Source organism: Pseudomonas iranensis (assembly GCF_014268585.2).
Lineage (GTDB): Bacteria > Pseudomonadota > Gammaproteobacteria > Pseudomonadales > Pseudomonadaceae > Aquipseudomonas > Aquipseudomonas iranensis.
Map to the genome: position 1 here is coordinate 568,319 of NZ_CP077092.1, position 230,686 is coordinate 799,004.

A 230,686-nucleotide genomic window follows, 5' to 3' on the forward strand; every position below is an offset into this window, starting at 1 on the left:
GAGCTGGCTTGCCAGCGATGGCGGCTGCACATTCAACATAAATGCTGGCTGTCAGATTGCTATCGCTGGCAAGCCAGCTCCCACAGGATTTTTGCGGTGTTTTCTGGATTCGGCTCAGATCAGGATCGAACTCCCGGTCATCTCCGCCGGTTTTTCCAGACCCAGCAGCATCAGCATGGTCGGCGCTACGTCCGCCAGCACGCCGCCTTCGCGCACTTTCAGGTCGCGCTTGCCGACGTAGATGAACGGCACCGGCTCGGTGGTGTGCGCGGTGTGCGCCTGACCGGTGGATTCATCGGCCATTTGCTCGACGTTGCCGTGGTCAGCGGTGATCAGTGCTTCGCCGCCGACCTTTTCCAGCGCTTCAACGATGCGACCGACGCAGGTGTCGAGGCACTCGACCGCTTTTACCGCCGCGTCGAACACGCCGCTGTGGCCGACCATGTCGCCGTTGGCGTAGTTGACCACGATCACGTCGTAACGCTGGTTTTCGATGGCGTCGACGATACGGTCGGTGACTTCCGGGGCGCTCATTTCCGGCTGCAAGTCATAAGTCGCGACTTTTGGCGACGGGATCAGGATGCGCTCTTCGCCCGGGAACGGTTCTTCACGACCGCCGGAAAAGAAGAAGGTCACGTGGGCGTATTTTTCGGTTTCAGCGATGCGCAGCTGGGTCTTGCCGTTTTTCGCCAGGTAATCACCGAGAACGTTTTCCAGGCTGCCGGCGGCGAAGGCCGACGGTGCTGGAATGCTAGCGGCGTACTGGGTAAGCATGACGAAACCGGCCAGTTTCGGCTGACGGGCGCGCGCGAACTCCTTGAAATCGTCTTCGACGAACACGCGGGTCAGCTCGCGGGCGCGGTCGGCGCGGAAGTTCATGAACACCACGGCGTCGCCGTCTTCAACTTTCACCGGCTCACCGATGGAGGTGGCTTTGACGAATTCGTCGCTTTCGCCACGGGCGTAGGCAGCTTCAAGACCTTCCTGCGCGGTGGCGGCGTTGAATTCGCCATTGCCGTCGACGATCAGGTTATAGGCCTGGGCGACGCGATCCCAACGGTTGTCACGGTCCATGGCGAAGTAGCGGCCAATGATGCTGGCGATCCGGCCTTTGCCCAAGGCCTGGAAAGTCGCGTCGAGCAGTTCGATCGACGAAGCGGCGCTTTTCGGCGGCGTGTCGCGGCCATCGAGGAAGGCGTGCAGGTAGATTTTTTCGGCGCCGCGCTTGAAGGCCAGTTCGGCCATGGCGATCAGGTGATCCTGGTGGCTGTGCACGCCGCCATCGGACAGCAGGCCCATGAAGTGCACGGCTTTGCCGGCGGCCACGGCTTGATCGACAGCGGCGCAGATGGTCGGGTTTTCGAAGAATTCGCCGTCGCGGATCGCTTTGGTCACGCGGGTGAAGTCCTGATACACCACGCGCCCGGCGCCGAGGTTCATGTGGCCGACTTCCGAGTTGCCCATCTGGCCGTCCGGCAGGCCGACGTCCATGCCGCTGCCCGAAATCAAGCCATTCGGCACGGTGGCCCATAGACGGTCCAGCACGGGTTTCTTCGCCGCGAACACGGCATTGGATTCGGGGCTGTCGCTGTGACCGAAGCCGTCGAGAATCATCAGGACCAAAGGTTTGGGCGTAGTCGTCATGGAATCCACTCGTGGCTGATAAAGAAGAGGGCGATGGAAAACGGAGTTGGAGTTTAAAGCGAAGTTCCGACCGCGTCACCGCCGGACGGGGTTTGGCCGACCATAGTGGCTGTGTATACTGGCCGACATTTTAACGCCCTGGAACCTCCTTCGATGGTTGCTCACCTGATTGAATTTGCCACTAACCACTACATTCTTGTCGGTATCTTCGTCGTACTTCTGGCTCTGTTGCTGGCGCACACGATGCAGGGCGGCGGCAAGAGCCTGAGCACCGGCGAGCTGACCGCACTGGTCAATAAAGACGCAGGCGTGGTGGTGGATATCCGTCCGGCCAAGGATTATGCCGCTGGCCACATCGTCGGCGCGGTGAACATCCCGCAAGACAAACTGGCTGCCCGCGTCGGCGAGCTGGAAAAACACAAGGCCAAGACCATCATTCTGGTCGATGCCCTCGGTCAGACCGCCGGCACCCACGCCCGCGAGCTGATGAAGTCCGGCTTCACCGCCGCCAAGCTGTCCGGCGGGATTTCCAGCTGGAAAGGCGACAACCTGCCGCTGGTGAAATGACATGAGCGAAGTCATCGTCTACTCCAGCGATTACTGCCCTTACTGCTCGCGCGCCAAGCATCTGCTCGCCAGCAAAGGCGTGGCCTTCGAAGAGATCAAGGTCGATGGCAAGCCGCAGCTGCGTGCCGAAATGACCAAAAAGGCCGGGCGCACGTCCGTGCCGCAGATCTGGATCGGCGCAAAGCACATCGGCGGTTGCGATGATTTATACGCCCTGGAACGCGCCGGCAAACTCGACGCGCTGCTCAAGGGCTGAACGGCTGCACCCACGTACAGCACTCCCTAAAAGACCCAAGATCGATAAGGATCTGAGATGACTGACCAACAGAACACTGCAGCCAGCGAAGAAGAAACCGCACCGCAATTTTCCTTGCAGCGCATCTACGTACGCGACCTGTCCTTCGAAGCCCCGAAAAGCCCGGCGATCTTCCGCCAGCAGTGGGATCCGGCGGTCGGTCTGGATCTGAACACTCGCCAGAAAGCGCTGGAAGGCGACTTCTACGAAGTGGTGCTGACCCTTTCCGTCACCGTGAAAAACGGTGAAGAAGTGGCCTTCATTGCTGAAGTGCAACAGGCCGGTATCTTCCTGATCAAGAATCTGGACGCGGCTTCGATGAGCCACACCCTGGGTGCGTTCTGCCCGAACATCCTGTTCCCGTACGCCCGCGAAACCCTGGACAGCCTGGTTACCCGCGGTTCGTTCCCGGCGCTGATGCTGGCGCCGGTGAACTTCGATGCCCTGTACGCGCAAGAGCTGCAGCGCATGCAGGAAAGCGGCGAGACCCCGACCGTTCAGTAAGACGGTTCAGCAATACCCCATGTGGGAGCGAGCCTGCTCGCGAAAGCGGTCTGTCAGACAAATCAATGTTGACTGACACTCCGCATTCGCGAGCAGGCTCGCTCCCACATTTGTTTTGCGGCGTTACTTGAAGTCGTTCTGCCGCCACGCTTCGTACACGGCGACCGCCACGGTGTTGGACAGGTTCAGGCTGCGGCAGCCTTCGCGCATCGGCAGGCGCAGGCGCTGTTCGGCAGGCAGGGCGTCGAGCACGTCCGCTGGCAGGCCGCGGCTTTCCGGGCCGAACAGAAACGCATCGCCGGGCACGAACGCGGCATCATGGAACGGCCGCGAACCTTTGGTGGTGAAGGCGAACACGCGCGGGTTGCCCAGACTTTCCAGACAACTGGCCAGATCAGCGTGACGCTGCAACGTGGCATATTCGTGGTAGTCGAGACCGGCACGGCGCAGGCGCTTGTCGTCCATCTCGAAACCCAGTGGTTCGATCAAATGCAGGTGGCAGCCGCTGTTGGCGCACAGCCTGATAACGTTGCCGGTGTTCGGCGGAATTTCTGGTTGAAAAAGGATGACGTGAAACATGCACGGCTCCGAAGGTAAAGATGAGCGGCATTCTACGCCGCCTGTGGACAACCGTTCGAAACTATTCCCGCGCGTCATCGGCTCGCTGGCGATTGTCGGCTTGATGATCGGCTTGATGATCGGCCGGCTGACTACGCCGGATCCGAGCGTGCTGGAGCAGGTCGAGGTTGCCGATGGCGGCCTGGTGGTGTGGTTCAACAATGAGCCGAAGCTGCACGGCGAGATCATCGACGGCACCGTCGCGCTGCTGTTTCAGGCCGAAGGTCGACCGCAGAAAGGCCAGCTCAGGCTCAACGGCAAGGATGTCAACTGGCGCACGCGCAAGAGTGATGGCGGATTGTTGCTGACGGTGCTGGCAGCGCGCCCGTTGCGGGGCGACTGGGTCGGCAGCGAGGTCGATGATCGTTGGCGGCTGGAGATCCGCTTGAGCGAGCGCTAGCGGAAAGGTCCCATTCTGGATGTTCGCCCGACACTGTTTGACGTCCTTTCCTACCGTGACCGTATCCCTTTCCCATCTCCGACGATTGCTCGTCCACGCTATCGTTCGCCCCTTCAAACGGCAGGATGCCGAAACCCGTCGCCCCCTCGCATGAATGCAGGGGCGTCTTTTCAAGGATGAGAAACATGCCAGTAAAACCAGCCAAAGGTGGCGCTGCCCACACGAAAGTGGATGCTTCCACCAGTCCGACCCGACCGGACCACATGGATATTCCGCTTCCCGGCCCGTCAAACCGAGGTGGTTCTGGCTCAGCGTTTTCCACCGATAATTTGCCGTTACGGGCCGGCTTGTCCAGCGCTATCGACGCAGACGCCACGCTCGCGACTGCGGCAGTTGTGGTTCATGCGGCCCCTGCACAAGCCAGTCCGCCGGTATCACAACCGACGCTGGACCATTACGCAATCAACGCCCGCGCAATACTTCCAGAAATCAACAGCGAAGGATTGCGGGTTCTTAATCGGCGCACCTACGCTGACGTGGCCGGTGGCGATCTTGTTCTTGTCGCCGTAGATCCGCAGACAGGTCTGCATCGAGCCCGACGGCCAAGCGAATTACTGCCAGGCCCGGTGATGCTGCGCGATGCGGCCAGCGGGCTTTGGTATGCGCGCGATGTCGTGGAGCCAACTACCCGTGAGCAGATCCGCAAGTATCTGCCGGACATGAGCGATGAGAACGCGGATGCCTTCATCGCCCGGTTTGATGACAAGGATGTGGCAGAGCTTGAACTCAAGCACATTCAGCCTGGGCTTGCGCAACTGGACTCGACGCGTTTCAGCATGCCATTCAGTCCAGCTCGCATTACATCGGACCAGGAGTTCCTTGACGCGTCAAAGATGTGGACGACGCTACGCCAGTTGTACCAATGGCAAGGCCATCCTGATCAGCGGGTCTACAGTGGTGGGCGGCTTGTGGGCTTCAAGCTGGATATCAATCTGACGACATGGCCAGCTGAAAAGCCGCTTTCGTTGAAATTCAACTCAGTCGTTTCTCTCACGCTAAGAGGTGGTGGTCCGGTGACCCCGGACGTGTTTTGCGCGCAATTTCCCAACCTTGAAAGTCTGACGATTACCAGTCAGGAGATCAGAGTAAAAGGCCGGTTCCAAGGGTGGGACATAATAGAAAGCGTTCATTCAAAATTCAGTATGGATTCGCGCTTCGCCGAGCAATTGAAAAGATTCCCGCGTTTGCAGAGGCTGCATCTGCAGGACTGTGAATTAACGGCTGACTTTTCGCTGCGAGGCCTTACCAGACTTCGTGAATTATGGCTTTGCAACACAGTCGAGGCCCCGGTGAATAGCCTCGACATGCAAATGCGGCATCAGGAGCAAGTCACCTTTTTGCAAGTGGCAGCTGACCTCAGAGGGATGACTGAGCTGCGGGTGCTGGATCTGAGCCGCACCGGAATACACCTGCTGCCTTCTGGTCTGGAGGCCATCGACGTGGCGTCGAAGCTGGAAGTGTTAAGACTGGGGGGCAATCCGCTTGCGAACAGCCTTTCACTCGAAAACATGACCGCACTGCAGGAGCTGGATCTTTCCAATACACGATTGCAACGATTTCCCGAGGGCATTACCGATAGGATTCCCGTAAAAGAGTTGAATCTTGCTGACAATCACATCAGGTCGATTCCCGAATCCGTGGAGCTCAGAGCGGGCTTCAATCTCATCGGCAATCCAATTACGGACCCGGCCTCGCTACGGCGGTTGATACGAGCACGTGTCGACACAGGCACCGATATCTGGCTCGGACAGGAAAGCAGCGATGGGTCTGCCGATCTCTGGCTACGCAATGTGCCACAGGACCAGATAGCGGAAAAACAAGCGCTGTGGGACAGGCATAACGCCGCAATGCCACTGGCAGTGACCGGCATTCTTCGTCGGCTGAGTCGAACGCCCGAATTTCACGTTGAACGCCCGCTGCTGCAGCGGCGCGTGTGGTGGTTTCTGGAAATGTATGACAGGGCCGACGTCACCGAACGGGCCAGGCTCGACGCCATTCTTCATACGGAAACGAGTCCCGGGAAGATGCTGGACCGGCTGGAGAATGAAATCCGCAGCTATGACGGAGGGCGACAGAATCAAGCGCTGCACCCTCTGCCCAAACGGCCCAGGTTCGAATAGGGGCGGGGCGCTGCAGTGTAAAAGCGGGAATCCCTGACCTGCCTGTATCAGGGTTCCCAAAAACGTGGGCTTCGCTTGTGGCGTCAGCCCGGTATAAAGAGGGAACCCCCGGCCTGCCTGTACCAAGGATCCCAAAAGGGTGGCTCGGCGCTTTGCGCTGTGAGCCCGATGTAAAGAGGGGAATCCCCGGCCTGCCTGTACCAAGGTCCCCGAAACGGGTGGTGAAGCGAATCACCTGAGACAGGTATTGCAGGGGGCGTGCCAGGTTTTAATCTGCTGAAACAAAAAACGCTTTGGGAACGCGAAAGCCCCGGGGCTCGGGGCTTTCGCGTTTTTGAATAAAGGGTTTTTCAGTTTTTTCAGGAGTGATTGTGGCGATACGGCTGTGCGCGATCGCGGGTCATTGTGCATTGATGCGGTGCACGGTGGCCCTCACCCTAACCCTCTCCCAGAGGGAGAGGGGACTGACCGAGGTGCCCGGTCAAGTTACGCCGACCTGAGATACCGAGCCGAACTCAGGCCTCGAAACCACCCGAGATTGCTCCCTTCCCCCTCTCCCCCTTGGGGGAGAGGGCTGGGGTGAGGGGGATCGATCCTGAGTAGACGACAATCCTTAAGCGTTAACCCTCTTCCCCCTCGTCATCATCCCCACCATCAACCTTCATCCCCAGTTCCTTGATCTTGCGCGTCAGGGTATTGCGCCCCCAACCCAGCAGCACCGCCGCATCACGCCGACGTCCTGCGGTGTGCTTCAAAGCAGTCTCGATCATGATCCGCTCGAACGCTGGCACTGCGCTGTCGAGCAGGCTCGACTGGCCACGGGCCAAGGCCTGATCGGCCCACTGGCGCAGGGCCTGTTCCCAGTTGGTCACTGGCGCCGAATCCTGCGGCAGGTTGAGCAGTTCCGGTGGCAAGTCACTGATGTGCACTTCACGGCCGGAGGCCATGACGGTGATCCAGCGGCAGGTGTTCTCCAGCTGGCGCACGTTGCCCGGCCACGGCAGGTTTTTCAGGTATTCCTCGGTTTCGCTTTTCAGCAGCTTCGGCTCGACCGCCAGTTCCTGCGCGGCGCGGCTGAGGAAGTGCCGGGCCAGGGTCGGGATGTCTTCGCGACGATCCGACAGGCGCGGGATGTGGATGCGGATAACGTTGAGGCGGTGGAACAAGTCCTCGCGGAATTTGCCGGCGTGGACGAGCGTTTCCAGATTCTGGTGGGTTGCGGCGATGATGCGTACATCGACTTTCACCGGCACATGGCCGCCGACGCGGTAGAACTCGCCATCGGCCAACACGCGCAACAGACGCGTCTGGGTGTCCGCCGGCATGTCGCCGATTTCATCGAGAAACAGCGTGCCGCCGTCCGCCTGTTCAAAACGACCGCGACGCAAATTCGCCGCGCCGGTGAACGCGCCTTTCTCGTGGCCGAACAGTTCCGATTCCATCAGATCCTTGGGAATCGCCGCCATGTTCAGGGCAATGAACGGCGAAGCCGCGCGTGGGCTGTGGCGGTGCAGGGCGTGGGCGACCAGTTCTTTACCGGTACCGGATTCGCCGTTGATCAGCACGGTGATGTTGGAGTGGCTCAGGCGCCCGATGGCGCGAAACACTTCCTGCATCGCCGGCGCTTCGCCGATGATTTCCGGGGTGCGGGTCAAGGCTGGCACAACTTCCAGGCCTTGCTGTTCCTGCGCATGTTGATTGGCGCGTTTGACCAGCGAAACGGCTTCGTCGACGTCGAAAGGCTTGGGCAGGTACTCGAAAGCACCGCCCTGATAGGAGGCGACAGCGCTGTCCAGATCGGAGTGAGCGGTCATGATGATGACCGGCAGCCGTGGGTGCTGTTCGCGAATCCGCGCCAGCAGATCCAGGCCACTGGCGCCCGGCATGCGGATATCGGAAATGATCACGTCCGGCTGCTGCCGGGCCAGACGACTCATCACGCCGTCGGCGCTGTCAAAGCTCTGGGTGGTCATGCCTTCCTGCTGCAAGGCCTTTTCCAGGACCCAACGGATAGAACGGTCGTCATCGACGATCCACACGGTTTCACTACGGCTCATGTCGATGTGGCTCCTTGTTCCAGTGGCAGGAAGATCGAGAAGGTGGTGTGGCCTGGATGGCTCTCACACTCGATCAGGCCCTGGTGCTGACTGATGATGTTCTGGGTAATGGCCAGGCCCAGCCCGGTACCGTCCGGGCGGCCGCTGACCATGGGAAAGAAAATGGTTTCCTGCAGTTCCGCCGGGATGCCCGGGCCGTTGTCGATGATCTCGATCTTGGTCACCAGACGATGGCGGATGTGGCCGATGGTGAACTGGCGCATGGCGCGGGTGCGCAGGCTGATGCGGCCCAGGCGCAGCTCGTTCTGGCTGCTGATAGCCTGCATCGCGTTGCGCACGATGTTCAACACCGCCTGAATCATTTGCTCGCGGTCGATCAATACATCGGGAATGCTCGGGTCGTAATCACGCACCAGGGTGATGCAGCCCTGGCTTTCGGCCTCGACCAGATGGCAGACGCGTTCGAGCACTTCGTGGACGTTGCACATGGCCAGTGACGGCAACTTATTCGAGCCGAGCATGCGATCGACCAGATTGCGCAGGCGGTCGGCCTCTTCGATGATCACATTTGTGTAATCGCGCAGGCTCTCTTCCGGAAGCTCGCGGGCGAGCAATTGCGCCGCACCACGGATGCCACCGAGGGGATTCTTGATCTCGTGGGCGAGGCCGCGCACCAGCATCTTGCTGGTTTCCTGTTTGGACAGCTGCGCCTCTTCCTTGGTGATGCGCAACAGGCGATCACGCGGATGCACTTCGAGCAAAAGCAAAGTCTCGCCGTTACTGAGAATCGGCGTCACCGCGTAATCCACGGTCAGCGTCTGGCCGGTGAGGGCGGTGAGCATCGCTTCACGCTTGGTGAACGGGTGCGCCTGCTCCACCGCCTGACGCAGGGAATTGAGCGCCTCGGGGGATTCGGTGAACAGCTCGCTGATGAACTGGCCGTGGCTGCGCTGACCGCTGACCGCCAACAGCATTTCCGCCGCCGGGTTCATATACTCCAGGCGCAACTCGGCGTCGAGCAGGATGGTCGCCGTGGTCAGGTTGTCGAGCAGCAAACGGTGAATAGCGTCGCTTATGGTCATCTGGACCCCTTTTGGAGCAAGGCGTGCGCGAGAACAAAGCGCTGATGTAGGGAAAATGCAAAAACCAAACCAAGGCTCCGAAAAGAAGCGTTTAACCCCTGAAACAGGCGTTTGACGCGCGTTTGTATGGCACGAAGCCAGCTCAAACGGGAAGTTTCGAACCAAAATGGGTTGGGTTGTGGGCGAGATGCAGTTTAGTGCACCAATAGGGTGCGCATGCCCGGCGGACGTTAAAAGAAGCGCAGGAATGGATTTTTCGGCTCTTCCGGTTTGTCCTTGAGCGGGCATTCCGGGCGCACGCCGTAATCGTCGGCGACACAGGGTTTGACCTGACGTTTCTGCGCCAGGGAAATGCGCAGCATGTGGAACGGCTGATTGGCGGTGCGTTCCACGGTACGCCCGGCGGCGTCGAGGATTTCGATCGAAAGGTTGTGGCTGCCGCGATCGATGTTGCTCAGCGCAAACACCGGGCTGGCGCCGGGCTCGCCAGTGGCCTTGCCATCCAGCAGCAAGCGATAACGATGGCCGCTTTGCAGGCCGGGCTCGCTGGTGACGCTGACGATCAGCTCGCCGGCGCTGCTGCGCAAAGTGGCATCGGGCTCCGGGATCAGAATGCGCAGCATGTCGTAGTGAAAGGGCGGTGGTTCGGCGGATTTTTTCGCTGTGGTGATCGGCGCTGCGGTGTTGGCAGGGACAGCCATGCGATTGCTCGTCGCGATCGGCACTCGCTTGGCGTTGGCGCGTGGCTGGTCGGTGTAGACGCGGTTGCCCTGTGCGTCGAGATAGGTGAAGACCTCCGCCGAGGTGCACATCGACATCAATGCCAGGACGAGTACCAGCCCCGCGCGAATCACGGCGTATGCACCCGTTGCACGGTGAAGACGGCTGGCGGGCTCTGCTGAACGACGCGTTGGCCGTCGATCACTTGCACGGCCAGGCGATGCTCGCCGCGATCGATGTTGACCAGTTGCAGAACCGGCACGTTGCTCGGCTGGCCATAGGGCTGGTCGTCGAGCAGCAGCCTTAATTGATGCGGCGGTTGCAGGCGCGGCTTGATCAGAACATTGACCGTAAAGGTGCCGTTATTGGCGCGCAGCGCCTCGTCAGTGGGCAGACCGGCGAGTTCGAGGATTTCATAGGCGTTGCGCGGTGGTTGCGGTTGTTCTGCGGTGGGTGCCTGCGGCGCACTCGGTGCTTGCGGCTCGACCCGATTGAGTGGCGGCAGCTCGACCGGTTGCGCCTGCACGCCGTCCGGCGGCTGATTGCTGTACGCCGTGTTGCCGTTGGCGTCGGTGTACTTGTAGATCTGCGCGGCGGCGGGCAGGGCGATCAGCAGCAGAATGTAGGGAAACGTGCGACCCATGAAATCGACCGGGGTTGGAAGCGATGGGTAGCAGCATAGGACAGGTGGCGCGGTTGGCCCAACTGGCGACACATTCAAAGATCATTCAGACACCACAGATCGCCTGTGGGAGCGAGCCTGCTCGCGAAGGCGTCGCGTCAGTCACCATCATCTTCAATGACACACCGCTTTCGCGAGCGGGCTCGCTCCCACAGGGTAAATGAACTGCGCCGGGCAATAAAAAAGGCCTCCCGAAGGAGGCCTCTTGTGTCACGCCACTTTACGCAGCGCTACCGGATCAGCAGCTGTAGTACAGCTCATATTCCAGTGGGTGTACGAAGGTGCGAACCTTGATTTCTTCTTCCGATTTCAGCGCGATGTAAGCGTCGATGAAGTCGTCGGAGAACACGCCGCCCTTGGTCAGGAAGGCGCGGCCCTTGTCCAGCTCTTCCAGGGCTTCTTTCAGGCTGCCGCAAACCTGTGGAATCTCTTTCGCCTCTTCAGGCGGCAGGTCGTACAGGTTTTTGTCGGCAGCATCGCCTGGGTGGATCTTGTTCTGGATACCGTCCAGACCGGCCATCAGCAGTGCTGCGAAGGCCAGGTACGGGTTGGCAGCCGGATCCGGGAAGCGTGCTTCGATACGGCGGGCTTTCGGGCTCGACACGTATGGAATACGGATCGAAGCGGAACGGTTGCGCGCCGAGTAGGCCAGCATTACCGGAGCTTCGAAGCCTGGCACCAGACGCTTGTAGGAGTTGGTCGCCGGGTTGGTGAAGCCGTTCAGGGCCTTACCGTGCTTGATGATGCCGCCGATGAAGTACAGAGCGGTATCGGACAGGCCGGCATAGCCTTCACCTGCGAAGGTGTTCTTGCCGTCTTTCCAGATCGACATGTGTACGTGCATGCCCGAACCGTTGTCGCCGTACAGCGGCTTCGGCATGAAGGTCGCGGTGCGGCCGTAAGCGTCGGCAACGTTGTGCACAACGTATTTCAGGGTCTGAACTTCGTCAGCCTTCTTCACGAGGGTGTTGAACTTGACGCCGATTTCGTTCTGGCCGGCAGTTGCCACTTCGTGGTGGTGAACTTCAACCGACTGACCCATTTCTTCCAGTGCGTTGCACATGGCGGTACGGATTTCGTGGTCGTGGTCGAACGGTGGAACCGGGAAGTAGCCGCCTTTCACGCCTGGACGGTGACCCTTGTTGCCGCCTTCGATGTCCTGGTCGGACATCCACGAGCCTTGCTCGGAGTAGATCTTGAACATCGAACCGGAGATGTCCGACTTGAACTTCACCGAGTCGAAGATGAAGAATTCTGGCTCTGGACCGGCGAATACGGTGTCGCCGATACCGGTGGCTTTCAGGTGCTCTTCGGCGCGCTTGGCGATCGCACGTGGGTCGCGATCGTAGCCCTGCATGCTCGAAGGCTCGATGATGTCGCACACCAGAATCAGGGTTGGGTCTTCGGTGAACGGATCGAGCACGGCAGTTTCGTCGACCGGCATCAGGATCATGTCGGAGGCTTCGATACCTTTCCAACCGGAGATGGAGGAACCGTCGAACATCTTGCCGACTTCGAAGAAGTCGTCATCCAGCGCATCGCGAGCCGGCATGGTCACGTGGTGCTGAGTGCCTTTGGTGTCCGTGAAGCGCAGATCAATCCACTTGACGTCATGATCTTTGATGAGTTGAACCGACTTCGACATAGTGTCCTCCGGGTGAATTAGGGCGGGTAGTGGATGCCCTTAATAATGGTGATGCCGGCGCGAATACTCTGCCAAGGCAACCTGCCTCACAAGGGAGCAAATTGCATGCCAGTGCCCCAGCATGGGTTTTTTGCCCCAAATTCACGCTTATTAAGGTGCGCAGGCAACTGAATCGACAAATATCGCCCCGTAATGTTGCGTTTAATTCCATAAATGACCTGTTTTGGTGCGCGCAAAACCTTCTGCACATTAACTGGTTAAACCTTGAGCAATTTCCGCTATAATCCGCGCCCCCCTTTTTCGGCTGGCCGTTCGCGCGCTGTTTTCATGAAACTTATCGTAAAAGTCTTCCCCGAGATCACCATCAAAAGCCGACCTGTCCGGACGAAATTCATCCGCCAGTTGGCCAAGAACATCCGCACCGTGCTCCGTGACCTGGACCCGGCCGTGGTGGTGAACGGCGTGTGGGACAATCTCGAGCTGGAAACCCGCGTTACCGACCCCAAAGCCTTGAAAGAGATGGGCGAGCGCCTGACCTGCATGCCGGGGATCGCGCACTTTCTGCAGATCGACGAGTACCCGCTGGGCGACTTCGACGACATCACCGAGAAGTGCAAACAGCACTACGGCGATGCGCTGGCCGGGAAGATTTTCTCGGTGCGCTGCAAGCGCGCAGGCAAGCATGCGTTCAGCTCGATGGACGTGGAAAAATACGTCGGCAGCAAGCTGCGTCGCGAGTGCGGTGCAGCCGGAATCGACCTCAAAGCGCCGGAAATCGAAGTCCGTATCGAAGTTCGCGACAAACGGTTGTTCGTGATTCACAGCCAGCACAACGGCATCGGCGGCTACCCGCTGGGTGCGTTGGAGCAGACGCTGGTATTGATGTCCGGCGGCTTCGATTCGACCGTGGCGGCTTATCAGATCATGCGTCGTGGCCTGATGGCGCACTTCTGCTTCTTCAATCTCGGCGGGCGTGCCCACGAATTGGGCGTGATGGAAGTCGCGCACTTCATCTGGAAGAAGTACGGCAGCTCGCAACGCGTGCTATTTGTCAGTGTGCCGTTCGAGGAAGTGTTGGGCGAAATTCTCGGCAAAGTCGATAACAGTCATATGGGCGTGGTTTTGAAGCGTATGATGTTGCGCGCCTCGTCCGAGATCGCCGAACGCCTGCACATCGATGCACTGGTGACCGGTGAAGCGATCTCCCAGGTGTCGAGCCAGACGCTGCCGAACCTGTCGGTGATCGACTGCGTGACCGATAAACTGGTGCTGCGGCCGCTGATCGTCGCGCACAAGCAGGACATCATCGACACCGCCAACGAGATCGGCACCGCCGATTTCGCCCGGCACATGCCGGAATATTGCGGCGTGATTTCGGTCAACCCCAAGACCGCCGCCAAGCGTGGCCGGGTTGAGCACGAAGAGAAAGAATTCGACATGGCGGTACTCGAGCGCGCGCTCGCCAACGCCAAACTGGTGCCGATCGATCGGGTAATCGACGAGTTGGGCCAGGATTTGCAAATTGAAGAAGTCAGCGAAGCGCTGGCCGGTCAGATCGTCATCGACATCCGCCACCCGGATGCCGCCGAGGATGATCCGCTGGAGCTCGCCGGCATAGAGGTACAGACGATGCCGTTCTATGCAGTGAACGCACGTTTCAAGGAACTGGACCCTACTCGCCAGTACCTGCTGTATTGCGACAAAGGCGTGATGAGTCGCCTGCATGCCCACCATTTGCTCAGTGAGGGGCATGCCAATGTGCGCGTTTATCGACCGAGCTAAGTGCCCGGGGCTGTTTGCCTGTGGCCTGCGTCACCGGCCCCCCGACACCGCCGTCAAGCTGTAACGGCCATGCCGGACACTACTGCTAATCGCTGCCATGACTTGTCAGCAAACCGAATCCTCTGATCGAGATACACAAGTGATCGAAAATCTACGCAACATCGCCATCATTGCCCACGTTGACCACGGTAAAACCACCCTGGTAGACAAACTCCTGCGTCAATCCGGCACCCTGGAGCGCAACGAGCTCAACGACGAGCGCGTGATGGACTCCAACGACCAGGAAAAAGAGCGCGGTATTACCATTCTGGCGAAGAACACCGCCATCAACTGGAACGGCTACCACATCAACATCGTGGACACCCCGGGCCACGCCGACTTCGGCGGCGAAGTTGAACGCGTAATGTCGATGGTCGACTCCGTTCTGCTGCTGGTTGACGCTCAAGACGGCCCTATGCCGCAAACCCGTTTCGTGACCAAGAAGGCTTTCGAAGCCGGCCTGCGTCCAATCGTGGTGATCAACAAGGTTGACCGTCCAGGCGCACGTCCGGACTGGGTTCTGGACCAGATCTTCGACCTGTTCGACAACCTCGGTGCGACCGAAGAACAACTGGACTTCCAGGTTGTTTACGCTTCGGCCCTGAACGGTATTGCCGGTCTGGACCACACCGCCATGGCGGAAGACATGACTCCGCTGTACCAGGCGGTAGTCGACCACGTTCCGCCTCCGGCCGTTGACCGTGACGGTCCGTTCCAGATGCAGATCTCCGCTCTGGACTACAACAGCTTCCTGGGTGTTATCGGTGTTGGCCGTATCGCTCGTGGTCGCGTCAAGCCGAACACCCCGGTTGTCGCTATCAGCGCCGACGGCAAGCGTCGCAACGGTCGTATCCTGAAGCTGATGGGTCACCACGGTCTGCACCGCATCGACGTTGACGAAGCAGCAGCCGGCGACATCGTCTGCATCAGCGGCTTCGACGAGCTGTTCATCTCCGACACTCTGTGCGACATCAACACCGTCGAGGCGATGAAGCCGCTGACCGTTGACGAGCCAACCGTTTCCATGACCTTCCAGGTAAACGACTCGCCATTCTGCGGTAAAGAAGGCAAGTTCGTGACCTCCCGTAACATCAAGGATCGTCTGGACAAAGAGCTGCTGTACAACGTTGCACTGCGCGTTGAAGAAGGCGACTCGGCTGACAAGTTCAAGGTTTCCGGCCGTGGTGAGCTGCACCTCTCGGTACTGATCGAAACCATGCGTCGCGAAGGCTTCGAGCTGGCCCTGGGCCGTCCTGAAGTGATCATCCGTGAAGTTGACGGCGTGAAGCAGGAACCGTTCGAAAACGTCACCATCGACATTCCTGAAGAATCCCAGGGCAAGGTCATGGAAGAGATGGGTCTGCGTAAGGGCGACCTGAGCAACATGGTGCCGGATGGCAAGGGCCGTGTTCGTCTGGAATACAACATCCCTGCTCGCGGTCTGATCGGCTTCCGTAACCAGTTCCTGACCCTGACCAACGGTGCTGGCATCCTGACCTCGATCTTCGACCGTTACGCTCCAGTGAAGTCGGGCCACATGTCCGGCCGTCAGAACGGCGTTCTGGTTTCGGTTGAAACCGGCAAGGCTCTGACCTACTCGCTGGAAACCCTGCAGGCTCGTGGCAAGCTGTTCGTAGAACACGGCCAGGAGATCTACAACGGTCAGATCGTTGGTCAGAACAGCCGCGACAACGACCTGGGTGTCAACCCAACCAAAGGCAAGAAGCTCGACAACATGCGTGCTTCGGGTAAAGACGAAACCATCGCTCTGGTCCCACCTGTTCGCTTCACCCTGGAACAGGCTCTGGAATACATCCAGGAAGACGAGCTGTGCGAAGTTACGCCTAAGTCGATCCGTCTTCGCAAGAAGATCCTCGACGAAAGCGAGCGTACCCGCGCTGCCAAGAAAGCCAAGGCGTAATCCAGCCCTGGAATAGAAAACGCCCCCGGTCGCGAGACCGGGGGCGTTTTTGTTTGTCCGGGCTTAAAAGCCCCTCACCCTAGCCCTCTCCCGGAGGGAGAGGGGACTGATTGGGGGATGCTCAGGAGATGCATCGACCTGAGTGAATCCTGCCGAATCCAGAATCGATTTGGCGGGCTTCACCGAATCCATAATCGACTGGTTTTTTCAGGTCGGTGTATGGCTCCAGACACCTCGGTCGGCTCCCTCTCCCTCTGGGAGAGGGCTGGGGTGAGGGTTTGCTGTTAAAACTTCTCAATCGCCCGGAAATTCTGCACCCGCTCGACTTCTTTCGGCTTGTACGCGCAATACCCCGGCCGCGGGCCGATCTTCGGGTGGTTGCGGCAGGTGTCCGGGCGCTTGTCATAAATGGTGCACAGGCGGGTTTTACGATCCAGGTAATAGCAGTCGTTGTTGCTCATGCGCTGGAGGGTGAAGATTCCCGACTTCTGATTGAAGCGCTCGACCAGACCTTCCTTTTGCAGACGTTTGGCGATGTTCTTTGGCGGATCGCCCAGTTCGAACTCGTCGACCACGCCGATGCGCACCAGATCCTTGATCTTCACTTCGACCGGCAGCGTGCAGCAGCTGGACATGCACGAGCCGCACATCGGTGCCGAATATTTGGCCCACGTATCGAGACGATCAATCTCGGCGGCGGCGATCAGGTTGGGCTTCATCATCGGGAGTTACCAGGCGTGTATGCATCAGGGCGCGCGATCATACCGGGAGCGGTGGAATTTTGAACAACCTTTCGCCGGATATTTTCGCAGCGGCCGCATTTTGCCCGACAGGACGGCACGGCCCCTGCATTCATTGGCTCATCCGCCAGGGTTATGTCGCACTGGCGCACAGTCCGCGCAAATACTGCCGAACCAGAGCCGTTAGCGCCGGTCAGACCGTCTAGGCTCAGAAAATTCCCGCTCGCTCGAGGTCCTGTTGATGACTCAAGAACCACTAGTTCGCGAAGCAGAGGTGGCCGCGTTCCGCGACGCCGTCCTGACCAAACTCACCTATGCCGTGGGCAAAGACCCCGATCACGCCTTCGACCATGACTGGTTCGAAGCCATCGCCCTGGCTGCGCGTGATCACATGGTCGAACACTGGATGGACCACACCCGACAGATCTATCGCAAAGGCCAGAAGCGGGTTTATTACCTCTCGCTGGAATTTCTCATCGGCCGTTTGCTCTACGACAGCCTGAGCAACCTCGGCCTGCTCGACGTCGCCCGTGAAGCGCTGACCGAACTGGGCGTCGATCTGGAGCGCATCCGCCTGCTGGAGCCCGACGCAGCGCTCGGCAACGGCGGCCTCGGTCGTCTGGCGGCGTGTTTCATGGAAAGCATGTCGACCCTCGGCATCGCCGGCCATGGCTATGGCATTCGTTATGAACACGGCTTGTTCCGTCAGGCGATTGTCGATGGCTGGCAACAGGAGCAGACCGAACACTGGCTGGATTTCGGCAACCCTTGGGAATTCGAACGGCCGGAAGTGGCCTACCCGATCGGCTTCGGCGGCAGCGTCGAAACCGTCACCGATGCCTCCGGCAAGACTCGTCAGGTCTGGTCGCCGGCGGAAACCGTGCGCGCCATTGCTTATGACACGCCGGTGGTCGGCTGGCGCGGGGCGAGTGTCAACACTCTGCGTCTGTGGCGCGCCCGCGCCATGGAAGACCTGCACCTGGAACGCTTCAACGCCGGTGACCACTTGGGCGCCGTGGCGGAAGTGGCCCGCGCCGAAAGTATCTCCCGCGTCCTTTATCCGGCCGACAGCACCGAAGCCGGGCAAGAACTGCGCCTGCGTCAGGAATACTTCTTTGTCGCCGCTTCGCTGCAGGATCTGCTGCGCCGTCACCGCAACATGCACACCTCGGTGCTGACCCTGGGTGATCACGCGGCGATCCAGCTCAACGACACTCACCCGTCAATCGCCGTGGCCGAACTGATGCGCCAACTGGTCGACGTCTACGACGTCGCGTGGGACGCAGCATGGCAAGTCACCGTCGACACGCTGTCGTACACCAACCACACGCTGCTGCCGGAAGCGCTGGAAACCTGGCCGGTCGGGCTGATGGAACGCATGCTGCCACGGCACATGCAGATCATTTACCTGATCAACGCGCAGCACATCGATTCGCTGCGGGCCAAGGGTATTCATGACTTCGACGTGTTGCGCGCGGTGTCGCTGATCGAAGAAGACAACGGCCGCCGGGTGCGCATGGGCAACCTCGCGTTCCTCGGTTCCCACAGCGTCAACGGCGTGTCCGGTCTGCATACGCAGCTGATGCGCAAAACCGTATTCGCCGAACTGCACAAGCTCTATCCGGAGCGGATCAACAACAAAACCAACGGCATCACCTTCCGCCGCTGGTTGTATCAGGCCAACCCGGAACTGACTTCGATGCTGGTCGATGCCCTCGGCCCAGACCTGCTCGATCATCCTGAAGAGCGCCTGCTCGAACTCGAGCCGTTCGCCGAGAAAACCGCGTTCCGCAAAGCCTTCGCCGAGCAGCGTTTGCACAGCAAGAAGGCGCTGGCCTATCTGATTCACGAGCGCCTCGGGATCGCGGTCAACCCGGCGGCGATGTTCGACGTGCAGGTCAAACGTATCCACGAATACAAGCGTCAGTTGCTCAACCTGATGCACACCGTGGCGTTGTACCAGGCGATTCGTGCCGAGCCGGAAGTCGACTGGGTGCCACGGGTGAAGATCTTCGCCGGTAAAGCGGCGGCGAGTTATCACCAGGCCAAGCTGATCATCAAGCTGACCAACGACATCGCTCGGGTGGTGAACAATGACCCGACTGTGCGTGGCCTGCTGAAAGTGGTGTTCCTGCCCAACTACAACGTCAGCCTGGCCGAGAGCATCATCCCGGCGGCGGACTTGTCCGAGCAGATCTCCACCGCCGGTTTCGAGGCGTCGGGCACCAGTAACATGAAGTTCGGCCTCAACGGCGCGCTGACCATCGGCACCCTCGACGGTGCCAACGTGGAAATGTGCGAGCGCATCGGTGCCGAGCACATGTTCATCTTCGGTCTCAGTGCGCAACAGGTTGAAGCGCGCAAGCAGAACCACGAGTTCAGCGCCGTACCCGACATCGCCGCCTCCCATCGTTTGAACGATGTGCTGCAAGCGATTCGCAGCGGTGTGTTCTCGCCGGACGATACCTCGCGTTATACCGGTCTGATCGATTCGTTGATCGACTATGACCGCTTCCTGGTCTGCGCCGACTTCGACTCCTATTGGGAGGCGCAGAAGCGTGTCGATGCGCACTGGCACGACTCGCAGAACTGGTGGCGTTCGGCGGTGCTCAACACCTCGCGGATGGGCTGGTTTTCTTCCGACCGGACGATTCGCGAGTACGCCACGGATATCTGGAAAGCGCTGGAGTAACTTTCCCCGACAAATCTGCGCAAGGCCCAACGTTTGTTGGGCCGGATCGATATACTGAGCGCCGGTTAAAAGGCATCAATCACCGCCTTACCCTGTGGGAGCGAGCCTGCTCGCGAAGCGATCGTCGACTTAAACAGAAATGTTGGCTGACAATCCGCCTTCGCGAGCAGGCTCGCTCCCACACGGTTTGTGCCTAGACTGAAGCCATCGCCGGACTCGCCCCGCCCCGGGGCTGCTTAGGGATATCGACCATGCAATGGATGTTCATGTTGATCGGGCTGGTGCTCGGTGGACTGCTCGACGAGTCGTTCAGTGGCGCGCTGTTGGGTGCGCTGCTGGGGCTGGTCATCGGCCAGGCGCTGCGCATTGCGCGCCTTGGCTCGCAGGCGGCGGAGCAACAGCGTCAACTCGAGCAGGTGCGCGAAGCCTTGCAAGGCGTGGCTCAGCGGCTGTTTGTGCTGGAGGGTTCGCCCTCGCATGCGCCTGCGCCGTCACCTGAAGCCGAGCCAGTCGCCGCACCCGTCGACATGGCTGAGCAGGCTGCCCTGCCCCCTGAACTGATCTGGGAACTGCCTCCCGAACTCGAACCGATTTCCGCCGTCGCCCGCGAACCCAGCCAGCCGCTGCCGGCCGATGTCTGGCGCGCCGAACCGGCTCCCGTTGCACCACCGCAAAAACCCGCCGAACCCCGTGGCCCGAACCTGATCGAACGCGGCATCAGCGCTGCGCGCAACTGGCTATTCGGAGGCAACACCGTGCTGCGCGTCGGTGTGGTTCTGCTGTTTTTCGGTCTGGCGTTTTTACTGCGTTACGCCACCGAAGGCATGGTCGTGCCGATCGAGTTGCGTTACGCCGGCGTCGCGGCAGCGGCGTTGGCTCTGCTTGCGCTGGGCTGGTGGCTGCGCCGACGCAACAGCAACTATGCGTTGATGCTGCAAGGCACCGGGATCGCGGTGTTGTACCTGACGGTGTTTGCGGCGATGCGTCTGCATCCGTTGCTTGATCCGTCCGCTGCACTCGGTTTGCTGGTCGCGGTGACGGTGTTCTCGGCCATTCTGGCGATTACTCAGGACGCGCTGGGGTTGGCCGCAGCGGCGGCACTCGGTGGTTTCGCCGCGCCGATTCTGACTTCTACCGGCGAAGGCAATCACGTCGCACTGTTCAGTTATTTCGCCTTGCTCAACGCCGGCATTCTTGCTATCGCCTGGTTCAAGGCCTGGCGCCTGCTCAACCTGATCGGTTTCGTCGGCACCTTCGGTATCGGATTCGCCTGGGGCCTGCGTTCCTACACGCCGGAACTGCTGTGGAGCACCGAGCCGTTCCTGATTGTGTTTTTCCTCATGTACCTCGCCATCGGCCTGCTGTTCGCCCGGCGCAAATTGCGCGACCTGCAGGATGCTCCGGCGGAGGCTGATCGCGAGGCACTGCTGCAATGGTCGGCCCGCAAGGGTGATTATGTCGACGGCACCATGCTGTTCGGCCCGCCGATCATTGGCTTCGGTTTGCAGTTTGCGTTGGTCCAGCACCTCGAATTTGCGGCGGCGTTCAGTGCGTTGGCGCTGGGCATGATCTATATGGCGCTGGCCAAAGTTTTGATGGGCGGGCGCGCGATGCTGCTGGGTGAAACCTGCCTGGCGCTGGGGGTGATTTTTGCCAGCCTGGCGATTCCGCTGGGGCTCGATGCGCGCTGGACTTCTGCGGCGTGGGCCGTGGAAGGTGCAGGGATTTTCTGGCTCGGTTTGCGTCAACATCGACCGTTCGCACGGGCCTTTGCCTTACTGCTACAACTGGGTTCGGCGCTGGCGTTTCTCAGCCAGTTGCAGCCCGGCGAGAGCAGCCTGCTCGACGGCGCACCGCTGGGCGCGCTGATGCTCGGCGCCGCCCTGCTGTTCAGTTTCCTCCAACTGCGCAAGGCTACGCCCGAGCAAACATCGCCGTGGGAAAGGCAAGGCCTGCCAGTGCTGGCGTGTCTGGGCCTGACGTTCCTTTATCTGCTGGCGCCGTTGTTCCTGTTCATCCAGGGCACGGCGATCAGTTGGGCGTTGGCCGGTTTGGCAACGTTGTTTGTCGGCTTGCGGATTCAATCACGCACATTCCTGTTCACCGCGTTCGCCGTGCAGTTGCTGGGCGGCGCGTTGTTCCTGCTGCGCCTGCAAACGGCCGGCGAAGATTCGACGGCGGTGTTCAGCGCTGGCTGGAGCGGTTTGCTCAGTGCGTCCCTGATCGGTCTGGCCTTGATTGGCGGCATGCTGCTGGCGGCGCGGGACGAGATGGTGCGCGGCGATGTGCGCCTGCTGCGCGGCTTGTCGGTGGTGCTGCTGGCCGGCTTGGTACTGATCAATCTGGCGGTGCTGTTCGTGCTGCCGTGGCAAACCGCGAGCGCGGTGTGGGCGGCCAGCGGTTTGCTGATCATCTGGCTGAGCCTGTACCTGCAACAGCGTCTGAGTTTCGTTTTCGGGCTGCTGTTGCAGGTGGTCGGCGGCGCGGCGTTTCTGCTCGCCGGCCCCGAATGGCTCGGGCCATTGTCTAGCGAAGGATTGCAACCATTGGCCCATGGCGGCTTCTGGACACCGCTGGTGCTGGGGCTGGCCGCGCTGATCGGTGCGTGGCGCTTGCAATTGGGCAACCATGCCACGGCTTTTGATGCCTTGAGTTTGCAGCGCTTGTCGCAAGTGCTGCTGGTCTGGGGCGCCGGTTGGTGGACGCTGGCGTGGGTCAGCGAAATCCTGCGTTTCGCCTCGCCGAACCTGCAAGGCACATTGTTGCTGCTGGTCGCTGCGATCAGTCTGGCGCTGTGGACGCTGTTGTCGCTGCGCTTGAAATGGCCGGCGCTGGGGTTGCTCTGCACCTTGCTGATTCCTGCGGCGTCGCTGGTTTTGCTCGGCGCTTGGCATTCGCGTTACCACCCGGCCGCCGACTTCGGCTGGCTGGCGTGGCCGGCGCTGTTCGCGGTGCACTTCTTCAGCCTGCGCCGCTTGGCGTCGATCTTGCCGGCGCGCGCATTGAGCGCGGCCCATGTGCTCGGTTGCTGGCTGCTGATTGGCGTGCTGGCGCTGGAGTTGCGTTACGGCCTGCTGCTGTTGTCCGAGCAGTACAACGCGTGGCGCTGGCTGGGCTGGGCGATTCTGCCGAGCCTCTATCTGTTGCTGATGGCTGCTCCCCGTACGTGGCCGTGGCCGGTGTCCGCGTTTGCCCGCGAGTACCGCTTGTATGCGGCGGCACCGCTGGCGGTGCTGATGCTGGCGTGGTTCTGGCTGGCCAATGGCGTCAGCGATGGCAATGCCGAACCGTTGCCTTACGTGCCGCTGCTCAACCCATTGGAGCTGGGGCTGCTGTTTGCGCTGTTCGGCGTTTATGTCTGGTCGCGCAGCGCCGTTGCGCAGTTGTCGATCCGTCAGGATCATGCCGACCACGCCACACAGATGATCGCCGGAGTTTCGCTGTTCGCCTTCTGCACCGCGCTGGTCACCCGCGCGGCGCATCACTGGGCCGGCATCCCGTTCGAGCTTGATCAACTGCTCGCGTCGATGCTGGTGCAGGCCGGCCTGTCGATCGTCTGGACGTTGATGGCGCTGGGACTGATGATCGGCGGCCATCTGCGCCATCGCCGCGAAGTGTGGCTGATCGGCGCGGCGCTGATTGCGCTGGTGGTGGCCAAACTGATTTTTGTCGAACTGAGCAACCGTGGCGGTCTCGCCCGGATCGTCTCGTTTATCGGTGTCGGCGTATTGCTGCTGGTGGTGGGCTACTTCGCGCCGCTGCCACCCAAACGCGTCGAGGCCGAACCGGCGGCGGACAAACCCGCGCCGGATACCGAAGGAGTTGCATCTTGAGTCGCATGCTGAATCTGGGGTGGTTGGCGCTGGGCGTGGTGATGGTCGCTGGCGCTCAGGAAAAACCGGCGGACTTCGCCACGCAAGTGCCGTTGACGGTGAGCGGCAATGGCCCGTGGTATCGCCTCGACCTGCCGCTGAGCGCGCAATTGCAGGCGCGCCAGACCGATCTCAGCGACCTGCGTGTGTTCAACGCCGCCGGCGAAGCTCAGGCCTACGCCTTGGCTCGCGAATCGGCGCAGACCCGCGACGACGGCAAGCTGCATGAGGTCAAGTGGTTCCCGCTTTACAACGCCGCCGACGCCAGCGAGCGCGCGCCGAATGTGCGCGTGCAGTCGACCACCAACGGCACCTTGGTCGAAGTGCAACCGTCCTCGCAACTGGAGGCGGGCGAAGAAGTGCTGCGCGGCTGGTTGCTCGATGCCAGTGCAATCAAGGCACCGTTGCAGCAGTTGGTCCTCGACTGGACCAGCGAGCGCGACGGTTTTCAGCGTTTCAGCATTGAGGCCAGCGACGATCTGCAGCACTGGCAATCCTGGGGCGAGGGCCAGGTGGCACGGCTGACCTTTTCCGATGAGCGCATCGAACAGCACGAAGTGACCCTGCCGGGGCAGACCGCGCGCTATGTGCGCCTGCTGTGGGAGTCGCCGGGCTCGGCGCCCGTCCTGACGTCGGCGCAATTGAAAAGCAGCGACCCGCGCAACCTGCCGCTGCCTTTGGTGTGGTCGCCCAGCGTGGCCGGCAGCAGCACCAAATCCGGGGAATACACCTGGCAGTTGCCGATGGGGCTGAATGTCGAGCGGGTGCAGATTGAGCTGAAACAGCCGAACAGTCTGGCGCCGGTGACGTTGGCCGGCCGGCGCGAGAGCAACTTGCCGTGGCAGACGCTGAGCAGCGGTTTGCTGTATCGCCTGAGCCAGAACAATCAGGACGTGGTGCAGAACGAAATCCCGCTGTCCGGGCAGACCGTGCAGCAACTCAAGCTGACCGTGGATGAGCGCGGCGGCGGTCTGGGTGAGCAGGCGCCGGACCTGAAATATGCGGTGCGCGCCACGCAAGTGATCTTCCTCGCCCGGGGCGAAGGGCCGTACAGTCTGGCCTTGGGCAATGCCACGGTGAAAACCGCGAACCTGCCGCTGGCAACGTTGATTCCGGATTTCAAGCCAGAGAAGCTGGCGAGCCTGGGCAAGGCGACGGTGCAGGACGAAGCAGTGGCCACGCAAACCTCAACGGCGACGACGGCTGCGGTGGCCGGAACCAATTGGAAGAAGTTCGGGCTGTGGGCGGTGTTGCTGCTCAGTGTGGTGTTTCTCGGGGCGATGGCGTTCAGCCTGTTGCGCAAGCCGCCAGCCAATACCTGAGCATGGCGGCGCTTTGCGCCATTCGCGAGCGGGCTCGCTCCCACAATGGAATGCATTGCCCTGTGGGAGCGAGCCTGCTCGCGAAAGCGCCCGGGCAGACACTGAAAATCTTCAATCGCTCATGCCGAACCGAACTACGCTCAATCCGACACCTGAACTCTCCACCAACAATCACGTCTCATACAGGCAAATACACCCAGGCGCACGTTAGCCGGCGTCTTCGCTCGCTAGGTTTTCAGACTCCCTGTAAACTGCGCGGGTTTTCCGCCCCCCATTCCACCGGAGCCGTCCATGTCCCGCGTTACCTTGAGTCGCTATTTGATTGAGCAGACCCGCAGCAACAACACTCCTGCCGATCTGCGCTTTTTGATCGAAGTGGTGGCGCGTGCCTGCAAGGAAATCAGCCACGCCGTGTCCAAAGGCGCCCTGGGTGGTGTTCTGGGCAGCATGGGCACCGAGAACGTGCAAGGCGAAGTGCAGAAGAAGCTCGACGTGATCTCTAACGAGATCCTCCTCGAAGCCAACGAATGGGGCGGCCACCTGGCCGGCATGGCGTCCGAAGAAATGGACAACGCCTACCAGATCCCGGGCAAATACCCGAAAGGCGCATACCTGCTGGTCTTCGACCCACTGGACGGCTCGTCGAACATCGATATCAATGCCCCGGTCGGCACGATCTTCTCGGTACTGCGTTGCCCGAACGAGTACCTGAGCCAGAACGAGCCGCTGAACGAAAAAGCCTTCCTGCAGCCAGGCACTCAGCAAGTGGCCGCCGGTTACGCCATCTACGGCCCGCAGACCATGCTGGTGCTGACCTTGGGCGACGGCGTCAAAGGCTTCACCCTGGACCGCGAAATGGGCAGCTTCGTCCTGACTCACGAAGACATCACCATCCCGGAAACCACCCAGGAATTCGCCATCAACATGTCCAACCAGCGTCACTGGGAAGCCCCGGTGCAGCGCTATGTCGGCGAGCTGCTGGCTGGTGAAGAAGGCCCGTTGAAGAAGAACTACAACATGCGTTGGGTCGCGGCGATGGTTGCCGACGTCCACCGCATCCTGACCCGTGGTGGTCTGTTCATGTACCCGCGCGACAGCCGCGAGCCGTCGAAACCGGGCAAGCTGCGCCTGATGTATGAAGCCAACCCGATGTCGTTCCTCGTCGAACAAGCCGGCGGCGCGTCCACTGACGGTCACCAGCGTATTCTCGACATCCAGCCGGAAGGCCTGCACCAGCGCGTTGCAGTGTTCCTCGGTTCGAAAGAAGAAGTCGCCCGCGCCACGGCCTACCACAAGGAATAAACCATGCACGCGCCCTGGCAGCCGTTGCTCGACTGGTGGTTCGGACACGCCGAATCAGCCAGCGAAGTAGCGGCCGAAAAGGGCAAGTTGTGGTTCGGCAAGCGAAACAGCCAAGACCTCGAAGCGCAGACGCGTTTCGGGGTCTTTGTCGATCAGGCCCTGGCCGGCGAATTGACCGAGTGGACGCAATGTCCCGAAGGCTGGCTGGCGGTGGTGCTGTTGCTTGATCAACTGCCACGCATGATCTATCGCGACACCCCCAAAGCATTTTCCGGTGATCTGCTCGCACAGAAGCTCGTCGCCCAAGGCATTGCAGCGGATTTCGATCGGCAGTTGAAACCGATTCAGCGGGTATTCATTTATCTGGTATTCGAACACTGCGAAAACCTCGCGGTGCAAAACGAAGCCGTTTCCAGATTTATTGAATTGGTGGCTGAACAGCCAGAGACGGAGCGGGCGGTGTTTGCCGATAACCTGGACTATGCCGAGCGGCATCAGAAAGTGATTGCCCGATTTGGCCGGTTTCCGCATCGCAATGCGGTGTTGGGGCGGGAGTCTACGGCTGAAGAGTTGGTATTTCTTTCCAAACCTGGATCACGGTTCTAGTTTGCTGGGCTGGATCCAGTTCATCTAGCTCAAGAAATACGTCTTCAGCGTTTGTATAGTTTCCTCGATCGATTTCCTCGCTACCCAGCGCAAGGATTGCCAATAATGTGATTTGATCTGGATGAACCCCGTTGTGTTTCTTGTTCATCTGGCAAATTCCCGATGTTTATATTGAAGACATTCTGCGTGATGCAGGCCGCTTTCGCGAGCAGGCTCGCTCCCACAGGATCTGGTGGTGCACTCAAATTGTGTAACCACCGGAGATCCCTTTGGGAGCGAGCCTGCTCGCGAAGAGGCCTGAGGGCTGCAGCTTAGATCCTGAAGCTGCCGACCAGATGCTTCAACCGCGCCGCCTGCTGTTCAAGATCCGAACAGGCGCGCAACGTCGCCTGCAAGTTCTCCACGCCTTCGTGATTCAGCGTGTTGATCTCGTTGATATCAACGTTGATCGACTCGACCACGGCGGTCTGTTCTTCGGTCGCGGTGGCCACCGACTGGTTCATGCCGTCGATTTCGCCGATGCGCTGGGTCACGCTGCCCAGACGCTCGCCGGCCTGGTTGGCGATGCCGACGCTGCTTTCGCTCTCGCGCTGGCTCTCGGTCATGATGGTCACCGCCTGACGTGCGCCGACCTGCAACTCTTCGATCATCTTCTGCACTTGCTGCGCCGAATCCTGGGTGCGGTGCGCGAGGTTGCGCACCTCGTCGGCGACCACGGCGAAACCGCGTCCGGCTTCACCGGCGCGCGCGGCTTCGATGGCGGCGTTGAGTGCGAGCAGGTTGGTCTGCTGGGAAATGCTGGTGATCACTTCGAGAATCTGGCCGATGTTCACCGTGTTGCTGTTAAGCGTTTCGATATTGCCGCAGGAATCGCTGATCTTTGCCGACAGCTGTTGCATGGCGTTGATGGTTTTATCCACCACCTGCTGGCCGTCGACCGCGAGGCTGCGCGCATCGCTGGAATGCTGCGAGGCGAGGGCGGCGTTCTGGGCGATTTCCTGAGCGGCGGCGCCGAGCTGATTGATCGCGGCGGCGACGCTGTTGGTGCGGCTGGCCTGCTGGTCGGAGTTGTACATCGACGAGTTCGAGGCAGCGACCACACGCAGGGCGACTTCGTTGACCTGGCCGGTGGCCGAGGATACTTCGCGGATCGACGTATGAATGCGTTCGACGAAGCGGTTGAACGAAGTGCCCAGCGCGCCGAATTCATCGTTGCCGTGAATCACCAGACGCTTGGTCAGGTCGCCTTCGCCTTCAGCGATGTCATGCATCGCGCGGCCCATGGTCAGCAGTGGCTGCATCAGCACGCGAATCAGCATGCCAAGCAGGCCGATGATGATCAGCACGGCGATGACCATGGCGATCAGCGCCGAGGTGCGGAATTCGCTGAGCATCGAGAACGCGGTGTCTTTATCGAGCACCAGCGCCACGTACCAGTCAGCCGAAGGCACGCCGTTGACGCGAGTGAAGGAAATCAACTGGGTTTTGCCGTCGAACTCGACTTCTTTCAAGCCCGGGCTGACTTGAGGCGCGCCGTTCGGATAGGCCTCGGCGAGGGTCTTGAGCACCAGTTTGCTGTTCGGGTGAATCAGGATCTTGCCTTCGGCGCTGACGATGAATGCGTGACCGTGGCCGCCGAAGTTCAGCGAGTTGATGATCGCGCTGACGCTGGTCAGGTCAATGTCGGCCCCGGCCACGCCGAGCATCTGGCCCTGACGCTGCACCGGCGTGGCGACGGTGATCACCAGTTTGCCCGACGAAGCGGCAATGTACGGTTCGGTGACGATGGTCTGCTGCGCGCTGTTGGCGGCTTTGTACCAGCCGCGCGCCCGTGGATCGTAGTCCGGCGCGCGGTTGCCGGCCGGCACCGAGAACATCACGCCGTCGGCACCGCCAAAATAGCTGAGCTGGAAATTGCCGGTGTAGGCGGGCAGGTCAATGATGCGCTTGAGGCTGGCGGGCGCGTTGCCGTCGACAGCGACTTGCTGCGACAGCGATTGCAGCAGTTGAATGCGACTTTCCAGCCACGTCTGAATGTTGCTGGTGGTCAGGCTGCCCAGCTCCTGCATGGTCGCTTCGGTGCTGCTGCTCAAGGCCTGACGCTGGCGATAGTCGTTGAAGAAGATGAAACAGGCGAACGCAACGGCCACCACGAGGGCAGCAGCCAGCAGAATCTTGTGGCTGAATTTCATGTTTCTGGTCATCGAATGAACTACCGCGAAGGTGCTGGTCAGGAAAGGGCGGCAATTTGCCACAATCGGCAGCGTTGCGCTGCTCTTATTTCGACCGCGCCGCGCCAAAGATTAGGCGTTTGCAGGGAAAGTCGACGAAATGCTCGACGGCTTCACAAAGTTTTTGATTTACCGACAAAAGCCGGACGGGCGGGCTGATAAATAGGCGTTCGGTCACGGAACCAGATGACACTTTTCTCTTCTAAGCTTCTGGTTGGCACCATGCCATCCCCCCTCGTTCCAGGAGTTTCACCATGTCGCTGCGATCTATCGCCCTGCTGTCGTTTTGCGTGCTGTTGGCCGCATGCAGCAAGGTCAATCAGGAAAACTACTCCAAGCTCTCGGCCGGCATGGCCAAGTCCGAAGTGGAAACCCTCCTCGGCAAGCCCACCGATTGCTCGGGCGCGCTCGGTATGTCCAGCTGCACCTGGGGCGACAAGAACAGCTTTATCAGCGTGCAATACGCCGGTGACAAAGTGCTGATGTTTTCCGGCCAAGGCCTGAAGTAAACCGGGGCTTCGCGCCCACGGAGAAAAAAATGAAGCGGTTATTGCTGATCCTTTTTGCTGGCCTGGTACTGGCTGGCTGCGCCACTTCCGGCGTCGACCCGTTGGCGCCCAAGACCGTCAACAGCGTCAATCTCAAGCGTTATCAGGGCACCTGGTATGAACTGGCACGCTTGCCGATGTACTTCCAGCGTCACTGCGCGCAATCCGAAGCCCATTACACCCTCAAGCCTGACGGTAATGTCGGCGTGCTCAATCGTTGCCTGACCCCGGAGTGGCAATGGGAAGAAGCCAAGGGCACGGCTTATCCGCAAGTGCCGGGCAAGACCGACAAGCTCTGGGTCGAATTCGATAACTGGTTCTCGCGCCTGGTGCCGGGTGTGGCGAAGGGCGAGTACTGGGTGTTGTACGTCAGCGACGATTACAAGACCGCCATCGTCGGCGATCCGAGTCGCAAGTACCTGTGGCTGCTGTCACGCACACCGACCGTCAACGGTGTAGTGCGTGAAGAATTGCTGAGCAAGGCGCGTCAGCAGGGTTACGACACCACACGCCTGATCTGGCGGGCGTCGGATCGGCAGATGGCCAAGACGTCCAATTAAGCCTCGATACAAACCAACTGTGGGAGCGAGCCTGCTCGCGAAGAGGGTGTATCAGTCGACATGAATATTGACTGATACACCGCGTTCGCGAGCAGGCTCGCTCCCACAGTTTGGTTTTGGGTCAGCCCAGGAGATCGCGCAGGACCTGGGTGAAGGCTCGGGCGCTTTGCTCTTCGTCGGCATGCCGTCCATCGCGCACCACCCACTGACCATTGACCAGCACATCGCGCACCTGGCGATCGCCGCCGGCGAACAACCAGCGATTGAGAATCCCGTCCCCCGCAGCCGTCGCCAGATACGGATCGTTGCCATCCAGGACAATCCAGTCCGCGCGCTTGCCCACTTCCAACGCGCCAATCGGCTGCCCCAGTGCCTGTGCACCGCCGTCCAGCGCCGCGTCATACAGGGTGCGACCGACCATCGGCTGCTGCGCGCCATACAAGCGATTGCGCCGCTGATCGCGCAGGCGCTGGCCATATTCAAGCCAGCGCAACTCTTCCACCACGCTCAGCGACACATGGCTGTCGGAGCCAATGCCCATGCGCCCGCCCTGTGCGAGGAAATCCACCGCCGGGAAAATCCCGTCACCCAGATTCGCTTCAGTGGTCAGGCACAGCCCGGCGATTGCGCGACTGTTGGCCATCAGCGTGACTTCTTGCGGGTTGGCGTGGGTGGCGTGGACCAGACACCAGCGCTGATCGACTTCAGCGTTCTCGTAGAGCCATTGCAACGGACGACGACCGCTCCAGCTCAGGCAATCGTCGACTTCCTTTTGCTGTTCGGCGATGTGGATGTGCACCGGGCATTGTTTGTCACTGGCCGCCAACACCTCGCTGATTTGCTGCGGCGTCACCGCCCGCAGCGAGTGGAAACACAGGCCCAGCGATTGCGCCTTCTGCTGCGCCAGTAATGGCTGCAACCGCGCTTGCAGATTCAGATAGTTTTCAGTGCTGTTGATAAAGCGACGCTGGCCATCGTTAGGCGTCTGCCCGCCGAATCCGGAATGACTGTAGAGCACTGGCAGCAGGGTCAGACCGATACCGCTTTCGCTGGCGGCCTGGCTGATGCGCAACGCCAGTTCCGCCGGATCGGCGTACGGTTGGCCGTTGCTGTCGTGGTGCACGTAGTGAAATTCGGCGACCGAGGTGTAACCGGCCTTGAGCATTTCGATGTACAGCTGACGGGCGATGATGCCGAGCTGATCCGGGCTGATTTTTCCGACGAGGCGATACATCAGATCGCGCCAGGTCCAGAAACTGTCGTTGGGGTTGCCGGCCACTTCGGCCAATCCAGCCATGGCACGCTGGAAGGCGTGGGAGTGCAGATTGGGCATTCCCGGCAGCAACGGCCCGCGCAGCCGTTCGGCGCCGTCTGCGCTGGAATCGGCCTGGATTCGGGTCAACAGGCCATCGGCGCTGACCTCGAGACGTACATTGTTGGCCCATCCGTTAGGCAGCAGTGCGCGTTCGGCAAAGAAGGCGGACATCGTTCGGCACCCCATCGTGTGTTATTTGTATATACATATACAGACGTTTGCCTGCCCGGTAAACTCCGGCAAGCTAGTCACTTTCATCCAATGAACAGGGATCAACCGTGCCGACTCCGCCTCCAGTTTCTCCGTTGGCCGCGAACATGGGCGACAGTCCGGCGCCCTTGTACGCCCGCGTCAAACAGATGATCACCCAGCAGATCGACAGCGGTAACTGGCCGCCGCACTACCGCGTGCCGTCCGAAAGCGAACTGGTAAGCCAGCTCGGCTTCAGCCGCATGACCATCAACCGCGCCCTGCGCGAGATGACCGCCGACGGCCTGCTGGTGCGCATGCAAGGCGTGGGCACGTTTGTCGCCGAGCCGAAGAGCCAGTCCGCGCTGTTCGAGGTGCACAACATCGCCGATGAAATCGCCTCGCGCGGCCATCGCCATACCTGCCAGGTCATCACCCTCGAAGAAGAGGCCGCCGGTTCCGAACGCGCGCTGGCGCTGGACATGCGCGAAGGCCAGAAGGTCTTCCACTCGCTGATCGTGCACTACGAAAACGGCATTCCGGTGCAAATCGAAGACCGTTTCGTCAACGCCCTGGTCGCGCCGGAATACCTCAAGCAGGACTTCACCCTGCAAACGCCCTACGCCTATCTCAACCAGGTCGCACCGCTGACCGAAGGCGAGCACGTGGTCGAAGCGATTCTGGCCGAGCCGTCGGAGTGCAAGTTGCTGCAGATCGAAAAGGGCGAGCCGTGTCTGCTGATACGCCGGCGAACCTGGTCGGGGCGTCAACCGGTGACGGCGGCGCGTTTGATCCACCCGGGCTCGCGTCATCGTCTGGAAGGGCGCTTTCATAAATGAATTATCAAGTGAAGGTTCTACGCGCCGAAGGCTACCCGCGCATGCCGTGGAAAAACGGCGGCGGCAGCACCGAGGAAATCACCCGTGATGCCGGCGCTGGCCTGGACGGTTTCGGCTGGCGTCTGTCGATCGCCGACATCACCGAATCGGGAGGTTTCTCGACATTTGCCGGTTACCAGCGAGTCATCACTGTGTTGCAGGGCGACGGCATGACCTTGTGCGTCGACGGTGACGATACCCGTCCACTGTTACCCTTGGACCCGTTTGCTTTCAGCGGTGAAAGCCAAGTGTCCTGCACCTTGCTCGGCGGTGCGATTCGCGACTTCAATCTGATCTACGCGCCGCAACGTTACAGCGCGCGATTGCAGTGGCTGGACGGTGAGCAGCGGTTCTTCAGCTCGGCATCGACGGTGCTGGTGTTCAGTGTCAGTGAGCGGATGGACGTGCGTGTTGGCGACGGCGTTTCGCAGCTCGGTCGGCATGATTGTCTGCAACTGGACGGTAACAGTGGGCTGGTCGAAGTCTCCACCAACGCCGCATGCTGCGTGATCGAACTCCTCCAGAACTGAACACACCCCTGTGGCGAGGGGATTTATCCCCGCTGGGTCGCGAAGCGGCCCCATTCCTGATTTAAAAAAGCGGTCTGCTGCGCAGCCCGGCGGGGATAAATCCCCTCGCCACAAAAGCCATCCCCACTCTTGTTTCCCTCCACGCACCAACTTGTTACCGAACGCCCCAGCGTGGCGCAAAACCACGCTCACTTGGCCCAGCCGCATCTCCTCAGAATCTCCTCCCGGAAAATTTCAACCACGCCAGAACCCTCGATTCAGGCGCTCTCCAGCCATGCACGTGATTTTTCCTGAACACTCTTCCAGCAAGTTGGCCGCTTGATTGCATATGCTTGTATGTACAAGTAAAGACGTATGCGTATGAGTCGGTCGAGACTCTCCGCAGCGTCCACTGATTCGCTTGTCGCGCAGCACAGCGCGCAGGCTGCTGCCCACTGCCAGGGTTGGTTTGAATTGATCGCTGAGGAGTCTTTTTCGTGACTGACAATACCCAGAACAGCAACAAGTTTCGTGACGTGCAGATCCGCGCCGCACGCGGTAACACGCTGACCGCCAAGAGCTGGCTGACCGAAGCGCCGCTGCGCATGTTGATGAACAACCTCGACCCGGAAGTCGCCGAGAACCCGAAAGAGTTGGTTGTCTATGGTGGCATCGGCCGCGCTGCGCGCAACTGGGAGTGCTACGACAAGATCGTTGAAAGCCTGACTAATCTGAACGACGACGAAACCCTGCTGGTGCAATCGGGCAAGCCGGTCGGCGTATTCAAGACTCATAGCAACGCGCCGCGCGTGCTGATCGCCAACTCCAACCTGGTGCCGCACTGGGCGAGCTGGGAACACTTCAACGAACTCGACGCAAAAGGCCTGGCCATGTACGGCCAGATGACCGCCGGCAGCTGGATCTACATCGGCAGCCAGGGCATCGTTCAGGGCACCTACGAAACCTTCGTCGAAGCCGGACGCCAGCATTACAACGCTGACCTCAAGGGGCGCTGGGTGTTGACCGCAGGCCTCGGTGGCATGGGCGGCGCGCAACCGCTGGCCGCCACCCTGGCCGGCGCCTGCTCGCTGAACATCGAGTGCCAACAGGTCAGCATCGATTTCCGCCTGAAAAGCCGCTACGTCGATGAGCAAGCCAAAGACCTCGACGACGCTCTGGCGCGCATCGACAAATACACCAAAGAAGGCAAGGCGATTTCCATCGCCCTGCTCGGCAACGCGGCGGAAATCCTGCCGGAGCTGGTCAAGCGTGGCGTGCGCCCGGACATGGTCACCGACCAGACCAGCGCCCACGATCCGCTCAATGGTTACCTGCCGGCCGGCTGGAGCTGGGACGAGTACCGCGCTCGCGCCAAGACCGAACCGGCCGCTGTGATCAAGGCAGCCAAGCAGTCGATGGCGGTGCATGTGAAAGCCATGCTGGAGTTCCAGAAGCAAGGCATTCCGACCTTCGACTACGGCAACAACATCCGTCAGATGGCTCAGGAAGAAGGCGTCGAAAACGCTTTCGATTTCCCGGGCTTCGTGCCGGCCTACATCCGTCCGTTGTTCTGCCGTGGCATCGGCCCGTTCCGTTGGGCGGCGCTGTCGGGTGATCCACAGGACATCTACAAAACCGACGCCAAGGTCAAAGAGTTGATCCCCGACGACGCGCATTTGCACAACTGGCTGGACATGGCCCGCGAGCGCATCAGCTTCCAGGGTCTGCCGGCGCGTATCTGCTGGGTCGGTCTGGGCCAGCGCGCCAAGCTCGGTCTGGCCTTCAACGAAATGGTCCGTAGCGGTGAGCTGTCGGCACCCGTGGTGATCGGCCGCGACCACCTCGACTCCGGCTCGGTAGCCAGTCCCAACCGCGAAACCGAATCGATGCAGGACGGTTCCGACGCTGTGTCCGATTGGCCGCTGCTCAACGCGCTGCTGAACACCGCCAGCGGCGCGACCTGGGTCTCCTTGCACCACGGCGGCGGTGTCGGCATGGGCTTCTCGCAGCATTCGGGGATGGTGATCGTCTGCGACGGTACCGATGAGGCTGCCGAGCGCATCGCTCGCGTGCTGCATAACGACCCGGCGACTGGCGTCATGCGCCATGCCGATGCCGGTTACCAGATTGCCATCGACTGTGCGAAAGAGCAGGGGCTGAATCTGCCGATGATCACTGGCGGGTAACACGCTCTGGTTTTATGTGGGAGCGAGCCTGCTCTCGAAGGCGTCGTGTCAGTCGCTACTGCTGTGACTGATACACCCGATTCGCGAGCAGGCTCGCTCCCACAGAGGAATTTCAGTGAACCCGAACAGCAATCCACAGAGGTTGAATCATGGCGGTTAACAACGAACGTGCAGGCAGTACCCCGTTGATCGAAAGGCGTTCGATCGACTACATCCCGGAAGCGGAAAGACACGGTCGTCTGTTCAGTCAGTTCACCCTGTGGATGGGCGCCAACCTGCAGATCACCGCGATCGTCACCGGGGCCCTGGCCGTGGTGCTTGGCGGTGATGTGTTCTGGTCGTTGATCGGTCTTTTGATCGGCCAACTGCTCGGCGGTGGCGTGATGGCGCTGCATGCCGCGCAGGGGCCGAAACTGGGCTTGCCGCAGATGATCTCCAGCCGTGTGCAATTCGGCGTTTATGGCGCGGCAATTCCAATCGTGCTGGTATGCCTGATGTACCTGGGTTTCACCGCCACCGGTACGGTGCTGTCCGGGCAGGCGCTGGGGCAGTTGTTCGGTGTCAGCGACAGTGTAGGCATCCTGATTTTCGCCAGTGTCATCGTGCTGGTCACGGTGCTCGGTTATCGGGTAATCCACTGGATCGGCCGCGTCGCCAGCGTGATTGGCGTGATCGCTTTTGTGTTCCTGTTCTGGCGGCTGATGAGCCAGACCGACGTTGGTGCGCTCCTGCAGATTCGTCATTTCAGCTGGAGCAGCTTTCTGCTGGCGGTGTCGCTGGCGGCGTCCTGGCAGATCGCTTTCGGCCCGTATGTAGCGGACTACTCGCGTTACCTGCCGAGCGCCACTTCGTCGGTGAAAACCTTCTTCGCCGCCGGTGCCGGTTCGGTGATCGGTGCGCAGGTGGCGATGATCCTCGGCGTATTCGCCGCCGCTTCGGCCAACGGTCAATTTGCCGGTCATGAGGTCGCCTACATCGTCGGCCTCGGCGGTACCGGCGCCACCGCCGCGCTACTGTATTTCAGCATCGCGTTCGGCAAGGTGACCATCTCGACGCTGAACTCCTACGGCAGCTTCATGTGCATCGCCACCATCATCAGTGGCTTCAAAGGGCACCTGACAGTTACCCGCATGCAGCGCCTGGTGTTCGTGCTGTTCATCGTCGGCGCGGCAACCCTGATTGCCCTGCTCGGGCAGCACTCGTTCCTCGGTGCGTTCAAGTCGTTCATCCTGTTTCTGCTCGCCTTCTTCACCCCGTGGAGCGCGATCAATCTGGTCGACTACTACTGCATCACCCGCGAGCGTTACGACGTGCCGGCGCTGGCCGATCCGAACGGCCGCTACGGCCGCTGGAACCTGCTCGGTATCAGCGTCTACGTGTTCGGCGTGCTGGTCCAGCTGCCGTTCATCTCGACCAGGTTCTACACCGGGCCGCTGGTGGCCGCCCTCGGTGATGTCGACATTTCCTGGATCATCGGCCTGGTGCTGCCGGCCGCCGTCTATTACTTCTGCGCAAAGAAATGGCACAGCGCAGTGCCCGATCGCCTGATTCTGCCGGTCGAGCAGAACAGCACCCAACAAGCAAAAAACAGCGGGACCGGTCGCGCTGCGGCGCAGGCCTGATCTGGACGTGGACCAGGCTGGATGCCTCTTGAACTGCCGTAAGCCCATTCATGATTAGGAGCGTCACGACAATGAAATCGAACAAGACCCTGCTGACCACATTGCTGTCCATGGGCCTGTTGGCCAGTGCCGGTGCGACCCAAGCCGCCGGCTGGTGCGAATCGGGCAAACCAGTGAAATTCGCTGGCCTGAACTGGGAAAGCGGCATGCTCCTGACCGACGTTATGCAAGTGGTGCTGGAGAAAGGTTACGGCTGCAAGACCGACAGCCTGCCGGGCAATTCCATCACCATGGAAAACGCTCTGAGCAGCAACGATATTCAAGTGTTCGCCGAAGAGTGGGTCGGCCGCAGCGAGGTCTGGAACAAGGCCGAGAAGGCCGGCAAGGTCGTCGGTGTCGGCGCACCGGTGGTGGGCGCGGTCGAAGGCTGGTACGTGCCGCGTTACGTGATCGAAGGCGACGCCAAGCGCAAGCTCGAGGCGAAAGCCCCGGACCTGAAAAACATCGCTGATCTGGGCAAGTATTCCGCCGTGTTCAAGGATGCCGAAGAGCCGTCCAAGGGCCGCTTCTATAACTGCCCCGCCGGCTGGACCTGCGAGCTCGACAACAGCGAAATGCTCAAGAGCTACGGCTTGGAAAACAGCTACACCAACTTCCGCCCGGGCACAGGACCTGCGCTGGATGCGGCAGTGCTGTCGAGCTACAAGCGCGGCGAGCCGATCCTCTTCTATTACTGGTCGCCGACCCCGCTGATGGGCCAGATCGATGCGGTCAAACTCGAAGAGAAGCCCGGCGTCGACAAGACCGTCAGCATCAAGGTCGGCCTGTCGAAAACCTTCCACGACGAAGCTCCGGAACTGGTCGCCGTGCTGGAAAAGGTCAACCTGCCGATCGACCTGCTCAATCAGAACCTCGGGCGCATGGCCAAGGAACGTATCGAGTCGGCAAAACTGGCGAAAATCTTCCTCAAGGAACATCCTGAAGTCTGGCACGCATGGGTGAGCGACGACGCAGCCAAGAAAATCGACGCGGCCTTGTAGGTCAGGTTTCCCGGCTGCCAGCACGGCAGCCGGACGCTTGATCGCAACCCCTTGATTGAGAGTCCCTTATGTTTCCCGAAAGCTTTACCTTTTCCATCGCCGACTGGGTCAACGGTTGGGTCGATTCGCTGGTGACCAACTACGGCGACGTGTTCCGGCATATCTCCGACACGCTGCTGTGGGCCATCGTCAGTCTCGAAGGTTTGCTGCGTGCGGCGCCGTGGTGGTTGATGCTGGCAATCGTCGGTGTCATCGCCTGGCACGCCACGCGCAAAGTCGTGACCACCGCCGTGATTGTCGGTCTGTTGTTTCTGGTGGGTGCGGTCGGCCTCTGGGACAAACTCATGCAGACCCTGGCGCTGATGATGGTCGCGACGATCATTTCGGTGCTGATCGGCATCCCGCTGGGGATCCTCTCAGCGCGCAGCAATCGTCTGCGTTCGGTGCTGATGCCGCTGCTCGATATCATGCAGACCATGCCGAGTTTCGTGTACCTGATCCCGGTACTGATGCTGTTCGGTCTGGGCAAAGTACCGGCGATTTTCGCCACGGTGATCTACGCCGCGCCGCCGCTGATTCGCCTGACCGACCTCGGTATTCGTCAGGTCGACGGTGAAGTGATGGAAGCGATCAACGCCTTCGGCGCCAACCGCTGGCAGCAGCTGTTCGGCGTGCAACTGCCGCTGGCGCTGCCGAGCATCATGGCCGGGATCAACCAGACCACGATGATGGCCCTGTCGATGGTGGTGATCGCCTCGATGATCGGCGCCCGTGGCCTCGGTGAAGACGTACTGGTGGGGATTCAGACCCTCAACGTCGGCCGGGGTCTCGAAGCCGGGCTGGCGATCGTGATTCTCGCGGTGGTCATCGACCGCATCACTCAAGCGTACGGTCGGCCACGCCATGAGGTGAGCAAATGAGCAACGCAAGCGTGAGCAAGATCGAAGTGCGCAACGTCTTCAAGATTTTCGGCAACCGCGCCAAGGATGCGCTGGCCATGGTCGGCCAGGGCAAGAGCAAGGACCAGGTGCTCAACGAAACCGGTTGCGTGGTCGGCGTGAACGACTTGTCGCTGAGCATCGGCACCGGCGAAATCTTTGTGATCATGGGCCTGTCCGGCTCGGGCAAATCCACCCTGGTACGGCATTTCAATCGCCTGATCGACCCCACCAGCGGGGCGATTCTGGTCGATGGCGAGGACATCCTGCAGTACGACATGGACGCCCTGCGCGAATTTCGTCGACACAAGATCAGCATGGTGTTCCAGAGTTTCGGCCTGCTGCCGCACAAGACCGTGCTCGATAACGTCGCCTACGGTTTGAAAGTCCGTGGCGAAAGCAAGCAGGTCTGCGCCGAACGCGCGCTGCACTGGATCAACACCGTCGGCCTCAAAGGCTACGAAAACAAATACCCGCACCAGCTCTCCGGCGGCATGCGTCAGCGCGTCGGCCTGGCCCGTGCGTTGGCGGCGGACACCGACATCATCCTCATGGACGAAGCATTCAGTGCGCTGGACCCGCTGATCCGCGCCGAAATGCAGGACCAGTTGCTGGAACTGCAAAAGACCCTGCACAAAACCATCGTCTTCATCACCCACGACCTCGACGAAGCCGTGCGCATCGGCAATCGCATCGCGATTCTCAAGGATGGTCGGTTGATACAGGTGGGCACGCCAAGAGAGATCCTGCATTCGCCGGCGGATGAGTATGTCGACCGGTTCGTACAGCGGCGGGCGGCGGTGGTGTGACGCTGAGTGGCCGTTGTGGTGAGGGGATTTATCCCCGTTCGGCTGCGAAGCAGTCGTAAAACCGGCCACTGCGGTCTGTCTGACGGATTTGCGGGCATGGTTTGGGGCGGCTTCGCCACCCAACGGGGATAAATCCCCTCACCACAGGGTTACCGGCATCAACAGAATTGGTATGAGGTTTTAGATGTCCCAGGCTGAAAAAATCGTTATCACAGGCAGCCCTATGCGTTGGCAGGACGTGGTCGCTGTCGCCCGTCACGGTGCGCCGCTGGATCTGTCTAGCGACACCTGGGCGCGCATCGACAACGCTCAGGCCATCGTTCAGCGCATCGTCGCCAGCGGCGAGCGCGCCTATGGTGTCAACACCGGTCTGGGCGGTTTGTCGAACGTCTCGCTGCAGGACGAACAGCTCAGCCAACTCTCGCGCAACACCTTGCTCAGCCATGCCTGCGGTGTCGGCCCGGTGCTTAGCAACGAGCAGACCCGCGCAATCATCTGCGCTGCCGTTCACAACTACAGCCACGGCAAGTCCGGCCTGCATCGGCGTGTGGTCGAGGGGCTGCTGGCGCTGCTCAATCGCGGCATCACCCCGCAGGTGCCGTCGCAGGGTTCGGTGGGTTACCTGACGCACATGGCGCACATCGGCATCGCGTTGCTCGGCGTTGGCAATGTCAGCTATCGCGGGCGGATCATTTCGGCGCAACAGGCGCTGGCCGAGGAGGGTCTGCAACCTGTGCAGCTCGGCGCGAAGGATGGCTTGTGTCTGGTCAACGGCACGCCGTGCATGACCGGCCTCAGTTGCCTGGCGATTGCCGACGCTACGCGGCTGCTGCAATGGGCCGATGTCATTGGTGCGATGAGTTTCGAAGCCCAGCGCGGCCAGGTCGATGCCTTCGATGCCGAGATCATTGCGCTCAAGCCGCATCCGGGCATGCAGCAGGTCGGCAACAACCTGCGCGCCTTGCTCGATGGCAGCGAAGTGATCGCCGCGAGCAAAGGCATTCGCACTCAGGATGCGCTGAGCATTCGTTCGATCCCGCAGGTCCACGGCGCCGCCCGTGATCAACTGAAGCATGCGATCAAACAGGTCGAAGCCGAACTCAACGGCTGCACCGACAACCCGTTACTGCTCGGCACGCCGGACAATTTCCGGGTGATGTCGCAGGCCAACCCGCACGGTCAATCCGTGGCGATGGCGGCGGATCTGCTGGCGATTGCCATGGCCGAAATCGGCTCGATTGCCGAGCGCCGTCTCGACCGTTTGGTCAATCCGCACGTCAGCGGTCTGCCGGCGTTTCTGGTGGCCAATCCCGGGGTCAACTCGGGGATGATGATCGTGCAATACGTCGCCGCCTCGCTGTGTGCGGAAAACCGTCAATTGGCGCAACCGGCGGTACTCGACAACTACATCACCTCGGGCCTGCAGGAAGATCACCTGAGCATGGGCACCAACGCCGCACTGAAGCTGCATCGCGCGCTGGAAAACTGCACGCAGATCCTCGCGATTGAATACCTGCTGGCGGCGCAGGCGTTTGAATTCCTCAAGGAACAGCGCTTTGGCGTGGGCACTGACCGCGCGTGGAAACTGCTGCGCGAAACGGTCCCCGCCTACGATCAGGATCGCTGGCTGGCGCCGGATATCGCCGCCGCTGCGACCGTGCTGAAAGACCCGAATCTGCCGCACAACGTCCTACCGAATTTGCACTGACAACTACCCATACCAGCGTGCCAAGGCGTGGATCGTTCACAAGACGAGAAGCGACGGATAACGGAATGCTCCGGAGCGACTGGTAGTTAATAACAATGCCTGACAGGAGCATTTTAATGACTGCGCTGAACTTGATCCCCGGCCAACTGAGCCTGGCCCAACTGCGTGACGTCTATCAGAACCCGGTCACACTGACCCTCGACAACAGCGCCAGCGCGCAGGTCGAGGCCAGCGTCGCCTGCGTCGAACAGATTCTTGCGGAGAACCGCACCGCCTACGGCATCAACACCGGTTTCGGCCTGCTGGCCTCGACGCGCATCGCCAGCGAAGACCTGGAGAACCTGCAGCGTTCGCTGGTGCTCTCGCACGCTGCCGGCGTCGGCCAGCCGATCAGCGATGAGCTGGTGCGACTGATCATGGTGCTCAAGGTCAACAGCCTCAGCCGGGGTTTTTCCGGCATCCGTCGGCAGGTGATCGATGCGCTGATCGCGCTGATCAATGCCGAGGTCTATCCGCACATTCCGTTGAAAGGTTCGGTCGGTGCGTCGGGGGATCTGGCGCCGTTGGCCCACATGTCGCTGGTGCTGCTGGGCGAGGGCAAGGCCCGCTACAAGGGCGAATGGCTTGAAGCCACCGAAGCGCTGAAAGTGGCTGGTCTGACGCCGCTGACCCTGGCGGCGAAAGAAGGTCTGGCGCTGCTCAACGGTACTCAGGTTTCCACGGCGTTTGCGCTGCGCGGTTTGTTCGAAGGCGAAGATCTGTTTGCCGGTGCAGTGGCGCTGGGCAGTCTTACTGTTGAAGCCGTGCTCGGTTCGCGCTCGCCGTTCGACGCGCGCATTCACGCTGCACGTGGGCAGAAAGGTCAGATCGATGCCGCTGCCGCGTACCGCGATCTGCTCGGTGAGCGCAGCGAAGTCTCCGCCTCGCACCAGAATTGCGACAAGGTCCAGGACCCGTACTCGCTGCGCTGCCAGCCGCAAGTCATGGGCGCCTGCCTGACCCAGTTCCGTCAGGCCGCTGAAGTGCTGGCGGTCGAAGCCAACGCGGTTTCCGACAACCCGCTGGTATTCGCCGCTGAAGGCGACGTGATTTCCGGCGGCAACTTCCACGCCGAACCGGTGGCCATGGCCGCTGACAACATGGCGCTGGCCATCGCTGAAATCGGCTCGCTGAGCGAGCGGCGCATCTCGCTGATGATGGACAAGCACATGTCGCAACTGCCGCCGTTCCTGGTGGCCAATGGCGGGGTGAACTCCGGTTTCATGATCGCCCAGGTCACCGCTGCGGCGTTGGCCAGCGAAAACAAGGCGTTGTCCCATCCACATTCGGTGGACAGCCTGCCGACCTCGGCCAACCAGGAAGACCACGTGTCGATGGCTCCGGCCGCCGGCAAGCGGCTGTGGGAAATGGCTGAGAACACTCGCGGCATTCTCGCCGTGGAATGGCTGGCGGCGGTGCAGGGCCTGGATCTGCGCAACGGCCTGAAGACTTCGCCGAAGCTGGAACAGGCACGGGCGATTTTGCGCAAGGAAGTGGCGTTTTACGAGAAGGACCGGTTCTTCGCCCCGGACATCAATGCGGCGACCGAGTTGCTGGCTTCGCGGTGTTTGACTGAGCTGGTTCCGGCGAAGCTTTTGCCGAGCCTTTAACCCTACCCACTGATCGTTCCCACGCTCTGCGTGGGAATGCCTCAAGGGACGCTCCGCGTCCAGTGACGCGGAGCGTCACGGGCTGCATTCCTTTGCTGCGCGTGGGAACGATCACTATAAGAGGAACCGGGATGAAAACCCTCTGGCAACACTGCCACGTCGCAACCATGGCCAACGGCGCCTATTCGATCATCGAGGATGCCGCGATCGTGACGTCCGGCACGCTGATCGAGTGGATCGGCCCACGCACTCAATTGCCGTCCGGCGAATACCCGGCGGTCAATGATTTGCAGGGTGCGTGGGTCACCCCCGGTCTGATCGACTGCCACACCCACACCGTGTTCGGCGGCAACCGCAGCGGCGAGTTCGAGCAGCGTCTGCAAGGCGTCAGCTATGCCGAGATCGCTGCGCAGGGCGGCGGCATCGCCAGCACCGTGCGCGCCACTCGCGACGCCACTGAGGACGAGCTGTTCGCCAGCGCCGCCAAACGCCTGAAAAGCCTGATGCGCGACGGCGTGACCACGGTGGAAATGAAATCGGGCTACGGTCTCGATCTGGCCAACGAGCGCAAGCTGCTGCGGGTCATCCGGCGCCTGGCCGAAGAGCTGCCGATCAGCGTGCGCAGCACTTGCCTGGCGGCGCACGCGTTGCCGCCGGAGTACAAGGATCGCGCCGACGACTACATCGATCTGGTCTGCGAGCAGATGCTCCCGGCCCTTGCCGCCGAAGGTCTGGTCGATGCCGTGGATGCGTTCTGCGAATATCTGGCGTTTTCGCCGGAGCAGGTCGAGCGGGTGTTCGTCGCCGCGCAACAACTCGGTCTGCCGGTGAAACTCCACGCCGAGCAATTGTCCTCGCTGCACGGCTCCAGCCTCGCCGCGCGCTACAAAGCCTTGTCCGCCGATCATCTGGAATACATGGACGAGGACGATGCCATCGCGATGGCAGCCGCCGACACCGTCGCCGTACTGCTGCCAGGCGCGTTCTACTTTCTGCGCGAAACCCAATTGCCGCCAATGGACGCGCTGCGCAAGCACAAGGTGAAGATCGCCATCGCCAGCGACCTCAACCCCGGCACCTCGCCAGCGCTGTCGTTGCGTCTGATGCTGAACATGGCCTGCACCTGTTTCCGCATGACCCCGGAAGAAGCTCTGGCCGGAGCGACCCTCCATGCCGCGCAGGCGTTGGGCATGGCGCAGACCCATGGCTCGCTGGAGGTTGGCAAGGTCGCCGACTTTGTCGCGTGGGACATCGAGCGTCCGGCGGATCTGGCCTATTGGCTCGGTGGCGATCTGGACAAGCGCGTCGTGCGTCACGGCGTCGAATCGAATCTGTAGGAGAACGGTTGTGGACAAGGTTCTGAGTTTCAAACAAGGCCGCGTGCCGCTGCTGATCAGCATGCCCCATGCGGGTGTGCGTCTGACCCCAACGGTCGAGGCCGGGCTGATCCCCGCTGCGAGAAGCCTGCCGGACACCGACTGGCATATTCCGCAGCTCTACGATTTTGCCGAGGAACTGGGCGCCAGCACCCTGGCTGCCGAGTATTCGCGTTTCGTCATCGACCTCAACCGGCCGTCCGACGACAAGCCGTTGTATGCCGGGGCGACCACCGGGTTGTATCCGGCGACGTTGTTCGACGGCATTCCGTTGTTTGAGGAGGGGCAGGAGCCGTCGAAAGAGGAGCGCGCAACATACCTGGAGCAGATCTGGACGCCGTATCACCGCACCTTGCAGGAGGAACTGGCGCGACTGAAAGCCGAATTCGGCTACGCGCTGTTGTTCGATGCGCACTCGATCCGCTCGATCATCCCGCACCTGTTCGACGGCAAACTGCCAGACTTCAACCTTGGCACCTTCAATGGCGCCAGCTGTGATCCACAATTGGCCAGTCAACTGGAAGCGATCTGCGCGCAGCACGAGCAGTTCACCCATGTGCTCAACGGTCGCTTCAAGGGCGGACACATCACCCGCCAATACGGCGACCCTGCGCAGAACATCCACGCCGTGCAGCTGGAACTGTGCCAGTCCACCTACATGGAAGAGTTCGAACCGTTCCGCTACCGCGCCGACCTCGCGGAGCCGACGCGGGTGGTGCTCAGGGAATTGCTGCAGGGCTACCTGGCCTGGGCAAAATCTCACTACAGCGCCTAACCCCTGTGGGAGCGAGCCTGCTCGCGAAGACGTCCGTTCAGCCGACAACCAGGCCGAATGTCACACCGCGTTCGCGAGCAGGCTCGCTCCCACAGGATCGCGTTCAGCCCGTGAGGGTGATGGCTGACAAACGGTGACAGCGCACAGGCATGCTCATTGACGCAAATCGGGTTTATGATGCCCAACGGCAGAATAATACGAGTCCCCCCAGGGATGACCTCGACCCCTTACGGAGCGCGCAATGCAGACTTTGTTTCCGCAGATCAAACCCCACGCCCGGCACGATCTGGCTGTCGATGACACCCATACGCTGTACGTCGATGAAAGCGGCTCGCCGGAAGGTTTGCCGGTGGTGTTCATCCACGGTGGCCCCGGCGCCGGCTGCGACGCCCAGAGCCGGCGCTATTTCGATCCGAACCTGTATCGCATTGTCACCTTCGACCAGCGCGGCTGCGGTCGCTCCACCCCGCACGCCAGCCTGGAAAACAACACCACCTGGGATCTGGTCGAGGACCTGGAGCGCATCCGCAAACACCTTGGCATTGAAAAATGGGTGTTGTTCGGCGGCTCGTGGGGTTCGACCCTGGCGCTGGCCTACGCGCAAACCCACCCGGAGCGGGTCCATGGTCTGATTCTGCGCGGGATCTTTCTCTGCCGTCCGCAGGAAATCGAATGGTTCTATCAGGCCGGCGCCAGCCGTCTGTTCCCCGATTACTGGCAGGACTACATCGCGCCGATCCCGCTGGACGAGCGCGACGACCTGCTCAACGCTTTCCACAAACGCCTGATCGGCAACGATCAGATCGCCCAGATGCATGCGGCGAAGGCTTGGTCGACCTGGGAAGGGCGCACCGCGACCCTGCGCCCGAACCCGCTGGTGGTCGATCGTTTCTCCGAGCCGCAGCGCGCGCTGTCGATTGCGCGGATCGAATGCCACTACTTCACCAACAACGCCTTCCTTGAGCCGAACCAGTTGATCCGCGACATGGGCAAGATCGCTCATCTGCCCGGCGTGATCATCCACGGTCGCTACGACGTGATCTGCCCGCTCGACAACGCCTGGGAATTGCACCAGGCCTGGCCGAACAGTGAATTGCAGGTGATCCGCGACGCCGGCCACGCCGCGTCCGAGCCGGGCATCACCGATGCGCTGGTGCGCGCCGCGAGCAAAATGGCCCAGCGCCTGCTCGACCTGCCACTCGAAGAAGCATGAAGGCGCTGTTGCAACGCGTACGCGGCGCGCGGGTAGAGGTCGCCGGCGAGGTAGTCGGCGCGGTCGATCAGGGTTTGCTGGTGCTGGTTGCGGTAGAACCCGACGACACGCGTACCAGCGCCGACAAACTTCTGCATAAGCTGCTTAACTATCGAGTATTCAGTGACGCCGAGGGCAAGATGAATCTGTCCCTGGCGGATGTGGGTGGCGGGTTGCTGCTGGTCTCTCAGTTCACCCTCGCCGCCGACACCAAAAGCGGCCTGCGTCCGAGCTTTTCCACGGCCGCACCGCCGGCGCTGGGTGAAGAATTGTTCGACTATTTATTGAGTCAGGCGAAACAGGTGCATGGCACTGTGGCATCAGGTAGATTCGGCGCCGATATGCAGGTGCACCTGGTCAACGATGGCCCGGTAACCTTCCTGTTACAGACCTGACAGTGCCTGAAACATGTTTTTCGGCAATTTCGACTGTTTTTAGGCTGTTTTCGCGATAAATACTTTGTTACCCCTGATGCGTTGTCATCCGGGCTACTAGATAATCGCGCGCTGCGGGGATCGACATTCGTTGATCCGTTTTGACTTAGGTAGAGACTTGTCTGGATCCGATTGGGGAATCATTTTGCCCCGGCGGAGTCGGAACAATGCTCGCCAACCTGGCATGAGCGGTCTGTACGGCCATTTTTGTCAGCATTATTTCGAGGGCCATGAAGCCAGAGGCAAGGCGCTGCGACGACTCATAGCTCGCTATGGGGAGGAGCAGCAACGCAGTATCTGGCTTCATGGAACCGAAATAAGCTGACTAAAAATGGCCACACAGATGGCTTGCTGGCCGTTGGTTTATTGATCTGTTTTCGGCGAGGGTTGCTCGTGATTGTTAGTCCCTGTAATGCAGCAAAAATGTCTGCCAAACGCCTGCGAAGTGCTCTGGTAGCGGGTTCGGCGCTCCTGTGCCTGCTCAGCGCCGGTCAGCTTTGGGCGTTCAATCTTGACGACGTATCGGCCAAGGCCAAAGAGCTGGCCGGGCAGAAGTTCGAAGCCCCGCGCAGCAACCTGCCGAACGAATTCCGCGAAATGAAGTTCGCGGACTACCAGAAGATCCGCTTCCTCACCGAAAAGGCTGAGTGGGCCGATCAGAAGACGCCGTTCAAGCTCTCCTTCTATCACCAGGGTATGCACTTCGATACACCGGTGAAAATCAACGAAATCACCACCAATACCGTCTCGGAGATCAAATACGATCCGAGCCGCTTCGATTTCGGCGACCTGAAATTCGATCCGAAAGCCACCGAACAACTGGGCTATGCCGGTTTCCGTGTGCTGTACCCGATCAACAAGGCCGACAAGCAAGACGAGATCATGACCATGCTCGGCGCGAGTTACTTCCGCGTCGTCGGCAAGGGCCACACCTATGGTCTGTCGGCCCGTGGTCTGGCGATCGATACCGCGCTGCCGTCGGGTGAAGAATTCCCGCGTTTCCGCGAGTTCTGGATTCAGCAGCCCAAGCCGGGCGACAAGCACCTGGTGATCTTCGCTCTGCTCGACTCGCCGCGTGCCACTGGTGCCTACCGCCTGATCCTGCGTCCGGGCAGCGACACCATCGTCGACGTCAAGGCGCAGATGTTCCTGCGTGACAAGGTTGGCAAACTGGGCATCGCGCCGCTGACCAGCATGTTCCTGTTCGGCGCCAACCAGCCGTCGAAAGTCCTCAACTACCGTCGTGAACTGCACGACTCCAGCGGTCTGTCGATCCATGCCGGCAACGGCGAATGGATCTGGCGTCCACTGAACAACCCGAAACATCTGGCCGTGAGCAACTTCAGCGTCGAGAACCCGCGTGGTTTCGGTCTGCTGCAGCGTGGCCGTGACTTCAGCCACTACGAAGACCTCGACGACCGCTACGACAAGCGCCCGAGTGCCTGGATCGAGCCGAAGGGCGAGTGGGGCAAGGGCACTGTCGATCTGGTAGAGATTCCGACCGCTGACGAAACCAACGACAACATCGTTGCGTTCTGGAGCCCGGAAAAAATGCCGGAGCCAGGCCAGCCGCTGGACTTCGCCTACCGTATGCACTGGACCATGGACGAAGCAGCACTCCACGCGCCGGACAGCGCCTGGGTGGCACAGACCCTGCGTTCGACCGGTGACGTCAAACAATCGAACCTGATCCGTCAGCCCGATGGCAGCGTGGCCTATCTGGTCGACTTCGAAGGTCCATCGCTGGCGGCCCTGACGCCGGATGCCGACGTGCGCAGTCAGGTCAGCGTCGGTGACAACGCCGAACTGGTCGAGAACAGCGTGCGCTACAACCCGGAAACCAAGGGCTGGCGCCTGACCCTGCGGATGAAGATCAAGGATCCGAGCAAAGCGACCGAAATGCGTGCCGCCCTGGTTCAGCCAGTGGTCACCGCAGATCTGGGCAAATCGGTGCCGGCGTCCAACTCGTCGGTTGCCAAGGCTGACAAGGTTGCCGCCAAGCAACAGGAAAAACTCGACAAGGAAGCCAAGGCCGCCGAAGCCAAACAGGCTGAAGCCAAGCCCGCAGCCGACGCCAAGGACAAGGCCAACAAAGACGCCAAGCAGCCAGTCGCTGCCGACGCGGCCCCAGCCACACCGGAATCGGCGCCGACTGAAGAAGTCCTGACCGAGACCTGGAGCTATCAGTTGCCTGCCGATGAGTAATTCACCAGTACAGCCAGAGACTCTGTCCGAGTATCTGGCGCATCTGCCGATGACCGACGAGCAACGCGCGGAACTCGCGGGTTGCCAGTCGTTCAGCGAGCTGCATGAACGCCTGTCGTCCTCGACATTCGACGCCCCTGCCGAAGCCGCCCAGGCTTCGGTGGGCAAGCGTCTGACCCTGAGCACTGCCGAAGAACTGGCTGAAGCGGAAATGCTGGTGCTCGACGCCAGTGGTCGGGTCAGCCTCAAGGCGACGCCGCCGATCCGCCGCACCAAGGTCGTGCCGGAGCCATGGCGCACCAATATCCTGGTGCGTGGCTGGCGCCGTCTGACCGGTCGCACCAATCCGCCGCAGCCGCCGAAAGACGAAAACGTCCTGCCGGCCGCGCGCTGGCGCACCGTCGGCTCGATCCGTCGCTACATCCTGTTGCTGCTGATGCTCGGCCAGACCATCGTTGCCGGCTGGTACATGAAAGGCATCATGCCGTACCAGGGCTGGTCGTTCGTCGATCTGGAAGAAGTCCTGCATCAGCCGCTGCTGCAAACCGCCACGCAAGTGCTGCCGTACGCACTGCAAACCAGTATCCTGATTCTGTTCGGGATTCTGTTCTGCTGGGTGTCGGCGGGTTTCTGGACCGCGCTGATGGGCTTCCTCGAATTGCTCACTGGCCACGATAAATACCGTATCTCCGGGAAAAGCGCCGGTAACGAGCCGATTCCGAAAGATGCGCGTACTGCGCTGGTGATGCCGATCTGCAACGAAGACGTGCCGCGTGTATTCGCCGGTCTGCGTGCGACGTTCGAATCGGTAGCGGCCACCGGTGATCTGGATCGCTTCGACTTTTTCGTCCTCAGCGACAGTAACGACAGCGATATCTGCGTCGCCGAGCAACAGGCCTGGCTGGATGTCTGCCGCGAGGCCAAGGGCTTCGGCAAGATCTTCTATCGCCGTCGCCGCCGTCGTGTGAAGCGCAAGAGCGGCAACCTCGACGACTTCTGCCGTCGTTGGGGCGGTGACTACAAGTACATGGTCGTGCTCGACGCCGACTCGGTGATGAGCGGCGAGTGCCTGACCAGTCTGGTGCGCCTGATGGAAGCCACGCCGGACGCCGGGATCATCCAGACCGCGCCACGTGCGTCGGGCATGGACACCCTGTATGCGCGCATGCAGCAGTTCGCCACCCGCGTGTACGGCCCGCTGTTTACCGCCGGTCTGCACTTCTGGCAGTTGGGTGAATCCCACTACTGGGGTCACAACGCGATCATCCGCATGAAGCCGTTCATCGACCACTGCGCTCTGGCGCCGTTGCCGGGCAAGGGCGCGTTCTCCGGTGCGATCCTGTCCCACGACTTCGTCGAAGCTGCGCTGATGCGCCGTGCCGGCTGGGGCGTGTGGATTGCCTACGACCTGCCGGGCAGTTACGAAGAGTTGCCGCCGAACCTGCTCGACGAGCTCAAGCGTGACCGTCGCTGGTGCCACGGTAACCTGATGAACTTCCGCCTGTTCCTGGTCAAGGGCATGCACCCGGTGCACCGCGCGGTGTTCCTCACCGGCGTGATGTCTTACCTGTCGGCGCCGTTGTGGTTCTTCTTCCTGGTGTTGTCGACCGCGCTGCTGGCGGTGAACACGCTGATGGAGCCGCAGTATTTCCTCGAACCGCGTCAGCTCTATCCGCTGTGGCCACAATGGCACCCGGACAAGGCCATCGCGCTGTTCTCGACGACCATCGTGCTGCTGTTCCTGCCGAAGCTGTTGAGCATCATCCTGATCTGGGCCAAGGGCGCGAAAGAGTTCGGCGGCAAGTTCAAGGTGACCCTGTCGATGCTGCTGGAGATGCTGTTCTCCATGCTGCTGGCGCCGGTGCGGATGATTTTCCACACCCGCTTCGTCCTCGCCGCGTTCCTCGGCTGGGCCGCGACCTGGAACTCGCCGCAGCGTGACGACGACTCGACGCCGTGGAGCGAAGCGGTCAAGCGCCACGGTCCGCAGACGTTGCTGGGCTTCTTGTGGGCGCTGCTGGTGATCTGGCTGAACCCGAGCTTCCTCTGGTGGCTGGTACCGATCGTCGGTTCGCTGATGCTGTCGATCCCGGTATCGGTGATCTCCAGCCGTGTCGGCCTTGGTCTGAAGACCCGTGACGAGAGCCTGTTCCTCATCCCCGAGGAATACAATCCGCCACAGGCCTTGCTGGCAACCGATCAGTACACCCACGAGAACCGCTATCACGCCCTCAACGACGGCTTCGTCCGCGCCGTGGTCGATCCACAGCAGAACGCCCTGGCGTGCTCGCTGGCGACCTCGCGTCACGGCCAGGCCGAGCCGATCGAGTGGCTGCGTCAGGAACGTGTGCGACACGCGATCAAGGTCGGCCCGGCCGGGCTGAACAACCATGATCGTCTGCAACTGCTCAGCGACCCTGTCGCACTGGCACGCCTGCATGAGCAGGTCTGGGCCGAAGGTCACGCTGAGTGGCTGGACGCCTGGCGCGCTTCGGTGAAAGCCGATCCGCATGCGCCGTTGCTGCCGCTGCGACCGGTGAGCCTGCAGGCTCAGCCGGCCTGATGAGAAAACCCCGCTGATTCAGCGGGGTTTTTTTATCTCGGCTGTTGAGCTGCGAACAAACACCGATCAAACCTAAAACCAGTGCAAAGCATCCGTCGCCGAATTGGCGCGCCCGTTACCTACGACGCGCAAACCGCGCCGCTGCCTTCGCGAGCAGGCTCGCTCCCACAGGGAAACGCATTCCAAGGTGGGAGCGAGCCTGCTCGCGAATGACATCACCTCGGTTACAGGCGAACCGAGGTTGTGCATCAACTCAGACTTTGAAGCGGCCGACCAGCATCTGCAGATGCGTGCCCAACCGCGCCAGCTCGACGCTGGACGCTGCGGTCTCTTCACTCGCTGCCGAGGTCTGATCGGACACATCGCGCACGTTCAGCACGCTGCGGTTGATCTCTTCGGCCACGGCGCTCTGTTGCTCGGCGGCTGCGGCGATCTGCTGGTTCATCGCCTGGATCGCCGAGACGGTGCGGGTGATGCTCTCCAGTGAGCCACCGGCACGCCGGGTCAGTTCGACGCTGCTGTCGGTCAGGCTGCGGCTGTTGTCCATGATCGTCGCCACTTGCTGAGTGCCGTTTTGCAGACCGACGATCAGCTCTTCGATCTCTTCGGTGGACTTCTGCGTGCGCTGGGCGAGGCTGCGCACTTCATCGGCAACCACGGCGAAACCACGTCCGGCTTCACCGGCGCGGGCCGCTTCGATGGCGGCGTTGAGGGCCAGCAGGTTGGTTTGCTGGGCCACCGACTTGATCACATCGAGGACGCTGCCGATCTTGTCGCTTTCACGCTTGAGCTCGCCCATGGCTTCGGTGGAGTGGCCGACCTCGACCGCCAGACGTTCGATCTGGGCGATGGCTTCGCCGACGACCTTGTCACCTTCGCGGGCCTGTTGATCAGCGGCGACAGCGGCCTCGGAAGCTTCTTCAGCGTTGCGTGCGACCTCCTGCACGGTAGCGGCCATTTCGTTCATGGCGGTGGCGACCTGATCGGTCTCGATCTTCTGATTATTGACCCCGGCGCTGGTCTGCTCGGTCACCGCGGATAGCTCTTCAGCGGCGCTGGCGATCTGCGTGACGCCGTCGCTGATACCGCCGATCAACTCGCGCAGGCCTTGGGTCATGCTTTGCATCGAGCGCTGCAATTGACCGAGTTCATCGCGACGCAGGGAAACCAGGTTGTGGGTCAGGTCGCCGGCGGCAACGCGCTCGGCGACTTTCAGGGTCTGGGTCAGCGGAATGATGATCTGCCGAGTGATGATCCACGCTGCCAGCAAACCGAACACCAGCGCCAGCACGGTGGCGATCAGCAGCATGTTCTTGGCGTGGGCGGCGTCGGTGTCGCGCACCACGGTTTGCGATTCGGTGAGCTTCTTGCTGACCGACATCAGGATCTCGCCCTGAGCCGACATGTTCGCCAGTGCAGCAGTGTTCTTGACCTGCGAATCACGGAATTGAGCGACGGCGGCGCGATAGGCCTTGAGCGAGTCGGTGGCCTGCTGCAGGTTGGCGATGTGCTGCTCTGGCACGCGGGTCGGCAGGCTTTCGAGGTTTTTCAGGGCGTTGTCGATGGCGCTCAGCGCCGGTTGCTCGGCATCGGCCTTGCCGCTGTAGGTGTAGCCGCGCACCTGATAGCGCGCCTGCTGCAACAGTTTGCTCAGCTCGATCACCGCGTTGTACTGCGCAACGCTGTCACCTTGCAGCAGTGCACTTTCGACTTCGCCGACCTTGGCCACAGCATTATCGGCATTGGCGCCAAGCTTGCTGCGCGCGTCTTCACGCTGGACGGTGGCCTGGGTCATTTCGCCGAAGGCGCGTTTGTATTCGGCGACCGCAGCAAGCTGTTGATCGACCATCGCCACATCGGATGGCTGCTCGATCATGCCGCGTGCCGATTGCAGACCGCTTTCGAGTTTGCTGAGCAATTCATTGACCGCCCCCGGACCCTGTTCACCACGACGCATGTCGTAGTCCATGCGCGCCAGGCGCAGGTCTTTGGTCAGCTCATTGAGGCTGGAAATGAAGCCGAGCTTGTCGCCACGGCTGATGATGCCGCTCATGCCGGTCCAGCCGGTGAAAGTGATCAACAGCGTCAGCAACAGCACCAGGCCGAAACCGATGCCCAGCTTGCGTTTGACGCTGACGTTTCCAAGACTCTCGGCTAACCAACGGTACATGCGACCACTCCCTTCGGACCACTTAATTGGACTTATAGGGGGTGTATCGGCTGGGTGATGGCAATCTGTAACGCCACTTGTCTGCGACAGTAGGGGCTTGTAGGAGCTGACGAGTGCAACGAGGCTGCGATCCTTTGATCTTGCTTTTAAAACAAGATCAAAAGATCGCAGCCTTCGGCAGCTCCTACACAGGATCGGTGTTGCGTCAGAACAGGCGTGCAAGCAGGGCGGTGACGGCGGTTTCGACGCGCAGGATGCGCTCGCCCAGTTGCACCGGTTGCAGGCCGGATTTGGCCAGCAGATCGATTTCGTAAGGAATCCAGCCACCCTCGGGGCCGATGGCCAGGGTCACCGGTTCGTTCAGGGCGCGCGGGCAGGGCGGGAAGTTGCCGGGGTGGCCTACCAGGCCGAGGGTGCCCTCGGCGATCGCCGGCAAGCGATCTTCAACGAAAGGCTTGAAGCGCTTTTCGATGACGATCTCTGGCAGCACCGTATCGCGAGCCTGCTCCAGCCCGAGGATCAACTGCTCACGAATCGCTTCCGGCTCCAGAAACGGCGTCTGCCAGAAGCTTTTCTCCACGCGATAACTGTTGACCAGAATCACCTTGGCCACGCCCATGGTCGCGACGGTTTGGAACACGCGGCGGAGCATTTTCGGCCGGGGCAGGGCCAGCACCAGGGTCAGCGGCAGTTTGGCCGGCGGTGGCTGATCGAGGTTGACGCGCAGCTCCGCTTCGCCGGCTTCCAGACGCAGCAACTCGGCCGAACCCATCAACCCGTTGATGCGCCCGACGCGCAGGCTGTCGCCGACTTCCGAACGATGCACTTCCTGCATGTGCGTAAGGCGCCGGTCGCGCAGGATCACGCGGTCGGCCGCAATGAAGTCGGCCTCTTCGAGCAGCAGCAGGTTCATGCCTGGGTCGCTGGCGGCTGGTCGTTGTGGTCGTCGGCCGGCGTTTCGTCCGGGCGTTCGCGCTTGCTGACCAGCGCGCCGAAGAGAATGCCGATCTCGAACAGCATCCACATCGGCACAGCCAGCAGGGTCTGCGAGAAGATGTCCGGCGGGGTCAGGATCATGCCGACCACGAAGCAGCCGATGATCACGTACGGGCGGATCTTCTTCAGGTATTTGACGTCGACCACACCGATCCACACCAGCAGGACCACGGCCACCGGGATTTCGAACGCCACGCCGAAGGCGAAGAACAGCGTCATGACGAAATCGAGGTAGCTGGCGATGTCGGTCATCATTTCCACGCCGGCCGGGGTGGCTGCGGCGAAGAATTTGAAGATCAATGGGAAGACGAAGTAATAGGCGAACGCCATGCCGATGTAGAAGAGCAGGATGCTGGAGATCAGCAACGGTACCGCAACGCGTTTTTCATGCTTGTACAGGCCCGGTGCGATAAAGCCCCAGATCTGATGCAGGATCACTGGAATCGCAAGAAACAGCGAAACCATCATCGTCAGTTTCAGCGGCGTCAGGAACGGCGACGACACGTCTGTGGCGATCATCGTCGCGCCGACCGGCAGGTACTGGCGCAGCGGCGTCGAGACGAAGGTGTAGATCTGCTGGGTAAACGCAAACAGCCCGGCAAAGATAATGAAGATCGCCGCCACGCAACGCAGCAGGCGGGTGCGCAACTCGGTGAGGTGCGAAACCAGCGGCATGTGCTGGTCGTTTTCCGGAAGATCGCTCATGGGGCTCGCGGCGGCAGTGTAGGGTCTTGAGGCGCTGGTGTAGTCGGCGCGGCGGAGGGCGCTACGTGTTCAACCGATGTGTCTGTGGTAACCGGCGCCTGTCCTGGCGGTGTTACAACAGGTGCAGGTGCAGGTGCAGGTGCAGTGGGAGCGGCGGCGCTGTGAATCGTCTGCTCGCCCACAGGCTCGACCGGCGTCGGATCCTGCTGGTTCGGATTGAAAATCTTCCGCGCCTCTTGCTCCAGCGACAGAATATGTTCGTTGTGCAGTTGCCGACGGATCTCGTCGGCACCGATTTCACGTTCAACTTCCTGTTTGATCGCGTTGAAGCTGCGCTTCAGGCGGCCGACCCACAGACCGGCGGTGCGCGCCGCGCCCGGCAGACGCTCGGGGCCGAGCACCAGCAGGGCGACGAGGCCGACGAGCAGCAGTTCAGAGAAGCTGATACCAAACATTAGTCAGTGCTCACACGTCTTTGCGGATCGGCTCTTCGACTTTCTGCGCCTGCACGTCGATGGTGTGCGGCGGGTTGGCCTGAGCAGTCGTTTGCGGCTGCACCGGGGGCACTGGCTGGGCCGGCGGGGTCACGTTCGGTTCGGTCGGCTTTTCGTCGTCGTTCATGGCTTTGCGAAAGCCCTTGATCGATTCGCCAACGTCGGTGCCGAGGTTTTTCAGTTTTTTGGTACCGAACACCAGCACCACGACAATCAGAATGACGACCCAGTGTTTCCAGTCAAAAATGCCCATGTGGCGATTCCTCTCTAAAAGTTGTTCAGGCGGACGGACGCGAGGCTTTCTCGACGTGTCCGGACAGGCCGAAGCGACGGTCCAGTTCATCCAGCACGGCCTGCGGATGCTGCCCCAGTTGGGCGAGCATGACCATGCTGTGGAACCACAGGTCGGCGGTCTCGTAGATCACATCACTGCAATCGCCACTGATCGCGGCATCCTTGGCGGCAATAATGGTTTCGACCGACTCTTCGCCGACTTTCTCCAGAATCTTGTTCAGCCCCTTGTGATACAGGCTGGCGACATACGAACTGTCGGCGGCTGCGCCTTTGCGCTCTTCGAGCACTTCGGCCAGACGGGTGAGTGTGTCACTCATGTGTGTGTCCTGCGGAATAGATAACGTGCGGGTCTTTCAGAACCGGGTCGACCGTTTTCCAGTCGCCGTTTTCGAAGACCCGGTAAAAGCAGCTTTGACGGCCGGTGTGGCAGGCGATGTCGCCGATCTGTTCAACCATCAGGATGATCACGTCGGCGTCACAGTCCAGGCGCATCTCGTGCAGTTTCTGCACATGGCCGGACTCTTCGCCCTTGCGCCACAGCTTGCCACGGGAACGTGACCAGTAGATTGCACGATTCTCCGAAGCGGTCAGTTCGAGCGCTTCGCGGTTCATCCAGGCCATCATCAATACGCGCCCGGTCTTGTGATCCTGGGCAATCGCCGGCACCAGGCCGTCAGCGTCCCACTTGATCTCGTCCAGCCAGTTTTTCATCTTCAATTCCTGACAGAAGCAGCTTCGAGTTGCGAGCTTCAAGCTGCAAGTAAAAGCAGTTGCGGTGTGCTTGTAGCGTCAAGCTTGAGGCTCGCAGCTTATAACTTGCAGCTGATTCGTGCTATCGGCGAACGACCAGATACAAACCGACCGCGATCATGATTCCGGCGGGCCAGTGCGACCAATCGGTCAACGGACCACCCGCTGCGAGGATCGCGCCGCCGGCCAGATGCGCGCAGCCGAGCAGGCGCAGGAACCAGTCGTCCTTGCGTTTGCGCCACGGCGGCGGTGGGTCTTTGGCGTGGGGTTGCGACATGCGTTCGAGCAGATCGCGGGCCATGTTCGACAGGTGCGGAATCTGCTCCAGCTGGCTCTGCACGTTGCCCAGCAAGGCTTTCGGGCTGACGCGTTCGCGCATCCAGCGCTCGAGAAACGGCTGCGCGGTGTTCCACAGATCCAGATCCGGGTACAGCTGACGACCGAGGCCTTCGATATTCAGCAAGGTCTTCTGCAACAGCACCAGTTGCGGCTGCACTTCCATGTTGAAACGGCGAGCGGTCTGGAACAGGCGCATCAGCACCTGGCCAAATGAAATATCTTTTAACGGTTTTTCGAAGATCGGTTCGCACACCGTACGGATCGCCGCTTCGAATTCGTTGAGTTTGGTTTCCGCCGGCACCCAGCCCGAATCGATGTGCAACTGCGCCACGCGGCGGTAGTCGCGCTTGAAGAACGCGAACAGGTTGCGCGCCAGATAATCCTGGTCTTCCGGGGTCAGGCTGCCGACGATGCCGCAGTCGATCGCGATGTATTGCGGGCTCCACGGATTGACCGTGCTGACAAAGATGTTGCCCGGGTGCATGTCGGCGTGGAAGAAACTGTCGCGGAACACCTGAGTGAAGAAAATCTCCACGCCGCGCTCGGCGAGCATCTTCATGTCGGTGCGCTGGTCGGCAAGGGTCGCCAGATCGGTGACCTGGATGCCGTAGATGCGCTCCATCACCAGCACTTTCGGCCGGCACCAGTCCCAATAGACTTGCGGTACATAAAGCAGCTGCGAACCTTCGAAGTTGCGGCGCAACTGGCTGGCGTTGGCCGCCTCGCGCAACAGATCGAGTTCGTCGTAAATAGTCTTTTCGTAATCCTGCACCACGTCGACCGGGTGCAGCAGGCGCGCGTCAGCGGAGAATTTTTCCGCCGCGCGGGCGAGGATGAACAGCCATGCCAGATCCTGCGCGATGATCGGTTTCAGGCCGGGGCGAATCACCTTGACCACGACTTCTTCGCCACTTTTCAGCTGCGCCGCGTGCACCTGCGCCACCGAGGCCGAGGCCAGCGGGGCAACGTCGAAACGGCTGAACACTTCGCTGATTTTCTTGCCCAGCTGTTCTTCGATCAGCTTGATCGACACTTGCGAATCGAACGGCGGCACGCGGTCCTGCAGCAGCATCAGCTCATCGGCGATGTCTTCCGGCAACAGGTCGCGGCGGGTCGAAAGAATCTGCCCGAACTTGATGAAGATCGGCCCCAGATCCTGCAACGCCAGACGCAAGCGCGCACCACGATTGAGTTCCAGCGGCTTGCGCGGCAGCCAGCGCCACGGCAGCAAAAAGCGCACGGCCAGAAGGAACCAGGGCAGTGGCAGATCGAACAGCAGGTCATCGAGGCGGTAGCGGATCACGACGCGCTGGATGCGCAACAGACGGCGGACGGCAAGCAGCTTCATGCGTTATCGCTTGGGTCGAGGGATCGGGAAAGGCGCTCGAAACGCGCCTCGAGTCGTTCCAGATCGAGTTTGATCCGGTCCAGTTCGCTGAATCGCGCTTCGGCTTCGCGCTGCCCGACGAGGGTGCGCGATTCTTCGGCGAGGTATTCGGCAAGATTCTGGTTGAGGCTGGCAAATCCTTGTTGATACCAGCGCGCGCGGCTGCGCAGGTGACCACCGAGCAGTTGCGTGGCGACCGGACCGAGCCAGCGCGAGAGTTCGTACTCCCAGTCCAGCTCGAGGTCTTGCAGCACGCCGGCCAATTCCAGCAACACACCGCTGTCGCCATCGAGCTCGACTTCCGGTGCGTGCAGCACAGCGGTCTTGTCTTTCCTCAGGGCCAGTTTCACCAGGCTTGAAGCCGGAGCACGCAACGTGCAATCGACATCCGCTGCCCACTGCGCAGCGAGCATCAGGCCTTCGTCGCTGGGCAGGATGAACAGTTGCAGCGCCGGGCTGCGGCAGTCGACGGCAATCACCTTGCCGGTCAGGTGCGCCAGGCGCGGCAGCGCCGTGCTGTCGAGACGCAGCACCCGGTTGAGGCCGAGTTCGACGCTGGCGAGCAGCCCGGTAAGCAACATCAGGGCTTGATGCCGCGGTGCAGGGCGACGATGCCTGCGGTCATGTTGTGATAGGTCACGCGGTCGAAACCGGCCTCGACCATCATCGACTTCAGGGTTTCCTGATTCGGGTGCATGCGGATCGATTCGGCCAGGTAGCGATAGCTTTCCGAATCGTTGGTGATCAGCTTGCCCATCAGCGGCATGAAGGCGAACGAGTAGGCGTCGTAGGCTTTCGACATCAGCGCGTTGGTCGGCTTGGAAAACTCCAGCACCAGCAGACGACCGCCGGGCTTGAGTACGCGCAGCATCGAACGCAACGCGTCCTCTTTGTGCGTCACGTTGCGCAGGCCGAAGGCGATGGTCACGCAGTCGAAATGGTTGTCCGGGAATGGCAGTTTTTCCGCATCGGCCTGGACAAATTCGACGTTGCCGGCAACGCCCAGATCGAGCAGACGATCACGACCGACCTTGAGCATCGATTCGTTGATGTCGGCCAGCACGACCTGGCCGGTCGGGCCGACGAGGTTCGAGAACTTGCGGGTCAGGTCGCCGGTGCCACCGGCGATGTCGAGCACGCGGTTGCCGCTGCGCACGCCGGAAAGCTCGATCGCGAAACGCTTCCACAGACGGTGCATGCCGCCCGACAGAAGGTCGTTCATCAGGTCGTATTTAGCGGCTACGGAATGGAAAACCTCAGCGACTTTTTCCGCTTTCTGGCTTTCCGGAACGTTTTTGAAGCCGAAGTGAGTGGTGGGTTCGGCATCGCTGCCTTTGCGCTGATCAGTCATATCGCTGTCACCAAAAGAGAATGCGCGACATTCTAATCCCCAAGCCATGCTTTGTCTTGGAATGGCTAAAGGTAAGATGGGCAACCTTCGGGACGATTTGCCGCAGATGCGGTCAAGATTCAACGTCAGCCATTCAATCATCAGGAGTCATTCCATGGCCAAAATCAGTGTTGAGCGCGCCCACACCCTGGGCAAGGACGCCGCCCGCGAAAAGGCCGACAAACTGGCCAAAAAGCTCAACGAACAATACGGCCTTGAGCCGCAGTGGTCGGGCGACACCCTGAACCTCAAGCGCTCCGGCGTGAAAGGTGAAGTGCATGTGGCGGACGATTCGATCAGGGTCGACGTCGAGCTGGGCCTGATGATGTCGGCCATGAGCGGCATGATCAAAGCCGAGATCGAGAAGGCGTTGGATAAAGCCCTGGCCTGATTCCCAGATTGAAATCCAGTCCCCTGTGGGAGCGAGCCTGCTCGCGAAAGCGGTCTTTCAGTCAGATTATCCGTGGCTGACAAACCGCATTCGCGAGCAGGCTCGCTCCCACATTTGTTTAGAGTTGCTCCCGCTGGTTAGGGTGCCCTTTCTAATTTTTCTCCCTACTTTGTGCCTGAGCCCGACACTCGTCCGGCAGTTCCTCAAACCTTCTGCGCGTGAGGTGCACCATGGCCAAAGTCATTTTGAAGAAAAAAATCGACGCTCCGACTTCTACCCTGAGCGACGTCAAATCCTATGCCCGCAAGATCTGGCTGGCAGGCCTGGGCGCCTACACCAAGGTTGGCCAGGAGGGCAGCGAGTACTTTCAGGAGCTCGTGGCCGCCGGTCAAACCGTTGAAAAGAAAGGCAAAAAAGCCGTCAGCGAAAAACTCCTCGCGGCAAACGCCGAGATCGATGACGCGGCCACTCAGGTCAGCTCGTTCAAGGGTCGCGTTGAAGTTCAGCTCGACAAGGTCGAGAAGGCCTTCGACAACCGTGTGGCGAGCGCCTTGAATCGGATCGGCATTCCGTCTAAACATGACGTTGAGGCACTCTCTGCTAAGCTCGATGAGCTGACGGCATTGCTCGAACGCGTCGCGCGAAAATCTTAAGGAGAACGGGATGGCTGGCAAAAAGAACACCGATAAAGAAAGCAGCTCGTGGGTCGGGAAGGTCGAGTCCTACTCCCGCAAAATCTGGCTGGCTGGTTTAGGCGTGTACTCGAAGATCGACACTGACGGCAGCAAACTCTTCGATGCATTGGTCAAAGACGGCGAGAAAGCCGAGAAGCTCACCAAGACTGCCGTCGGCAAGAAAGTCGAGGACTCGACCTCCTCGGCCAAGTCGCGTATCAGCGGCGTGAAAGACCGCGCCATGGGCAAGTGGGACGAGCTGGAAGGCGCGTTCGACAAGCGCCTGAACAGCGCGATTTCGCGCCTGGGTGTGCCGAGCCGCAATGAGGTCAAGGCGCTCAACGCCAAGGTCGACACGCTGACCAAGCAGATCGAAAAACTCACCGGTCTGAAAGCTCAGCCTGTGGCGGCGAAAACCGCTGCGGCGAAACCTGCCACTAAAACTGCGGCGGCCAAACCTGCGGCGAAAACCGCGGCCAAGCCACTGGCCAAAGCGGCGGCAAAACCGGCTGCGAAAGCTGCGGCCAAAACGGCAGCCGCCAAGCCTGCGGCCAAAGCGGCAGCCAAACCGGTTGCCGCCAAGGCCGCTGCCAAACCGGCAACCAAAGCAGCAGCAAAACCTGCGGCTAAAACTGCAGCGAAACCAGCGGCCAAGCCAGCAGCGAAGACCGCTGCCGCCAAACCCGCTGCGAAGCCTGCGGCCAAACCGGCTGCGGCGAAAAAGCCAGCAGTGAAAAAACCGGCCGCGCCGAAAGCCGCTGCGCCGAAACCGGCCGCCGCACCATCGACTGCTCCAACAGCTCCGGCCAACGCGGCAAACTCCGCTGCGGCACCTACGGCAGCCGCTACCCCGACTGCAGCATCGACACCGTCGACGCCATCCAGTCAGTCCTGATTTCAGGGCAAATCAAAAACGCCCGGCCTGTGAAGGTCGGGCGTTTTTGTTTGTGCATTCCAAGCGGCCCCTCACCCCAGCCCTCTCCCCAGGGAGAGGGAGCCGACCGAGGTGTCCTGCGTCATACATCGACCTGAAAAAATCGAGTCGATTATCGATTCAAAGAAGCTCGCTCAGGTCGGCGTAGCTAGCGAACATCCCCCAATCAGTCCCCTCTCCCTCCGGGAGAGGGTTAGGGTGAGGGGCTTTTCGGGTCAGTCGTGATCCTCAAGGTATTGCAGCGCCATCCGCTCTGTAGCCACCTTCACTGGCGGCAGCAAATGCGGCGCCACCAGCATCATGATCTGATAAACCACCAACCGGACCTCACCCTCACGATCCAGAATCCGCTGGTAATCCAGCGAGAACAGCAGCGTCATGGTCACCTGCTCGACCAATTGCCCCAGCGCCTGAGTATCGCTGACCAGTTGCCCCGAAGCCTTCAATCGCGCCAGCAACGACGCCAGCGTCCGCTTCAGCGCATTGAGCAGATTGCGAATTCCCTTGGCCAGTTTCGGCAAGCGGCCGGCGAGGTTCGACAGGTCCTGGAACAGGAACCGGTATTGCGCCAATCGCTCGACGATCAAATGCAGAAACAGCCAGTAATCCTCCGGTGCAAGCTCCACGTCCGGCGGCGGGTCGAGCAGGGGCGCGAGCTCGTGCTGGAAGCGTTCGAACAGACCGAGAATCAGCGGTTCCTTACCGTGGAAGTGGTAGTAGAGATTGCCCGGGCTGATCCCCATTTCGTTGGCCACCTCCATGGTGGAAACGTTCGGCTCACCCTTTTCGTTGAACAGTTGCAGTGCACATTCGAGAATCCGGTCGCGGGTTTTCATCCAGTCTTCTTAGAAAATTTCGGTTGAGCGTCAGCGCACATGCACATAGGTGCCGGGTGCCGCTTCCATCGGTGGATAGTTCGGATTGCCGAGGGTGGTGCGAGTCTCATTCAGCGCGCCGGAGCGCTGCGCGACCCATTCCAGCCACAGTGGCCACCAGCTGCCGTCGACGTGTTTGGCATCGTAGTACCAGGCACGCGGGTCGCTGCTCAGTTTGGCGTTCTCGACGTAGGCAGCTTTCGGGTTGCTCGGCGGGTTGAGGATGCTCTGCACATGGCCGCTGTTGGACAGCACGAAACGTCGCTCGCCACCGAGCAGCAGGGTCGAGCGATACACCGCGTCCCATGGCGTGATGTGGTCGTTCATGCCGGCGACGCTGAAGCTGTCGACATTGACCTTCTGCAGATCGATCGGCGTACCGCACACCTCGAGACCGCCAGCGTGGATCAGCGGGTTGTGCTTGAAGAAGTCCAGCAGATCGCCGTGCAGCGCCGCCGGCAGCCGGGTGTTGTCGTTGTTCCAGTAGAGAATGTCGAAGGCTGGCGGCTCCTTGCCCAGCAGGTAGTTGTTAACGAAATAGCTCCAGATCAAATCGTTGGGGCGCATCCAGGCGAAGACCTTGGCCATGTCGCGCCCGTCGAGCACGCCTCGTTGGTACGAGCGACGCTTGGCCGCTTCCAGTGTTTGTTCATCGGCAAACAGCGTCGCCGGGGTCTCGATCTGGCTGTCGAGCAGACTGACCAGATACGTCGCGCTGGCGACCCGGCGCAGTTGCCGTTTGGCCTGCAAGTGCCCTTGCAGAGCGGCGATGGTCAGGCCGCCGGCGCAGGCGCCCATCAGGTTCACTTCACGCGCGCCGGTAATCGCCCGGCAGATATTCATCGCTTCTTCGACTGCTTCGACGTAACTCGACAGGCCCCATTCGCGATGGCGCACATCAGGGTTGCGCCAGCTGATCATGAAGGTCTGCAGGCTGTTTTTCAGGGCGTACTGGACGAAGCTGTTCTGCGGGCTCAGGTCGAAGATGTAGTACTTGTTGATTTGCGGCGGCACCACCAGCAGCGGCTTGGCGTACTGCTTTTCGCTCATCGATTTGTACTGGATCAGCTCGAACATTTCATTGCGAAACACCACCGATCCGCTGGTGGTCGCCACGGTTTTGCCGACCTCGAACGCCTGCTTGGTCACTTGCCGTGGCAGGCCGTCGTTGTGCAACAGATCATCGAACAGATGGCTCAGGCCACGCACCAGACTCTGCCCGCCGGAATTGAACAACTCCTTGACCGCCAGCGGGTTGAGCAGGGTGTTGGAGGGCGCCACGGCGTCATTGAGCAGGGTGAAAGCGAAGTGCGCACGGGCACGATCTTCAGGGCTCATGTCACCTTCGTCGATCCAGCTTTTGACCTGTTTCTGCCAGGCCAGATACGCCTGCAGGCTGCGCCGGTAGAACGGGTTGAGGCTCCACGCCGGATCGGCGAAGCGGCTGTCTTGCGGGTTGGTCGGGTGCAGGGTTTCGCCGAGCAGCACGCGGCCCAACTGTCCGCCAAGCTTCAGCGCATGCTTTGCGCTGTGCAACGGATTGCGCAGGCCGTGGGCGGCGACGCTGCGCAGTGTGGACAGCAGATCCCTGCCGCGCAGACCGGCGATCGCACTCTGGGCGTTGATAAACACGGCGGGGCTGGGCACCACGCCCGTCGCTGGTTTTTCGCGCATGACTCAACACTCCTTCGTCTCAGGGCAAAAACACACTCACCGAACAGATCACCATAGACGCTGTTACCGGTTGCTGCCTGCGCAGCGTCCTGCCGCGCACTTGTTGATAAAGACCTGCATAAAGCAGGCCGCCGCGATCAGCCGCCCAACGGCGTCGGATGCGGGTGCATCACCGCGCGCAGACGTTCTTCCTCCAAGAACTTCATGATGATCGGCGCCACCGCTTCGGCACGGGTGATCAGGAACAGATGACCGTCATCGATGATGTGCAGCTGCGCGTTGGGAATGCGCCAGGCGAGCATGCGCATGTTGATCAGCGGAATCAGTGGGTCGTCATCGCCGGCCAGCACCAGGGTCGGCTGATGGATCTTGTGCAGCCAGTGGATGCTGGTCCAGCCGAGGCCGGCGAACAGCTGCCAGTAATAACCGAGCTTGCCCGCCGAGCGCACTTTCGCCGCATGGCTGGCCGCCAGCGTCGGATCGCGGCGGAACGAGCCGCCGTAGATCATCGGCGCGATGCGAATCACATGGGATGGCTGAATGTAGCGGCGCGGGCTGGCCATCATCCACAGTACTTTCGGTTTGCCGGGGACCATCACCGCACCGGCCGCAGTGGCCGCCAGCACCAGTTTCTTGCAGCGCTCGGGGTAGTCGTAGGCAAACTGCTGCGCCAGGGCGCCGCCCCACGACACGCCGATCACATTGACCTGACCGTAGTCGAGATAGTCGAGCATCCGCGCCGTCAGTTTGGCCAGGCCGGGGAAGCGATACGGTCGGTTCGGCGTCGACGACCCGCCGACCCCGGGCACGTCGAAGGCGATCACTTCCAGGTCCGGGTCGAGCGCTGCGACAAACGGAAACACCAGCTCCAGGTTGGCGCCGATGCCGTTGAAGATCAGCAGAGGCGTCAAATGAGGCTTGCCGGGACGCACCGCCGTGCGGAGGGTCTGGCCATCCAGATCGACGGTGCGGAATATGAACGGTTGCGGCATGCTTCAGGCCCTGTAGATTTCAAGTCCACCCGTATTCCTGTAGGAGCGGGCCTTGTGGTGAGGGGATTTATCCCCGTTGGGTTGCGAAGCGACCCCGAATCCTGAAACCACGATTTGTCAGACTGATCGCGGCTAGTCGATTCACGACTGCTTCGCAGCCGAACGGGGATAAATCCCCTCGCCACAAGGCCCTCTCCCACAATGGGTGGTGTCAGTTACCGCTCGTGAACGTAAGTGCCCGGCGAAGCCTCGCCTGCCGGGTACGCTTTGTTGCCCAGTTTCGTCGGGGCCTTTTTCAGGTTGCCCGAGCGTTCGGCCAGCCATGCCTGCCAGTACAGCCACCAGGAATCGGTGTGCTTGGTCGAGTTTTCCTGCCAGTCATCAGCAGTGGCGGCCATCTCTTCGCCGGTCATGTAGCGCGACTTCGGATTTCCCGGCGGGTTGAGGATGCTCTGGATATGGCCGCTGCTCGACAGCACGAATTCGACTTTGCCGCCGAACAGCTGCGCCGACTTGTAGCAGGACTTCCATGGCGTGATGTGGTCGTTGGTGCCGGCCAGCGAGAAGATGTCGGCGGTGACCTGCTTGAGGTCGATCGGCGTGCCGCACACTTCCAGTGCATTGGGGCGGATCAGTGGATTGTTTTTGAACATCTCGATCAGGTCGCCGTGGAACGCAGCGGGCAGGCGAGTGGTGTCGTTGTTCCAGAACAGGATGTCGAACACCGGCGGCTCGTTGCCGAGCAGGTAGTTGTTGACCCAGTAGTTCCAGATCAGATCGTTGGGGCGCATCCAGGCGAAGACCTTGGCCATGTCTTTGCCTTCGAGCACGCCGGCCTGGTAGGAGTGGCGCTTGGCGGTCTCCAGAGTCTGCTCATCGACGAACAGGGCGACGTCGCTGTCCAGGGTGGTGTCGAGCACGCTGACCAGCAGGGTGAGGGCGTTGACCTTGTTCTGGCCGAGCGCGGCGTAGTGGCCGAGCAGGGCGGTGCAGGTGATGCCGCCGGAGCAGGCGCCGAGCATGTTGACGTCTTTGCTGCCGGTGATCGCCGTGACTACGTCGACGGCTTCTTTCAGCGCTTCGATGTAGGTCGACAGGCCCCACTCGCGCTGGGCTTTGGTCGGGTTGCGCCAGCTGATGATGAAGGTCGGCACGTTGTTGCGCAGGCAGAAGCGCGCCAGGCTCTTGTCCGGGCTCAAGTCGAAAACGTAGAACTTGTTGATCTGCGGCGGCACTACCAGCAGCGGGCGCTCGTGGACCTGCTCGGTGATCGGCCGATACTGGATCAGCTCCAGCACATCATTGCGGAACACCACCGCGCCTTCGGTGACGCCGAGGCTCTTGCCGACTTCAAACGCGCCCATGTTGACCTGGCTCGGCATGCCGCCGTTGTGCACAAGATCCTTGGCCAGATGCGAGAGGCCATCGAGCAGGCTCTTGCCGCCGGTTTCGAAGAAGCGTTTGACCGCCGCCGGATTGGCCGCCGTATTTGTCGGCGCCATGGCTTCGGTCATCAGGTTGATGACGAAATGGCCGCGAGCGATGTCTTTGGGGGACAGGCTGCTGTCATCGATCCAGGCATGCAGTTCCTTGCGCCAGGCCAGGTAGGTTTGCAGATAACGTTTGTATAGCGGGTTCTGGCTCCACGCCGGGTCGGCGAAACGGCGGTCGTCACCGGCCGGTTGCAGCGCGGATTTGCCCAGCAGGACATTCTTCAGCTCGAGGCCGAAATGAGTCACGTGCCTGACGCTGTGAATCGGTTGTCTGATGGCCTGTTTCAGCACCATTCGAGCAGAGGCCAGCAGATCCTTTCCGCGCAGCCCGACGACGGGGTTAAGCCCCAGAGTGTTTTCCGAGGCTTGGTACTTCAGGTCATCGTTATTCTTGTCACTCATCTACGACGCTCCATTGTCCTGAGACGAGTACCCGGTTTCACGCTGTCGCTTCCACAGCCAATGCCGGGTACTACTGCTCGGGTGACCGTTGATTCTGCATAGCTGCTTTACAGTCGTAGGGCACTGCAGGGAACTTGCCAGCTCCATTGGTTACCCGAGTTTAATTTTTTTCGCAAGCGGCCGATCCGGGGCCGTATGCGCGGAGCATTCAAACAGATGAAGTTAGAAAATGCCCTCTAAAGAGCAAGAGCCACGGCCTAGAGCATCAGCTTGACGAACGACTCGTTCGGATCGCGGGATTTTCCGGCAGCGCGCAGCTCGGCAAGATAATCGTCCCAGAGTTCGTTCTGGCGCTTGCCGAGTTCGTAGAGGTATTCCCAGGTGAACAGGCCGCTGTCGTGACCGTCGTCGAAGGTCAGTTTCAGTGCATAGTTGCCAGCCGGTTCCAGCTTGCTCAGACCCACGTTGAGCTTGCCGAATTGCAGGATCGGTTTGCCGTGGCCCTGGACCTCGGCGGAGGGGGAGTGCACGCGCAGGAACTCGGCGGGCAGGGTGAATTCCTCGCCGGACGCGTAAGTGAGCGTCAGGGTTTTCGAGGCTTTGTGCAGTTTGATGTCGGTGGGGATTCGATTCATGGGCTGGCGTCCGATGTGTGGGCGGCCCTGATTCAAATGTGGGAGCGAGCCTGCTCGCAAAAGCGGCGGGTCAGACGGCATTGATACCGCCTGACACGACCTCTTCGCGAGCAGGCTCGCTCCCACAGGGTCCGCTACCGCTGTAAGTATGGCTTACAGGATATAACGGGACAGATCTTCGTTCTGCGCCAATTCGCCGAGGTGGCTGTTGACGTATTCGGCGTCGATCAGAATCGCCTTGTCATCGTGGGCGCTGGCCAGGTCGCCGGCGCTGAACGACACCTCTTCGAGCAGACGCTCAAGCAGGGTGTGCAGGCGACGGGCACCGATGTTCTCGGTTTTCTCGTTGACCTGCCAGGCGATCTCCGCCAGACGCTTGATGCCTTCGGGCTGGAACTGGATGTTCAGGCCTTCGGTTTTCAGCAGCGCGCAGTATTGCTCGGTGAGCGAGGCGTGCGGTTCGCTGAGGATGCGTTCGAAGTCTTCGGGGCTCAGCGCCTTGAGTTCGACGCGGATCGGCAGACGACCTTGCAGCTCCGGTACCAGATCGCTCGGCTTGCTCAGGTGGAACGCACCGGAAGCGATGAACAGGATGTGGTCAGTCTTGACCATGCCCAGCTTGGTGTTGACGGTGCAGCCTTCGATCAGCGGCAGCAGGTCGCGCTGTACGCCTTCACGGGAGACATCGGCGCCGCCGACATTGCCGCGCTTGGCGACTTTGTCGATTTCGTCGATGAAGACGATGCCGTGCTGCTCGACCGCTTCCAGCGCCTTGGCCTTCAGTTCTTCTTCGTTGACCAGACGCCCGGCTTCTTCATCGCGCACCAGTTTCAGCGCTTCCTTGACCTTGAGCTTGCGCGACTTCTTCTTGCCCTTGCCCATGTTGGCAAACAGCGATTGCAGCTGGTTGGTCATTTCTTCCATGCCCGGCGGCGTGGCGATTTCGATGCCGGAGACTTCGGCGACTTCGATCTCGATTTCCTTGTCGTCCAGCTGACCTTCGCGCAGACGCTTGCGGAACAGCTGACGAGTATTGGAATCGGAGCTCGGCGCTTCTTCGTTGCTGAAGCCCATGCGTGCCGGCGGCAGCAACGCGTCGAGGATGCGGTCCTCGGCGGCGTCTTCGGCGCGGTGGCGTACGCGGGTCATTTCCTGCTCGCGGAGCATCTTGATCGCGGCATCGGCCAGATCACGGATGATCGACTCGACGTCACGGCCGACATAACCGACTTCGGTGAATTTGGTCGCTTCGACCTTGATGAACGGCGCATTGGCCAGTTTCGCCAGGCGACGGGCGATCTCGGTTTTACCGACACCGGTCGGGCCGATCATCAGGATGTTCTTCGGGGTCACCTCAACGCGCAGCTCTTCAGGCAGCTGCATGCGGCGCCAGCGGTTGCGCAGGGCAATCGCGACGGCGCGCTTGGCATCGTCCTGGCCGATGATATGGCGGTTGAGTTCGTGGACGATTTCGCGGGGAGTCATGGACATAGTAATTGACGGTCCTCAAGCAGAAACAAGCCGTGGCACATGGGCCGCAACAGGCTTATTCAGCGAGATCCTGCTCCTCAATGGTCTGGGTGTGGTTGGTGAATACGCAGATGTCGCCAGCGATGCCGAGAGCGGTTTCGACGATCTCGCGAGCCGACAGGTCGGTCTTTTTCAGCAGGGCACTGGCGGCGGCTTGCGCGTAGGCGCCGCCGGAACCCATGGCGATCAGGCCATCTTCGGGTTCGACCACGTCACCGTTGCCGGTGATGATCAGCGAGGCATCTTTGTTGGCAACCGCGAGCATCGCTTCGAGGCGGCTCAGGGAGCGGTCGGTGCGCCATTCCTTGGCGAGTTCGACGGCGGCGCGGATCAGGTGACCCTGATGTTTTTCGAGCTGGCCTTCGAAACGTTCGAACAGGGTGAAGGCGTCGGCGGTGGCACCGGCGAAACCGGCGATGACCTGGCCGTGGTACAGGCGACGGACCTTTTTGGCGTTGCCTTTCATCACGGTGTTGCCGAGAGAAACCTGGCCGTCGCCGCCCATGACGACTTTGCCGTGGCGGCGGACTGAAACGATGGTGGTCAAGGGAAGAGTCTCCACGCAGCGGGGCGAAAATGCCTTATGCCCATTCATATGGGGGTGCTGGAGGGGATTTCAACCGGCAGGGGCGATGGGAGACGAATGGTGTGTGATGACTGTGGCGAGGGGATTTATCCCCGTTCGGCTGCGAAGCAGTCGCGAAACCATCATTTGCGGTATGCCTGCTGCACCGCAATGGCTGGTTTCAGGGCTGCTTCGCAGCCCCGCGGGGATAAATCCCCTCACCACAAAGTTTGAAGGTCACCTGCAAGTTGCAGCTGACCTCTGAGAGCCTTAGCGGCTCTGGCGTTGTTGTAACAACAGGTTGCTGAAGCCCGCACCAGCCAGTTGTTTCTGCGCCGTGGTCAGTTGTTCACGGTTGCTGAACGGCCCGACCAAGACGCGGTACCAGGTTTCATCCTTGACCGTACCGGACTCCACCGCGACGGCCTGGCCGAGCAGAATGATCTGCGCACGTACCTTGTCAGCATCGGTTTCCTTGCGGAACGAACCGGCCTGGAGGAAGAACTTGGTCACTGGCGCGGCTTTGCTCACCGGTGGCGCTGGCGGCGGCGTGATCCCGGCCAGAGCCGCTTGAGCCCGTGCGGTGTCGATCTTCGCCGCTTCGGCCGGGGTTACCGGCGTGGTCGGGATGGCCGGCACTTGCGGCGTCGGCAGGGTCTTCTCCGGTACCGCGTCCGGCGGCACGATCACTTCCGATTCCGGCAGCAGCGTGTAGAAGTCGTATTTCGGCTTCACCGGTTGCGTCGGGCTCGGCGGGGTCTTGTTGGCCTCGGCGATCTTCGACGCTTTCTGCTGCTGCTCGACCTTCTCGCGCTTGACCGTGTCGCTGCCCTTGCCCGGTTCCAGTTTCATCAGAAACACGATGAACGCGCCGACGGTCAGGCCGATGGCCATCCACAGCCAGCCCGGAATCGGTTGTTTCGCCGGGGCCTGATAGCGGCTGGCGCCGCGTTTGGGTGCAGGTTTTTTCTTGGCAGCCAACTTACATACGCTCCAGAGTTTCCAGACCCAACAGCTCCAGGCCTTGCTTGAGGGTGCGACCGGTCAGTGCGGCCAGACGCAGACGGCTCTGCATCTGCGCCGGGGTGTCGGCGGCGAGGATCGGGCAGTTCTCGTAGAAGCTGGAGAACAGGCCGGCGACGTCGTACAGGTAGGTGCAGAGAATGTGCGGCGTGCCTTTTTCAGCGACGTTGTTCAACACTTCGCCGAACTGCGCCAGCTTCGCCGCCAGCTCCTGCTCGTGCGCCGCTTCGAGGACGATCTGGCCGTCGACTTCGCTGAAGTCCTTGCCCAGTTTACGGAACACACCGGCCACGCGGGTGTAGGCGTACAGCAGATACGGCGCGGTGTTGCCTTCGAAATTGAGCATCAGGTCGAAGTTGAAGCTGTAGTCGCTGGTGCGATGCTTGGACAGGTCGGCGTATTTCACCGCGCCGATGCCGACGACCTTGGCGATGTTGCGCAACTCGTCTTCGGCCAGGGTCGGGTTCTTCTCTTTCACCAGGTTGTAGGCGCGTTCCTGGGCTTCGGTGAGCAGGTCGATCAGCTTCACGGTGCCGCCATCACGGGTCTTGAACGGACGGCCATCGGCGCCGTTCATGGTGCCGAAACCCATGTGTTCCATTTCCATCGGATGGGTGACGAAACCGGCCTTGCGCGCCACCGCGAAGACCTGCTGGAAGTGCAGGGCCTGACGCTGGTCGACGAAATACAGCGCGCGATCAGCCTTGAGCTTGCCGCTGCGGTAGCGCACGGCGGCGAGGTCAGTGGTGGCGTACAGGTAACCGCCATCGGCCTTGACGATGATCACCGGCAGCGGGTCGCCATCGGCGTTCTTGAACTCGTCGAGGAACACGCACTGGGCGCCGTTGCTCTCGACCAGCATGCCGGCAGCTTTGAGGTCGTTGACCACATTGATCAGGTCGTCGTTGTAGGCGCTTTCGCCCATCACGTCGGCCATGGTCAGTTTGACGTTGAGCAGTTCGTAGATCTTCTGGCAGTGCGACAGCGAGATGTCCTTGAACTTGGTCCACAGCGCCAGGCATTCAGCGTCGCCAGCCTGCAACTTGACCACCAGGCCACGGGCGCGGTCGGCGAATTCTTCGGACTCGTCGAAACGCTGCTTGGCCGCACGGTAGAAGTTTTCCAGATCGGACAATTCGTCGCTGGTGATCGGGTTTTCCTGCAGATAAGCCATCAGCATGCCGAACTGAGTGCCCCAGTCGCCGACGTGATTCTGGCGGATCACTTCGTCGCCGAGGAACTCAAGCACCCGGGCCACGCCGTCGCCGATGATGGTCGAGCGCAAGTGGCCGACGTGCATCTCTTTGGCCAGGTTCGGCGCCGACAGATCGACCACGGTGCGCTGCGCCGGGCCGGCTTTGCGCACGCCGACACGGGCGTCGGCCAGTGCGGCGTCGAGGCGCGAGGCCAGGGCCTGGGTGTTCTGGAAGAAATTGATGAAGCCCGGGCCGGCGATTTCGGCCTTGGTGACGTTTTCGTCAGCGGGCAGTGCGGCGATGATTTTCTCCGCCAGATCGCGTGGCTTCATGCCGGCAGGCTTGGCCAGCATCATGGCGATGTTGCTGGCGAAGTCGCCGTGGGTCTTGTCGCGGGCGTTCTCCACCTGGATCGCCGGCGTCAGGCCTTCAGGCAACACACCTTCGTTGACGAGTTGGGTGAGGGCTTGCTGGATCAGCTGGCGAATGGTGTCTTTCATGGTCTTCTCTTTCGACCGCAAGCGCGGCGGGCGCATCGATGCGCGGGTGGAAAAACTGGGCATTATCCGTTGCGAAGACGGGCTTGCCAACCTTAGCAGGCAGGATGTGGATATGTGGTGACAAAAAGTCCGCTTTCGCGAGCAGGCTCGCTCCCACAAGGTTTTGCGCAGGACCCACAAGGTATGTACGGCGCTGATCCACTGTGGGAGCGAGCCTGCTCGCGAAAGGGATCTTCAGCTCAATACAGATCCACCGGATCAACATCCAGCGACCAGCGCACCGCCCGCCCGCTCGGCATCTGCTCCAGCACCAGCATCCAGCTGGCCAGCAAGCGGTGCAACGGCGCCCGGGCGGTCGCCTGCAACAACAGTTGTGCGCGATAACGCCCGGCGCGGCGCTCCATCGGTGCCGGCACCGGCCCGAGCAGCTCGATGCCGCTCAGACTCAATTCGGCCAGCAGGCGTTCGGCCGCGCTGCACGCTTCATCGAGAAAACCTTCCGCCTGCCCCGGCTTGTGCGCTTCGGCGCGCAACAGCGCCAGATGGGCAAACGGCGGCAACCCGGCCGCGCGGCGTTCGCTCAAGGCTTGTTCGGCGAAGGCGAAATAACCCTGCTCGGTCAGTTGCACCAATAAAGGATGGTCGGCGAGGTGCGTCTGGATGATCACCTTGCCCGGTTCCTCAGCCCGCCCGGCGCGCCCGGCGACCTGGACGATCAGTTGCGCCATGCGCTCGCTGGCGCGGAAGTCGCCGGAGAACAGGCCGCCGTCGGCATCCAGAATCGACACCAGCGTCACCCGTGGGAAGTGGTGCCCTTTGGCCAACATCTGCGTGCCGACCAGAATGCACGGCTGGCCTTTCTGGATTGTCGCGAACAGCTGATTCATGGCGTCCTTGCGCGAGGTGCTGTCGCGATCGACGCGCAGTACCGGGTAATCCGGGAACAGAATCGCCAGACGTTCTTCGGCGCGTTCGGTACCGGCGCCGACCGGGCGCAGATCGACCTTGCTGCATTTCGGGCATTGGCGCGGTGTGCGCTCGACGTTGCCGCAGTGGTGACAGCGCAACTCGCCGTAACGTTGATGCACGGTCATGCGCGCATCGCAGCGCGAGCACTCGGACATCCAGCCGCAATCGTGGCAAAGCAAGGTCGGGGCAAAGCCGCGCCGGTTGAGGAACACCAGCACCTGCTGGCCGTTGGCGAGGGTCTGGCCGATGGCTTGCTGCATCGGCCCGGAAATACCGCTGTCGAGCGGACGGCTTTTGACGTCCAGACGCAGGAAGCGCGGTTGCTTGGCGCCGCCGGCGCGCTCGTTCAGGCGCAACAGGCCGTAGCGGCCGGTGTAAGCGTTGTGCAGACTTTCCAGCGACGGCGTGGCGGAGCCGAGCACGATCGGAATGTTTTCCTGCCGCGCGCGCACCAGCGCCAGATCGCGAGCGTGGTAGCGCAGACCTTCCTGCTGTTTATAGGAGCCGTCGTGTTCTTCATCGATGATGATCAGCCCGGGATTTTTCATTGGCGTGAACAGTGCCGAGCGGGTGCCGATAATAATGTCGGCCTCGCCATCACGGGCGGCGAGCCAGGCTTCCAGGCGTTCGCGATCATTTACCGCCGAGTGCAGCAGGGCGATGCGCGCATTGAAGCGCTGTTCGAAGCGCGCCAGGGTTTGCGGGCCGAGGTTGATTTCCGGGATCAGTACCAGTGCCTGTTTGCCGGCTTCGAGGGTCTCGCGTATCAGCTGCAGATAGACTTCGGTCTTGCCGCTGCCGGTGACGCCGGCCAACAGGAAGGCGTGGTAACTGTCGAAGCCGGCGCGAATCGCTTGATACGCCGCGCGCTGTTCACTGTTGAGCGGCAGCTCCGGTTGCGCCAGCCAGTGTTCATGGCGAACGCCGGGGGCGTGGCGGCGGATTTCGACCTGCACCAGCCCCTTGGCCAGCAGCAGATCGAGGCTGTCCTTGCTCAGCATCAGTTTGCTCAACAACTGATGGGCGACGCCGTGAGGATGCTGGGCCAGCGTGGTCAGCGCCTCGCGCTGGCGTGGCGCACGGGCCACTCGCGGGTCGTCAACGCTCGCACCGGGGGCGATCGACCAGAAGCGTTCCTGCCGGGCCTCGGCCAACTCGCCCTGACGCAGCAATACTGGCAAGGCCCAGTTCAAGGTGTCGCCGAGGCTGTGCTGGTAATACTGGGCGGTCCACAGGCACAGCTTGAACAGCGCTGGCGGCAGCGACGATGTCGTATCGAGCAGGGCCAGTGCCGGCTTGAGTTTTTCTGCCGGCACCTCGCTGGTGTCGGTGACCTCGACCAGAATCCCGATCATCTCACGCCGACCGAACGGCACCCGCAGGCGCATGCCCGGCTGCAATTGCTCGCGCCGCACCCCGGCCGGCGCCCGGTAATCGAACAGGCGGCGCAAAGGCGAAGGCAGGGCAAGGCGCAGAATGGCGTCGGGCACGCGGGGGGATCTCTATAAACGCAAAAGAAGGGTTGAACGCAGATCAATTGGGAGCGAGCTTGCTCGCGAAGGCGGTGTATCAGACGCTTGGACATTGACTGACACAACGCATTCGCGAGCAAGCTCGCTCCCACAGGGGAATGCGTTCAAGGTCGGGAGCCTAGCAGACGGTCGGTCTCGGTGACAGCTTGCGCGATTGAAAAGGTCTGGTAGAATCCGCGGCCTAATTACGTGCGGTATTCAACAATAGTGTTGGGTGGCGGCACGCTAGCCTGAGGAAGACACCATGAAAGCCGAAATCCATCCGAACTACCCGGAAATCGCTGTTACCTGCAGCTGCGGTAACAAGTTCGAAACTCGTTCGACCTACGGCAAAGCCCTGGCGATCGACGTTTGCAACGAATGCCACCCGTTCTACACCGGTAAGCAGAAGACTCTGGACACCGGCGGCCGTGTGCAGAAGTTCGCAGACCGTTTCGCTACTTTCGGCGTCGGCAAAAAAGCCTGAGGCTGATCATTTTGGAAGGTCGTTTCGACTTCTCCAGACTGATGAAAAAGGCGTCCCTCGCGGGCGCCTTTTTTGTGTCTGCGATTTGGCTGTCCGCCGCCCAGGCGTTCTGCCCGACACCCGCAGGGCTGACCAGCGTTTCCGTGCAGCGGGTGGTCGATGGCGACACCCTGCGCCTGAGCGACGGCCGCAGCGTGCGCATGATCGGCCTCAATACGCCGGAGCTGGGCAAGCAGGGCCGCAGCGACGAACCCTTCGCCGTGGCAGCGCGCAAACGCCTGCAAGCGCTGGTCGATGACAGCGGCGGCCGGGTCGGTCTGCGACCCGGCAAGCAGGCGAAAGACCATTACGGCCGTACGCTGGCGCATGTTTACAGTGTCAGCGGTGCCAATCTCGAAGCGCAGATGCTTGCCGCTGGCCTGGGTTTTCAGGTTGCGGTGGCGCCGAACGTCGATCTGGTCGCCTGCCAACAGGCCGCCGAACGCAGCGCGCGACGAGCCGGGCTTGGTCTCTGGCGGCAATCGCCGGTGCAGAAAGCGCAGCAGATCCAGCGTTCGGGCTTCGCCGTAGTCAGCGGTCGGGTGAGCAAGGTGCAGCGCAATCGCGGCGGAATCTGGATCGAGTTGCAGGACACGCTTGTATTGCGGGTTGCACCCAATCTGCTCGGACAATTTGACAGTGCTGGCTTGCAAGCATTGAAAGGCAGGCAGATCGAGGCCCGTGGCTGGGTGGTTGACCGATCCCGGCGCGGTGGTCTGCAAAAAGGTCAGGCGCGCTGGTTGCTGCCGTTGACCGATCCTTCGATGCTGCAGGTATCGCGCTGAAGAAAAATTGTAGACATTTTTACGGTTGATTGTGAACAGTCCAGCCCTTGTGCGCCGTGGCTCTTGGCCCAAAGTCGTAGGGCAGGGCGCTTGACAGCGGTGACTGCCCAGTCTTGTGGGGACTTTGCGAGGCGCGTATCCTCGCTGACCAGTCTGTCCAACAGTAAAAAAGCGGAATGCCAAAATGTCTGATCTGAAAACTGCCGCTCTCGAATACCACGCCAATCCTCGTCCGGGGAAGCTGAGTGTCGAGCTCACCAAGGCCACTGCTACCGCCCGCGACCTGTCGCTGGCCTACAGCCCCGGCGTAGCTGAACCAGTACGCGAGATCGCTCGCGATCCTGAACTGGCCTACAAATACACCGGCAAGGGCAACCTGGTGGCAGTCATTTCCGACGGCACCGCGATTCTCGGCCTGGGCAACCTCGGCCCACTGGCTTCCAAGCCTGTAATGGAAGGCAAGGGCGTACTGTTCAAGCGTTTCGCCGGCATCGACGTATTCGACATCGAAGTCGACTCGGAAAGCCCGCAAGCCTTCATCGACACCGTCAAGCGCATCTCCATCACCTTCGGTGGCATCAACCTGGAAGACATCAAGGCGCCAGAGTGCTTTGAGATCGAACGCGCTCTGATCGAGCAGTGCGATATTCCGGTGTTCCACGATGACCAGCACGGCACCGCGATCGTGACCGCTGCGGGCATGATCAACGCCCTGGAAATCGCTGGCAAAACCCTGCCGGAAGCGAAGATTGTCTGCCTCGGCGCCGGCGCTGCCGCCATCTCCTGCATGAAACTGCTGGTGAGCATGGGCGCTCGCATTGAAAACATCTTCATGGTTGACCGTACCGGCGTGATCCACTCCGGCCGTGACGACCTGAACCAGTACAAAGCTGTGTTCGCCCACGCTACCGAGAAGCGCACCCTGGCAGACGCACTGGCAGGCGCTGACGTATTCGTCGGTCTGTCCGGTCCGAACCTGCTGAGCGCCGAAGGCCTGCTGTCGATGGCGGCCAACCCGATCGTCTTCGCCTGCTCCAACCCGGATCCGGAAATCTCCCCGGAACTGGCGCACGCCACCCGTAGCGACGTGATCATGGCCACCGGCCGTTCGGACTACCCGAACCAGGTCAACAACGTGCTGGGCTTCCCGTTCATCTTCCGTGGTGCCCTGGACGTTCGCGCCAAGCGCATCAACGAAGAAATGAAAGTCGCCGCCGCCAACGCCCTGCGCGAACTGGCCAAACTGCCTGTTCCACAGGACGTGTGCGATGCCTACGGTGGCGCTCCGCTGGAATTCGGCCGTGAGTACATCATTCCGAAACCAATGGACAAGCGCCTGATCACCCTGATCTCCGACGCCGTGGCCAAGGCTGCGATCGAGACCGGCGTGGCCACCCTGCCTTATCCGAAGAACTACCCGCTGAAAAGCGTGGATGACGTGTTCAACGGCTAAGTCGTTGTAGCGCTTCAAACAAAAGCCCCGGCTCGCGAGAGTCGGGGCTTTTTTATGTCTGAAGATCAAGAGCCCCTCACCCTAACCCTCTCCCAGAGGGAGAGGGGACTGATTGGGGGACGCTTGGGAGCTACGCCGACCTGAATGTATGGTTTTGAATCCATAATCGACACCACACTTTCAGGTCGGTGTTTGACCCCAGACAATTCGGTCAGTCCCCTCTCCCTCTGGGAGAGGGCTAGGGTGAGGGGCTTTTGATCTTCGGGTAATAAAAAGCCCCGCACTTCTCACGAAGGCGGGGCTTTTCATTAGCTCAGCATCAGAACAGATCGATCGGCGCCTGCTCATCCGCCGGCAGCGGGCTGCCCGGTACGGCGCCGTTGCCCAGCTCGTTCACCGATGGCGGAGTGTCTTCGGCCTTGAACAGTTCGAAGTACGCCCCCGGCGTGCTCGGCGTCGCGGCGCGGCCGCTGACCGGGTCCACCCGCAGGCTGAGCAGACCTTCTGGCTCAGGCTGCACATGTGGCGGCTTGTCTTTCAGCGCGGCCGACATGTAATTCATCCAGATCGGCAGCGCCACGGTGCCGCCGAATTCACGGCGACCGAGGCTTTCCGGCTGGTCGAAACCGGTCCACACCGTGGTTACGTAATCAGCGTTGTAACCGGAGAACCAGGCATCTTTCGATTCGTTGGTGGTACCGGTCTTGCCGGCGATGTCACTGCGGCCCATGGCCAGTGCGCGCCGGCCGGTGCCAAGCTTGATCACGTCCTGCAGCATGCTGTTGAGGATGTAGGTGGTACGCCCATCGACAATCCGCTCGGCGACGGCCGGCGCTTGCGGCACGGCCGGGTTACCCGGCGATTCAACGGCAACCGGTGTGGCGTTGACCGTGAACGACTCGGTGGCTGGCGCAGCGATACCGTCGGTCGCCGCACCTCCCTGTGGCACGGTCGGCGGGTTAGCGACGAACAGCGTGTCGCCGTTACGGCTTTCGATCTTGTCGATGATATACGGGGTGATCTTGTAGCCGCCGTTGGCGAAAGTGCTCCAGCCAGTGGCGATTTCCATCGGCGTCAGCGTCGCGGTGCCGAGAGCCAGCGACAGGTTTGGCGGCAGGTCCTGCTTGTTGAAGCCGAAGCGGGTGATGTAGTCGATGGTCTTGCCCACGCCCATGGCCTGCAACAGGCGGATCGACACCAGGTTGCGCGACTTGTACAGCGCTTCACGCAGGCGGATCGGGCCGAGGAAGGTGTTGGTGTCGTTCTTCGGTCGCCAGACCTTGTCCAGGTACTCGTCGACGAACACGATCGGCGCATCATTGACCAGACTGGCAGCGGTGTAGCCGTTATCCAGCGCAGCGCTGTAAACGAATGGCTTGAAGCTCGAACCAGGCTGACGCTTGGCCTGCATGGCGCGGTTGTAGTTGCTCTGCTCGAAAGCGAAGCCACCCACCAGCGAACGGATCGCGCCGTTCTGCGGATCCAGCGACACCAGTGCGCCCTGAGCCTGCGGAATCTGACTGAATTTCAGTGAATTGTCGGTCTGGCGCTGCACGCGGATCAGATCACCGACCTGCGCGACATCCGACGGCTGGCGCGGGTTGGCGCCCATGCTGTTGGTATTGAGGAACGGTCGCGCCCATTTCATCGTGTCCCAGGCAACGTGCTCTTCACCGGTGCGGGTCAACACTTGCAGGCCGGTTTTATCGACTTGGGTAACGATCGCAGGTTCGAGACTGCTGATGGTGCGCTGCTTGGTCAGTTCGCTGGCCCACGCTTCGCGGGTCTTGCCCGGCAGGCGCGACTCGGGGCCACGGTAGCCGTGGCGCTGGTCGTAGGTCATCAAGCCTTCGTGCAGCGCGGTGTTGGCCATTTCCTGCAGGTTGCTTGGCACCGTGGTGGTGACACGGAAGCCTTCGGTGTAGGCCTCGCTGCCATAACGACCGACCATTTCGGCACGGGCCATTTCGGCGATGTACGGTGCGTTCACTTCCGGGGTCGGCACGTGGTAGCTGGCGTTCAGCGGCTCGTTGATCGCCGCGGTGTAGTCGGCTTCGCTGATCTTGCCCAACTTGTACATGCGCCCGAGGATCCAGTCGCGGCGTTCTTTGCTGCGTGCCGGGTTGGCCAGCGGGTTGAAGCGCGACGGAGCCTTTGGCAGACCGGCGATCATCGCCATCTGCGCGAGGCTGATGTCACGGATCGATTTGCCGTAATACACCTGCGCCGCCGCCTCGATGCCGTAGGCGCGGTTGCCCAGGTAGATCTTGTTGACGTACAGCTCCAAGATCTCGTCCTTGGTCAGTTGCCGTTCGATCTGCAGGGCCAGCAGGATTTCCGTGGTTTTGCGCGAGAAGCTGCGCTCGCTGGTGAGGAAGAAGTTCTTCGCCACCTGCATGGTGATGGTGCTGCCACCGGACTGAATGTGTCCGCTTTTGACCAATTGCGTTGCCGCGCGCATCAGGCTGCTCGGATCGACGCCATAGTGGTTGGCAAAATTGTCGTCTTCAGCACTTAGTAACGCATTGATGAAATTGGGCGGAATGTCGGCGAAACGGATCGGCGTACGGCGCATTTCGCCAAATTCTGCGATCAACTTGTTGTCGCTGCTGTAGACGCGCAGAGGAATCTGCAACTGAATGCTTCTCAGCGCCTCCACAGACGGCAAACCCGGACTAAGGTAAAGAAAGGCGCCGCTGAGACCTAGGAGCAGTCCGCAGAAAACGGCGACGATGGACCAACCGAAAAATTTCAGCAGACGAATCAAGGCTTTTGGACATCCAGGGCAAAGAATGAATTTGGCACGGGGCTGCGGTTACACACAGAGCCATCCGCGCGGGCAGTAAAAAGCGGAAAAAATCGCTGGGCATTATAAGCACTTTTCCGTCGGAGGCGTCATTGGCGCTTCTGTCAAGACGGGGGTGAAGGAACGCAATGCGTATTACAGAGTCCGTAACTCACGGAAAGTCATAGGGAATTGGTAGTGCTGGGACTCTTCAATAAAAAGACCAATGCGTTACTGGGGATCGACATCAGCTCCACGTCGGTGAAGCTGCTGGAACTGAGCCGTCAGGGCGAGCGCTACCGGGTCGAGGCCTACGCGGTGGAGCCATTGCCGGCAAACGCCGTGGTCGAAAAGAACATCGCCGAACTCGAGGGCGTTGGCCAGGCACTGAGCCGCCTGCTGGTCAAGGCGCGTACCGGGGTCAAGAGCGTGGCGGTGGCAGTGGCCGGTTCGGCGGTGATCACCAAAGTCATCGAGATGGACGCCGGGCTGTCCGACGACGAACTGGAAAACCAGCTCAAGATCGAGGCCGACCAATACATTCCCTATCCGCTGGACGAAGTCGCCATCGACTTTGAAGTCCAGGGCGTCTCGCCGCGCAACCCGGAACGGGTCAACGTGCTGCTTGCCGCCTGTCGCAAGGAGAACGTCGAGGTGCGTGAAGCGGCGCTGGCGCTCGCCGGCCTGACCGCGCGGGTGGTGGATGTCGAGGCCTACGCGCTGGAGCGCTCGTTCGGCCTGCTGGCGACGCATCTGGCGGCCTCACAGGAGCGCCTGACCGTGGCGGTGGTCGACATTGGCGCGACCATGACCACCCTCAGCGTCCTGCACAACGGCAAGATCATCTACACCCGCGAGCAATTGTTTGGCGGGCGCCAACTCACCGAAGAGATCCAGCGCCGCTACGGCCTCACGGTCGAACAGGCGGGCCTGGCGAAAAAGCAGGGCGGGCTGCCTGACGATTACGTCAGCGAGGTCTTGCAGCCATTTCGCGAGGCGCTGGTGCAGCAAGTCTCGCGCTCGCTGCAGTTCTTCTTCGCCTCCGGCCAGTACAACGCGGTCGACCATATCCTGCTGGCGGGCGGCACCGCCTCGGTGCCCGGCCTGGACCGTCTGATCGAACAGCGTCTGGATACGCCGACGCAGGTCGCCAACCCGTTCGCCGACATGGCCCTGGGCAGCAAGGTTAACGCCGGAGCGCTGGCCAGCGACGCGCCAGCCTTGATGATTGCCTGCGGGCTCGCGCTCAGGAGTTTCGACTGATGGCGCGGATCAACCTTCTCCCTTGGCGCGAGGAGCGCCGCGAAGAACGGCGCAAGCGCTTTCTGCTGGTCCTGATCGGCGTGCTGGCCGGCTCGATCGGCGCGGTGCTGATTGCCGACCAGATCATCACCGCGGCCATCGAGCGGCAAATGGCGCGCAACGATTACATCGGCAAACAGATCGCCGTGGTCGACGAACGCATCAAGCAGATCAGCGAGCTCAAGGCGCGCCGCCAGCAACTGGTCGAGCGCATGCGCATCATCCAGGATCTGCAGGGCAACCGGCAGATCAGCGGGCGGGTCTTCGACCAACTGGCGCGTACCCTGCCGGACGGCGTGTATTTCACCGATGTGAAAATGGCCGGCAAGACCTTGTCCATCAGTGGCGCGGCGGAGTCGAACAACCGGGTCTCCGAGCTGATGCGCAATCTCGACGCGTCCGACTGGTTCGACGCGCCAAGCCTGAATGAGGTCAAGGCAACCAGCGCCGATCAGGTCGAACAGGCCAACGTCTTCCAGCTGACCGTTCGTCAGACCCAGCCCAAGGTTGTGGAGGACGAGCAATGAAAGCCTCCGAGTGGCTGCAGGGCCTGCGCAGCATCGATTTCAACGACCTCGACACCAGCAACATCGGCTCCTGGCCGCCGGCCGTGAAAACCCTGTGCGGTGCGCTGGTGATGGTGTTAATCCTCGCGCTTGGCTATTACTTCTTCATCAGCGATATGGAAAATCAGCTCGACCTCAAGCGCGAAGAAGAAATCACCCTCAAGGAACAATTCGCCAGCAAGGCGCGGCTGTCGGCGAACCTTGAGCTGTATACCCAGCAAATGAAGGAAATGGAAAACACCTTTGGCGTATTGCTGCGGCAGTTGCCCAGCGACACCGAAGTGCCGGGCCTGCTCGAAGACATCACCCGCACTGGCCTGGGCAGCGGCCTGGAATTCGAGGAAATCAAGCTGCTGCCGGAAGTGACCCAGCCGTTCTACATCGAACTGCCGATCCAGATCACCGTAACCGGTGCCTATCACGACCTCGCGACCTTCGTCAGCGGCGTGGCCGGCCTGCCACGAATTGTGACTCTGCACGATTTCGAACTGGCGCCGGCCAATCCCGAGGGCGGGACAAAGCTGCGCATGAGCATTCTTGCCAAGACGTACCGCTATAACGACAAGGGGCTGGAGAAATGACCCCGATTCGTTATCTCGTCCTGCCCATGGTGCTGGCGTTGAGCGGCTGCGGTGGCGGTGATGACTTCAGCGACCTCGACGCTTACCTCAACGAAGTGCGCCTGCGTCCGGCGGGCAAGATTGAACCAACGCCGACATTCCGGTCTTACCCCACATTCACATACAGCGCCGCCAACCTACGCAGTCCGTTTTCACGGCAGGCGCGGGTCGATCTGGCCGGGCAGAAGCACGGCTCGCGCAACGTCAAACCCGACCCCAACCGGGTCAAGCAATACCTTGAAGGGTTCAATATCGAGCAGTTCGAAATGGTCGGCACGATCGCCAATGCCTCGGGCTCGTTCGCGCTGCTGCGCGGCGCAGGCGGGGTGCATCGTCTCAAGGTCGGCGACTACCTGGGCCGCAACGACGGCCGCATCGTCGCCATCAGCGCCACCCAGGTCGATGTCGTCGAGATCGTGCCCGACGGCGCCGGCGCCTGGCTGGAGCGGCCGCGCACTATTCCTTTGAAAGAGCACTCATAGTGGAAGTCGAACAATGAACAGGATTTTCTCCACCCTCGGTTTTTCGCTATGGATAGCGCTGGTGTCACCGATGGTAATGGCGGCCAGTCTGAAAGCGCTGGATGTTGCCGCGCTGCCGGGTGACCGCGTCGAACTGAAGCTGTCGTTCGACAGCCCGCCACCCCAGCCCAAGGGCTACACAACCGAGTCGCCGGCGCGCATTGCACTGGATCTGCCGGGCGTGACCAGCCAGTTGGCCAACAGAAATCTTGATCTGGGCAGCGGTAACGCGCGTACCGCAACGGTGGCCGAAGCCAAGGATCGAACCCGGCTGATTGTCAGCCTGACGCAATTGGCGCCGTACAGCACGCGGGTCGAGGGCAATAATCTGTTTGTGGTGGTCGGTCAGGGCGCTTCCGCGACTGCGCCGCGCCCGGCTGCCGTTGCACCGCGTGCCGCCACGGCCGCTGCGGCACCTGCCAGACCAGCCGCGCAACGCAGCAGGGCGATTCGCGGTGTCGATTTCCAGCGCGGCACCGAGGGTGAGGGCAACGTAGTCATCGACCTCTCTGATCCGACCATTGCCCCGGATATCCAGGAGCACGATGGCAAGATCATCCTCAGCTTCGCCCGCACGCAATTGCCGGAAAAGCTGCGCGTGCGCCTCGACGTCAAGGACTTCGCCACGCCGGTGCAGTTCGTCAACGCAGCGCTCACCGGCGATCGCACCGTGATCAGTGTCGAGCCCAGCGGCACCTTCGACTACTCCACGTTTCAGACCGACAACAAGCTCACCGTCAGCGTGCGGCCGATGAGCATCGACGACCTGCAAAAGCGCAACGCTGACCGTCAGGCCTATGTCGGCGACAAGCTGTCACTGAATTTTCAGGACATCGACGTGCGCTCGGTGCTGCAACTGATCGCGGACTTCACCAACCTCAACCTCGTAGCAAGCGATACGGTGCAGGGCGGTATCACCTTGCGCCTGCAGAACGTGCCGTGGGATCAGGCGCTGGATCTGGTGTTGAAAACCAAGGGCCTGGACAAGCGCAAGATCGGCAACGTGCTGCTGGTCGCGCCGGCCGATGAAATTGCCGCTCGCGAGCGTCAGGAACTGGAATCGCAGAAGCAGATCGCCGAGCTGGCGCCCCTGCGTCGTGAGCTGCTGCAAGTCAATTACGCCAAGGCAGCGGACATCGCCAAGCTGTTCCAGTCGGTGACCAGTGCCGAGGCCAAGGTCGACGAGCGCGGTTCGATTACCGTCGATGAGCGAACCAACAACATCATTGCCTACCAGACCCAGGATCGCCTCGACGAACTCCGGCGGATCGTCGCGCAGCTGGATATTCCGGTGCGCCAGGTGATGATCGAGGCGCGCATCGTTGAGGCCAACGTCGATTACGACAAGAGCCTGGGCGTGCGCTGGGGCGGTTCGGTGCAGAACAAGGGCAACTGGAACGCCTCCGGGGTCAACGGTTCGTCGAGCACTATCGGTACGCCGGGCAGCACCGGCACCAACTCGCCGTTCGTCGACATGGGCACGGTCAATAATACTTCGGGGATCGGCATCGCATTCATCACCGACAACGTGTTGCTGGATCTCGAACTGACGGCGATGGAAAAGACCGGCAACGGTGAAATCGTCTCGCAGCCGAAGGTGGTCACCTCGGACAAGGAAACCGCGAAGATCCTCAAAGGCACCGAGATTCCCTATCAGGAGGCCAGTTCCAGTGGCGCGACCTCGGTGTCGTTCAAGGAGGCCTCGCTGTCGCTGGAAGTCACCCCGCAGATCACCCCGGACAACCGCATCATCATGGAGGTCAAGGTCACCAAGGATGAGCCGGACTACCTGAACAAAGTGCAGGATGTGCCGCCGATCAAGAAAAACGAGGTCAACGCCAAAGTGCTGGTAAATGACGGCGAGACCATCGTAATCGGCGGTGTTTTTTCAAATACTCAAAGCAAGGTCGTAGATAAGGTGCCATTTCTTGGCGATGTGCCGTATCTTGGCCGCCTTTTCCGGCGTGATGTGGTTTCGGAGAAAAAATCCGAGCTGCTGGTATTTCTCACTCCGCGTATCATGAATAACCAGGCGATTGCTGTGAGTCGTTGATTCTGTGCGAAATTTGATACTTGTAGGACCGATGGGTGCTGGCAAAAGCACCATCGGCCGATTGCTGGCCAAAGAGCTGCGCCTGCCGTTCAAGGATTCCGACAAGGAAATTGAGCTGCGCACGGGTGCCAATATCCCATGGATCTTCGACAAGGAAGGCGAGCCCGGCTTTCGTGACCGTGAGCAGGCGATGATCGCCGAGCTGTGCGCGTTCGATGGCGTGGTGCTGGCGACCGGCGGCGGCGCAGTGATGCGTGATGCCAATCGCAAGGCCCTGCATGAAGGCGGGCGCGTGGTGTATCTGCACGCCTCCGTCGAGCAGCAGGTCGGCCGCACCTCCCGCGATCGCAATCGGCCGCTGCTGCGTACCGCCGATCCGGCGAAAACCTTGCGCGACCTGCTCGAGATCCGTGATCCGCTTTATCGGGAAATTGCCGATCTGGTGGTGGAAACCGACGAGCGGCCGCCACGCATGGTGGTGCTCGACATTCTCGACCGCCTCGCGCAGTTGCCGCCCCGTTAAAGCATCGTCCGAAATGCGCTATCCTCGGCGTCCTGTCAGCGTCCGCCGAGGGTGTGGCGGATGCCGGGCGAGCGGCGTCATACCGCTACAGGCCGCAGAACACCAATAATTTCAGGGCAGGATGCCTGCTTCCATCTTCACTGTGGGGACACATGCAGACACTCAAGGTCGATCTAGGCGAGCGCAGCTACCCGATTCATATTGGCGAAGGTCTGTTGGATCAGCCGGAACTGCTGGCGCCGCATATCCACGGGCGGCAGGTGGCAATCATCTCCAACGAAACCGTCGCGCCGCTCTATCTCGAACGTCTGACCCGCAGCCTTGCGCAGTTTTCGGTTATCTCGGTGGTGTTGCCCGACGGCGAAGCCTTCAAGAACTGGGAAACCCTGCAACTGATTTTCGACGGTCTGCTGACCGCGCGTCACGACCGCCGTACCACCGTGATCGCCTTGGGCGGCGGGGTGATCGGCGACATGGCCGGTTTCGCGGCTGCCTGTTATCAGCGCGGTGTCGATTTCATCCAGATTCCTACCACGCTGTTGTCGCAGGTCGATTCCTCGGTCGGCGGCAAGACCGGCATCAACCATCCGCTGGGCAAGAACATGGTCGGCGCGTTCTATCAGCCGAACGTGGTGCTGATCGATACCGCATCGCTGAAAACCCTGCCGCAGCGCGAGTTGTCGGCGGGCCTGGCGGAAGTCATCAAGTACGGCCTGATCTGCGACGAGCCGTTCCTGACCTGGCTGGAAGAAAACGTTGACGCTCTGCGCGCGCTGGACCAGACCGCGCTGACCTATGCGATCGAGCGTTCCTGCGCGGCCAAGGCTGCGGTGGTCGGCGCCGATGAAAAGGAAACCGGCGTACGCGCCACGCTCAACCTCGGCCACACCTTCGGCCACGCCATCGAAACCCACATGGGCTATGGTGTCTGGCTGCATGGCGAGGCGGTCGCGGCGGGCACGGTGATGGCGCTGGAAATGTCCGCGCGCCTGGGCTGGATCAGCGAGCAGGAGCGTGATCGCGGCATTCGTCTGTTCCAGCGGGCCGGTCTGCCGGTCACTCCGCCTGAAGAGATGAGCGAAGCCGATTTTCTCCAGCACATGGCAATTGATAAAAAAGTGATCGACGGTCGTCTGCGCCTGGTGCTGCTGCGCCGGATGGGCGAAGCGGTAGTGACCGACGATTATCCGAAAGAGGTTCTACAGGCCACGCTGGGAGCGGATTACCGCGCCCTGGCTCAGCTTAAAGGTTAAAACGATTCCGATGACTAGTTTGCATGCCGACGAGGCGTTTCTCGGCCATTTCCAGTTAAGTCACGACCCGTTCGCGCCACGGGTGCCGGGCTTCAAATTCTTCCCGGCCCAGCGCAAACCGGTGCTGGGTCAACTGCATCACCTGGCGCGTTACAGCCAGTTGCTGCTGGTGGTCACCGGCCCGCAGGGCAGCGGCAAGACCCTGCTGCGACAGGCGCTGGTGGCCAGCACCAATAAACAATCGGTGCAGAGCGTGGTGGTTTCCGCCCGTGGCGCCGGTGATGCGGCCGGCGTGCTGCGCCAGGTGGCGCAGGCGCTGGATGTCGCTCAGGCCGAAGTCGGCGCGATTCTCGAGCAGGTGGTGCAACTGGGTCTGACCGGGCAGGAAGTCTATCTGCTCGTGGACGATGCCGAGCAGCTCGACGAGTCCGCGCTGGAAGCGTTGATGGCGCTCGGCGCCGGCACGCCGGAAGGTCGTCCGCATGTGTTCCTGTTCGGCGAGTCGTCGCTGATCGCCCAGCTCGAGGCATTGCAGCTCGAAGAAGAGCGTTTTCACGTCATCGAATTGCAGCCGTACACCGAAGAAGAGACCCGCGAATATCTCGACCAGCGGCTGGAAGGCGCGGGCCGGGGTGTCGAACTTTTCACCGCAGATCAGATCTCTGATATTCACGAAAGCTCCGAGGGCTGGCCGGGCAACATCAACCAGGTCGCTCGCGATGCACTGATCGAAGTCATGATTGCCAGCCGCTCCGCGGTCAAGCGTCCAAGTATGGGGTTCAACATGCCGAAGAAACACGTATTGGCGATTTCCGCCGTCGTTGTGGTCGCGGTTGCCGCCGCCTGGCTGATGCCGGGTCGCAGCAAGGCACCGACCACCGGTGCTCCGGCCAATGAACAGGCGCAATTGCCATTGGGTCAGGGCGCAGCGAACGGCGCCAACCCGTCCGTCGAATTCGCCGGCAACACTCAGCCGATGCCGCTGCCATTGGTCGGCAACTCGCAGCCGGTCATGCGTGGCCCGCTGGCGGAAGCCGCCGGTGGCATCACCGAAGGCGACGACGGCGTGCCGCTGGAAGGCTCCAGCGATACGCCGCCGACCGTCACCACCTCCGCGCCGCCTGCTGGCGTTCCGGCCGGTCCCGCGCCGACACCGGTTCCGACCCCTGTCGCCAAACCGGCACCAACCCCGGCACCGACGCAGATCGCCACAGCCAAGCCTGCTCCGGCCACCCCGGCGCCAGCTGCGAAACCGGCTCCTGCTCCGGCCAAGCCTGCCGACAAGCCAGTTACCGTGGCCAAGGCTGCCGGTGGCGGCTGGTACGCCGGTCAGCCGACCAGCAATTACGTGGTGCAGATCCTCGGCACCAGCTCGGAAACCGCCGCGCAGAACTTCGTCAAGGAGCAGGGCGGCGAGTACCGTTATTTCAAGAAAGTCCTCAATGGCAAGCCGCTTTACGTAATCACCTACGGCAACTTTGCCAATCGTGATGCGGCCGTTTCTGCCATCAAGGCCTTGCCAGCGAAGGTTCAGGCTGGTAAACCTTGGCCTCGCACTGTCGCCAGCGTCCAACAGGAACTGGCAACAACTCGCTGAAGATTCGGCGGCCTTACCCAGGCCGCCTCTCCCGGCACCTCAAAATCTCCACGAGTGCGCGCTTCCTGAAAAGGTCGCGTGCCTTGTGGTGTCTGCGTCACAGTAGTTTTTGAGTCGTTGCGGTCAGAATTTAAAAAAGTTTTGACTAGCACAGCAGATCGCTTTAAACCTTTCACAAATGCGACATGAATTTGCGACAGTTCGTCGTCAAATTTGTGAGCCTCTGTGTCGCTGTGTACAATGACCACCCTTTTGCCCCCGCTAAGCCGGCGTACGTTCGGCGCGGAACGCAAGTGGTTGAATTGAAAAGAAATTTGCCTCGAATAGAGGCAGCCTGGTGAGAAAGTGTCTATGAAAGCAGGTCTGTACCAACCAGATGAATTCAAGGATAACTGCGGTTTCGGCCTGATAGCTCATATGCAGGGCGAGCCCAGTCATACCCTTTTGCAAACGGCCATCGAGGCCCTGACCTGCATGACCCACCGCGGTGGGATTAATGCCGACGGCAAGACCGGTGACGGTTGCGGTCTGCTGATTCAAAAACCCGACGCCTTCCTGCGAGCCATTGCCCGGGAAAGCTTCGGCGTCGAAATGCCCAAGCAATATGCCGTGGGCATGGTGTTCTTCAATCAGGATCCGGCCAAGGCCGAAGCCGCTCGCGAGAACATGAACCGCGAGATCCTCGCCGAAGGCCTGCAACTGATCGGCTGGCGCAAAGTGCCGATCGACACCAGCGTCCTCGGCCGCCTCGCCCTTGAACGCCTGCCGCAGATCGAGCAGGTCTACATCGGCGGCGAAGGCCTGAGCGATCAGGACATGGCGGTGAAGCTGTTCAGCGCCCGTCGCCGTTCGTCGGTGGCCAACGCCGCTGACACCGACCACTACATCTGCAGCTTTTCGCACAAGACCATCATCTATAAAGGCCTGATGATGCCGGCCGACCTGGCCGCGTTCTATCCGGACCTGAGTGACGAGCGCCTGCAAACCGCGATCTGCGTGTTCCACCAGCGCTTCTCTACCAACACCCTGCCGAAATGGCCGCTGGCGCAGCCGTTCCGCTTCCTCGCCCACAACGGCGAAATCAACACCATCACCGGTAACCGCAACTGGGCGCAGGCCCGGCGGACCAAGTTCACCAACGATCTGATGGATCTGGAAGAACTCGGCCCGCTGGTCAACCGTGTCGGGTCCGACTCATCGAGCATGGACAACATGCTCGAACTGATGGTCACCGGTGGTATCGACCTGTTCCGTGGCGTGCGCATGATCATTCCGCCTGCGTGGCAGAACGTCGAAACCATGGACCCGGATCTGCGTGCGTTCTACGAGTACAACTCGATGCACATGGAACCGTGGGACGGCCCGGCAGGCGTGGTGATGACCGATGGTCGCTACGCAGTGTGCCTGCTCGACCGTAACGGTCTGCGTCCGGCGCGCTGGGTCACCACCAAGAATGGTTTCATCACCCTCGCCTCGGAAATCGGCGTGTGGAACTACCAGCCTGAAGACGTGCTCGCCAAGGGTCGCGTCGGCCCTGGCCAGATCTTCGCTGTGGACACCGAGACCGGGCAGATCCTCGATACCGATGCGATCGACAACCGTCTGAAATCCCGTCATCCGTACAAGCAATGGCTGCGCAAGAATGCCCTGCGCATTCAGGCGACCATGGAAGACAACGACCACGGTTCGGCTTTCTACGACGTCGATCAGCTCAAGCAGTACATGAAGATGTATCAGGTCACGTTCGAGGAGCGTGATCAGGTGCTGCGTCCGCTCGGCGAGCAAGGTTACGAAGCCGTGGGCTCGATGGGCGACGACACGCCGATGGCCGTGCTGTCCCAGCGTGTACGCACGCCGTACGACTATTTCCGCCAGCAGTTCGCGCAGGTCACCAACCCGCCGATCGACCCGCTGCGTGAAGCGATCGTGATGTCGCTGGAAATCTGCCTCGGTGCCGAGCGCAACATTTTCCAGGAGTCGCCGGAACACGCCTCGCGCGTGATCCTCAGCTCGCCAGTGATCTCGCCGGCCAAGTGGCGCTCGCTGATGAACCTCGACCGTCCGGGTTTCGAACGGGCGATCATCGACCTCAACTACGACGAAAGCCTCGGCCTCGAAGCGGCGATCCGCAACGTTGCCGATCAGGCTGAAGAAGCCGTGCGCGCCGGGCGTACCCAGATCGTCCTGAGCGACCGCCATATCGCCCCGGGCAAGCTGCCGATCCACGCTTCGCTGGCGACCGGTGCCGTGCACCACCGCCTGACCGAGAAGGGCCTGCGTTGCGATTCCAACATCCTCGTTGAAACCGCGACCGCCCGTGACCCGCATCACTTCGCCGTGCTGATCGGTTTCGGCGCCTCGGCGGTGTATCCGTTCCTGGCCTACGAAGTATTGGGCGATCTGATCCGTACCGGTGAAGTCCTGGGCGACCTCTACGAGGTGTTCAAGAACTACCGCAAGGGCATCACCAAAGGCCTGCTGAAGATCCTGTCGAAGATGGGTATCTCGACCATCGCTTCGTACCGTGGTGCGCAGCTGTTTGAGGCCATTGGTCTGTCTGAAGAAGTTTGCGAGATGAGCTTCCGTGGCGTGCCGAGCCGGATCAAGGGCGCGCGTTTCGTCGACATCGAAGCCGAGCAGAAAGCGCTCGCCGTCGAAGCCTGGAGTCCGCGCAAGCCGATCCAGCAGGGCGGTCTGCTGAAGTTCGTCCACGGTGGCGAATATCACGCCTACAACCCGGACGTGGTCAACACCCTGCAAGCCGCTGTGCAGCAGGGCGACTACGCCAAGTTCAAGGAATACACCTCGCTGGTGGACAACCGTCCGGTGTCGATGATTCGCGACCTGTTCAAGGTCAAGACCCTCGAAACGCCGCTGGACATCAGTGAAGTCGAGCCGCTGGAGTCGGTGCTCAAGCGCTTCGACTCCGCCGGTATCTCGCTGGGCGCACTGTCGCCGGAAGCTCACGAAGCCCTGGCCGAAGCCATGAACCGCCTCGGCGCGCGTTCCAACTCCGGCGAAGGTGGTGAAGATCCGGCGCGTTACGGCACCATCAAGAGTTCGAAAATCAAGCAGGTCGCGACTGGCCGTTTCGGTGTAACCCCGGAATACCTGGTCAACGCCGAAGTGCTGCAGATCAAGGTCGCCCAAGGCGCCAAGCCGGGCGAGGGCGGGCAACTGCCGGGCGGCAAGGTCAACGGGCTGATCGCCAAGCTGCGTTACGCAGTGCCGGGCGTGACCCTGATTTCGCCGCCGCCGCACCACGACATCTATTCGATCGAAGACTTGTCGCAGCTGATCTTTGACCTCAAGCAGGTCAACCCGCAGGCGCTGGTTTCGGTGAAACTCGTAGCAGAAGCGGGCGTCGGCACCATCGCCGCCGGTGTGGCCAAGGCCTATGCCGACCTGATCACCATTTCCGGCTATGACGGTGGCACCGGTGCTTCGCCGCTGACTTCCATCAAATACGCTGGCGCACCATGGGAGCTCGGCCTGGCTGAAACTCACCAGACCCTGCGCGGCAACGACCTGCGCGGCAAAGTCCGGGTGCAGACCGACGGCGGCCTGAAAACCGGCCTCGACGTAATTAAAGCCGCAATCCTCGGCGCCGAGAGCTTCGGCTTCGGTACCGCGCCGATGATCGCACTGGGCTGCAAATACCTGCGCATCTGCCATCTGAACAACTGCGCCACTGGCGTCGCGACGCAAAACGAGAAACTGCGCAAGGATCACTACATCGGCACCGTCGACATGGTGGTGAATTTCTTCACCTACGTCGCCGAAGAAACCCGTGAGTGGCTGGCCAAACTTGGCGTGCGCTCCCTCGAAGAGCTGATCGGTCGCACTGATCTGCTGGAAATCCTCGAAGGCCAGACCGCCAAGCAGCATCACCTGGACCTGACGCCGCTGTTGGGCAGCGATCACATCCCGGCGGACAAACCGCAGTTCTGCGGCGTTGAGCGCAACCCGCCGTTCGACAAAGGTCTGCTCGCGGAGAAGATGGTCGAGCTGGCCGCGTCGGCGATCAACGACCTCAGCGGTGCAGAGTTCGAGCTGGATATCTGCAACTGCGACCGTTCGATCGGCGCCCGGATCTCCGGCGAAATCGCGCGCAAGCATGGCAACCAAGGGATGGCCAAAGCGCCGATCACGTTCCGTTTCAAAGGCACGGCCGGGCAGAGCTTCGGTGTGTGGAACGCCGGCGGTCTGAACATGTACTTGGAAGGCGACGCCAACGACTACGTCGGCAAAGGCATGACCGGCGGCAAGCTGGTCATCGTGCCGCCGAAGGGCAGCGTCTACAAGACTCAGGAAAGCGCCATCATCGGCAACACCTGCCTGTACGGCGCCACTGGCGGCAAGTTGTTCGCCGCCGGCACCGCAGGCGAGCGTTTCGCCGTGCGTAACTCCGGTGCCCACACCGTCGTGGAAGGCACTGGCGATCACTGCTGCGAGTACATGACTGGTGGTTTCGTCTGCGTGCTGGGCAAGACCGGTTACAACTTCGGTTCTGGCATGACCGGTGGTTTCGCCTACGTGCTCGATCAGGACAACACCTTCGTTGACCGGGTCAATCACGAACTGGTGGAGATCCAGCGGATCAGCGGCGAGGCGATGGAAGCCTATCGCAGCCACCTGCAAAACGTGCTGAACGAGTACGTCGCCGAAACCGACAGCGAGTGGGGTCGTGAACTCGCCGAGAACCTCGACGATTACTTGCGGCGTTTCTGGTTGGTCAAGCCCAAGGCTGCCAGCTTGAAAACCCTGCTTTCCAGCACTCGTGCCAACCCGCAGTGATATGCGCCTGAAGAGTTTGATGAGGTTTTAACAATGGCTGAACGTCTGAATAACGACTTCCAGTTCATCGATGTCGGGCGCAAGGATCCGAAGAAGAAACTGTTGCGTCAACGCAAGAAAGAGTTCGTTGAAATCTACGAACCGTTCAAACCCCAGCAGTCGGCCGATCAGGCCCACCGCTGCCTGGGCTGCGGCAACCCGTATTGTGAATGGAAGTGCCCGGTGCACAACTTCATTCCCAACTGGCTCAAGCTTGTGGCCGAGGGCAACATCCTCCAGGCCGCCGAGCTGTCGCACCAGACCAACACCCTGCCGGAAGTCTGCGGCCGGGTGTGCCCGCAGGATCGTCTGTGCGAGGGTGCCTGCACCCTCAACGACGGCTTCGGCGCGGTGACCATCGGTTCGGTCGAGAAGTACATCACCGACACCGCGTTCGCCATGGGCTGGCGCCCGGACATGTCCAAGGTCAAGCCGACCGGCAAACGCGTCGCGATCATCGGCGCAGGCCCGGCGGGTCTGGGTTGTGCCGACGTGCTGGTGCGTGGCGGCGTAACCCCGGTGGTGTTCGACAAGAACCCGGAAATCGGTGGCCTGCTGACCTTCGGCATCCCCGAGTTCAAGCTGGAAAAGACCGTGCTGAGCAATCGTCGCGAAGTCTTCACCGGCATGGGCATCGAGTTCCGCCTCAACACCGAAGTCGGCAAAGACGTGACCATGGAACAACTGCTCGCCGAGTACGATGCGGTGTTCATGGGCATGGGCACCTACACCTACATGAAAGGCGGTTTTGCCGGTGAGGATCTGCCGGGCGTTTACGACGCGCTGGATTTCCTTATTGCCAACGTCAATCGCAACCTGGGCTTTGAAAAGTCGCCGGAAGATTTCGTCGACATGAAAGGCAAGAAGGTCGTGGTACTCGGCGGCGGCGACACGGCGATGGACTGCAACCGCACCTCGATCCGTCAGGGCGCCAAGTCGGTGACCTGCGCTTATCGTCGTGACGAAGCGAACATGCCCGGCTCGCGCAAAGAGGTGAAGAACGCCAAGGAAGAAGGCGTGAAATTCCTCTACAACCGCCAGCCGATCGCCATTGTCGGTGAAGACAAGGTCGAAGGCGTCAAAGTGGTCGAGACCCGTCTCGGCGAACCGGACGCCCGTGGCCGTCGCAGCCCCGAGCCGATCCCGGGCTCCGAAGAGATCATCCCGGCCGACGCCGTGGTCATCGCCTTCGGCTTCCGTCCGAGCCCGGCACCGTGGTTCGAACAGTTCGAGATCCAGACCGACAGCCAGGGCCGCGTTGTTGCGCCTGAGCAAGGTCAGTACAAGCACCAGACCAGCAACCCGAAAATCTTCGCCGGTGGCGACATGGTGCGCGGTTCCGACCTGGTGGTGACGGCGATCTTTGAAGGGCGCAATGCGGCGGAAGGGATCCTCGATTACCTGGGTGTCTAACCCCGGCGCCTGAGCCAAACGCAATACTCCTGTGGGAGCGAGCCTGCTCGCGAAAGCGGTCTGTCAGCCAACTTCAATGTTGGATGTGCCGGCCTCTTCGCGAGCAGGCTCGCTCCCACAGTTGTTTTAGGGTGTTGCGGAAAATCGTGTTCCAGCGCGACAAATTGACCCGATAGACAAAAGGCTGACCCACATCCGTGCCTTTTGCCTCGCGCTCTGAGAAAATGCCCGCACTTTTTTTCCGGATGCCGACATGACTGCCCTGAAGAACGACCGTTTCCTCCGCGCCCTGCTCAAGCAACCCGTTGACGTCACCCCTGTGTGGATGATGCGCCAGGCCGGTCGCTACCTGCCGGAGTACCGCGCCAGCCGCGCCCATGCCGGCGACTTCATGAGCCTGTGCATGAATCCGGAGTTCGCCTGCGAAGTCACCCTGCAACCGCTCGACCGCTACCCGCAACTGGACGCGGCGATCCTGTTTTCCGACATCCTCACCATTCCCGATGCCATGGGCCAGGGCCTGTACTTCGAGACCGGTGAAGGCCCGCGCTTCAAAAAAGTTGTCAGCACCCTGGCCGACATCGAAGCCCTGCCGATCCCGGATCCGCACAAAGACCTCGGCTACGTGATGGACGCGGTCAGCACCATCCGTCGCGAGCTGAACGGACGTGTGCCGCTGATCGGTTTCTCCGGCAGCCCGTGGACCCTCGCGACTTACATGGTCGAAGGCGGCTCGTCGAAAGACTTCCGCAAGACCAAGGCGATGCTCTACGACAATCCGCAAGCCATGCACCTGCTGCTGGATAAACTGGCGCAGTCGGTGACTTCGTACCTCAACGGCCAGATCATGGCCGGTGCACAAGCGGTGCAGATCTTCGATACCTGGGGCGGCAACCTGTCGGCGGCGGCGTATCAGGAATTCTCCCTGGCCTACATGAAGAAAATCGTCAGCGGCCTTATCCGCGAGAACGACGGACGCAAAGTGCCAGTGATCCTCTTCACCAAGAACGGCGGCCTGTGGCTGGAAAGCATCGCCGAAGCCGGCGCCGACGCCCTCGGCCTGGACTGGACCTGCGACATCGGCAACGCCCGCGCCCGTGTCGGCGACAAGGTCGCGCTGCAAGGCAACATGGACCCGACCGTGCTCTACGCCAAACCGGAAGCGATCCGCACTGAAGTCGGGCGCATCCTCGCCAGCTACGGCAAGGGCAGCGGCCATGTGTTCAACCTTGGCCACGGCATTACGCCGGAAGTCGATCCAGAACATGCCGGCGCGTTCCTGCGTGCGGTGCATGAGCTGTCGGCTCAGTATCACGAGTGATCAGCGCACAATAAAAAACGCCCGGCCAATGCCGGGCGTTTTTTTTTGCACGATCCAATGTCGGACAAAGATCAACTGTGGGAGCGAGCCTGCTCGCGAAAGCGGTGTGTCATTCAACACTGATGTTGCCTGACACAGTGCATTCGCGAGCAGGCTCGCTCCCACAGGGTTTTATGTCAGGCTCTGACGCCCTGCAACGGCGGCAACTTCGCCAGCTTCAACGCCACCAGCAGGGCAATCAGCAACAACGCACCAATAAACAAGCCGATCCCGTTCCACCCGCCCAGATGCCAGAACACCCCGCCCGCCGTCCCGGCAATGCTCGACCCGGCGTAATAACTGAACAGATACAGCGACGACGCTTGACCCTTGGCGGTCAGCGCGCGCCGGCCGATCCAGCTGCTCGCCACCGAGTGCGCGGCGAAGAAGCCGAAGGTGAACACCAGCATGCCGACGATCACCAGCAACAACGAAGTGAACATGGTCAGTGCCAGTCCGGCGAACATCAGTGCAATCGTCGCCCAGAGCACTTTGCGCCGCCCCAGTTTGTCCGCCAGCGAGCCGATCTTGGCCGAGCTGTAGATACCGGACAGGTAGACCACCGAGAGCAAACCGACAAACACCTGATCGAGGTTGTAAGGCGCCGCCAGCAAGCGGTAGCCGATATAGTTGAACAGCGTGACAAACGCGCCCATCAGCACAAACGCTTCAAGAAACAGCAGCGGCAGGCCGGCGTCGCGAAAGTGCATGGTGAAGCCGTCGAGCAGGCTGCGCGGGTGCAGCGAGCGGGCGCGGAAGTTGCGCGACTCCGGGAGTATCTTCCAGAACACCGCCGCTGCGACCAGCGCCAGACCGCCGATCACCAGCATCGCCGTGTGCCAGCTGACGAAGTCGATCAGCACGCCGGTGATCAAGCGTCCGCTCATCCCGCCGATCGCGTTGCCGCCGATGTACAAACCCATTGCCAGGCCGATGTGCTGTGGATGGATTTCTTCGCTCAGATAGGTCATCGCCACCGCTGCCAGGCCGCTCAATGACAGGCCGATCAGCGCGCGCATGATCAATACACCGTGCCAGCTCGGCATCATCGAACTGGCGATGGTGCACAACGCGGCAGCGAACAGCGCCGCGACCATCACTGGTTTACGGCCGATGCGGTCGGAGATCGGCCCGGTGATCAGCAGACCGAAGGCCAACATGCCGGTCGCCACCGAGAGGATCAGGCTGCTCTGCGCCGCGTTGATCCCGTATTCGTGGGACAGCAGCGGCATCATCGGTTGCACGCAATAGAGCAGGGCAAACGTCGCAAAGCCGCCACAGAACAGCGCCAGCACCGTGCGCATGAACGCCGGCGTGCCTTTTTCGATGTAGATCTCCTGCAGCTCGGCGCGGGCATCGTCGTCGGCTGCGGGCGGGATTTCGTGGGCAAGGGGCGCGACAGCAGTTTTCACTTCAGACCTCGGAGAGCACAGCCGGGCAGGCAATGAAAAAATCATATAGCTGGCTAATGTTTCTATCCAATATATTGTTCGACCTGTTTGATAGCTTCAGCGACCCAATGGTAATCCTTTGGAACTGCGTCATCTGCGTTACTTCATCGCCGTCGCCGAAGAACTGCATTTCGGCCGGGCCGCACAGGTGCTGGGCATCTCCCAGCCGCCACTGAGCCAACAAATCCAGGCGCTGGAACAGCAGCTCGGCGCACGTCTGTTCGAGCGCACCAATCGTCGGGTCGAGTTGAGCGAGGCCGGTCGCCTGTTTCTGCAGGAAGCGCGGCTTGTGCTGGCACAAGTCGACAAGGCGGCGGATGTTGCCCGGCGTGCGCAACTTGGCGAGCTGGGTGAGTTGAAGATTGGCTTCACCTCGTCGGCACCGTTCAACTCGACCATTCCGCAGGCGATTTTTTCCTTTCGTCAGCGCTTTCCGGCGGTGCATCTGAATTTGCGCGAAATGAGCAGCACCATGGTCGCCGATGCCTTGGTGGACGAGTCGATCGAAGTCGGCATCATGCGCCCGCTCGGATTGCCGGATTCACTGAGTGTTGTGGAGTTGATGCGCGAGCCATTGGTGGCGGTGCTCAGTTCCAAGCATCCGTTGGCCCAAGGCAGCGACGAAGGCCTGTTTCTCTCGGCGCTGGCGCTGGAGCCATTCGTGTTTTTCCCGCGCAGCTATGGCAGCGGACTCTATGCGCAACTTCTAAATCTGGCCCGTGACGCCGGCTTCAGCCCGCACTTCGCTCAAGAGGCTGGCGAGGCGATGACCATCATCGGTCTGGTGGCGGCGGGCTTGGGTGTATCGGTGCTGCCAGCGTCCTACCAACGCATGCGCATCGACGGCGTGGTCTACCGTCCGCTGCTCGATCCCGAAGCGATTTCGGCGGTTTGGCTGGTGCAGCGCAAAGATCAGAAATCACCGATGGCCAAGGCGTTTGTCGAACTGCTGACGCGCAAGGTTGAGCCCCTGACGGTGTGAAGGCCGCTGGTGCTTTCGCGAGCAGGCTCGCTCCCACAGTTGATCTCGGGTCAAAACCGAAGTTGCGGATGACCCTATCTCCTGTGGGAGCGAGCCTGCTCGCGAAGACGCCGGAAGCCGCAGCGCAGAAAACCCAGAATGCTGACTAAGGCAACCGCACCAAATCCCCCTTCAAAGCCACCCGGGTAACAAAAACTCCTGCCCTGCACTCGTAGGTATTCAAATCCTTGCGCACATGCTGGTCGTAGTAACTGACGATATTCACAACCGCATTCGCCCCGACCCGCTTGGCATCAGCCTGCAATTTGATCAGATTCGACTGCAGCACCCATTCACAGGAAGCCTGATCGCTCTTGTTGAAGCCGTTGGTTTTCAAATCACTGACCACCCCTTGGCGCAGCAACTGCTGAGTGCCCTGCGGCCCGTTGCCGATCAGGTAGAACTTCACACTGCCATCCAGCCGACCGGCGCGAATCGCGTCCGACAGCACGGTTTCGAAAGGCATGTACATGAGGTTGGTGGCATTGCTGGCACTGGGCAGCAGGGCGATAAGCGCAGCGGCCATCAGGGCTTTCACTTGCATGGTCATCTCCTTTGACGGTGAAAGGGAACTGCGAGGGCAGGTACTGAGCCGGGACCTGCTTAAGCGAGTGTAGATGGTGCAAGGGAGCGAGGGGATTGCAGAGAGCTACATTTCCCGTTACGGATCTGCCTTAGGGGAACGCTCGATTTTTGCGCAAAATCGCCTCTTTTCCAGTGAGTGCCACGGATGCCTCTTCGATACCAGCCCAAGGAGGGCAGCGTGCTGATTTGCGATTTCAGAGGCTATGAAGTGCCTGAGATGGTGAAAGTCAGGCCCGTTGTCGTTCTGCGTAAACACCGCAGCAATAGTCTGTTGGTGGGACTGTGATGGCACTGAATATGGCGCCGAGAGGCGAAACGCCAGCCGTTGTCTGCCGATGCATTTCAAGCAATACTGCCTGCGTTCCCGAAAGGGGCTTGTGAGACTCTGAGGATCCTGGGCAACCAGCCATTGCAGAGCCAGGCAGGTAATCGGCGATGACAAGCCAACCTGTCTGTGAAAGGGCGCCAAACGGCGCCCTTTGTCATTTCTGGCGTTTACTGAACCTTCGCCAGATCACCCTTCAGCGCAACGCCCGCCATGATCGCGCCGGCGTGGCATTCGTAGGTTTGCGCGTCCTTGCGCTCGTTGCGCTTGTAGAAGCTGACGATGTTGGTCACGGCGTTGGCGCCGTCGTTGTTTCACGCTATCTCCGGCTAGATAGTCATCTCTTGCTGTAGCCGCCAGCCAATCACATCCAGTAAATCGCAACCATCGCGCAGAGACGTCACCAGCACCTTCGCCAGCTCACTGTAGATGCCCTCCTGGTGCGACAGATTTTCCAGCAGTTGCGTTGCCGTTCTAATGCGATGCGCTGCCGTTTCGTGCAAAACATCCAGAGGTGCTTGGGTGTCGATCAGTAGCGAGGCGATTTTGCAGTCGATGCCGGTGATGGGCAGATATCGATCCATGAAAAAAGAACTCCTTTGGGCGGAAAGTGCGCTCACTCGGTGATAAAGAGGTTGGCTCAAGCAAGCACCAAAGGAGGTTCCAGATTGTCTAGCGCTCGGTTTAAGGCTAACTCGCACAGTACGGCAAGTTGCTGAATAGCTAGCGCAATGTGGCGCTGCGCTCCCTCCAGTTCGCTTGCCAGATCGGTGGCCATAACGTTCAGAGAAGCGATGTTTTCACAGGCGTGACACAGAATGGACTCGTTATCTACATCAGGAACGACGGTGAACATATGGCTGACTTCGCATAGGTTGCGCGCGCGTTTGCGGGCAAGGAGTTCGGTGGCGTCCTCTGATGGCATGGTTAGACCGGCGTCCGGCCCATGGGGCTTCGGTAGCTGCAGATGATCGGAATTGTCGTTTGTCATTGGGCATCTCCCTGAAGGCTTAAAAAAAGCGGCGTCCATTCCAGTTTTTTCGTAGTTGATTTAATTGCGATAAAGCGCTTTCTACCTAGTCAGTTATAGCCAGAAACTCCCTTATTTTTAATCAAAAAATTTAACATATATGTAATCAAATGATTCTTTTGGTTTGTTTGTACGAGTGATCTTCCATTGTTGTAGGAGTATTCCTATCTGTCGTGTCCGTTATTCAACATCAACTTAAACGCGTTTTGCGAATGTACAATCATTTTTTTGGCGGGGTTGTATTGTATTTCTTGCCGTAGCGCGCGTTTCTTGGGCGCAGCATTCGTTTGGCGTGCTCGAATATAACCATTGGTGGGCAGATATCTTGATGCATAAGAAAGAAAAGACAGAAAAGCTTAAGAGGAACGTCAAATACCTCATTGAGAGTCGGGGTGAAACGCGTATGTCTCTATGTAATTCCAGTGGTCTCACCAGGACGACTATTTATAATATTCTTGAGGGGCGGGTTGTTAATGTTCAGCAATCTACTATACGAAAAATATCGGACTTCTTTGGAGTGTCCTATAAAGAAATTGAAACTGTCGACTTTCAAGAGAAAGAAATAATCGAGTCTACAGTTTCTCTTCATGGGAACATGAATCCGGCTGCAGTGCCTGTCATCAGGGAAACCTGTCTTCTAAAGAATCTGGATAAGCGGATCGGTGAGTTGGTTGTATCTCACCCCTTGACATACTACTTCGGGTCAGCCAGCAATTTGATAGGTGTGTTGCTGGAGAATGAGATACACGGGGCGAATGAAGCAGGTGATCTTTTGATAGTCAAGAAAGGAGCCTCAACCGCCGGAGCGAGCAAGCTCATTTACGACAGAGACACAAGGAAGCTGTACATAATGCCTGGCTCAGATTTTGACGCTAAAGCATTATTGGTTATAGGAGATTTGGTTGAGGAGAGATTTAATGTCGGGAAGTATTGAGTCGGAAAACAATAAATATAAATTGCTTGGTTTTGTGGGGGACAAAAAGCTCGCGGTAATAATGGTTGTCTCAACAGGGAAGCTGATCAAAGTAAAGTTGGCGGAGTTACTGAAAAGCGATCTGATCGATGATCTCAGCAGGGCTGAAATCCGAAATATATACAGGAAATACTATTCCACAGGCTCGGCGTTAACCGCCTATGATATGACTGACCGAAATGAAAGGTCTTGGATGATTTATGTTGTTCTCAACCTTTTTCTACTGGTGCTATATGTCTTCTCGAATATTGGTGCTACCAAGCTTATTTATTTTGAGCGGTTTGATGTCGTTTTGACACCTGGAGTTTTTCTCTATCCTTTCACGTTTTTAGTCGTTGACATGCTTAACGAGTTGTACGGTTTCAAATTAGCGCGAAAGGCAATTTTCTTTGGTTTTATAAGTAATGCTTTGATAATTTTTTTGTTGAGTGCGGCAGAAAAGATGCCGGGATTACCGGGATGGAGGCTTGATGGAGCTTACAGTGAGGTGGTGTTGCACGTGTCTTCGGTGTTATTGGCCTCATCTGTCGCATTTTTGTTTTCTGAATATGCCAATTCATATCTTTTATGTAGGATCAAGCAGCTGACAAATTCTAGATATCTTTTTTTGAGGGTGTTTTTTAGCACCTTCTTCGCTGTGTTGATAGACAGTGTCCTTTTTTGTGTTATTGCTTTTTATGGCGTTCTGGAAAACTCTGAATTGCTATCGGTAGTAATAGTTCAGATCACTGTGAAGATGTTCTTCGCTTTCTTCAATATCCTCCCCGCATACGGCGCAAGGTCGCTTTTCAAGAGATTCGTGCCCGAAGCGCGAGTTATATAGTTATGGGGTACGGGCGAGAGATCTCTCCATCTCGCCCTCTTTATGATCAGGTCAGGTTAAGCTCAACCTGTATCTCATGCTGTTCATAAACCTTTTCTTGTTTTTCAAAAACTCATTTAGCCCTTTCGATCGAAGGCTGCAGGCGTGACATTCGCCGCAGCCGCTGCCCTTTATCCCGTTGTAGCAAGACAGGGTGTGTTCGCGTACAAGTTCCAATTGGCCATGGTACTCGGCTAACGCCCAGGTTTCGGACTTTGTCAGCCACATCAATGGCGTTTCGAACTGTAATTGATAATCCATGCCTAGCTTGATAGCTGAATTCAAAGCCTTGACGAAATCATCACGGCAATCCGGGTAGCCTGAAAAGTCCGTTTCGCAGACACCTGTTATCACCGTCTGAGCTTGAACTTGATATGCATAAATCGATGCGAAAGTCAGGAACAAGATATTCCTGCCAGGTACGAACGTATTGGGCACTTCGTTGCCGGCTTCATTGGCTATCGGTACTGGAATGTTGTCCCGGGTGAGGCTGCTGATTGTCAGTTCGTTGAGCAGTTTCAAGTCCAGCACGGTATGGGCGGCAACGCCCAGCGCTTGCGAAAGTTCGCGCGCCGCTTCGATCTCGGCGCGGTGGCGCTGTCCATAGTCAAACGTAATACAGTGAATTTCGTCGTACTTCGGCAGTGCGTGGATCAAACATGTTGTTGAGTCCTGGCCGCCGCTGAAAACGATAACCGCTTTTTTACGCATTGTTTCGTCCTTGGGTATGCCGCTTGATCGCGGCGGCATCAACCTTACAGAGTAGAAACTGTACTGAGTGTCGGACGCTTCCGAAATGACACGCTGAGATTTCCGTATGTATCTTTTTTTGTTAGTTAGATGAAAAAGGGCACCGAATGGCGCCCATATGGAAATTGGAGTAGGCGAAACAAGGCAACACTCTGCCGCAGCCGCGCAAATCCGGGTTGCTGTATTACTGAACCTTCGCCAGATCACCCTTCAGCGCAACGCCTGCCATGATCGCGCCGGCGTGGCATTCGTAGGTTTGCGCGTCCTTGCGCTCGTTGCGCTTGTAGAAACTGACGATGTTGGTCACGGCGTTGGCGCCGGCGTTTTTTGCGGCCTGGTGCAGGCTGATGATTGCCGATTGGGCGACCCACTCGCAGGCGACTTCGTCGGATTTGTTGAAGGCGTTGGTTTTCTTGTTGGTCACGGCGTCGGGGCTGACCACGGTGACTTTGCCCGCCGGGGTGTTGCCGGCCAGATAGAATTTCACGCTGCCATCGATCTTGCCGGAGCGGGTGGCCTCGGCTACGGCTTTGTCGAATGGCAGGTAGACCGCCGTGTCGCGGGCCTGGCTGACTGCTGGCAGGGCGCAAAGCAGCAGGGTGACGGCGGCGAGTTTGTGGAAGTGCATGAAGGTCTCCTTGACCTGGATTGATTCGGTTACGCCCAGCGGCGGAAGATCAACGAAGTGTTGACGCCGCCGAAAGCGAAGTTGTTGTTCATCACGTAGTCGTGATGCATCTGACGGAATTCGCCGCGCAGGTAATCGAGCTTGCCGCAGTGCGGGTCGACTTCGTCGAGGTTGAAGGTATGCACATAGCGGTCGCTGTTGAGCATTTCGATGCTGAACCATGACTCCAGTGCACCGCAGGCACCGAGAGTGTGGCCGAGAAAACTCTTCTGCGAGCTGATCGGCATGTGCTCACCGAACAGGCTGCTGGTGGCCAGCGTTTCGGCGATGTCGCCCTGTTCGGTCGCGGTGCCGTGGCCGTTCACATAACCGATGGCGTCCGGGCTGAGGCCGGCATCTTCCAGGGCCAGCTCCATGGCGCGGCGCATCGTGAGCTGTTCCGGGCGGGTGGTGTGCTGGCCGTCGGCGTTGCTGCCGAAACCGACGATTTCCGCGTGAATGTGCGCGCCACGGGCGAGGGCGTGTTCCAGCTCCTCAAGCACGAGCATGCCGCCACCTTCACCAATCACCAGACCGTCGCGGCCCTTGTCGTACGGGCGTGGGCTGGTCTGTGGTGCATCGTTTTTCAGGCTCGTGGCGTAGAGCGCGTCGAACACCATGGCTTCGGTCGGGCACAGCTCTTCGGCGCCGCCGGCGAGCATCAACGGCAGGCGGCCGAACTTGATTGCTTCGTAGGCGTAGCCGATGCCCTGGCTGCCGCTGGTGCAGGCGCTGGACGTAGGAATCAGGCGGCCGGTGAGGCCGAAGAAAATGCTGATATTGGCGGCGGTGGTGTGCGGCATCATCCGCACATAGGAGTTGGCGTTCAGGCCCTCGGCCACCGAGTTGAGCAGCATGTTGCCGAACGCTTTGATTTCGTCAGTGCTGCCCGTGGACGAACCACAAGCGACGCCCATGCGCCCGTCCTTGATCGATTCGTCACCGAGCAGGCCAGCGTCAGCCAAGGCTTTTTCCGCCGCGCCGACCGCCAGTCGCGAAACCCGGCCCATGCTGCGCAACTGCTTGCGGGTCCAGTGCGACGGCACGAGAAAGTCATCGATAGGCCCGGCCAGACGCGTGTTCAGCTCAGTGAAGCGATCCCACTCGTCCATGCGACGAATGCCGCTGCGATTGGCCGCGAAATTGCCGGCAATGGTCGGCCAGTCGCTGCCCAGCGAGGTGATGCCGGCCATGCCGGTGACGACGACGCGCTTCATCAGCACAGGCCTCCGTTGACCGCCAGCACCTGGCGGGTGATGTACGAGGCTTCCGCCGACATCAGGAAATTCACCGCAGCGGCCACTTCCTCAGGGGTGCCCATGCGTTGCGCGGGGATCATTTTCATCAGTTCCTCCACCGGCACGTTTTCGTCGAGCATGGCCGTGTCGATCAGGCCAGGGGCGACGCAGTTAACCGTAATTTTGCGCTTGCCCAGCTCGATCGCCAACGCCTTTGCCGCACCGATCACGCCGGCCTTCGAGGCGCTGTAATTGACCTGGCCACGGTTGCCGATCAGGCCCGACACCGAGGTGATGCAGACGATGCGCCCGGCGGCGCGACGACGGATCATCGGCATCATCACCGGGTGCAGAACGTTGTAGAAACCGTCGAGGTTGGTGCGCAGGACCACGTCCCAATCGTCATCGCTCAGCGCCGGAAACGCGCCGTCGCGGGTCAGCCCGGCGTTGAGCACCACGCCGTAATAGGCACCGTGATTTTCGACATCGGCTTCGAGAATGCTTTTGCAGGTTTCACGGTCGGCGACGTCGAATTGCAGGATGCGTGCGCGGCGGCCCAGCGCTTCGATTTCGGCCTGCACCGCTTGGGCTTCGGTCATGCCGCTGCGGCAATGCAGGACGATGTCGTGCCCGGCCTGCGCCAGACGCAAGGCAATGGCGCGGCCGATGCCCCGGCTGGAGCCGGTGACCAGTACGGATTCAGTCATCGTGCGACTCCTTTGTCTGTTGCAGATATTGATTGGCTTGCGGCGGACGGAACACGTTCAGCCGGGCGCTGGCATGAATGCCGTCGCCGTGGATGTGACATTCGAATACGCCCATGCCGTTGTCGTCTTCCAGTGAGCGCAGGCCATGGATGGTCAGCTCGCTGCCGGGCGCAAAGGCTTCGACGTTGCACTCGAATTTGCGCGTGCCGAGGAGAAAGCCGAGCTCCGGCGGATTGCCTTTTTGCCGGGCGTGGCAACCGGCGAAAGCGGCGACGCTCTGCGCCATCAGCTCGACGCCGACCCACGCCGGCAGACTGCCGTCGGGCAGGTTGAACAGGCCGTCGGGCTTGACCGTGAGGCGAGTGAAAATCTGCTCGTCATCGAAGCGCTCGATGGCGTCGATCAGGATCATGTCGCCGGCATGCGGCAGCAGTTCGGCGAGCGGCCAGTGGCTCATGGTGCGTCTCCGATAATCAGGCTGACGTTGTTGCCGCCGAAGGCAAACGAGTTGCTCATCAGGTAGCGCGGTGCAATGGACGTCAGGCGTTCGCTCGCGGTCACCCACTTGAGTGGCGGCAGCGCGGGATCGGCCTGGCCGTCCCAGATGTGTGGCGGCAACGCCTGTTCAGGGTTTTCGGCACTCAGGCTGAGCCAGCAGAACGCCGCTTCCAGCGCGCCGGCCGCGCCGAGGGTGTGACCGGTCAGCGGTTTGGTCGACGAGCAGGCGACGCCTTCGGGAAACAGCGCCGCGACCGCCAGACTTTCCATCGCGTCGTTGTGCTGGGTCGCGGTGCCGTGCAGGTTCAGGTAGTTGATTTGCCCGGCTTGCAGATGCGCGCGGCCAAGGGCTTTCTGCATCGCTTGCAGAGCGCCACGACCGCTCGGCTCCGGCGCGGAAATATGGTGCGCATCGGAGCTCGCGCCCGTCCCCAGCAGGGCGATTCCCGGGCCTTCGCCGCGCTGTTTGCTCATCACGAACAGCACCGCTGCTTCGCCGATATTGATGCCGTTGCGGTTGGCGGAAAACGGATTGCAGCGTTCGTCTGAAACGGCTTCCAGCGAAGAGAAACCGTTCAGCGTGAGCTTGCACAGACTGTCGACGCCGCCGCACAGCACCGCATCGCACAGACCCAGATCGAGCAGACGCTGAGCGCTCATTAAAGCGCGGGCGCTGGAAGTGCAAGCGGTAGAAATCACGTAGGCCGGGCCGCTCAGTTGCAGCCACTCAGCGAGGAAATTCGCCGGGGCGCCGAGTTCCTGCTGGCGATAGTCGTACTCGGGAGGAAATTGCTGTTCGCGGATGTAATGCGCCAGACCCCGGCTGGCCTCGTCGATACCCGAGGTGCTGGTGCCGAGCACCACGCCTATGCGCTCGCGGCCGAAAGTCTGGATCGCACGATCGATGTCGTCACGAATCTGCAGCGCGGCTTCCAGCAACAGCTGATTGTTGCGACTGCTGTGCTCGACCAGTTCGGCAGGGATCGGCGCCAATTCACCGTGTACGCCGGCCACTGGCAGTTCACGTTCGGCGACCCAGCCGGACTCGCGGCGCATGCCCGAGCAGTCGCCGGCAAACAGATTGCGCGCGACTTCAGACTTGTCGCGGCCCAAAGCGCAGATCACGCCGAGGGCATTCAGGTAAGCGGTCATGGCGTCGATTCACCTAACTGGGAAACGCGATAGTGCGGGCCTTGAGGCAGATTCAATTGGAAGCTCAACGGTTGTGAATAGCGGATGTTCCAGCGCGCCGGCAGTGAACGCTGATCGGCCTGTTGCCGGGCGTCGGGATAGTTGCGCAGCAGCTCGGCAGGAGGCGTCAGGGCGAACAGCAATGCGGCGAACAACTCCCGCGCTTCCGGGTTCGGCGGCAGCAGACCGTCGGCCTGCCAGTGCCCGTCGATCAGTTGCTGACGGGCCTGGGGAATGCCCAGAGGATCCATCATCGACCAGCGCGTGCCGGCGCCTTCGCGCTGGATCACCAGCAGCCAGTCCTGACGCTGCCCGGCCTGCTCGCGCTCGATGTGCAGTTGCAGCGGCAGGGGCAGTGTTGGTTCGGCCGCTGGCAGCGGTGGCTGGCCGGCGCAGGCACTCAACAGCAAGGCTGACAAAACGATCGTCAGCCATGCAGCAAACCCTGTGGGAGCGAGCCTGCTCGCGAATGCAATCTGACATTCGCCACCTTTGCTGACTGATACACCGCTTTCGCGAGCAGGCTCGCTCCCACAGGGTTTCAGGTGTTCAGATCGATAGCCGTACATCAGACAGATTCCTGCAATGGCTTGCGCGCGACGACATTCACCAGCGTCTCTTCACGCTCACCGAATGGCTTGGGCTTGCTCAACCCCAACCGCTCCAGCAAACCAAAATCCTTCGACCGGCTCCACCACAGATATGGGTAGGAAACATTGCGCTCGGCAAACTCGAAGCCCTGCTCGCGAATCATCTGCAGATAGCCGGCGGCGCTCTTCTGCACATGCATCGGATGGCGGAACAGCCAGCGAATCACCCAGGTATCAATGTAAGCCTCGGTGGATTCGGCGAACAGCAGATAGCCGCCCGGCTTGAGCACCCGATAGAACTCGGCCAAGGCCTCTTCCTGCTCGACCAAGTGGTGGAAGGTCTGGTGGCAGAACAGCAGGTCGACGCTGGCATCGGCGACGTTGAGCGTGGCGCAATCGCTGCCGATCAACTCGACTGGCATGCCCAGGCGCGTGGCCTCTTCGGCGCTGAGTTGCAGGCTGTGCGGGTCGGCGTCGACGCCGATCAGGCGCTGCGGGGCGAAGGTCTGGCGCAGGTGGCCGAACGACTTGCCCTGACCGCAACCGGCGTCCAGCAGCACCGGACGTTCCGGCAGCGGCTCACTGAATAATCCACGCAGATCATTGATCGCCACGCGCAGCACGTGGTGCTGCCAGGTGTGGCTGCGCAGGAACCAGAGACCGAAGCGGGTTTCCTCGACGTAGCTGTCGCTCAGGTAATTCATGAGGCGTCCTGAGCGCAGAGTTGGGAAATCATCTTCAGCCGGCGCCGCGCTTCGCTGACAAACGGGTTGCGCTCGTCCCAGGCGTAACCGGCGAGGATCGAGCAGATCATCCGGCGAATCTCCGCCTGGCTGTCCTCATAGAAAATCACGTCCTGGAAAGTGCCGGCGTACCAGCCTTCGACGTAGCAGCGGAACGTGTCGACGCCGCGTTTCAACGGCTCAGCAAATTCGCTTTGCCAGTCCACCGTTTCACCCTGCAACTGACGGTGCAGCACGCCGGCGGCCATGCTTGCCGAACGCATGGCAATGGTCACGCCGGAGGAGAACACCGGGTCGAGGAATTCTGCGGCGTTGCCCAGCAGCGCAAAGCCCGGGCCGTGCAGGGTTTTCACGTTGGCCGCGTAGCCGCCGAGGGTGCGCGCCGGGGTGTCCCAGACCGCGTTGTTCAGAACCCCGGCGAGGCTTGGCGTCTCGGCGATAAAACTGCGCAGGCAGACATCGAGATCGGCATCGCGACCGGCGAAGTGCTCGGCGGCAGCCACCACGCCCACCGAGCAGCGGCCGTTGCTGAACGGGATGGTCCAGAACCATACATCGCGATGCTCGGGATGGGTGGTGACAAGGATCTTTTCGCGGTCGAACGCCGGATTGTCGATGTGATCTTCAACATGGGTGAACACCGCCTGGCGCACCGGGAAATTCGACGGTGCTTCCAGATCCAGCAGACGCGACAACACGCGGCCGTAGCCGCTGGCATCGAGCACGAAATCGGCTTCGACGCGGTACTCGCTGCCATCTTCGCGGCGTACATCAAGGAGTGGCTTCGCCTGATCGAAATCGACGCTGACGATCGCATCGCCATAGCGGATTTCCGCGCCTTGCAGTGCCGCTTGATCGGCCAGCAACTTGTCGAAATCGGCGCGCTGCACCTGGAACGTGGTCGGCTTGCCGGCGGTGAAAGTGTCGCCAAAATCGAAAGCGCTGTAGCGCTCGCCCCAGGCAAACGCCGCGCCGGTCTTGCGCTGGAAACCGGCGGCGTTGACGGCGTCGAGCATGCCGGCTTCTTCGACGAAATCCAGGCAATGGCTGAGCAGGCTTTCGCCTATGGAGAAGCGCGGGAAGTGCTGGCGCTCGAGCACCAGCACATCGTGGCCCTTGCGCTTGAGCAGGGCAGCGGCGATAGCACCGGACGGGCCGGCACCGATGATCACGACCTGACGGGATTCCATTTCAACGATTGGCACGTGAGCTCCGGGGCAGAGGACTGTTCAGATTCAGGGGCGCGCGATGCAGGCCGATCAGGGCCGGCAGCAGCGTCGCGATCAGGCCCATCAGCATCAGCGCGAAATACAGCGCCGGAGTGATGAGCTGTTGCTGCAACAACAGATTGAGAAAGACGATTTCGCTCAGGCCGCGAATGTTCAGCAGCACGCTTTCGCGCCAGCGGCTGGCGCCAGCGAACGAGGCGCCCGCCCAACCGAGGCCGAGCCAGTTGCCCAGCAGTTTACTGGCAATCGGCAACAGCAGCAGCGCCGCCCACTGCCCGGCGCCAAGGCTGGCGAGGGCGCTGTGCACGTCGATCTGGACGATGCCGAAGGTGAGGATCAGCGGGATCGCGATCCACGTCTGCAAGCGGCTCATCCAGCGTGCCGGCAACGGCAGTACCAACGGCACTTTCAGCAGCGCCATGCACAGCAGATAGCCGATGCCGAAAATCAGCGCGTTGAGTTTGTAATGCTCGGCCATGACCAGCAGGGCGAAGAAGCCGAGGCTGTAGGTCAGAGGGCGACGCACGCGCAGCAGGCGCAAAAGCAGCGGCACGCCGGCCATGGCCACAGGCAGCAACAGGCTGCTCAAGTGCAGACTGCCTTGGGCGAGGCCGAACAGCGTCCAGCAGGTCAGATCGATAAGGATCGCGGTTTGCACCAGACGCCGGGTGGCAGCGGGCGGGTAATCGATGTGGCGCAAATACAGGTACAACACCGGGATCGCCGTTATGGCGAAGACCAGTCCGATGGCCAGTGCATTGAGCCACGGCTGCGCTGGCAGCAACCAGTACGCAACCGCCAACCCGCAAGCGAACGGCACGGCAAAACTCGGCACAGCGATTTTTACGCTCTGGCGATCCAGACGCAGATCGATGACATCGCTGAGAATGTGCCCGAGCAGCAAGGCGAAGCTCAGGCTGTAGAGATCTTTCAGCCAGTGCGGCGCGATCAGTTGCGCGCCGCTGAGCTGCCAGCCCGGTTCGATCCAGAAGTACATCAGCAACGGCAAACCGAAGCTCGCCAGCAGCAACTGGCTGACGATCGGAATCAGGCCGAAGTGACGGCCGACCCGGGTCGCCAGGGCAAACAGCGCCATGGTTAGCAACCAGAAGCCGAAAACCATCATGCCGCTGGCTCCGCAACCGGTTCATGGCGCCCGGCCCACGGTGCGAGCATGAAGCTGAACGCCAGGCCGAGGCTTACCGACAGGCCGAAATTGCTCACCGCCGGCGTACTGGAGACCGCCAGCAGGCCGAACGACAGCCACGTCGTCACGGCTGCGAGCAAGGTGCCGAGCAGACTTACCGCCGCGCCGCCGACCTGTTCGCGCATGAGGATTGCGTAATCGACGCTGATCGCCGTCACCAGCAACAGGCCGAAAAGACTGAACAAGGTCAGTGGCTGACCGAGCCAGCCGAGGCTGGCCAGACTGCACAGCGCCGCCAGCAGTGGCAGGGCGACGATGCGCAGTGCGCCAGTCAGGCCGAACGGCAGCATCAGTACCAGCACGATCAACACGCAGGAGGCCAGTTTCAGTTCGGCGGCGCTGATCTGCGTGGCGGCGAACACCTTGTTCAGATCACCGAGGCGATCGACCAGCACCACCCCCGGCAAATCGAGCGCTTGCACGCGCAACAACGACGGATTGTTCAAGCCCTGCAAACTGGTCATCGCTGCGACGCCGTCTTCAGTCGGTCCAAGCCACAGTGTCCGATACGGCTCACCGAGCGGGCCGGCCAGCGCGGCGTCGATGTCTTCGGCGGGCAGGGTCTGCAACTGCTGCAATTCATTTTGCAACGCAGCCACCGGCACGCCGAGATCGAGCAGCGGTTGCCAGAATGACGGCAGCTTGTTCAGTGATTCGCGCACTTGCTGTTGCTGGCTCGGCGCGCTGACCAGTTGATCAAGGGCCAGATAGCCTTGCAGTTTGTCGAGGTTGACCAGTTGCTGCAGGCGCTCGCTCAGCGCTGCCTGGCGCTCGAGCAATTGCTCCTGATTGGCCGCACGGACGAGGAAGAACTGGCTGGTCGGTTGATACCCAGTGATGCGCGCGATGGTCTGCGCTTCGTCGGTCAGATGCTGCGGCGCGCCGACCCATTGGCGGATATCGTTTTTGCTCTGCAACTGCATCAGGCCGCCGACGCAGAAGGCGATCAGCAGGGCCAGCAGCGCGGGCGTGCGAATGCATCCGAGCAGTGCCTCACGCAGATGAATCAGGCGTTCGGCCAGGCGCAGCGGCCATTGCGCCGGGCGCAGTTGGACATTTTTCAGCAGCGCCGGCAGCAGGCAGACCGCCGACAGATAGGCACCGAGCAAACCGGCAGCGGAGAACACGGCGATCTGCGTCAGCGCCGGGAACGGTGTCCAGGCCAGCGCCAGGTAGCCGATAACGCTGGTGATCAGGCTCAGGGTCAGCCCCGGCAAGGTCAGGCGCAGGGCCGGCCAGCTGCGCCAGGGCTTGAGGCTCCAGCTCTTGGATAGATAGTGCAGTGGGTAATCGACGGCAACGCCGATCAGACTCGAGCCGAGCACCAGCGTCATCACATGCATGTGACCGAACAGCGCCACGCAGGCCACCGCGCCGAACAGCATGCCGACCAGCACCGGCACAAATGCCAGCAGCACGCCCCAGCGGCGAAACGCCAACAGCAGCAACAGCAGAATGCCGACCGTCGCGCCACCGCCGACCCAGGTCATTTCGCGGGTGGCTTGTTGCTGGCCGTTGGCGGCATAGAGCAGGCCACTGGCGGCGAGCAACTGCACGCCGCTTTGCGGCGCTTGCTCGCGGCTGTGCTGGAGCAGCTCTGCCACTTGTAGCGGCAGGTTCATGTCGAAAGCATTGCCGGTGGTGCGCGCACGCAGCATCACCCAGCTCTTGCCGTCGGCCTCGGCGACCAGTGCGCCGCTGCCAATGTCCAGTTGCACTGCGCCATGTTTCGGCTGGCTGTTCTGGATGCGCCCGGTCAGGCCCAGCCAGTCGTCCTGGCTCGGCACCAGGGTAAAGCCGTTGAACGGGTCGAACAGCGCCTGCACCCGCTGCTGGATGAACGCGTCGGGGTGCTCGCTGAGTAGCTGCCGATCATCCGCCGAGAGCATCGCCAAACGCCCTTGCAGCAATTGCTTGCGCAGCGCCGGCAAGTCGGCTTGCAGGTTCCACTGCACGGTTTCGAACAGACCGCTGGCCTGCCATTGTTCGCCCAGTTGCTGGGCCATGGTCAGCGCTTGCTGGCGATCGGCGTGGCCGACCAGCACCAGCATTTCGCGATTGAGCGGTTCTTGCATGCGCTGTTCGGCGCGCACTTCCAGCGCGTCTGGACTGGTGCCGGGTACCAGCTCCATGAGATTGGCCGACAGCGGCGCACCGTCGCGCCACTGCCAGGCAGCCAGCGCGACGACGGCCAGCAGCAGGCTCAGAAACAGCCAGGGCAGCTTGCGTTCACTCGGCAAAGTCATGTTGCTCCGCTTCGCTCAGGGGTTGCTCGGCCGTACTGTCGTGCATGCGCAGCAGGGTGCTGTCGCCCTGGGTTTCCAGCAGCTCGATGGTTTGCACAAGGGCGCCACCATCGATATTGATCTGCTTGAACACTTGCTTGAGCAGCATCGAACGCGGCGTCAGAGTCAGTTGCCACTGCTGCGCCGTGCCGCTCAGGGCCAGTTCGAAATCCCGCTGCAAACCGCTGCTGTCACCTTGCAGCACGGCGAGGAACAAACGGTTCTGCTCGGCGCCGGCGCTCTTGTTCGGCAGCAGTTGCCAGCCGTTGGTGTCACGGCGGGCGATGCCATTGGCGGTGATGCGGTAATCCTGTTGCAGCGGAGTTTTCAACAGCCACAGCAGGCCATGATTTTTCGCGAGGACGAAGCTGCCCTTGCTGATCAGCGGCTGCGGCAGGGCGCGCAGGTGTTTTTCCTGGATGAACTGGCCGTGGATAACATCCGGTTTCGCCAGTTGTTCACTGAGTTGTTGCAGGTCGAAGGCATTGGCCCATGACGACACGGCCAGCAGCGTCAACGCGCCGAGGCTTCTGAAAAACACATTCATCGCAGCATCCTTTCCACGGCATCGGTGAAGACTTTGGGTGAAGCCAGTTGCATCTCGCGGCTGCTGACTTCGACGGCGACCTGCACGGAGCTTGCGCGGGTCAGGCGTTCGCCGGTCTGCAGGTCGGTGATCAGGTAATTGATCTTCAGACGGTTTTCCCACTCGACCAGACTGGCGCGCACGTTCAGCCGCTGGCCGAACACCGCGCCGCGCACGTAGCGAAGTTGCAGGTCGATGATCGGCCAGGCGTAACCCGACTCGACCATGTGCGTGTAGTTGTGGCCGATCTTGTCCAGCAGCGCACAGCGTGCCACTTCGAGATATTTGACGTAATGGCCGTGCCAGACCACGTGCATGGTGTCGACGTCGAAAAACGGCACCAGAATCTCGGTATCGGCGTGAAGCACTCCGGCACTACGCATGCAGCCTCCAGTGTTGCGCGGCGATGCGTTGCAGGCACAGGCGCAGTTCGCCTTCCAGCGCGCGGTCTTCGATGACCGGCGGGAAGTCCTTGCCCAGCTCTTCGTGCATCGCTGCCAGTGCCGGCGGCAGCGGGCGCGCATCGGCGGCTTGAGCGCGCAGCCACACGCCCTGATTGGCGGCGAGCAGCGTGGCGGCGGCGACCTGTTCGGTCAGCTCCAGCACGCGAATCGCATCACGGGCGGCGATGGTGCCCATGCTCACCTTGTCCTGGTTGTGGCATTCGGTGGAGCGCGAGAACACGCTGGCCGGCATGGTGTTTTTCAGCGCTTCGGCGGTCCAGGCGCTGGTGCCGATCTGCACGGCTTTGAAGCCGTGGTTGATCATCGCCCGATCGGCGGGGGCGCCGGAGAGGTTGCTCGGCAAGCCGTGGTTGTAGCGCTCGTCGACCAGCAACGCCAATTGCCGATCGAGCAGATCGGCGACGTTGGCCACGAGGTTTTTCAGGCTGTCCATGGCGAACGCAATGTGGCCACCGTAGAAGTGCCCACCATGCAGAACACGCTCGGCTTCGGCGTCGATGATCGGGTTGTCGTTGGCGCTGTTCAGCTCGGTTTCGATGAAGCCGCGCAGCCAGTTCAGGCTGTCGGCCAGCACGCCGAGCACATGCGGCGCGCAACGCAGCGAATAACGATCCTGCAGACGATGCAGTGGTGCGGTCGGCGCGTCGATTGCCAGATCCTTGCGCAGCCACGCGGCGACCTGCATCTGTCCCGGATGCGGCTTGGCGGCGAACAGGCGTTCGTCGAAGTGCTCCGGATTGCCTTGCAGCGCAAAGACGTTGAGCGCGGTGATGCGTGTGGCGAGTTGCAGCAAATAATCGGCGCGGGCGAAAGCGAGGCAGGCGAGGCCGGTCATCACCGCCGTGCCGTTCATCAGCGCCAGCGCCTCTTTCGGGCGCAGCACCAGCGGCGTCCAGCCGAGCTCGCGATGCACGTCGGCAGCCTGACGACGTTCGCTACGGAACATCACTTCGCGCTCGCCGGACAGGGTTGCGGCGACATAGGACAGCGGCGTCAGATCGCCGCTGGCACCCACCGAACCCTCTTCGGGAATCAACGGCAGGATGTCGTATTCGAGAAACGCATGCAGACGCTCGAGCAGTTCGACGCGCACCCCGGAAACGCCGTGACACAACGACTGCAAACGCGCCGCCAGCACCGCGCGGGTTGCCTGCGCGTCGAGCAGTTTGCCTAGGCCGCAGCCGTGAAAAGTGTAGAGATGACGCGGCAGCGCCTCGACGTGATGCAGCGGCACCGCGACCACGCAGGAATCGCCGTAACCGGTGGTGACGCCGTAGATCACACCTTCCTTGTCCAGCAGCGAATCGAGAAACCGCGCGCCCTTGGCGATGCGCTCGCGATAGTCGGCGTCAGCCTGCAATTGCACGGACGCCTGACGGTTGGCCAGGGCCAGCACGTCTTCGATGCGCAAAGGGCGTTCGCCGAAGGTTACCGGCTCATGGGTTGGCGTCGTCATCGGTCTTCCAGAAAGGGTAAAAGTTGAACCATTGCTGCGGGGCTTCGAGGCAATAGTGACTCAGGCGCTGCGCGTAGCGGGTGGCCCACTGATGAATGACCTGCTCGCGCTCGCGGCGTGTCCACACCACCGCGTCGGCGAACGGTTCGAGATTCAGGCGATAGTGGCCGTCGGGTTGCTTGAGGCACATCAGCAGATTGACCGGACACTTGAGCAGGCCGGCCAGCAACCACGGGCCTTGCGGAAATGGCGCCGGATGGCCGAGAAAATCCACCGTCACGCTGCGCCCACCGTGCAGTGGCACGCGGTCACCGGCAATCGCCAGCCACTCGCCGCGTTCCAGCCGTTCATGCAGTTGCAGCATGATCACCGGGTCGAGTTCGCTGACCTGAAGCAGGCGCAGATTGGTCGCCCCGGCCTCGCCAAGCAAGCGGTTGAATTGCTCGGCGTGCTTGGTGTGCACCAGCACGTTCATGGTGACCTTTTCGCCGATCTCCGCCAGCGCGCGGCAGACTTCGAGATTGCCCAGATGCGCGCCGACCAGCAGTTGCCCGCGACTGCCGCGCAACTGCTTGCGCAGCAGCGCTGGGTCGATGATTTCGATCTGCTCGATGCTCAGCTTGCCGTTCCACACATCGAGCTTGTCAAGCAGCGAATCGGCAAAGGTCATGAACTGGCTGAACACCCGCCAGTGACTCGGGCGCAGATCGTCGCGCCGGCTCCACTCGGCCAGCCGCTGCTGGTACTGCCAGGCACTGCGCCGGGCGACGCGGCCGAAGAGGAAAAAGTACAGCACGATGCCATAAAGCAACGGACTGAGCAGGCGGCGGCCGAGGACTTTGGCGGCGAACGCGGTGAATTTCATCAGCAGGAAACTGCCGCGCTCTTCGCGGTCGGCCCAGTGCTTCTTGTCGACTTCTTCGCTCATGGTTTCCACCGCCGCCAGAGAATCAGCGGCCAACGCAGCAACATGCCGAAGAACAGCCGCGTGTGCATGCTGGAAATCAGCGCGTTGTCGTGGAACAGGCGAAAGTGCGATACACCGTCCAGCGGGTAATGCACGCTGGTCTGCAGCCAGCGCATCGGCTGATTGCGCCAGGCCAGACGCACGAGGATGTCCGAGTCGAAATCCATGCGTTTGCCGACTTTCGCCGAGTCAATCACCGCCAGAGTCGGCGCCAACGGATAAACACGGAAGCCGCACATCGAATCGCGAATCTGCAACGACAGGGTGTTGATCCACACCATCACGTGGGTCAGGTAGCGCGCGTACAAGCGCCCTTTCGGCACGCTCTCGTCGAACAGCGGATAGCCGCAGATCATCGCCTCGGGATGGGCGCGGGATTCGCCGACGAAGCGCGCGACGTCGTGCAAATCGTGCTGACCGTCGGCATCGACCTGCAAGGCATGGCTGTAGCCCAGACGCGAGGCTTCGCGCAGACCGGTCATCACCGCGCCGCCCTTGCCCTGATTGGCCGTCAGGCGCACCAGAAAAACCCTGTCGCGCTCGGCCAGTGCGTCGAGCACCCGCGCGCAGGACGGCTCGCTGGCGTCGTCCACCAGAATGCACGGCAGACCTTGTGCAAGCAGGGCATCGACCACGGTGGTGATCGCGGTTTCGTGGTTGTACACCGGGATTACGGCGCAGGGGTTATGCATGGGCAGGCCCCAGGAGAATGCGTCCGCTGGAACATGTCGCCGTGTCATTGCGATAAGCGAAATACAACTTGCCGCGCTCGGCATCGAAACGCAGATGCAGCTGGATTTCATCACCCGGACGCACCAGTTGCTGGAATTTCAGCACTTCCATTCCGGCAAACGCGCCGTCCAGATTCAGCAACTGCCGACCCAGATTCAGCGCCCATTCCACCTGCACCACCCCGGGCAACACCGGCGCCTTGGGAAAGTGTCCGCTGAAGTAGGCCAGATCCGGCGGCACGCTGAGTTGCAGGCTCCATTCGCCGTCGCTTGCGCTTTGCTCCAGCACTTCGGGGGCTTTGGGTCGCGCGGCCAGCAGCAGCGCTTCGACGTCGGCTTGCGCCAGTTTGCCTTGGCTGTTCAATGGCAGTTGCCGCAGCAGGCGCCAGCGTCGGGGCAGGGCGAGGGCTTCGCAATGTTGGCTCAGATGTTTGCGCAGGGTTTCGGTCAGACCACGGCGGCCGTGCTCGCGCAGGGCGAACAGGCCCGATTCGCTGAGCACCAGCAGCGCACCGAGCGAGGCGCGGTTTTCCTGCACGACACCGAGGCGCGCTTCGGCGACCCAGTCGTGATCGACCAGAGCCTGCTCGAGCATGGGCAACGAGATGCGTTTTTCTTCCAGTTTGACGATGCGGTCCAGTCGCCCCAGCAGCTCGAAGCGACCATCGGCGACGATGCGCGCGGCGTCGGCGCTGTGTTCGACATGGCCGGCAGGCAGGTAAGGCGAGGCGATCAGCAGGGCGCCGTCGCTGTCCTGGCTCAGTTCGACGCCAGCGAACGCTTGCCACAACGACTCGCCTTGTCGCCAGGCAATGCCGCCGGTTTCCGAGCTGCCGAGGATTTCCGTCGGCCATTGCTGCAAGCGCTGGTGCAGGCTTTGCGCCGCTTCCGGTGGCAACGCGCCCCCGGAGGAAAACACCCGGCGCACCGCGCTCAGGGCCGGCCAGTCGAGGTTGTCGCCCATGCGCTTGAGCAGCGCCGGGCTGGCGACCCAGGCGAAGGCCGGGTATTCGCGGCTGGCGCGTTGCAGGTCTTCGGAAAAGGCCAGTTGCCGGCGCACGAACGGACGCCCGGCGCACAATGGCCACAACACGCGAAACAGCAGGCCATAGATGTGTTGCGTGGCGACGCTGCCGATGATGCAGGCTTGACCGAGGTCTGCGCCCCACAACTGCTCCAGCGCTTCGACCTCGTTGGCCAACTGGCGCAAGGTCTTGTCGATGCGCTTGGGTTCGCCGCTGGAACCGGAAGTGCACAGGCTCAGGCGGCATTGATCGAGATCCAGTTCTGCACCGGCCAGGCCGGGCTGAGTGAAGTCGTGCAACTGGACGTCGCCGGGTTGGTCGGTCAGCCATAGATCGACTTCCTGCGACCAGCGCTGACGCGTCTGCGCTTGCAGATCCGCCGGCAGCAACACGCTGACGCCGGCACGCCAGGCACCGAGCAGGGCGATGGCGAGGTCGGCGGCATCTTCCAGATGCACGGCCAGCCTGTTCACGCCTCGGCTTTGCAGACCCGCGGCGACGCTCAAGGCCTGCGCTCGCAGTTGCGTGTGATCGAGTGCCGGCGCCTGGCAGATCGCCCGTGCCGGCAGTGCCTTGAGCAACAGCTGCTCAAGTTTTATCCAATTCATGTACGGCCTCTTACCCGTTGTCGTATCAGCCATTCAATGGCAAACATCAGGCCGATCAATCCATAGGAGATCAGGCCGGTGTACAACATCCACCAATCCAGCGGCGCCCACAGGGTGAGGAGGGCAGCGCACAAACCGTTGCAGAAGAAAAACACGCTCCAGGCCAGCGTCACCTTGCGCGTATAGCGAATGGCAACCTGCGGCAGTTCCGGCTCGCGCAAGCGCGCCAGACGCTCGACCATTGGCGGGCCGTATTTCAGGCTGGCGCCGAACAGCACCAGCATGAATGCGCTGATCAGCACCGGGTACCAGCGCAGCAGCTGCGGGCTGTCGAACACCGCCAGCAGCAGGCAGAACCCGATCGCAACGCATGCCATCCACAGGCTGCCGGGCTTGCGTTCGCCAGTCAGGGCGCGCGCCAGCCAAAGGCCTCCCAGCAGCAGCGCAAATTGCCACGGGGCGAAATGCTCCATGCCGAAATACACCGCAAAGGGGTACAGCAGACCGGCCAGCAGCAGGCCCAGGCCGATCAGTCGGCTCATGCGGCCGGTTGAACCAGACGGAACACCGCCTCGACCACGTCACCGACGGTGCGCACCGATTTGAACTCTTCGGCGGCGATTTTCTTGCCGGTCTGGCGTTTGATGTGATCGATCAGGTCGACCGCATCAATGCTGTCGATTTCCAGATCCTGATACAGATTGGCGTCCATGCTTACACGAGCCGGATCCAGTTCGAACAGCTCGACCAGGGCATCGCGCAGGGTGTTGAAGATATCGTCACGAGTTTGCATGGTCCGTTCTCAAGCTGCCTGTTTTGCCGTGACGAATGCCGCAAGGCTGGCCACGTTGGTGAAATGGTTGCGGGTGTCTTTGGCATCGGCGTCGATCTTGATGCCGTATTTTTTCTGGATCGCCAGACCCAGTTCCAGCGCGTCCACAGAGTCCAGGCCGAGGCCTTCGCCGAACAATGTCTGCTCGTCGCCGATGTCCTCGGGGCTGATGTCTTCGAGGCCCAAGGCGTCGATGATCAGCAGTTTGATGTCACGCACCAGGCTAGCGGTGTTCAGTTCGCTCATCTGCGGCGAGCTCCTTAATGAAATAGTCATGCAAATAATCGTTGAGCTTGCGCGAGGCCTGCGGTGCGGGGCCTTGCGCGGCGAAGGTCTGTGGGTCTATATCGGCCCCCACGCGAAAACTGAAGTGCACGCGGCGATGGGGGATGCGATACCACGGCTCGGCTTTGGTCAGGGTGGTCGGGCTGACCTTGATGATCACCGGGGTAACGATTTTCGCACCGCGCAGGGCAATTGCCGCCGCGCCCCGATGAAAGGCCGGCGCCTGCCCCGGCTGGGTGCGGGTGCCTTCGGGGAAGATGATCAGGGTCTGGCCGTCCTGCAACGACTGCGCGGCGGCGTCGAGCATGTCCATGCTGCCGTCGTTGCTGATGTACTCGGTGCGGCGCAGCGGGCCACGGGTGAACGGGTTTTCCCAGAGGGTTTTCTTCACTACGCAATTGGCGTGGCGCACCAGACCGATGAGAAACACCACATCGATCAGCGACGGGTGGTTGGCGATGATCATCTGCCCCGGCTTACCGAGGCGCTCGGCACCCTCGATGTCGTAAGTGAGCACGCCGGTGCGAGCCATGAATCGCACGAAAAACCAGAACAAGCGACTGACCGTACGCCGCGCGCGCAGGCGATGAACCAGCGCGTCACCGGGCAGGCAGGCGAGCAGCGGAAATACCAACAGGCGCAGACACAGCCCGCCTAGCCCGAACAAGGCGAAGCTCGCAGCAGTGGCCAGCAGGCGCCAGTAGTAGGCGTCGCGGTGTTTGGCGGTCACGGGTTGCGATGCCAGGTCCATACACGATTTTTCCACGCATGTTGGCAGTCAGGTTGCTGGCCGAGCAGGGTTCGCAGCAGGTTGAGCGCGTGCGGCCAGTGCGCCTTGGACCGGGTTTCGGTGCTGCTGTTCAGGGTCAGCCGCCAGTCGGTACCGGGCGTGAGCAATAAACCCAGCGCGTAAGGGAATGGCACGTCATCGACCCACTGCGAATAGGCCTCGGGCGGTTGTTCTTCGGTGATCACCAGCAGCACGGCCGGGGCGCCTTCATCAAGCAGTGCCGCTGCTTCGAGCATGCCGTGTTCAAGGCCATCGCCAGCCGCCGCGAGGGCGGTCATTTCGCTGGTTTCACCGCGCATGATCGACCACAAACCGATGATCGCGTTATGCACTGAAAGGCTGAATTGGGTCGGCGACAAGGGCTGTTCGGTGGCCAGATCGCGGAGGATTTCGAATGTGCGTGGGGTTTCGCCGTGCCGCGAGACGAACACCAGTGGCAGATGGTCCCGGCCTTCGGCCAGCGGCCAGCCAACGCTGAAGGCCATCCGCGCCAGGCGGCTGAGGCGACGGCGTTGCATGGCCGGCAGAAACGACACATCGGGCGCGGCATCACTGCTCTGCAGCACGACCGGTTGTCGGCTCCAGGCCTGCCAGGCGTCCACGCTGTCGAGCCCCGGGGCCCACGCGCGCCATTGGGCGATGTTGAAGTTGATCACGGACATTCATCCCGCCCCTGCGGGCTTTCGTTGACGCGTTGAGTCGCCAGCGCCGCAGCAGGCTTGGCTTGGCGCAGGGCGCCGGGTGGCGCGCATTATCCCGGTGCGACGGGTGTGTAGCAAATGTTGGTTACATTTTGCCCAACAAAATGTACCGAGCGGTTCGCTGCATGGCTATCACTTGGCCATTATCCAGATTTGACGCGGCGTGTCTGTCAGGTGTCTCTGGGATGGCTGGCGGTTTTTTCCATGCCTGGGCGTCGATTTTTACACCTGACGACGTAGTCCATGTCGGTGAAGGTAGCGAAGCGCGGTCACCGCCAACTACACTCGGTCATTCTTTGATACACGGAGGTTTGGTCATGCGGCGCGTGGTGTTCAATCAGAAAGGTGGCGTGGGCAAATCCAGCATCGCCTGCAATCTGGCGGCGGTCAGCGCCAGCGAGGGTTATCGCACGTTGTTGGTCGACCTCGATGCCCAGGCCAATTCCACTCAGTATCTGACCGGGCTCACCGGCGATGACATTCCGATGGGCATCGCCGATTTCTTCAAACAGAGCCTGTCTTCAGGGCCGTTCTCGAAAAAGAATCAGGCGGACATCTACGAAACCCCTTTCGACAACCTGCACATCATCACCGCCACCGCCGAACTGGCCGACCTGCAGCCCAAGCTCGAGGCCAAGCACAAGATCAACAAGCTGCGTAAGTTGCTCGATGAGCTATCGGAAGACTACGACCGGATCTATCTCGATACCCCGCCAGCACTGAATTTCTACGCGGTATCGGCGCTGATTGCCGCGGATCGAGTATTGATTCCCTTTGACTGCGACAGCTTTTCACGTCAGGCCCTGTACGGACTGATCGCCGAGATCGAAGAGTTGAAGGATGACCACAACGAAGGGTTGGAAGTCGAAGGCATTGTGGTCAATCAGTTTCAGGCGCGGGCCAGCCTGCCACAGCAGATGCTCGATGAGTTGATCGCCGAAGGCTTGCCGGTATTACCGGTGTATCTGAGCAGTTCGGTGCGCATGCGCGAGTCGCACCAAGCGAGCATGCCGCTGATCCACCTCGATCCACGGCACAAGCTGACCCAGCAGTTTGTGGAACTGCACAATCTGCTGGAAGACCACTGATTCCCCGACTCACACGCAAATCCTGTGGGAGCGAGCCTGCTCGCGAAGAGGCCGGCACATTCAACATCGGCGCTGAATGATCGACCGCCTTCGCCAGCAGGCTCGCTTCCACAGGGTGATCTGTGGTGGGTCAGATGCCTTGGCTACGCAGCCACGCCATCAACTGCGGCAATGGCGACGCACCACTTTGCCGCGCTACTTCCCTGCCGTTTTTAAACAGAATCAGACTCGGAATCGAGCGAATCCCCAACTGCGCCGACAACTGCTGGTTCGCTTCGCTGTCGAGCTTGGCCAGCCGACACTTGCCCGCCAACTGTGCCGCAGCCTGTTCGAACACCGGCGCGAACGACTTGCACGGCCCGCACCAGTCCGCCCAGACATCCACCAGTAACGGCAGATCGCCCTTGATCTGACTGGCGTAATCGCCTTGCTTGAGTTCGAAAGGCTTGCTCAGCAGTACCGCAGATTTGCAGCGTCCGCACTTGGGTTGATCGGCGAGACGCTCGGCTGGAATGCGGTTGACGCCGTTGCAGGAGGGGCAGGGGATGAGGAGTGGGGTGGTCATGATTGGTTCTCTGATAGGCAGTCTATAGAACTGATTTGGAGTCGATCTGCCAACTTATCAATGTCGCAACTGCTCACATTTTCTCAAAACAGTTCCGGGATCGATGGCTAGTCTGAAGACCAATTCGGCGTTTAACGCTTGTCGTGAGGAGATCGCTTTGTCTTTATCTGCGTGCTACTTTTGTTGCACTAGTCGAGGAATCGATGATTCCTATGCATCAAATCGGAGCGACATAATGTCCGTAACTTCCAAGATACGCCGCCAAGGCGGCGCTGCCGTCATTACGATTCCGCCCACGCTTTTAAAGTTGTTGCATCTGGAGGTTGGCGCACAGCTAGAGCTGAATGTGGTCGATGGCGAACTGATTGCTCGTCCAGCCGTAGCCGCTACGCGTAAGCGTTATAGTTTGTCAGAGCTACTCGAAGGCGCAGAAGAATTGCAGAAACTTAACGCCCAGACTAGCGAGACCCTTGAAGGTGATTCTGTCGGCCGGGAGCTGGGTTGATGGTGCGCCGACAGCCCCCTCAGCGGGGTGACGTTTACTGGATTGATCCAAACCCAGTGGCGGGGCGGGAGATGATGAACAGACATCGCTTTGTGGTGATCACGCCCAGAGAGATCAACGCATTGGGCGTGAGCATGACGGTGCCTGTTACTAGCGGTGGGAATTTCAGCCGGAATATGGGTTTGGCGGTCGCCATTACTGGCCACGAAACCAATGGTGTAGCGGTGTGTAATCAGGTTCGCAGTTTTGACATAGAACAACGGGTACGAGACGGCACGGCCAAATTCATCGAGCGACTGGATGACGTGACAATGTCTGACATCGTCGACCGTGTAATCAGTGCAATCGACCCGCTAAGCTGAAGCGCCTACGAAGAACAACTGATCTCCAAATGCTTTCCCCACTCCGGTGGCCGCTCGGCGTAACCCTCCATCCCCGGCTGCTCCTCAAACGGTTTGCTCAGCACCGCATGCAGTCGGCGTACCTCGGCATAATCCCCTTGTTCCGCCGCATCAATAGCCTTTTGCGCCAGATAATTGCGCAGGATGTACAGCGGATTGACTGCATGCATCCGTGCGCGGCGTTGTGCCTGATCGGCATTGCCGTCGCGGCCGACCCGGGCGACGTAGCGTTCGCCCCAGGCATCGAAACCTTTGATATCGACAAAATCGTCGCGCAGGCGGGCGATGGCCTGTTCGGCTGACTCTTCACCGAGGCGGCGGAAGAACAGCGTGTAGTCGACGCCGCTGTTCTGCATCAGTTGCAGCAGGTTTTCCAGCAGTTGCTGATCGTCGTCCTCGGCGGTGGTGAAGCCGAAGCGGCGGCGCATCAGGTCGAGGTAGTGCGCCTGGAACAGCGGCAGGTACAAGCCGAGGGTTTCGCGCAGGGCCTCGACGCTGATGAACGGCGTCAGCGCCTGGGCGAGCGCGCTGAGGTTCCACTGGCCCACCGGCACCTGATTGCTGAACGAGTAGCGGCCCTGATCATCGGAGTGATTGCAGATGAAATGCGCGTCGAAGTCATCGAGGAAGGCGAACGGGCCGAAGTCGAAGGTGATGCCGAGGATCGACATGTTGTCGGTGTTCATCACGCCGTGGCAGAAGCCATAAGCCTGCCACTTGGCGATCAGCTCGGCGTTGCGCTCGACGATCTCGCGAAACATCGCCAGATACGGTTCCGGTTGTTCGAGGCATTCGGGGAAATGCATCGCCAGCACATGTTCACCAAGCTGTTTCTGCTGCTCGGGGCGCTTGGTGTAGTAGAAATATTCGAAGTGGCCGAAGCGGATGTGGCTCGGCGCCAGACGCAGCACCATCGCCGCGCGTTCCTGCTTTTCCCGCCAGACCGGCGTGTCGGAGCCGATAACGCAGGCGGCCCGCGAAGACGGGATGTTCAGCGCGTACAGCGCTTCGGAAGCGAGGAATTCGCGAATCGACGAGCGCAGCACCGCGCGGCCATCGCCCATGCGCGAAAACGGCGTCTGCCCGGCGCCCTTGAGGTGCAAGTCCCAATGCTCGCCGGCGTTGTTGTACACCTCGCCCAGCAGCAGACCGCGCCCGTCACCCAGTTGCGGGGTATAGCCACCGAACTGATGCCCGGAATACACCATCGCCCGTGGCTCGGCGTCGGCCCACAGCTTGTGGCCGCCGAACAGCTGCGCGAATTCTTCGGTGTCGGCGCTGGCCGCATCGAGATCAAGCAAGGCCAGGGCGGCCGGGCTGGCGACCACCAAGCGCGGATTGTCGATCGGCTCGGGCAGCACGTGCGCGGAGAAAGCGTCGCCCAGGCGGGCAAAGCGGTTGTCGAAAGTCAGTTCGTCGAGGGCTTTCACGGGCCGGCTCCAGCAGAATGTCCGAGCATTCTGCTGGGACCATGTCGGTTAGTCGAGTTTGCTCGGTGGCGGTTCCGGCAACGGTTTCTGCCCGTCGACGACCGGCACGATGGTTTTGTTCTCCGGCTCCACAGGCACCATCTTGTATTCCTGACCGTGCAGGTTCTTCAGGTAAACCTCCATCTGCCGGAATGAGATGTTGATGTGCTGCTTCTTGAACTCGCGATTGATGAAGCGGTTGACCTCATCCAGCACCGGGTTGCGGTCACCGAGATCGCGCACATGCATGCGCAGTTCGTGGTCGAGGGTGCTTTCGCCGAAGTTGAGGAAGTACACGTGCGGCTCCGGTTCTTTGAGCACACGCGGGTTCTCCCGGGCCGCTTTGAGCAGCAGTTCCTTGACCAGGTCCAGATCCGAACCGTAATCGACGCCCAGTTTCAGCGTGACCCGGGTAATGGTGTCGGTCAGCGACCAGTTGATCAGTTGCCCGGTGATGAACGTCTTGTTCGGGACAATGATGTCCTTGCGGTCAAAATCCGTGATGGTCGTGGCGCGGATGCGGATCTTGCTCACCGTGCCCGACAGGTTGCCGATGGTGATGGTGTCACCGATCCGCACCGGGCGTTCGAAGAGGATCATGATGCCGGAGATGAAGTTGGCGAAGATCTCCTGCATACCGAAACCGAGGCCCACCGACAGCGCCGCCACCAGCCACTGCAACTTGTCCCAACTGACGCCGAGGGTCGACAGGGTGGTGACGAAACCAACGCCGGCAATCACGTAGGACAGCAGCGTGGTTGTTGCATAAGCGCTGCCCTGGGCCAGATTGAGCTTGGACAGTACGAACACTTCGAGTAGGCCGGGCAAGTTGCGCGCCAGCGCGAAGGTGATGCCGATGATGATCAGCGCACCGAGCATGTCGCCGATGCTGATCGGCACCATGCTCATGTTGGCGCCGGTGCCGCTGGTGTATTCGTAGAGGGTGATGTTGTCCAGGTACGAGAACACCGAAATCAGGTCCGACCAGACCCAGTACAGCGCCGCGATGAAACCGCCGAGCAGGGCCAGACGAATCAGGCGCAGGGACTGTTCGTTGACCTTTTCAATGTCCAGCGTCGGCTCTTCGATCACCGCTTCGCCGTCGCCGGCCTCTTTTGCCGCCTGCCGTTTGGCCAGTGCGCGCTGATAAGCCAAACGCCGCGCGGCAACGCTCAAGCCACGCACGAAGGTCGCCTCGATCACCAGCCAGAACATCAGCAGGTACAGGGTGTTGATCAAGCGATCGCTGAGTTTCAGCGCGGTGTAGTAATAGCCGAAGCACACCGCGACAAACAGGGCGATCGGCAACAGGGTGAACATCACCCCAACGGCTTTGCGGAACAGCGAGGCATTCTGGTGCGTCGGGCTGCTGATCAGCAGGCGACTGAGCAGCCACGCCATCAAGGCGTAGCAGGTCAGCACCACCGGCATGCCGAGCACGTCATCGGCCAGCGCCGCCGGTTGCAACTCGGCGACGGCCACCACGGCCACCAGCGCCATTACTACCAGGCCGAGTCGACGCACCCAGCCCTGAAGGAACTCGACCTGCGGCTTCTCCCAGCGGAAGTGCAATTCCGCCACGCCACCCGGCGCAAGAATCCGGTACGCGGTGTAGAACACCAGCCAGGCCTGACCCATCTGCAACAGCGCCGCGCCCATATTGGCGTTCTGCCCGCGCGCGTCGATCTGCAAGGCCAGACCGCATAGCGCCAGACCCAGCGCCACCGGCATCGCCAACAGGATGTTGATCAGAATCGCCTGCGGCGTGTGCCATTGGCTGTCGCGCTTGAAGTGGCCGATGTCCTGGTGAACCTTGTTAAGTCGTCCGTACAGGGCCTTGCGTCGCCACAACAGGGCGCCAATCAGCAGCGCCAGAGGCAAGAACAGCAATGGCCGCTGGGTCAGGCCGTCAGCCAGCTCGCTCAGGCTCGACGCCCAGGGCAAGGTATTGACCTGCCGCTCCAGGCGCTCGGGCACACCGCGCATCCATTCCACGTCCAGCGGCTTGTTGCTGGGGATCCAGAACATCTGTTCGTCGAGGGTCGCGCGCAGGCTTTGCGCGGTGCTCAGCAATTGTTTCTGGTTGAGCTGCAGGGTGATCGATTCATTGAGCATCGCGCTCAACTCGCGGTTCAGCCGCTCGAGCAGATCAGCGCGGGTGTTGGCCAGATCGAGCAGGCTCTTGCGCAATTGCGGGGTGACCTGCTCCGGCGGCTGGGTGGCCAGCAAATTGTCGACGTAGGTCGCCGGATTGCTCAGCAGCTCCCGCTGCTGGCTGACATCGAACTGATACAGACGAATATCGGCAATCTGGTCGGCGAGGTCGCGGTCGACCTTCAAATGCGGCAGCGCCTGCTTCTGTTTGTAGAGGATTTTCGACAGCAGCAGGCTGCCCTTGAGCACGTTGATTTGCTCGTCCAGTGCCGAATCGCTCTGGGTCAGGGTGTCGAGTTGCTGTTTGGTCTGCAGGTTCTGCTGCGTGACTTCGTTGAGACGGTCGGTGCTCTTGAGCAAATAGTCGGAAAGCTTGAGGTTGGTCGCGCTCTCACTCGCCAGCAGGCTGCTGCCGCCGGCCTTCTGCGCTTCGATCGATTGCTGGGTAACGGTTTCCTGCGACTGCGCCAGACGCTTCTGGTTAATCAGGGTTTGCAGTTCCTGGATCTCGCGGTCGAGGCGATCGGATTTCTCCGAAAGCAAGTCGTGCTGGGCATTGCCGAGATCCTGCAACTGGGTGTTGCCGGCCAGTTCCTGGCGGCGCAGCGGAATCAGCGCATTGAGTGCGGCGAGTTCGGCGTTCAACTGGTCGCGCTGTTCGGCGGTGACCGTTTTGCCGGTGTCCTTGCCGGATTTGAGGATGGTGTTGATCTGCTGGATGCGCGTCTGGCTGGCGGAAATCTCCGCCTGAGCGCGCTCGGGGCGAGTCTGTGCAGTGATGATCAGGCTGTTGGCTTCGGCCAGGGCTTTTTGCAGATCGCTCTGCTGGGTCGAGCGATCGGTAAGGATCTGCTCCAGTTGCTGGATCGACTCTTTCGGAAAACGCTGCGCTACCGGCACCGGTGCGGTGGCCTTGAGGCGGCTGAGTTCGCGGGTATTTTCAATCGTCTGCTTCGGCGCGTTGGCCAGCTGACGCTTGAGATCGATCAGCTTCTGCTCGTAATCACGCTGGTTGTTCAGCTGATTGAGGGTGTTCTGCAGGACGGTCTGCAGGGTCTTCTTGTCGGCGTCCGGCAGTTTGCTGTCGGCCAGCTTGTCGAGGCTGGCCTGCACGGCATCGCTGGACGGTGGTTCGGCAGCATGCAGCGGGCCGACGACAAGACTGAGGCCCAGCAGGGCCGCGGCGAAAAAGGAGCGCAGGGTAGGCATAGAGACCGGTCAAGCAAGTGAGAGTGGGAGCAGTTTAGAGGAAGAGTCCGGGGCCCGGGCGACTTCCTTCGGGGAATCTGACGCCCACTTTGCCGATCTTGTTCCCGTCCATGACCGCCACCGTCCAATGTGTGTTGTTCCACTCCACCTGGTCGCCGACGATGGGGGCACCCCCGACTTTTTGCGCAATGAACGCGCCCAGAGTCATGTCCGGATCGATGCCTTCGGCCGGCAAGCCATACAGCGCTGCAACCGCTTTAAGCTGGGCGTCTCCTTCGAGCACGAAGTCGCCGAAGAAACGCAGATCGAGGCCGCGTTGCGGTGCCTGGCTGAACAGTTTGCCGAGGGCCGGCAAGTTGTGTTCATGGCCAATAACACACAGCAAATCATCGACTTCCAGCACCGTACTACCCGACGGATGGAGCAGTTGCTGGCCACGAAACAGCGCCGCGATGCGTGTGCCTTCGGGCATTTTCAGCTCACGCAGGGGCGAGCCGATGCACCATTTCTCCGCGCCGAGCTTGTAAACGAACAGTTCCCACTCGCTGGTGACGTGCACTTCCAGTGCCGCTCGGGATATCGGCGCGGGTTCTGGCGGAACGGTCACCTTGAGCAGCTTGGCCACCCACGGCAGGCTCGTGCCCTGCACCAGCAACGAAACCAACACGATGAAGAACGCCAGATTGAAGTAGAGCTGCGCTTGCGGCAGGCCGGCCATCAGCGGGAACACCGCGAGAATGATCGGCACCGCGCCGCGCAGGCCGACCCAGGAAATAAAGGCTTTTTCACGACCATGGAAGGCCTTGAACGGCAGCAGGCCGACCATCACCGACAGCGGCCGCGCGAACAGGATCATCCACAATGCCAGACCGAGGGCGGGCAGGGCGATCGGCAGCAGATCGTGGGGCGTGACCAGCAGGCCCAGCACGAGGAACATGCCGATCTGCGCCAGCCAGGCCATGCCGTCGAGCATGTGCAGAATGCCGTGGCGGCTGCGCACCGGGCGGTTGCCGATCACCAGACCGCACAGATAGACAGCGAGGAAGCCGCTGCCATGCAAGGCGTTGGTCAGCGCGAACACCACCAGACCGCCAGCAATGATCAGGATCGGATAGAGCCCAGCGGCGAGATTGATGCGATTGACCAGTTGCAGCATCACCCAACCGCCGCCCAGACCGATCACACCACCGATGCCGAACTCGCGGATCAGGTGGGTCAGCAGGCTCCAGTGCAGGCCGGTTTCGCCGCTGGCGAGCATGTCGATCAGGGTCACGGTGAGAAACACCGCCATCGGGTCGTTGCTGCCGGATTCGATTTCCAGACTGGCGCTGACTCGTTCGTTGAGGCCTTTACCGCCGAGCAGCGAGAACACCGCAGCGGCGTCGGTCGAGCCGACGATGGCGCCGATCAGCAGGCCCTGAATCAGATTGAGGTCGAACAGCCACGCAGCGGCCATGCCGGTCAGCCCGGTGGTGATCAACACCCCGACCGTGGCCAGCGACAGCGCCGGCCACAAGGCCACGCGGAAACTCGACACCCGCGTACGCAAGCCGCCGTCGAGCAGGATCACTGCCAGGGCGAGGTTGCCGACCAGATAGGCCGTCGGGTAGTTATCGAAAATGATCCCGCCACCATCGACCCCGGCAGCCATGCCGACCGCGAGAATGATGACCAGAATCGGAATGCCGAGACGTGAAGAAAGAGAACTGACAAGAATGCTTGCGCCTACCAGCAACGCGCCGATCAAGAACAGGCTGTTGATGGTCGTCGCATTCAAAGGCAGTACTCCAGAAGCATAAAGACGAGGCACAAACTGACCATGCAGTCTGCGTGCCAGCGATTCTAACCTGTTGAAATGTGATGCTGTCAAAAAGGATTTCAGGGGGGCATCGGAATTTGAGTTCGGCACGGCATTGCTGCCCCTCACCCTAGCCCTCTCCCGGAGGGAGAGGGGACTGACCGGGGTGAATATACCTGCTGCTGCGCCCTGAACTACCGAGTCGAACGGGCATTTCGAAAGCCCCCCGATCTGCTCCCTTTCCCCCTCTCCCTCTGGGAGAGGGCTGGGGTGAGGGGCTTTTGATCTTGATCTCAAAAGTTACAGGCTGAACCGCCCAACCATGTTGTTAAGGTCCAGCGCCAAGCGCGACAGCTCATTGCTCGCTGCGCTGGTCTGATTGGCGCCGGTCGCCGACTGCACCGACAGATCGCGGATGTTGACCAGATTGCGATCGACTTCCCGCGCCACCTGCGCCTGCTCTTCGGCGGCGCTGGCGATAACCAGGTTGCGCTCGTTGATTTCGACGATGGCGCTGTTGATGGTGTCCAGCGACATCCCGGCGCCACGGGCGATATTCAAGGTCGATTCGGCGCGCTCGGTGCTGTTGCGCATCGAATCCACGGCGTGTTCGGTGCCGCTCTGGATGCTGCCGATCATGCGTTCGATTTCGCTGGTCGACTGCTGGGTGCGGTGGGCCAGTGCGCGCACTTCGTCCGCCACTACGGCGAAACCACGACCGGCCTCACCGGCACGGGCCGCTTCGATGGCTGCGTTCAATGCCAGCAGGTTGGTCTGGTCGGCGAGGCCACGAATCACGTCGAGCACCTTGCCGATGTCGCGGGATTCATTGGCCAGGTCGCCGATCAGCGACGCGGTGCTCTGCACATCGGCGCTCATGCGTTCGATGGCGCTGACGGTTTCTTGCACCAGATCACGACCGTCGCCCGCCGAAGTGGTGGCGTTTTTCGAGGCTTCCGAAGTGCTGACCGCGTTGCGCGCGACTTCCTCGACGGCGCTGGTCATCTCATTGACCGCAGTGGCGGCCTGCTCGATTTCGTTGTTCTGCTGGGTCAGGCCGCGCGCACTTTCGTCGGTGACGCTGTTCAGCTCTTCCGCAGCAGACGCAAGCTGTGTGGCCGAACCGGAGATGCGCTGCAGGGTGTCGCGCAGCTTCGATTGCATCTTCGCCATCGCCGCCAGCAGGCGCCCGGCTTCATCTTCGCCATCGACATGGATCGGCTGGGTGAGGTTGCCTTCGGCGATGGTTTCCGCCGCCTCGAGTGCCTTGGAAATCGGCTTGGTAATGCTCACGGTCAGCAACCAGGCGAACAGCAGGGTCAGGCCGCTGGCGATCACCAGCAGGGTCACCACCAGATCGAACGACAGCGAATACTGATCCTTCGCGCCCTGATCAGTCTCGGCAATCTGCTGGGTGTTGATCTCCAGCAAGCGCGCCAGCGCGGTATTCACCGCTTCCGAATTGCTCAACAAATCGCTGTTGAGCATCTGTTGCAACTCGGCGATCTGGTTGTTGCGCGACAGGGTTTTCATGCGTTCTTCAAGCTGACGGTACTGCGCCAGCAATTGCACGTACTGATCGTACGCCGCACGCTCCTGCGGGCCTTCGATCAGTGGCTCGTATGCGCGTTGCGCATCGGCGATCTGGCGATTGCGCAGGTCGAACAGCTCGATGGTTTTCTGCTGCACGTCGGGTTCGCGGTTGATCAGCAGGCGATACGAGAGCACGCGCAGGCGCAGGGTCAGTTGAGTGAATTCATCGAGGGCCTTGATCGATGGCACGCTGGCGGTGGCGATGTCTTCGCCGGCCGCGCGGATCTTGCTCATCTGGTTCAGCGCAAACACGCCGAGGATCAACATCAGGCCGCCGATCAGGGCGAAGCCGGTGAACGCCCGTGGGGCGATATTCATATTGCGAAGGGACATGGGCGGATACCGAAAAGGGCCGCATCCATGCGGGCTGAGACTGCTGTATGGGTGACTTATCGGTCATACGACTAAAGTCTTGAGGTGGTGTGCGTATTTGTCGCAGACAGGCTTGAGCGACGAAGTGCAGGAACCAGATCGACCAATCACAGTCTTTTAAACTCGCGAGAACGCTTGCCCCCAGGAAAATCAAGGCCTTGCGCCGGTTTAACCCTGGCATCCGTGGTGACTTTTCTTTATCGTACGCGCCCTTTGAAAAACGCTTGGAAGATCAAAATGTTGGAAGCATCCCTCAGCCAATTGGAACAGCTCGTCAGCGACCTGGTGCAACAGAACCAGACCTTGCTGCAGACCAACCAGACCCTGTCCACGGAACTGGCCCAGGCCAAGGATGAAAACGAAAACCTGCAACTGAACCTGATGGAGCAGGAAGAAAAACACGGCGCCACCGCCGCGCGCATTCAGGCGCTGGTTGATCGCGTCAATGCCGGTCCTGTCAGCGCATGAACCACGGCACAGCAGGGGTAAAAGTCATCTCCATTCTCGGCGAGGACTATTCGATCAAGGCACCGGCCGGGGAAGAACAGACCCTGCTGGATGCGGCGATGATGCTCAAGGCAGCGCTGGAAGACACCAAGCGCAAATACCCGACGCTGATCGGCGACCGTTTGCTGGTGCTGGCGGCGATGAATCTGTGCTCGCAGCAGATCGAAATGAAGAAGCAGCACAAAGAAGAACTCGAGCGTTATCAAGAGCAGGTCAGCGCCACGGTCGAGACGATTGCCAAGACCATCAGTCAGGGCTGATGAGGTTGCGCACAACCAAGGAATAGATTGTCGGTTGGTTTGTATACAATCGGCACGGCTGTTGCAGTGTTTCGGCCACTTATTCCTTGGGGGTGCTCCATGCAGTGGTGGCGACGCAGTATTCAGTGGCAGTTGATTCTCGGCATGGGCGCGGCCCTGCTGATCAGCATCGTGATTGTGGTTGGCATTTATACCCTGGTGGTCAACCGCCTCGCCCAGAGCTATCTGGTCGAACAAGCGCTGCCGTCGAGCATTGAAGCGACGCGCAACGATATCGAACGCATCCTCGTGCAACCGCTCACCGCCGCCAAGGACATCGCCAGTAACACCATGGTGCGTGACTGGCTGGCGACAGGCGAGGACAGCAGCAAAACTGCGCTCTTCGCGCAGTATCTGGAAGGCATCCGCGCCGAACACAAGGCCTTCACTGCGCTGATCATCGGCACCGAATCCAATCACTACATCACCGAAAAAGGCCTGGACCGCACCCTCAGTCGCGCCAAACCGGCCGACGCCTGGTTCTATTCCTTTCTCGACAGCAATCAGCCGCGCACCCTCAATATCGACAACGACGGCGCCACTGGCGAGCTGGCCCTGTTCATCGATCTGAAGGTCGAGCAGGCCGGCAAAGTTGTCGGGGTCGCCGGGCTCGGGCTGAGCATGAAAGAGCTGTCGGAGCTGATTCACAATTTCAGTTTCGGCGAGCGCGGCAAGGTCTATCTCGTGCGTTCCGACGGTTTGATTCAGGTCCATCCTGAGGCGCAGTTCAGCGGCAAACGCACCTTGACCGAGCAGATCGGTGCCAACGCGGCGCAAGCGCTGATGGGGCACAAGGATGCGGTCAACAGCAGCTTCGAGCGCGACGGTGAAGACTTCCTCGCTTTCAGCCTGCCGTTGCGCGATCTCGGCTGGACCCTGGTGGCCGAAGTGCCGCAGTCGCAGATCTACGCCGAAGCACGGAAAGCGATGTGGATGAGTGGCGGCATCGGTCTGGTGGTGGCGCTGGTCTGCCTGGCGCTGGTGGTGTGGCTGGCGCAGGGGCTAGTGCGACCGATTCGACAAGTAACACGGGCACTGGTGGCCATCGGTAGCGGTGGTGGAGATTTGACTCGCCGGTTAGATTCCAGCCGTGCCGATGAGCTGGGTGACCTTGCGCGCGGCTTCAACCGTTTCCTCGACAGCCAGCGCGCAATGATCGGCGAGGTGCTGACCACCAGCGAACGCCTGCGCACGGCCGTGGGGCAAGTGGCAACGGTGGTGGACAACACCGCCGAGCGTTCCGGCCGGCAGCAGGAAATGACCGACATGGTTGCCACGGCCGTCCACGAAATGGGCCTGACCGTGCAGGAAATCGCGCAGAACGCTGGCAACGCCGCGCTTGCCTCGCAAACCGCGCGCGATGAGGCGTTGCAGGCACGGGAAGTGGTCGGTGGCTCGATCCGTCATATCGAAAGCATGTCCGATGAGATCGGCGTGGCGGCAGGGGCGGTGGGTGAGCTGGCGCAGCAAGTGGCGTCGATCGATTCGGTGCTGGCGGTGATTCGTGGCGTTTCCGAACAGACCAATCTGCTCGCACTCAACGCCGCCATCGAAGCCGCCCGCGCTGGCGACATGGGCCGTGGCTTCGCGGTGGTCGCCGATGAAGTGCGCACGCTTGCGCGCCGAACCCAGGCCTCGACCGATGAGATCCAGCTGATGATCGGCAGCCTCAAGCAAGGCGCGGAGAACGCCGTGTCTTCGATGCGCACCGGCCAAGCCGCGACGGGTACCGGGGTTGAATCGAGCCAGCGTACCGGTGCGTCGCTGACGGCGATCACCGGCCAGGTTGAGCGCATCAGCGATATGAACCATCAGGTGGCGACGGCAACCGAAGAGCAGTCGGCGGTGACTGAAGAGATCAACCGCAACGTGCAGGGGATTTCCGATCTGGCACGGGCGACGGCGGGGGAGGTCAGGGCTTGTCGCGAAGACTGCCAGATGTTGCAGAAGCTGGCGGATGATCTGGCGCGGCAGATGGGTGGGTTCAAGTTGAGTTGAAGCTGTATCGCCTGAGCTGACGCCTTCGCGAGCAGGCTCGCTCCCACATTGGATTCGGCGTGTGGGAGCGAGCCTGCTCGCGAATGGTTTCAGTCGCTAAACAACTTGCAGATCAGAACCACTCCTCCCGCATCCCCAGACACGTATCATCCCGCGCCTCCAGCAAGTCCAGCTCATGCTGGCAACCCGGCACTTCCCATGTCAGGAAATACCGCGCCGCCTGCAACTTGCCCTTATAGAAGTCGACATCCGCCGAATTGCCTTTGGCCAGGCCTTCCTCGGCGCGGATCGCCTGCTCCAGCCAGCGCCAGCCGATCACTGCGTGGCCGAACACTTTCAGGTACAGCGCCGAGTTCGCCAGGCTGCTGTTGACCTTGCCTTGGGCCAGATCGGTGAGCAGGCCGATGGTCACGGTTTGCAAGCGGGCCACGAGTTTTTCCAGCGGTTCGCGCAGGGTGGTCAACGAATCGTATGCAGTGGCACGTTCGGCCGTGTTGGCGATCAATCGAATCAGCTGCTTGAGACCGGCGCCACCGTTCTGCGCCAGCTTGCGCCCGAGCAAATCCAGCGACTGGATGCCGTGGGTGCCTTCGTGGATCGGGTTCAGGCGGTTGTCGCGGTAGTACTGCTCCACCGGATATTCACGGGTGTAGCCGTGGCCGCCAAGAATCTGGATCGCCAGTTCGTTGGCTTTGAGGCAGAACTCCGAAGGCCAGGATTTGACGATCGGCGTCAGCAGGTCCAACAGCTCATGAGCCTGTTTGCGTTCGGCTTCGGTTTCCAGCGTGGTGGTGTCATCGAACAAACGCGCGGCATACAGGCCGAGGTCAAACGCACCTTCGACGTAGGATTTCTGCGTCAGCAGCATGCGTCTGACGTCCGCGTGCTGAATGATCGCCACCGGCGCTGTGCTCGGATCTTTGCTGTCCGGCACCCGGCCCTGCGGCCGCTCGCGCGCATATTCCAGTGAATAAAGGTAACCGGCATAGCCGAGCATGACCGCGCCCATGCCGACGCCGATCCGCGCTTCGTTCATCATCTGGAACATGTAGCTCAAACCGTGGTGCGCTTTGCCCACCAGATAGCCGACGCACTCGCCGTTATCGCCGAAGTTCAGCGCCGTTGATGTGGTGCCGCGCCAGCCCATCTTGTGGAACAAGCCGGCGAGCAGCACGTCGTTGCGCTGGCCGAGGCTGCCGTCGTCGTTTACCAGAAACTTCGGCACGATAAACAGCGAAATACCTTTCACCCCCGGTGGGGCGTCGGGCAGTTTGGCGAGCACCATGTGCACGATGTTTTCCGACAGCGGATGATCGCCGCCGGAAATGAAGATCTTGTTGCCCTTCAGGCGATAGGTGCCGTCGGATGCAGGCTCGGCGCGGGTGCGGATATCCGACAGTGACGAACCGGCATGCGGCTCGGTCAGGGCCATGGTGCCGAAGAAGCGTCCGTCGATCATCGGTTGCAGGAAGCGCTGTTTCTGCTCTTCGCTGCCGAAGCTCTCGATCAGATTGGCCGCGCCCATGGTCAGGAACGGGTACGAGGTCGACGCTGCGTTGGCGGACTGGAAATGCGCGAAGCAGGCTTGCGACAGCAGGGTCGGTAATTGCATGCCGCCCGCTTCAAAACTGCGTGCGGCGTTAAGAAATCCGGCCTCGAGAAAGGCATCCACTGCCGGTTTCACTTCAGGAATCAGGATCGCCTTACCGTCCTCATAGCGCGGCTCGTTCTCGTCGCCCTTGCGGTTGTGCGGCGCAAAGTACTTCTCGGCGATGTTGCGCGCGGTGCCGATGGCGGCGTCGAAGGTCTCGCGATTGTGCTCGGCAAAGCGCTCGCGCCGGGTCAGGCCCTCGGCATCAAGGACTTCGTACAGCTCGAAAGCCAGATTGCGGGAACTGAGCAGCGTCTCGGACATGGCGGCCTACCTGGAAATTGGGGTTGGGCCGAGTCTAGGCGTGCTGATAAAGACTGAACAGGATGATTGATAAGCGTGATGTTGGAGCCGCGCGCGGACTTAACAGGCGCCGAAAACAACTGTGGGAGCGAGCCTGCTCGCGAAAGCGGTGGGTCAGACAACATTGATGTCGACTGAAACGCCGTCTTCGCGAGCAGGCTCGCTCCCACAGGGAATTGCAATCCAGGCGACCATTGCGGTCGCCTGGATTTGCAGCGGTTTAGCCGATCGTCATCAAGCTGGCATTACCACCCGCCGCAGCCGTGTTAACGCTCAGCGCGCGCTCGATCACCAGACGCTCCAGGGCAATGTTGGTCTCGCCCTGGGACAGGCCCTGAACGCCAACGATTGCACCGCCACGCTGGGCGATCTGCTGGCAGACGCCGCGCAACTGGTCGGAGTGGCCGTGATGCAGCACGGCATCGAACACCACTTCGTCCTTGTTCCAGTCGGCAACGCGTTTGATCCGCGCCTGCACTTCCTTCGGCAGACGGGCGAACAAGGCTTTGCTCAGCTCGGTTTCCGGCCACACCGCCGAACCGCCAACTGCCAGCACCGCCGCCAGTTGCGTCAGCAGATCACCTTCAACTTCCGCCAGGCACAGCACGTGCTCGCGCGGCAGGATCGCGTAGCTGTTTTTCTCGCCGGTCGGGCCAGCCAGCACGCGGGTGATGCCGCTCTGCGATTGCGCTGCGTATTGCACGCACAGGGTGCTCAGGTCGGCGAACTTGTTGTTGTCGGCCCAGGCTTTCAGCGCGTTCAACGATTGGCTCATGGCATCGCGCAAGCGCACGTCCGGGGCGACGATGGCGTCACCGCGGGCGAAGGATTGTTCGATGGCGTCGGCAGGACGCGTCGACAGCAGGCGGTACAGATACAGCGGGCCGCCGGCTTTCGGGCCAGTACCCGACAGGCCTTCGCCGCCGAATGGCTGCACGCCGACCACGGCACCGACGATGTTGCGGTTGACGTAGACGTTACCGGCGTTGACGTTGTCGATCACCTTGGCGATGGTCTCGTCGATGCGCGTGTGCACGCCCAGCGTCAGGCCGTAACCGGAGGCGTTGATCTGGCCGATCAGTTGATCCAGCTCTTTGCGCTTGTAGCGCACCACGTGCAGTACCGGGCCGAAGATTTCGCGTTGCAGTTCGTCGAAGCTTTCCAGCTCGATCAGGGTCGGCATGACGAAGGTGCCGCGCTTGACCTCTTCACTGTCGGCAATCGCCACCTGGTAAACATTGCGACCTTTATCGCGCATGCCCTGGATGTGCTTGTCGATGCCGGCCTTGGCTTCGGCGTCGATCACCGGGCCGATGTCCACGGACAGACGCTCGGGGTTGCCGAGACGGCTTTCGGCCATGGCACCTTTGAGCATTTCGATGACGCGATCGGCGGAATCTTCCTGCAGGCACAGCACGCGCAGTGCCGAGCAGCGCTGACCGGCGCTGTCGAAGGCCGACGACACCACGTCGATCACCACTTGTTCGGTCAGTGCCGAGGAATCGACGATCATCGCGTTCTGGCCACCGGTTTCGGCGATCAGCGGAATCGGACGGCCCTGGCTGTCGAGACGGCCAGCGATGTTACGTTGCAGCAAGCGCGCGACTTCGGTGGAACCAGTGAACATTACGCCTTTGACGCGCTCGTCACCGACCAGACCGGCGCCGACGGTTTCACCGCGACCCGGCAGCAGTTGCAGCACGCCTTCCGGGATGCCGGCTTCGAGCATCAGGCGCACAGCCTGAGCCGCTACCAGCGGAGTCTGCTCGGCCGGTTTGGCCAGTACCGGGTTACCGGCGGCCAATGCCGCAGCGACCTGGCCGCTGAAGATTGCCAGCGGGAAGTTCCACGGGCTGATGCACACCACCGGACCGAGTGGGCGGTGGGCGTCATTGCTGAAATCGTTGCGCGCCTGCACTGCGTAGTAACGCAGGAAGTCGACCGCTTCGCGGACTTCGGCGATGGCGTTGGCGTAGGTCTTGCCGGCTTCGCGAGCCAACAGGCCCATCAGCGGCTGGATCTCGCCTTCCATCAAGTCAGCGGCACGTTCCAGAATCGCAGCACGTTCGGCCGGCGGGGTGGCCTGCCAGATCGGCGCGGCGTTCAGCGCGCATTGAATGGCATTGTCGACGTCTTCGACGGTCGCTTCTTGGACGTGACCGACCACATCGCGGTGATCGGACGGGTTCAGCACCGCGACCGGCGTTTCGTTGCTGGAGGCGCAACCGAGCATCGGCGCGGCTTTCCAGTCGTTGTGCGCGGTGGCGAGCAGGGCGCAGGACAGCGAGGCCAGACGATGTTCGTTGGCCATGTCGATGCCGCTGGAGTTGGCGCGCTCGGCACCGTACAGGTCACGCGGCAGCGGAATGCGCGGGTGCGGCAGGCCAAAACCACCTTCCACGGTGGCCATCTGCTCGATCTGTGCCACCGGATCGGCCACCAGTTCCTGAATCGAAATCGACTGATCGGCGATACGGTTGACGAACGAGGTGTTGGCACCGTTTTCCAGCAGACGACGCACGAGGTACGCCAGCAGGGTTTCGTGGGTGCCGACCGGTGCGTACACGCGGCACGGACGGTTCAGCTTGCCCTCGGAAACCTTGCCTACAACTTGTTCGTATAGCGGTTCGCCCATGCCGTGCAGGCACTGGAATTCGTACTGGCCCGGGTAATAGTTCTGACCGGCGATGTGGTAGATCGCCGACAGGGTGTGGGCGTTGTGCGTAGCGAATTGCGGGTAGATGACTTCCGGTACCGACAGCAGTTTGCGTGCGCAAGCAATGTAGGAAACGTCGGTGTACACCTTGCGGGTGTAGACCGGATAGCCTTCCAGACCTTCGACCTGGGCGCGCTTGATTTCGCTGTCCCAGTACGCGCCTTTCACCAGGCGGATCATCAGGCGATGACGGCTGCGGCGGGCCAGATCGATCACGTAATCGATCACGTACGGGCAACGCTTCTGATACGCCTGAATAACGAAACCGATGCCGTTCCAGCCAGTCAGCTGCGGCTCGAAGCACAGGCGCTCGAGCAGATCCAGCGACAGCTCGAGGCGGTCGGCTTCTTCGGCGTCGATGTTCAGGCCGATGTCGTATTGCTTGGCCAGCAGGGTCAGCGACAGCAGACGCGGGTACAGCTCGTCCATCACCCGCTCGTACTGCGCACGGCTGTAACGCGGGTGCAGTGCCGAGAGCTTGATGGAAATGCCCGGGCCTTCATAAATCCCACGGCCGTGAGAGGCTTTGCCGATCGAATGGATCGCTTGTTCGTACGACGCCAGGTATTTTTGCGCGTCGACTTCGGTGAGTGCCGCTTCACCGAGCATGTCGTAGGAGTAACGGAAGCCCTTGGCTTCGAACTTGCTCGCATTGGCCAGCGCTTCGGCGATGGTTTCGCCGGTAACGAACTGCTCGCCCATCAGGCGCATGGCCATGTCGACGCCCTTGCGGATCATCGGCTCGCCGCTCTTGCCGATGATGCGGCTCAGCGACGAGGTCAGGCCGGCCTCGTTGTGGGTGGAGACCAGTTTGCCAGTCAGCAGCAGGCCCCAAGTGGCGGCGTTGACGAACAGCGAAGGGCTGTTGCCCAGGTGCGGATGCCAGTTGCCGGTGCTGATCTTGTCGCGGATCAGCGCATCGCGGGTGCCTTTGTCCGGGATGCGCAGCAGCGCTTCGGCCAGGCACATCAGCGCCACGCCTTCCTGGGACGACAGGGAGAATTCCTGCAACAGACCTTGAACAATACCGGCACGACCGCCGGCACTTTTCTGGTTACGCAGTTTTTCGGCGATGGTCGCGGCGAGTTTGTTGGTGGCTTCGGCCATCGGTGCCGGCAGGCGCGCCTGCTCGATCAGCATCGGCACCACTTCCGGCTCAGGGCGGCGGTAGGCGGCGGTGATCGAAGCACGCAGAACCGATTGCGGCAGGATGCTTTCAGCGAATTCGAGGAAGCATTGGTGAGCGTGATCGGTCTGCACTTCGCCTGCGTCATCGGCGTCTTTGGCGGTCAAACCGTTCAACTCGGTCAGGGTTGCACCACCCTCGAGTTTTTCCAGGTAATTGAAAATTGCCTGCTTGATCAGCCAGTGCGGCGTGCGATCAATCGAGGTTGCGGCAGCCTTCAGGCGCTCGCGGGTCGGGTCATCGAGTTTGACCCCAAGGGTGGTGGTAGCCATATTTTTATCCTCATGGTTGCCACAGTTGCGTGGCATCAGCTGGCCGCAAGATTAGCCGTGCGTTGAATGAGGTGCAACCGGGTGCAACCCTTTTTTTGCCGGAATAATACGCAGCTCGTCAGGAAATAATTTCTGGTACGAAAGTGCTGCTCCTGCTTGGTGCTTTTGCTTCTAGCAAAGAGCCATGACTGCCATAAAAGGGAGCAAAAACGGGGAGATCGTCGATTAATCCGACTGGGTGCAACTAATTCTCGCGAAACTGGTTGCACCTTATTTGCTTTGTTGCATAGCATTCGCCGCCAAGGTGCAACCGGGAATAACCCGGTGCATCGGCTGATGGCTTTCCTGGGGAAACATCAGTCTTAAATGCGCGGGATCCCGGATCGTCTGCCAAACGTCGTCGTTTGCGAGCGGTTCACCACCGCCGCTACATAAAAACAAAGCCAGGGCGTAACTCAATGAGCGTAAGCAATCCAACCCTGATCACGTTCGTGATCTACATCGCAGCAATGGTGCTGATCGGCTTGATGGCCTATCGCTCCACCAACAACCTTTCCGACTATATTCTCGGTGGTCGCAGCCTCGGCAGCGTCGTCACCGCGCTGTCTGCCGGTGCCTCCGACATGAGCGGCTGGTTGCTGATGGGCCTGCCGGGCGCCATCTACATGTCCGGTCTGTCCGAAAGCTGGATCGCCATCGGCCTGATCGTCGGTGCCTACCTGAACTGGCTGTTCGTCGCCGGCCGTCTGCGTGTGCAGACCGAGCACAACGGCGATGCCCTGACTCTGCCGGATTACTTTTCCAGCCGTTTCGAAGATAAAAGCGGCTTGCTGCGGATCATCTCGGCGATCGTGATTCTGGTGTTCTTTACCATCTACTGCGCTTCCGGCATCGTCGCCGGTGCCCGCCTGTTCGAAAGCACGTTCGGCATGACCTACGAAACGGCGCTGTGGGCCGGTGCGGCGGCAACGATTGCCTACACCTTCATCGGCGGTTTCCTCGCGGTGAGCTGGACCGACACCGTACAAGCCACGCTGATGATCTTCGCGCTGATCCTTACGCCGATCATCGTCCTGCTGGCCACAGGCGGCGTTGACACCACGTTCCTCGCCATCGAAGCGCAAGATCCAAGCAACTTCGACATGCTCAAAGGCACCACCTTCATCGGCATCATCTCGCTGATGGGTTGGGGTCTGGGCTACTTCGGCCAGCCGCACATCCTCGCGCGTTTCATGGCGGCGGATTCGGTGAAGTCGATCGCCAAGGCGCGTCGCATTTCCATGGCCTGGATGATCCTCTGCCTGGGCGGCACCGTTGCGGTGGGCTTCTTCGGTATCGCCTATTTCTCGGCGCACCCGGAAGTGGCCGGTCCTGTGACCGAGAACCCGGAGCGCGTGTTCATTGAACTGGCGAAAATCCTCTTCAACCCATGGGTTGCCGGTGTACTGCTGTCGGCCATTCTGGCGGCGGTGATGAGCACCCTGAGCTGCCAGTTGCTGGTGTGCTCCAGCGCCCTGACCGAAGACTTCTATAAAGCCTTCCTGCGCAAGTCCGCTTCGCAACTGGAGCTGGTCTGGGTCGGTCGTGCCATGGTGCTGCTGGTAGCCCTGATCGCTATCGCGCTGGCTGCCAACCCGGAAAACCGCGTACTGGGCCTGGTGTCCTACGCCTGGGCCGGTTTCGGTGCTGCATTCGGTCCTGTGGTGCTGATTTCGGTGGTCTGGAAAGACATGACCCGCAATGGCGCACTGGCCGGTATTCTGGTCGGCGCAATCACCGTGGTGGTCTGGAAGCATTTCGAACTGCTGGGTCTGTACGAAATCATTCCGGGCTTCATCTTCGCCAGCCTGGCCATCTACTTTGTCAGCAAGGCGGGTGAGCCGACTCGCGGCATGGTTGAGCGTTTCGAGGCAGCGGAAAAAGACTTCCATCTGAACAAGTGATCGACTGAGCTTCGGCTCACATGAGAACGGCCCGTTTCCTACAGGAAGCGGGCCGTTTTTTTGTGCCTGTGATTTCTCGAATCCTGTGGAAATCCATTGTAGGAGCGAGCCTGCTCGCGAATGCGATTGATCATTCAATCAATGTGTCGACTGACATGCCGCTTTCGCGAGCAGGCTCGCTCCCACAGGGTGGGTGGCAGGTTTGATTGAATTGTCTGTAGTCGAACGGCCGAATTAACAAGGTCGTTTCAGCAACCCACGTAGGGCAAATCTGAATTTCCCGTCACCTGTTCAGCACCCCTTGCCCCTCATGCAGAATCGCCCGCCCTCACACTGCAGAGAGACATCGGATGTTCGCGCCTGCCAATCAACCGCGTTTCACGTTGACCCTCGAAGGCGCCCGGCATGACCTCAAAGTCCTTGAGTTCACGGGCAGGGAAGCCATCAGCCAACCTTTTCGCTTCGAGCTGGAACTGGTCAGCGAGCGGCCGGACCTGGATCTGGAAAGCCTGCTGCATGGTCAGGCGTTTCTGAGTTTCGATGCTCAGGGTTGCGGTATTCATGGTCAGATTTATCAGGTCGGGCAGGGCGATTCCGGGAAACGTCTGACACGCTATCACCTCAGCCTTGTCCCGCGTCTGACGTATCTGGGGCATCGCATCAACCAGCGGATTTTTCAGCATCAGAGCGTGCCGCAGATCATCAAGCAGATCCTCAAGGATCATTCGATCCTGCGCGATGCCTTTGAATTTCGCCTGGGCAGCGAATACCCGGAGCGCGAGTACTGCGTGCAATACGCCGAAAGCGATCTGGCCTTTATCCAGCGCCTATGTGCCGAAGTCGGCATTCATTACCACTTTCACCACAGCCCCGAAGGCCATCTGCTGGTATTCGGCGACGACCAGACCGTGTTCCCCAAGCTGCCCGAGCCGACGCTGTATTTGCCGGGCAGCGGCATGTCGGCTGGCGCGCCGGCGATTCAACGGTTCAACGTGCGCGTGGAAACCCGCACCAGCGTCGTCACTCGGCGCGACTACAACTTCGAAAAACCACGGCTGTCTCTGGAAAGTCGCAGTGACGGCGAGCAGCGTCCGGTGCTGGAGGACTATCTCTTCCCCGGCCAATTCAGTGATCGTGAAACCGGCAAACAGCTGACTCGGCGAGCGCTGGAACGGCACGTCGCCGATTACCGTCAGGCCGAGGGCAGCAGCGACGAATCCTCACTCGTCTGCGGGCATTTTCTGCAACTCACCGAGCACCCGCGCAGCGACTGGAATGATCTGTGGTTGCTCACCTGTGTCGAGCATCGCGGCCGTCAGCCGCAGGTGCTGGAGGAATCGGTGACCAGCGATGGCGAATCCTTCCAGGGCTACCGCAATACTTTCGTCGCCACGCCGTGGGACGTGGTCTTTCGTCCGGCACTGTGCCCGGAAAAACCGCGCATGTCGGGCTACCAACCTGCCGTGGTCACCGGCCCGAAAGATCTGGAAATCCATTGCGATGAATATGGCCGGGTCAAAGTGCAACTGGCCTGGGACCGTGATGGCGAATTGAACGAGCACTCCAGTTGCTGGCTGCGCGTCGCGACCGGTTGGGCTCACGATCACTATGGCAGCGTGTTGATTCCGCGCGTCGGCATGGAAGTGCTGGTCGGCTTCATTGATGGCGATGCCGACAAGCCGCTGGTCATGGGTTGTTTGCCAAATGCGGCGACCCCTGTGCCGCTGGATCTGCCGGCAGACAAGACCCGAAGCGTGTTCCGCAGCCAGAGCAGTCCCGGCGGTGGCGGTTATAACGAACTGCGCATCGAGGATAAAAAAGGCGCCGAGGAAATCTACCTGCGTGCCCAGCGCAACTGGACCCAGCATGTGCTCAACGACCAGCAGCTGCAGGTCGATAATCAGCGCAGTGTGCTCGTCACCGGCACCGCCCGGCATGAACTCAAGGCCGACGAGCAACGCATCACCCACGGCCAGCGCCAGACCGAAGTCAGGCAGGATGATCATTTGTCCGTGCTCGGCGACCGGCAGGTTCGGGTGAACAGCCAGGCCACCAGCGCCTCGGCGCAGATCCATATCAGCGCAGGCCAGCAAGTGGTCATTGATGGCGGCGCGAGCGCGACGATTCAGGCCGGCGGACAGTGGATCAACATCGGCCCCGGCGGCATTTTCAGCAGCGTGCCGATTGTTGTGGGTGGCGCGCCGATGGCGGCGACCAGCGCTGCGCCTTTGGTGCCGGGCTTGCCAGAGAAACTGGTCGCTGCACCGGCGGCGGTTCTCACCGCCGCACAGATCATGAGTCTCAAAGGTGATGCGCCTTTCTGCGAAGAGTGTGAGCGGTGCAAGGACGGTGTCTGTGCAGCCTGAACAAATGACGCCCGAACAATGGCTGGCGCGGCAACCGCTGCATGCGTCGGAGCAACTGTTCGCCATTTTCGGCCGTGCCAGCGACGCCGATGCCTTCAAAGCCTGGCAGGGCACGGCAAATCCGGTCTGGGCCGAGACCATTTATGCCGAGTGGGACGCGGTGATGCCCTATGTGGGAATTGTCGCTGCAGACAGTGAGTTTTTACGTTGGGTGACGCAAACCGACTCGCGGGACTGGGGGTGGCTGGCGGTGTCTTCGGCGGATCTTGACGTGCTGGTCGAACATTTCCGCAGCCTGACTCAAGTGCTGATGCCGGACGGTAAAGCGGTGTTTTTTCGCTTTTGGGATGGTCGGTTTCTGCTGCCTCTTTTGCACTCTGACGAGGTCATTCCCGCGCAATGGCTGCCAGTCGTTTCACGAGCCTTGATCAATGGCCAGGCCATTGAAATCGGGGGCCGTGCGCTGGTTTCGGGGCGGGTCTTTCCGTGGTGGAGCGTGCCGCAATCGCTGTTGGCGCAGACTGATGCAAGCGTACGCATCGCCAATGCTTTGCAATGGCTGAGCGAGGAGCAACCGGCCGTGTTCGAGGCGTTTCCCGAGGCTGTTTTGCGCTGCAAGGTCGGGCAGTTTTTAAAATTATCGATGTCGGAAGATTCGTCACGATCGGCGCTTCTGGAGTTTTTGCTGGCAGAGGCAGAGTGAAATTTCGGGGCAAACGCTTCGGACGTTTCCTTCGAATCGCGGCGGCTTTCATGAACTGGTGCGTGGTGGGTTGCAGGGATAGTCTTTTCGTTGTTGCCGCGAGAGCGGTGGCAGGGGGTAGGATCCCGAACTCTGAAGTGCATAAGTGCCGCAGGCTGAATACAAGGGTCAAAGCGTATTCATGACAAGTTGACGGCGGCTTTGTGCGGGACACGTTTCGACGTGGCTGATTTGGAGTTCTCAGTTCCTACTCCCGCACATGGCTGCCACCCAAACCCGTAGGAAGGTCAATGGCGGCTCCACTCAGAACTTCAGGGATGCCAAGAATGACAACGACAAAACATGATCCGCCCTACAAGAAAATCACGCCTCACCCCGACAACCGCTTCATGGCCCTCACCGGCAATTGCAGCGACATGCCCAGCCTGTTCGTCGACACCCACGTGCCCCTCGACATCCTCATGGACGCTGCCAACCACCGCATCCGCGCCGTGGTCCAGGTCCTGGAAAACATGTGCATGCGCGGCTCGATCGAATGCGACTCCGTGATCCTCAGCGACTTCGCCCTGCTGTGCGCCATCCCATTGCGCGATGGCTGTGATGTGCTCGATGTCATCGGCAAGCGCTTGCGCAGCTTGCCCGCCTGAAGATCGAAAGGCCGCAGCCTTCGTCAGAGTGAGCGCCTATCCCATGTAGGAGCCGCCGAAGGCTGCGATCTTTTGATTGATTGAAATCGGGGGGTCAGTCAGAGATGTAGGCATCTTGGGTTTTGATAAAGCGGTTGAACGCTTCGGAGTTGTAGATCTTCAGGCACGCAAGGAACACCACTTTTTCATTTGAATGTTTGCTGCGTGAAGGGGTCTGCTGGTAAGCCGCCGATATGTAGCTCAGTGTTTCTTTATAGGGATCGTGCAGCACTTGCAGCGTGTCTTCATCTTGCAGGATGGAATGTAGGCCGTTGCCCATGAATGAATAGGCATTGGCGGACAGCGCAATGTCTTTTTCCAGCGCTGAGCGTTCGTTGAATGGCTTCAGAATGCAGTGGCCCAGCCCGTAGTTCTTTAGTGTCTGGCGTGCCTGTTCAATGTGGGTTTCGTCGGCAAGGGCGAGGTATGGGCCAAGAAGGCTGAGTAAACAGATGATCAGATATCGCATGAGTTTTTGACTTCCTGTCGTTCATGGTTAGCCAGTTTAACGCCATAAAAGCAAAGCCCCTCACCCTAGCCCTCTCCCAGAGGGAGAGGGGACTGACCGAGTTGTCTGGGTGATGTACGCCGACCTGCGACTTCAGTGGTGAACTTCGCTTGGCCAAGCCTGGATGGTGGTGTTCTTTCTGGGGACTGGTCGTGTGACGACTTGCGACTTGGGCGCTTATCTACGCTTGGCCAAGCCTGAGATCACGTGGATCATTCAGGTCGATGTAACTCGCAAGATCGCCACCGTCAGTCCCCTCTCCCTCCGGGAGAGGGCTAGGGTGAGGGCAGGCTTTTTGTTCGCTCGGCCGCCAACCCCTGACTTGCCGTCCGGTAAAAGGTAAACTTTGCGGCCCTCGCAGGAGCAGCCATGAATTATCGTCACGCCTTCCATGCCGGCAATCACGCCGATGTGTTCAAACACCTGACCTTGACCCGCCTCATCGCTCTGATGTCGCGCAAGGAGCAGCCGTTTGCCTATCTCGACACGCACGCCGGCATCGGTCTGTATGACTTGCAGGGCGATCAGGCCAATCGCACCGGCGAGTACCTGGAAGGCATTGCGCGGTTGTGGGATCAGCCGGACCTGCCGGCGCTGACTGCCGACTATATGAAGGTGCTGCACGAGATGAACCCGGATGGCCAGTTGCGCTATTACCCGGGTTCGCCGGAGCTGGCGCGGCGCCTGACGCGGCCGCAGGATCGGGTGATGCTCAACGAGAAGCATCCCGAAGATGGCGTGTTGCTCAAGGACAACATGGCCGGCGACCGTCGGGTGAAAGTGCATCTGGGCGAGGGCTGGCATGTGGCGCGGGCGATGTTGCCGGTGCAGGAAAAGCGCGCGGTGATGCTGATCGATCCGCCGTTCGAGCAACTGGACGAGATGCAGCGTTGCGCGGCGTCGATGAAAGAAGCCATCGGCCGCATGCGCCAGACTGTGGCAGCGATCTGGTATCCGGTGAAGGATCAGCGTGCACTGCGGCGTTTCTATCAGGACCTGGCAGGCACCGGTGCACCGAAGTTGCTGCGTGTGGAGCTGCTGGTGCATCCGCTGGACACGCCGAACAGCCTGAACGGTTCCGGGCTGGCGATCGCCAATCCGCCGTGGGGGCTGGAAGAAGAATTGCGTGAGTTGCTGCCGTGGTTGTCGAAGAAGCTGGGGCAGACTCAGGGTGGCTGGCAGATGGATTGGCTGATTGCCGAGAGTTGATCGCCGAGCGATCGTTCCCACGCTCCGCGTGGGAATGCCTCAATGGACGCTCTGCGTCCGCTGTCAGGACGCGGAGCGTCCCGGGCTGCATTCCCACGCAGAGCGTGGGAACGATCAGGCGGGGTTAGTTGCCCGCAAGGCTCGCAGGCATGCACACGCCGGTGCCGCCAATCCCGCAATAGCCTTCAGGATTTTTCGCCAGATACTGCTGGTGATACGCCTCGGCAAAGTACACGGTCGGCGCCTGTTCAATCTCGGTGCTGATTTCACCCAGACCGGCCTTGGCGAGTTCAGCCTGATACACGTCTTTGCTTTTCAGTGCCGCATCCAGTTGCTCCGGGGTGGTGGCGTAGATCACCGAGCGGTACTGAGTGCCGATGTCGTTGCCCTGACGCATGCCCTGAGTCGGGTTGTGCAGTTCCCAGAACATCGCCAGCAGTTCTTCGTAACTGACTTGAGCCTTGTCATATACCACCAGCACCACTTCGGCGTGGCCGGTCAGGCCCGAGCAGACTTCTTCGTACGTCGGGTTCGGCGTGAAGCCGCCGGCGTAACCAACCACGGTGCTGACCACGCCTTCGCGCTGCCAGAAACGTCGTTCCGCGCCCCAGAAGCAACCCAGACCGAAAATCGCAAAGTCGACGTCCTGAAAGAATGGACCGAGCAGCGGGGTGTCTTCGAATACGAAGTGTTTTTCCGGCAGGGTCATCGGGGTTTCGCGGCCGGGCAGGGCTTGTTCTTTGGTTGGAAGCACGTTTTTGTTCACCAGAATTTCCGAGCGCAGAACCATGAGCGTTCCTCTCAGTCAGGTTGGAGGTAGAAAGTCAGACCGCCAGTGTGCCGAATGATGCCGGAATTCGCACCATCAAAACTGTGGGAGCGAGCCTGCTCGCGAAAGCGGGGTGTCAGGCGACGAAGATGCCAACGGATTTATCGCCTTCGCGAGCAGGCTCGCTCCCACAAAGGATCTGCATAGAGGTCCGCGTTAGAGGCACAGCGGTCCGCGCGGGTAGCGTTTGAGCGCTTTGATCAGTTCGTCACCCGGAATCGGTCGGTCGAACAGATAACCCTGGCCGACGTCGCAGCGATGTCGGCGCAGGAACGCCAGTTGCTCGGCGGTTTCGATGCCTTCGGCGACGACCTTGAGTTTGAGGTTGTGGGCCATGGCGATCACGGCGGAGGTGATTTCCATGTCGTCCTGGTTGTCGGGGATTTCATGGATGAAGCTGCGATCGATTTTGATGATGTCGATCGGGAATTTCTTCAGATAGCTCAGCGACGAGTACCCGGTGCCGAAGTCATCCATGGCCAGGGTCAGGCCCAGGCGCTTGAGTTGGTCGAGCTGCAGATGCGTGTCTTCGGTAGCTTCCAGCAGCAGGCCTTCGGTCAGCTCGAGTTCGAGCAGATTGGCCGGCAGCGCTTCCTCCCTGAGGATGTTGGCGATCGAGGCGACCAGATCCGGATCGGAGAACTGTTTCGGTGACAGATTGATTGCCACTTGCAGGTTGCCAAGGCCCGCAGCGGTCAAGGATTTGCTCATGCGGCACGCCTGACGGGCGATCCACTTGCCGATCGGAATGATCAGGCCGGTTTCCTCAGCGACGCTGATGAACTGGTCCGGGCGAATCATGCCGCGTTCCGGGTGGTTCCAGCGCAACAGCGCTTCCATGCCCAGCAGGCGACCGCTGCGCAGGCACAGCTTGGGCTGGTAGAACACGTCCAGTTCGTTCTGGGTCAGGGCGCGGCGCAGGTTGTTCTCGACGAACAGTTTGTAACTGGCCTCGGCGTTCAGCGCCTCAGTGAACACCTGCAACTGGTGTTTGCCGTTGGCCTTGGCCTTGTGCAGCGCCAGGCCGGCGTTGCGCATCAGGGTTTGCGGATCGCGCCCGTGCAGCGGCGCGCAGGCCAGGCCGACGGAGCCGGTGACACTGATCAGCTGGTTGTCGACGAACATCGGCTTGTCGAGGGTCATCAGCAACTGACTGGCGATCTGCTGCCCGGCTTCAAGATCGGTGTCGTCGAGCAACACGGCAAATTCGTTACTGGCAAAACGCGCCAGACTGCCACTCGGGCTGAGGCTGTTGCGCAGGCGCCGGGCGAGGCTGATCAACAGTTTGTCGCCGGTCTGGTGGCCGAGGCTGTCGTTGATCCGCTTGAAATTGTCGATGTCCACCAGCAACAGGCTGATCGGCGTATCGCTGTCGCGGGCGAAGCGCTCATCGAGATTGCGGATGAATGCCGGACGGTTGCCGAGGTTGGTCAGGTTGTCGGTATAGGCCAGGCGCTCGATACGTTGCTGCGCGAGTTTGGTCTGGGTGATGTCTTCGTAGATGCCGATGTAATGCGTCAGCTCACGGTTATCGCCATAGACCTTGGAAATCGACAGCTGGCCCCAGTACGGTTCGAGGTTCTTGCGGCGGCTCTTGAATTCACCCTGCCAGCTGTTGCTCTGGGCCAGCGCCGAAGGTGCGTCGAACAGCAGTTCGCTGAGATTTTCCAGCGCCGGCAATTCCGACAGGCGCTGACCGTGGACTTCCTCGGTGGTGTACTGGGTGATCGCGGTGAAGCTCGGGTTGACGTACTCGACCACGCCGTCGCAGTTGACCAGCAAGAAGGCGTTGGCGCTCTGCTCGACCGCGCGTTGAAACAGGTGCAGGGCGCTGGTGGCGGTGCGCCGGTTGTGGTTGTTGATCACCTGCGCGAACTGGTCGGCCAGTTCGCCGGCAAAGGCGATTTCGTCGGACTGCCAGGCGCGAGTGACGCCGGTCTGTTCCAGACACAACACGCCGACAACCTGGCCGTCGACGCGGATGCTGGCGTCGAGCATGGCGTTGACGTCACGCGGACGCATCGCCTCGGCCATCTCGCGGGTGCGCGGGTCGTGCATGGCGTTGTGGGCATCGATGGCGCGGCTGCTGTGCAGCGCTTCCATGTAATCGGGGAAGCCGCTGATATCGATCGGCTCCGGCAGGATGTATTCCTGGGTCGCACGATGGTAGGCGGAGATCGGCAGCAAGCGCTGGCCTTCGAGGTTCCACAGGCTGGCGCAGTCGATTTCGTAGATATCGCAGGCGCAGCGGGTGATCAGCTCGGCGGCTTCCTGCAGCGAGTTGTGCGTGCTGTAGCGCTGGCGTGCGAGTAGCAGAATCAGATCCTGCTGGGCGCGCACGCGTTCCAGATGCTGCAGTTGTTCCTGCTGGGCACGCTGGTTGAGCTCAAGGGCGATTTGCAGGCGCGAGTTCTGGGTTTCCAGATCCACCGAAGACAGCGCCTGGGTTTCGTCGAACACCTCGTCGACGGCCAGCAGGTAGCCGCGCAGCAAATGCCGGTTGTGCTGTTTGTAGGCTTCGCCCAGTTCAAGGATGTTCAACGCGCCGGCGGCAGTGTGCAGGGTGTAGCGCACCACGTAATGCGCGCTTTTGCTCAACTGCTGCTGGATCGCGTCATGCAGTTGGTAGCGCGCTTCGGGCTCCATCAGGCTGGCGTAGGGCGAGCCGACCAGTGCGCAGAGCTCGACGGCCGGCTGGCCGAACTGGCGTTCGCAGTTGGGATCAAGGAACAGCATCGCCCAACTGGCTTCATTCAAGCGCTCGAAACGCAGCATGCCGAGCCGCGAGGGCACAGGCAACTGCGTCACTACCTCGGCCGCCATACGGCTGGCGGCATCGGGCTGGCTCTTCATGAAGGAAACTCGCTTGGAAATATGCTGAATGCGCCGGGCTCTCGCCCTCTTGTCTGTTGGCTGCGGCAAGGTTGCATCATTGCGGCACCGACTGACAAGAGAGATGAAGGCCAAGTGCTATAAGAATATGTCGGCTGCAGTGAACATTTCTCCAGTGCACAACTGAAATGAGCAGAAGATCGCAGCCTTGAACAACTCTTGCAGGCGCCACGTAGCCATGCAGGAGCTGCCAAAGGCTGCGATCTTTCGGTGTTTCAACGCAATTTCAAACTGATCGACTGCAGCTTCTTGCCATCGCGATCATGGTAATTGACCAAAATCCGGTCAGCTTCGACGACCACATGCGCAAAGTTGTCCTGGCTCACCACGGCACTGGTCAGCTCGTGCCGATAATCACCGGCCACCGTGCGCACCAGCGGTTGATCGAGGATGAATGTCGACGCCTTGGCATACGGCAGCAATTTGCTGTTGTGCAGCGGCGAGGACACGATGGTGTGCACCTCGAAATCGGTGTCCTCGCTGTGACTCAAGCGACTGGTCAGCGAGCCATGGACGTCGCCGGAGACGAACACCACGTTCTTGATCCGGTGAGTGCGGATGGTTTCCAGCAGGCGCAGACGCTGCTCGGGGAAAGCTTTCCAGGCATCGTCACCGTTGAGTTTGCGATCGGGATAGAACATCACGCTGGTGACCACAAACTTTACCCGCGCCGGGCTGTGGATAAGCCATTGCAGCAATGCCTCCTCCTGCTCGACGTCGAGTATGCGTCGGTCCTCCTGCGACAGGTTGCGTCGGGTGCGACTGTCAGTCACGAACCAGGCGATATCGCCGTCGCCAAACTGATACCAGTAATGCCGCAGGGTCTGACGATCGATCTGGCCATTGTTGTTACATGCATAAACCGGGCTGTGACTGGCTTGATAAAGTTCATAAGCGGCCATGGCATTGCGATATAAATGCTTGTCCGCTTCTTTGGCATTGGCGGGCCAGTTATCTTCTATTTCATGATCGTCGAGCATCATGTAAGTCGATGTATTGGACATCAATCGTTGAATATTCGGTTGCGAGAATGCCGTTCGATACTTTTTCAGGATGTCTTTCGCTTCGCGATCCGGCGCAATGATATTCAAGTCATCTACATAAACCTGGTCCCCGGTCATGATCACCGCGCTGACCGGTAACTGGCTGTTTTCGATGAGTTGGCTGATCGAACCGAAGATGCGATCGCCCAGTTGCGGTAATGAAGCGATGCCGGCGGTAATTCGCAGATAACGGCACGAACCGACGATAAAGCCCCGGGGCTGGCTGGCTTGCGCGGTGCGGGTACGAAAGCGGTAGAGCTGTCGCGGCCATTGCAGTGGAAACTCCACCACTGTGTCGATGGTGTGTACCGGATTCATCGGGCTTAACCAGCCGGCTTGATATTCGTATTCACAATCGGCGTCCAGATCCTGTAATACCAGTACGCCCGACATGTCGTTGGCTGGATGCAAAAGTGCAAATACGCTGTTCGACCATTTTTCCGTGCCGGCCTTGCGGGCGCGAACTCCGGCAAATACACGCTTTTTGTCCTGTTGTTCGCCGCGCATGAAAATGCGCACTTCGTTAGTTGTGGTGTGGCCCACGATGGGGCCGATAGTCGGTTTGAACATGATCGATTCCGTTCGAGATTTTAATAAACAAGAATTAAATAAGCGGAGCGCATTGAAGCAACTTTCCTGAGCAGAGGTTAGTTGGCCGGCGGCAGAAAATATTGGCGTTAAGTGGACCAGACCTGTGGCCGATGTCAGCGCAGGTTGTAGGAAAGAGGCGCGATCCGGTTTATTTCAGCCAAAAAAAAGCCCCGTCAATTGACGGGGTTGAGGTACGAGCGTGTGGCGCTCGAAAGGGTGCAGCAAGCGGCCCTCCGTCGCCGGGGGGCCGTTTGAGTTACAGCAGGATGGTGCGGATGTCGCCCAACAGGCTGCCTAGACGCTGAGTGAAGCGTGCAGCAGCAGCGCCGTTGATCACGCGGTGATCGTAGGACAACGACAGTGGCAGCATCAGCTTCGGCTGGAAGGCTTTGCCGTCCCAGACTGGCTGGATGGTAGCCTTGGACACACCGAGGATCGCCACTTCCGGCGCGTTGACGATCGGCGTGAAGCCGGTGCCGCCAATATGACCGAGGCTGGAAATGGTGAAGCAGGCACCCTGCATCTCGTCCGAGGACAGCTTCTTGGTGCGGGCTTTTTCAGCCAGCGAAGCCGCTTCGGCTGCCAGTTGCAGCAGGCTCTTCTGGTCGACGTTCTTGATCACCGGCACCAGCAGGCCATCCGGGGTGTCGACGGCGAAGCCGATGTTCACGTATTTCTTGCGGATGATCGCCTTGCCGCTTGGTGCCAGCGAACTGTTGAAGTCCGGCAGCTCCTTGAGCAGGTGCGCGCAGGTCTTGAGCAACAGCGGCAGGATGGTCAGCTTGACGCCAGCCTTCTCGGCCACGGCTTTCTGCGCAACACGGAAGGCTTCCAGCTCGGTGATGTCCGCCGAGTCGAATTGCGTCACGTGTGGCACGTTGAGCCAGCTGCGGTGCAGGTTGGCAGCGCCGACCTGCATCAGGCGGGTCATCGGCACTTCTTCGATTTCGCCGAAACGGCTGAAATCGACCACCGGGATCGGCGGGATGCCCGCGCCACCGGTAGCGCCGCCAGCAGCGGCCGGTGCTTCCTTGGCCTTCTGCATCATCGCCTTGACGTAAACCTGCACGTCTTCCTTGAGGATGCGACCGTGCGGACCGCTGGCGCCAACGGCGCTCAGCTCGACGCCGAACTCACGAGCCAGTTGACGCACGGCAGGGCCGGCGTGAACTTTGGCGCCCGGTTTCGCTGGTGTAGCAGCCGGCGCTGCGGCTGGAGCGGCAGCAGGTGCAGCGGCAGCCGGAGCAGCAGGTGCCGGAGCGCTCGGTGCAGCCGCCGCAGCCGGGGCAGCAGCAGGAGCCGCGCCTTTGACTTTGAGCTTGAGGATCAGGTCGCCGGTACCGACTTCGTCATCCAGCTTGATCGAAACGCTTTCGACCACGCCAGCGGCAGGCGATGGAATTTCCATGCTCGCCTTGTCGGATTCCAGGGTGATCAGCGACTGGTCGGCTTCGACGGTATCGCCGGCCTTGACCAGTACTTCGATGATTTTTGCCTTGCCCGCCGACCCGATGTCCGGGACGTGGATGTCCTGAACGCTGTCAGCGGCCGGTGCAGCCGGAGCCGCCGCCGGGGCTGGCGCAGCGGCAGCAGCAGGCGCAGCAGCCTGAGCCGGAGCGGCCGCAGCAGGGGCCGCAGCACCCGCCACTTCCAGATCCAGAATCAGGTCGCCAGTGCCGACTTCGTCGTTGAGCTTGACGCTGATGGCCTTGACCACGCCAGCGGCAGGCGACGGGATTTCCATGCTCGCTTTGTCGGATTCCAGGGTGATCAGCGATTGATCAGCTTCGACGCTGTCGCCGACCTTGACCTGAATCTCGATGATCTGTGCCTTGCCCGACGAACCGATGTCCGGCACGTGCACTTGCTGTACCGAAGCGGCAGCAGGGGCAGCGGCAGGCGCGGCAGCAGCAGGTGCCGCAGCCGGTTTCTCTTCGGCTTTCGCAGCAGGTGCGGCGGCAGGTGCAGGGGCCGCTTCAGCGGCGTCCTCGACTTCCAGCTCGAGCAGTTCGTCGCCTTCTTTCAGACGGTCGCCCAGCTTCACTTTCAGGCTCTTGATGACGCCGGCTTTCGGGGCCGGCACTTCCATGCTGGCCTTGTCCGATTCCAGGGTCAGGATGCTCTGGTCGGCTTCGATGCGGTCGCCGACCTTCACAAACAGTTCAATTACTTCACCTTCACCGCTGCCGATGTCAGGTACGCGAATGAGTTCGCTCACAAAATGTCTCCTCAGCAGTCCAGTGGGTTGCGTTTTTCCGGGTCGATGCCGAACTTGGCGATGGCTTCGGCCACAACCTTGGGTTCGATATCACCACGGTCAGCCAGTGCTTCCAGGGCTGCCAACACCACGAAATGACGGTCGACTTCGAAGAAATGACGCAGTTTCTTGCGGCTGTCGCTGCGGCCGAAACCGTCGGTGCCCAGGACTTTGAATTCCTTGGACGGTACCCACTGACGGATCTGCTCGGCGAACAGCTTCATGTAGTCGGTAGAAGCAATGACCGGACCCTTACGGCCGTTCAGGCACTCTTCGACGTAGCTCAGCTTAGGCTTCTGGCCAGGCTTGAGACGGTTGCTGCGCTCTACGGCAAGGCCGTCGCGACGCAGTTCGTTGAAGCTGGTAACGCTCCATACGTCGGCGCCGACGTTGAACTCTTCACGCAGGATCTTCGCCGCTTCACGCACTTCACGCAGGATGGTGCCGGAGCCCATCAGCTGAACGTGGTGCGCCGCATCGCGAGTGTCTTCCTCGAGCAGGTACATGCCTTTCTTGATGCCTTCTTCGGCACCGGCCGGCATGGCTGGCTGCTGGTACGACTCGTTCATCACGGTGATGTAGTAGAAGATGTCCTGTTGCTCTTCGGTCATCTTCTTCATGCCGTCCTGAATGATCACCGCCAGCTCGTAGCCGTAGGTCGGATCGTAGGTGCGGCAGTTCGGGATGGTCGCGGCCAGCAGGTGGCTGTGACCATCTTCGTGTTGCAGACCTTCACCGTTCAGGGTGGTGCGGCCGGCGGTGCCGCCGATCAGGAAGCCACGGGTACGGCTGTCGCCAGCGGCCCAGGCCAGGTCGCCGATACGCTGGAAGCCGAACATCGAGTAGAAGATGTAGAACGGCAGCATCGGCTGGTTGTGGCTGGAGTACGACGTACCGGCGGCGATGAACGAGCTCATGGCACCGGCTTCGTTGATGCCTTCTTCAAGGATCTGACCTTTCTGGTCTTCCTTGTAGAACATCACCTGGTCCTTATCGACTGGCTCGTAGAGCTGGCCGACGGAGGAGTAGATACCCAACTGACGGAACATGCCTTCCATACCGAAGGTACGGGCTTCGTCCGGGATGATCGGGACGATGCGCGGGCCGATTTCCTTGTCCTTGACCAGTTGCGCGAGGATCCGCACGAAAGCCATGGTGGTGGAAATTTCACGGTCGCCCGAGCCATCGAGGATGGCTTTCAGGGTGTCCAGATCCGGGGTCGGTACGCTGAAGCTCTGCGCGCGGCGCTGCGGCACGAAACCGCCCAGTGCGGCACGGCGCTCGGCGAGGTAGCGGGCTTCGGCGCTGTTTGGCTCTGGCTTGAAGAACGGCAGGTTCTCCAGCTCTTCGTCCTTGACCGGAATGTCGAAGCGGTCGCGGAACAGCTTCAGGCTGTCGACGTCGACTTTCTTGGTGTTGTGCGCAGTGTTTTTCGCTTCGCCGGCACCGGTGCCATAACCTTTGATGGTCTTGGCGAGGATGACGGTCGGTTGTTCCTTGTGGTTGACCGCTTCGTGGTACGCCGCGTAGACCTTGTACGGGTCGTGGCCGCCACGGTTGAGTTTCCAGATCTCGTCGTCGGACAGATCGGCAACCATCGCCTTGAGTTCAGGCGTGTTGAAGAAATGCTCGCGAACGAACGCGCCGTCTTTGGCTTTGTAGTTCTGGTATTCGCCGTCGATGACTTCGTCCATGCGGCGTTGCAGGATACCGTCGACGTCTTTGGCCAGCAGCGGGTCCCAGAAACGGCCCCAGATGACTTTGGTCACGTTCCACTGAGCACCGCGGAACACGCCTTCGAGTTCCTGGATGATCTTGCCGTTGCCGCGAACCGGGCCGTCGAGGCGCTGCAGGTTGCAGTTGATGACGAAAATCAGGTTGTCCAGCTTCTCGCGGCCGGCCAGGGAGATCGCGCCCAGGGATTCCGGCTCGTCGCACTCGCCGTCGCCCAGGAAGCACCAGACCTTCTGTTTGCCCGGCTGGATGAAACCGCGGTGCTCCAGGTACTTCATGAAGCGCGCCTGGTAGATCGCCTGGATCGGACCCAGACCCATCGATACGGTCGGGAACTGCCAGAAGTCAGGCATCAGCCAAGGGTGCGGATAGGACGACAGGCCTTGACCATCGACTTCCTGACGGAAGTTGTTCATCTGGTCTTCGGTGATGCGGCCTTCCATGAATGCACGGGCGTAAACGCCTGGCGAGGTGTGGCCCTGGAAGTAGATCAGGTCGCCGCCGTGTTCGTCGGTCGGGGCCTGGAAGAAATAGTTGAAGCCGATGTCATACAGGGTCGCACTGGAAGCGAAGCTGGAGATGTGACCACCCAGGTCCGAATCTCGCAGGTTCGTGCGCATTACCATGGCCATCGCGTTCCAGCGTACCAGCGAGCGAATGCGGCGTTCCATGAACAGGTCGCCAGGCATGCGTGCTTCGTGGGTAACTGGGATCGTGTTGCGGTAAGGCGTGGTGATCGCGTAAGGGAGCTGCGAGCCGCTGCGGGTCGCGAGTTCGCCCATACGGGTCATCAGATAGTGAGCACGGTCTTCGCCTTCTTTGTCGAGAACCGATTCCAGGGCGTCCAGCCATTCCTGGGTTTCGACGGGATCGAGGTCTTGCATGGCTTGCTCCAGGGCGGAAAGGCTTCCAGAATCGGTTGCCTGAGTTTGCGACTGGCCTTGTGGGCAGACGATTTAAAATTCTTGGATTGCCGACAGGTTGTTCCGGCGGCGTGTAGTTTTACTACAAATCTTCCGGCATTTCAGCCTTTCGAATGTATAGACGAGTAGTAAAACTACAGATGAAAGGCTTGTGGCCTCCGACTGCGTTGTGAGAATAATCGTTAAGGCGGGTCGATTTCCATCCGAATAAGGTGAAAGTTTGATGCTGGATGCCAAAGAAGAAGAAATTTCAGCTATTTCTAACTTTTGTTCGACAGTCCTTCACGTAGCGGGTTTTCATCATTCACTACAAGCGGCGCTCAATACGCCGATCAAGGATAGACCATGACCCTGCCCGTGCTTGCCGAACTGCCCGCCATTCTCCTGCCGTTGGTCAGCCGATCCGAGCAGTCGTTCCGTACGTCCGTCGCCGCCCTTGAAGACGATCACGGCCTGTCGAACTGGACGCCGGAGCGCTGGGCGCAATTCGCCCGCGTCAGCGCCGCCAGCGAATTTGTCATTGAACAGAGCATTCGTGACCCTTTGATGTTGTTGTCGCTGGTGGCGTCCGGCGAACTTGATCGAGCGTTTGCGCCCGGCGAGCTGTGCGCACAGATCGCCGCCGCTGTGAACGCCGCGCAGAGCGAGGACGAACTAGGCCGCGCCTTGCGCCGCCAGCGCGCACGCCATCAGGTGCGAATCATCTGGCGCGACCTGACCCGTCAGGCCGATCTGGTGCAGACCTGCCGCGACCTCTCGGACATGGCCGACGCTACCATCGATCAGGCTTATCAATGGCTGTACAGCCGCCATTGCGAGCAATTCGGCACGCCGACCGGGCGGCGCAGCGGTGAGCCGCAGCAGATGGTCATCCTCGGCATGGGCAAGCTCGGCGCGGTCGAGCTGAATCTGTCTTCCGACATCGACCTGATCTTCGCCTACCCCGAAGGCGGCGAAACCGTCGGCGTGAAACGCTCGCTGGATAATCAGGAATTCTTCATCCGCCTCGGCCAGCGTCTGATCAAGGCGCTGGATCCCATGACGGTCGACGGCTTCGTCTTCCGCGTCGACATGCGCCTGCGTCCATATGGATCGTCTGGTGCGCTGGTGCTCAGCTTCAACGCGCTGGAGCAGTATTACCAGGATCAGGGCCGCGACTGGGAACGCTACGCGATGATCAAGGCGCGGGTGGTGGCTGGCGATCAGGTTGCCGGCACGCAGTTGCTCGATATGCTGCGGCCGTTCGTTTATCGGCGCTATCTGGACTTCTCGGCGATCGAAGCGCTGCGCACCATGAAGCAGTTGATCCAGCAGGAAGTGCGGCGCAAGGGCATGGCCGACAACATCAAGCTCGGCTCCGGCGGCATCCGGGAAGTCGAGTTCATCGCTCAGGCTTTTCAGTTGATCCACGGTGGCCGCGACCTGAGCCTGCAACAGCGTCCTCTATTAAAGGTGTTGAGCACGCTGGAAGGGCAAGGCTATCTGCCGCCGGCGGTGGTCAGTGAGTTACGCGAGGGTTACGAGTTTCTGCGTTACACCGAACATGCCATTCAAGCGATTGCCGACCGTCAGACGCAGATGCTGCCGGACAGCGCTCAGGATCAGGCGCGGATCGCCTTCATGCTGGGCTTCGCCGATTGGTCGGCGTTCCACGAACAGCTGATGTACTGGCGCGGGCGCGTGGCCTGGCATTTCGCCCAGGTGATCGCCGATCCCGATGAGGAAGAGGGCAGCGAAAGCGAAGTGGTGGTCGGTGGTGAGTGGCTGCCGCTGTGGGAGGAAGAACAGGACGAAGAGGCCGCGTGCCGGCAGTTGCAGGAAGGCGGTTTCGTCGATGCCGGCAAAGCCCTGAAAGCGCTGGCCGGTTTGCGTGGCAGTCCGCAATTGCGCGCGATGCAGCGGCTGGGACGCGAACGTCTGGATGCGTTCATTCCGCGACTGCTTGCGCAAGCGGTGGAGCATGACAATCCCGATCTGGTGCTCGAGCGCGTGCTGCCACTGGTGGAAGCGGTGGCGCGGCGTTCGGCGTATCTGGTTTTGCTCACGGAAAACCCCGGTGCGCTGCGCCGCCTGCTGACCTTGTGTGCGGCGAGCCCGTGGATTGCCGAGCAGATCACGCGCTTCCCGCTGCTGCTCGACGAATTGCTCAACGAGGGCCGGCTGTTCAAGCCGCCGCTGGCGCCGGAACTGGCGGCCGAGTTGCGCGAACGCCTGACGCGAATTCCCGAAGACGACCTCGAGCAGCAAATGGAAGCCCTGCGCCATTTCAAACTGGCGCACCGCTTGCGCGTCGCCGCTTCGGAAATTGCAGGCAGCCTGCCACTGATGAAAGTCAGCGATTACCTGACCTGGCTGGCCGAAGCGATTCTCGAACAGGTGCTGGCCCTGGCCTGGCGGCAGACTGTGGCCAAGTACGGCACGCCGCTGCGCACCGACGGCACTCTGTGCGATCCTGGCTTCATCATTGTCGGTTATGGCAAAGTCGGCGGTATCGAATTGGGGCATGGTTCCGATCTGGATCTGGTGTTCATCCATGACGGCGATCCGCAGGCGGAAACCGACGGGCCGAAATCCATCGACGGCGCGCAGTTCTTCACGCGCCTGGGGCAGCGGATCATCCACCTGCTCACGGCGCAGACCAACTCCGGCCAGCTGTATGAAGTGGATATGCGCCTGCGGCCCTCCGGTGCTTCCGGGCTGCTGGTGAGTTCTCTCGGCGCGTTCGCCCGCTATCAGGAAAACGAAGCCTGGACCTGGGAGCATCAGGCCCTGGTGCGCGCGCGGGTGCTGGTGGGCAGTCAGGATGTTGGCCAGGCCTTCGAGAAAGTCCGCGCGCAGGTATTGGGCAAACCTAGGGATCTGGCCAAACTGCAACAGGAAGTCAGCGAGATGCGCGCCAAGATGCGCGACAACCTCGGCACCCGCAGCACCGCAGCCGGCACGGCGGCGAATGCGTTCGACGCGGGCGTGCCGTTCGACCTCAAGCAGGACGCCGGAGGTATCGTCGATATTGAATTTATGGTGCAATACGCGGCCCTGGCGTGGTCGCACAGCCATCCACCGCTGCTGCGCTGGACCGATAACATCCGCATTCTGGAAGAGCTGGAACACGAAGGGCTGATGCCCGCCGAAGATGCCAGTCTGTTGCGCGAGGCCTACAAGGCCTACCGCTCCGCCGCCCACCGGCAGGCCTTGCAGAAGGACGCCGGGGTAATACCGGGCGACCAGTTTGCCGAGGAACGCCGGCAGGTTTTGCGGATATGGAAAGAGATGGGGCTAAGCTGAAAAGCGCCAATGAAGACAATGAGATTCAAAAGGTGGGAGCGAGCCTGCTCGCGAAGGCGGAGTGTCAGTCGGCATTTGTTTTGAATGTACTGGCCCATTCGCGAGCAGGCTCGCTCCCGCAGTGATCTGCGCTGAAATGCAGATGTTGAAACAGATGCAAAACCCTGTGGGAGCTGGCTTGCCAGCGATAGCGGAGTATCAGACGACAATAGTGTTGAATGTGAAGACCCCATCGCGGGCAAGCCCGCTCCCACAGTAGATCTACAGTGTTTGTAGAATTATCGAGGCGGGGAGGCGTAAATGCCTCCCCGGCTCGTTTTTGGAAACCACATGAATATTCTGATCGTTGGGCCCAGTTGGGTCGGTGACATGGTGATGGCGCAGACACTGTTTCAGTGTCTCAAGCAGCGCCACCCGCAATGCGCAATCGACGTGCTGGCGCCCGAGTGGAGCCGGCCGATCCTCGAGCGCATGCCCGAAGTGCGCAAGGCTTTGAGCTTCCCGCTCGGCCACGGCGCGCTGGAACTGGCGACGCGCCGACGCATCGGCAAGACCCTGCGCGGTCAGTACGATCAGGCGATCCTGCTGCCCAACTCGCTGAAATCGGCACTGGTGCCGTTTTTTGCCGGCATCCCGAAACGCACCGGTTGGCGCGGCGAATTCCGCTATGGCCTGCTCAACGATGTGCGCACTCTCGACAAAGAACGTTACCCGCTGATGATCGAGCGTTTCATGGCGCTGGCCTATGAAGCGAACGCCGAGCTGCCGAAGCCGTACCCGCGCCCGAGTCTGCAAATCGACCCGGTGACCCGCGAAGCGGCACTGGCCAAATTCGGCCTGACCCTTGATCGCCCGGTCCTGGCCCTGTGCCCCGGCGCCGAGTTCGGCGAATCCAAGCGCTGGCCGTCCGAGCACTACGCCAAGGTCGCCGAAGCGCGCATCCGCGAAGGCTGGCAGGTGTGGCTGTTCGGCTCGAAAAACGATCACGCGGTCGGCGAAGACATCCGCGCCCGGTTGATCCCGGGGCTGCGCGAAGAATCGGTCAACCTCAGCGGCGGCACCTCGCTGGCCGAGGCCATTGACCTGCTCTCATGCGCCGATTCCGTTGTGTCCAATGACTCCGGCCTGATGCACGTCGCTGCGGCATTGAATCGTCCGCTGGTCGCGGTATACGGCTCGACCTCGCCGGGCTTCACCCCGCCGCTGGCCGAGCAGGTCGAGATCGTGCGCCTGGGCATCGAATGCAGCCCGTGCTTCGATCGAACTTGCCGGTTCGGCCATTACAACTGCTTGCGCCAGCTGATGCCGGACGCGGTCAACGATGCCTTGCAGAAGTTGCAGGGCTCCGTGGTCGAGGTTCATTAACTTGCGGGTATTGCTGATCAAGACTTCATCGCTGGGCGACGTGATTCACGCGTTGCCAGCGCTGACCGACGCCGCCCGGGCGATCCCGGGCATCAAGTTCGACTGGGTGGTGGAAGAGGGCTTCGCCGAGATTCCGAGCTGGCATCCGGCGGTCGATAAAGTGATTCCGGTGGCGATCCGCCGCTGGCGCAGGAATTTGTGGAAAACCATCACCAGCGGCGAGTGGAAACGCTTCAAGCAAAGCGTGCGCGCCAATAAATACGATCTGGTGATCGACGCTCAAGGCCTGCTGAAAAGTGCCTGGCTGACCCGCTACGTCAAAGCCCCGGTGGCCGGCCTCGATAAAACTTCCGCGCGCGAGCCGATGGCTGCGCGCTTCTACGATCGTAAACTCGCTGTCGCCCGAGGCCAGCACGCCGTCGAGCGCGTACGCCAGTTATTCGCCATCGCTCTGGGTTACGACTTGCCCAAAGGCCTCGGCGATTACGGCCTCAACGTCGAGCGACTGGTCGAGTTGCCACGCAAGAACGCTTACGTGGTGTTCCTCCACGGCACCACTTGGGACACCAAGCACTGGCCGGAAATCTACTGGCGCGAGCTGACCGAGCGGGTCGGCTACCTCGGCGTTGGCGTGAAGCTGCCGTGGGGCAACCCTCAGGAAAAGGCCCGCGCCGAACGCATCGCTGCCGGCTTCAAACACGCCGAAGTGCTGCCGAAGCTCAATCTGGCCGGCGTCGGCAAAGTCCTCGCCGGCGCGCAAGCCTGCGTGGCGGTGGACACCGGGCTCGGCCATCTGGCCGCTGCGCTGGATGTACCGACGATTTCGTTGTTCGGCCCGACCAACCCGGGCCTCACCGGCGCCTACGGCAAGCTGCAGATTCACTTGGCCAGCGACTTCCCGTGCGCGCCCTGCATGCAGAAAAAATGTACCTATCAACCGACCGAGCAGGATGCCCGTCAGTTTGACCTGAAACGCGAGCAGCCATTGTGCTTCACGCGTGTGAACCCCGAGCGTGTTGCCAGCCGACTGAGCACGTTGTTAATGGCTGAGGAGCTGCGCTGATGCAATTGGCATTTGTCCTGTACAAATATTTCCCGTTCGGCGGCTTGCAGCGCGATTTCATGCGCATCGCCCTCGAATGCCAGAAGCGCGGCCATCAGATTCGCGTCTACACGCTGATCTGGGAAGGCGACGTGCCGCCGGGTTTCGAAGTGCTGGTGGCGCCGGTCAAGGCATTCTTCAACCATCGTCGCAATGAAAAGCTCAGCGCATGGATGGCAGCGGATCTGGCCAAGCGCCCGGTCGATCGCTTGATCGGCTTCAACAAGATGCCGGGCCTTGACGTCTACTACGCCGCCGACGGCTGCTTTGAAGACAAGGCGCAGAACCTGCGCAACTCGCTGTATCGCCGCTGGGGTCGCTATCGCCACTTCGCCGAGTACGAGCGCGCGGTGTTCGCCAAGGACGCGAAGACCGAAGTGCTGATGATTTCCGAAGTGCAGCAGCCGCTGTTCATCAAGTATTACGACACGCCGCTCGAGCGTTTCCACCTGCTGCCGCCGGGCATTGCTCAGGATCGTCGGCGGCCGGCGAATGCCGATGAGATTCGCGCCGGTTTCCGCGCTGAATTCAATCTCAAGGACGACGAGTTGCTGCTGGTGCAGATCGGCTCCGGCTTCAAGACCAAGGGTGTCGATCGCAGCCTCAAGGCACTGGCCGCGCTGCCGGCCGAGTTGAGAAAACGCACCCGGCTGTTTGTAATCGGCCAGGATGACCCCAAATTGTTCCAGATGCAGAGTGCGACGCTGGGCCTGGGCGACAATGTGACCTTCCTCAAAGGGCGCAGCGATATCCCGCGTTTCCTGCTCGGCGCCGACCTGTTGATTCACCCGGCCTACAACGAAAACACCGGCACCGTGCTGCTTGAAGCGCTGGTGGCCGGTTTGCCGGTGTTGGTCAGCGCGGTCTGCGGTTACGCCCATTACATTGCCGAGGCCGATGCCGGGCGAGTGCTGGACGAGCCGTTCGAGCAGGCGCAGCTGACGCAATACCTGACCGAGATGTTGAGCAACGACGCTGCACGTGCGGCCTGGAGCCGCAACGGTCTGGCCTTCGCCGAGACGGCCGACCTCTACAGCATGCCGCAGCACGCGGCGGATGTGATTCTGGCGGAGCACGCTTAATGAAGTTGATGCTGGCTGAACCGTTCAAAAGCCTTTGGGCCGGACGCGACCCGTTCGCCGCAGTCGAGGGCTTGCAGGGCGAGGTATACCGCGAGCTGGAAGCGCGCCGGACATTGCGCACGGAAGTCGACGGCCATGGTTTTTTCGTCAAGATTCACCGTGGCATCGGTTGGGGCGAAATCTTCAAGAACCTGCTGACCGCCAAGCTGCCGGTGCTCGGCGCAGGGCAAGAGTGGAAGGCCATCCAGCGTCTGCAGGAAGTCGGCGTGCCGACCATGACCGCCGTCGCCTACGGCGAGAAGGGCAGCAACCCGGCGGATCAGCATTCGTTCATCGTCACCGAAGAACTCGCGCCGACCATCAGCCTTGAAGACTTCAGCATTGACTGGGTCAAGCAGCCGCCGGAGCCAACACTCAAGCGCGCACTGATTGCCGAAGTCGCGCGGATGACCGGGATGATGCACCGCGCCGGGGTTAATCACCGCGACTGCTACATCTGCCATTTTCTGCTGCACACCGACAAACCGGTCACACCGCAGGATTTCAAACTCTCGGTGATCGATCTGCACCGTGCCCAAACCCGCGCGAAAATCACTCAGCGCTGGCGCAACAAGGATCTGGCGGCGCTGTACTTCTCGGCGTTGGACATCGGCCTGACCCGCCGCGACAAACTGCGTTTCCTCAAGGGCTATTTCCAGCAACCGCTGCGGCAGATTCTGGCAGAAGAGGCGCCACTGCTGAGCTGGCTGCAAGGCAAGGCCGACAGCCTCTACGCGCGCAAACAGCGTTACGGGGATGCGCTCTGATGGCGGGCTGGACACTTGAACCGCAGTACAGCGAACTCGCCGAGGACTTCGGCAGCCTCGAAGCGGTGTTTGCGTTACAGGGCGAACGCCTGACCCGCGATCCGCTGTCGGAGGTGGTTCGGGTGCAGCGCGACGGGGTCAATTACTACGTCAAACGCTACGTCGGCGCCGGTAAGGGCCTGCGCCGTTACCTCGGCAAGCCGCGGGTAAAAATGGAATGGCAGAACCTCAAGCGCTTCGCCAAGTGGGGCATCCCCACGGCCGAGGTGGTGGCCTGGGGCCTGGAGCGGCGCGGCGCGGCCTACGATCGGGGTGCGATGATCACCCGTGAGCTGCCCAATACCGAAGACCTCTCGGCGCTGGCCGAGCGCAAGGATCCCCGGCTCAAGGATCGCGCCTGGGTCGACGGTGTCAGCCAGCAATTGGCCGGTTACACCCGGACCATGCACGACCATCGGTTTACGCATAACGATTTGAAATGGCGCAACCTGCTGATCGACGATCAGGCGCGCATCTTCCTCATCGACTGCCCCAACGGCGAATTCTGGCGCGGCTTCTGGCTCAAGTACCGGATCACCAAGGACCTCGCCTGTCTCGACAAACTGGCCAAATATCACCTGTCCAACACCCAGCGCCTGCGCTTCTACAAGCAGTATCGCCAGTGTGATCGGCTCGATGTCGCCGACAAGAAACGGATTCGCCACGTGGTGAGATTTTTTGAGGGGCGCGAATGACTGATTTTCTTGCCGAACAGGACCGCGCACTGCTGGAGCGCCACGGTCTCGGCAATTTCGACGCACTGTGGGCAAAACAGCTTGAAGCTGTGGATGAGCCCAACACTGCCGGAGGCGGCTGGAGCAGCGTGTTCCGCCTGGATCTTGACGGCCAGGGCTATTACCTCAAGCGACAGAGCAATTACCTGACGCGGACCTTGCAAGCGCCGTTTGGCGAGCCAAGCTTTGCCCGCGAATTTCGCAACATCAGCCGTTACCGCAAGTTGGGCATACCGGCATTGCAGGCAGCCTTTTTCGGTGAGCGCAAGGTCGCCGGGGAAGTGCGCGCCATTCTGCTCACCCGCGCCCTGGATGGCTGGAGCGACCTGGATTCGTTGCTGGCGCGCTGGACGCAGCTCAGTGCCGCGCAGCATTCGGCCGTTCTCACCGCTTGCGGGCTGTTGGCGCGGCGGCTGCACGGCGCGCGTCAGGTGCATGGCTGTTTCTATCCCAAACATATTTTTCTGCGCGCCACCGGCGACGGCTATGAGGCGCAACTGATCGATCTGGAGAAAACCCGGCCGTTGCTGTTCGGCATGCGTGATCGGGTCAAGGATCTGGAGCCGTTGCAACGCCGAGCGCCGCAGTGGAGCGAGGCCGACTTGCGCCAATTGCTTGCGGCTTATCTCGACCAGCCGACTGACAGCTCGTTGCTCGACAGCTGGCTGACCCGACTGACAGCGCGGCGCAGCCACAAGGAGACCCGCTGATGCAATTGTCCGAGCTGGCCCGCTCCGGGCGCGCACCCACACTGCCATTGACCGTTACCCTGGCGGACGCCGCCGGTGCGGCGGATTTACAGTTGCTGAGCCTGCTGCGGGTGTTGCCCGGGCAGCGTTACGTTGGCGCAGGTGTCTGGCGCGGTCGGCCGGTGTTGGCCAAGTTGCTGGTCGGCAGCAAGGCCGCCCGGCATTTCCAGCGGGAGCTGGACGGTGTGCGCCTGCTCGCTGCGCAAAACCTGACCACGCCGCTGCTGTTGGCCGATGGACTGAAGGACGGCGAGGGTGGCTGGCTGCTGTTCAAATTTCTTGAGGGTTCCGAGAGCCTCGGTGATGCCTGGGCCGAGGTCGAGTCTCTGCCGGCGCTGGCCGATGAGCAGACCGCCGTTCTGGCCGAAGCGCTGGATGCGATCGGTCGGATGCACGGCAAAGGACTCTGGCAGGAAGATCTGCACCTGGACAATCTGCTGCGCCACGGCGGTCAGTTGTACCTGATCGATGGCGCCGGCGTTCGTGCGGAAACGGCGGGGCAGCCCTTGTCCCGGCAGAAAGTGCTGGAAAATCTCGGCGTGTTTTTCGCCCAGTTGCCAAAATCACTCGAACCGTTCACCGAAGAACTGCTGGTGTATTACCTGCTGAGCAACAGCGAGCATGCGTTGCCGCTGGAGGCGTTGCAAAAACAGATCGACAAGGTGCGCAACTGGCGACTCAGGGATTACCTGATCAAGGTTGGCCGCGACTGCACGTTGTTCGCCGTGCAGCGCGGCGCATTTGCCCTGCGCGCCGTTCGCCGTGAAGAAGCAGCGGCCATGCTGCCGGTGCTTGAGCAGGCTGACGCCTTGCTTGATCAGGGGCACCTGTACAAGACCGGCGGCGCGGCCAGCGTCGGCAAAGTCGAGATAGCCGGGCGGGCTCTGGTTATCAAGCGCTACAACATCAAGAATTTCGCCCATTGGCTCAAACGCTTCTGGCGCCCGAGTCGGGCCTGGCATTCCTGGCGTGAGGGCAATCGCCTGGCGTTCCTTGGCATCGCCACGCCGAAACCGCTGGCGGTACTGGAGAAGCGCTTCTTGTGGCTGCGCCGCAGTGCCTATCTGGTCACCGAATACCTGCCCGGGCCGGACATTATCGAGCGCTTTGCGCCGTACGTGGAAAATGGCCAGGCGCCGGAAGCCGAGTTGCTGGCGCTTGATCAACTGTTTGCCCGATTGATTGCCGAGCGCATCAGTCATGGCGACTTCAAGGGTCACAATCTGTTCTGGCAGACGGATCGCTGGGCGCTGATCGATCTCGACTCGATGTGTCAGCACGCCTCGGTTGGCAGTTTTGCCTCGGCTTACGCCCGCGATCGCGCGCGCTTCATGCGCAACTGGCCTGAACGCAGCGCGTTGTATCGAGTCATTGATCAGCGGTTGCCGAAGGAAGTCTCCAGCGCAGGGTGAGTTCTTCTCACGAGCAGGCTCGTTCTTGCAATGGGCCTGGTCCACTGCGAAACGGAGTCTGTGGGCAGTAGCGGACAAAATACAGCGATCTGTCCTACAACTTCTCCAGAAGCCATGAACTGTGCCCTGCTCGGGCTCGATGCTAATTTGCCTGACGATCTCGGAGGGCGAATCTTGAGCATGAAAAAAATTCTGATGCTGGGCGTAATTTCTGTGGTGCTCTCAGGCTGTGGCAGTGTCTCGACCGTTTTACAGGGCGACGCCGATGCTGCCCGTGACCTGCGCAAAAAGAAGACCTACTGCCAATCGATTCCGCGCATCTACAGTGGTCTGGCCTTCGATTTTTGCACTCTGAATGCGCCGCCTGATCCTACGGGCATGCTGGCGCCCTTTGTGTTACTCGATCTTCCGCTGTCCGCCGTGTTCGATACCGTTTCCTTGCCCTATACGATTTACCGGCAAATCGAGGATGGCAATCTCAGTATCTATTGGCGTCCCAATCGCGGGTGACTTTGTGCAGTTTTGTCTTTTTGAAAACCGGGGCGAGGTGCGCGAGGTTCTTGAAGGCGTAGAGCCTCAACACACCGACGCGAGATACAGTGACTTCGTCATTTATGTTGATGAAAGCGGTGATCACGGAATGCAGCGGTTGGACCCTTACTATCCGATTTTCGTACTTGCTTTCTGTGTCTTCATAAGCGCCACTATTGCGAAAAGGTCATCCCAGCCGTTCAGAAGTTCAAGTTCAATCACATGGGACATGATCTGATCGGGCTGCATGAGCTTGAGATTAGAAAAGAAAAAGGCGCTTTCTCTAGTATGTTTACCTCAAAGGCGCATAAGCATGCGTTTCTTGCCGAATTGACCGGCATCATTGAGGCCAGCAATTTTGTCTTGATCAGCTGTGTCATCGACAAAGCTCCACTTCGCGAAAAGCAGGGTTCTCTGGAGAATCCGTATCACCTGGCGCTCGGCTTCTGTCTGGAAACTCTCTACGATTTTTTACTTGAGAAGGGCCAGGACCATGCATCGACGCACGTGATTTTTGAGCGTCGAGGAAAGCGGGAAGATAACGAGCTGGAGTTAGAGTTTCGCAGAATGTGCGGTGGTGCGAACCGGTTGGGGGTGCAACTGCCGTTCGACATCGTCTTTGCCACAAAACAAGTCAATTCCACCGGCTTACAGCTGGCTGACCTCGTTGCGAGACCCATTGGTATGAGTGTCTTGAGAGCGGGTCAGGAAAACCGCGCGTTCGAAGTGCTCAAGCGCAAGTTTTATTGCAGCGGTGGGCGCACAAACGCTGGAGAAGGCTTCGAGAATTGGGGCTTGAAGATTTTCCCGCCTCCAGAAAGCGAAAAGCCCCGGTGATCTCACCGAGGCATTAGCGCCGACCGGGATCCCCCAGTCCATTTGCGTTGGAGTCTATTGCGACGTCCAAAGCGTGTCAACGTGGCGACTGCCTGTTCCTGCTAGAGGCTTGCGGGCGCTTTTACGCTATAATCCCGCCCTTTAGCTGCCACTCGCCCTGTGCGAGGGCACATCAATTTTCAAGGCGCATCGCGCCTGCATGCAGACTAAAGAGGCTAGACCCCTGTGGCATTGACGATTCTTGGCCTGTCCGGCGCCCTTAGCCATGATCCTTCCGCAGCCTTGTACATCGACGGCAAGCTGGTCGCGGCGGCTGAGGAAGAGCGCTTCGTACGCGATAAACATGCAAAGAACCGCATGCCCTACGAATCGGCGAAATTCTGCCTCGAGCAAGCCGGTATCAAACCTTCCGACGTTGACGTGGTGGCGATTCCATTCGCCCCGATCAGCCTGTTCGGCAAGGCCCGCTGGCATTACGCCAAGCGCTACTGGTACGCGCCGGATCGTGCTCTCGATGCGATCCTGATGGGCAACCGTCGCTACAAGCGCTATCGCAACAAGATTGTCTGGTGCCTCGAGCAACTGGGCTTCGATCCGAAGAAAATCAAGATCGAGCCGGTCGAACATCACCTGGCTCACGCCTCCAGTGCTTATCACTGCTCGGGTTTCAAAGAGAAAACCGCAATCCTCGGCATCGACGGTAAAGGTGAATACGCCACGACCTTTTTCGGTTATGGCGAAAACGGCAAGATCCACAAGATCAAGGAATTCTTCGACCCGGATTCCCTCGGTGGTTTGTACGGTGCGATCACTGAATTCCTCGGTTTCGAGATGCTCGACGGCGAGTTCAAGGTCATGGGCATGGCGCCGTACGGCGACGCCAGCAAATATGATTTCTCGCGTCTGGCCTCGTTCGAGAACGGCGAGCTGGTGATCAACACCGACTACGCCAACGTCATCGGCCTGCGTCGTTATAAAGAAAAGGGCAAAGGCTTCTACTTCTCGCCGAAGCTGATCGAGTGGCTGGGTCCGAAGCGCGAAGGCGACATCGCCGACGAGCCTTACATCCACTACGCCGCGAGCATGCAAGCGCTGTTCGAGAAGCTGGCGTTGCAGATGATCGACTACTACCTGGGCGACGTGCTCAAGGAAACCGGCAAACTGGCTTTCGCCGGTGGCTGTGCCTTGAACGTCAAGCTGAACCAGAAAATCATCGCGCGCGACGACATCAAAGAGCTGTTCGTACAGCCTGCGTCCGGCGATGCCGGCACCGCGGTCGGCGCTGCTGCTTACGTGTCGCACGCCCGTGGCGTACCGGTCGAGAAGATGGAACACGTCTACCTCGGCCCGTCGTACAGCAACGAGGACGTGATTGCCGCCTGCGCCCGTCACGAGAACAAGCCGACCTGGCGCAAGCTCGACAACATGCCCGAGCAGATCGCCAAAATCATGGTCGATGGCAACCCGGTAGCCTGGTTCCAGGGCCGCATGGAATTCGGCCCGCGGGCGCTGGGTGGCCGTTCGATCATCGGCTGCCCGAGCGTGGCCGGTGTCGCCGACCGCATCAACCACCAGATCAAGTTCCGCGAGCGCTGGAGGCCTTTCTGCCCGTCGATGCTCGACACCGTCGCGCCGCAGATGATCAAGATCGATCACCCGGCACCATTCATGACTTTCACCTTCGAAGTCGCCGAAGAATGGAAAACCCGCGTGCCGGAAGTTGTCCATGAAGACGGTACTTCCCGGGCTCAAGTGCTCAAGCGCGAATACAATCCGCGCTACTACGACATGATGAAGGCGCTGGAAAACCTCACCGGCAATGGCGTCTCGCTTAACACTTCGCTCAACCGTCGTGGCGAGCCGATGATCTGCTCGCCGACCGACGCGCTGAACATGTTTTTCGGCTCTGACCTGCAATATCTGATCATGGAAGACATTCTGGTGGTCAAAGAGGGCGCGAACGCTTATGACTCGCTCGGCTGAACGCCATGTGCTGCAGTTCTGTCACGGCTATGACGGGCCGTTCCTGGACTGCGCGCGGCAGTACGCCAGCCTGTTCGCCGGCACCGGCTATCGGGTGACCACGGTGTTTCTCACCGGGGCCGCCGATAGCGAGGTGGCCGCAGCGTGCGCTTCCGATGAAGTGTTGTTCATGGAGTACAGCTCCAAAGCCATTCGTGGCCTGAAACTGGGGGCTATCGGCGATCTGCGCAAGATCGTCGCCTCACGCAATTTCAGTCTTTGCATCGCCCATCGCTTCAAGCCGATCTATATCGCCTTGCTTGGCACCTCGCTGCCGGTGATTGGTGTGCACCACGCATTCGGCGATTACCAGCGTGGCACGCGCAAGCTCTTCGCACATATTTTCCGCAAGCGCCTGAGCCTGCTCGGGGTATCGGATGCGGTGCGCGACGACATGCGGCGCTGCCTGCCGAAGTGGCCGTCAAGCCGAATCCAGACGTTGTACAACCGCATCGATGTGCCGGCGCTGCAAGCCAGTCAAGTAGCGGCCGAGCAAGCGCGTCAGATCCTCGGGCTGTCGCCGGATGCCTGGATCGTCGGCAACGTCGGCCGCCTGCACCCGGACAAGGATCAGGCCACGTTGCTGCGCGGGTTTGCCCAGGCGCTGCCGGGCCTGCCGGACAACAGTCAGCTGGCCATTCTCGGCAGCGGTCGTCTGGAGCAGGATCTCAAGGCGCTGGCGCGCGAGCTGGGGATTGCCGATCGAGTGCTGTTTCTCGGTCAGGTGCCTGATGCGCGCAACTACTTTCGCGCCTTCGATGTATTTGCCCTGAGCTCCGATCACGAGCCGTTCGGCATGGTGCTGCTGGAGGCCATGGCCGCCGGCTTACCGTTGCTGGCCACCGCGTGCGGCGGGGCGAAGGAAGTGGTGGAGGGTGTGGGCATTCTGTTTCCACTCGGCGATGCCGAACATCTGGCTCAAGGGCTGCAACACCTGGCCGCGATGGATGAGCCGCAGCGTCGTCAATGTGCACAGATGATGCTCGAGCGACTGCATGAGCATTTCTCCGACCGTGCAGTGCGCGAGACCTTCTGGCGCCTGCCGCCAGTTACCGATCTGGCAACGAGGGGCTGATGCTCAACCGATTTCAAGGCTGGCGCGAACGTGGCTGGTCGCCCGTTGACGCCTCGACCTATGCCACTGCCTGGCAGCGTTATGGCGGCAGTGTCGCAACGCATCCGCTGGTCATCGAGCGCTTGGCGGACCTGGCCGGGATCCCGGTGCGTTATCTGGCCTGGCAGCCGCAGGGCGACATCAAAGCCGCCATCGCTACCTGGGGTCGCGATCTGGCGCTGTCCAAGGACGTGCTCAAACGCAACGGCAAGAAAGGCCTGTTCGACCTCGGCAATGCCGAGCTGATTCTGCCTGCCGCCGTAGATGCTCAGGCACCGCTGCGTCATCGGGCGCGATATCTGTCGGCACTCAACGAAGGCCGTTTCAGTGGCCTGAAGTTGCAGACTGAACAGCTGGCCATGGCCCGCACCCCGGAAGAATTGTCGAAAAAGTTCCGCTACAACCAGCGTCGCGAATTGCGCCTGCTGGAAGAAGCGGGCGGTGTGGTGCGAGCGGTCAGCGAGTTTTCCAGCGTTGAACTGGCAGCGATGTACTGCGATCTGTTCCAGCGCCGTTGGGGTTTTCCGGCCACCGGTGCGGCGCGCATGGCCGAGGTCATCGAGTTGCTGCGCGAGCTGTTGATCGGCTCGGTCATTTTCCTCAACGATGCGCCGATTGCGATTCAACTGGTCTACCGCGTCGAGGCGCCGGAATGGATCAGTGTCGAATATGTGAATGGCGGCGTTGATCCCGAGACCCGCGAGTTCAGCCCCGGCAGCGTGCTGAGCTTTCTCAATACGCAAAGCGCCTGGGAACATGCACGGGCACTCGGCAAGCCGTTGCGGTTTTCGTTCGGTCGCGCTGACCGTGAATACAAGGATCGCTGGTGCAACCCTGTGCCGGTCTTCACCGTATGAGTCAGACCATGAGCCGCAAACAGCAATTGCTCAAGCGCCATCGACGCAATAAACGCGTGACTGTGCTGGTCGCTTTGATCGCCATCATCGCGCTGAGCGTGCTGGTCGCCTGGTGGCTGGCGCCGGTGTTGCTGATCGGCGGCTGGATCGCCCATGAAGCGTGGTTTGCCGATCATCTGTTCTACGCCCCGAGCGACGATTACCAATACAGCTTCCCGCCGTACACGCCGCAGCCGAAGGTGCATCTGAACGGCGAGCAGCTGCGTCTGGACGAAGGGGTGATGCTGGGCGATGACGCCATGCTGATCCTGGCTGTGCGGGTCAAAAGTACCTGGCTGGGACGTTTTCTTGATCCTCGCGTCGAGTTGTCGGGCGGCGGCAATCCTGACGTGCAGACTTTTGAACGCGGTGTCGGCGGCCTGCGCTATCTGAACCTCAGCGGTCAGGCGCAAGCATTGTCCGAAGGAGTATTGCGTCTGCGCGGCCGTTTCTGTCGAGTGTCGGGCGAGCCGGTGCTGTGGGCGCTGGGACACGCCGATTACCGTCGTCAGCGGGTCATGGTCATTGCCCCTCACGCGGATGATGCGGAGCTGGCGGCGTTCGGCTTGTACAGTCAGGCCGATGAAGCCTGGATCGTTACCCTGACTGCTGGTGAAATCGAGGCCGAACACTATCAGCAGATGGGCATGAGCAAGGTCGACGCCGCGCGGCTGAAGGGACGTTTGCGCGCCTGGGACAGCCTCACTGTGCCGCAATGGGCCGGAGTCGCCCAGCAGCGCTGCGTGCAGTTGGGCTATTTCTGCCTGCAACTGGCCGCGATGCGTGACAGGCCGGATCTACCGGTGGGCTCGCGCGAAGCGGACTTGAGCGATACCCGCCTGTTCCGTCAATTCAATCCATTTGTGCTCCCGGGGGATGCCGATGGCGCGCCGACCTGGAACAATCTGCTGGCCGATCTGCGCGAAACGATGCTGCGCGCTCGTCCGGACGTCATCGTGCTGCCGCATCCGGCGCTCGACCCGCATCCTGACCACATCTGCGCGCAGCAGGCTGTGCTTGAAGTGTTGAAAAGTCTGGACTGGCAGCCGACGCTGCTCGGTTATGCCAACCACCTGCACGATAACGACCGGTGGCCGATGGGTAATAGTGGTGAAGGCGTGGCTCTGCCGCCAGCCTTTGATGCTGGCGTGCCGGTGCAGCCTGTATGCCTGGCGTTGTCCGCAGAGCAGCAGCGTGACAAAGCCATGGCCCTGGGCATGATGCATGACTTGCAGCCGCCTGCGCCGTTCAAGCGTCGCTTGCGTCGCAGCCTGCAGCGATCGCTGGCTGGGCGCTCCGGTTCGCCTTATGGCGAAAACGAATTTTTCCGCAAGGCGGTTCGGCGACATGAACTGTTCTGGCGTTTGTAACGACACAGGCGCCCGCGCAAGACTTTCTTGCGGGCGGGCATGTTCAGGTTTGCTCGGGTTGCTGTTGCGGCAAGGAAGACAATGAAAGTTCTATTTCTGGTGCAGAAAGATCAACGGGCCATTCTCGATCGTTTGTACGAGGGTGTCGCCGCCCATTGTGAGTGCGATCTGCGCTGGTTGAGCGGTGACGAGCAGCGCAATCTGCGTCGATACTTTCGCCGCGAAGTCGACGTTTCCCGCTATGACCGCATCGTGTTTTTCTTGCGCTTCAAGCAGGAGATTCGTCAGGTCGGATTTATTCGCACCATCCCCAATCTGGTGATTCTGGAGCACGACGCCTATCAGAATTACATTCCCTGCAAGTACACCGGCAAGTTCAGTGCGCACTATCGCCGCTTGCCGTGGGCACGGGTGATCAGTTCCGGGTTCGTGGTTGCCGAGCGCTTGCGCTCGGAAGGCTTCGACGCCGTGTTCGTGCCCAAGGGCTACGATCAGACGCAATTGCAGGACCTGGGGCGCGAGCGGGATATCGAACTTGCCTTCGTCGGCAGTACCAACAGTGTGGCCTACAGCGGTCGCAAGGCACTGCTGGATGAATTGGGCCAGGTCGAGCCGCTGCTGGTGACGCGGACCAAGTCCGGGGCTGAATACCTGGAAACGCTCAACCGTATCCGCTTTTTTGTCAGCGCGGACGTTGGCATGGGCGAGTTCATGATCAAGAACTTCGAGGCGATGGCTTGCGGCTGCGTTCTGCTGGCCTATGATCAAGGCGCCGCCGAAAACGCAGCGCTGGGTTTGCAGGACATGCATAACGTGGTGTTCTATCAGACGATCGCGCAGTTGCAGGAAAAGCTGGCCAGGCTGCGCGAGGATCCGCAACTGGCGCAACGCATCGCTGACAACGGTCGCGAACTGGCGGTGGAGCAGTTCAGCTTCGCGCGGATCGGTCAGCGCATCGTTGAAGAGCTTGAGCCACCGCTGCGTGAGCGGGCGCCGCTGAGTCTGCTGGAAAAAATCCGCCTGAAAGTGGGCATTTGACAAGTGTCATATAGCCAGTGATATTGCTGGCGACTTCTGATTAACGAGATTTCGGTGCAATTTTCCAAAGAAAGCCAGATTACATTGGTGGTTACCAGCTGCGGTCGACTTGATCTGCTCAAGACCACTCTCGATAGCTTCGACCGGTACAACACGGCACCCATTCGGGAAGTGTTCATCACCGAAGATGCCGGCGACGAAGGCGTTGCCGGGATTCTGCCTGCCCATTGGAAAGAACATTGCACGGTCTTCGTCAATCGTCCGAAGCTGGGCCAGTTGGCATCGATCGACCTGGCCTACGGGCAGGTCAGCACACCCTATATCTTTCATTGCGAAGACGACTGGGAGTTCTACCGTCCAGGGTTCGTGGAAGACTCGATGACCGTTCTGCAGGCCCGGCCGGAAATTCTGCAGATCTGGTTGCGCAGCTATAATCACGATCTGCGGGTTCACAGTCCTTACATCCATTTGGGCGCGCGCGAGATTGTCGATGGCGTCGCGTGTTATCCGCTGATTTCCGACAAGCCGGAGTGGCAGGGGTTCTCGCTGAACCCTGGGTTGCGTCGACTCGAGGACTATCGGTTGTGTGCGCCTTTCGCCGGTCATGGTGGCGAGAAGGCCTTGTCACAGCGCTACTCACAACTGAACAGGGACGCCTTGATACTCGAGGCAGACGCGGTCATGCACACCGGTTTCGGTCTGCATGTGCAAACGGATGTCGAGCGTGAACGCAAAGCGCGCCGCAATCGCCGCGAACAGATCAAATTTGCCTTGTTTCTGTTGCTGGGAGTCTGCATTGGCTGGTTCATCAACTGAGTTCGAGTACCGCGCAGCTTGTCTCCGCAAATCCGTGCAACGGCTTTCTGCCCGATGAATATTCTCAATATCATGTGGGCCGGTGGCGCTCCGTTCGCATCAATCCATAAAGTGCATCAGCAGATACTCTCTCAGGCTGCGCCGTCGGCGGTGGTCAAAACCTGGCTCCTCCAGGGGCAGGGAGCCGAGTGCGGCGTGGATGTCGGTGAGGTCCGGGAGTGGCAGTTATCGTCAGCCCGCCTGAAGGGCCGGCATTTCTGGCGTTTGGCCAAACCCGTGATGCGGGCGAGGTTTCGCCAGGCGCTCGTGGACAGTGACGCTCGATTGCTGCTGCTGGACGGCATGGGTGTCGCACGCACGTTGTTACCGGTCCTCAAGAAACTGCCGCATATCCGCGCGGTAGTGATCTTCCACGGTTCGGCGCGTTTGAATGCCGGCGACCAGGCACTCTTTCAGGCAATTCCTGCGTCCCGGCTGACATTGGTTGCCGTTTCCAGCACCCTTGCCGATTCACTGGCCCGCGATCTGCGGATGCCTGTCACCGCGCTGCGAAGTGCGTTCGATCCTGAGGCTTTTCGCGCTGACCTGCTCACCCGCGAGCAAGCCCGGACACGGTTGGGTTTACCGCAAGGCGATGCGCCAGTATTGGGCGCCGTAGGGCGGCTGGTCTCGGAAAAAGGTTTCGGCTATCTGCTGGATGCCTTTGCCGCAGCACTCGACACCCGCCCGGACTTGCGCCTGGTCATTGTTGGCGAAGGCTCCAAACGCGCGGCGCTGGAGCAGCGCATCGACGCGCTTGGCTTGCACGAGAAGGTCTTGCTGACCGGCCATCTGAACGAAGCAGCGCAGCTTTATCGTGCGTTCGACTGGGTGGCCATCCCTTCGCTGGAGGAGGGCCTGGGTCTGGTCATGCAGGAAGCGGTGATGGCCGGCGTACCGGTGCTGTGCAGCGATCTGGAGGTGTTCAGCGAACAGCTGGGCAGCGCCGGCTGGTATGCGCCGGTCAATGACACGAAAGCCTGGGCCGAGGCCATCGACCGCGCCTTCAGTGCCTCATCTCAAGCGATCAATGCCGAGCAGTACCGGATGCTCGCTCCGGACGAGGCCTGGTCGAGCTTCAGCCAGGCTGCCCGCGCATTGTTTTCATGACGACAACACCGCGCGCTCAAGTGCCTGCATCGGAAAGCTGTCGTTCAGCTTTTCGCGCGCAATATAGCGTGCGAAGTGTTGCAGGTTGCGTTTGATCAAGCGCTTTGGCAACGGTCCGCGGGTAAAGCGCATGTCGGCGACATCGATCAGGCCCATGCGGTTGTCTGGCGTGACAACGATGTTGCCCAGATGCAGGGAGCGGAAATAGATGCCCGAGCGATGCAGGCTGCGTATCAGGGCGGCGAGGTCCGGCAATGCCTGCTTCCACTCGAACCCTTGTTTGCTGGCGATCTGACGCAGCGTCTGCCCTGGCAGAGGCTCATACAGCACGGCGGTCATGCCTGGTTTTTCAAGGCGAAAGAACTGCAGGATCTGCAAGGTCGGTACGCCGAGTTTTTGCAGCTCGACGGCATTGTCGATGAACCGCTTCGAATAGGGGCGCAGCAGAGCGGATGAAAAAAACCGCTTGCGACGGAACAGTTTGAGAATTTTTCCATCTTGCAGCAGGTAGACTTTCGGCCCGTAGCTGTCCGCTTCCAGCACTTTGGCAGCGTCGATCATTTGGTCTAGAGCGGCTTGGGAGAGCCGGGAGCATCGCATCGTAGGAAGCCTTGTCGAAAGTGCGGGGTGTTGTAGCAGGCAATGATGCCGAAAAGTTTCGATTTTAACCATGCCGCGTCGCATGGGCGAACCCTTGTCAGGAGCAGATTGATGCAGGAAACACGTTGGGCGCAACTATGGATGGCGACGGGGCTCTTGTGGTTTTTACTGGCCATTGCCGTAGCGCCCACCAACAAGGTTTACCAGCAGGGGCTGGTTGCTCTCGTCTGGTTGCCGGCGCTAGTGCTGGGCTGGTCTGCGCGGCACCGCGTCAGGGAAGTGCTTTACGAGCAACGCTGGATCTACCTGCCGTTCCTCGGATTGCTGGTCTGGTCGCTGATCAGTCTGGCATGGACAAACGCACCGGAAACGGGTCGCGAGGCCAAGCGTCTGTTGTACATCGTGGTGTTCCTGCTGTTTTTTCCGGTGTTTGCCAGCGGACGCCCCGAGCGGTTGATTCGCCTGATGCAGTGGGGCGGTCTGGGATTGGCGGTGACGGCGCTGGTGGCGATTGTCAGGTTCTACGTCATTGACGGCAACGCCTGGTCTGCGCGGGTGGAAGGTCTGGGTGAACTGGCGCATCCGATCCTCGGCGGCTATGTCATCGGCCTCGCGGCCGTGTGGCTGGCCCTGTGGGCGCCGCGTGATCTGATGCGGCAAGGGATCTGGGCGCTGGCGTTGACGGTGCTGGTTGTTTTTGTCCTGATGAGTCAGAGCCGCGGTGCGGCGTTGGCGCTGTTTCTGACCATCCTGGCCATGCCGATCTGGTGCCGTGACCGGCACAGCCGAATCGTCGCAGCCGTGGCACTGGTGGTGGCGATTGCGGCGCTGTGGCTGTTCGAGCCGTTGGTGCTGGCGCGCGGGGTCTCGTATCGTCCGCAGATTCTGATGGCTTCTCTGGATATGATTGCCAAGCACCCCTGGGGCGGGCTGGGTCTGGGTGGGGACTATCGGGTGCTCTGGTCTGGAATGACCTTCGATCACGCCCACAACCTGTTCACCCATGTCGCGATCGTGCTGGGTCTGCCGGGACTGCTGTTATGGTCTGCCGTCTGGTTCGGCGTGATTTTCCAGGCGTGGAAAGTTCGGGAAACGCTGTATGCCCGGGGGATCATCGGTATCTGGCTGTTCTCGACATTGGCGATGCAGTTCGACGCTGCCAGCCTCACCGGCACTCCGCGCGCCGAGTGGTTCATCAGCTGGCTGCCGTTGGGGCTTGCCAGCGTTTTGGTATGGGCGCGGGCCAATGGCGGCGCTTGTGATAAAATTTCGCGTTCTTCTTAACCAGTGAGCTCTACGATGACTGACGCACCGCCCAAAGCGGAACAGGAATCCAGCCTGAAAATCTACTTTCGGCTGTTGGGGTACGTAAAACCCTATATCGGTCTTTTCCTGCTGAGTATCGTGGGCTTCGTGATCTTTGCTTCCACGCAACCGATGCTGGCCGGGATTCTCAAGTATTTTGTCGATGGCCTGAGCAATCCCGAAGCGGTGCTCTTCCCCAATGTGCCTTATCTGCGAGACGTGCAGCTGTTGATGGCTGTGCCGTTGCTGATCATTTTGATCGCAGCGTGGCAGGGCCTTGGCTCGTTTCTCGGCAACTATTACCTGGCGAGGGTTTCGTTGGGGCTGGTGCATGACCTGCGTATCGAATTGTTCAACAAACTGTTGGTACTGCCCAACCGCTATTTCGATACCCACAACTCGGGTCATCTGATCTCGCGCATCACCTTCAACGTGACCATGGTCACCGGCGCCGCCACGGATGCCATCAAAGTGGTGATCCGCGAAGGCCTGACCGTGGTTTTCCTGTTCGCCTATCTGCTCTGGATGAACTGGAAGCTGACCTTGGTGATGCTGGCGATCCTGCCCGTGATCGCGTTCATGGTCGGCAACACCAGCAAGAAATTCCGCAAGCAGAGCAAGAAGATTCAAGTGGCAATGGGCGATGTCACTCACGTCGCTTCCGAAACCATTCAAGGCTATCGCGTCGTGCGCAGTTTCGGTGGCGAGGCTTATGAGCAGCAGCGTTTTGCGGCGGCCAGTCAGAGCAACACCGACAAACAGTTGCGCATGACCAAGACTGGCGCGGTGTATACGCCGATGCTGCAGCTGGTGATCTACACCGCCATGGCCGTCCTGATGTTCCTGGTATTGTTTCTGCGCGGTGATGCAACGGCCGGTGATCTGGTCGCGTACATCACGGCAGCAGGTTTGCTGCCGAAGCCGATCCGGCAATTGTCCGAAGTCAGCTCGACCATCCAGAAAGGCGTGGCCGGCGCAGAAAGCATTTTCGAGCAACTCGACGTTGAACCGGAAATCGATACCGGCACGATCGAGCGTGATCGGGTCAGTGGCCACCTGGCGGTGAACAACCTCAGCTTCACTTACCCGGGCACCGAACGGGAAGTGCTGAAAAACATCAGCTTCACCGCGTCGCCAGGTCAGATGATCGCATTGGTCGGGCGTTCCGGCAGCGGCAAATCGACGCTGGCCAGTCTCATTCCGCGCTTCTATCACCACGAGACCGGCGAAATTCTGCTCGATGATGTCGAGATCGAAGATTATCGCCTGCGCAATCTGCGCCGCCATGTAGCGCAAGTGACCCAGCACGTGACGCTGTTCAACGACACCATCGCCAACAACATCGCTTACGGCGATCTCGCAGGCGCGCCTCGCGAGGACATCGAAAAGGCCGCCCGTGATGCATTTGCCATGGACTTCATCGCGCAGATGCCTCAAGGCCTGGATACCCAGGTCGGCGAGAACGGTGTGCTGTTGTCTGGTGGCCAGCGTCAGCGTCTGGCGATTGCCCGGGCGCTGTTGAAAAACGCCCCACTGCTGATCCTCGACGAAGCGACGTCGGCCCTCGATACCGAATCCGAGCGGCACATTCAGGCGGCACTCGACCATGTCATGAAGGGCCGCACCACGCTGGTCATTGCCCACCGTTTGTCGACCATCGAAAAGGCCGATCTGATTCTGGTCATGGATCAGGGCGAGATCGTCGAGCGCGGCACTCATGCCCAACTGCTTGCCCACAATGGTTACTACGCGCGGCTGCATGCGATGGGGCTGGATGCTCCGGCCGAAGACATTGCCTGATCTGCGGACCAGGGTGAGTCAGCCTCACCCTCGTGTATTCCCGGTGCGCGCGATCCTGTTAATATCGCGCCCCTGTTCATTTTGTATGTGGGTTGCTCCATGAAATTGTCGATGCCGCGATTCGATCAAGCCCCTGTCTTGGTGGTCGGCGATGTCATGCTCGACCGTTACTGGCATGGCGGAACCTCACGGATTTCCCCTGAGGCACCGGTGCCGGTGGTCAAGGTCGAGCAGATCGAAGATCGCCCGGGCGGTGCCGCCAACGTGGCGCTCAACATTGCCGCGCTGGGCGCGCCGGCATCGCTGGTGGGCGTGACCGGCGATGACGAAGCCGCCGACAGCCTGAGCAACAGTCTCAAGGGCGCCGGCGTGCGCGCCTTGTTCCAGCGCATCGCCCATCAACCTACCATCGTCAAGCTGCGGGTCATGAGCCGGCATCAGCAACTGCTGCGTATCGATTTCGAAGAGGTGTTCGCCACCGATGCGCTGGCACTGGCCGCGCAGGTCGACGAACTGCTGGAAGGCATCAAGGTGCTGGTGCTGTCGGATTACGGCAAAGGTGCGCTGAAGAATCATCAGACGCTGATCCAGGCCGCCCGTGCCAAAGGCATTCCGGTGCTGGCCGATCCCAAGGGCAAGGATTTTTCGATCTACCGCGGTGCCAGCCTGATCACGCCGAACCTCAGCGAGTTCGAAACCATCGTCGGTGGTTGCGCCGATGAGCACGAACTGGTGAGCAAGGGTGCCGTCCTGATGCAGGACCTCGACCTCGGCGCACTGCTGGTGACCCGCGGCGAACACGGCATGACCTTGTTGCGCCCGGATCATCCGGCGTTGCACCTGCCGGCCCGCGCCCGCGAAGTGTTCGACGTGACCGGTGCCGGCGATACGGTGATTTCGACCCTGGCCGCGGCCATTGCCGCTGGCGAAGAACTGCCGCACGCCGTGGCGCTGGCCAATCTGGCAGCAGGTATCGTCGTCGGCAAGCTCGGTACAGCAGCGATCAGCGCCCCGGAGCTGCGCCGCGCCATTCAGCGCGAAGAAGGTTCGGAGCGAGGTGTGCTGGGTCTTGAGCAACTACTGCTGGCGGTTGATGATGCCCGTGCGCACAACGAGCGGATTGTTTTCACCAATGGCTGCTTCGACATCCTCCATGCCGGCCACGTGACCTATCTGGAGCAGGCCCGCGCTCAAGGCGATCGTCTGATCGTCGCGGTCAACGATGACGCCTCGGTCAGCCGCCTGAAAGGCCCGGGCCGGCCGATCAACAGCGTTGACCGACGCATGGCGGTACTCGCCGGTCTCGGCGCGGTGGACTGGGTGATCAGCTTTTCTGAAGGCACGCCGGAAAACCTGCTGCGCGAGGTCAAGCCGGACGTGCTGGTCAAGGGTGGCGATTACGGCATCGATCAGGTAGTCGGCGCCGATATCGTCACCGCCTACGGCGGCACGGTGAAAGTGCTGGGGCTGGTGGAAAACAGCTCGACCACAGCAATCGTGGAAAAGATCCGCGGCCAATAAGCTCAAGAGATCGCAGCCTGCGCCAGCGCCTGCACAATTCTGTTCAGGCGCTGGCGCAGGCTGCGATCTTTTTGCTTTTCAGGAATTCACTTTCTTGCGCGGTACGATTTTCTTCAGCAACTGCCTGGCCTTGCCGCGCAGGCGGGCCAGTCCAGTGGCCTTCTCCACTGGCGTCAGGCCCTGTTGGCGCAACCAGTCCTTCCAGCGAATCCGCTCATCGCGCACCAGCCAGCCATCCTGGCGGGCAAAGCTTTCAGCCAGATACAGACCGCGCGTACTCGCCGGATACAGCTGATCCTTTTTCAGGGTATACAACTCAGGCAGCGGCTGACCGTCGTGCAATGGCATCAAATACAGGTCAGGCCGTTTGCGATCGAGCCGCGCCACCAGTTGATCGCCTTCCAAGCGCTCGTCGACATGAAACAGGCTCAGGGATTTGGCTTCCTTGGGTACGTCCAGGCGCAGGTCATAGATCAATTGCAATGACGCCGTCGGCAAATGCACGTAGGCCCGTGGCCGCTCCAGCAATTGCAGGTTGGCGCAGCGCACCGGCCGTGCCGAACCGGACAGCGGTGTCAGGCGAAACGGCAGCGCTTCGCGGTAATGCAGCGCGGCGGAGTAGGGCGCGGGCAGCCAGGTGTCATTGAAACGCCCGCCGAGCCAGCCTTCCGGGGTTTCCAGCAGGCACTCTTCGGCAATTTCCTGAATCGCCGTGTGCAGCGGAATATTCAGCTCATGGGCCGGCACGTAGCCGGAAATCAGCTTCAGTACCACGTCGCCGCGATCCTGGCGACGCTGGCGCACCAGCACCCAGTAATCGCGGTTCTGCCAATGCAGGGTCAGGCGCACGGACACGCCGAGGTTGGCCAGTTCCAGTGCGAAGCGCTCGCACTCGGCGACGCTGACCGGTTTACGCCGCTGCAGGGTCTGGGCGAAGTTCAGCGGCATGCCGACGCTCTGATAGCTCAGGCCTTCGGGCGTGGCTTCGACGAACAGCGGCAGCGTCTTGAAGTTGCTCGGGTTCTTGCGGATGAGCGTGCGCGGCATATCGGCTCCTGGCTTAAGGCCGCGGGGCGGCGTCAGTGACTACGCAGGACCTGGGCAACGGTCGCTACGTTATGGGCGAGGTGCAGCGGATTGATTGTGCCGACAATAGCACTGGCAACGCCGGGATGAGTGAACAGCAACTCGAAGCTGGCGCGCACCGGATCGACTCCCGGACTCAGACAGACATGACCGCTGGCCAAGGCTTTTTTCACCAGAATGGCTTTGCCGTGGGCAGCAGCATAGTCAATGACCGCCTTTTCGTTTTGTTCGTTCAGATTGTAGGTGACCATCGCGCAGTCGCCTTGCTCCAGCGCTTTCAGCCCACCTTCGACGGTTTTCCCGGAAAAGCCGAAGCCGCGAATTTTGCCCTCGGCCTTCAGTGCGGCGAGGCTGGCGTAGACCTCTTCGTGCTCAAGGATGGCCATGTCGTTGCCGTCCGAGTGCACGAGGACCAGATCGATGAAATCCGTTTCCAGACGTTGCAGGCTGCGCTCGACCGACATTCGCGTGTGCGCAGCGCTGAAGTCGTGGCGCGACAGGCCATCGGCAAACTCCTCGCCGACCTTGCTGACAATCACCCAATCCTGTCGCTGGCCGCGTAGCAGCGGGCCGAGGCGTTCTTCGCTGCGACCATAGGCCGGCGCGGTGTCGATCAGGTTGATGCCCAGATCCCGCGCCTGACGCAGCAGCATGCGCGCCTCGTCGTCTCCGGGAATCTGAAAGCCGTTGGGGTATTTCACCCCTTGATCGCGGCCGAGTTTGACCGTACCCAGGCCCAGCGGCGAAACCGACAGGCCGGTGCTGCCCAGCGGGCGATGCAGTTCGTGCAGAGTGGCGATGGTCATGGCAGCAGTTGCTCCCACGCGGGTACACCGAGCGGCGGTTTCGGCAGCGGCGGCAGCGGTTCAGTCGCCTGCGGCTGGATGCCGTCGCGTTGCAACGAAGCGATGACGCGGTCGGCGAAGTCTGGCGCCAGTGCCAGTTTGGTCGGCCAGCCGACGAGCAAGCGACCTTCCTCGGCGAGGAACGCGTTGTCCGGGCGGGTCAGGCCGGTTTGCAGCGGCTCGGCGCGATCGACGCGCAGGGTCGCCCATCGCGTGGTGCTGAGGTCGATCCACGGCAGCAGCTGGGCGATTTCCTTCTGTGCGGTGGCAATCTGTTCGGCCGGCTCGCGAGCCACGCCTTCGCTTTCGGCGATGTTACCGCCCATGTACCAGACCCACTGACCATCAGCCGCCGGATGCGTGGTCACGGTGATGCGCGGCTTGGTGCCGCCGCCCAGGCAGTGCGCGTACAGCGGTTTCAAGCCGGGGCCTTTGGCGAGGATCATGTGCAGGGGGCGGCGCTGCATGGCCGGACGGCTCAGGCCCAAGGCTTCGAGCAGTTCGGCAGTACCGGCGCCGGCGCTGAGGACGATGCGCTGGGCGCGGATCTCACGGCCGTCGACTTTCAGGCCGACCAGCACGCCGGCTTCCAGCAGCGGCTCGATCACCTTACCGGCGAGCAGACCGTCACCGGCCAGCTCGGCCAGACGCTGGATCAGGCTCGGGACATCCACCACCAGTTCGGCGAGGCGATAGACTTTGCCCTTGAAGCGCTTGTCTTGCAGGGCCAGCGGCAGCTCGTCGCCCTTGACCTGATCGACCCGGCCACGCACGGCTTTGCTGGCGAAGAAACTGGTCAGATTGCCGGCCAAAGTGCCTGGCGACCACAGGTAATGGGCTTCGGACAGCAGGCGCACGCCGGACAGATCCAGCTCACCAGTCCCGGCCAGCGCTGCGCGCCAGCGTCGCGGCATGTCGGCGATCGCTTCAGAAGCGCCAGTCAGTGCGCCGTGCAGCGCGTACTTGGCGCCGCCGTGGATGATGCCCTGGGACTTCACGCTCTGCCCGCCACCGAGGCTGGCGCTTTCCACCAGCACGGTCGAAAAACCCTGACCGCGCAGGCGCGCATTCAGCCAGAGGCCGGCGACACCAGCGCCGACAATCAGAACGTCGGTGGAAATAACGGATGGCATGCAGCGACCTCAGTGTTCAAGACGAGGGCGCAGTATACAGACTCAGACATCGGCCTCCGATGTCAAAAAAGATCGCAGCCTTCGGCAGCTCCTACCTTGGAATGCGTTACCTGTAGGAGCTGCCGAAGGCTGCGATCTTTTTCTTCAGTGCCCGGCAGTTTTCGAAAACAGCTGAATCACAACGACCCCCAGCACGATCAACGCCATCCCCAGCATCGCTGGTACGTCGAGCTTCTGCCCGTAAATGAACAGAGCGGCGACGCTGACCATGACAATGCCCATCCCCGCCCAGACCGCGTAGGCAACGCCCACCGGTACGGTACGCACCACCAGCGTCAGCATCCAGAATGCAATCCCGTAGCCGACAATCACCAGAATCAGCGGCAGCGGCGTGCTGAAGCCCTTGACCGCTTTCATCGAAACGGTGGCGATCACTTCGGCGCAGATGGCGATGGCCAGATAGACGTAAGCGTTCATGGTTGTGATCCTCAAATAAAACGTTGCTTGCTGAGGTGACATTCTAGGGACTGCTCAGATGGGGTAAAGTCATTACCTATCTGTTCTGGAGATGGGTTGGTAGCAAGCATGCAATGGAATCTCGAGCAGCTGCGGGTATTTGTCGACGTTGCAGAACAGCGATCTTTTTCCGCCGTGGCACGTCGACAACGCAAGGCGCAGTCGGCGATCAGCAGCGCCGTTGCGATGCTCGAAGAGGATTTGGGCGTGAGCCTGTTCGAACGCAGCAGCGGTCGGCAGCCGATGCTCACCGAGGCGGGCGCGGCATTGCTGGAAGAGGCCCGCGAAGTGTTGCGCCAGTGCGAGCGCCTCAACGGCAGGGCCATGGCGATGCTGCGCGGTCAGGAGGCGCAGTTGCGAGTGGCTCAGGACGAGGCGATGCCGTATCAGGCGCTGGTGGAAAGTTTCGGTGAACTGGCCGAGCAGTTTCCCAGCCTGGAAGTGCAACTGACCAGCGCCGCCCAGGGTGAAGTTGCGCGCAAACTGGTCGAACGTCGCGCCGACCTCGGCCTTCTGTTCTATCACGATGAAATCCCCGAAGCCCTTGAGCGGCGCGTACTGGGTCGAGTGGAAATGGTCACGGTCTGCGGTGTCAATCATCCGCTGGCGCAGCAGGCCTACGTGACCTGCCAGCAACTGGCGCAGCACCGTCAATTGCTGATGTCGACGCAGACCAGCGTCTATCCCGGCAACGAGCCGGCCAGCCCACAGGTGTGGCGCGCCGACAGCTTTTACGTGATGTCCGAATGGCTGGTGCGCGATCTCGGTTGGGCGTGGTTGCCGCGCCACGTTGTGCAGTACTCGGCGTATCAGGGCCAAATGGTTGAACTCGATAGCGAATGGACGCCGCCGGCATTGGTGGTGGAACTGGTCTGGCGCCGCGACGAACCGCTCGGCCCGGCCGCGCGCTGGCTGGCGGAACGTTTTGCCGTGCACTTGCGGGCGATCGGCGACAAAAGCCGATAAACTCCGCCGCCATGAATAGAACTCTCTACACCGCGCTGTTTTACCTGGGGCTGCCATTGGTGGCGATTCGGCTGTGGCTGCGCGCGCGCAAGGCGCCGGCGTATGCCAAGCGCATTGGCGAGCGCTTTACTCTTGGCATGCCGACCTTGCAGCCCGGCGGCATCTGGGTGCACGCGGTGTCGGTGGGCGAAAGCATTGCCGCCGCGCCGATGATCCGCGCGCTGCTGGAACGCTATCCGGCGCTGCCGATCACCGTGACCTGCATGACCCCGACCGGTTCGGAGCGGATTCAGGCACTGTTCGCCAACGAGGCGCGCATTCAACACTGCTATCTGCCGTATGACTTGCCTTGTGCGGCGGCACGTTTTCTGGATCACGTGCAGCCGAAACTGGCGGTGATCATGGAAACCGAGCTGTGGCCCAACCACATTCATCAGTGTGCCAAGCGCGGGATTCCGGTGGCGCTGGCCAATGGGCGGTTGTCGCAGCGTTCCGCCAAAGGCTATGGCCGCTTCAGCAAACTCACCGCGCCTATGCTTGCCGAGATGAGCCTGTTGGCGGTGCAGACCGAAGCCGAGGCCCAGCGCTTCCGCGATCTCGGCGCGCGGCCTGAATCTGTCGAGGTCACCGGTTCGATCAAGTTCGACCTGACCATCGACCCGCAACTGTTGCAGCGTGCAGCCGATCTGCGTAGCCAGTGGCAGGCACAGGATCGTCCCGTGTGGATCGCCGCGAGCACTCACGAAGGCGAAGACGAAGTGGTGCTCGACGCCCATCGTCGCCTGTTGGCCAATCATCCGGATGCATTATTGATTCTGGTGCCGCGTCATCCGGAGCGCTTCAATTCGGTGTTCGACCTGTGCCAGCGCGAAGGTTTCGCCACGGTACGTCGCTCGACCGGGGCCAATGTCGATGCGCAGACGAGCGTGCTGCTTGGCGACACCATGGGCGAGTTGCTGTTTCTCTATGCCCTGGCCGACAGCGCATTTGTCGGCGGCAGTCTGGTGCCGAATGGCGGGCACAACCTGCTCGAACCCGCCGCGCTGGCGAAACCGGTACTCAGCGGCCCACACCTGTTCAACTTCCTCGACATCGCCGCGCAACTGCGCGAAGCCGGGGCGTTGGCCGAAGTGGATGATGCCGAAGGCCTCGCAGTCGAGGTGCAGCGCTTGTTCGAACTGCCGCGTGATGCGCAGCGCATGGCCGAGGCCGGGCTGGCGGTGATGCGGCGCAATCAGGGCGCATTGCAGCGGCTGCTGGATGGTTTGGCGCGGCTGATCCAATAGTCGCTTGGAATATTACTGTGGTGAGGGGATTCATCCCCGCTGGGTTGCGAAGCAGCCCCAAAACCATTCAGCGCGGTCATTCAGAAAAACCGTGTCCACCGCTATTGCGACTGCTGCGCAGCCGAACGGGGATAAATCCCCTCACCACAGGGGTTCATTCCAGATTGTTCATGGCCGGTCCTTACTGTGGCGAGGGGATTTATCCCCGCTGGGTTGCGAAGCAGCCCCAAAACCATTCAACACGGTGATTCAGTTAGATCTGGCAAGTCGGATTTACGACTGCTGCGCAGCCGGACGGGGATAAATCCCCTCGCCACAGGGGATTCATTCCAGATTGTTCATGGCCGTGCCTTTGGCTGGATGGTCTGGCGCGGCTGATCCAATAGTCGCTTGGAATATTACTGTGGTGAGGGGATTCATCCCCGCTGGGTTGCGAAGCAGCCCCGAAACCATTCGACGCGGTGATTCAGTCAGATCTGGCAAGCCGGATTCACGACTGCTGCGCAGCCGGACGGGGATAAATCCCCTCACCACAGGGGATTCATTCCAGATTGCTTATGGCCGGGCCTTGAGCTGCGCTTCAGCCGCCGACGCCAGATCCGGTGGCAGGAAATCCTTGTCCGGGTTGTAGTCGGCTTTCAGATAACGCCGCAGGTCTTCCAGGTCACCCGGGTTCAGCGTCCCCGCCGCCTGCTTCAGGCGCAGGTTGTCGAGGATGTAGTCGTAGCGGGTGTTGTTGTAGTTGCGCACCGAGGTGTACAGCTGGCGCTGCGCGTCGAGCACGTCGACGATGTTGCGTGTGCCGACCTGATAACCGATTTCCGTGGCTTCCACCGCGCTCTGGTTGGAGATGATCGACTGGCGGCGCGCCTGCACCTGCTCGACGTCGGTGTTCACCGCGCGGTGCAGATTGCGGGTGTTTTCCACCACTTGCCGGCGCAGCGATTCGCGCTGCTGTTCGCTCTGATCCAGTTGCGCATAGGACTGACGCACTTGCGAACTGGTCAGCCCGCCGCTGTAGATCGGTATGTTCAGTTGCAGGCCCAGGGTGCTCTGCTCGACGTTGCCGCCATAAGGCGCGCCGAACGAGTTGGGGTTGGCGAAGCCGAGGGCGTCGTTGTCGCCTTTCTCGTATTTCGCCACGGCGTCGAGGGTCGGCAAGTGGCCGGCCTTGCGCTGCTTGAGCGTCTGCTCGGCGGAGCTGACCGCGTAGTTGCTGGCGAGCAGATTGAGGTTCTGCCGCGCCGCCGTGTCGACCCAGGATTTCGCATCGTTGGGCGCCGGCGGCAGGATCGGCAGCGTATGAACGATGCCCTGAATCGAGTTGTACTGACGGTTGGTCAGGGTGATCAACGCCTGGAACGCGTCATCGACCTGACGCTGGGCGACGATGCGGTTGGCTCGCGCGGTGTCGTAACTGGCTTGCGATTGCAGCACGTCGGTCTTGTCCGAGAGGCCGACATCGAAGCGCTCATTGGACTGATCGAGCTGACGTTTGAACGCCGCTTCTTCAGCCTTGGTCGAGGCCAGATTGTCCTGGCTGCGCAGCACGTTGAAGTAGCTTTCGGCGCTCTGCAGGATCAGGTTCTGTTCGGTCGCCGACAGCTGCAGCGCGGCCTGCTCGTTGACGTCCTTCGCCGCTTGATACTGGAACCAGCGATCGGCGCGGAACAGCGGCTGCGCGAGGGTCGCCTGATAGGAATGCGCGCTGCGGTTGGCGATGGCCGAAGGCTGGTCGATCGAGGTGCGCACGTCAGCAACTTCGGCGCCACCGGACAGGTTCGGCAGCAGACCGGCGCGGGCCTGCGGCACCACTTCTTTCTGCGCGCCATACTGGGCGCGGGCCGCGGCGAGGTCGGCGTTGTTGTCGACCGCTTCCTGATAGACGCTGACCAGATCGGTTTTGGTCGACAAGGGTGCTTCCGCTGCCCAGGCCATTGTGTTGGACGCACAGGACACGGCAACAGCCAATGAAAGTTTGCGCAGCATGAGGCGATCCCTAGCATGAATATTATGGAAGTAATCCGGGCGCCAAAGGTAAGGCGCAGCCCGCACAGCGTCAAGGCTGAGCAGGCCCAGCGAGTGTAGTTGCGCATTGCTCCGGCAACAATCGGCCAACCTGGGTATTTACGCCATTCATCATGGCGTTCGCTGCGGTGTTGGCGTTCCTCGGTGGTTGTGTCTAGACTGGCCGGGTTCTTGTCGGGGTGCCTTGCTATGAGGCTGAGATCGAATAATTTCGGATCCCGTTGAACCTGATCAGGTTAGCGCCTGCGTAGGGAACAAGATTTCTCGTCACCCGGCGAGTCCTCTTGTGCTTCGTCCGGGATATTGTTCGACAATCGAACGCCATGACGAATGCACAGCACCGGTCCTGGTGCGTCCGTGCCTTTCAGGTTCTGCTCCGACAATCCACTGCTGGATGCCGTCTGGAGAGCCTGTGATGACAACAAAAGAAAAAAACGCGATCAACCTGAGTGACTCGGCCAAGGTCGACGAGCAGTCGGTCAAGCCGTTCACCCGTTCGCAAAAAGTCTACGTTCAGGGCTCGCGCCCGGACATTCGCGTACCGATGCGCGAAATCAGCCTCGATGTAACCCCGACCGATTTCGGCGGCGAGATCAACGCCCCGGTCACGGTCTACGACACCTCTGGCCCGTACACCGATCCGAACGTGGTCATCGATGTGCGCAAAGGTCTGGCCGATGTGCGTTCAGCGTGGATCGATGACCGTGGCGATACCGAGCGCCTGCCGGGCCTGAGCTCGAGCTTCGGCCAGAAGCGTCTGGCCGATGCCGAGCTGACCAAACTGCGCTTTGCCCACGTCAACAACCCGCGCCGCGCCAAGGTCGGGGCCAACGTCAGCCAGATGCACTACGCGCGCAAAGGCATCATCACTGCGGAGATGGAATACGTCGCCATCCGCGAAAACATGAAGCTGCAAGAAGCGCGCGCGGCCGGCCTGCTCAAGCAGCAACATGCCGGCCACAGCTTCGGCGCAAGCATTCCGCAAGAAATCACCGCGGAATTCGTCCGCGAAGAAATCGCTCGCGGCCGCGCGATCATTCCCGCCAACATCAACCACGTCGAACTGGAACCGATGATCATCGGCCGTAACTTCCTGGTGAAGATCAACGGCAATATCGGCAACAGCGCCCTGGGTTCTTCGATCGAAGAAGAAGTGGCGAAGCTGACCTGGGGCATTCGCTGGGGCTCGGACACGGTGATGGACCTGTCCACCGGTAAACACATTCACGAAACCCGCGAGTGGATCATCCGCAACTCGCCAGTGCCGATCGGTACCGTGCCGATCTACCAGGCGCTGGAGAAGGTCAATGGCGTTGCTGAAGACCTGACCTGGGAGCTGTTCCGCGACACCCTGATCGAACAGGCCGAGCAGGGCGTCGACTACTTCACCATTCACGCCGGCGTGCTCCTGCGCTACGTGCCGCTGACCGCCAAACGCGTGACCGGCATCGTCTCCCGTGGTGGTTCGATCATGGCCAAGTGGTGCCTGGCGCACCACAAAGAGAACTTCCTCTACACCCACTTCGACGAAATCTGCGAAATCATGAAGGCCTACGACGTCAGCTTCTCGCTGGGTGATGGCCTGCGTCCGGGCTCGATTGCCGACGCCAATGACGAAGCGCAATTCGGCGAACTGGAAACCCTCGGCGAGCTGACCAAGATTGCCTGGAAGCACGACGTGCAATGCATGATCGAAGGCCCGGGCCACGTGCCGATGCAGTTGATCAAAGAGAACATGGACAAGCAGCTCGAATGCTGCGACGAGGCGCCGTTCTACACCCTCGGCCCGCTGACTACCGACATTGCGCCGGGCTACGACCACATCACTTCCGGTATCGGCGCGGCGATGATCGGCTGGTTCGGTTGCGCGATGCTCTGCTACGTGACGCCGAAGGAGCACCTGGGCCTGCCGAACAAGGATGACGTGAAAACCGGGATCATCACTTACAAGATCGCCGCGCATGCGGCGGACCTGGCCAAGGGACATCCAGGCGCGCAGATCCGCGATAACGCACTGAGCAAGGCGCGTTTCGAATTTCGCTGGGAAGACCAGTTCAACCTCGGCCTGGACCCGGACACCGCGCGCTCCTATCACGACGAAACCCTGCCGAAGGACTCGGCCAAGGTCGCGCATTTCTGCTCGATGTGCGGACCGAAATTCTGCTCGATGAAAATCACCCAGGAAGTCCGCGAGTATGCGGCCAACCAGCGCATCGACGCGGTCGATGTGGACGTCGCCAAGGGGCTAGCTGAGCAGGCCGAGCGGTTCAAACAGGAAGGCAGTCAGCTGTACAAGAAAGTCTGACCCCGTACTGATCGTTCCCACGCTCCGCGTGGGAATGCAGCCCGTGACGCTCCGCGTCACTGGACACGGAGCGTCCCGAGAGGCATTCCCACGCAGAGCGTGGGAACGATCACAACAAATGTCCCTTTGAGATAACACCCTTGAGCATTCAACCCGGCACTTATTCCCCCGACCTCGCCGTCCCCGCTGACAAGCGTGTCTTCGGCGGTCGCGATCTGTTTTCCCTGTGGTTCTCCCTCGGCATCGGCCTGATGGTTTTGCAGACCGGCGCATTGCTCGCGCCGGGCCTGGGCCTGTCCGGTTCTTTGCTGGCGATCTTCCTCGGCACGCTGGTCGGCGTGCTATTGCTGGCCGCGGTCGGCGTGATCGGCAGCGACACCGGCCTGTCATCGATGGCGGCGCTGAAACTCAGCCTCGGCAGCAAAGGCGCGAGCCTGCCGGCGCTGCTCAATCTGCTGCAACTGATCGGCTGGGGCTCGTTCGAAATCATCGTCATGCGCGATGCCGCCAGCCTGCTCGGTACCCGCGCCTTCAGCGAAGGCTCGCTGTGGGCCAGTCCGATGCTGTGGACGTTGTTCTTCGGCGCGCTGGCGACCTTGCTCGCGGTGAGCGGGCCGCTGACGTTCGTGCGGCAGATTCTGCGCAAGTGGGGCATCTGGCTGTTGCTTGCCGCGTGCCTGTGGCTGACCTGGAACCTGTTCGCCAAAGCCGACCTCGCGGTGCTGTGGGCGCGCGCCGGTGACGGTTCGATGCCGTTTGCCGTGGGCTTCGACATTGCCATCGCCATGCCGCTGTCGTGGCTGCCGTTGATTGCCGACTATTCGCGTTTCGGCAAACGCGCAAAGAATGTTTTCGGTGGCACGGCTGTCGGTTTTTTCATCGGCAATATCTGGCTGATGAGCCTTGGTGTGGCCTACACCCTGGCGTTTGCGCCGAGCGGTGAAGTCAACGCGCTGCTGCTGGCCTTGGCAGGTGCCGGTCTGGGCATTCCGCTGTTGCTGATTCTGCTCGACGAGTCGGAAAACGCTTTTGCCGATATACATTCGGCAGCGGTCTCGAGCGGGATCCTGTTGCGTCTGAAAGTCGAGCACCTGGCTTTGGCCATCGGCGTGATCTGCACGCTGATCGCACTGCTGGCGCCGTTGGCGCAGTACCAGAATTTCCTGCTGTTGATCGGCTCGGTGTTCGCGCCGCTGTTCGGCGTGGTGCTGGTGGATCACTTCATCCTGCGCAAGCGCAGTGCTCAGGTCGCCTCAGCCGCATTGCGCTGGCCGGCGTTGCTGGCGTGGCTGGGTGGCGTGAGCACCTACCACTTGCTGGCGAATCTGTATCCGGATGTCGGCGCAACCCTGCCGGCGCTGGTGCTGGCAGGGCTGTTGCAGTTAGTGCTGGGCCGGGCCTTCAGTTACGGCCGGGAAACAGCTCAGGCTTGAGAATGCCGTTCAGGCGCGGGTAAGGAATCTTCAGTTCGACGTGGCCCAGCGCATAAGGCGCGATGGTGGTCACGTCGTACTTGAGGATCACGCCACCGTAGGTCAGCGCCACGTGCGGGGTTTTCACGAACGGCCAGTTCGCGACGAATTCCGCCTCCTGATCGAGCTTGGTGCTGATCAGCCAACTGTTGTGCGCCACTTGCGCGGCTTTCCAGAACGCCTCTTCCTGACCCGGCAGCAACATGTCGGACAGGTTCAGCACCTTGTGCTGCTGGCGCGAATAGTTGATGAAACCGCGACCCGGCGTGCCGTGGGCGCCGCCGGTGTCGAGGTAGCTCGACAGCTCGATGATCACCAGTCCGTCATGCTGCTCGCGTACTTTCGCTTGCAGATAGCTGCTGTTGCGCGGGCCGGCACTGGCGAGGAACTGCTCGCGGTAGGCGGCCAGGGTTGGCGCTACCGGCGCGTTCTTCTCGGTGCGGGTCATTTGCAGCAAACGTTTTTCGATGATGCCATCCAGCGCCGGCTCACCCGGGAAGCGCAGGGTGTCGATGTTCACCAGCGGGCAATCGGGGTTGGAGCAGCCGGGTTTGAGTTGTTCCGAGGCGTCGCGGGTGGTTTCCAGCGGCGTGCGATAGTTGGGCTGGAACAGGCTGGCACAAGCGCCCAGAGTCAGGGCAATAGCGGCCACAGAGGCAATTTTGAAAAGCGACATGGGCGTCCTTTCGAAAGCAGGGGAAGGCAAAAAGATACCGCTTCGACTCTCAACGGAGCAGTCGGTTCGCCACTAAGCTGATTAGAGTGTGTTTCAGCTTCACCGTCCATCCCGCTGACGGTAAAGGGGCTGCATCAAACGGTGCGGGCGCGTTAGGATGGCGCGAAGTCGAGGTTGCCGGTTACACACAGCAACCTCGTAATGGATGTGCAGTAAAGAGGATGCTTATGACGGACTTTGCCAACGCCATTCCGACCGCCGTCGATATCGTGCGGCGCGAAAAATGCTACGAGGGCTTCTACAAGCTCGACCGTGTGCACCTGCGCCATGAGTTGTTCGCCGGTGGCATGAGCCGCGAGATAAACCGGGAAATCTTCGTGCGCCACGATGCCGTGTGCGTCCTGCCTTACGATCCGCAGCGCGATGAAGTGGTGCTGATCGAGCAGTTTCGTGTCGGCGCCATGGGCAAGGCCGACAACCCGTGGCTGGTCGAACTGGTCGCCGGTCTGATCGACAAGGATGAGCAACCGGAAGAAGTTGCTCACCGCGAGGCGCAGGAGGAAGCTGGGCTGGACATCAAGGCGTTGTGGCCGATGACCAAGTATTTCCCATCGCCGGGTGGCAGCAACGAATTCGTGCATTTGTATCTGGGGCGTTGCAGCACCGACGGTGTCGGCGGTCTGCACGGGCTGGAAGAAGAGGCCGAAGACATTCGCGTAACGGTCTGGGCCTTTGAAGATGCCTTGCAGGCCGTGCGTGACGGACGTATTGCCAACGCGGCGAGCATCATCGCCTTGCAGTGGCTGGCGCTGAACCGCGCCGAAGTGAGGGGGCTATGGTCGTAAACAAGCTGCGCGATCGTTATCGGGTTGACCTCGTGGGGCTGCAAGCCGCCTGCGAGGCCAACTACGCGCGCCTGATGCGACTGCTGCCGGACATGCGCAACGAACCCGAAGCGCGGCGTATCGCTGTGACCCAGGGCGAGCAGATGCTCGGCGTGCTCGCCCTCGAAGTGCTGCAGACCTGCCCGTACACCACGACCTTGCAGGTACGCCAGGAGCACAGCCTGCCGTGGCTGCCGGTGCCGCAACTGGAAGTGCAGGTCTATCACGATGCGCGCATGGCCGAAGTGGTCAGCGCCGAGCATGCACGACGCTTTCGCGGCATCTATCCTTATCCGAACGCCGCCATGCACCAGCCCGATGAAAAGGCCCAGCTCAATGTGTTTCTGGGCGAATGGCTGAGTCATTGCCTGGCGTTGGGGCACGAGTACGAAGTCGTTCGCTAGTTGTGAACTGCGTCCGCTTCGGCGGTTTCCCCTTTGTGTCATCCCCCAGCATAATTGCCGCACCCATCCATTGCGTGCCTAGCCCCGGGAGAGCGCCTTGCCCAGCGTATCGACATTGACCAGCGCCGACCCGGCGCTGCTGGTGCAGTTGTCCGACAGCCACCTGTTCGCCGAGGCGGACGGCAAGCTGCTGGGCATGAAGACCCGCGAGAGCCTGCAACAGGTCATCGACCTGGTGTTGGCGCAACAGGCGCAGATCGATCTGCTGCTGGCCACCGGCGATATTTCCCAGGACGGCACGCTGGAGTCGTATCAGGCCTTCCGCCAGATGAGCGCTCAGATCAATGCCCCGGCGCGCTGGATTCCCGGCAATCACGACGAGCCGATGGTCATGGCCGAGGCGGCGGTGCAGAGCACGCTGCTGGAAGCAGTGGTCGATATCGGCAATTGGCGAGTGACGATGCTCGATTCGGCAGTGCCGGGTTCGGTGCCGGGCTATCTGCAGGATGATCAATTGCAACTGCTCGCCCGCGCGCTGAGCGAAGCGCCGGAACGTCATCATCTGGTGTGCCTGCATCATCATCCGGTGTCGATCGGCTGCGCGTGGATGGAGCCGATCGGCCTGCGCAACCCGGAAGCGTTCTTTGAAGTGCTGGATCGCTTCCCGCAGGTTCGCGCGGTGTTGTGGGGGCATGTGCATCAGCAAATCGATCGCGAACGCAATGGCGTGCGCTTGATGGCTTCGCCTTCGACGTGCATCCAGTTCGAGCCGGGCAGTGCGGATTTCAAAGTGGGCGAGCAGGCGCCGGGGTATCGCTGGCTGCGGTTGTTCCCGGACGGGAAATTGGAAACGGGCGTCGAAAGAGTCACCGACTTCGAGTTCACAGTCGATTACGGCTCCAACGGTTACTGAACTGACAATCAAAGACCCTCACCCCAGCCCTCTCCCAGAGGGAGAGGGGGCCGACCTCGGTGTCTTTGGCTGTGCATCGGCCTGAAACAGCGATATCGATTATGGATTCGCAGCATAACGTTCAGGTCGGTGTAGCTCTCGAATATCCCCCAGTCGGTTCCCTCTCCCTCCGGGAGAGGGTTAGGGTGAGGGCAGCTTGTGCTGTCACACCAATTTATTGAACCCACCCCCAATCCCGGTCCTTCTCCCTGTAAACTCCGCTATCTTTCGCCGACAGCCAGGGAGCTCAAATGTCCGGTTCGATCCTCTATATCCACGGTTTCAACAGCGCGCCGGCCTCAAAGAAGGCTTGTCAGCTGGTCGCGGTCATGGAGCGGCTGGGTTTGAGCGAGCAATTGCGCGTGCCGGCGCTGCATCACCATCCGCGCGAAGCCATCGGTCAGCTCGAGCAGGCAATCGCCGAGCTGGGCCGGCCGTTGCTGGTGGGAAGTTCGCTCGGCGGCTACTATGCGACTCACCTGGCCGAGCGCCATGGCCTGAAAGCCCTGCTGGTCAACCCGGCGGTCAGCCCGCACCGGATGTTCGATGGTTATCTGGGCACGCAGAAGAATCTCTACACCGATGAAACCTGGGAACTGACCCACGACCACGTCACGGCGCTGGCCGAACTGGAAGTGCCGCCACCGCAGGATCCGCAGCGTTATCAGGTCTGGTTGCAAACCGGCGACGAAACGCTGGATTATCGCCTCGCCCAACAGTATTACCGCGCCTGTGCCTTGCGCATCCAGGCTGGCGGCGACCACAGTTTCCAGGGCTTTGCCGGGCAATTGCCGGCGTTGCTGAGTTTTGCCGGCATGGCTGCCGATATGTATCAGGCAATCGATTTCACCACGCTGTGAAGTCTTGCCCCTCTTTCATGAATGACTGACGACGAGACCTTATGGCCACTCCCAGCGCTAGTTCTTATAACGCAGACGCCATCGAAGTCCTCTCGGGCCTCGACCCGGTGCGCAAACGCCCCGGCATGTACACCGACACCAGTCGGCCGAACCACCTCGCCCAGGAAGTCATCGACAACAGCGTCGACGAAGCCCTGGCCGGCCACGCCAAATCGGTGCAGGTCATCCTGCACGCCGACCATTCGCTGGAAGTCAGCGACGACGGCCGTGGCATGCCGGTCGACATCCACCCGGAAGAGGGTGTATCCGGCGTTGAGCTGATCCTCACCAAGCTGCACGCGGGCGGCAAGTTCTCCAACAAGAACTACCAGTTCTCCGGCGGTCTGCACGGGGTGGGTATTTCCGTGGTCAACGCGCTGTCGACCGAAGTGCGCGTACGGGTCAAACGTGACGGCAACGAATACCAGATGACCTTCAAGGACGGCTTCAAGGCGTCCGAGCTGGAAATCGTCGGCACCGTCGGCAAGCGCAACACCGGCACCAGCGTGTACTTCGCGCCGGACCCGAAATACTTCGACTCACCGAAATTCTCCATCAGCCGCCTCAAGCACGTGCTCAAGGCCAAGGCTGTGTTGTGCCCGGGGCTGCTGGTCAGCTTCGAAGACAAAGGCACCGGCGAGAAAGTCGAGTGGCATTACGAAGACGGCCTGCGCTCTTATCTGGTCGATGCGGTCAGCGAATTCGAACGTCTGCCAAACGAGCCGTTCTGCGGCGCTTTCGCCGGTAATAAGGAAGCGGTCGACTGGGCACTGTTGTGGCTGCCGGAAGGTGGCGACGCGGTGCAGGAAAGCTACGTCAACCTGATCCCGACCGCGCAGGGCGGCACGCACGTCAACGGTCTGCGTCAGGGTCTGCTCGATGCGATGCGCGAGTTCTGCGAATTCCGCAGCCTGCTGCCGCGCGGCGTGAAGCTGGCGCCGGAAGACGTCTGGGAGCGCATCGCTTTCGTCCTGTCGATGAAAATGCAGGAACCACAATTCTCCGGCCAGACCAAAGAGCGTCTGTCATCCCGTGAAGCGGCGGCGTTCGTCTCCGGAGTGGTGAAAGACGCTTTCAGCCTGTGGCTCAACGCCAACCCGGAAACCGGTCTGGCCCTGGCCGAACTGGCGATCAATAACGCCGGTCGTCGCCTCAAGGCGAGCAAGAAAGTCGAGCGCAAACGCGTCACCCAAGGCCCGGCATTGCCGGGCAAACTGGCTGACTGCGCCGGGCAGGACCCGATGCGTTCCGAGCTGTTCCTGGTCGAGGGTGACTCCGCCGGCGGTTCGGCCAAACAGGCGCGGGACAAGGAATTCCAGGCGATCCTGCCGTTGCGCGGCAAGATCCTCAACACTTGGGAAGTCGACGGCAGCGAAGTGCTCGCCAGCCAGGAAGTGCACAACATCGCCGTGGCCATCGGCGTCGATCCGGGCGCGGCGGACATGAGCCAGCTGCGCTACGGCAAGATCTGCATCCTCGCCGACGCCGACTCCGACGGTCTGCACATCGCCACTTTGTTGTGTGCGCTGTTCGTCCAGCACTTCCGCCCGCTGGTGGATGCCGGTCACGTCTATGTGGCGATGCCGCCGCTGTACCGCATCGACCTCGGCAAAGAGATTTACTACGCCCTCGACGAAGCCGAGCGCGACGGTATTCTCGATCGCCTGGTCGCCGAGAAGAAACGCGGCAAGCCGCAGGTCACCCGATTCAAGGGTCTGGGCGAAATGAATCCGCCGCAACTGCGTGAAACCACCATGGACCCGAACACTCGGCGTCTGGTGCAGTTGACGCTGGGCGAAGACTTCGCCGAAACCTCGGAAATGATGGACATGCTGCTGGCGAAGAAACGCGCCGGCGACCGCAAATCCTGGCTGGAATCCAAAGGCAACCTCGCCGAGGTGCTGGCCTGATGCAGTTTGGCTGGGCCTTGGCGGGTGCGTTGCTGCTGAGTGCGCTGAGCGTGTCGGCCGAGCCGCTGCAACAATTGCGGCTGCTTTCCGAACACCCGGTCGAAGGCATGCGCGGCGGTAACCTGTCGGGGCTGGCCATGTGCGGCAATGAGCTGTGGACGGTTTCCGATCGCGATGACGAGCAGATCTATCGGCTCGATACCCGCGATCCGGTCTGGCAGGCGCAAACCGTGCACATCGACGTGCCGCCCGTGCCCGAGAGCGGCTTGCCGTGGGGTTTGAGTTCGCGCACCTGGGCTGCATCGTTCATTCGCGGTGGCGATCTGGATTTCGAAGGCATCAGTTGCGACAGCGTCGGCAATCGCTACATCGTCAGTGAGGCCCATGCGGCGGTGTTGCAGGTGCCGGTCAGTGGCCCGGCGAACTGGCTGAAAATCTCGCCGCTGCTGGTTCGCGAAGCGCGGGCGAGCGGCCTGCTGCTGAAGTTCAATTCGATCTTCGAGGGCCTGGCGATCAACCCGGCCGGTGATCAGATATGGCTGGCCGCCGAACGGCAAAAACGTGGTTTGCTGCTGATCAGACGCCAGCAGACGGTGTGGGATTGTGACGGTCGCTGCGTGCTGCTCAGTGAGGGCGGCAAGGAGATGCAGCCGCCACAGTTTCGGAAGGCGAAAGCGGTTCATCGCGACTTTTCCGACATTTCGTTGTTCAACGGCAAGCTGTTTACCCTTGAGCGCAACGCTTTCGAGATCTGCCGTCGCGATGCGCAGACGGCCAAGGTCGAGCAGTGCTGGTCGTATGCCGGCGAACTGTTGCAGGAAAATCGCCGCTACTCGCAGAACTACGGACTGGAGGAAGCGCTGATCATCGACGCCGAGGGCGCCTGGATCGGCGTCGACAACAATTTTGGCCCGCGTGTCGACGGTGAGGTCCGCCCGGTGGTGTGGCGCTTTGCTGTACCGGACGGTGGCTGGAACGGCAATTTTTGAGCGTGCTGTTGACGATTGGTTGGTCAATCGGTGCGCAGATCCGGAAAGTGCTGCAATACTTCGGGAGTATTCTGCTCGTGCTGCATGGTGGGCAGGTATGAAGCTCTGAAGCAATGCTGTCGAGAAAGTAGTGTGTTCGTTGAATTCCGACATGTTGTGCAAGGCTCGGGGAAGCTTGAAACGCCGACTGTTGGAGATCAATGATGAAACTCAATCATTTTATTGCGTTTTTTTTGCTCGTCTGGAGTTCGATGGGACTGGCTGCGGACCCTCAGCTGCGGATGCTGTCGGAGCATCCTGTGGATGGCATGCGCGGGGGGAACCTGTCCGGACTTGCCAACTGTGGTGGGGTCTTGTGGACAGTGTCGGATCGGGACGACGATCAGATCTACAGACTCGATACACAAGCCCGGGTGTGGAAGGCCGAGGCAGTTTTGATTAATGTGCCGCCTGTCCCCGAAGATCCCGGGCGAACCTTGAGCATGAAAACCCGAAGCTTCTTCAGATCGCTTGCGGGTAATGGTGCATTGGACTTTGAAGGGATCACTTGTGACTCTGGTCAGAATCGTTACATTCTGAGTGAAACGTATTCTGCCATTCTCCGAATCAGACCCGATGGTGGACTGGGCTGGTTGAGCATCTCCTCCCAAATGCTGACGATGGCGCGGGAAGCCGGGTTGTTGGCGCAGGCCAACGCGCTGTATGAAGGCGTGGTGGTGACCGGTCTTGCCAATACTGAAATCTGGCTGGCTGCCGAGCGGCAAAAAAGAGGCTTGGTAAAAATCAAACGGATGCTTAACCCCATGTATTACACATGGTTTTGCTATTCCGTTTGTGTGGTAATGGCCGAGGAAGGGCTGGCCCCTCAGCCGCCCCAATTTCCAGGTTCCAAATGGGTAGATAAGGATTTTTCAGACATCGCTCTATTCGATAACAAACTGTTCCTGCTGGATCGCAATGCTTTCAAAATCTGTCGCCATGAAATGGTGACGGGAAGGCAGGAGCGCTGCTGGTCATTCGCCGCAGACGCACTGGTTGCAAGTCGGCTTTACACCTCGCAGCACGGTCTGACCGAGGCATTGCTGGTCGATGCTCAAGGAGCGTGGGTTGGCGTCGACAACAATTTTGCCACACGTGCCGATGGCGAATCTCGCCCAATCGTGTGGCGCTTCGCCGCGCCGGACGGCGGCTGGAGTGCCAGTCCTTGAGGCAGCAGCCACCGGGCAAGCGTGCCGGTCGGGTGCTGATGATCCTCGCCTGGTGCGCGGCGCTGTTTCTCGCGACAAAGTTTTTTGGTCAGTGGGAGCAACGTCAGCAGAATCCGAACATTGTCGTCACGTCGGAGCAGGGCGAAGGGTTTATCGAAGTGAAACTGGCGAGCAATGCCCAAGGGCATTTCGTCGCCAGCGGCCAGATCAACGGCGAGCCGGTGGAGTTCATGCTCGACACCGGGGCGACCGATGTGTCGATCCCGGCGGATCTGGCCAAGCGTTTGAAGCTGCAAGAAGGCTTCGGTGTGACCCTGAGCACGGCCAATGGCCTGAGCCAGGGCTATCGAACGAAAATTGCCCGCCTGCAACTGGGCGACATCGTGCTGCGGGATGTCCGCGCACTGGTGGCGCCGGGACTGCATGGCGACCAGGTGCTGCTCGGCATGAGCGCCCTGAACAAACTTGAATTTACCCAGCGCGGTGGCACCTTGCTGCTGCGCCAGACAACGAACCGATGAGGCCCGCATGAGCGACTCCCTTGATCTCAGCCTGGATGGTGTAGAACGCCGCTCGCTGGCTGACTTCACCGAAAATGCCTACCTCAACTACTCCATGTACGTGATCATGGACCGCGCCTTGCCGCATATCGGCGACGGCCTGAAACCGGTACAACGGCGTATCGTCTACGCCATGAGCGAGCTGGGGCTGGACGCCGATTCCAAGCACAAGAAATCGGCGCGTACCGTCGGTGACGTGCTCGGTAAATTCCACCCCCATGGCGACTCGGCGTGCTACGAAGCGATGGTGCTGATGGCGCAGCCGTTCAGCTATCGCTACACGCTGGTCGACGGCCAGGGCAACTGGGGTGCGCCGGACGATCCGAAGTCCTTCGCCGCCATGCGTTACACCGAAGCGCGGCTGTCGCGCTATTCCGAAGTGCTGCTCAGCGAGCTGGGCCAGGGCACCGCTGACTGGGGCCCGAACTTCGACGGCACCCTGCAGGAGCCGCTGGTATTACCGGCGCGCCTGCCTAACATTCTGCTCAACGGCACCACGGGTATCGCCGTGGGCATGGCCACCGATGTGCCGCCGCACAACCTGCGCGAAGTCGCCACCGCCTGCGTACGCTTGCTGGATGAGCCGAAAGCCACGGTCGAACAGCTCTGCGAACACATTCAGGGTCCGGATTATCCGACCGAAGCGGAAATCATCACGCCGCGCGCCGACCTGCTGAAGATGTACGAAACCGGCAAGGGCTCGGTGCGCATGCGCGCCGTGTACCACGTCGAGGACGGCGACATCATCGTTACCGCGCTGCCGCATCAGGTCTCCGGCGCCAAAGTGCTGGAGCAGATTGCCGCGCTGATGCAGGCCAAACCGTCGAAAGCGCCGCAGATCGCCGATCTGCGTGACGAATCCGACCACGAAAACCCGTGCCGCATCGTGATCATCCCGGTCAACAGCCGCGTCGATCACGAAGCGCTGATGCAGCACCTGTTCGCCAGCACTGAGCTGGAATCGACCTACCGGGTCAACGTCAACATCATCGGTCTGGACGGCAAGCCGCAGCTGAAAAACCTCCGTGCGCTGCTGGTCGAATGGCTGGAGTTCCGCGTGCTGACCGTGCGTCGCCGCCTGCAATTCCGCCTCGACAAGGTCGAGCGTCGCCTGCATCTGTTGGACGGTTTGCTGATCGCCTACCTCAACCTGGATGAGGTGATCCACATCATCCGTACCGAGGAACACCCGAAAGCCAAGCTGATCGAGCGTTTCGCCCTCAGCGAGATTCAGGCCGACTACATCCTCGACACCCGCTTGCGTCAGTTGGCGCGACTGGAAGAGATGAAGCTGCGTGACGAGCAGGACGAACTGCTCAAGGAACAGGCCAAGCTGCAAGCCCTGCTGGGCAGCGAAGCGAAGCTGAAGAAACTGGTGCGCACCGAGCTGCTCAAAGACGCCGAAACCTACGGCGACGACCGCCGTTCGCCAATCGTCGAGCGCGCCGAAGCCAAGGCGCTGAGCGAGCACGATCTGCTGCCGAACGAGAAAGTCACTGTCGTGCTGTCGGAAAAGGGCTGGGTACGTTCGGCCAAGGGCCATGACATCGACGCCACCGGTCTGTCGTACAAGGCCGGCGATGGCTTCAAGACCTCGGCGGCGGGGCGCTCCAACCAGTTTGCCGTGTTCATCGACTCCACCGGCCGCAGCTATTCGGTCGCCGCGCATACCTTGCCGTCGGCCCGTGGTCAGGGCGAACCGTTGACCGGCCGTCTGACGCCGCCACCGGGCGCCTCGTTCGAATGCGTGCTGATGCCCGAAGACGATGCGCTGTACGTGATTGCCTCCGATGCCGGTTATGGCTTCGTGGTCAAAGGCGAAGACCTGCAAGCGAAGAACAAGGCTGGCAAGGCGCTGTTGAGCTTGCCGAACAACGCCAAGGTCATCGCACCGCGCCCTGTGGCCGATCGTGAGCAGAACTGGCTGGCCTCGGTCACGACCGAAGGTCGCCTGCTGATCTTCAAAATCAGTGATCTGCCACAATTGGGTAAGGGCAAAGGCAACAAGATCATCGGTATCTCCGGTGAACGCGTGGCCAGTCGCGAAGAATATGTCACGGACATCGCCGTTCTGCCGGAAGGCGCCACCCTGGTGTTGCAGGCTGGCAAACGGACCCTGTCACTGAAAGCCGACGACCTCGAGCACTACAAAGGTGAGCGTGGACGGCGCGGAAACAAACTTCCGCGGGGCTTTCAGCGGGTCGATGCGCTGCTCGTCGAAAACCTCAATTAGGCGAGAACGCCTTCCTAGAGCGTTCGATCTGCGATTAAACGCGTAGATCGACGCTTTGGCGCTGGAGTCGGAACGCATATTCACGGATGATATGGCCTTTCAAGCGCCGGCGTGGCCGAGCGTTCTTCATATTTATTGAGTATTTTCACTGTGGTCAGCCTTGTGGCGGCCACCTGGACGGGATGATGACTGCTCTACGCCCCCTTATTTTGTTGCTCGCCGGCGTTCTTGGCCTGGCGGGTTGCAGCGTTCACCAGCCGGTGTCGCTGTACCAACTGGACAGCGGAAGTCCGGTTCAGCCTGCGCAAAGCGCGGGCATGGCGGTTTTGCTGGGGCCGGTGGTTGTAGCCGATTACCTGCAACGCGAAACCCTGCTGCAACGTCAACCGGACGGCAGCCTGCAAGCGGCGACCGACGGTCGTTGGGCCGGCAGCCTTTCGTCGGATATCGATCAGTTGCTGATGCGTCAGGTCGCCGGTCATCTGGACAGCCAGCGTGTGGTGCTGGCGCCTGCTACCGCCGGGTTCACGCCGGATGTGCAGGTTTTGCTGACCATCACCCGTCTGGATTCCGGAGCGAAACAACCGGCGATTCTCGATGCGCAGTGGCGTTTGATCGATCGTCGCGGCAAGGTGCGCGATAACCGCATCATTCATCTGCAAGAGTTGCATGCTGGCAGCACCGCTTCCCAGGTGCAGGCACAGGGGATTCTGTTGCAGCGTCTGGCCGAGCAACTGTCGGTGGCGCTCAAGCCACTGGCCAACCAGCCGCCAGTGGCCGAGGCACCGCGCAAGGCCGCGCCGAAACCCGCAGCGCCGGCGGCGGATGCCGAGAAGCAGCCGAAGATTCCGATGGCCTCGCCGATTCGTACCGATATGGAAGTGTTTCGCTTCTGAGGCTGGAACGCGTCAGAACAGAGCCCGCCTTGTGCGGGCTTTGTTGTGTCTGGAGGTGGGGTGGAAGATCCAGAGCCCCTCACCCTAACCCTCTCCCGGAGGGAGAGGGGACCGATTGGGGGATATTCTATAGCTACACCGACGTGAACGCGCGGAGGTGAATCCATAATCGCCAAGTTCTGTCAGGTCGACATATGGCGCCAGACACCTCGGTCGGTCCCCTCTCCCTCCGGGAGAGGGCTAGGGTGAGGGGCTTTTCAGGGGTGCGCACGATTCCAATAACACCGCGCACAAAAAAGCCCGCAGACAATCACTCGTCTGCGGGCTTTTGCGTATCTGGCCTAAGCCTTACGCCCGGCGCTCATGCATCCGCGCCAGTTGCCGCTCCAGCATCGACGGATACGGTTCCATCAACCGCTCCACACAGCAAGCGCCTTCAGGGCTGGCGATCGGCCGGATCCGCGCACGCTGGCGGATCAACGTGTCATCGCTGATCTTGCGCTCGACCAGCAGCAGATTGCGGCTGTGTTGCGACAAGGCCAGTGCATCCTGGGCCGAATCGGTCAGCAGCAGATCAATCTGGCTCAGACCGAACAATTCATCGCCCAAGGTCAGGCCCAGCTGCAATTGCAGGGTGATGCCGCTGTCTGCGACCTCGATCTGCAACTGATGACCCAGAGCACGCAGCAGTTCGCCGCAGCAGATGGCATTGGTCAGGTAATCGTCGCCGCAATCTTCGGTGTGGAACAGCAACAGCGTGCTGCCATCGTTGAGGGTTTCGATTTCGCCCTGATACAGCGACGCGGCCTGCTCAAGGCAGTCGCGATAGCGGTCCTGCAATTCTTCCAGACGCGCGCGAGGCAAGCGGCGCAATTGTTCCTGCGAGCCCAGTTGCACGGCCAGTACGGCGGTATGCTGCGGAACGTCAGGGCTCGGTTTGCGCGTGAGCGGTTGGGCGGCGCCGTTCAGCGATTCGTCGCGCAGGTCGGCGAAGGCGTCATCGTCATCATCGTCTTCGACGGTGCTGACCAGGTGACGCGGCGCCGGTTTCTTCGCGGCCAGCGGGCGGCTTTCGTCGAAGCTTGGATCGCGCAGGTTACGCACCTCGAATTCCGGCTCGTCTTCTTCCTCGGCGAATTCCGGTTCGGGTTCGGGCTCAGGCTCAGGTTCCGGGGCGTAGCTGGCGTGCAGCTGGCGCGCCAGATCGCCGATTTCATCCTGGCGATCGATGCCCGGGGTGTGCGCGTCGATGCGGCGCAGCCACACACGCAATTGCAGCAACGGCGTCGACAGATAGCGGCCCATGCGCAGGCTCAGAGCCAGCGACAGCGCCAGCAGAATCGCGCTCAAAATGCCCATGCTCTGAAGGCTGATGGTCATCGGCTGCTGGAACTGATCCATGTCCAGACTGATGCGCAGTTGCCCGGCAGTCACATCCTGGAAAGTGATCTTGCTCTCGTACATGCCCTCGGCTTCGCCCAGCAGGCTGTGTTTGGGGCGCTGACCGGACTCGGCGAGGATGCGGTTGTCCACGCTGTAGATCGCCGCGTGGGCGACCAGTTTGTTCTTGGTCAGGTTGTTGAGCAGCACGTTGAGGCTGAGGATGTCGTTGGACACCAGCAGCTCGGTGGCGGAAGTGGCGGTCTGCGTGGTCAGGCTTTCGCCCAGCGCATCGGCCTGCTCGTGCATGGCCTGCTTGAATTGCAGACCCATCACCCCGGCATAGATCACCAGGGCCAGAGCGACCAGGATCACGTTGTGGCTGGCAATGCGCAATGCAATCGGTACACGGCGATGGCGCAGTGCACGGAAGATCAGCAGGAAGAAGTTATCGGTTTTGACTGGCGTGGGCCGGTTCACTTGAGCTCGGCTCTTTGTCCGTGAAGTTGACGCGCAGTATAGCGACAGGCCCCAGACCGGCAAAGCGCTCGCGGTGCCCGATGGTCACTGAAAGTGGGTAGAATGCGGTTTTTTTCCAGTTGCGGGGGTGCGCGTTGCGCGAAATCGTCCTGATTAACATCACGGGAGTCGACCGTCCGGGTCTGACGGCGGCCATCACCGGTGTTCTGGCACAAGGTGGTGTGAACATTCTCGACATCGGTCAGGCGGTGATCCACGACACCCTGTCGTTCGGCATCCTGGTTGAAATCCCCGATTCCGAACAGGGCAAGTCGGTGCTCAAGGACATCCTGTTCAAGGGCTACGAACTGGATCAGCAAGTGCGCTTCACCCCGGTGTCCGAAGAGGATTACCAGCAGTGGGTGGGCAATCAGGGCAAGAAGCGCCATATCGTTACCCTGCTGACGCGCAAGGTCACTGCCGGCCAGTTGCAGGCGGTCAGCGCGATCACCGCCAAATATGGCCTGAACATCGACCATATAGACCGTCTGTCGGGGCGCATGCCGCTGGACACTCCGGCCGACAAGGGCAAGGGCTGCATCGAGTTTTCCGTGCGCGGCGAAGCTGCCGATCCACAGGCCCTGCGCGCCGAATTCCTCAGCGTTGCCCAGGAATTGAACGTCGATATCGCCTTTCAGGAAGATTCGCTGTTCCGTCGCAACCGGCGTCTGGCGGTGTTCGACATGGACTCGACGCTGATCGAAGCGGAAGTCATCGATGAGCTGGCCAAGGCGGCCGGCGTGGGTGATCGAGTGTCCGAAATCACCGAGCGCGCGATGGCCGGCGAACTGGATTTCCGCGCCAGCTTCAAGGAGCGCCTGGCGCTGCTCAAGGGCCTCGACGTCAGCGTGCTCGACTCGATCGGCGCCTCGCTGCGCCTGACCGAAGGCGCCGAAACCCTGTTCGCCGAACTCAAGCGCCTCGGCTACAAAACCGCCATCCTGTCCGGCGGCTTCACTTATTTCGCCAAGCAGTTGCAAGCCAAGCTTGGCATCGATTACGTGTTTGCCAACGAGCTGGAAGTGGTCGACGGCAAGTGCACCGGCGTGGCGATCGAGCCGATTGTCGATGCGCAGCGCAAGGCTGACTTGCTCAAGGAATTGGCGCACAAGGAAGGTCTGCGTCTGGAGCAGACCATCGCCGTCGGCGACGGCGCCAACGACTTGCCGATGCTGGCGATTGCCGGGCTGGGCGTGGCGTTCCGCGCCAAACCACTGGTCAAGCAGTCGGCGAAGCAGGCGATCTCAACGCTGGGGCTGGATGGTGTGTTGTATCTGCTGGGTTTCCGCGATCGCGACGGGCAGCTCTGAGATCTCGATAAGCTGATCTGGCCTCTTCGCGAGCAGGCTCGCTCCCACGGGAAACCTCATTCCAGTGTGGGAGCGAGCCTGCTCGCGAAGGCCGCGCCTCGGTTTAAAGCGAATTCCACAACGAATCAAAATCCTCCTCTCCTCCGCCATTCTGCGCAGGATCCAGCGAGCGATAGGCGAACTGGTTGAAGCTGTGCGTACTCGCCACCCGTCGATCCAACCCCGCGCGGTGTTCTTCGCCCTGGGTGTTGATCAACACCTTGTTGCCTTCCTGAAAGGGCAGGCGCGGCGCAAGTACGGTGGCCGGCACATCGATCGCACTGATTTCCGGCAGTAATAAGCCGCGCAAATACTGGCTGTGATCATCTTTCGTTCGGACCAGTTGCAAGCCGCACGGCTGCGCGTGTGGCGCGACCAGTTCAATGCCCATCTGTGTGCCGCTGCCGCGCACCTGGCGGATCCAGCGAATCACCGCAATGCTCCAGCCTTTGCCCTCGCTGTCCTGAATGCCGAGCATTTCCCCGGCCTGCAATTCCGCCGGCACTTCGCTCGGCCAAGCCAGGCAATAGCCGCCGGGGCTATGGTTGATCACCGGCAGGGCGTAAGTCGGATAATTCGGCGCGTTGCTTGGGCCTTCGTCTTCGGGCAATTGGTCGTACTGGATTTCCTCGTATGGCAACAGCTCATCGTTACTTTGCGGCGCAGCGTCGAACGCCTGACTCCAGCTGTCCTTTTCGCCGTTGGCCACGACGCTGCTGAAGTTTGCCGCGCGGGCACCGGGATGTTTGAGCAACTCGCTGAAGGTGCGCTCGCCGCCGAGGTAGAAGTGCAGGGCGCTCATGCCAACGCACACGGTCAGCGTGCCCTGGCCGGCGATGCGTTGAAAGCTGCGTTCGGCCGCTTGGCCCCAGGTAGCGTGCAGATGTTGCAGGGTGTCGACGCTGAGGCCGGCGGAAACGGGTAACGGGGTCGAGGTGGACTGGTGCAGCAGGTGCGTTTCGAGCTGTTTGACCAGCGGTTGCGGATCGAAGCCCTGCAGCCCACTCTGTTGTTCGCTGCGAAACATCTTGCGGTAGCGCGGGCCGACATCGAGTTCCGGACTGACCGCAAACAAGCCGTCGTCGGCGCTGCCGGGATGCAGTTTGAGCAGGGCGCTCCACGGCTCGATCACCTCGGCCAGCCGGGCAATCTGGCTTTGACGCAATTGATTGCAACGGGCACTGCCCAATAGCAGTGCGGTGATGTAGGTCTGTTCGACGCTCAGTTCGCTGGTCAAAAAGGCCAGATCATCGCGCAGCCGCCGTTGTTGCAGCTGCAATTGCGCCGCGCTGCGATACAGCTGATGCAATTCGAACCACACATGCTCGGGTGGAGAACTGTACAACCGCGTCGCACGCACCAGTTGCGCCTTCAGCGCGTGCGCGGCACGTTGCAATGCGGTGCTGACCAACGTCGCGCGGTCCTTGCTGTATTTGGGCAGGATACGCAGGGCGATCTGTTTATAGCCGATGGCCAACTGGCCTTGCAGGGCCTGACACAGGTTGCTGACTTTGCGCGAACGCTCGTCGAGCATGATCGCCTGATGCAGAAAGTGCCGTTCCAGATGCTGGCAGACGAAATACACCTCGGGCCGCAGCAGCTCAAGCAATTGCAGGCGATTGTCGCTGGGGGTGAGCAACAGGTTCAGTTCGCCGAGGCCTTGATAAAGCAGGCGGGCGGTTTCGCCGATGTTGGCCTTGGGCAGGCCGGCGATCCAGCGCTTGAGATCACGCGGGCTGGCGTCGCAGAACGACAGGCGCGTTTGCGTGGGAGTCGGAGCGCGCAGCTTGGGAGAAAAGTTGGTCTGGCTCATGAGCAAAACCATAGCAGCAAATGCCGCAGTTTGCGGAAGCAGCCTCGGCTGCTTCCGCGAACAGGGTCACGCTTTTGGCAGCGCCAGACCTTGGCCCATCTGCACTGGCGAGCCGGCCACCAGCTCTTCGGCCCACTTCACCTGATCCGGGCCAAACAGCACGATCGCCGTTGAACCGAGCTTGAAGCGTCCCAGTTCCGCGCCTTTTTCCAGATGAATCGGTGCGCGTGCGGCTTCGTCGTAGCGGAAGGTTTTCAGCTCGCGCTTCGGTGGTGTGACCAGACCGGCCCACACGGTTTCGATCGAAGCGACAATCATCGCACCGACCAGCACCACGGCCATCGGCCCGCGTTCTGTATCGAAGATGCACGCCACACGCTCGTTGCGGGCAAACAGCTCCGGGACGTTTTCGGCAGTAGTCTGGTTTACCGAGAAAATCCGCCCCGGGATGTAGACCATTTCGCGCAGGGTGCCGGCCAGCGGCATGTGCACGCGGTGGTAGTCCTTCGGCGACAGGTAAATAGTGGCGAAGTCGCCGCCCATGAACGGTGCTGCGTTGGCCGCATCACCGCCGAGCAATTCGAGCACGCTGAAACTGTGGCCCTTGGCCTGGAACACGCGACCGTGCTCGATCGGCCCGAGCTGGCTGACCGCACCGTCGGCCGGGCTGAGGATCGCGCCCGGAGTTTCGTCCAGTGGACGCGCGCCGTCTTTCAACGCACGCGTGAAGAATGCGTTGAAGTGCTCGTAAGCGGTCAGGTCTTCGACCAGTGCTTGCGACATGTCCACTTGATAACGCTTGGCGAACCATTGGGTGAAGGCATTCTTGAACCAGCGCACGCGGCATTCGGCGATGCAGCCGGCCAGGCGCGACAGCAGGTGGTGCGGCAGCAGGTACTGGCTGAGGATAAACAGACGCTCTTTCATTAGTTGTCCTTAAAAACCTTGAATCTCGACTGGCGTGTCGGGGTGGTTGCCCCATTCGCCCCAGGAACCGGCGTAGCCCTTGACCCGCGGATAACCGAGGGCTTTGGCCACCAGATAAGTGAAGCCCGACCGGTGATGGGTCTGGCAGTGGGTAATGATTTCCTTGTCCTTGGTGATCCCGAGGTTTTCGAGGATCTGCGGCATGTCGCTGCGGATGCGCAACTGACGCGTCTGGTCCATGCCGGCGGTCCATTCGAAATTGACCGCGCCGGGGATGTGGCCACCCTTGGCGGCGAGGACTTTCTCGCCGGAATATTCCAGCGGCCCGCGCGCGTCCCAGATCGCCAGATCGGCGGCGCCGAGACGGCTTTGCAGGTATTCGCGGGTGGCGGTCGGTTCGTCGTGCAGGGTCAGCGACACTGGGCCACCGACGGCGGCCGGCACCTGGATCGACATCGGCATACCGTCCGCCAGCCAGGCCGGCAGACCACCGTCTATATAGTGGTACTTGTCGTGGCCAATGACATCGAGCAGCCAGATGAAGCGTCCGGCCCAGCCACCGCCCTCATCGTCATACACGACGTAGACCGCGTCTTCGCGATGGCCGAGCTCACCAAACAACGCTTCCAGATCGGCCTTCGCCGGCATCAGCCCGGGCGCCGGTGGCTGGCCGAGCTGGGTGCGTTTCGGGTCGACAAAACGTGCGCCGGGCAAGTGACCTTCGGCATACCGGGCAGGGCTGGTCAGGTCCACCAGAATCAGTTCCGGGGACTCCAGACGCGGCAGCAGGTCGCTCGGCTCGATGACAAGCGGCAGGCCAGAGAAGTCAGACATGTGAGGTCTCCAGAGCACAAAGGGGAGGATTGTAGCGCAGGCTCATTGGCCGCGGCTGCTAAAGCTGTGCAGGGCTTTTTCGATGCACTGCGCGGTTTTGCCGAAGGCTTGTACGGTGATCTCGGCGAACGGCCCGCCGCCCTGATCGGCAACGACGATCATGATCACCCGGCCGTTGTTGACCAGCGAACGCAGGAACAGATGCTCACCGCGAAACAACGTGCGCAGGCTCGCTGGCAATAAGGCAGAGAATTGCCCGTTGTTCTCCGCCGTGATCCGCACCTGCGCCTGCTGAGCGAGCAGGCGTTGCAGGACTTTGCTCTGGCTGACGACAAAACTCAGCGCCGCCGCATCCTTCGGCAAACCGGCGGTCTGGTGCACGCGCAGGGTCGAGTGCGTGCGGTCGGCCATCAGAATCATCACCCGGCGCATGCCGCTGGCCACCAGTGCCTCGCGGGCGGCGACGGTCAGGCTCATGGCATTGGTGAAGCGGCTGGGCTCGGCGAGCAGTTCGGCGCATTGCCGACGCCACTGGCCCAGATCATCCGCATTCGGCGCTGCTGCCGGGAGCATGCCGGCCGGCAAGCGACGAGTGCCCCACGGCCAGATCAGCGAAACCGCCGGGTGCCACAAATCAGGCATCGAATGCTGACGCGCGCTGTTCGCCGCTTGCTGGTGCAACTGTTGCTGCACTTCGTCCATGGAAATCTGCAGATACAGGCTGGTCAGGTACTGCCAGCGCTTGCTGTGCGGACTGTCCCAGGCCTGTTGCGCCGACAGCGCCAGGCCGTTGGCAAGCAGCACGGTATTGGCGGGTTGATTGAGCCAGCGGCGTAGCGTCGGATCCTCGTCGAGGCGATTCTGCTGGCGCAGTGGGTGCTCGCTGTCACGGGCAATGCGCAGCACTTTGACCAGTTCGCGTTGTTCGCTGAGCAGCAATTTGTAGCCTTGCTCGACCCAGATCGGCAGATGCCAGGCCTGGACCAGTGCCTCGGCAATCTTCAACAGGCGCACGCCGAACAATTGCTTCTCAACCACACGTGCCGACTCGCCCTTGTGGATCACCCGCAGTTCCCACTCTTCGAGCAACTGCGGATAGGTCAGCGCCAACGGCCACAGCGGCGACAAGAACAGCAGGCTGCCCCAGTGGATGTCCTGCCACAGTCGCGCCAGGCGACTGGCAAAAAAACCGTTGGCCTGTTGTGTCGCGTGTTGGCTGATCAGTTGCAATTGGCGCAAAGCCTTGGGGATCTGCCGGTGCGGTTCGGCGGGCAGGCGCGCGAGCAATTCTTCGGTGCGTGCAAGGCCCAGGCGATTGATTGCCACCTCGAGATTTTCCGCCGGCGCGGCCATGGTGCCGTGGGTGTGACGATTCGCCTCACGGATGATGCTCAAGGCCAGCGCCGGGCTGTCCTGCATCAGATCGGCGATGTCGCGCAGTGAGCTGCGATTGTCGCGGATCGCCCGGCAGACTTTGTCGTGAGCCTCTTGCGGTACGGGCAGGAGGACGCTGTCGAGCAGCTTGACCCAAGCCTGGAGGGTGCTCGGTTTTACCGCTGGAATGTTCGTTTCATTAGCCATGTCTGGACGAGATCTTCACTGACTGTAGACGCGCCCGGCATGGGCTAAATTGGCTTTTCGCCTGAACTGGCTATAGTCTGGCGCAGTTTTGCCGATAAGTAGAAGAAGAGATTTTTTAACTTCCGAATATGACCTTGAACCCGACTTAAACAAGTACCTTCTACCTATGGCTAAAATTATCGGCATCATCGTCGTATTCGCGAGCGTGCTCGGCGGATACGTGCTCTCCCACGGCAAGATTGCCGCCCTGATCCAGCCCTTCGAGGTGTTGATCATCGGTGGTGCGGCCCTCGGCGCGTTCCTCCAGGCCAACCCCGGTTACATGACGATGCACGTGCTCAAGAAATCCCTGAGCATGTTCGGTTCGCGTTTCACCCACACCTTCTATCTGGAAGTGCTCGGGCTGATCTACGAGATCCTCAACAAGAGCCGCCGCGAAGGCATGATGGCGATCGAAGGCGACATCGAAGATGCCGCCGCGAGCCCGATCTTCGCCAAGTACCCGGCGGTGCTCAAGGATGAACGCATGACCGCGTTCGTCTGCGATTACCTGCGCATCATGTCCTCCGGCAACATGGCTCCCCACGAACTCGAAGGCCTGTTCGACATGGAGCTGTACAGCCTCAAGGAAGACCTCGAACACCCATCCCACGCGGTCAACGGCATTGCCGACGGCATGCCCGGTTTCGGTATCGTTGCGGCGGTACTCGGTATCGTGGTGACCATGGCTTCGTTGGGCGAGGGCGACCAGGCGTCGATCGGTCTGCACGTGGGTGCGGCATTGGTCGGTACCTTCTTCGGTATTCTCGCGGCGTACGGTTTCTTCGGTCCGCTGGCGCATTCCCTGGCCCACGATGCCAAGGAAGAGCTCAACGTCTACGAAGCCATCAAGGCCTCGCTGGTGGCTTCGGCGTCCGGCATGCCGCCGTCGCTGGCGGTCGAGTTCGGGCGCAAGGTTCTGTACCCGGCGCACCGTCCAAGCTTCGCCGAGCTGGAACAAGCGGTTCGCGGTCGCTAAGTCATGGAAAATAATCAGCCGATCATCGTCAAGCGCGTCAAGCGCATTGCCGCCGGGCACCACGGAGGGGCGTGGAAAATCGCCTTCGCCGACTTTGCCACGGCGATGATGGCGTTCTTCCTGGTGCTGTGGCTGCTGTCCACTGCTACGCCGGAACAGAAGATCGCCATCGCCGGTTATTTCAAGGACCCGGTCGGCTTCTCCGAAAGCGGCACGCCGTACATCATCGACCTCGGCGGTACACCGACCCTGGCGCCGGAAAACACCCTCAACCCGGAAGTGAAGTCGCAGCCGCAACCGGACAAGGTCACGGTCGACACCGATCAGGTTGAAGGCATGGCCGAGCAGGTCGAGAAGGAGCGTCTCGAACTGCTCCTGCAAGAACTGCAGAACAAGGTCGACGAGAACCCGCAACTGCAGAAATTCAAGGATCAGATCCTCTTCGAAATCACCCCGAACGGCTTGCGCATCCAGATCATGGACGCCGAGAACCGGCCGATGTTCGACTCCGGCTCCGCACGCCTGAAGCCGTACTTCGAAGACATCCTGCTGGCCATGGCCGACACCATCAAAGCGGTGCCGAACAAGATCAGTATCAGCGGCCACACCGACGCCAAGCCGTACATTGGCACTGGCGATTACGGCAACTGGGAGCTCTCGGCCAACCGCGCCAACGCGGCTCGCCGTGCCCTGGTCGCGGGCAGCTATCCGGATGCGCAGGTGGCGCGGGTGGTCGGTTATGCCTCGTCGGCGTTGTTTGATCGGGAAAATCCGTTCAACCCGGTCAACCGCCGCATCGACATTGTCGTGCTGACCAAGAAAGCCCAGGCTGCCATCGAAGGTGCGCAAGGGCCTGATGCATCGAAACCGGCGGATCAGGGTCAGAACGGTGCTGCTCCGGCAGCCCCGGTTGATCCGAATGCGCTGCCGGCGGACAAACAGCCAGTGCCTGCTCATGAGTTGCGCGAGCGGTTGAATCTGTTTGACGATGCGGCGCCGAAACCGGCTGAGCCGGGTGGGGCGGCGCCAGCGCCGAAGCAATGATTAAAAAAATAAACCGACAGTGATGTCGGTTTTTTTTCGGCTGATTTTCGGCTTTGTTTTAGTGCGTTGCCAAGAGCAACCCCTTCACCCCAGCCCTCTCCCCCTGGGGGGCGAGGGGGAAAGGTAGCCGTTTTGTGTGCTTTTCGAATTCGAGTTCGACTCGGTATTTCAGGTCGGCGTACGTGAAACATTCACCTCGGTCAGTCCCCTCTCCCTCTGGGAGAGGGTTAGGGTGAGGGGCTTATCGAAAGTGACAAAATTCTAGAACCCGCGACGAATTCGATTCTTCAGCTGTTCATGAAACATCTCCGCATCGCGCTTGTAAGCCCCCTTGACCGATTCGCTGATCGAATCCAGCGCCGTCGACCGCTTGTTCGACACCTCATCACGATACGCATCGATAAAGAAATCCAGATCGCTGGCCGTGCTCAGCTTCGGCCACTTGTCCAGATAGATCGGCAATTGCGCCGGCCCGGTCTTGAACGTACAGATCCGCCGGTTGCTGATCGTCGCCTCGCCGATTTCGAACGGCACCCACCACGACAGCGCAGTCTTCTCCGATACCACCGCCAGCAGATGTGTGCACTCGGTGATGTTGCGGGTAATGACCCCGGTAATGTCATCGGTGGTCTGCGATTCCGGATCCAGCACGTCGAGGTAAGTCCTGATCTTCGCCTGGGTCAGGCGGGTGTTGATGGCGATCGCATGGGCGCGATCCATGTGGCGATAGCTGATAAAGACTGGCATCAGAAATGTCCTTTGAGGGCGAGTTCGCGGTAATAGGCGCCGAGTGCCGTCAGGCGGCAGCCGGTCGAGTGAATGGCGGCGTAGTACATGTGCTCGGCGTCGACCGGTTCGATCAGGCTGTGGCGGTTGCACTTCTGCAACTGAGCGAAGACCTCGCCGTGCTCAGGCACGAACGCCTTTTCGGTGGGTTCGTAGCTGGGGTCGAGCGGCAAGACCGATTCGGCTTCGGCAAACCAGTCCGGCAATTTGCGCAGGATCTCTTTGGGAATCAGCGGCGAGACTTCGCGCAGGGAAATGAACTGCGACACATTGGTCTTGAACACCGGGCGCTGTTCCCAGGCACCGAGGGCGTTGTCGACGAAGGAATACAGACTGCCGGGGGTGATTTTGCCGAGGATATTCGCCGCGCCGCCATGCAGCGCTTGCAGGAGCAGGCCGGTGAACACGCCGTGCTGAGCGCCCTCCAGCGCCGGCTCGGCTTTTTTGCAGGCGGTGAGGATCGTCAGACCCTCGCTGACCATGCTGCTCTCGCTGCGCAGGGCGCGCACTTCGCCGGCGGAACCGCTTTCGCAGCAGTCGAGAATGATCACTTTGTTTTTGATCCGCGTGGCTTTGTCCGCCCAGTTGAGAATGTCGCTGATGCGGATGCCGTCCTTGGCGTTGCGGTAGTCCTGGGGTATCAGCATGCCTTCGTCAGTGTCGGCATCGAAACCGCCATGACCGGCGAAATACAGCAGAGCGACGTTGCAGTCGCCGGAAAACAACTCGCGGATCTGGTCTTCGAGTTTTTCCCGGCTCAGGTAATCCTCGGCAGATGTCAGTACGACATTTTTGAAGTTGGGGTCGCCGTTGGCGTTGCTTTTCAATACCGAAGCCATGGCCATGGCGTCGTTGCAACAGCCGCTCAGCCCGCCAATATGCGTGTAATCGTTGATGCCGATGAACAATCCCTTGCGCATGGTCACACCGCCTTGTGCAGGCGGATCGCGCCGGGGATTCTGTGGGTATTGCTCGGGCGGGCGCAGCGAGACAAATGGCTGATGAACACAAGATGTTTTTTCATGGCTTTCCTCGATGGTCGCTGTGAGCGAAGGAGGAAAGAAATGTAGGCCGCTGGCTCAGGCCTACAAGGTCTGCGCGACAAAACAGAAAGGTCCTGCAAGCAGTCGTGCAAGTGCCTACAGAAGAAGCTGACGTTTAAGAGGAGAGAGTTGAGTCAGATGCAGTCCGACAACCGGCAGCCCATCGCATAGGACTGCCGGCGTGGCTGTTTAATAGCCGTTTTCAGGCAGGCTGGCGATGATCGAGCGATAGCTGTTCATCCGTTGCTGCTGGATGCGGCCATCTTCAAGCGCCTTGAGCAGTGCACAACCCGGCTCGCGATCGTGCTTGCAGTCGCGGAAGCGGCAAGTGCCAAGCAGGTCATCGAACTCGATGAAACCGGCTTCGACGTCGGCGCGGCTGACGTGGCCCAGACCGAATTCGCGGATGCCCGGGGAGTCGATCAGTTCACCGCCACCGGGGAAGTGGAAAAGGCGCGCGGTAGTCGTGGTATGCGTGCCCTGGCCAGATAGCTCGGACAACGGCCCGACGCGGGTTTCGACTTCCGGCAGCAGACTGTTGACCAGCGACGACTTGCCGACGCCGGACTGGCCGACGAATACGCTGATGCGCCCGTCGAGCTGCTTTTGCAGTTGCTCCATGCCGTCGCCGTGGTGCGCCGAGACTTCCAGCACCGGATAACCCAGCGTGCGGTAGACCGCCAGCAACGCGTTCAGCGCCGGGGCGTTTTGCTCGTCGATCAGATCGAATTTGTTCAACAGCAGAAGCGGGCGGATGCCGGCATGTTCGGCAGCGACCAGATAGCGGTCGATCAGGTTGGCGTGGGGCTCTGGTAGCGGCGCGAACACGATGACGATCATGTCGACGTTGGCGGCAACCGGTTTGAGCTGGCCACGGCTGTCGGGGCGACACAGCTCGGTGCTGCGCGGCAGTTGCGCGACGATCACGCCAATGCCCTGGTTGCCGGCGCGCCAGACGACTTTGTCGCCGGTGACCAGCGCTGGCAGGTTGGCGCGCAAGTGGCAGCGGAACACTTGGCCGGCCAGTTCGCCGTCAACAGCTTCGACTTCGACCTGCACACCGAAGTGGGCGATCACCAGGCCGTGCTGCTCAGGGCCAAGGTCGCCGCCTTCGAGGGCCTCGACCGCCGAGGACTCGCGTTTGGCGGCGCGTGCGGCGCGCTCGCCCTGAATCTTTTCGATGCGCCAGTTTTGACGACGATTGAGTTGGCGTTTGGCCATGGGTGTTCCGTCTGAAGAATGCAGCGATTAGGTAAAACGGCCGCGAGTTTAGCACGCCCGGCCCACGGCCTAGGCTAAACTGCGCAGCATTGCCTAGGAGCCCGAATATGCAAAACCCGCAGAACCTGATCTGGATCGACCTGGAAATGACCGGTCTGGACCCGGACAACGATGTGATCATCGAAATGGCCACCATCGTCACCGACAGTGAGCTGAATACCTTGGCCGAAGGCCCGGTGATCGCCATCCATCACAGCGACGAAGTGCTCGCGCGCATGGACGAATGGAACACCCGCACCCACGGTAATTCCGGCCTGACCCAGCGTGTACGTGAAAGCCGCATCAGCATGGCTGAGGCAGAAGCTGAGACCATTGCTTTCCTGGAAAAGTGGGTGCCGAAGGGCAAATCGCCGATCTGCGGCAACAGCATCTGCCAGGACCGTCGCTTTCTTTATACCCACATGAAGGCGCTGGAAAGCTACTTCCACTACCGCAATCTCGACGTCTCGACGCTCAAGGAACTGGCCGCACGCTGGGCTCCGGACGTGCGCGACAGCTTCAAGAAGGGCAGCACGCATCTGGCGCTGGACGACATTCGCGAATCGATCGCCGAGTTGCAGCATTACCGCAAGCATTTCATCAAGTTCTGAGGGAGCGGCTTTCCGCCTTCGCGAGCCTGCTCGCGAAAGGCGCGCCCTCTTCTGGTGCGGCGCCGAAATGGCTAGACTGCGCGCCTTCCTGCCTGGACTGCCACCATGTTGCTGATGCTCTATCTGATCGCCATTACCGCCGAAGCCATGACCGGCGCGCTGTCTGCCGGGCGGCGCGGCATGGACTGGTTCGGTGTGGTATTGATCGCCTGCATCACCGCGCTCGGTGGCGGTTCAGTGCGCGACGTGTTGCTTGGGCATTACCCGCTGACCTGGGTCAAACATCCGGAATATCTGGTGCTGACCTCGGTGGCAGCGATGTTCACCGTATTCGCTGCGCGCTGGATGCGCCACCTGCGCTCGCTGTTTCTGGTGCTCGATGCAGTTGGACTGGTGGCATTTACTTTGATCGGTTGCATGACGGCGCTGGAAATGGGTCACGGCATGTTGGTGGCTTCCGTCAGCGGAGTCATCACCGGCGTTTTTGGCGGTATTCTTCGCGATATTTTCTGCAACGACATACCATTGATCTTCCGTCGTGAACTTTACGCCAGCGTCTCTTTTGCTGCGGCGTGGTGCTACATGGTTTGTCTTTATCTGAACGTGCCCGGCGAACAAGCCATTCTTATTACCCTCTTTGGCGGATTTTTATTGCGTCTGCTAGCCATCCGCTTCCATTGGGAAATGCCCAAGTTTGTCTATAACGATGAAAATTAAAGTGTGGTTTTGCTCCTGTGGTGCACGCGGTCTCGCATGATCTTTGCGCCAATTTTCTGCAAACTTATATTTCTTACATTTTCTGCTTTGCTGTTTCTTTGAAAGGTATGTAGTTTTTTTCTAGGCATAGTCTCGATGCCAAAATCAATTTATCTTTTCAAAGGAATTGAATAATGAGCAACAACCCGGATGTTACGCATGATCAGCAAGCAACTTGGCCTGGCCTTGCCGGTCTGGCCAGTTTAAAAGTCAAGTTTGATGCGAATGATAATACTCAAAGCAGGGCATTCTTCGCCAATGGACGAATGCAGATAAAAGTGCAAGTGCTTGTATCCGGGGTGGACGCCGACGGCAACGCAACTCATCTACCGGCAAATGTAATGGAAAGTATCGAGCTTGTTCATTATGCCACCAGCAAGACGTTGCGCGACGGCTGGGTCGCGAGCGCAGTGCAAGGGCGATTTACCATTGAGGCACGACCCGCACCCACTGCCGGAGAGGAAAGTGACGATGACACTGACAGCGTTCATCCCCAAGTGCGGACGTTCTGGGTTTCCTCATCCAGCGCCGGCACGACTCAGATCGGTGCGCGCCTGTCTCTGAACGGGGAGAGGATTCTCAGTAATGGAACCACACTCTCCAGCGTTCACGACAGCAGCGTAACTATCGAAGCACAACCTCCCAAGGCATATGACGTCAATCTGTTTCGTTGGTATCAGACCCGACGCGGCAATGAGGAACCCGGTAATCGTATCTGGAACTATTATCTGGGTCTTTATCCCCAGGGGGAGCAGGTCAAACTGGTTGATTGGATCGTCGACGGCGAAGATGCAGGCGTTGACATAGTCTTTGCAAGGGGTAATAAGCTTAACGAAAATAAAACCAATTATATGCTGGCCACTCTTGTTCGCCCCGAGCGTAACAAAGTGGATGTATCCTTGCCGTACCGCGGAGATCCTATTGCATTCAAATTTTATGCTGACGCCATTACCAGGGACAGCAAGCTTTACTCTGTACGCGTCAATGATCGGGACGGCGAGTTGACCGTCATGCAAGCCCTGTCCGAATACTCGGAAATTGCACCAATGTCCAGAAGCGGAGAAATTTTTCATTTTCGCGCCGTTGATCAGTATGGTACGGAGCACAAGCTGGCGATTCGGCTGAACTTCCATGAGCGCAACTTGTACTTGGAACGAGGCTGAATTATGTTCTCATCGATGTCATTTCGGTCGATATGAATATATATGCTTTCAGCAGGTTAACTCCCGATAAGCTGTGGTGTTCAATTGTCAGGTATTCGCACCCACGTGCATTTACTTATATGTAATGGTTGGCCCCTCGATTTCGGGGGGGCAACTCAACCACATCTCAAGGATGAGTAGTCATGACTGGCAAACCGCCAAAGGTCAAACCTGTACCAGCCCCAACCACCAAACCTTACGATTCCGGCGTGGATAGCTCTTATCGGCCAGCATCTTCGTCCTCAACAGTGCCATATCTGAACAGTGCGCATAGTCTGCAGCCCTTGCTTTCGGCCGCTGGGCCGGATCAAGTGGCGGTGACGCCGACGATCAGCGTAAACGTACGTCCGATATCCTCGATCATCGATGAATTGACATCGCTTTCCGCAGAGTCTGTGCTGGCGGGATACCAGATACCCATGCCCAAAAGCTTCGACGATACCCACGCGAAGGGCATTCAGATGCTGAACCAGCGTCAGTATGTCGCCGTCGCTGATGATCACATCGTTCAAGTGGTCCTGGATGTCGAGAGCGGTCTGTTGCGCGCCACGCAGGCTAGAGAGCTGCATCCTTCCGGTCCGTTATTGAAGCCAGACAGCGAGGGGCGGTTCTGGCTCCCCCTGGATAATAGCGATGCGCATAACCGTTCGGTAAATCTCCATTCCGAAGAAAGACACCTGGCAGAGCTGTTTCTTCTTGCAGGTCATTCAGTAGAGGATTTCTCCCCACTCACGATCAGACGTATTCTTGCGGTGAGTGGCATTGGCGCACCACTGGCGCACGAAACTTCCCCTCATTCCACAGCTTTGGCCTTGCTGCAAGACACGCTAAGGCGCTTTACTCTCGATCAGAACATCCAGCTGTTCGTCAGGCAAATGCAACATCCCGACCCGCACGTGCGCGCGCAGGCCGATCCACACTTGCTGACTTTGCTGCCGATAGGCGCAGGTGACATGACCGAACAGCACCGCGCGTTGCTCTTTGAGCAGAGTGAGCGGGCGTTCGAGCTCGACTGTGATGAAAATACGTTGCAGATGCGGCGCATTTTTCCTCATTTGCCCAAGAGTCTCGCTCAGGCGTTGTGGCGAGAAGCAAGCGCCGCCGACCATTCGCATATGCATCTCCAGCCGGGAATGCCGAGACATATTGCAGAAAAGGCGCTGCTGGCGTTGCGTGACGTTCGTCTTGCCAGAGCCTGTGAAGGTATTTATCTCGATTCAGTAGCCAGCCTGGACAGTGACCAACTGGCGCTGCAGATGATCGGGCAGCTTGATCAGTGGCCGCGACAGGTTCGTATTGAAATTCGTCTGCAAGGGGCGGAAGGCAACCCGTTGTGTGCTATTGGCGATGCTCGATCGCCAGTGCGTCACACGCTGATTCGTCAGCATGAAGGCTACGTCATCCCGGGCAGCGGCATCCCCTCGACCCGGGATTCAATGGATCTGTATGCCACAGTCTGGCTCCTGTTACTGCCCGAGCAGCGCCAGTTGCTCGGTGTAGCGCAGGGCGGTGGTGTGGCTCTGCAGGGGCTGATACGTGCACAGCCGTTGCCGTCGCGCCAGAGTGTGAGCGAATTGTTGGGACTCGCACCGGTGCAGGTAACGGCTGTTGCCGGCAGCGCCCAATACGTGCGAGCGGGGCTGCGAGGCGGCGGCGATGACAACCCGACGTTGACAAAATCCGTTATGGAACGTGTCCGTGATCTCTATCCGCAACTTGCTGACAAGGAATTGAATACGTTCATTTCCGAGCGTCTGAAGTCGGACGCATCCGGGGTCCTGGCTCGGCTGGAGGCAGAGTTTGTAACCTTGCGCACTGAGTTGGCGAGCTGGAGTGCGCAAGGATTGTCGAACCGCACGGATTCATCGCAGGGCGCACCGCAAGCTGGAGAGCAACGCCTGGCTCGCGAGCGGTTCAGTGCAAAGCTGCAGGATATCTGGCAGCGCAAGTCGGTTTCACAACGGGGGGAGGGCGACTGTCAATTTTCTTACTATGTCGATTTCTCCGGTGAGTTGCCAAGGTTGTCCAGCCGATTTGAGCATGTAACAGAGTTGATATTGACCGCGAATGAATCGGGCGCACGGATAGGTGCGTTTCTCGACAGCTTTCCCGGTATCCGATTTTTGGGAGTCTTTGGCATTGAAGTTGGGGAATTTCCGTCGGGAATATTTCAAATGCGCCAATTAAGCGAGCTAACGCTGGACGGGTGCTCGCTAAAACTATCCGAGGTCACAGTTGAAGGATTGTCCAGAATCGAAACGCTTACTCGGTTGAATCTGGCAAACAACCCTCTGACAGTTGCTCCGCATGTTGGCTACATGGCAGGTTTAACCGGATTGATGCTGAGCAACGCAAATCTTTCCTACGTACCTTCAGGCATAGACGCGCTCAGGAAACTGGGTGTCGTGGCGTTGCATGATAATAATATTTCCGACGTGGGATATGAGTTGTTTGAGATTCCGGATACACAGGATCTATTCGTTGGCTTGTTGAATAACCCGCTGAGTGATGCGTCAAGGCAACGGATCAGTCAGTATTTAGAAAATTCCAGTATGGATCGGAAGGTGGAAATCCAGGCGGAGGATGCATTTTCAGAATCTGACTCCGATAGTGAATCTTCAGAAAGCGGGATTTCGACAGGCTCGGACAGTGACTGAAATGTTGGTGAAAGTGACGGATTCTTTATTTTCAAACATATACTGACAAGAGTAGCTGTCCGGTGATTTCCCCTTCTGATTCTGCGTAGTTTGAGTCGGAAGGGGAAGACGGTGCTGAGGCGCTGGAATCAAAGGGGCAGGGACGATATTGTTGAACATGGTCTTGTGATATTGCATTTTGGAGAATATTAGCATTTGTGTGAGTGGGTGACAGAAATGTTAAATTGTTGCCTCCTCATAAATTGTCGAATGTCTTGACTGTTTTAATTGAACTCGAGCCTCAATACTTTGCTGGGTCCTTAAGGGCCAAGTCTATTAATCAGCAAGGTATTGTGAAATGTTTGATGAGAAAGATCGTTTATCCCAGATTGAGGTAAAGCTCGACGCCACAAACTCTGGCCAGCACAAAGTGCTCTATGCCAACGGTCGTATGCAGGTGCGTGTGTTGGTGCTTCTGCGCGGGATCGATAACAATGGCGACGGCGTATCACTGCATGGACATCCTGCCCTGCAGTCGCTGCGCCTGATTGCGTATAACGGTGCGCGGCCTCTGGAGGGAGACTGGAACGTCTCGATTCAGGAAAATCGATATGCTCACGAAATGTCGGGTGGTGCAACTCGGCTGACGGGAGTCCCGCGCATCACGGACAACCGGATAAGCGACGCCTCTGATCCGGTACAGATCTTTCAATTCTGGGTTTCGGCTTCCAGGCCTGGAATCATGGAAGTAGCCGCCGAGATTGTAATGGACGGTGTGGTGCTGCGAAGTAACGGAGTTGGCTTCGATAGCAGTGTTACGCTGGAGGCAGTTCCGCCGAAAAAATACTACCAGAACAGCTTTTCTCTCTATAAATACGGTGCGTTCAGGGAGCTTGTATACGAGGAGCGGATTCAGATTTTCCATCTCGGGCTTCAGGCTGACGGTCGTCAGATAAACTTGTTGGACTGGTACAGCAACGACATAGCGCTTAATCCATATGACGCTGATGATGCGGTAATGGTGTACTCGTCAGGAACAATAAATCACTACAGTGGCGGCGGCAGGAGTTTTTACGGTTATCTGGCGCCAATGTATGGAAAAACCGCTTCGATCCATACTCGTCACGGTTATGTTAATTTCCAGATCAATGATGTGCCCGGCGTGCTGACGCTCGTGCAACGCACTACTGTGCAGACAGAGGAAAAGCCGGGAAATGAAGGCGCGTTCGAACTCGCGGTTATTGATGAGTTCGGTACGGAGCACTGGCTTGGGATTGAGGGTGACAAAGAGCAGCGGACTTTCATTCTGGGTGAATCGAAACGTTCAACAAAGCAATTCTCCTGATTTGATTTTGCGGTCAGCGAATTATCGCTGGCCGAATTGACCGTTTTAATATCTATCTGGAAAAAGGAGCTTCTTTTCCATGGAAAGTAATTCATCCTCCGCTGTTCATTCAAACGCTTTCAACTTCGGTGAGTTTGTTTCCGGAGGCGTTGATCCCCGCACGGGTATGTACACCTGCGCCTTTTCGTTGGGAAAGCTGCACTCGGCGGATCTCAATGGTCCTGAACTTGCGTTTTCAGTGGCTTTCAATCCGCTCAACCAGGCAGATGTCGGTTTCGGCATTGGCTGGTCTTTGACCCTGACAAATTACGACTTGCACAGCAAAGTCATGACCTTGTCCAACGGTGAACGCTATAAGGCTGTCGAGACATCTGCCGGTCTGAAGTTCAATGAAATGAAACTGCAAACCGCGAAGGTATTGGTGACTGGTGCAGGGCGCTATGAAGTTCGATACAAGGATGGTCGGCGTGAGTTGCTCAAAGTTCTGGCTGGCAGTCATTTCGCCGTAGCAGAAAAAATAATTGCGGGGAACGGTGTCAGCGTTGCGCTGAAGCACGAGTTGTTCAACGGGTTTCCCAGGTTGGCCGAAATCAACGATACCAAGCGCTGCCTCTTGCGAGTCACACGCAAGGCAGGCGAGGCGATATTTACCCGGCATCCCGACACTGCTTCGAGTTCCAGTTACAAATTGATCCTGAAAAACGCTCGAGTAACGGCAATCGAGCTACCGGTCGGTAAAGGTTGGGACCTGGAATATGAAGTCATTCATGGGGCCAGCTATTTACACCGCGTCGTCAATCCATTGCGCGGCGTGGAAATCATTCGCTACAAGCGCCATGGTCACCGTTTCGTAAGTGGCATTGATCGAACACTGCCGTTTGTCATCGCTCACGATATTTACCCGGGGCGCCGCCAACCCAGGCTCTGCAAGACTTACGAGTACTCCGACCATAACTTTCTCGGCCAGGGGCTGTCGCCGGCCCGAAACAGCGACGGCGATCCTCTCTATCAGGCGCCCGGCTACTACGTATATACCTCGGATGAGAAGTGGGTGTTAAAGGGCAAGGTCCACACGCGCATCAAACGCACCTACAACAAGTTTCATCTCCTGATCGCAGAGACGACCACCTGTGGCGACGCGCAGATCGAAACTGCCACCGAATATCACTGCTCCGTCACCAAGCCGTTCAATGACCAGGTGGCTCAGTTCCGCATGCCGAAGGTGCATACGGTGACGTACCTTGATCGACGCACT

General features: G+C 60.6%; 189 protein-coding genes, 5 pseudogenes and 1 riboswitch (1 of these 195 only partly in view). Of the genes and pseudogenes, 106 read left to right on the forward strand and 88 right to left on the reverse strand.

Annotation, left to right across the window (positions count from 1 at the left end; all coding sequences use genetic code 11):
* Positions 1–114 precede the first annotated feature (114 nt).
* Positions 115–1,644, reverse strand: coding sequence for a 2,3-bisphosphoglycerate-independent phosphoglycerate mutase (gene gpmI / locus HU724_RS02560; protein ID WP_186568605.1), 1,530 nt, complete (start codon positions 1,642–1,644; stop codon positions 115–117).
* A 153-nt stretch (positions 1,645–1,797) separates the two neighbouring features.
* Between gpmI and HU724_RS02565 the strand changes: the two genes are divergently transcribed.
* The 3 genes from HU724_RS02565 to secB are packed head-to-tail and all read left to right on the forward strand — an operon-like array spanning position 1,798 to position 3,010.
* On the forward strand, positions 1,798–2,211 hold the full coding sequence (locus HU724_RS02565) for a rhodanese-like domain-containing protein (RefSeq protein ID WP_016772116.1): 414 nt from the start codon (positions 1,798–1,800) through the stop codon (positions 2,209–2,211).
* Between the two features lies 1 nt (position 2,212).
* Positions 2,213–2,467 (forward strand): glutaredoxin 3, encoded by a 255-nt coding sequence (grxC, locus tag HU724_RS02570; RefSeq protein ID WP_016772115.1) that lies wholly within the window; start codon positions 2,213–2,215, stop codon positions 2,465–2,467.
* A gap of 57 nt (positions 2,468–2,524) precedes the next feature.
* Positions 2,525–3,010, forward strand: a complete 486-nt coding sequence (secB, locus tag HU724_RS02575) for a protein-export chaperone SecB (protein ID WP_016772114.1) — start codon at positions 2,525–2,527, stop codon at positions 3,008–3,010.
* A gap of 123 nt (positions 3,011–3,133) precedes the next feature.
* On the opposite strand, the gene HU724_RS02580 is transcribed toward secB, so the two are convergent.
* Positions 3,134–3,589: a tRNA (cytidine(34)-2'-O)-methyltransferase gene (locus HU724_RS02580; protein WP_016772113.1), complete on the reverse strand. Its 456-nt coding sequence runs from the start codon at positions 3,587–3,589 to the stop codon at positions 3,134–3,136.
* On the opposite strand from HU724_RS02580, the gene HU724_RS02585 reads away from it, so the two are divergent.
* Entirely contained in the window at positions 3,588–4,028 is a 441-nt protein-coding gene (locus tag HU724_RS02585) for a hypothetical protein (RefSeq protein WP_186568607.1), read from the forward strand. The two genes, HU724_RS02580 and HU724_RS02585, sit on opposite strands and share 2 nt — an antisense overlap.
* 185 nt (positions 4,029–4,213) lie before the next feature.
* Positions 4,214–6,208 (forward strand): leucine-rich repeat domain-containing protein, encoded by a 1,995-nt coding sequence (locus HU724_RS02590; protein ID WP_225927660.1) that lies wholly within the window; start codon positions 4,214–4,216, stop codon positions 6,206–6,208.
* A gap of 620 nt (positions 6,209–6,828) precedes the next feature.
* Here the strand turns inward: HU724_RS02590 and ntrC are convergent.
* The 5 genes from ntrC to glnA all read right to left on the reverse strand — a co-directional run bounded on the left by ntrC (position 6,829) and on the right by glnA (position 12,394).
* Positions 6,829–8,265, reverse strand: coding sequence for a nitrogen regulation protein NR(I) (gene ntrC / locus HU724_RS02595; RefSeq protein ID WP_016772108.1), 1,437 nt, complete (start codon positions 8,263–8,265; stop codon positions 6,829–6,831).
* Complete coding sequence (glnL, locus tag HU724_RS02600) at positions 8,262–9,347, reverse strand: nitrogen regulation protein NR(II) (protein WP_024011230.1); 1,086 nt, start codon at positions 9,345–9,347, stop codon at positions 8,262–8,264. The genes ntrC and glnL overlap by 4 nt, the downstream gene beginning before the upstream one ends.
* 230 nt (positions 9,348–9,577) lie before the next feature.
* A complete protein-coding gene (locus tag HU724_RS02605; protein WP_186568653.1) occupies positions 9,578–10,165 on the reverse strand; it encodes a DUF4124 domain-containing protein in 588 nt (195 codons plus the stop codon).
* 32 nt (positions 10,166–10,197) lie between these two features.
* Positions 10,198–10,710, reverse strand: a complete 513-nt coding sequence (locus HU724_RS02610) for a DUF4124 domain-containing protein (RefSeq protein ID WP_186568609.1) — start codon at positions 10,708–10,710, stop codon at positions 10,198–10,200.
* A 277-nt stretch (positions 10,711–10,987) separates the two neighbouring features.
* Positions 10,988–12,394 (reverse strand): type I glutamate--ammonia ligase, encoded by a 1,407-nt coding sequence (gene glnA / locus HU724_RS02615; protein ID WP_016772104.1) that lies wholly within the window; start codon positions 12,392–12,394, stop codon positions 10,988–10,990.
* A gap of 327 nt (positions 12,395–12,721) precedes the next feature.
* Here glnA and thiI point away from each other — a divergent pair, with 327 nt between their 5' ends.
* Together thiI and typA are read left to right on the forward strand one after the other, a co-directional pair.
* Complete coding sequence (gene thiI / locus HU724_RS02620; protein ID WP_042608651.1) at positions 12,722–14,176, forward strand: tRNA uracil 4-sulfurtransferase ThiI; 1,455 nt, start codon at positions 12,722–12,724, stop codon at positions 14,174–14,176.
* Positions 14,177–14,315: 139 nt separating this feature from the next.
* Positions 14,316–16,136 (forward strand): translational GTPase TypA, encoded by a 1,821-nt coding sequence (typA, locus tag HU724_RS02625; protein ID WP_016772102.1) that lies wholly within the window; start codon positions 14,316–14,318, stop codon positions 16,134–16,136.
* Positions 16,137–16,420: 284 nt separating this feature from the next.
* On the opposite strand, the gene HU724_RS02630 is transcribed toward typA, so the two are convergent.
* The gene (locus HU724_RS02630; protein ID WP_133337377.1) at positions 16,421–16,858 is read right to left on the reverse strand and encodes a YkgJ family cysteine cluster protein; all 438 of its coding nucleotides are present in this window, start codon (positions 16,856–16,858) and stop codon (positions 16,421–16,423) included.
* Positions 16,859–17,117: 259 nt separating this feature from the next.
* Between HU724_RS02630 and HU724_RS02635 the strand changes: the two genes are divergently transcribed.
* The 5 genes from HU724_RS02635 to HU724_RS02655 all read left to right on the forward strand — a co-directional run bounded on the left by HU724_RS02635 (position 17,118) and on the right by HU724_RS02655 (position 26,670).
* Positions 17,118–19,568 carry a glycogen/starch/alpha-glucan phosphorylase gene (locus HU724_RS02635; protein WP_016772100.1) on the forward strand — a complete coding sequence of 817 codons (2,451 nt, stop codon included), beginning with the start codon at positions 17,118–17,120 and terminating at the stop codon, positions 19,566–19,568.
* A 251-nt stretch (positions 19,569–19,819) separates the two neighbouring features.
* A complete protein-coding gene (locus tag HU724_RS02640) occupies positions 19,820–23,401 on the forward strand; it encodes a DUF2339 domain-containing protein (RefSeq protein WP_186568611.1) in 3,582 nt (1,193 codons plus the stop codon).
* Positions 23,398–24,762, forward strand: a complete 1,365-nt coding sequence (locus tag HU724_RS02645; protein ID WP_186568613.1) for a DUF3999 domain-containing protein — start codon at positions 23,398–23,400, stop codon at positions 24,760–24,762. The genes HU724_RS02640 and HU724_RS02645 overlap by 4 nt, the downstream gene beginning before the upstream one ends.
* A gap of 291 nt (positions 24,763–25,053) precedes the next feature.
* Entirely contained in the window at positions 25,054–26,064 is a 1,011-nt protein-coding gene (locus tag HU724_RS02650; RefSeq protein ID WP_016772098.1) for a class 1 fructose-bisphosphatase, read from the forward strand.
* A 3-nt stretch (positions 26,065–26,067) separates the two neighbouring features.
* Positions 26,068–26,670: a DUF924 family protein gene (locus HU724_RS02655; RefSeq protein WP_123444033.1), complete on the forward strand. Its 603-nt coding sequence runs from the start codon at positions 26,068–26,070 to the stop codon at positions 26,668–26,670.
* Between the two features lie 311 nt (positions 26,671–26,981).
* Here the strand turns inward: HU724_RS02655 and HU724_RS02660 are convergent, their stop codons facing one another.
* Positions 26,982–28,874 carry a methyl-accepting chemotaxis protein gene (locus HU724_RS02660; protein ID WP_202883388.1) on the reverse strand — a complete coding sequence of 631 codons (1,893 nt, stop codon included), beginning with the start codon at positions 28,872–28,874 and terminating at the stop codon, positions 26,982–26,984.
* A 281-nt stretch (positions 28,875–29,155) separates the two neighbouring features.
* Here HU724_RS02660 and HU724_RS02665 point away from each other — a divergent pair, with 281 nt between their 5' ends.
* Together HU724_RS02665 and HU724_RS02670 are read left to right on the forward strand one after the other, a co-directional pair.
* Positions 29,156–29,410 carry a hypothetical protein gene (locus HU724_RS02665; protein ID WP_016772095.1) on the forward strand — a complete coding sequence of 85 codons (255 nt, stop codon included), beginning with the start codon at positions 29,156–29,158 and terminating at the stop codon, positions 29,408–29,410.
* Positions 29,411–29,439: 29 nt separating this feature from the next.
* Positions 29,440–30,009, forward strand: coding sequence for a lipocalin family protein (locus HU724_RS02670; protein ID WP_016772094.1), 570 nt, complete (start codon positions 29,440–29,442; stop codon positions 30,007–30,009).
* 121 nt (positions 30,010–30,130) lie between these two features.
* On the opposite strand, the gene HU724_RS02675 is transcribed toward HU724_RS02670, so the two are convergent.
* Positions 30,131–31,495: a formimidoylglutamate deiminase gene (locus tag HU724_RS02675; RefSeq protein WP_186568617.1), complete on the reverse strand. Its 1,365-nt coding sequence runs from the start codon at positions 31,493–31,495 to the stop codon at positions 30,131–30,133.
* Positions 31,496–31,641: 146 nt separating this feature from the next.
* Between HU724_RS02675 and hutC the strand changes: the two genes are divergently transcribed.
* The 15 genes from hutC to mdoH all read left to right on the forward strand — a co-directional run bounded on the left by hutC (position 31,642) and on the right by mdoH (position 51,457).
* Entirely contained in the window at positions 31,642–32,352 is a 711-nt protein-coding gene (gene hutC / locus HU724_RS02680; RefSeq protein WP_162999786.1) for a histidine utilization transcriptional repressor HutC, read from the forward strand.
* Positions 32,349–32,921 carry a HutD/Ves family protein gene (locus HU724_RS02685; protein WP_186568619.1) on the forward strand — a complete coding sequence of 191 codons (573 nt, stop codon included), beginning with the start codon at positions 32,349–32,351 and terminating at the stop codon, positions 32,919–32,921. Before hutC ends, HU724_RS02685 begins: the two co-directional genes overlap by 4 nt.
* Before the next feature lie 476 nt (positions 32,922–33,397).
* Entirely contained in the window at positions 33,398–35,086 is a 1,689-nt protein-coding gene (hutU, locus tag HU724_RS02690; RefSeq protein WP_016772090.1) for a urocanate hydratase, read from the forward strand.
* 149 nt (positions 35,087–35,235) lie between these two features.
* Positions 35,236–36,708 (forward strand): purine-cytosine permease family protein, encoded by a 1,473-nt coding sequence (locus HU724_RS02695; RefSeq protein ID WP_186568621.1) that lies wholly within the window; start codon positions 35,236–35,238, stop codon positions 36,706–36,708.
* 71 nt (positions 36,709–36,779) lie between these two features.
* Positions 36,780–37,748, forward strand: coding sequence for an ABC transporter substrate-binding protein (locus HU724_RS02700; protein ID WP_041477544.1), 969 nt, complete (start codon positions 36,780–36,782; stop codon positions 37,746–37,748).
* Between the two features lie 68 nt (positions 37,749–37,816).
* A complete protein-coding gene (locus tag HU724_RS02705) occupies positions 37,817–38,668 on the forward strand; it encodes an ABC transporter permease (RefSeq protein WP_016772087.1) in 852 nt (283 codons plus the stop codon).
* Positions 38,665–39,495 (forward strand): quaternary amine ABC transporter ATP-binding protein, encoded by an 831-nt coding sequence (locus HU724_RS02710; protein WP_016772086.1) that lies wholly within the window; start codon positions 38,665–38,667, stop codon positions 39,493–39,495. Before HU724_RS02705 ends, HU724_RS02710 begins: the two co-directional genes overlap by 4 nt.
* A gap of 184 nt (positions 39,496–39,679) precedes the next feature.
* On the forward strand, positions 39,680–41,203 hold the full coding sequence (hutH, locus tag HU724_RS02715; protein ID WP_186568623.1) for a histidine ammonia-lyase: 1,524 nt from the start codon (positions 39,680–39,682) through the stop codon (positions 41,201–41,203).
* Positions 41,204–41,319: 116 nt separating this feature from the next.
* On the forward strand, positions 41,320–42,852 hold the full coding sequence (gene hutH, locus HU724_RS02720; protein ID WP_186568625.1) for a histidine ammonia-lyase: 1,533 nt from the start codon (positions 41,320–41,322) through the stop codon (positions 42,850–42,852).
* Between the two features lie 131 nt (positions 42,853–42,983).
* The gene (gene hutI, locus HU724_RS02725) at positions 42,984–44,189 is read left to right on the forward strand and encodes an imidazolonepropionase (RefSeq protein WP_186568627.1); all 1,206 of its coding nucleotides are present in this window, start codon (positions 42,984–42,986) and stop codon (positions 44,187–44,189) included.
* Positions 44,190–44,199: 10 nt separating this feature from the next.
* Complete coding sequence (gene hutG, locus HU724_RS02730) at positions 44,200–45,003, forward strand: N-formylglutamate deformylase (protein ID WP_186568629.1); 804 nt, start codon at positions 44,200–44,202, stop codon at positions 45,001–45,003.
* Between the two features lie 241 nt (positions 45,004–45,244).
* Positions 45,245–46,216: a prolyl aminopeptidase gene (gene pip, locus HU724_RS02735; RefSeq protein WP_024011249.1), complete on the forward strand. Its 972-nt coding sequence runs from the start codon at positions 45,245–45,247 to the stop codon at positions 46,214–46,216.
* Complete coding sequence (dtd, locus tag HU724_RS02740) at positions 46,213–46,650, forward strand: D-aminoacyl-tRNA deacylase (RefSeq protein WP_122601419.1); 438 nt, start codon at positions 46,213–46,215, stop codon at positions 46,648–46,650. Before pip ends, dtd begins: the two co-directional genes overlap by 4 nt.
* Positions 46,651–47,112: 462 nt before the next feature.
* Positions 47,113–48,894 carry a glucan biosynthesis protein G gene (locus HU724_RS02745; RefSeq protein WP_186568631.1) on the forward strand — a complete coding sequence of 594 codons (1,782 nt, stop codon included), beginning with the start codon at positions 47,113–47,115 and terminating at the stop codon, positions 48,892–48,894.
* A complete protein-coding gene (gene mdoH / locus HU724_RS02750) occupies positions 48,887–51,457 on the forward strand; it encodes a glucans biosynthesis glucosyltransferase MdoH (RefSeq protein ID WP_186568633.1) in 2,571 nt (856 codons plus the stop codon). The genes HU724_RS02745 and mdoH overlap by 8 nt, the downstream gene beginning before the upstream one ends.
* A 253-nt stretch (positions 51,458–51,710) precedes the next feature.
* Here the strand turns inward: mdoH and HU724_RS27875 are convergent, their stop codons facing one another.
* The 11 genes and pseudogenes from HU724_RS27875 to ubiE all read right to left on the reverse strand — a co-directional run bounded on the left by HU724_RS27875 (position 51,711) and on the right by ubiE (position 59,943).
* Entirely contained in the window at positions 51,711–52,583 is an 873-nt protein-coding gene (locus HU724_RS27875; protein ID WP_371917811.1) for a methyl-accepting chemotaxis protein, read from the reverse strand.
* Positions 52,566–53,627: pseudogene (locus HU724_RS27880) on the reverse strand (methyl-accepting chemotaxis protein); the annotation flags it as partial. The pseudogene HU724_RS27880 and the gene HU724_RS27875, both read right to left, overlap by 18 nt.
* A 205-nt stretch (positions 53,628–53,832) precedes the next feature.
* Positions 53,833–54,540: a 16S rRNA (uracil(1498)-N(3))-methyltransferase gene (locus HU724_RS02760; protein ID WP_186568637.1), complete on the reverse strand. Its 708-nt coding sequence runs from the start codon at positions 54,538–54,540 to the stop codon at positions 53,833–53,835.
* On the reverse strand, positions 54,537–55,328 hold the full coding sequence (tatC, locus tag HU724_RS02765; RefSeq protein ID WP_016772075.1) for a twin-arginine translocase subunit TatC: 792 nt from the start codon (positions 55,326–55,328) through the stop codon (positions 54,537–54,539). Before tatC ends, HU724_RS02760 begins: the two co-directional genes overlap by 4 nt.
* Positions 55,325–55,783, reverse strand: a complete 459-nt coding sequence (gene tatB, locus HU724_RS02770) for a Sec-independent protein translocase protein TatB (RefSeq protein ID WP_186567545.1) — start codon at positions 55,781–55,783, stop codon at positions 55,325–55,327. Before tatB ends, tatC begins: the two co-directional genes overlap by 4 nt.
* A 10-nt stretch (positions 55,784–55,793) precedes the next feature.
* Positions 55,794–56,075, reverse strand: a complete 282-nt coding sequence (locus HU724_RS02775; protein WP_039756649.1) for a twin-arginine translocase TatA/TatE family subunit — start codon at positions 56,073–56,075, stop codon at positions 55,794–55,796.
* A gap of 25 nt (positions 56,076–56,100) precedes the next feature.
* Complete coding sequence (locus HU724_RS02780; RefSeq protein ID WP_007909355.1) at positions 56,101–56,433, reverse strand: phosphoribosyl-ATP diphosphatase; 333 nt, start codon at positions 56,431–56,433, stop codon at positions 56,101–56,103.
* On the reverse strand, positions 56,426–56,827 hold the full coding sequence (gene hisI, locus HU724_RS02785; protein WP_186567543.1) for a phosphoribosyl-AMP cyclohydrolase: 402 nt from the start codon (positions 56,825–56,827) through the stop codon (positions 56,426–56,428). The genes HU724_RS02780 and hisI overlap by 8 nt, the downstream gene beginning before the upstream one ends.
* Before the next feature lie 121 nt (positions 56,828–56,948).
* Positions 56,949–58,553, reverse strand: coding sequence for a ubiquinone biosynthesis regulatory protein kinase UbiB (gene ubiB / locus HU724_RS02790; protein ID WP_110602570.1), 1,605 nt, complete (start codon positions 58,551–58,553; stop codon positions 56,949–56,951).
* Positions 58,550–59,173, reverse strand: coding sequence for a ubiquinone biosynthesis accessory factor UbiJ (locus tag HU724_RS02795; protein ID WP_186567541.1), 624 nt, complete (start codon positions 59,171–59,173; stop codon positions 58,550–58,552). Before HU724_RS02795 ends, ubiB begins: the two co-directional genes overlap by 4 nt.
* On the reverse strand, positions 59,173–59,943 hold the full coding sequence (gene ubiE, locus HU724_RS02800; protein WP_016772069.1) for a bifunctional demethylmenaquinone methyltransferase/2-methoxy-6-polyprenyl-1,4-benzoquinol methylase UbiE: 771 nt from the start codon (positions 59,941–59,943) through the stop codon (positions 59,173–59,175). The genes HU724_RS02795 and ubiE overlap by 1 nt, the downstream gene beginning before the upstream one ends.
* 154 nt (positions 59,944–60,097) lie before the next feature.
* Between ubiE and HU724_RS02805 the strand changes: the two genes are divergently transcribed.
* The 3 genes from HU724_RS02805 (at position 60,098) to HU724_RS02815 (ending at position 61,942) form a co-directional block, all read left to right on the forward strand.
* A complete protein-coding gene (locus HU724_RS02805; RefSeq protein WP_016772068.1) occupies positions 60,098–60,373 on the forward strand; it encodes a polyhydroxyalkanoic acid system family protein in 276 nt (91 codons plus the stop codon).
* A gap of 230 nt (positions 60,374–60,603) precedes the next feature.
* Positions 60,604–61,026 carry a phasin family protein gene (locus tag HU724_RS02810; RefSeq protein ID WP_016772067.1) on the forward strand — a complete coding sequence of 141 codons (423 nt, stop codon included), beginning with the start codon at positions 60,604–60,606 and terminating at the stop codon, positions 61,024–61,026.
* A 10-nt stretch (positions 61,027–61,036) separates the two neighbouring features.
* On the forward strand, positions 61,037–61,942 hold the full coding sequence (locus tag HU724_RS02815; protein ID WP_186567539.1) for a phasin family protein: 906 nt from the start codon (positions 61,037–61,039) through the stop codon (positions 61,940–61,942).
* A gap of 254 nt (positions 61,943–62,196) precedes the next feature.
* On the opposite strand, the gene HU724_RS02820 is transcribed toward HU724_RS02815, so the two are convergent.
* The 9 genes from HU724_RS02820 to argS form a co-directional block, all read right to left on the reverse strand.
* On the reverse strand, positions 62,197–62,817 hold the full coding sequence (locus tag HU724_RS02820; protein ID WP_024011259.1) for a TetR/AcrR family transcriptional regulator: 621 nt from the start codon (positions 62,815–62,817) through the stop codon (positions 62,197–62,199).
* Positions 62,818–62,847: 30 nt separating this feature from the next.
* Complete coding sequence (gene phaC, locus HU724_RS02825; protein ID WP_186567537.1) at positions 62,848–64,530, reverse strand: class II poly(R)-hydroxyalkanoic acid synthase; 1,683 nt, start codon at positions 64,528–64,530, stop codon at positions 62,848–62,850.
* Between the two features lie 137 nt (positions 64,531–64,667).
* Positions 64,668–65,522: a poly(3-hydroxyalkanoate) depolymerase gene (gene phaZ / locus HU724_RS02830; RefSeq protein ID WP_016772063.1), complete on the reverse strand. Its 855-nt coding sequence runs from the start codon at positions 65,520–65,522 to the stop codon at positions 64,668–64,670.
* A gap of 215 nt (positions 65,523–65,737) precedes the next feature.
* Positions 65,738–67,417 (reverse strand): class II poly(R)-hydroxyalkanoic acid synthase, encoded by a 1,680-nt coding sequence (gene phaC / locus HU724_RS02835; protein WP_039756663.1) that lies wholly within the window; start codon positions 67,415–67,417, stop codon positions 65,738–65,740.
* 257 nt (positions 67,418–67,674) lie between these two features.
* Positions 67,675–68,052, reverse strand: a complete 378-nt coding sequence (locus tag HU724_RS02840; protein WP_133337328.1) for a gamma-butyrobetaine hydroxylase family protein — start codon at positions 68,050–68,052, stop codon at positions 67,675–67,677.
* A 153-nt stretch (positions 68,053–68,205) separates the two neighbouring features.
* Positions 68,206–69,543 carry an ATP-dependent protease ATPase subunit HslU gene (hslU, locus tag HU724_RS02845; RefSeq protein WP_122693250.1) on the reverse strand — a complete coding sequence of 446 codons (1,338 nt, stop codon included), beginning with the start codon at positions 69,541–69,543 and terminating at the stop codon, positions 68,206–68,208.
* Between the two features lie 55 nt (positions 69,544–69,598).
* Entirely contained in the window at positions 69,599–70,129 is a 531-nt protein-coding gene (hslV, locus tag HU724_RS02850; protein ID WP_007968352.1) for an ATP-dependent protease subunit HslV, read from the reverse strand.
* 288 nt (positions 70,130–70,417) lie between these two features.
* Positions 70,418–71,128 (reverse strand): SPOR domain-containing protein, encoded by a 711-nt coding sequence (locus HU724_RS02855; RefSeq protein WP_016772059.1) that lies wholly within the window; start codon positions 71,126–71,128, stop codon positions 70,418–70,420.
* A gap of 1 nt (position 71,129) precedes the next feature.
* Positions 71,130–72,866, reverse strand: a complete 1,737-nt coding sequence (argS, locus tag HU724_RS02860; protein WP_024011262.1) for an arginine--tRNA ligase — start codon at positions 72,864–72,866, stop codon at positions 71,130–71,132.
* Here argS and HU724_RS27710 point away from each other — a divergent pair.
* On the forward strand, positions 72,865–72,987 hold the full coding sequence (locus tag HU724_RS27710) for a hypothetical protein (RefSeq protein ID WP_016772057.1): 123 nt from the start codon (positions 72,865–72,867) through the stop codon (positions 72,985–72,987). The two genes, argS and HU724_RS27710, sit on opposite strands and share 2 nt — an antisense overlap.
* A gap of 118 nt (positions 72,988–73,105) precedes the next feature.
* Here HU724_RS27710 and HU724_RS02865 read toward each other — a convergent pair whose 3' ends face one another.
* Positions 73,106–75,325 (reverse strand): primosomal protein N', encoded by a 2,220-nt coding sequence (locus tag HU724_RS02865; protein ID WP_186567535.1) that lies wholly within the window; start codon positions 75,323–75,325, stop codon positions 73,106–73,108.
* 286 nt (positions 75,326–75,611) lie between these two features.
* Between HU724_RS02865 and rpmE the strand changes: the two genes are divergently transcribed.
* From rpmE to HU724_RS02880, 3 genes are all read left to right on the forward strand, one after another.
* Entirely contained in the window at positions 75,612–75,833 is a 222-nt protein-coding gene (rpmE, locus tag HU724_RS02870; protein WP_016772055.1) for a 50S ribosomal protein L31, read from the forward strand.
* A 41-nt stretch (positions 75,834–75,874) separates the two neighbouring features.
* A complete protein-coding gene (locus HU724_RS02875) occupies positions 75,875–76,657 on the forward strand; it encodes a thermonuclease family protein (protein WP_186567557.1) in 783 nt (260 codons plus the stop codon).
* A 184-nt stretch (positions 76,658–76,841) separates the two neighbouring features.
* Positions 76,842–78,110 carry a malic enzyme-like NAD(P)-binding protein gene (locus tag HU724_RS02880; protein WP_016772053.1) on the forward strand — a complete coding sequence of 423 codons (1,269 nt, stop codon included), beginning with the start codon at positions 76,842–76,844 and terminating at the stop codon, positions 78,108–78,110.
* A 319-nt stretch (positions 78,111–78,429) separates the two neighbouring features.
* On the opposite strand, the gene HU724_RS02885 is transcribed toward HU724_RS02880, so the two are convergent.
* On the reverse strand, positions 78,430–80,874 hold the full coding sequence (locus tag HU724_RS02885; RefSeq protein WP_437180353.1) for a penicillin-binding protein 1A: 2,445 nt from the start codon (positions 80,872–80,874) through the stop codon (positions 78,430–78,432).
* A gap of 219 nt (positions 80,875–81,093) precedes the next feature.
* Between HU724_RS02885 and HU724_RS02890 the strand changes: the two genes are divergently transcribed.
* The 11 genes from HU724_RS02890 (at position 81,094) to hemE (ending at position 96,900) form a co-directional block, all read left to right on the forward strand.
* On the forward strand, positions 81,094–82,158 hold the full coding sequence (locus HU724_RS02890) for a pilus assembly protein PilM (RefSeq protein WP_024011266.1): 1,065 nt from the start codon (positions 81,094–81,096) through the stop codon (positions 82,156–82,158).
* Positions 82,158–82,724: a PilN domain-containing protein gene (locus HU724_RS02895; protein WP_056787334.1), complete on the forward strand. Its 567-nt coding sequence runs from the start codon at positions 82,158–82,160 to the stop codon at positions 82,722–82,724. The genes HU724_RS02890 and HU724_RS02895 overlap by 1 nt, the downstream gene beginning before the upstream one ends.
* Complete coding sequence (gene pilO / locus HU724_RS02900; protein ID WP_186567531.1) at positions 82,721–83,344, forward strand: type 4a pilus biogenesis protein PilO; 624 nt, start codon at positions 82,721–82,723, stop codon at positions 83,342–83,344. The genes HU724_RS02895 and pilO overlap by 4 nt, the downstream gene beginning before the upstream one ends.
* Complete coding sequence (locus tag HU724_RS02905; RefSeq protein ID WP_160768498.1) at positions 83,341–83,865, forward strand: pilus assembly protein PilP; 525 nt, start codon at positions 83,341–83,343, stop codon at positions 83,863–83,865. Before pilO ends, HU724_RS02905 begins: the two co-directional genes overlap by 4 nt.
* A 13-nt stretch (positions 83,866–83,878) precedes the next feature.
* A complete protein-coding gene (locus tag HU724_RS02910; protein WP_137215141.1) occupies positions 83,879–85,957 on the forward strand; it encodes a type IV pilus secretin PilQ in 2,079 nt (692 codons plus the stop codon).
* A gap of 4 nt (positions 85,958–85,961) precedes the next feature.
* Positions 85,962–86,480, forward strand: coding sequence for a shikimate kinase AroK (gene aroK, locus HU724_RS02915; protein WP_024011270.1), 519 nt, complete (start codon positions 85,962–85,964; stop codon positions 86,478–86,480).
* A 152-nt stretch (positions 86,481–86,632) separates the two neighbouring features.
* Entirely contained in the window at positions 86,633–87,733 is a 1,101-nt protein-coding gene (aroB, locus tag HU724_RS02920; protein WP_186567529.1) for a 3-dehydroquinate synthase, read from the forward strand.
* 10 nt (positions 87,734–87,743) lie between these two features.
* Positions 87,744–89,330: an AAA family ATPase gene (locus HU724_RS02925; RefSeq protein WP_186567527.1), complete on the forward strand. Its 1,587-nt coding sequence runs from the start codon at positions 87,744–87,746 to the stop codon at positions 89,328–89,330.
* A gap of 351 nt (positions 89,331–89,681) precedes the next feature.
* Positions 89,682–94,127 (forward strand): glutamate synthase large subunit, encoded by a 4,446-nt coding sequence (gltB, locus tag HU724_RS02930; RefSeq protein ID WP_186567525.1) that lies wholly within the window; start codon positions 89,682–89,684, stop codon positions 94,125–94,127.
* 33 nt (positions 94,128–94,160) lie between these two features.
* Complete coding sequence (locus tag HU724_RS02935) at positions 94,161–95,579, forward strand: FAD-dependent oxidoreductase (protein WP_007909438.1); 1,419 nt, start codon at positions 94,161–94,163, stop codon at positions 95,577–95,579.
* 253 nt (positions 95,580–95,832) lie between these two features.
* Positions 95,833–96,900, forward strand: coding sequence for a uroporphyrinogen decarboxylase (hemE, locus tag HU724_RS02940; protein ID WP_016772044.1), 1,068 nt, complete (start codon positions 95,833–95,835; stop codon positions 96,898–96,900).
* A gap of 176 nt (positions 96,901–97,076) precedes the next feature.
* On the opposite strand, the gene HU724_RS02945 is transcribed toward hemE, so the two are convergent.
* Complete coding sequence (locus tag HU724_RS02945; protein ID WP_186567523.1) at positions 97,077–98,351, reverse strand: MFS transporter; 1,275 nt, start codon at positions 98,349–98,351, stop codon at positions 97,077–97,079.
* 118 nt (positions 98,352–98,469) lie between these two features.
* Here HU724_RS02945 and HU724_RS02950 point away from each other — a divergent pair, with 118 nt between their 5' ends.
* Positions 98,470–99,372 (forward strand): LysR family transcriptional regulator, encoded by a 903-nt coding sequence (locus HU724_RS02950; protein WP_041477578.1) that lies wholly within the window; start codon positions 98,470–98,472, stop codon positions 99,370–99,372.
* 145 nt (positions 99,373–99,517) lie between these two features.
* Here HU724_RS02950 and HU724_RS02955 read toward each other — a convergent pair whose 3' ends face one another.
* The 4 genes and pseudogenes from HU724_RS02955 to HU724_RS02975 all read right to left on the reverse strand — a co-directional run bounded on the left by HU724_RS02955 (position 99,518) and on the right by HU724_RS02975 (position 101,312).
* On the reverse strand, positions 99,518–99,955 hold the full coding sequence (locus tag HU724_RS02955) for an excinuclease (protein ID WP_130899548.1): 438 nt from the start codon (positions 99,953–99,955) through the stop codon (positions 99,518–99,520).
* 536 nt (positions 99,956–100,491) lie between these two features.
* Positions 100,492–100,632: pseudogene (locus HU724_RS02965) on the reverse strand (excinuclease); the annotation flags it as partial.
* 18 nt (positions 100,633–100,650) lie between these two features.
* Positions 100,651–100,905 (reverse strand): hypothetical protein, encoded by a 255-nt coding sequence (locus HU724_RS02970; RefSeq protein WP_186567521.1) that lies wholly within the window; start codon positions 100,903–100,905, stop codon positions 100,651–100,653.
* 56 nt (positions 100,906–100,961) lie between these two features.
* Complete coding sequence (locus HU724_RS02975) at positions 100,962–101,312, reverse strand: DUF6124 family protein (RefSeq protein ID WP_372339869.1); 351 nt, start codon at positions 101,310–101,312, stop codon at positions 100,962–100,964.
* A 367-nt stretch (positions 101,313–101,679) separates the two neighbouring features.
* Here HU724_RS02975 and HU724_RS02980 point away from each other — a divergent pair, with 367 nt between their 5' ends.
* The gene (locus tag HU724_RS02980) at positions 101,680–102,285 is read left to right on the forward strand and encodes a helix-turn-helix transcriptional regulator (RefSeq protein ID WP_186567519.1); all 606 of its coding nucleotides are present in this window, start codon (positions 101,680–101,682) and stop codon (positions 102,283–102,285) included.
* Positions 102,269–103,147, forward strand: a complete 879-nt coding sequence (locus HU724_RS02985; protein ID WP_186567517.1) for a queuosine precursor transporter — start codon at positions 102,269–102,271, stop codon at positions 103,145–103,147. Before HU724_RS02980 ends, HU724_RS02985 begins: the two co-directional genes overlap by 17 nt.
* A gap of 51 nt (positions 103,148–103,198) precedes the next feature.
* Here the strand turns inward: HU724_RS02985 and queC are convergent, their stop codons facing one another.
* The 22 genes from queC to HU724_RS03095 all read right to left on the reverse strand — a co-directional run bounded on the left by queC (position 103,199) and on the right by HU724_RS03095 (position 122,697).
* Positions 103,199–103,897, reverse strand: coding sequence for a 7-cyano-7-deazaguanine synthase QueC (gene queC, locus HU724_RS02990; protein ID WP_186567515.1), 699 nt, complete (start codon positions 103,895–103,897; stop codon positions 103,199–103,201).
* A gap of 223 nt (positions 103,898–104,120) precedes the next feature.
* Complete coding sequence (locus HU724_RS02995; protein ID WP_064363258.1) at positions 104,121–104,564, reverse strand: hypothetical protein; 444 nt, start codon at positions 104,562–104,564, stop codon at positions 104,121–104,123.
* A gap of 29 nt (positions 104,565–104,593) precedes the next feature.
* Positions 104,594–105,820 (reverse strand): beta-ketoacyl-ACP synthase, encoded by a 1,227-nt coding sequence (locus HU724_RS03000; protein WP_186567513.1) that lies wholly within the window; start codon positions 105,818–105,820, stop codon positions 104,594–104,596.
* Positions 105,820–106,548: a 3-oxoacyl-ACP reductase FabG gene (fabG, locus tag HU724_RS03005; RefSeq protein ID WP_016772040.1), complete on the reverse strand. Its 729-nt coding sequence runs from the start codon at positions 106,546–106,548 to the stop codon at positions 105,820–105,822. The genes HU724_RS03000 and fabG overlap by 1 nt, the downstream gene beginning before the upstream one ends.
* Positions 106,541–107,005, reverse strand: a complete 465-nt coding sequence (locus HU724_RS03010; RefSeq protein WP_073471610.1) for a hotdog family protein — start codon at positions 107,003–107,005, stop codon at positions 106,541–106,543. The genes fabG and HU724_RS03010 overlap by 8 nt, the downstream gene beginning before the upstream one ends.
* Positions 107,002–108,198, reverse strand: coding sequence for a beta-ketoacyl-[acyl-carrier-protein] synthase family protein (locus tag HU724_RS03015; protein WP_186567511.1), 1,197 nt, complete (start codon positions 108,196–108,198; stop codon positions 107,002–107,004). The genes HU724_RS03010 and HU724_RS03015 overlap by 4 nt, the downstream gene beginning before the upstream one ends.
* Positions 108,195–108,806 carry a hypothetical protein gene (locus tag HU724_RS03020; RefSeq protein ID WP_186567509.1) on the reverse strand — a complete coding sequence of 204 codons (612 nt, stop codon included), beginning with the start codon at positions 108,804–108,806 and terminating at the stop codon, positions 108,195–108,197. Before HU724_RS03020 ends, HU724_RS03015 begins: the two co-directional genes overlap by 4 nt.
* The gene (locus tag HU724_RS03025) at positions 108,806–109,531 is read right to left on the reverse strand and encodes a class I SAM-dependent methyltransferase (RefSeq protein WP_186567507.1); all 726 of its coding nucleotides are present in this window, start codon (positions 109,529–109,531) and stop codon (positions 108,806–108,808) included. The genes HU724_RS03020 and HU724_RS03025 overlap by 1 nt, the downstream gene beginning before the upstream one ends.
* Positions 109,528–110,775, reverse strand: a complete 1,248-nt coding sequence (locus HU724_RS03030) for an NAD(P)/FAD-dependent oxidoreductase (protein WP_186567505.1) — start codon at positions 110,773–110,775, stop codon at positions 109,528–109,530. The genes HU724_RS03025 and HU724_RS03030 overlap by 4 nt, the downstream gene beginning before the upstream one ends.
* Entirely contained in the window at positions 110,762–111,925 is a 1,164-nt protein-coding gene (locus HU724_RS03035; protein ID WP_186567503.1) for a cation:proton antiporter, read from the reverse strand. The genes HU724_RS03030 and HU724_RS03035 overlap by 14 nt, the downstream gene beginning before the upstream one ends.
* A complete protein-coding gene (locus HU724_RS03040; RefSeq protein ID WP_186567501.1) occupies positions 111,922–114,252 on the reverse strand; it encodes an MMPL family transporter in 2,331 nt (776 codons plus the stop codon). Before HU724_RS03040 ends, HU724_RS03035 begins: the two co-directional genes overlap by 4 nt.
* A complete protein-coding gene (locus tag HU724_RS03045; RefSeq protein WP_186567499.1) occupies positions 114,236–114,838 on the reverse strand; it encodes an outer membrane lipoprotein carrier protein LolA in 603 nt (200 codons plus the stop codon). Before HU724_RS03045 ends, HU724_RS03040 begins: the two co-directional genes overlap by 17 nt.
* A complete protein-coding gene (locus tag HU724_RS03050) occupies positions 114,835–115,260 on the reverse strand; it encodes an acyl-CoA thioesterase (RefSeq protein ID WP_039756713.1) in 426 nt (141 codons plus the stop codon). The genes HU724_RS03045 and HU724_RS03050 overlap by 4 nt, the downstream gene beginning before the upstream one ends.
* Positions 115,253–116,797 (reverse strand): HAL/PAL/TAL family ammonia-lyase, encoded by a 1,545-nt coding sequence (locus HU724_RS03055; protein WP_186567497.1) that lies wholly within the window; start codon positions 116,795–116,797, stop codon positions 115,253–115,255. The genes HU724_RS03050 and HU724_RS03055 overlap by 8 nt, the downstream gene beginning before the upstream one ends.
* Positions 116,778–117,725 (reverse strand): lysophospholipid acyltransferase family protein, encoded by a 948-nt coding sequence (locus tag HU724_RS03060; protein ID WP_186567496.1) that lies wholly within the window; start codon positions 117,723–117,725, stop codon positions 116,778–116,780. The genes HU724_RS03055 and HU724_RS03060 overlap by 20 nt, the downstream gene beginning before the upstream one ends.
* Positions 117,722–118,456, reverse strand: coding sequence for a glycosyltransferase family 2 protein (locus HU724_RS03065; protein WP_186567494.1), 735 nt, complete (start codon positions 118,454–118,456; stop codon positions 117,722–117,724). Before HU724_RS03065 ends, HU724_RS03060 begins: the two co-directional genes overlap by 4 nt.
* A complete protein-coding gene (locus HU724_RS03070; protein WP_186567492.1) occupies positions 118,449–120,128 on the reverse strand; it encodes an acyl-CoA synthetase family protein in 1,680 nt (559 codons plus the stop codon). The genes HU724_RS03065 and HU724_RS03070 overlap by 8 nt, the downstream gene beginning before the upstream one ends.
* Positions 120,125–120,670 (reverse strand): COG4648 family protein, encoded by a 546-nt coding sequence (locus tag HU724_RS03075; RefSeq protein ID WP_186567490.1) that lies wholly within the window; start codon positions 120,668–120,670, stop codon positions 120,125–120,127. Before HU724_RS03075 ends, HU724_RS03070 begins: the two co-directional genes overlap by 4 nt.
* Positions 120,667–120,921, reverse strand: a complete 255-nt coding sequence (locus HU724_RS03080; RefSeq protein ID WP_016772026.1) for an acyl carrier protein — start codon at positions 120,919–120,921, stop codon at positions 120,667–120,669. The genes HU724_RS03075 and HU724_RS03080 overlap by 4 nt, the downstream gene beginning before the upstream one ends.
* Before the next feature lie 9 nt (positions 120,922–120,930).
* Positions 120,931–121,206, reverse strand: coding sequence for a phosphopantetheine-binding protein (locus HU724_RS03085; protein ID WP_039756723.1), 276 nt, complete (start codon positions 121,204–121,206; stop codon positions 120,931–120,933).
* Positions 121,184–121,996 carry a lysophospholipid acyltransferase family protein gene (locus HU724_RS03090; RefSeq protein ID WP_186567488.1) on the reverse strand — a complete coding sequence of 271 codons (813 nt, stop codon included), beginning with the start codon at positions 121,994–121,996 and terminating at the stop codon, positions 121,184–121,186. Before HU724_RS03090 ends, HU724_RS03085 begins: the two co-directional genes overlap by 23 nt.
* Positions 121,972–122,697: a beta-ketoacyl synthase chain length factor gene (locus tag HU724_RS03095; protein ID WP_016772023.1), complete on the reverse strand. Its 726-nt coding sequence runs from the start codon at positions 122,695–122,697 to the stop codon at positions 121,972–121,974. The genes HU724_RS03090 and HU724_RS03095 overlap by 25 nt, the downstream gene beginning before the upstream one ends.
* Positions 122,698–123,053: 356 nt before the next feature.
* Between HU724_RS03095 and HU724_RS03100 the strand changes: the two genes are divergently transcribed.
* On the forward strand, positions 123,054–123,824 hold the full coding sequence (locus tag HU724_RS03100; protein WP_186567486.1) for a ParA family protein: 771 nt from the start codon (positions 123,054–123,056) through the stop codon (positions 123,822–123,824).
* Positions 123,825–123,954: 130 nt separating this feature from the next.
* On the opposite strand, the gene trxC is transcribed toward HU724_RS03100, so the two are convergent.
* Entirely contained in the window at positions 123,955–124,389 is a 435-nt protein-coding gene (trxC, locus tag HU724_RS03105; RefSeq protein WP_186567483.1) for a thioredoxin TrxC, read from the reverse strand.
* Between the two features lie 235 nt (positions 124,390–124,624).
* Here trxC and mazE point away from each other — a divergent pair, with 235 nt between their 5' ends.
* Together mazE and mazF are read left to right on the forward strand one after the other, a co-directional pair.
* On the forward strand, positions 124,625–124,894 hold the full coding sequence (mazE, locus tag HU724_RS03110; RefSeq protein ID WP_008077592.1) for a type II toxin-antitoxin system antitoxin MazE: 270 nt from the start codon (positions 124,625–124,627) through the stop codon (positions 124,892–124,894).
* The gene (gene mazF, locus HU724_RS03115; RefSeq protein ID WP_041477600.1) at positions 124,894–125,256 is read left to right on the forward strand and encodes a type II toxin-antitoxin system toxin MazF; all 363 of its coding nucleotides are present in this window, start codon (positions 124,894–124,896) and stop codon (positions 125,254–125,256) included. The genes mazE and mazF overlap by 1 nt, the downstream gene beginning before the upstream one ends.
* Positions 125,257–125,261: 5 nt before the next feature.
* Here mazF and selO read toward each other — a convergent pair whose 3' ends face one another.
* From selO to HU724_RS27890, 5 genes and pseudogenes are all read right to left on the reverse strand, one after another.
* Entirely contained in the window at positions 125,262–126,725 is a 1,464-nt protein-coding gene (gene selO, locus HU724_RS03120; RefSeq protein ID WP_186567481.1) for a protein adenylyltransferase SelO, read from the reverse strand.
* 48 nt (positions 126,726–126,773) lie between these two features.
* A complete protein-coding gene (gene mscK, locus HU724_RS03125) occupies positions 126,774–130,127 on the reverse strand; it encodes a mechanosensitive channel MscK (RefSeq protein WP_024011301.1) in 3,354 nt (1,117 codons plus the stop codon).
* Between the two features lie 34 nt (positions 130,128–130,161).
* On the reverse strand, positions 130,162–131,904 hold the full coding sequence (locus HU724_RS03130; RefSeq protein WP_024011302.1) for a potassium/proton antiporter: 1,743 nt from the start codon (positions 131,902–131,904) through the stop codon (positions 130,162–130,164).
* 321 nt (positions 131,905–132,225) lie between these two features.
* On the reverse strand, positions 132,226–133,098 hold the full coding sequence (locus HU724_RS27885) for a methyl-accepting chemotaxis protein (RefSeq protein ID WP_370695130.1): 873 nt from the start codon (positions 133,096–133,098) through the stop codon (positions 132,226–132,228).
* Positions 133,099–133,128: 30 nt separating this feature from the next.
* Positions 133,129–133,851: pseudogene (locus HU724_RS27890) on the reverse strand (MCP four helix bundle domain-containing protein); the annotation flags it as partial.
* Positions 133,852–134,127: 276 nt separating this feature from the next.
* Between HU724_RS27890 and HU724_RS03140 the strand changes: the two are divergent.
* The 4 genes and pseudogenes from HU724_RS03140 to HU724_RS27900 all read left to right on the forward strand — a co-directional run bounded on the left by HU724_RS03140 (position 134,128) and on the right by HU724_RS27900 (position 136,694).
* Positions 134,128–134,358 (forward strand): hypothetical protein, encoded by a 231-nt coding sequence (locus HU724_RS03140; protein ID WP_016772015.1) that lies wholly within the window; start codon positions 134,128–134,130, stop codon positions 134,356–134,358.
* The gene (locus tag HU724_RS03145; protein WP_039756738.1) at positions 134,355–134,657 is read left to right on the forward strand and encodes a cell division protein ZapA; all 303 of its coding nucleotides are present in this window, start codon (positions 134,355–134,357) and stop codon (positions 134,655–134,657) included. Before HU724_RS03140 ends, HU724_RS03145 begins: the two co-directional genes overlap by 4 nt.
* Before the next feature lie 144 nt (positions 134,658–134,801).
* Positions 134,802–135,827, forward strand: a pseudogene (locus HU724_RS27895) (cache domain-containing protein); the annotation flags it as partial.
* A 135-nt stretch (positions 135,828–135,962) separates the two neighbouring features.
* Positions 135,963–136,694 carry a methyl-accepting chemotaxis protein gene (locus HU724_RS27900; RefSeq protein WP_373878027.1) on the forward strand — a complete coding sequence of 244 codons (732 nt, stop codon included), beginning with the start codon at positions 135,963–135,965 and terminating at the stop codon, positions 136,692–136,694.
* Positions 136,695–136,806: 112 nt separating this feature from the next.
* Here the strand turns inward: HU724_RS27900 and HU724_RS03155 are convergent, their stop codons facing one another.
* Positions 136,807–138,609 carry an acyl-CoA dehydrogenase gene (locus HU724_RS03155; protein WP_186567475.1) on the reverse strand — a complete coding sequence of 601 codons (1,803 nt, stop codon included), beginning with the start codon at positions 138,607–138,609 and terminating at the stop codon, positions 136,807–136,809.
* Between the two features lie 259 nt (positions 138,610–138,868).
* Positions 138,869–142,822: a trifunctional transcriptional regulator/proline dehydrogenase/L-glutamate gamma-semialdehyde dehydrogenase gene (gene putA, locus HU724_RS03160; protein WP_186567472.1), complete on the reverse strand. Its 3,954-nt coding sequence runs from the start codon at positions 142,820–142,822 to the stop codon at positions 138,869–138,871.
* A gap of 458 nt (positions 142,823–143,280) precedes the next feature.
* Between putA and putP the strand changes: the two genes are divergently transcribed.
* The 4 genes from putP (at position 143,281) to HU724_RS03180 (ending at position 148,481) form a co-directional block, all read left to right on the forward strand.
* Positions 143,281–144,765 (forward strand): sodium/proline symporter PutP, encoded by a 1,485-nt coding sequence (gene putP / locus HU724_RS03165; protein ID WP_016772011.1) that lies wholly within the window; start codon positions 143,281–143,283, stop codon positions 144,763–144,765.
* Between the two features lie 350 nt (positions 144,766–145,115).
* On the forward strand, positions 145,116–147,131 hold the full coding sequence (locus HU724_RS03170; RefSeq protein ID WP_186567470.1) for a type VI secretion system Vgr family protein: 2,016 nt from the start codon (positions 145,116–145,118) through the stop codon (positions 147,129–147,131).
* Positions 147,121–147,834: a DUF4123 domain-containing protein gene (locus HU724_RS03175; RefSeq protein WP_186567468.1), complete on the forward strand. Its 714-nt coding sequence runs from the start codon at positions 147,121–147,123 to the stop codon at positions 147,832–147,834. The genes HU724_RS03170 and HU724_RS03175 overlap by 11 nt, the downstream gene beginning before the upstream one ends.
* A 326-nt stretch (positions 147,835–148,160) precedes the next feature.
* Positions 148,161–148,481 (forward strand): hypothetical protein, encoded by a 321-nt coding sequence (locus HU724_RS03180; protein WP_101156523.1) that lies wholly within the window; start codon positions 148,161–148,163, stop codon positions 148,479–148,481.
* A 94-nt stretch (positions 148,482–148,575) separates the two neighbouring features.
* Here the strand turns inward: HU724_RS03180 and HU724_RS03185 are convergent, their stop codons facing one another.
* Positions 148,576–148,989, reverse strand: a complete 414-nt coding sequence (locus HU724_RS03185; protein ID WP_186567466.1) for a T6SS amidase immunity protein Tai4 family protein — start codon at positions 148,987–148,989, stop codon at positions 148,576–148,578.
* A 408-nt stretch (positions 148,990–149,397) separates the two neighbouring features.
* On the opposite strand from HU724_RS03185, the gene HU724_RS03190 reads away from it, so the two are divergent.
* Positions 149,398–150,237 (forward strand): 23S rRNA (adenine(2030)-N(6))-methyltransferase RlmJ, encoded by an 840-nt coding sequence (locus tag HU724_RS03190; protein WP_016772007.1) that lies wholly within the window; start codon positions 149,398–149,400, stop codon positions 150,235–150,237.
* Positions 150,238–150,361: 124 nt separating this feature from the next.
* Here HU724_RS03190 and msrA read toward each other — a convergent pair whose 3' ends face one another.
* The 5 genes from msrA to aceE form a co-directional block, all read right to left on the reverse strand.
* On the reverse strand, positions 150,362–151,027 hold the full coding sequence (msrA, locus tag HU724_RS03195) for a peptide-methionine (S)-S-oxide reductase MsrA (protein WP_186567464.1): 666 nt from the start codon (positions 151,025–151,027) through the stop codon (positions 150,362–150,364).
* A gap of 195 nt (positions 151,028–151,222) precedes the next feature.
* The gene (locus tag HU724_RS03200) at positions 151,223–153,919 is read right to left on the reverse strand and encodes a putative bifunctional diguanylate cyclase/phosphodiesterase (RefSeq protein WP_186567461.1); all 2,697 of its coding nucleotides are present in this window, start codon (positions 153,917–153,919) and stop codon (positions 151,223–151,225) included.
* A 254-nt stretch (positions 153,920–154,173) separates the two neighbouring features.
* The gene (locus tag HU724_RS03205) at positions 154,174–155,571 is read right to left on the reverse strand and encodes an alkaline phosphatase D family protein (RefSeq protein ID WP_186567459.1); all 1,398 of its coding nucleotides are present in this window, start codon (positions 155,569–155,571) and stop codon (positions 154,174–154,176) included.
* A gap of 277 nt (positions 155,572–155,848) precedes the next feature.
* Complete coding sequence (gene aceF, locus HU724_RS03210) at positions 155,849–157,810, reverse strand: dihydrolipoyllysine-residue acetyltransferase (RefSeq protein WP_186567457.1); 1,962 nt, start codon at positions 157,808–157,810, stop codon at positions 155,849–155,851.
* An 11-nt stretch (positions 157,811–157,821) separates the two neighbouring features.
* Complete coding sequence (gene aceE, locus HU724_RS03215) at positions 157,822–160,467, reverse strand: pyruvate dehydrogenase (acetyl-transferring), homodimeric type (RefSeq protein WP_101156503.1); 2,646 nt, start codon at positions 160,465–160,467, stop codon at positions 157,822–157,824.
* 262 nt (positions 160,468–160,729) lie between these two features.
* Between aceE and HU724_RS27715 the strand changes: the two genes are divergently transcribed.
* From HU724_RS27715 to HU724_RS03300, 18 genes and pseudogenes are all read left to right on the forward strand, one after another.
* Positions 160,730–160,855: a hypothetical protein gene (locus HU724_RS27715; RefSeq protein WP_256205860.1), complete on the forward strand. Its 126-nt coding sequence runs from the start codon at positions 160,730–160,732 to the stop codon at positions 160,853–160,855.
* A complete protein-coding gene (glnE, locus tag HU724_RS03220) occupies positions 160,852–163,791 on the forward strand; it encodes a bifunctional [glutamate--ammonia ligase]-adenylyl-L-tyrosine phosphorylase/[glutamate--ammonia-ligase] adenylyltransferase (RefSeq protein ID WP_186567455.1) in 2,940 nt (979 codons plus the stop codon). The genes HU724_RS27715 and glnE overlap by 4 nt, the downstream gene beginning before the upstream one ends.
* Before the next feature lie 330 nt (positions 163,792–164,121).
* Complete coding sequence (gene waaF, locus HU724_RS03225) at positions 164,122–165,156, forward strand: lipopolysaccharide heptosyltransferase II (protein ID WP_186567453.1); 1,035 nt, start codon at positions 164,122–164,124, stop codon at positions 165,154–165,156.
* Position 165,157: 1 nt separating this feature from the next.
* Positions 165,158–166,219, forward strand: a complete 1,062-nt coding sequence (waaC, locus tag HU724_RS03230) for a lipopolysaccharide heptosyltransferase I (protein WP_186567451.1) — start codon at positions 165,158–165,160, stop codon at positions 166,217–166,219.
* Positions 166,219–167,340, forward strand: a complete 1,122-nt coding sequence (locus HU724_RS03235; protein WP_073471643.1) for a glycosyltransferase family 4 protein — start codon at positions 166,219–166,221, stop codon at positions 167,338–167,340. Before waaC ends, HU724_RS03235 begins: the two co-directional genes overlap by 1 nt.
* Complete coding sequence (rfaP, locus tag HU724_RS03240) at positions 167,340–168,146, forward strand: lipopolysaccharide core heptose(I) kinase RfaP (protein ID WP_186567449.1); 807 nt, start codon at positions 167,340–167,342, stop codon at positions 168,144–168,146. The genes HU724_RS03235 and rfaP overlap by 1 nt, the downstream gene beginning before the upstream one ends.
* Positions 168,146–168,880 carry a lipopolysaccharide kinase InaA family protein gene (locus HU724_RS03245; RefSeq protein ID WP_160769214.1) on the forward strand — a complete coding sequence of 245 codons (735 nt, stop codon included), beginning with the start codon at positions 168,146–168,148 and terminating at the stop codon, positions 168,878–168,880. The genes rfaP and HU724_RS03245 overlap by 1 nt, the downstream gene beginning before the upstream one ends.
* Complete coding sequence (locus HU724_RS03250) at positions 168,877–169,629, forward strand: lipopolysaccharide kinase InaA family protein (RefSeq protein ID WP_024011323.1); 753 nt, start codon at positions 168,877–168,879, stop codon at positions 169,627–169,629. The genes HU724_RS03245 and HU724_RS03250 overlap by 4 nt, the downstream gene beginning before the upstream one ends.
* Positions 169,629–171,080, forward strand: coding sequence for a lipopolysaccharide kinase InaA family protein (locus HU724_RS03255; protein ID WP_186567447.1), 1,452 nt, complete (start codon positions 169,629–169,631; stop codon positions 171,078–171,080). Before HU724_RS03250 ends, HU724_RS03255 begins: the two co-directional genes overlap by 1 nt.
* A 180-nt stretch (positions 171,081–171,260) precedes the next feature.
* The gene (locus tag HU724_RS03260) at positions 171,261–171,590 is read left to right on the forward strand and encodes a YceK/YidQ family lipoprotein (protein ID WP_371915143.1); all 330 of its coding nucleotides are present in this window, start codon (positions 171,261–171,263) and stop codon (positions 171,588–171,590) included.
* Positions 171,550–172,448 (forward strand): annotated as a pseudogene (locus HU724_RS03265) (DUF3800 domain-containing protein). The gene HU724_RS03260 and the pseudogene HU724_RS03265 overlap by 41 nt, the downstream one beginning before the upstream one ends.
* 225 nt (positions 172,449–172,673) lie before the next feature.
* The gene (locus HU724_RS03270) at positions 172,674–174,431 is read left to right on the forward strand and encodes a carbamoyltransferase family protein (RefSeq protein WP_007967355.1); all 1,758 of its coding nucleotides are present in this window, start codon (positions 172,674–172,676) and stop codon (positions 174,429–174,431) included.
* On the forward strand, positions 174,415–175,545 hold the full coding sequence (locus tag HU724_RS03275; protein ID WP_186567445.1) for a glycosyltransferase: 1,131 nt from the start codon (positions 174,415–174,417) through the stop codon (positions 175,543–175,545). Before HU724_RS03270 ends, HU724_RS03275 begins: the two co-directional genes overlap by 17 nt.
* Positions 175,545–176,441, forward strand: a complete 897-nt coding sequence (locus HU724_RS03280; protein ID WP_186567443.1) for an antimicrobial resistance protein Mig-14 — start codon at positions 175,545–175,547, stop codon at positions 176,439–176,441. Before HU724_RS03275 ends, HU724_RS03280 begins: the two co-directional genes overlap by 1 nt.
* Before the next feature lie 8 nt (positions 176,442–176,449).
* A complete protein-coding gene (locus tag HU724_RS03285; protein ID WP_186567441.1) occupies positions 176,450–177,850 on the forward strand; it encodes a PIG-L deacetylase family protein in 1,401 nt (466 codons plus the stop codon).
* An 81-nt stretch (positions 177,851–177,931) separates the two neighbouring features.
* Entirely contained in the window at positions 177,932–178,888 is a 957-nt protein-coding gene (locus tag HU724_RS03290; protein ID WP_186567439.1) for a glycosyltransferase, read from the forward strand.
* Positions 178,889–178,942: 54 nt separating this feature from the next.
* Entirely contained in the window at positions 178,943–179,704 is a 762-nt protein-coding gene (locus tag HU724_RS03295; protein ID WP_186567437.1) for a glycosyltransferase family 2 protein, read from the forward strand.
* A 54-nt stretch (positions 179,705–179,758) separates the two neighbouring features.
* The gene (locus HU724_RS03300) at positions 179,759–180,853 is read left to right on the forward strand and encodes a glycosyltransferase (protein WP_186567555.1); all 1,095 of its coding nucleotides are present in this window, start codon (positions 179,759–179,761) and stop codon (positions 180,851–180,853) included.
* Here HU724_RS03300 and HU724_RS03305 read toward each other — a convergent pair.
* On the reverse strand, positions 180,848–181,453 hold the full coding sequence (locus tag HU724_RS03305) for a lipopolysaccharide kinase InaA family protein (RefSeq protein ID WP_038860760.1): 606 nt from the start codon (positions 181,451–181,453) through the stop codon (positions 180,848–180,850). The two genes, HU724_RS03300 and HU724_RS03305, sit on opposite strands and share 6 nt — an antisense overlap.
* Positions 181,454–181,564: 111 nt before the next feature.
* Here HU724_RS03305 and HU724_RS03310 point away from each other — a divergent pair, with 111 nt between their 5' ends.
* The 3 genes from HU724_RS03310 to hldE all read left to right on the forward strand — a co-directional run bounded on the left by HU724_RS03310 (position 181,565) and on the right by hldE (position 186,079).
* On the forward strand, positions 181,565–182,737 hold the full coding sequence (locus tag HU724_RS03310) for an O-antigen ligase family protein (protein WP_186567435.1): 1,173 nt from the start codon (positions 181,565–181,567) through the stop codon (positions 182,735–182,737).
* A gap of 15 nt (positions 182,738–182,752) precedes the next feature.
* The gene (gene msbA / locus HU724_RS03315) at positions 182,753–184,558 is read left to right on the forward strand and encodes a lipid A export permease/ATP-binding protein MsbA (protein ID WP_016771984.1); all 1,806 of its coding nucleotides are present in this window, start codon (positions 182,753–182,755) and stop codon (positions 184,556–184,558) included.
* A gap of 99 nt (positions 184,559–184,657) precedes the next feature.
* Positions 184,658–186,079, forward strand: a complete 1,422-nt coding sequence (gene hldE / locus HU724_RS03320; RefSeq protein ID WP_016771983.1) for a bifunctional D-glycero-beta-D-manno-heptose-7-phosphate kinase/D-glycero-beta-D-manno-heptose 1-phosphate adenylyltransferase HldE — start codon at positions 184,658–184,660, stop codon at positions 186,077–186,079.
* A 78-nt stretch (positions 186,080–186,157) separates the two neighbouring features.
* Here the strand turns inward: hldE and HU724_RS03325 are convergent, their stop codons facing one another.
* The 4 genes from HU724_RS03325 to HU724_RS03340 form a co-directional block, all read right to left on the reverse strand.
* Positions 186,158–187,126 (reverse strand): metal ABC transporter ATPase, encoded by a 969-nt coding sequence (locus HU724_RS03325; protein ID WP_186567434.1) that lies wholly within the window; start codon positions 187,124–187,126, stop codon positions 186,158–186,160.
* Between the two features lie 32 nt (positions 187,127–187,158).
* Entirely contained in the window at positions 187,159–187,971 is an 813-nt protein-coding gene (locus tag HU724_RS03330) for an aldo/keto reductase (RefSeq protein ID WP_186567432.1), read from the reverse strand.
* Positions 187,968–189,143 (reverse strand): NAD(P)/FAD-dependent oxidoreductase, encoded by a 1,176-nt coding sequence (locus HU724_RS03335; RefSeq protein ID WP_186567430.1) that lies wholly within the window; start codon positions 189,141–189,143, stop codon positions 187,968–187,970. The genes HU724_RS03330 and HU724_RS03335 overlap by 4 nt, the downstream gene beginning before the upstream one ends.
* A 144-nt stretch (positions 189,144–189,287) precedes the next feature.
* On the reverse strand, positions 189,288–189,620 hold the full coding sequence (locus HU724_RS03340) for a DMT family transporter (RefSeq protein ID WP_016771980.1): 333 nt from the start codon (positions 189,618–189,620) through the stop codon (positions 189,288–189,290).
* 108 nt (positions 189,621–189,728) lie between these two features.
* Here HU724_RS03340 and HU724_RS03345 point away from each other — a divergent pair, with 108 nt between their 5' ends.
* Together HU724_RS03345 and waaA are read left to right on the forward strand one after the other, a co-directional pair.
* A complete protein-coding gene (locus HU724_RS03345; protein WP_125926288.1) occupies positions 189,729–190,625 on the forward strand; it encodes a LysR family transcriptional regulator in 897 nt (298 codons plus the stop codon).
* A gap of 11 nt (positions 190,626–190,636) precedes the next feature.
* A complete protein-coding gene (gene waaA, locus HU724_RS03350; protein WP_186567427.1) occupies positions 190,637–191,911 on the forward strand; it encodes a lipid IV(A) 3-deoxy-D-manno-octulosonic acid transferase in 1,275 nt (424 codons plus the stop codon).
* A gap of 555 nt (positions 191,912–192,466) precedes the next feature.
* On the opposite strand, the gene HU724_RS03355 is transcribed toward waaA, so the two are convergent.
* Positions 192,467–193,900: a TolC family outer membrane protein gene (locus tag HU724_RS03355; protein WP_016771977.1), complete on the reverse strand. Its 1,434-nt coding sequence runs from the start codon at positions 193,898–193,900 to the stop codon at positions 192,467–192,469.
* A gap of 204 nt (positions 193,901–194,104) precedes the next feature.
* Positions 194,105–194,210, forward strand: a riboswitch (TPP riboswitch).
* Between the two features lie 144 nt (positions 194,211–194,354).
* Between HU724_RS03355 and thiC the strand changes: the two genes are divergently transcribed.
* Complete coding sequence (gene thiC, locus HU724_RS03360; protein ID WP_186567425.1) at positions 194,355–196,244, forward strand: phosphomethylpyrimidine synthase ThiC; 1,890 nt, start codon at positions 194,355–194,357, stop codon at positions 196,242–196,244.
* Positions 196,245–196,384: 140 nt separating this feature from the next.
* Positions 196,385–197,677 carry a putative hydroxymethylpyrimidine transporter CytX gene (gene cytX / locus HU724_RS03365; RefSeq protein ID WP_186567423.1) on the forward strand — a complete coding sequence of 431 codons (1,293 nt, stop codon included), beginning with the start codon at positions 196,385–196,387 and terminating at the stop codon, positions 197,675–197,677.
* On the opposite strand, the gene HU724_RS03370 is transcribed toward cytX, so the two are convergent.
* Positions 197,646–198,392, reverse strand: a complete 747-nt coding sequence (locus tag HU724_RS03370; RefSeq protein ID WP_186567420.1) for an RsiV family protein — start codon at positions 198,390–198,392, stop codon at positions 197,646–197,648. The two genes, cytX and HU724_RS03370, sit on opposite strands and share 32 nt — an antisense overlap.
* 227 nt (positions 198,393–198,619) lie before the next feature.
* Between HU724_RS03370 and HU724_RS03375 the strand changes: the two genes are divergently transcribed.
* From HU724_RS03375 to HU724_RS03420, 10 genes are all read left to right on the forward strand, one after another.
* The gene (locus tag HU724_RS03375; protein ID WP_024011344.1) at positions 198,620–199,237 is read left to right on the forward strand and encodes an NUDIX domain-containing protein; all 618 of its coding nucleotides are present in this window, start codon (positions 198,620–198,622) and stop codon (positions 199,235–199,237) included.
* On the forward strand, positions 199,228–199,680 hold the full coding sequence (locus HU724_RS03380; RefSeq protein WP_016771972.1) for a DUF1249 domain-containing protein: 453 nt from the start codon (positions 199,228–199,230) through the stop codon (positions 199,678–199,680). The genes HU724_RS03375 and HU724_RS03380 overlap by 10 nt, the downstream gene beginning before the upstream one ends.
* 97 nt (positions 199,681–199,777) lie before the next feature.
* A complete protein-coding gene (gene cpdA, locus HU724_RS03385) occupies positions 199,778–200,593 on the forward strand; it encodes a 3',5'-cyclic-AMP phosphodiesterase (RefSeq protein WP_186567418.1) in 816 nt (271 codons plus the stop codon).
* Positions 200,594–200,883: 290 nt separating this feature from the next.
* Complete coding sequence (locus tag HU724_RS03390; RefSeq protein ID WP_076565352.1) at positions 200,884–201,492, forward strand: YqiA/YcfP family alpha/beta fold hydrolase; 609 nt, start codon at positions 200,884–200,886, stop codon at positions 201,490–201,492.
* 41 nt (positions 201,493–201,533) lie between these two features.
* Positions 201,534–203,441: a DNA topoisomerase IV subunit B gene (parE, locus tag HU724_RS03395; RefSeq protein ID WP_024011346.1), complete on the forward strand. Its 1,908-nt coding sequence runs from the start codon at positions 201,534–201,536 to the stop codon at positions 203,439–203,441.
* Positions 203,441–204,430 carry an esterase-like activity of phytase family protein gene (locus HU724_RS03400; RefSeq protein ID WP_186567416.1) on the forward strand — a complete coding sequence of 330 codons (990 nt, stop codon included), beginning with the start codon at positions 203,441–203,443 and terminating at the stop codon, positions 204,428–204,430. Before parE ends, HU724_RS03400 begins: the two co-directional genes overlap by 1 nt.
* 203 nt (positions 204,431–204,633) lie before the next feature.
* The gene (locus HU724_RS03405; RefSeq protein WP_186567414.1) at positions 204,634–205,638 is read left to right on the forward strand and encodes an esterase-like activity of phytase family protein; all 1,005 of its coding nucleotides are present in this window, start codon (positions 204,634–204,636) and stop codon (positions 205,636–205,638) included.
* The gene (locus tag HU724_RS03410; protein ID WP_186567412.1) at positions 205,635–206,159 is read left to right on the forward strand and encodes a retropepsin-like aspartic protease family protein; all 525 of its coding nucleotides are present in this window, start codon (positions 205,635–205,637) and stop codon (positions 206,157–206,159) included. Before HU724_RS03405 ends, HU724_RS03410 begins: the two co-directional genes overlap by 4 nt.
* A 7-nt stretch (positions 206,160–206,166) precedes the next feature.
* The gene (gene parC / locus HU724_RS03415) at positions 206,167–208,431 is read left to right on the forward strand and encodes a DNA topoisomerase IV subunit A (protein ID WP_024011349.1); all 2,265 of its coding nucleotides are present in this window, start codon (positions 206,167–206,169) and stop codon (positions 208,429–208,431) included.
* Between the two features lie 185 nt (positions 208,432–208,616).
* Positions 208,617–209,327 (forward strand): PqiC family protein, encoded by a 711-nt coding sequence (locus HU724_RS03420; protein ID WP_039756820.1) that lies wholly within the window; start codon positions 208,617–208,619, stop codon positions 209,325–209,327.
* Between the two features lie 348 nt (positions 209,328–209,675).
* Here the strand turns inward: HU724_RS03420 and HU724_RS03425 are convergent, their stop codons facing one another.
* The gene (locus HU724_RS03425; RefSeq protein ID WP_041477649.1) at positions 209,676–211,187 is read right to left on the reverse strand and encodes an AhpA/YtjB family protein; all 1,512 of its coding nucleotides are present in this window, start codon (positions 211,185–211,187) and stop codon (positions 209,676–209,678) included.
* A gap of 134 nt (positions 211,188–211,321) precedes the next feature.
* Here HU724_RS03425 and serB point away from each other — a divergent pair, with 134 nt between their 5' ends.
* On the forward strand, positions 211,322–212,536 hold the full coding sequence (serB, locus tag HU724_RS03430) for a phosphoserine phosphatase SerB (RefSeq protein WP_016771966.1): 1,215 nt from the start codon (positions 211,322–211,324) through the stop codon (positions 212,534–212,536).
* A 103-nt stretch (positions 212,537–212,639) separates the two neighbouring features.
* On the opposite strand, the gene HU724_RS03435 is transcribed toward serB, so the two are convergent.
* The 4 genes from HU724_RS03435 to HU724_RS03450 all read right to left on the reverse strand — a co-directional run bounded on the left by HU724_RS03435 (position 212,640) and on the right by HU724_RS03450 (position 217,730).
* On the reverse strand, positions 212,640–214,388 hold the full coding sequence (locus HU724_RS03435; RefSeq protein ID WP_186567410.1) for a cyclic-di-GMP receptor FimW-related protein: 1,749 nt from the start codon (positions 214,386–214,388) through the stop codon (positions 212,640–212,642).
* A 66-nt stretch (positions 214,389–214,454) separates the two neighbouring features.
* Positions 214,455–215,315 carry an archaetidylserine decarboxylase gene (gene asd / locus HU724_RS03440; RefSeq protein WP_024011354.1) on the reverse strand — a complete coding sequence of 287 codons (861 nt, stop codon included), beginning with the start codon at positions 215,313–215,315 and terminating at the stop codon, positions 214,455–214,457.
* 9 nt (positions 215,316–215,324) lie between these two features.
* Positions 215,325–216,149, reverse strand: coding sequence for a thiosulfate sulfurtransferase (gene rhdA / locus HU724_RS03445; RefSeq protein ID WP_186567408.1), 825 nt, complete (start codon positions 216,147–216,149; stop codon positions 215,325–215,327).
* A 42-nt stretch (positions 216,150–216,191) separates the two neighbouring features.
* On the reverse strand, positions 216,192–217,730 hold the full coding sequence (locus tag HU724_RS03450) for an HDOD domain-containing protein (protein WP_186567406.1): 1,539 nt from the start codon (positions 217,728–217,730) through the stop codon (positions 216,192–216,194).
* A gap of 166 nt (positions 217,731–217,896) precedes the next feature.
* Between HU724_RS03450 and motA the strand changes: the two genes are divergently transcribed.
* Positions 217,897–218,748 (forward strand): flagellar motor stator protein MotA, encoded by an 852-nt coding sequence (gene motA, locus HU724_RS03455; protein ID WP_016771962.1) that lies wholly within the window; start codon positions 217,897–217,899, stop codon positions 218,746–218,748.
* A 3-nt stretch (positions 218,749–218,751) separates the two neighbouring features.
* Positions 218,752–219,792: a flagellar motor protein MotB gene (gene motB, locus HU724_RS03460; RefSeq protein WP_186567404.1), complete on the forward strand. Its 1,041-nt coding sequence runs from the start codon at positions 218,752–218,754 to the stop codon at positions 219,790–219,792.
* A gap of 261 nt (positions 219,793–220,053) precedes the next feature.
* On the opposite strand, the gene HU724_RS03465 is transcribed toward motB, so the two are convergent.
* From HU724_RS03465 to rsgA, 3 genes are all read right to left on the reverse strand, one after another.
* On the reverse strand, positions 220,054–220,539 hold the full coding sequence (locus HU724_RS03465) for a toll/interleukin-1 receptor domain-containing protein (protein ID WP_186567402.1): 486 nt from the start codon (positions 220,537–220,539) through the stop codon (positions 220,054–220,056).
* Positions 220,539–221,498, reverse strand: coding sequence for a caspase family protein (locus tag HU724_RS03470; RefSeq protein WP_186567400.1), 960 nt, complete (start codon positions 221,496–221,498; stop codon positions 220,539–220,541). Before HU724_RS03470 ends, HU724_RS03465 begins: the two co-directional genes overlap by 1 nt.
* A 312-nt stretch (positions 221,499–221,810) precedes the next feature.
* On the reverse strand, positions 221,811–222,842 hold the full coding sequence (gene rsgA, locus HU724_RS03475) for a small ribosomal subunit biogenesis GTPase RsgA (protein WP_024011360.1): 1,032 nt from the start codon (positions 222,840–222,842) through the stop codon (positions 221,811–221,813).
* A 107-nt stretch (positions 222,843–222,949) separates the two neighbouring features.
* On the opposite strand from rsgA, the gene orn reads away from it, so the two are divergent.
* The 6 genes from orn to HU724_RS03505 form a co-directional block, all read left to right on the forward strand.
* Complete coding sequence (orn, locus tag HU724_RS03480; protein ID WP_110644898.1) at positions 222,950–223,492, forward strand: oligoribonuclease; 543 nt, start codon at positions 222,950–222,952, stop codon at positions 223,490–223,492.
* A 105-nt stretch (positions 223,493–223,597) separates the two neighbouring features.
* Positions 223,598–224,209, forward strand: a complete 612-nt coding sequence (locus tag HU724_RS03485) for a trimeric intracellular cation channel family protein (protein ID WP_186567398.1) — start codon at positions 223,598–223,600, stop codon at positions 224,207–224,209.
* 173 nt (positions 224,210–224,382) lie between these two features.
* Positions 224,383–225,411, forward strand: coding sequence for a hypothetical protein (locus HU724_RS03490; protein ID WP_186567396.1), 1,029 nt, complete (start codon positions 224,383–224,385; stop codon positions 225,409–225,411).
* Between the two features lie 182 nt (positions 225,412–225,593).
* Positions 225,594–228,107, forward strand: coding sequence for a leucine-rich repeat domain-containing protein (locus HU724_RS03495; protein ID WP_186567394.1), 2,514 nt, complete (start codon positions 225,594–225,596; stop codon positions 228,105–228,107).
* A 337-nt stretch (positions 228,108–228,444) separates the two neighbouring features.
* Entirely contained in the window at positions 228,445–229,431 is a 987-nt protein-coding gene (locus HU724_RS03500) for a hypothetical protein (RefSeq protein ID WP_186567392.1), read from the forward strand.
* 79 nt (positions 229,432–229,510) lie between these two features.
* On the forward strand, positions 229,511–230,686 hold the beginning of the coding sequence (locus HU724_RS03505) for an RHS repeat domain-containing protein (RefSeq protein WP_186567390.1). 3,591 nt of this gene lie beyond the right edge of the window; only the first 1,176 of its 4,767 coding nucleotides appear in the window; its start codon is at positions 229,511–229,513; the stop codon falls past the right edge of the window.

Coding starts and splice junctions, on each gene's coding strand:
- gpmI (WP_186568605.1), bottom strand. CDS start 1,644: ATGACGACTACGCCCAAACCTTTGGTCCTGATGATTCTCGACGGCTTC.
- HU724_RS02565 (WP_016772116.1), top strand. CDS start 1,798: ATGGTTGCTCACCTGATTGAATTTGCCACTAACCACTACATTCTTGTC.
- grxC (WP_016772115.1), top strand. CDS start 2,213: ATGAGCGAAGTCATCGTCTACTCCAGCGATTACTGCCCTTACTGCTCG.
- secB (WP_016772114.1), top strand. CDS start 2,525: ATGACTGACCAACAGAACACTGCAGCCAGCGAAGAAGAAACCGCACCG.
- HU724_RS02585 (WP_186568607.1), top strand. CDS start 3,588: ATGCACGGCTCCGAAGGTAAAGATGAGCGGCATTCTACGCCGCCTGTG.
- HU724_RS02580 (WP_016772113.1), bottom strand. CDS start 3,589: ATGTTTCACGTCATCCTTTTTCAACCAGAAATTCCGCCGAACACCGGC.
- HU724_RS02590 (WP_225927660.1), top strand. CDS start 4,214: ATGCCAGTAAAACCAGCCAAAGGTGGCGCTGCCCACACGAAAGTGGAT.
- ntrC (WP_016772108.1), bottom strand. CDS start 8,265: ATGAGCCGTAGTGAAACCGTGTGGATCGTCGATGACGACCGTTCTATC.
- glnL (WP_024011230.1), bottom strand. CDS start 9,347: ATGACCATAAGCGACGCTATTCACCGTTTGCTGCTCGACAACCTGACC.
- HU724_RS02605 (WP_186568653.1), bottom strand. CDS start 10,165: ATGTCGATGTGCACCTCGGCGGAGGTCTTCACCTATCTCGACGCACAG.
- HU724_RS02610 (WP_186568609.1), bottom strand. CDS start 10,710: ATGGGTCGCACGTTTCCCTACATTCTGCTGCTGATCGCCCTGCCCGCC.
- glnA (WP_016772104.1), bottom strand. CDS start 12,394: ATGTCGAAGTCGGTTCAACTCATCAAAGATCATGACGTCAAGTGGATT.
- thiI (WP_042608651.1), top strand. CDS start 12,722: ATGAAACTTATCGTAAAAGTCTTCCCCGAGATCACCATCAAAAGCCGA.
- HU724_RS02630 (WP_133337377.1), bottom strand. CDS start 16,858: ATGATGAAGCCCAACCTGATCGCCGCCGCCGAGATTGATCGTCTCGAT.
- HU724_RS02635 (WP_016772100.1), top strand. CDS start 17,118: ATGACTCAAGAACCACTAGTTCGCGAAGCAGAGGTGGCCGCGTTCCGC.
- HU724_RS02640 (WP_186568611.1), top strand. CDS start 19,820: ATGCAATGGATGTTCATGTTGATCGGGCTGGTGCTCGGTGGACTGCTC.
- HU724_RS02650 (WP_016772098.1), top strand. CDS start 25,054: ATGTCCCGCGTTACCTTGAGTCGCTATTTGATTGAGCAGACCCGCAGC.
- HU724_RS02655 (WP_123444033.1), top strand. CDS start 26,068: ATGCACGCGCCCTGGCAGCCGTTGCTCGACTGGTGGTTCGGACACGCC.
- HU724_RS02660 (WP_202883388.1), bottom strand. CDS start 28,874: ATGACCAGAAACATGAAATTCAGCCACAAGATTCTGCTGGCTGCTGCC.
- HU724_RS02665 (WP_016772095.1), top strand. CDS start 29,156: ATGTCGCTGCGATCTATCGCCCTGCTGTCGTTTTGCGTGCTGTTGGCC.
- HU724_RS02670 (WP_016772094.1), top strand. CDS start 29,440: ATGAAGCGGTTATTGCTGATCCTTTTTGCTGGCCTGGTACTGGCTGGC.
- HU724_RS02675 (WP_186568617.1), bottom strand. CDS start 31,495: ATGTCCGCCTTCTTTGCCGAACGCGCACTGCTGCCTAACGGATGGGCC.
- hutC (WP_162999786.1), top strand. CDS start 31,642: ATGGGCGACAGTCCGGCGCCCTTGTACGCCCGCGTCAAACAGATGATC.
- HU724_RS02685 (WP_186568619.1), top strand. CDS start 32,349: ATGAATTATCAAGTGAAGGTTCTACGCGCCGAAGGCTACCCGCGCATG.
- HU724_RS02695 (WP_186568621.1), top strand. CDS start 35,236: ATGGCGGTTAACAACGAACGTGCAGGCAGTACCCCGTTGATCGAAAGG.
- HU724_RS02700 (WP_041477544.1), top strand. CDS start 36,780: ATGAAATCGAACAAGACCCTGCTGACCACATTGCTGTCCATGGGCCTG.
- HU724_RS02705 (WP_016772087.1), top strand. CDS start 37,817: ATGTTTCCCGAAAGCTTTACCTTTTCCATCGCCGACTGGGTCAACGGT.
- HU724_RS02710 (WP_016772086.1), top strand. CDS start 38,665: ATGAGCAACGCAAGCGTGAGCAAGATCGAAGTGCGCAACGTCTTCAAG.
- hutH (WP_186568623.1), top strand. CDS start 39,680: ATGTCCCAGGCTGAAAAAATCGTTATCACAGGCAGCCCTATGCGTTGG.
- hutH (WP_186568625.1), top strand. CDS start 41,320: ATGACTGCGCTGAACTTGATCCCCGGCCAACTGAGCCTGGCCCAACTG.
- hutI (WP_186568627.1), top strand. CDS start 42,984: ATGAAAACCCTCTGGCAACACTGCCACGTCGCAACCATGGCCAACGGC.
- pip (WP_024011249.1), top strand. CDS start 45,245: ATGCAGACTTTGTTTCCGCAGATCAAACCCCACGCCCGGCACGATCTG.
- dtd (WP_122601419.1), top strand. CDS start 46,213: ATGAAGGCGCTGTTGCAACGCGTACGCGGCGCGCGGGTAGAGGTCGCC.
- HU724_RS02745 (WP_186568631.1), top strand. CDS start 47,113: ATGTCTGCCAAACGCCTGCGAAGTGCTCTGGTAGCGGGTTCGGCGCTC.
- mdoH (WP_186568633.1), top strand. CDS start 48,887: ATGAGTAATTCACCAGTACAGCCAGAGACTCTGTCCGAGTATCTGGCG.
- HU724_RS27875 (WP_371917811.1), bottom strand. CDS start 52,583: ATGCAAAGCATGACCCAAGGCCTGCGCGAGTTGATCGGCGGTATCAGC.
- HU724_RS02760 (WP_186568637.1), bottom strand. CDS start 54,540: ATGAACCTGCTGCTGCTCGAAGAGGCCGACTTCATTGCGGCCGACCGC.
- tatC (WP_016772075.1), bottom strand. CDS start 55,328: ATGAGCGATCTTCCGGAAAACGACCAGCACATGCCGCTGGTTTCGCAC.
- tatB (WP_186567545.1), bottom strand. CDS start 55,783: ATGTTTGGTATCAGCTTCTCTGAACTGCTGCTCGTCGGCCTCGTCGCC.
- HU724_RS02775 (WP_039756649.1), bottom strand. CDS start 56,075: ATGGGCATTTTTGACTGGAAACACTGGGTCGTCATTCTGATTGTCGTG.
- HU724_RS02780 (WP_007909355.1), bottom strand. CDS start 56,433: ATGAGTGACACACTCACCCGTCTGGCCGAAGTGCTCGAAGAGCGCAAA.
- hisI (WP_186567543.1), bottom strand. CDS start 56,827: ATGAAAAACTGGCTGGACGAGATCAAGTGGGACGCTGACGGCCTGGTG.
- ubiB (WP_110602570.1), bottom strand. CDS start 58,553: ATGAAGCTGCTTGCCGTCCGCCGTCTGTTGCGCATCCAGCGCGTCGTG.
- HU724_RS02795 (WP_186567541.1), bottom strand. CDS start 59,173: ATGTTGCTTACCGGGCTGCTCGCCAGCGTCGAACTCGGCCTCAACCGG.
- ubiE (WP_016772069.1), bottom strand. CDS start 59,943: ATGACTGATCAGCGCAAAGGCAGCGATGCCGAACCCACCACTCACTTC.
- HU724_RS02805 (WP_016772068.1), top strand. CDS start 60,098: ATGGCCAAAATCAGTGTTGAGCGCGCCCACACCCTGGGCAAGGACGCC.
- HU724_RS02810 (WP_016772067.1), top strand. CDS start 60,604: ATGGCCAAAGTCATTTTGAAGAAAAAAATCGACGCTCCGACTTCTACC.
- HU724_RS02815 (WP_186567539.1), top strand. CDS start 61,037: ATGGCTGGCAAAAAGAACACCGATAAAGAAAGCAGCTCGTGGGTCGGG.
- HU724_RS02820 (WP_024011259.1), bottom strand. CDS start 62,817: ATGAAAACCCGCGACCGGATTCTCGAATGTGCACTGCAACTGTTCAAC.
- phaC (WP_186567537.1), bottom strand. CDS start 64,530: ATGCGCGAAAAACCAGCGACGGGCGTGGTGCCCAGCCCCGCCGTGTTT.
- phaZ (WP_016772063.1), bottom strand. CDS start 65,522: ATGCCGCAACCGTTCATATTCCGCACCGTCGATCTGGATGGCCAGACC.
- phaC (WP_039756663.1), bottom strand. CDS start 67,417: ATGAGTGACAAGAATAACGATGACCTGAAGTACCAAGCCTCGGAAAAC.
- HU724_RS02840 (WP_133337328.1), bottom strand. CDS start 68,052: ATGAATCGAATCCCCACCGACATCAAACTGCACAAAGCCTCGAAAACC.
- hslU (WP_122693250.1), bottom strand. CDS start 69,543: ATGTCCATGACTCCCCGCGAAATCGTCCACGAACTCAACCGCCATATC.
- HU724_RS27710 (WP_016772057.1), top strand. CDS start 72,865: ATGGTCTTCTCTTTCGACCGCAAGCGCGGCGGGCGCATCGATGCGCGG.
- argS (WP_024011262.1), bottom strand. CDS start 72,866: ATGAAAGACACCATTCGCCAGCTGATCCAGCAAGCCCTCACCCAACTC.
- rpmE (WP_016772055.1), top strand. CDS start 75,612: ATGAAAGCCGAAATCCATCCGAACTACCCGGAAATCGCTGTTACCTGC.
- HU724_RS02875 (WP_186567557.1), top strand. CDS start 75,875: ATGAAAAAGGCGTCCCTCGCGGGCGCCTTTTTTGTGTCTGCGATTTGG.
- HU724_RS02880 (WP_016772053.1), top strand. CDS start 76,842: ATGTCTGATCTGAAAACTGCCGCTCTCGAATACCACGCCAATCCTCGT.
- HU724_RS02895 (WP_056787334.1), top strand. CDS start 82,158: ATGGCGCGGATCAACCTTCTCCCTTGGCGCGAGGAGCGCCGCGAAGAA.
- pilO (WP_186567531.1), top strand. CDS start 82,721: ATGAAAGCCTCCGAGTGGCTGCAGGGCCTGCGCAGCATCGATTTCAAC.
- HU724_RS02905 (WP_160768498.1), top strand. CDS start 83,341: ATGACCCCGATTCGTTATCTCGTCCTGCCCATGGTGCTGGCGTTGAGC.
- HU724_RS02910 (WP_137215141.1), top strand. CDS start 83,879: ATGAACAGGATTTTCTCCACCCTCGGTTTTTCGCTATGGATAGCGCTG.
- aroB (WP_186567529.1), top strand. CDS start 86,633: ATGCAGACACTCAAGGTCGATCTAGGCGAGCGCAGCTACCCGATTCAT.
- HU724_RS02925 (WP_186567527.1), top strand. CDS start 87,744: ATGACTAGTTTGCATGCCGACGAGGCGTTTCTCGGCCATTTCCAGTTA.
- gltB (WP_186567525.1), top strand. CDS start 89,682: ATGAAAGCAGGTCTGTACCAACCAGATGAATTCAAGGATAACTGCGGT.
- HU724_RS02935 (WP_007909438.1), top strand. CDS start 94,161: ATGGCTGAACGTCTGAATAACGACTTCCAGTTCATCGATGTCGGGCGC.
- hemE (WP_016772044.1), top strand. CDS start 95,833: ATGACTGCCCTGAAGAACGACCGTTTCCTCCGCGCCCTGCTCAAGCAA.
- HU724_RS02955 (WP_130899548.1), bottom strand. CDS start 99,955: ATGCAAGTGAAAGCCCTGATGGCCGCTGCGCTTATCGCCCTGCTGCCC.
- HU724_RS02970 (WP_186567521.1), bottom strand. CDS start 100,905: ATGGATCGATATCTGCCCATCACCGGCATCGACTGCAAAATCGCCTCG.
- HU724_RS02975 (WP_372339869.1), bottom strand. CDS start 101,312: ATGACAAACGACAATTCCGATCATCTGCAGCTACCGAAGCCCCATGGG.
- HU724_RS02980 (WP_186567519.1), top strand. CDS start 101,680: ATGCATAAGAAAGAAAAGACAGAAAAGCTTAAGAGGAACGTCAAATAC.
- HU724_RS02985 (WP_186567517.1), top strand. CDS start 102,269: ATGTCGGGAAGTATTGAGTCGGAAAACAATAAATATAAATTGCTTGGT.
- queC (WP_186567515.1), bottom strand. CDS start 103,897: ATGCGTAAAAAAGCGGTTATCGTTTTCAGCGGCGGCCAGGACTCAACA.
- HU724_RS02995 (WP_064363258.1), bottom strand. CDS start 104,564: ATGCACTTCCACAAACTCGCCGCCGTCACCCTGCTGCTTTGCGCCCTG.
- HU724_RS03000 (WP_186567513.1), bottom strand. CDS start 105,820: ATGAAGCGCGTCGTCGTCACCGGCATGGCCGGCATCACCTCGCTGGGC.
- fabG (WP_016772040.1), bottom strand. CDS start 106,548: ATGACTGAATCCGTACTGGTCACCGGCTCCAGCCGGGGCATCGGCCGC.
- HU724_RS03010 (WP_073471610.1), bottom strand. CDS start 107,005: ATGAGCCACTGGCCGCTCGCCGAACTGCTGCCGCATGCCGGCGACATG.
- HU724_RS03015 (WP_186567511.1), bottom strand. CDS start 108,198: ATGACCGCTTACCTGAATGCCCTCGGCGTGATCTGCGCTTTGGGCCGC.
- HU724_RS03020 (WP_186567509.1), bottom strand. CDS start 108,806: ATGTACGGCTATCGATCTGAACACCTGAAACCCTGTGGGAGCGAGCCT.
- HU724_RS03025 (WP_186567507.1), bottom strand. CDS start 109,531: ATGAATTACCTGAGCGACAGCTACGTCGAGGAAACCCGCTTCGGTCTC.
- HU724_RS03035 (WP_186567503.1), bottom strand. CDS start 111,925: ATGATGGTTTTCGGCTTCTGGTTGCTAACCATGGCGCTGTTTGCCCTG.
- HU724_RS03040 (WP_186567501.1), bottom strand. CDS start 114,252: ATGACTTTGCCGAGTGAACGCAAGCTGCCCTGGCTGTTTCTGAGCCTG.
- HU724_RS03045 (WP_186567499.1), bottom strand. CDS start 114,838: ATGAATGTGTTTTTCAGAAGCCTCGGCGCGTTGACGCTGCTGGCCGTG.
- HU724_RS03050 (WP_039756713.1), bottom strand. CDS start 115,260: ATGCGTAGTGCCGGAGTGCTTCACGCCGATACCGAGATTCTGGTGCCG.
- HU724_RS03055 (WP_186567497.1), bottom strand. CDS start 116,797: ATGACGACGCCAACCCATGAGCCGGTAACCTTCGGCGAACGCCCTTTG.
- HU724_RS03060 (WP_186567496.1), bottom strand. CDS start 117,725: ATGAGCGAAGAAGTCGACAAGAAGCACTGGGCCGACCGCGAAGAGCGC.
- HU724_RS03065 (WP_186567494.1), bottom strand. CDS start 118,456: ATGCATAACCCCTGCGCCGTAATCCCGGTGTACAACCACGAAACCGCG.
- HU724_RS03070 (WP_186567492.1), bottom strand. CDS start 120,128: ATGAATTGGATAAAACTTGAGCAGCTGTTGCTCAAGGCACTGCCGGCA.
- HU724_RS03075 (WP_186567490.1), bottom strand. CDS start 120,670: ATGAGCCGACTGATCGGCCTGGGCCTGCTGCTGGCCGGTCTGCTGTAC.
- HU724_RS03080 (WP_016772026.1), bottom strand. CDS start 120,921: ATGCAAACTCGTGACGATATCTTCAACACCCTGCGCGATGCCCTGGTC.
- HU724_RS03085 (WP_039756723.1), bottom strand. CDS start 121,206: ATGAGCGAACTGAACACCGCTAGCCTGGTGCGTGACATCAAACTGCTG.
- HU724_RS03090 (WP_186567488.1), bottom strand. CDS start 121,996: ATGGACCTGGCATCGCAACCCGTGACCGCCAAACACCGCGACGCCTAC.
- HU724_RS03095 (WP_016772023.1), bottom strand. CDS start 122,697: ATGTCCGTGATCAACTTCAACATCGCCCAATGGCGCGCGTGGGCCCCG.
- HU724_RS03100 (WP_186567486.1), top strand. CDS start 123,054: ATGCGGCGCGTGGTGTTCAATCAGAAAGGTGGCGTGGGCAAATCCAGC.
- trxC (WP_186567483.1), bottom strand. CDS start 124,389: ATGACCACCCCACTCCTCATCCCCTGCCCCTCCTGCAACGGCGTCAAC.
- mazE (WP_008077592.1), top strand. CDS start 124,625: ATGTCCGTAACTTCCAAGATACGCCGCCAAGGCGGCGCTGCCGTCATT.
- mazF (WP_041477600.1), top strand. CDS start 124,894: ATGGTGCGCCGACAGCCCCCTCAGCGGGGTGACGTTTACTGGATTGAT.
- mscK (WP_024011301.1), bottom strand. CDS start 130,127: ATGCCTACCCTGCGCTCCTTTTTCGCCGCGGCCCTGCTGGGCCTCAGT.
- HU724_RS27885 (WP_370695130.1), bottom strand. CDS start 133,098: ATGGCGAAGATGCAATCGAAGCTGCGCGACACCCTGCAGCGCATCTCC.
- HU724_RS03140 (WP_016772015.1), top strand. CDS start 134,128: ATGTTGGAAGCATCCCTCAGCCAATTGGAACAGCTCGTCAGCGACCTG.
- HU724_RS03145 (WP_039756738.1), top strand. CDS start 134,355: ATGAACCACGGCACAGCAGGGGTAAAAGTCATCTCCATTCTCGGCGAG.
- HU724_RS27900 (WP_373878027.1), top strand. CDS start 135,963: ATGGTTGCCACGGCCGTCCACGAAATGGGCCTGACCGTGCAGGAAATC.
- HU724_RS03155 (WP_186567475.1), bottom strand. CDS start 138,609: ATGTCCGAGACGCTGCTCAGTTCCCGCAATCTGGCTTTCGAGCTGTAC.
- putA (WP_186567472.1), bottom strand. CDS start 142,822: ATGGCTACCACCACCCTTGGGGTCAAACTCGATGACCCGACCCGCGAG.
- putP (WP_016772011.1), top strand. CDS start 143,281: ATGAGCGTAAGCAATCCAACCCTGATCACGTTCGTGATCTACATCGCA.
- HU724_RS03170 (WP_186567470.1), top strand. CDS start 145,116: ATGTTCGCGCCTGCCAATCAACCGCGTTTCACGTTGACCCTCGAAGGC.
- HU724_RS03180 (WP_101156523.1), top strand. CDS start 148,161: ATGACAACGACAAAACATGATCCGCCCTACAAGAAAATCACGCCTCAC.
- HU724_RS03185 (WP_186567466.1), bottom strand. CDS start 148,989: ATGCGATATCTGATCATCTGTTTACTCAGCCTTCTTGGCCCATACCTC.
- HU724_RS03190 (WP_016772007.1), top strand. CDS start 149,398: ATGAATTATCGTCACGCCTTCCATGCCGGCAATCACGCCGATGTGTTC.
- msrA (WP_186567464.1), bottom strand. CDS start 151,027: ATGGTTCTGCGCTCGGAAATTCTGGTGAACAAAAACGTGCTTCCAACC.
- HU724_RS03200 (WP_186567461.1), bottom strand. CDS start 153,919: ATGAAGAGCCAGCCCGATGCCGCCAGCCGTATGGCGGCCGAGGTAGTG.
- HU724_RS03205 (WP_186567459.1), bottom strand. CDS start 155,571: ATGTTCAAACCGACTATCGGCCCCATCGTGGGCCACACCACAACTAAC.
- aceE (WP_101156503.1), bottom strand. CDS start 160,467: ATGCAAGACCTCGATCCCGTCGAAACCCAGGAATGGCTGGACGCCCTG.
- HU724_RS27715 (WP_256205860.1), top strand. CDS start 160,730: ATGCTGGATGCCAAAGAAGAAGAAATTTCAGCTATTTCTAACTTTTGT.
- glnE (WP_186567455.1), top strand. CDS start 160,852: ATGACCCTGCCCGTGCTTGCCGAACTGCCCGCCATTCTCCTGCCGTTG.
- waaF (WP_186567453.1), top strand. CDS start 164,122: ATGAATATTCTGATCGTTGGGCCCAGTTGGGTCGGTGACATGGTGATG.
- HU724_RS03235 (WP_073471643.1), top strand. CDS start 166,219: ATGCAATTGGCATTTGTCCTGTACAAATATTTCCCGTTCGGCGGCTTG.
- rfaP (WP_186567449.1), top strand. CDS start 167,340: ATGAAGTTGATGCTGGCTGAACCGTTCAAAAGCCTTTGGGCCGGACGC.
- HU724_RS03245 (WP_160769214.1), top strand. CDS start 168,146: ATGGCGGGCTGGACACTTGAACCGCAGTACAGCGAACTCGCCGAGGAC.
- HU724_RS03250 (WP_024011323.1), top strand. CDS start 168,877: ATGACTGATTTTCTTGCCGAACAGGACCGCGCACTGCTGGAGCGCCAC.
- HU724_RS03255 (WP_186567447.1), top strand. CDS start 169,629: ATGCAATTGTCCGAGCTGGCCCGCTCCGGGCGCGCACCCACACTGCCA.
- HU724_RS03260 (WP_371915143.1), top strand. CDS start 171,261: ATGAAAAAAATTCTGATGCTGGGCGTAATTTCTGTGGTGCTCTCAGGC.
- HU724_RS03275 (WP_186567445.1), top strand. CDS start 174,415: ATGACTCGCTCGGCTGAACGCCATGTGCTGCAGTTCTGTCACGGCTAT.
- HU724_RS03280 (WP_186567443.1), top strand. CDS start 175,545: ATGCTCAACCGATTTCAAGGCTGGCGCGAACGTGGCTGGTCGCCCGTT.
- HU724_RS03285 (WP_186567441.1), top strand. CDS start 176,450: ATGAGCCGCAAACAGCAATTGCTCAAGCGCCATCGACGCAATAAACGC.
- HU724_RS03290 (WP_186567439.1), top strand. CDS start 177,932: ATGAAAGTTCTATTTCTGGTGCAGAAAGATCAACGGGCCATTCTCGAT.
- HU724_RS03300 (WP_186567555.1), top strand. CDS start 179,759: ATGAATATTCTCAATATCATGTGGGCCGGTGGCGCTCCGTTCGCATCA.
- HU724_RS03305 (WP_038860760.1), bottom strand. CDS start 181,453: ATGCGATGCTCCCGGCTCTCCCAAGCCGCTCTAGACCAAATGATCGAC.
- HU724_RS03310 (WP_186567435.1), top strand. CDS start 181,565: ATGCAGGAAACACGTTGGGCGCAACTATGGATGGCGACGGGGCTCTTG.
- msbA (WP_016771984.1), top strand. CDS start 182,753: ATGACTGACGCACCGCCCAAAGCGGAACAGGAATCCAGCCTGAAAATC.
- hldE (WP_016771983.1), top strand. CDS start 184,658: ATGAAATTGTCGATGCCGCGATTCGATCAAGCCCCTGTCTTGGTGGTC.
- HU724_RS03325 (WP_186567434.1), bottom strand. CDS start 187,126: ATGCCGCGCACGCTCATCCGCAAGAACCCGAGCAACTTCAAGACGCTG.
- HU724_RS03330 (WP_186567432.1), bottom strand. CDS start 187,971: ATGACCATCGCCACTCTGCACGAACTGCATCGCCCGCTGGGCAGCACC.
- HU724_RS03335 (WP_186567430.1), bottom strand. CDS start 189,143: ATGCCATCCGTTATTTCCACCGACGTTCTGATTGTCGGCGCTGGTGTC.
- HU724_RS03340 (WP_016771980.1), bottom strand. CDS start 189,620: ATGAACGCTTACGTCTATCTGGCCATCGCCATCTGCGCCGAAGTGATC.
- HU724_RS03345 (WP_125926288.1), top strand. CDS start 189,729: ATGCAATGGAATCTCGAGCAGCTGCGGGTATTTGTCGACGTTGCAGAA.
- waaA (WP_186567427.1), top strand. CDS start 190,637: ATGAATAGAACTCTCTACACCGCGCTGTTTTACCTGGGGCTGCCATTG.
- HU724_RS03355 (WP_016771977.1), bottom strand. CDS start 193,900: ATGCTGCGCAAACTTTCATTGGCTGTTGCCGTGTCCTGTGCGTCCAAC.
- thiC (WP_186567425.1), top strand. CDS start 194,355: ATGACAACAAAAGAAAAAAACGCGATCAACCTGAGTGACTCGGCCAAG.
- HU724_RS03370 (WP_186567420.1), bottom strand. CDS start 198,392: ATGTCGCTTTTCAAAATTGCCTCTGTGGCCGCTATTGCCCTGACTCTG.
- HU724_RS03375 (WP_024011344.1), top strand. CDS start 198,620: ATGACGGACTTTGCCAACGCCATTCCGACCGCCGTCGATATCGTGCGG.
- HU724_RS03380 (WP_016771972.1), top strand. CDS start 199,228: ATGGTCGTAAACAAGCTGCGCGATCGTTATCGGGTTGACCTCGTGGGG.
- HU724_RS03390 (WP_076565352.1), top strand. CDS start 200,884: ATGTCCGGTTCGATCCTCTATATCCACGGTTTCAACAGCGCGCCGGCC.
- parE (WP_024011346.1), top strand. CDS start 201,534: ATGGCCACTCCCAGCGCTAGTTCTTATAACGCAGACGCCATCGAAGTC.
- HU724_RS03400 (WP_186567416.1), top strand. CDS start 203,441: ATGCAGTTTGGCTGGGCCTTGGCGGGTGCGTTGCTGCTGAGTGCGCTG.
- HU724_RS03405 (WP_186567414.1), top strand. CDS start 204,634: ATGAAACTCAATCATTTTATTGCGTTTTTTTTGCTCGTCTGGAGTTCG.
- parC (WP_024011349.1), top strand. CDS start 206,167: ATGAGCGACTCCCTTGATCTCAGCCTGGATGGTGTAGAACGCCGCTCG.
- HU724_RS03420 (WP_039756820.1), top strand. CDS start 208,617: ATGACTGCTCTACGCCCCCTTATTTTGTTGCTCGCCGGCGTTCTTGGC.
- HU724_RS03435 (WP_186567410.1), bottom strand. CDS start 214,388: ATGAGCCAGACCAACTTTTCTCCCAAGCTGCGCGCTCCGACTCCCACG.
- asd (WP_024011354.1), bottom strand. CDS start 215,315: ATGAAAGAGCGTCTGTTTATCCTCAGCCAGTACCTGCTGCCGCACCAC.
- rhdA (WP_186567408.1), bottom strand. CDS start 216,149: ATGTCTGACTTCTCTGGCCTGCCGCTTGTCATCGAGCCGAGCGACCTG.
- HU724_RS03450 (WP_186567406.1), bottom strand. CDS start 217,730: ATGGCTAATGAAACGAACATTCCAGCGGTAAAACCGAGCACCCTCCAG.
- motA (WP_016771962.1), top strand. CDS start 217,897: ATGGCTAAAATTATCGGCATCATCGTCGTATTCGCGAGCGTGCTCGGC.
- motB (WP_186567404.1), top strand. CDS start 218,752: ATGGAAAATAATCAGCCGATCATCGTCAAGCGCGTCAAGCGCATTGCC.
- HU724_RS03465 (WP_186567402.1), bottom strand. CDS start 220,539: ATGCCAGTCTTTATCAGCTATCGCCACATGGATCGCGCCCATGCGATC.
- HU724_RS03470 (WP_186567400.1), bottom strand. CDS start 221,498: ATGCGCAAGGGATTGTTCATCGGCATCAACGATTACACGCATATTGGC.
- rsgA (WP_024011360.1), bottom strand. CDS start 222,842: ATGGCCAAACGCCAACTCAATCGTCGTCAAAACTGGCGCATCGAAAAG.
- orn (WP_110644898.1), top strand. CDS start 222,950: ATGCAAAACCCGCAGAACCTGATCTGGATCGACCTGGAAATGACCGGT.
- HU724_RS03485 (WP_186567398.1), top strand. CDS start 223,598: ATGTTGCTGATGCTCTATCTGATCGCCATTACCGCCGAAGCCATGACC.
- HU724_RS03490 (WP_186567396.1), top strand. CDS start 224,383: ATGAGCAACAACCCGGATGTTACGCATGATCAGCAAGCAACTTGGCCT.
- HU724_RS03495 (WP_186567394.1), top strand. CDS start 225,594: ATGACTGGCAAACCGCCAAAGGTCAAACCTGTACCAGCCCCAACCACC.
- HU724_RS03500 (WP_186567392.1), top strand. CDS start 228,445: ATGTTTGATGAGAAAGATCGTTTATCCCAGATTGAGGTAAAGCTCGAC.